The organism is Streptococcus sp. Marseille-Q6379, assembly GCF_965119505.1.
In genome coordinates this window covers 240,515-471,200 of sequence record NZ_CBCPLV010000001.1, presented here as the reverse complement: position 1 = coordinate 471,200, position 230,686 = coordinate 240,515, and the positions used below count along the sequence as shown (strand labels likewise).

The 230,686-nt window shown below is 39.9% G+C and carries 207 protein-coding genes, 8 tRNA genes, 3 rRNA genes, 3 pseudogenes, 1 riboswitch and 1 other annotated feature (2 of these 223 cut by a window edge); of the genes and pseudogenes, 32 read left to right on the top strand and 189 right to left on the bottom strand.

Annotated features, from left to right (window positions below; all coding sequences use genetic code 11):
* The 15 genes and pseudogenes from tmk to ACWPVZ_RS02290 form a co-directional block, all read right to left on the bottom strand.
* A protein-coding gene (gene tmk, locus ACWPVZ_RS02360; RefSeq protein WP_414341312.1) for a dTMP kinase crosses the window boundary here: on the bottom strand, positions 1 to 490 show its 5' portion. The gene continues 140 nt to the left of window position 1, outside the view; the window shows 490 of its 630 coding nt (coding positions 1-490); its start codon is at positions 488 to 490; its stop codon lies beyond the left edge, outside the window.
* A 123-nt stretch (positions 491 to 613) separates the two neighbouring features.
* Positions 614 to 686, bottom strand: a tRNA-Thr gene (locus ACWPVZ_RS02355).
* Between the two features lie 92 nt (positions 687 to 778).
* Complete coding sequence (gene tkt, locus ACWPVZ_RS02350; RefSeq protein WP_414341313.1) at positions 779 to 2,764, bottom strand: transketolase; 1,986 nt, start codon at positions 2,762 to 2,764, stop codon at positions 779 to 781.
* A gap of 262 nt (positions 2,765 to 3,026) precedes the next feature.
* Positions 3,027 to 3,785: a triose-phosphate isomerase gene (tpiA, locus tag ACWPVZ_RS02345; protein ID WP_002890214.1), complete on the bottom strand. Its 759-nt coding sequence runs from the start codon at positions 3,783 to 3,785 to the stop codon at positions 3,027 to 3,029.
* 254 nt (positions 3,786 to 4,039) lie between these two features.
* Positions 4,040 to 5,236: an elongation factor Tu gene (gene tuf / locus ACWPVZ_RS02340; RefSeq protein ID WP_002890213.1), complete on the bottom strand. Its 1,197-nt coding sequence runs from the start codon at positions 5,234 to 5,236 to the stop codon at positions 4,040 to 4,042.
* A 236-nt stretch (positions 5,237 to 5,472) separates the two neighbouring features.
* On the bottom strand, positions 5,473 to 6,753 hold the full coding sequence (gene ftsW / locus ACWPVZ_RS02335; RefSeq protein WP_454380693.1) for a cell division peptidoglycan polymerase FtsW: 1,281 nt from the start codon (positions 6,751 to 6,753) through the stop codon (positions 5,473 to 5,475).
* A gap of 258 nt (positions 6,754 to 7,011) precedes the next feature.
* Positions 7,012 to 7,428 carry a F0F1 ATP synthase subunit epsilon gene (locus ACWPVZ_RS02330; protein WP_002890211.1) on the bottom strand — a complete coding sequence of 139 codons (417 nt, stop codon included), beginning with the start codon at positions 7,426 to 7,428 and terminating at the stop codon, positions 7,012 to 7,014.
* A 12-nt stretch (positions 7,429 to 7,440) separates the two neighbouring features.
* Positions 7,441 to 8,847, bottom strand: a complete 1,407-nt coding sequence (atpD, locus tag ACWPVZ_RS02325; protein WP_002890209.1) for a F0F1 ATP synthase subunit beta — start codon at positions 8,845 to 8,847, stop codon at positions 7,441 to 7,443.
* A 76-nt stretch (positions 8,848 to 8,923) separates the two neighbouring features.
* On the bottom strand, positions 8,924 to 9,802 hold the full coding sequence (locus ACWPVZ_RS02320) for a F0F1 ATP synthase subunit gamma (protein WP_002890208.1): 879 nt from the start codon (positions 9,800 to 9,802) through the stop codon (positions 8,924 to 8,926).
* An 18-nt stretch (positions 9,803 to 9,820) separates the two neighbouring features.
* Complete coding sequence (gene atpA, locus ACWPVZ_RS02315; RefSeq protein WP_002890206.1) at positions 9,821 to 11,326, bottom strand: F0F1 ATP synthase subunit alpha; 1,506 nt, start codon at positions 11,324 to 11,326, stop codon at positions 9,821 to 9,823.
* A 15-nt stretch (positions 11,327 to 11,341) separates the two neighbouring features.
* Complete coding sequence (locus tag ACWPVZ_RS02310) at positions 11,342 to 11,878, bottom strand: F0F1 ATP synthase subunit delta (protein WP_195413692.1); 537 nt, start codon at positions 11,876 to 11,878, stop codon at positions 11,342 to 11,344.
* The gene (gene atpF / locus ACWPVZ_RS02305; protein ID WP_414341315.1) at positions 11,878 to 12,375 is read right to left on the bottom strand and encodes a F0F1 ATP synthase subunit B; all 498 of its coding nucleotides are present in this window, start codon (positions 12,373 to 12,375) and stop codon (positions 11,878 to 11,880) included. Before atpF ends, ACWPVZ_RS02310 begins: the two co-directional genes overlap by 1 nt.
* 20 nt (positions 12,376 to 12,395) lie before the next feature.
* Complete coding sequence (gene atpB / locus ACWPVZ_RS02300) at positions 12,396 to 13,103, bottom strand: F0F1 ATP synthase subunit A (protein ID WP_002890198.1); 708 nt, start codon at positions 13,101 to 13,103, stop codon at positions 12,396 to 12,398.
* 32 nt (positions 13,104 to 13,135) lie between these two features.
* Positions 13,136 to 13,333, bottom strand: a complete 198-nt coding sequence (locus ACWPVZ_RS02295; protein WP_002886037.1) for a F0F1 ATP synthase subunit C — start codon at positions 13,331 to 13,333, stop codon at positions 13,136 to 13,138.
* 366 nt (positions 13,334 to 13,699) lie between these two features.
* A pseudogene (locus ACWPVZ_RS02290) lies at positions 13,700 to 14,131 on the bottom strand (hypothetical protein); the annotation flags it as partial.
* Between the two features lie 79 nt (positions 14,132 to 14,210).
* Here ACWPVZ_RS02290 and ACWPVZ_RS02285 point away from each other — a divergent pair.
* Together ACWPVZ_RS02285 and ACWPVZ_RS02280 are read left to right on the top strand one after the other, a co-directional pair.
* Positions 14,211 to 14,339, top strand: a complete 129-nt coding sequence (locus ACWPVZ_RS02285) for a hypothetical protein (RefSeq protein ID WP_414341316.1) — start codon at positions 14,211 to 14,213, stop codon at positions 14,337 to 14,339.
* Between the two features lie 15 nt (positions 14,340 to 14,354).
* Positions 14,355 to 14,666 (top strand): annotated as a pseudogene (locus tag ACWPVZ_RS02280) (transposase); the annotation flags it as partial.
* Between the two features lie 148 nt (positions 14,667 to 14,814).
* Here ACWPVZ_RS02280 and ACWPVZ_RS02275 read toward each other — a convergent pair.
* The 13 genes from ACWPVZ_RS02275 to ACWPVZ_RS02215 all read right to left on the bottom strand — a co-directional run bounded on the left by ACWPVZ_RS02275 (position 14,815) and on the right by ACWPVZ_RS02215 (position 32,500).
* Complete coding sequence (locus ACWPVZ_RS02275; protein ID WP_414341317.1) at positions 14,815 to 17,475, bottom strand: SNF2-related protein; 2,661 nt, start codon at positions 17,473 to 17,475, stop codon at positions 14,815 to 14,817.
* A 17-nt stretch (positions 17,476 to 17,492) separates the two neighbouring features.
* On the bottom strand, positions 17,493 to 18,743 hold the full coding sequence (locus tag ACWPVZ_RS02270; protein WP_414341318.1) for a ParB N-terminal domain-containing protein: 1,251 nt from the start codon (positions 18,741 to 18,743) through the stop codon (positions 17,493 to 17,495).
* A 17-nt stretch (positions 18,744 to 18,760) separates the two neighbouring features.
* Positions 18,761 to 20,428 carry a DNA cytosine methyltransferase gene (locus tag ACWPVZ_RS02265; RefSeq protein ID WP_414341319.1) on the bottom strand — a complete coding sequence of 556 codons (1,668 nt, stop codon included), beginning with the start codon at positions 20,426 to 20,428 and terminating at the stop codon, positions 18,761 to 18,763.
* A gap of 260 nt (positions 20,429 to 20,688) precedes the next feature.
* A complete protein-coding gene (locus tag ACWPVZ_RS02260; protein ID WP_454380685.1) occupies positions 20,689 to 22,842 on the bottom strand; it encodes a hypothetical protein in 2,154 nt (717 codons plus the stop codon).
* Positions 22,843 to 22,852: 10 nt separating this feature from the next.
* Positions 22,853 to 23,812, bottom strand: coding sequence for an FRG domain-containing protein (locus ACWPVZ_RS02255; protein ID WP_414341322.1), 960 nt, complete (start codon positions 23,810 to 23,812; stop codon positions 22,853 to 22,855).
* 115 nt (positions 23,813 to 23,927) lie between these two features.
* Positions 23,928 to 26,579: a valine--tRNA ligase gene (locus tag ACWPVZ_RS02250; RefSeq protein WP_414341323.1), complete on the bottom strand. Its 2,652-nt coding sequence runs from the start codon at positions 26,577 to 26,579 to the stop codon at positions 23,928 to 23,930.
* Between the two features lie 56 nt (positions 26,580 to 26,635).
* Positions 26,636 to 27,229, bottom strand: a complete 594-nt coding sequence (locus ACWPVZ_RS02245; RefSeq protein WP_084914927.1) for an HNH endonuclease — start codon at positions 27,227 to 27,229, stop codon at positions 26,636 to 26,638.
* Between the two features lie 370 nt (positions 27,230 to 27,599).
* Positions 27,600 to 27,878: a hypothetical protein gene (locus tag ACWPVZ_RS02240; protein WP_157101766.1), complete on the bottom strand. Its 279-nt coding sequence runs from the start codon at positions 27,876 to 27,878 to the stop codon at positions 27,600 to 27,602.
* Positions 27,879 to 28,332: 454 nt separating this feature from the next.
* On the bottom strand, positions 28,333 to 28,536 hold the full coding sequence (locus ACWPVZ_RS02235) for a hypothetical protein (protein WP_002886082.1): 204 nt from the start codon (positions 28,534 to 28,536) through the stop codon (positions 28,333 to 28,335).
* Positions 28,537 to 28,668: 132 nt separating this feature from the next.
* On the bottom strand, positions 28,669 to 29,280 hold the full coding sequence (locus tag ACWPVZ_RS02230; protein WP_084914932.1) for a PepSY domain-containing protein: 612 nt from the start codon (positions 29,278 to 29,280) through the stop codon (positions 28,669 to 28,671).
* Positions 29,281 to 29,392: 112 nt separating this feature from the next.
* A complete protein-coding gene (gene rarD / locus ACWPVZ_RS02225; RefSeq protein ID WP_084914934.1) occupies positions 29,393 to 30,277 on the bottom strand; it encodes an EamA family transporter RarD in 885 nt (294 codons plus the stop codon).
* Positions 30,270 to 31,130 carry a homoserine kinase gene (gene thrB, locus ACWPVZ_RS02220; RefSeq protein ID WP_084914935.1) on the bottom strand — a complete coding sequence of 287 codons (861 nt, stop codon included), beginning with the start codon at positions 31,128 to 31,130 and terminating at the stop codon, positions 30,270 to 30,272. Before thrB ends, rarD begins: the two co-directional genes overlap by 8 nt.
* An 83-nt stretch (positions 31,131 to 31,213) precedes the next feature.
* A complete protein-coding gene (locus ACWPVZ_RS02215) occupies positions 31,214 to 32,500 on the bottom strand; it encodes a homoserine dehydrogenase (protein WP_175061663.1) in 1,287 nt (428 codons plus the stop codon).
* Between the two features lie 172 nt (positions 32,501 to 32,672).
* On the opposite strand from ACWPVZ_RS02215, the gene ACWPVZ_RS02210 reads away from it, so the two are divergent.
* Positions 32,673 to 33,551, top strand: a complete 879-nt coding sequence (locus tag ACWPVZ_RS02210; RefSeq protein WP_414380774.1) for a polysaccharide deacetylase family protein — start codon at positions 32,673 to 32,675, stop codon at positions 33,549 to 33,551.
* Positions 33,552 to 33,591: 40 nt separating this feature from the next.
* Here the strand turns inward: ACWPVZ_RS02210 and ACWPVZ_RS02205 are convergent, their stop codons facing one another.
* From ACWPVZ_RS02205 to ACWPVZ_RS02160, 10 genes are all read right to left on the bottom strand, one after another.
* A complete protein-coding gene (locus ACWPVZ_RS02205) occupies positions 33,592 to 34,722 on the bottom strand; it encodes an acetylornithine transaminase (RefSeq protein WP_414341326.1) in 1,131 nt (376 codons plus the stop codon).
* A 3-nt stretch (positions 34,723 to 34,725) separates the two neighbouring features.
* Entirely contained in the window at positions 34,726 to 35,463 is a 738-nt protein-coding gene (gene argB, locus ACWPVZ_RS02200; RefSeq protein ID WP_414341328.1) for an acetylglutamate kinase, read from the bottom strand.
* Between the two features lie 26 nt (positions 35,464 to 35,489).
* The gene (gene argJ / locus ACWPVZ_RS02195; protein WP_454380678.1) at positions 35,490 to 36,683 is read right to left on the bottom strand and encodes a bifunctional glutamate N-acetyltransferase/amino-acid acetyltransferase ArgJ; all 1,194 of its coding nucleotides are present in this window, start codon (positions 36,681 to 36,683) and stop codon (positions 35,490 to 35,492) included.
* 28 nt (positions 36,684 to 36,711) lie between these two features.
* On the bottom strand, positions 36,712 to 37,734 hold the full coding sequence (gene argC / locus ACWPVZ_RS02190; protein WP_414341332.1) for an N-acetyl-gamma-glutamyl-phosphate reductase: 1,023 nt from the start codon (positions 37,732 to 37,734) through the stop codon (positions 36,712 to 36,714).
* Positions 37,735 to 37,861: 127 nt separating this feature from the next.
* Positions 37,862 to 39,043 (bottom strand): pyridoxal phosphate-dependent aminotransferase, encoded by a 1,182-nt coding sequence (locus ACWPVZ_RS02185; protein ID WP_414341333.1) that lies wholly within the window; start codon positions 39,041 to 39,043, stop codon positions 37,862 to 37,864.
* A gap of 9 nt (positions 39,044 to 39,052) precedes the next feature.
* A complete protein-coding gene (locus tag ACWPVZ_RS02180; protein ID WP_414341335.1) occupies positions 39,053 to 39,835 on the bottom strand; it encodes a carbon-nitrogen family hydrolase in 783 nt (260 codons plus the stop codon).
* Between the two features lie 131 nt (positions 39,836 to 39,966).
* Positions 39,967 to 44,328, bottom strand: coding sequence for an LD-carboxypeptidase LdcB/DacB (ldcB, locus tag ACWPVZ_RS02175; RefSeq protein ID WP_454380675.1), 4,362 nt, complete (start codon positions 44,326 to 44,328; stop codon positions 39,967 to 39,969).
* Positions 44,329 to 44,612: 284 nt separating this feature from the next.
* Positions 44,613 to 45,170 carry a transcriptional regulator gene (locus tag ACWPVZ_RS02170; protein WP_183137091.1) on the bottom strand — a complete coding sequence of 186 codons (558 nt, stop codon included), beginning with the start codon at positions 45,168 to 45,170 and terminating at the stop codon, positions 44,613 to 44,615.
* A gap of 97 nt (positions 45,171 to 45,267) precedes the next feature.
* On the bottom strand, positions 45,268 to 46,587 hold the full coding sequence (locus ACWPVZ_RS02165) for a sensor histidine kinase (protein WP_414341339.1): 1,320 nt from the start codon (positions 46,585 to 46,587) through the stop codon (positions 45,268 to 45,270).
* Positions 46,584 to 47,318 carry a response regulator transcription factor gene (locus ACWPVZ_RS02160; RefSeq protein ID WP_414341340.1) on the bottom strand — a complete coding sequence of 245 codons (735 nt, stop codon included), beginning with the start codon at positions 47,316 to 47,318 and terminating at the stop codon, positions 46,584 to 46,586. The genes ACWPVZ_RS02165 and ACWPVZ_RS02160 overlap by 4 nt, the downstream gene beginning before the upstream one ends.
* Before the next feature lie 286 nt (positions 47,319 to 47,604).
* Here ACWPVZ_RS02160 and ACWPVZ_RS02155 point away from each other — a divergent pair.
* A protein-coding gene (locus tag ACWPVZ_RS02155; RefSeq protein ID WP_414341445.1) for an IS3 family transposase occupies positions 47,605 to 48,956 on the top strand; the annotation gives its coding sequence in 2 pieces (ribosomal slippage) (positions 47,605 to 48,055 and positions 48,055 to 48,956; 1,353 coding nt in all).
* A gap of 92 nt (positions 48,957 to 49,048) precedes the next feature.
* On the opposite strand, the gene ACWPVZ_RS02150 is transcribed toward ACWPVZ_RS02155, so the two are convergent.
* From ACWPVZ_RS02150 to ACWPVZ_RS02100, 11 genes are all read right to left on the bottom strand, one after another.
* Positions 49,049 to 49,714: a DUF6287 domain-containing protein gene (locus tag ACWPVZ_RS02150; RefSeq protein ID WP_414341295.1), complete on the bottom strand. Its 666-nt coding sequence runs from the start codon at positions 49,712 to 49,714 to the stop codon at positions 49,049 to 49,051.
* 133 nt (positions 49,715 to 49,847) lie between these two features.
* Positions 49,848 to 50,600, bottom strand: a complete 753-nt coding sequence (locus ACWPVZ_RS02145) for a response regulator transcription factor (RefSeq protein WP_414341294.1) — start codon at positions 50,598 to 50,600, stop codon at positions 49,848 to 49,850.
* 202 nt (positions 50,601 to 50,802) lie between these two features.
* On the bottom strand, positions 50,803 to 53,358 hold the full coding sequence (locus ACWPVZ_RS02140; RefSeq protein ID WP_414341292.1) for an SH3 domain-containing protein: 2,556 nt from the start codon (positions 53,356 to 53,358) through the stop codon (positions 50,803 to 50,805).
* Positions 53,359 to 53,534: 176 nt separating this feature from the next.
* Complete coding sequence (gene alaS, locus ACWPVZ_RS02135) at positions 53,535 to 56,153, bottom strand: alanine--tRNA ligase (RefSeq protein ID WP_013990152.1); 2,619 nt, start codon at positions 56,151 to 56,153, stop codon at positions 53,535 to 53,537.
* Between the two features lie 24 nt (positions 56,154 to 56,177).
* On the bottom strand, positions 56,178 to 56,663 hold the full coding sequence (locus ACWPVZ_RS02130; RefSeq protein ID WP_414341291.1) for an LURP-one-related/scramblase family protein: 486 nt from the start codon (positions 56,661 to 56,663) through the stop codon (positions 56,178 to 56,180).
* A gap of 338 nt (positions 56,664 to 57,001) precedes the next feature.
* Complete coding sequence (locus ACWPVZ_RS02125; RefSeq protein ID WP_002890136.1) at positions 57,002 to 58,144, bottom strand: peptidyl-prolyl cis-trans isomerase; 1,143 nt, start codon at positions 58,142 to 58,144, stop codon at positions 57,002 to 57,004.
* Between the two features lie 61 nt (positions 58,145 to 58,205).
* A complete protein-coding gene (locus tag ACWPVZ_RS02120; RefSeq protein ID WP_014633986.1) occupies positions 58,206 to 58,913 on the bottom strand; it encodes an O-methyltransferase in 708 nt (235 codons plus the stop codon).
* Between the two features lie 71 nt (positions 58,914 to 58,984).
* Positions 58,985 to 60,205, bottom strand: coding sequence for an L-lactate MFS transporter (locus ACWPVZ_RS02115; RefSeq protein ID WP_414341289.1), 1,221 nt, complete (start codon positions 60,203 to 60,205; stop codon positions 58,985 to 58,987).
* Between the two features lie 216 nt (positions 60,206 to 60,421).
* Entirely contained in the window at positions 60,422 to 62,227 is a 1,806-nt protein-coding gene (pepF, locus tag ACWPVZ_RS02110; protein ID WP_454380669.1) for an oligoendopeptidase F, read from the bottom strand.
* A gap of 10 nt (positions 62,228 to 62,237) precedes the next feature.
* Positions 62,238 to 63,197 (bottom strand): competence protein CoiA, encoded by a 960-nt coding sequence (locus ACWPVZ_RS02105; RefSeq protein WP_073685653.1) that lies wholly within the window; start codon positions 63,195 to 63,197, stop codon positions 62,238 to 62,240.
* A 1,303-nt stretch (positions 63,198 to 64,500) separates the two neighbouring features.
* Positions 64,501 to 66,435, bottom strand: coding sequence for a GbpC/Spa domain-containing protein (locus tag ACWPVZ_RS02100; RefSeq protein ID WP_414341288.1), 1,935 nt, complete (start codon positions 66,433 to 66,435; stop codon positions 64,501 to 64,503).
* Between the two features lie 410 nt (positions 66,436 to 66,845).
* Here ACWPVZ_RS02100 and ACWPVZ_RS02095 point away from each other — a divergent pair, with 410 nt between their 5' ends.
* From ACWPVZ_RS02095 to ACWPVZ_RS02085, 3 genes are all read left to right on the top strand, one after another.
* Positions 66,846 to 67,586 (top strand): CPBP family intramembrane glutamic endopeptidase, encoded by a 741-nt coding sequence (locus ACWPVZ_RS02095; protein ID WP_414341286.1) that lies wholly within the window; start codon positions 66,846 to 66,848, stop codon positions 67,584 to 67,586.
* A gap of 239 nt (positions 67,587 to 67,825) precedes the next feature.
* The gene (locus ACWPVZ_RS02090; RefSeq protein ID WP_002885507.1) at positions 67,826 to 68,722 is read left to right on the top strand and encodes a LysR family transcriptional regulator; all 897 of its coding nucleotides are present in this window, start codon (positions 67,826 to 67,828) and stop codon (positions 68,720 to 68,722) included.
* A gap of 10 nt (positions 68,723 to 68,732) precedes the next feature.
* Positions 68,733 to 69,578 carry an aldo/keto reductase gene (locus ACWPVZ_RS02085; protein ID WP_002890123.1) on the top strand — a complete coding sequence of 282 codons (846 nt, stop codon included), beginning with the start codon at positions 68,733 to 68,735 and terminating at the stop codon, positions 69,576 to 69,578.
* Positions 69,579 to 69,813: 235 nt separating this feature from the next.
* On the opposite strand, the gene metG is transcribed toward ACWPVZ_RS02085, so the two are convergent.
* The 20 genes from metG to gdhA form a co-directional block, all read right to left on the bottom strand.
* A complete protein-coding gene (gene metG / locus ACWPVZ_RS02080; RefSeq protein WP_002890121.1) occupies positions 69,814 to 71,817 on the bottom strand; it encodes a methionine--tRNA ligase in 2,004 nt (667 codons plus the stop codon).
* A gap of 154 nt (positions 71,818 to 71,971) precedes the next feature.
* On the bottom strand, positions 71,972 to 72,841 hold the full coding sequence (locus ACWPVZ_RS02075) for a hypothetical protein (protein WP_454380665.1): 870 nt from the start codon (positions 72,839 to 72,841) through the stop codon (positions 71,972 to 71,974).
* A gap of 148 nt (positions 72,842 to 72,989) precedes the next feature.
* Positions 72,990 to 74,036 (bottom strand): hypothetical protein, encoded by a 1,047-nt coding sequence (locus ACWPVZ_RS02070; protein ID WP_037601891.1) that lies wholly within the window; start codon positions 74,034 to 74,036, stop codon positions 72,990 to 72,992.
* A gap of 152 nt (positions 74,037 to 74,188) precedes the next feature.
* Entirely contained in the window at positions 74,189 to 74,887 is a 699-nt protein-coding gene (locus tag ACWPVZ_RS02065) for a hypothetical protein (protein WP_454380663.1), read from the bottom strand.
* Positions 74,888 to 75,013: 126 nt separating this feature from the next.
* Entirely contained in the window at positions 75,014 to 76,075 is a 1,062-nt protein-coding gene (locus ACWPVZ_RS02060) for a PhoH family protein (protein ID WP_454380661.1), read from the bottom strand.
* A gap of 79 nt (positions 76,076 to 76,154) precedes the next feature.
* The gene (locus ACWPVZ_RS02055) at positions 76,155 to 77,495 is read right to left on the bottom strand and encodes a LysM peptidoglycan-binding domain-containing protein (protein WP_454380659.1); all 1,341 of its coding nucleotides are present in this window, start codon (positions 77,493 to 77,495) and stop codon (positions 76,155 to 76,157) included.
* Between the two features lie 238 nt (positions 77,496 to 77,733).
* The gene (locus ACWPVZ_RS02050) at positions 77,734 to 77,949 is read right to left on the bottom strand and encodes a YozE family protein (RefSeq protein WP_002885591.1); all 216 of its coding nucleotides are present in this window, start codon (positions 77,947 to 77,949) and stop codon (positions 77,734 to 77,736) included.
* An 8-nt stretch (positions 77,950 to 77,957) separates the two neighbouring features.
* On the bottom strand, positions 77,958 to 78,815 hold the full coding sequence (gene cvfB / locus ACWPVZ_RS02045; RefSeq protein ID WP_070576550.1) for an RNA-binding virulence regulatory protein CvfB: 858 nt from the start codon (positions 78,813 to 78,815) through the stop codon (positions 77,958 to 77,960).
* A gap of 89 nt (positions 78,816 to 78,904) precedes the next feature.
* On the bottom strand, positions 78,905 to 79,462 hold the full coding sequence (frr, locus tag ACWPVZ_RS02040; protein WP_002885567.1) for a ribosome recycling factor: 558 nt from the start codon (positions 79,460 to 79,462) through the stop codon (positions 78,905 to 78,907).
* A 14-nt stretch (positions 79,463 to 79,476) separates the two neighbouring features.
* Positions 79,477 to 80,214 (bottom strand): UMP kinase, encoded by a 738-nt coding sequence (pyrH, locus tag ACWPVZ_RS02035; protein ID WP_002885551.1) that lies wholly within the window; start codon positions 80,212 to 80,214, stop codon positions 79,477 to 79,479.
* Between the two features lie 236 nt (positions 80,215 to 80,450).
* On the bottom strand, positions 80,451 to 81,674 hold the full coding sequence (locus tag ACWPVZ_RS02030; protein WP_414341279.1) for a sensor histidine kinase: 1,224 nt from the start codon (positions 81,672 to 81,674) through the stop codon (positions 80,451 to 80,453).
* A gap of 13 nt (positions 81,675 to 81,687) precedes the next feature.
* Complete coding sequence (locus ACWPVZ_RS02025; protein ID WP_414341277.1) at positions 81,688 to 82,365, bottom strand: response regulator transcription factor; 678 nt, start codon at positions 82,363 to 82,365, stop codon at positions 81,688 to 81,690.
* Position 82,366: 1 nt separating this feature from the next.
* Positions 82,367 to 82,990: a GTP pyrophosphokinase gene (locus ACWPVZ_RS02020; RefSeq protein ID WP_347095772.1), complete on the bottom strand. Its 624-nt coding sequence runs from the start codon at positions 82,988 to 82,990 to the stop codon at positions 82,367 to 82,369.
* Between the two features lie 149 nt (positions 82,991 to 83,139).
* A complete protein-coding gene (locus ACWPVZ_RS02015) occupies positions 83,140 to 83,763 on the bottom strand; it encodes a GNAT family N-acetyltransferase (protein ID WP_414341275.1) in 624 nt (207 codons plus the stop codon).
* A 107-nt stretch (positions 83,764 to 83,870) separates the two neighbouring features.
* The gene (locus ACWPVZ_RS02010) at positions 83,871 to 85,649 is read right to left on the bottom strand and encodes an ABC transporter ATP-binding protein (RefSeq protein ID WP_414341274.1); all 1,779 of its coding nucleotides are present in this window, start codon (positions 85,647 to 85,649) and stop codon (positions 83,871 to 83,873) included.
* Complete coding sequence (locus ACWPVZ_RS02005) at positions 85,639 to 87,453, bottom strand: ABC transporter ATP-binding protein (protein WP_021144627.1); 1,815 nt, start codon at positions 87,451 to 87,453, stop codon at positions 85,639 to 85,641. The genes ACWPVZ_RS02010 and ACWPVZ_RS02005 overlap by 11 nt, the downstream gene beginning before the upstream one ends.
* A gap of 3 nt (positions 87,454 to 87,456) precedes the next feature.
* Positions 87,457 to 87,900: a MarR family winged helix-turn-helix transcriptional regulator gene (locus tag ACWPVZ_RS02000; RefSeq protein WP_021147155.1), complete on the bottom strand. Its 444-nt coding sequence runs from the start codon at positions 87,898 to 87,900 to the stop codon at positions 87,457 to 87,459.
* Between the two features lie 185 nt (positions 87,901 to 88,085).
* Positions 88,086 to 88,496, bottom strand: a complete 411-nt coding sequence (locus ACWPVZ_RS01995; protein WP_021144629.1) for a peptide deformylase — start codon at positions 88,494 to 88,496, stop codon at positions 88,086 to 88,088.
* A 157-nt stretch (positions 88,497 to 88,653) separates the two neighbouring features.
* Positions 88,654 to 90,195, bottom strand: a complete 1,542-nt coding sequence (locus ACWPVZ_RS01990; RefSeq protein WP_227862294.1) for a YfhO family protein — start codon at positions 90,193 to 90,195, stop codon at positions 88,654 to 88,656.
* A gap of 280 nt (positions 90,196 to 90,475) precedes the next feature.
* Positions 90,476 to 91,828 carry an NADP-specific glutamate dehydrogenase gene (gdhA, locus tag ACWPVZ_RS01985; RefSeq protein WP_014633961.1) on the bottom strand — a complete coding sequence of 451 codons (1,353 nt, stop codon included), beginning with the start codon at positions 91,826 to 91,828 and terminating at the stop codon, positions 90,476 to 90,478.
* A 357-nt stretch (positions 91,829 to 92,185) separates the two neighbouring features.
* On the opposite strand from gdhA, the gene ACWPVZ_RS01980 reads away from it, so the two are divergent.
* From ACWPVZ_RS01980 to ACWPVZ_RS01970, 3 genes are all read left to right on the top strand, one after another.
* A complete protein-coding gene (locus ACWPVZ_RS01980; protein WP_156246387.1) occupies positions 92,186 to 93,292 on the top strand; it encodes an AAA family ATPase in 1,107 nt (368 codons plus the stop codon).
* 58 nt (positions 93,293 to 93,350) lie between these two features.
* Positions 93,351 to 94,112, top strand: a complete 762-nt coding sequence (locus ACWPVZ_RS01975; protein ID WP_045001914.1) for an NUDIX domain-containing protein — start codon at positions 93,351 to 93,353, stop codon at positions 94,110 to 94,112.
* A gap of 68 nt (positions 94,113 to 94,180) precedes the next feature.
* Positions 94,181 to 94,684, top strand: coding sequence for an HdeD family acid-resistance protein (locus ACWPVZ_RS01970; RefSeq protein ID WP_002886681.1), 504 nt, complete (start codon positions 94,181 to 94,183; stop codon positions 94,682 to 94,684).
* Positions 94,685 to 94,769: 85 nt separating this feature from the next.
* On the opposite strand, the gene ACWPVZ_RS01965 is transcribed toward ACWPVZ_RS01970, so the two are convergent.
* The 13 genes from ACWPVZ_RS01965 to ACWPVZ_RS01905 form a co-directional block, all read right to left on the bottom strand.
* A complete protein-coding gene (locus ACWPVZ_RS01965; RefSeq protein WP_454380650.1) occupies positions 94,770 to 96,650 on the bottom strand; it encodes an ABC-F family ATP-binding cassette domain-containing protein in 1,881 nt (626 codons plus the stop codon).
* Positions 96,651 to 96,733: 83 nt separating this feature from the next.
* The gene (locus ACWPVZ_RS01960; protein WP_454380648.1) at positions 96,734 to 97,936 is read right to left on the bottom strand and encodes a CCA tRNA nucleotidyltransferase; all 1,203 of its coding nucleotides are present in this window, start codon (positions 97,934 to 97,936) and stop codon (positions 96,734 to 96,736) included.
* Entirely contained in the window at positions 97,933 to 98,700 is a 768-nt protein-coding gene (gene dapB / locus ACWPVZ_RS01955) for a 4-hydroxy-tetrahydrodipicolinate reductase (RefSeq protein WP_049545670.1), read from the bottom strand. Before dapB ends, ACWPVZ_RS01960 begins: the two co-directional genes overlap by 4 nt.
* Before the next feature lie 60 nt (positions 98,701 to 98,760).
* Positions 98,761 to 99,603, bottom strand: a complete 843-nt coding sequence (locus ACWPVZ_RS01950; protein ID WP_414341268.1) for a DegV family protein — start codon at positions 99,601 to 99,603, stop codon at positions 98,761 to 98,763.
* Position 99,604: 1 nt separating this feature from the next.
* Positions 99,605 to 99,979, bottom strand: a complete 375-nt coding sequence (locus ACWPVZ_RS01945) for a DUF1149 family protein (protein WP_002885550.1) — start codon at positions 99,977 to 99,979, stop codon at positions 99,605 to 99,607.
* A 198-nt stretch (positions 99,980 to 100,177) separates the two neighbouring features.
* Positions 100,178 to 100,873, bottom strand: a complete 696-nt coding sequence (locus ACWPVZ_RS01940) for a GNAT family N-acetyltransferase (protein ID WP_414341266.1) — start codon at positions 100,871 to 100,873, stop codon at positions 100,178 to 100,180.
* A gap of 57 nt (positions 100,874 to 100,930) precedes the next feature.
* A complete protein-coding gene (gene rpmA / locus ACWPVZ_RS01935; RefSeq protein ID WP_002885483.1) occupies positions 100,931 to 101,221 on the bottom strand; it encodes a 50S ribosomal protein L27 in 291 nt (96 codons plus the stop codon).
* A 35-nt stretch (positions 101,222 to 101,256) separates the two neighbouring features.
* A complete protein-coding gene (rplU, locus tag ACWPVZ_RS01930; RefSeq protein ID WP_002885597.1) occupies positions 101,257 to 101,571 on the bottom strand; it encodes a 50S ribosomal protein L21 in 315 nt (104 codons plus the stop codon).
* Between the two features lie 40 nt (positions 101,572 to 101,611).
* Positions 101,612 to 101,686: a sequence feature (ribosomal protein L21 leader region), on the bottom strand.
* Positions 101,687 to 101,798: 112 nt separating this feature from the next.
* Positions 101,799 to 102,335 carry a GNAT family N-acetyltransferase gene (locus tag ACWPVZ_RS01925; protein WP_037597449.1) on the bottom strand — a complete coding sequence of 179 codons (537 nt, stop codon included), beginning with the start codon at positions 102,333 to 102,335 and terminating at the stop codon, positions 101,799 to 101,801.
* Between the two features lie 4 nt (positions 102,336 to 102,339).
* Positions 102,340 to 103,659 (bottom strand): accessory Sec system glycosylation chaperone GtfB, encoded by a 1,320-nt coding sequence (gene gtfB / locus ACWPVZ_RS01920; protein ID WP_414341264.1) that lies wholly within the window; start codon positions 103,657 to 103,659, stop codon positions 102,340 to 102,342.
* The gene (gene gtfA / locus ACWPVZ_RS01915; RefSeq protein WP_414341263.1) at positions 103,652 to 105,163 is read right to left on the bottom strand and encodes an accessory Sec system glycosyltransferase GtfA; all 1,512 of its coding nucleotides are present in this window, start codon (positions 105,161 to 105,163) and stop codon (positions 103,652 to 103,654) included. The genes gtfB and gtfA overlap by 8 nt, the downstream gene beginning before the upstream one ends.
* Positions 105,164 to 105,268: 105 nt before the next feature.
* A complete protein-coding gene (gene thiI / locus ACWPVZ_RS01910) occupies positions 105,269 to 106,492 on the bottom strand; it encodes a tRNA uracil 4-sulfurtransferase ThiI (protein ID WP_002886671.1) in 1,224 nt (407 codons plus the stop codon).
* Positions 106,493 to 106,546: 54 nt separating this feature from the next.
* On the bottom strand, positions 106,547 to 107,692 hold the full coding sequence (locus tag ACWPVZ_RS01905; protein ID WP_414341261.1) for a cysteine desulfurase family protein: 1,146 nt from the start codon (positions 107,690 to 107,692) through the stop codon (positions 106,547 to 106,549).
* Positions 107,693 to 107,800: 108 nt separating this feature from the next.
* On the opposite strand from ACWPVZ_RS01905, the gene ACWPVZ_RS01900 reads away from it, so the two are divergent.
* Both ACWPVZ_RS01900 and ACWPVZ_RS01895 read left to right on the top strand, forming a co-directional pair.
* Positions 107,801 to 108,262 (top strand): DUF6556 family protein, encoded by a 462-nt coding sequence (locus ACWPVZ_RS01900; protein WP_002890074.1) that lies wholly within the window; start codon positions 107,801 to 107,803, stop codon positions 108,260 to 108,262.
* 44 nt (positions 108,263 to 108,306) lie between these two features.
* On the top strand, positions 108,307 to 109,563 hold the full coding sequence (locus ACWPVZ_RS01895; RefSeq protein WP_414341259.1) for a bifunctional folylpolyglutamate synthase/dihydrofolate synthase: 1,257 nt from the start codon (positions 108,307 to 108,309) through the stop codon (positions 109,561 to 109,563).
* Positions 109,564 to 109,829: 266 nt separating this feature from the next.
* On the opposite strand, the gene gorA is transcribed toward ACWPVZ_RS01895, so the two are convergent.
* The 5 genes from gorA to ACWPVZ_RS01870 all read right to left on the bottom strand — a co-directional run bounded on the left by gorA (position 109,830) and on the right by ACWPVZ_RS01870 (position 116,778).
* The gene (gene gorA / locus ACWPVZ_RS01890; protein ID WP_073686144.1) at positions 109,830 to 111,182 is read right to left on the bottom strand and encodes a glutathione-disulfide reductase; all 1,353 of its coding nucleotides are present in this window, start codon (positions 111,180 to 111,182) and stop codon (positions 109,830 to 109,832) included.
* 149 nt (positions 111,183 to 111,331) lie between these two features.
* Entirely contained in the window at positions 111,332 to 113,308 is a 1,977-nt protein-coding gene (locus ACWPVZ_RS01885; RefSeq protein ID WP_073686145.1) for a PTS fructose transporter subunit IIABC, read from the bottom strand.
* Positions 113,305 to 114,216: a 1-phosphofructokinase gene (gene pfkB / locus ACWPVZ_RS01880; protein ID WP_414341257.1), complete on the bottom strand. Its 912-nt coding sequence runs from the start codon at positions 114,214 to 114,216 to the stop codon at positions 113,305 to 113,307. Before pfkB ends, ACWPVZ_RS01885 begins: the two co-directional genes overlap by 4 nt.
* Positions 114,213 to 114,959, bottom strand: a complete 747-nt coding sequence (locus ACWPVZ_RS01875; protein ID WP_414341256.1) for a DeoR/GlpR family DNA-binding transcription regulator — start codon at positions 114,957 to 114,959, stop codon at positions 114,213 to 114,215. The genes pfkB and ACWPVZ_RS01875 overlap by 4 nt, the downstream gene beginning before the upstream one ends.
* Before the next feature lie 211 nt (positions 114,960 to 115,170).
* Complete coding sequence (locus ACWPVZ_RS01870; protein ID WP_049553800.1) at positions 115,171 to 116,778, bottom strand: ribonuclease Y; 1,608 nt, start codon at positions 116,776 to 116,778, stop codon at positions 115,171 to 115,173.
* A 143-nt stretch (positions 116,779 to 116,921) separates the two neighbouring features.
* On the opposite strand from ACWPVZ_RS01870, the gene ACWPVZ_RS01865 reads away from it, so the two are divergent.
* Positions 116,922 to 117,404, top strand: a complete 483-nt coding sequence (locus tag ACWPVZ_RS01865; RefSeq protein WP_002885585.1) for an S-ribosylhomocysteine lyase — start codon at positions 116,922 to 116,924, stop codon at positions 117,402 to 117,404.
* Between the two features lie 30 nt (positions 117,405 to 117,434).
* On the opposite strand, the gene ACWPVZ_RS01860 is transcribed toward ACWPVZ_RS01865, so the two are convergent.
* The 14 genes from ACWPVZ_RS01860 to ACWPVZ_RS01795 form a co-directional block, all read right to left on the bottom strand.
* Positions 117,435 to 118,205 carry an acetyl-CoA carboxylase carboxyl transferase subunit alpha gene (locus ACWPVZ_RS01860; protein WP_002886662.1) on the bottom strand — a complete coding sequence of 257 codons (771 nt, stop codon included), beginning with the start codon at positions 118,203 to 118,205 and terminating at the stop codon, positions 117,435 to 117,437.
* A complete protein-coding gene (accD, locus tag ACWPVZ_RS01855; RefSeq protein WP_002886660.1) occupies positions 118,202 to 119,068 on the bottom strand; it encodes an acetyl-CoA carboxylase, carboxyltransferase subunit beta in 867 nt (288 codons plus the stop codon). Before accD ends, ACWPVZ_RS01860 begins: the two co-directional genes overlap by 4 nt.
* Before the next feature lie 5 nt (positions 119,069 to 119,073).
* Positions 119,074 to 120,444 carry an acetyl-CoA carboxylase biotin carboxylase subunit gene (locus tag ACWPVZ_RS01850; RefSeq protein ID WP_414341254.1) on the bottom strand — a complete coding sequence of 457 codons (1,371 nt, stop codon included), beginning with the start codon at positions 120,442 to 120,444 and terminating at the stop codon, positions 119,074 to 119,076.
* 118 nt (positions 120,445 to 120,562) lie between these two features.
* A complete protein-coding gene (gene fabZ, locus ACWPVZ_RS01845; RefSeq protein WP_002885470.1) occupies positions 120,563 to 120,988 on the bottom strand; it encodes a 3-hydroxyacyl-ACP dehydratase FabZ in 426 nt (141 codons plus the stop codon).
* Positions 120,985 to 121,479 (bottom strand): acetyl-CoA carboxylase biotin carboxyl carrier protein, encoded by a 495-nt coding sequence (gene accB / locus ACWPVZ_RS01840; RefSeq protein ID WP_002885548.1) that lies wholly within the window; start codon positions 121,477 to 121,479, stop codon positions 120,985 to 120,987. The genes fabZ and accB overlap by 4 nt, the downstream gene beginning before the upstream one ends.
* Positions 121,480 to 121,482: 3 nt before the next feature.
* Complete coding sequence (fabF, locus tag ACWPVZ_RS01835; protein WP_002885574.1) at positions 121,483 to 122,715, bottom strand: beta-ketoacyl-ACP synthase II; 1,233 nt, start codon at positions 122,713 to 122,715, stop codon at positions 121,483 to 121,485.
* 60 nt (positions 122,716 to 122,775) lie between these two features.
* Positions 122,776 to 123,510, bottom strand: coding sequence for a 3-oxoacyl-[acyl-carrier-protein] reductase (gene fabG / locus ACWPVZ_RS01830; RefSeq protein ID WP_002886656.1), 735 nt, complete (start codon positions 123,508 to 123,510; stop codon positions 122,776 to 122,778).
* A gap of 12 nt (positions 123,511 to 123,522) precedes the next feature.
* Positions 123,523 to 124,443, bottom strand: coding sequence for an ACP S-malonyltransferase (gene fabD / locus ACWPVZ_RS01825; protein ID WP_414341251.1), 921 nt, complete (start codon positions 124,441 to 124,443; stop codon positions 123,523 to 123,525).
* A 22-nt stretch (positions 124,444 to 124,465) separates the two neighbouring features.
* On the bottom strand, positions 124,466 to 125,431 hold the full coding sequence (fabK, locus tag ACWPVZ_RS01820; protein ID WP_002886654.1) for an enoyl-[acyl-carrier-protein] reductase FabK: 966 nt from the start codon (positions 125,429 to 125,431) through the stop codon (positions 124,466 to 124,468).
* A 105-nt stretch (positions 125,432 to 125,536) separates the two neighbouring features.
* The gene (locus ACWPVZ_RS01815; protein WP_002885495.1) at positions 125,537 to 125,761 is read right to left on the bottom strand and encodes an acyl carrier protein; all 225 of its coding nucleotides are present in this window, start codon (positions 125,759 to 125,761) and stop codon (positions 125,537 to 125,539) included.
* 63 nt (positions 125,762 to 125,824) lie between these two features.
* Positions 125,825 to 126,787: a beta-ketoacyl-ACP synthase III gene (locus tag ACWPVZ_RS01810; RefSeq protein WP_414341250.1), complete on the bottom strand. Its 963-nt coding sequence runs from the start codon at positions 126,785 to 126,787 to the stop codon at positions 125,825 to 125,827.
* Entirely contained in the window at positions 126,787 to 127,221 is a 435-nt protein-coding gene (fabT, locus tag ACWPVZ_RS01805) for a fatty acid biosynthesis transcriptional regulator FabT (protein WP_002885562.1), read from the bottom strand. The genes ACWPVZ_RS01810 and fabT overlap by 1 nt, the downstream gene beginning before the upstream one ends.
* Before the next feature lie 104 nt (positions 127,222 to 127,325).
* Positions 127,326 to 128,117: an enoyl-CoA hydratase gene (locus tag ACWPVZ_RS01800; RefSeq protein WP_414341249.1), complete on the bottom strand. Its 792-nt coding sequence runs from the start codon at positions 128,115 to 128,117 to the stop codon at positions 127,326 to 127,328.
* Positions 128,118 to 128,329: 212 nt separating this feature from the next.
* Positions 128,330 to 128,968 (bottom strand): HAD family hydrolase, encoded by a 639-nt coding sequence (locus tag ACWPVZ_RS01795; protein ID WP_175060476.1) that lies wholly within the window; start codon positions 128,966 to 128,968, stop codon positions 128,330 to 128,332.
* A gap of 129 nt (positions 128,969 to 129,097) precedes the next feature.
* On the opposite strand from ACWPVZ_RS01795, the gene ACWPVZ_RS01790 reads away from it, so the two are divergent.
* Entirely contained in the window at positions 129,098 to 130,456 is a 1,359-nt protein-coding gene (locus ACWPVZ_RS01790; RefSeq protein ID WP_454380631.1) for an aspartate kinase, read from the top strand.
* Between the two features lie 135 nt (positions 130,457 to 130,591).
* On the opposite strand, the gene asnA is transcribed toward ACWPVZ_RS01790, so the two are convergent.
* Both asnA and rlmD read right to left on the bottom strand, forming a co-directional pair.
* Entirely contained in the window at positions 130,592 to 131,584 is a 993-nt protein-coding gene (asnA, locus tag ACWPVZ_RS01785; protein WP_013990097.1) for an aspartate--ammonia ligase, read from the bottom strand.
* Between the two features lie 109 nt (positions 131,585 to 131,693).
* Positions 131,694 to 133,049 (bottom strand): 23S rRNA (uracil(1939)-C(5))-methyltransferase RlmD, encoded by a 1,356-nt coding sequence (rlmD, locus tag ACWPVZ_RS01780; protein ID WP_454380628.1) that lies wholly within the window; start codon positions 133,047 to 133,049, stop codon positions 131,694 to 131,696.
* Between the two features lie 34 nt (positions 133,050 to 133,083).
* Between rlmD and recX the strand changes: the two genes are divergently transcribed.
* Complete coding sequence (gene recX / locus ACWPVZ_RS01775) at positions 133,084 to 133,860, top strand: recombination regulator RecX (protein WP_037601420.1); 777 nt, start codon at positions 133,084 to 133,086, stop codon at positions 133,858 to 133,860.
* A gap of 71 nt (positions 133,861 to 133,931) precedes the next feature.
* Positions 133,932 to 134,465 (top strand): nucleoside tri-diphosphate phosphatase, encoded by a 534-nt coding sequence (gene ntdP / locus ACWPVZ_RS01770; RefSeq protein ID WP_002886644.1) that lies wholly within the window; start codon positions 133,932 to 133,934, stop codon positions 134,463 to 134,465.
* Between the two features lie 29 nt (positions 134,466 to 134,494).
* Here the strand turns inward: ntdP and ACWPVZ_RS01765 are convergent, their stop codons facing one another.
* The 15 genes from ACWPVZ_RS01765 to ACWPVZ_RS01695 all read right to left on the bottom strand — a co-directional run bounded on the left by ACWPVZ_RS01765 (position 134,495) and on the right by ACWPVZ_RS01695 (position 144,654).
* Complete coding sequence (locus ACWPVZ_RS01765; RefSeq protein ID WP_037601426.1) at positions 134,495 to 135,154, bottom strand: DUF1803 domain-containing protein; 660 nt, start codon at positions 135,152 to 135,154, stop codon at positions 134,495 to 134,497.
* A 54-nt stretch (positions 135,155 to 135,208) separates the two neighbouring features.
* Positions 135,209 to 136,141 (bottom strand): manganese-dependent inorganic pyrophosphatase, encoded by a 933-nt coding sequence (locus ACWPVZ_RS01760; protein ID WP_454380625.1) that lies wholly within the window; start codon positions 136,139 to 136,141, stop codon positions 135,209 to 135,211.
* Positions 136,142 to 136,231: 90 nt separating this feature from the next.
* Positions 136,232 to 136,303, bottom strand: a tRNA-Glu gene (locus tag ACWPVZ_RS01755).
* 7 nt (positions 136,304 to 136,310) lie between these two features.
* Positions 136,311 to 136,383 (bottom strand) — tRNA-Thr (locus tag ACWPVZ_RS01750).
* A 12-nt stretch (positions 136,384 to 136,395) separates the two neighbouring features.
* Positions 136,396 to 136,477 (bottom strand) — tRNA-Leu (locus ACWPVZ_RS01745).
* Between the two features lie 5 nt (positions 136,478 to 136,482).
* A tRNA-Lys gene (locus tag ACWPVZ_RS01740) sits at positions 136,483 to 136,555 on the bottom strand.
* Between the two features lie 19 nt (positions 136,556 to 136,574).
* Positions 136,575 to 136,647, bottom strand: a tRNA-Asp gene (locus ACWPVZ_RS01735).
* A gap of 2 nt (positions 136,648 to 136,649) precedes the next feature.
* Positions 136,650 to 136,722 (bottom strand) — tRNA-Val (locus tag ACWPVZ_RS01730).
* Positions 136,723 to 136,727: 5 nt separating this feature from the next.
* A 5S ribosomal RNA gene (rrf, locus tag ACWPVZ_RS01725) occupies positions 136,728 to 136,843 on the bottom strand.
* Between the two features lie 83 nt (positions 136,844 to 136,926).
* Positions 136,927 to 139,826 (bottom strand): 23S ribosomal RNA (locus ACWPVZ_RS01720).
* A gap of 146 nt (positions 139,827 to 139,972) precedes the next feature.
* Positions 139,973 to 140,045, bottom strand: a tRNA-Ala gene (locus ACWPVZ_RS01715).
* A gap of 54 nt (positions 140,046 to 140,099) precedes the next feature.
* Positions 140,100 to 141,647, bottom strand: a 16S ribosomal RNA gene (locus tag ACWPVZ_RS01710).
* The 16S, 23S and 5S rRNA genes sit together here with 7 tRNA genes alongside, the layout of an rRNA operon.
* 417 nt (positions 141,648 to 142,064) lie before the next feature.
* The gene (gene hpf, locus ACWPVZ_RS01705; RefSeq protein ID WP_002883786.1) at positions 142,065 to 142,613 is read right to left on the bottom strand and encodes a ribosome hibernation-promoting factor, HPF/YfiA family; all 549 of its coding nucleotides are present in this window, start codon (positions 142,611 to 142,613) and stop codon (positions 142,065 to 142,067) included.
* 78 nt (positions 142,614 to 142,691) lie between these two features.
* Positions 142,692 to 143,354: a ComF family protein gene (locus ACWPVZ_RS01700; protein WP_414341104.1), complete on the bottom strand. Its 663-nt coding sequence runs from the start codon at positions 143,352 to 143,354 to the stop codon at positions 142,692 to 142,694.
* Positions 143,335 to 144,654, bottom strand: a complete 1,320-nt coding sequence (locus tag ACWPVZ_RS01695) for a DEAD/DEAH box helicase (protein ID WP_414341103.1) — start codon at positions 144,652 to 144,654, stop codon at positions 143,335 to 143,337. The genes ACWPVZ_RS01700 and ACWPVZ_RS01695 overlap by 20 nt, the downstream gene beginning before the upstream one ends.
* A 54-nt stretch (positions 144,655 to 144,708) precedes the next feature.
* Here ACWPVZ_RS01695 and ACWPVZ_RS01690 point away from each other — a divergent pair, with 54 nt between their 5' ends.
* Together ACWPVZ_RS01690 and cysK are read left to right on the top strand one after the other, a co-directional pair.
* The gene (locus ACWPVZ_RS01690) at positions 144,709 to 145,335 is read left to right on the top strand and encodes a YigZ family protein (RefSeq protein WP_021143583.1); all 627 of its coding nucleotides are present in this window, start codon (positions 144,709 to 144,711) and stop codon (positions 145,333 to 145,335) included.
* A 101-nt stretch (positions 145,336 to 145,436) separates the two neighbouring features.
* Positions 145,437 to 146,363, top strand: a complete 927-nt coding sequence (cysK, locus tag ACWPVZ_RS01685; protein WP_002890018.1) for a cysteine synthase A — start codon at positions 145,437 to 145,439, stop codon at positions 146,361 to 146,363.
* Between the two features lie 146 nt (positions 146,364 to 146,509).
* Here the strand turns inward: cysK and ACWPVZ_RS01680 are convergent, their stop codons facing one another.
* From ACWPVZ_RS01680 to ACWPVZ_RS01625, 12 genes are all read right to left on the bottom strand, one after another.
* Positions 146,510 to 147,169: a CBS and ACT domain-containing protein gene (locus tag ACWPVZ_RS01680; protein ID WP_002890017.1), complete on the bottom strand. Its 660-nt coding sequence runs from the start codon at positions 147,167 to 147,169 to the stop codon at positions 146,510 to 146,512.
* Positions 147,170 to 147,303: 134 nt separating this feature from the next.
* Positions 147,304 to 148,014, bottom strand: a complete 711-nt coding sequence (locus ACWPVZ_RS01675; RefSeq protein ID WP_002883761.1) for an ABC transporter ATP-binding protein — start codon at positions 148,012 to 148,014, stop codon at positions 147,304 to 147,306.
* A complete protein-coding gene (locus ACWPVZ_RS01670; RefSeq protein WP_021143582.1) occupies positions 148,014 to 148,778 on the bottom strand; it encodes an ABC transporter ATP-binding protein in 765 nt (254 codons plus the stop codon). The genes ACWPVZ_RS01675 and ACWPVZ_RS01670 overlap by 1 nt, the downstream gene beginning before the upstream one ends.
* Before the next feature lie 2 nt (positions 148,779 to 148,780).
* Positions 148,781 to 149,731: a branched-chain amino acid ABC transporter permease gene (locus ACWPVZ_RS01665; RefSeq protein WP_037600371.1), complete on the bottom strand. Its 951-nt coding sequence runs from the start codon at positions 149,729 to 149,731 to the stop codon at positions 148,781 to 148,783.
* Positions 149,732 to 149,734: 3 nt separating this feature from the next.
* Positions 149,735 to 150,619, bottom strand: a complete 885-nt coding sequence (locus ACWPVZ_RS01660; RefSeq protein WP_002890014.1) for a branched-chain amino acid ABC transporter permease — start codon at positions 150,617 to 150,619, stop codon at positions 149,735 to 149,737.
* A 43-nt stretch (positions 150,620 to 150,662) separates the two neighbouring features.
* The gene (locus tag ACWPVZ_RS01655; RefSeq protein ID WP_014633924.1) at positions 150,663 to 151,838 is read right to left on the bottom strand and encodes an ABC transporter substrate-binding protein; all 1,176 of its coding nucleotides are present in this window, start codon (positions 151,836 to 151,838) and stop codon (positions 150,663 to 150,665) included.
* Between the two features lie 277 nt (positions 151,839 to 152,115).
* Positions 152,116 to 152,580: an IS200/IS605 family transposase gene (gene tnpA / locus ACWPVZ_RS01650; protein ID WP_414341212.1), complete on the bottom strand. Its 465-nt coding sequence runs from the start codon at positions 152,578 to 152,580 to the stop codon at positions 152,116 to 152,118.
* A gap of 180 nt (positions 152,581 to 152,760) precedes the next feature.
* Positions 152,761 to 153,042, bottom strand: coding sequence for a DUF2129 domain-containing protein (locus tag ACWPVZ_RS01645; RefSeq protein ID WP_014633923.1), 282 nt, complete (start codon positions 153,040 to 153,042; stop codon positions 152,761 to 152,763).
* Positions 153,035 to 153,484 carry a YlbF family regulator gene (locus tag ACWPVZ_RS01640; protein ID WP_014633922.1) on the bottom strand — a complete coding sequence of 150 codons (450 nt, stop codon included), beginning with the start codon at positions 153,482 to 153,484 and terminating at the stop codon, positions 153,035 to 153,037. The genes ACWPVZ_RS01645 and ACWPVZ_RS01640 overlap by 8 nt, the downstream gene beginning before the upstream one ends.
* 85 nt (positions 153,485 to 153,569) lie before the next feature.
* Complete coding sequence (locus ACWPVZ_RS01635; RefSeq protein WP_002883818.1) at positions 153,570 to 154,160, bottom strand: ATP-dependent Clp protease proteolytic subunit; 591 nt, start codon at positions 154,158 to 154,160, stop codon at positions 153,570 to 153,572.
* A gap of 174 nt (positions 154,161 to 154,334) precedes the next feature.
* A complete protein-coding gene (gene upp, locus ACWPVZ_RS01630; RefSeq protein ID WP_002883819.1) occupies positions 154,335 to 154,964 on the bottom strand; it encodes a uracil phosphoribosyltransferase in 630 nt (209 codons plus the stop codon).
* Positions 154,965 to 155,053: 89 nt separating this feature from the next.
* Complete coding sequence (locus ACWPVZ_RS01625) at positions 155,054 to 157,969, bottom strand: glycoside hydrolase family 68 protein (protein WP_060972146.1); 2,916 nt, start codon at positions 157,967 to 157,969, stop codon at positions 155,054 to 155,056.
* A 160-nt stretch (positions 157,970 to 158,129) separates the two neighbouring features.
* On the opposite strand from ACWPVZ_RS01625, the gene ACWPVZ_RS01620 reads away from it, so the two are divergent.
* Positions 158,130 to 159,851, top strand: coding sequence for a glycoside hydrolase family protein (locus ACWPVZ_RS01620; protein ID WP_414341099.1), 1,722 nt, complete (start codon positions 158,130 to 158,132; stop codon positions 159,849 to 159,851).
* Between the two features lie 35 nt (positions 159,852 to 159,886).
* Here the strand turns inward: ACWPVZ_RS01620 and ACWPVZ_RS01615 are convergent, their stop codons facing one another.
* The 4 genes from ACWPVZ_RS01615 to ACWPVZ_RS01600 all read right to left on the bottom strand — a co-directional run bounded on the left by ACWPVZ_RS01615 (position 159,887) and on the right by ACWPVZ_RS01600 (position 166,976).
* Positions 159,887 to 161,050: a MalY/PatB family protein gene (locus ACWPVZ_RS01615; protein WP_414341097.1), complete on the bottom strand. Its 1,164-nt coding sequence runs from the start codon at positions 161,048 to 161,050 to the stop codon at positions 159,887 to 159,889.
* 10 nt (positions 161,051 to 161,060) lie between these two features.
* The gene (locus ACWPVZ_RS01610) at positions 161,061 to 162,155 is read right to left on the bottom strand and encodes a cystathionine gamma-synthase (protein ID WP_110980900.1); all 1,095 of its coding nucleotides are present in this window, start codon (positions 162,153 to 162,155) and stop codon (positions 161,061 to 161,063) included.
* Positions 162,156 to 162,448: 293 nt separating this feature from the next.
* Positions 162,449 to 165,229, bottom strand: a complete 2,781-nt coding sequence (locus ACWPVZ_RS01605) for a cation-translocating P-type ATPase (protein ID WP_454380615.1) — start codon at positions 165,227 to 165,229, stop codon at positions 162,449 to 162,451.
* A 115-nt stretch (positions 165,230 to 165,344) separates the two neighbouring features.
* Positions 165,345 to 166,976 carry a putative polysaccharide biosynthesis protein gene (locus ACWPVZ_RS01600; RefSeq protein WP_060972151.1) on the bottom strand — a complete coding sequence of 544 codons (1,632 nt, stop codon included), beginning with the start codon at positions 166,974 to 166,976 and terminating at the stop codon, positions 165,345 to 165,347.
* A 94-nt stretch (positions 166,977 to 167,070) separates the two neighbouring features.
* Between ACWPVZ_RS01600 and ACWPVZ_RS01595 the strand changes: the two genes are divergently transcribed.
* Positions 167,071 to 168,516 carry a UDP-N-acetylmuramoyl-L-alanyl-D-glutamate--L-lysine ligase gene (locus ACWPVZ_RS01595; RefSeq protein ID WP_454380613.1) on the top strand — a complete coding sequence of 482 codons (1,446 nt, stop codon included), beginning with the start codon at positions 167,071 to 167,073 and terminating at the stop codon, positions 168,514 to 168,516.
* 76 nt (positions 168,517 to 168,592) lie between these two features.
* Here the strand turns inward: ACWPVZ_RS01595 and ACWPVZ_RS01590 are convergent, their stop codons facing one another.
* The 11 genes from ACWPVZ_RS01590 to ACWPVZ_RS01540 all read right to left on the bottom strand — a co-directional run bounded on the left by ACWPVZ_RS01590 (position 168,593) and on the right by ACWPVZ_RS01540 (position 178,942).
* Positions 168,593 to 169,156 carry an LOG family protein gene (locus ACWPVZ_RS01590; RefSeq protein ID WP_454380611.1) on the bottom strand — a complete coding sequence of 188 codons (564 nt, stop codon included), beginning with the start codon at positions 169,154 to 169,156 and terminating at the stop codon, positions 168,593 to 168,595.
* Positions 169,157 to 169,219: 63 nt separating this feature from the next.
* Entirely contained in the window at positions 169,220 to 169,573 is a 354-nt protein-coding gene (gene rbfA, locus ACWPVZ_RS01585) for a 30S ribosome-binding factor RbfA (protein ID WP_002883798.1), read from the bottom strand.
* Between the two features lie 95 nt (positions 169,574 to 169,668).
* Positions 169,669 to 172,503: a translation initiation factor IF-2 gene (infB, locus tag ACWPVZ_RS01580; protein ID WP_045771726.1), complete on the bottom strand. Its 2,835-nt coding sequence runs from the start codon at positions 172,501 to 172,503 to the stop codon at positions 169,669 to 169,671.
* Between the two features lie 18 nt (positions 172,504 to 172,521).
* The gene (locus tag ACWPVZ_RS01575) at positions 172,522 to 172,824 is read right to left on the bottom strand and encodes a YlxQ-related RNA-binding protein (RefSeq protein ID WP_002883776.1); all 303 of its coding nucleotides are present in this window, start codon (positions 172,822 to 172,824) and stop codon (positions 172,522 to 172,524) included.
* On the bottom strand, positions 172,817 to 173,113 hold the full coding sequence (gene rnpM, locus ACWPVZ_RS01570) for an RNase P modulator RnpM (protein ID WP_002883779.1): 297 nt from the start codon (positions 173,111 to 173,113) through the stop codon (positions 172,817 to 172,819). The genes ACWPVZ_RS01575 and rnpM overlap by 8 nt, the downstream gene beginning before the upstream one ends.
* A gap of 20 nt (positions 173,114 to 173,133) precedes the next feature.
* Entirely contained in the window at positions 173,134 to 174,333 is a 1,200-nt protein-coding gene (gene nusA, locus ACWPVZ_RS01565; RefSeq protein ID WP_454380607.1) for a transcription termination factor NusA, read from the bottom strand.
* 65 nt (positions 174,334 to 174,398) lie between these two features.
* Positions 174,399 to 174,872, bottom strand: a complete 474-nt coding sequence (rimP, locus tag ACWPVZ_RS01560) for a ribosome maturation factor RimP (RefSeq protein ID WP_002883745.1) — start codon at positions 174,870 to 174,872, stop codon at positions 174,399 to 174,401.
* Positions 174,873 to 175,024: 152 nt separating this feature from the next.
* Positions 175,025 to 176,278, bottom strand: coding sequence for a glycopolymer--peptidoglycan transferase LytR (gene lytR / locus ACWPVZ_RS01555; RefSeq protein ID WP_414341090.1), 1,254 nt, complete (start codon positions 176,276 to 176,278; stop codon positions 175,025 to 175,027).
* 8 nt (positions 176,279 to 176,286) lie between these two features.
* Positions 176,287 to 176,808, bottom strand: coding sequence for a GNAT family N-acetyltransferase (locus tag ACWPVZ_RS01550; protein ID WP_414341088.1), 522 nt, complete (start codon positions 176,806 to 176,808; stop codon positions 176,287 to 176,289).
* The gene (tsaE, locus tag ACWPVZ_RS01545; protein WP_014633907.1) at positions 176,801 to 177,244 is read right to left on the bottom strand and encodes a tRNA (adenosine(37)-N6)-threonylcarbamoyltransferase complex ATPase subunit type 1 TsaE; all 444 of its coding nucleotides are present in this window, start codon (positions 177,242 to 177,244) and stop codon (positions 176,801 to 176,803) included. The genes ACWPVZ_RS01550 and tsaE overlap by 8 nt, the downstream gene beginning before the upstream one ends.
* A gap of 276 nt (positions 177,245 to 177,520) precedes the next feature.
* Positions 177,521 to 178,942, bottom strand: coding sequence for an NCS2 family permease (locus ACWPVZ_RS01540; protein WP_002883789.1), 1,422 nt, complete (start codon positions 178,940 to 178,942; stop codon positions 177,521 to 177,523).
* Between the two features lie 208 nt (positions 178,943 to 179,150).
* On the opposite strand from ACWPVZ_RS01540, the gene ACWPVZ_RS01535 reads away from it, so the two are divergent.
* Entirely contained in the window at positions 179,151 to 179,963 is an 813-nt protein-coding gene (locus ACWPVZ_RS01535; RefSeq protein ID WP_014633589.1) for a Cof-type HAD-IIB family hydrolase, read from the top strand.
* 44 nt (positions 179,964 to 180,007) lie between these two features.
* Here ACWPVZ_RS01535 and ACWPVZ_RS01530 read toward each other — a convergent pair whose 3' ends face one another.
* On the bottom strand, positions 180,008 to 180,739 hold the full coding sequence (locus ACWPVZ_RS01530; RefSeq protein WP_454380602.1) for a cyclase family protein: 732 nt from the start codon (positions 180,737 to 180,739) through the stop codon (positions 180,008 to 180,010).
* 377 nt (positions 180,740 to 181,116) lie between these two features.
* On the opposite strand from ACWPVZ_RS01530, the gene ACWPVZ_RS01525 reads away from it, so the two are divergent.
* The 5 genes from ACWPVZ_RS01525 (at position 181,117) to serS (ending at position 185,861) form a co-directional block, all read left to right on the top strand.
* Complete coding sequence (locus ACWPVZ_RS01525; RefSeq protein ID WP_454380600.1) at positions 181,117 to 182,109, top strand: PTS sugar transporter subunit IIB; 993 nt, start codon at positions 181,117 to 181,119, stop codon at positions 182,107 to 182,109.
* 67 nt (positions 182,110 to 182,176) lie between these two features.
* Positions 182,177 to 182,992: a PTS mannose/fructose/sorbose transporter subunit IIC gene (locus ACWPVZ_RS01520; RefSeq protein ID WP_454380598.1), complete on the top strand. Its 816-nt coding sequence runs from the start codon at positions 182,177 to 182,179 to the stop codon at positions 182,990 to 182,992.
* 14 nt (positions 182,993 to 183,006) lie between these two features.
* Positions 183,007 to 183,918: a PTS system mannose/fructose/sorbose family transporter subunit IID gene (locus tag ACWPVZ_RS01515; protein ID WP_073689476.1), complete on the top strand. Its 912-nt coding sequence runs from the start codon at positions 183,007 to 183,009 to the stop codon at positions 183,916 to 183,918.
* An 81-nt stretch (positions 183,919 to 183,999) separates the two neighbouring features.
* Entirely contained in the window at positions 184,000 to 184,374 is a 375-nt protein-coding gene (locus tag ACWPVZ_RS01510; protein WP_060972160.1) for a DUF956 family protein, read from the top strand.
* 209 nt (positions 184,375 to 184,583) lie between these two features.
* Complete coding sequence (gene serS / locus ACWPVZ_RS01505) at positions 184,584 to 185,861, top strand: serine--tRNA ligase (RefSeq protein WP_037597435.1); 1,278 nt, start codon at positions 184,584 to 184,586, stop codon at positions 185,859 to 185,861.
* 34 nt (positions 185,862 to 185,895) lie between these two features.
* Here the strand turns inward: serS and ACWPVZ_RS01500 are convergent, their stop codons facing one another.
* The 8 genes and pseudogenes from ACWPVZ_RS01500 to ACWPVZ_RS01465 form a co-directional block, all read right to left on the bottom strand.
* A complete protein-coding gene (locus tag ACWPVZ_RS01500; protein WP_414341084.1) occupies positions 185,896 to 186,525 on the bottom strand; it encodes an HI_0552 family protein in 630 nt (209 codons plus the stop codon).
* Positions 186,526 to 186,589: 64 nt separating this feature from the next.
* Positions 186,590 to 187,900, bottom strand: a complete 1,311-nt coding sequence (gene der, locus ACWPVZ_RS01495) for a ribosome biogenesis GTPase Der (protein ID WP_037597430.1) — start codon at positions 187,898 to 187,900, stop codon at positions 186,590 to 186,592.
* A gap of 105 nt (positions 187,901 to 188,005) precedes the next feature.
* Positions 188,006 to 188,908: a primosomal protein DnaI gene (gene dnaI / locus ACWPVZ_RS01490; RefSeq protein ID WP_414341082.1), complete on the bottom strand. Its 903-nt coding sequence runs from the start codon at positions 188,906 to 188,908 to the stop codon at positions 188,006 to 188,008.
* Between the two features lie 3 nt (positions 188,909 to 188,911).
* Positions 188,912 to 190,087 (bottom strand): DnaD domain protein, encoded by a 1,176-nt coding sequence (locus ACWPVZ_RS01485; protein ID WP_414341080.1) that lies wholly within the window; start codon positions 190,085 to 190,087, stop codon positions 188,912 to 188,914.
* Positions 190,084 to 190,563 carry a transcriptional regulator NrdR gene (gene nrdR, locus ACWPVZ_RS01480; RefSeq protein ID WP_002883820.1) on the bottom strand — a complete coding sequence of 160 codons (480 nt, stop codon included), beginning with the start codon at positions 190,561 to 190,563 and terminating at the stop codon, positions 190,084 to 190,086. Before nrdR ends, ACWPVZ_RS01485 begins: the two co-directional genes overlap by 4 nt.
* A 121-nt stretch (positions 190,564 to 190,684) precedes the next feature.
* A pseudogene (locus ACWPVZ_RS01475) lies at positions 190,685 to 192,214 on the bottom strand (HAMP domain-containing sensor histidine kinase).
* Positions 192,211 to 192,900 carry a response regulator transcription factor gene (locus tag ACWPVZ_RS01470; protein WP_002883757.1) on the bottom strand — a complete coding sequence of 230 codons (690 nt, stop codon included), beginning with the start codon at positions 192,898 to 192,900 and terminating at the stop codon, positions 192,211 to 192,213. Before ACWPVZ_RS01470 ends, ACWPVZ_RS01475 begins: the two are co-directional and overlap by 4 nt.
* A gap of 155 nt (positions 192,901 to 193,055) precedes the next feature.
* Positions 193,056 to 193,592, bottom strand: a complete 537-nt coding sequence (locus tag ACWPVZ_RS01465) for a DUF177 domain-containing protein (RefSeq protein WP_270307497.1) — start codon at positions 193,590 to 193,592, stop codon at positions 193,056 to 193,058.
* Between the two features lie 298 nt (positions 193,593 to 193,890).
* Between ACWPVZ_RS01465 and rsmG the strand changes: the two genes are divergently transcribed.
* From rsmG to ACWPVZ_RS01450, 3 genes are all read left to right on the top strand, one after another.
* Positions 193,891 to 194,604, top strand: a complete 714-nt coding sequence (gene rsmG, locus ACWPVZ_RS01460) for a 16S rRNA (guanine(527)-N(7))-methyltransferase RsmG (RefSeq protein ID WP_048673867.1) — start codon at positions 193,891 to 193,893, stop codon at positions 194,602 to 194,604.
* 68 nt (positions 194,605 to 194,672) lie between these two features.
* Positions 194,673 to 196,037 carry a TrkH family potassium uptake protein gene (locus ACWPVZ_RS01455; protein WP_269780036.1) on the top strand — a complete coding sequence of 455 codons (1,365 nt, stop codon included), beginning with the start codon at positions 194,673 to 194,675 and terminating at the stop codon, positions 196,035 to 196,037.
* A 39-nt stretch (positions 196,038 to 196,076) separates the two neighbouring features.
* Positions 196,077 to 196,748: a potassium channel family protein gene (locus ACWPVZ_RS01450; protein WP_104020636.1), complete on the top strand. Its 672-nt coding sequence runs from the start codon at positions 196,077 to 196,079 to the stop codon at positions 196,746 to 196,748.
* An 89-nt stretch (positions 196,749 to 196,837) separates the two neighbouring features.
* On the opposite strand, the gene ACWPVZ_RS01445 is transcribed toward ACWPVZ_RS01450, so the two are convergent.
* The 21 genes from ACWPVZ_RS01445 to ACWPVZ_RS01345 form a co-directional block, all read right to left on the bottom strand.
* Positions 196,838 to 197,668, bottom strand: a complete 831-nt coding sequence (locus tag ACWPVZ_RS01445; RefSeq protein ID WP_037599013.1) for an energy-coupling factor transporter transmembrane component T family protein — start codon at positions 197,666 to 197,668, stop codon at positions 196,838 to 196,840.
* On the bottom strand, positions 197,661 to 199,337 hold the full coding sequence (locus ACWPVZ_RS01440; protein ID WP_037599011.1) for an ABC transporter ATP-binding protein: 1,677 nt from the start codon (positions 199,335 to 199,337) through the stop codon (positions 197,661 to 197,663). The genes ACWPVZ_RS01445 and ACWPVZ_RS01440 overlap by 8 nt, the downstream gene beginning before the upstream one ends.
* A gap of 65 nt (positions 199,338 to 199,402) precedes the next feature.
* Positions 199,403 to 199,948: an ECF-type riboflavin transporter substrate-binding protein gene (locus ACWPVZ_RS01435; protein WP_002889953.1), complete on the bottom strand. Its 546-nt coding sequence runs from the start codon at positions 199,946 to 199,948 to the stop codon at positions 199,403 to 199,405.
* Between the two features lie 9 nt (positions 199,949 to 199,957).
* On the bottom strand, positions 199,958 to 200,806 hold the full coding sequence (locus ACWPVZ_RS01430; RefSeq protein WP_110980915.1) for an SAM hydrolase/SAM-dependent halogenase family protein: 849 nt from the start codon (positions 200,804 to 200,806) through the stop codon (positions 199,958 to 199,960).
* Positions 200,807 to 200,956: 150 nt separating this feature from the next.
* Positions 200,957 to 202,165 carry a serine/threonine transporter SstT gene (gene sstT / locus ACWPVZ_RS01425; protein ID WP_454380591.1) on the bottom strand — a complete coding sequence of 403 codons (1,209 nt, stop codon included), beginning with the start codon at positions 202,163 to 202,165 and terminating at the stop codon, positions 200,957 to 200,959.
* Positions 202,166 to 202,287: 122 nt separating this feature from the next.
* Positions 202,288 to 202,980, bottom strand: a complete 693-nt coding sequence (locus ACWPVZ_RS01420) for a methionine ABC transporter permease (RefSeq protein ID WP_002883771.1) — start codon at positions 202,978 to 202,980, stop codon at positions 202,288 to 202,290.
* Positions 202,980 to 204,047 (bottom strand): methionine ABC transporter ATP-binding protein, encoded by a 1,068-nt coding sequence (locus ACWPVZ_RS01415; protein ID WP_073949306.1) that lies wholly within the window; start codon positions 204,045 to 204,047, stop codon positions 202,980 to 202,982. The genes ACWPVZ_RS01420 and ACWPVZ_RS01415 overlap by 1 nt, the downstream gene beginning before the upstream one ends.
* Positions 204,040 to 205,413 (bottom strand): M20/M25/M40 family metallo-hydrolase, encoded by a 1,374-nt coding sequence (locus ACWPVZ_RS01410; protein ID WP_037597417.1) that lies wholly within the window; start codon positions 205,411 to 205,413, stop codon positions 204,040 to 204,042. Before ACWPVZ_RS01410 ends, ACWPVZ_RS01415 begins: the two co-directional genes overlap by 8 nt.
* Positions 205,414 to 205,473: 60 nt before the next feature.
* Entirely contained in the window at positions 205,474 to 206,376 is a 903-nt protein-coding gene (locus ACWPVZ_RS01405; protein WP_013990049.1) for a MetQ/NlpA family ABC transporter substrate-binding protein, read from the bottom strand.
* Positions 206,377 to 206,535: 159 nt separating this feature from the next.
* Entirely contained in the window at positions 206,536 to 207,384 is an 849-nt protein-coding gene (locus ACWPVZ_RS01400) for an amino acid ABC transporter substrate-binding protein (protein WP_013990048.1), read from the bottom strand.
* A gap of 166 nt (positions 207,385 to 207,550) precedes the next feature.
* Positions 207,551 to 208,267: an energy-coupling factor ABC transporter ATP-binding protein gene (locus ACWPVZ_RS01395; protein ID WP_060972175.1), complete on the bottom strand. Its 717-nt coding sequence runs from the start codon at positions 208,265 to 208,267 to the stop codon at positions 207,551 to 207,553.
* A gap of 1 nt (position 208,268) precedes the next feature.
* Positions 208,269 to 209,048, bottom strand: coding sequence for an energy-coupling factor transporter transmembrane component T (locus tag ACWPVZ_RS01390; protein ID WP_013990046.1), 780 nt, complete (start codon positions 209,046 to 209,048; stop codon positions 208,269 to 208,271).
* Positions 209,045 to 210,022 (bottom strand): cobalt transporter CbiM, encoded by a 978-nt coding sequence (gene cbiM / locus ACWPVZ_RS01385; protein WP_175057395.1) that lies wholly within the window; start codon positions 210,020 to 210,022, stop codon positions 209,045 to 209,047. The genes ACWPVZ_RS01390 and cbiM overlap by 4 nt, the downstream gene beginning before the upstream one ends.
* 3 nt (positions 210,023 to 210,025) lie before the next feature.
* A complete protein-coding gene (locus tag ACWPVZ_RS01380) occupies positions 210,026 to 210,865 on the bottom strand; it encodes an urease accessory protein UreD (protein WP_414341075.1) in 840 nt (279 codons plus the stop codon).
* Between the two features lies 1 nt (position 210,866).
* Positions 210,867 to 211,481 (bottom strand): urease accessory protein UreG, encoded by a 615-nt coding sequence (gene ureG / locus ACWPVZ_RS01375; RefSeq protein WP_002889928.1) that lies wholly within the window; start codon positions 211,479 to 211,481, stop codon positions 210,867 to 210,869.
* 29 nt (positions 211,482 to 211,510) lie between these two features.
* The gene (locus ACWPVZ_RS01370; RefSeq protein ID WP_073949314.1) at positions 211,511 to 212,224 is read right to left on the bottom strand and encodes an urease accessory protein UreF; all 714 of its coding nucleotides are present in this window, start codon (positions 212,222 to 212,224) and stop codon (positions 211,511 to 211,513) included.
* Positions 212,214 to 212,666, bottom strand: a complete 453-nt coding sequence (ureE, locus tag ACWPVZ_RS01365) for an urease accessory protein UreE (RefSeq protein WP_002949549.1) — start codon at positions 212,664 to 212,666, stop codon at positions 212,214 to 212,216. The genes ACWPVZ_RS01370 and ureE overlap by 11 nt, the downstream gene beginning before the upstream one ends.
* A 140-nt stretch (positions 212,667 to 212,806) precedes the next feature.
* On the bottom strand, positions 212,807 to 214,525 hold the full coding sequence (gene ureC / locus ACWPVZ_RS01360; RefSeq protein ID WP_049545718.1) for an urease subunit alpha: 1,719 nt from the start codon (positions 214,523 to 214,525) through the stop codon (positions 212,807 to 212,809).
* A gap of 15 nt (positions 214,526 to 214,540) precedes the next feature.
* The gene (locus tag ACWPVZ_RS01355) at positions 214,541 to 214,852 is read right to left on the bottom strand and encodes an urease subunit beta (RefSeq protein WP_003092180.1); all 312 of its coding nucleotides are present in this window, start codon (positions 214,850 to 214,852) and stop codon (positions 214,541 to 214,543) included.
* 12 nt (positions 214,853 to 214,864) lie between these two features.
* Positions 214,865 to 215,167, bottom strand: coding sequence for an urease subunit gamma (locus tag ACWPVZ_RS01350; RefSeq protein ID WP_002886558.1), 303 nt, complete (start codon positions 215,165 to 215,167; stop codon positions 214,865 to 214,867).
* A 24-nt stretch (positions 215,168 to 215,191) separates the two neighbouring features.
* Positions 215,192 to 215,707, bottom strand: coding sequence for an AmiS/UreI family transporter (locus tag ACWPVZ_RS01345; RefSeq protein WP_155198350.1), 516 nt, complete (start codon positions 215,705 to 215,707; stop codon positions 215,192 to 215,194).
* Positions 215,708 to 216,111: 404 nt separating this feature from the next.
* On the opposite strand from ACWPVZ_RS01345, the gene ACWPVZ_RS01340 reads away from it, so the two are divergent.
* On the top strand, positions 216,112 to 217,506 hold the full coding sequence (locus ACWPVZ_RS01340) for a DUF4153 domain-containing protein (protein ID WP_241672525.1): 1,395 nt from the start codon (positions 216,112 to 216,114) through the stop codon (positions 217,504 to 217,506).
* 50 nt (positions 217,507 to 217,556) lie between these two features.
* Here ACWPVZ_RS01340 and ACWPVZ_RS01335 read toward each other — a convergent pair whose 3' ends face one another.
* The 6 genes from ACWPVZ_RS01335 to ACWPVZ_RS01310 form a co-directional block, all read right to left on the bottom strand.
* Entirely contained in the window at positions 217,557 to 217,889 is a 333-nt protein-coding gene (locus ACWPVZ_RS01335; RefSeq protein ID WP_060972183.1) for a DUF805 domain-containing protein, read from the bottom strand.
* A gap of 110 nt (positions 217,890 to 217,999) precedes the next feature.
* On the bottom strand, positions 218,000 to 220,096 hold the full coding sequence (locus tag ACWPVZ_RS01330; RefSeq protein WP_155198348.1) for a peptide cleavage/export ABC transporter: 2,097 nt from the start codon (positions 220,094 to 220,096) through the stop codon (positions 218,000 to 218,002).
* A 174-nt stretch (positions 220,097 to 220,270) separates the two neighbouring features.
* The gene (locus tag ACWPVZ_RS01325; protein WP_201042760.1) at positions 220,271 to 221,170 is read right to left on the bottom strand and encodes an XRE family transcriptional regulator; all 900 of its coding nucleotides are present in this window, start codon (positions 221,168 to 221,170) and stop codon (positions 220,271 to 220,273) included.
* Between the two features lie 177 nt (positions 221,171 to 221,347).
* Positions 221,348 to 221,998: a phosphatase PAP2 family protein gene (locus ACWPVZ_RS01320; protein WP_347095311.1), complete on the bottom strand. Its 651-nt coding sequence runs from the start codon at positions 221,996 to 221,998 to the stop codon at positions 221,348 to 221,350.
* A 2-nt stretch (positions 221,999 to 222,000) separates the two neighbouring features.
* Positions 222,001 to 222,558 carry an ECF transporter S component gene (locus ACWPVZ_RS01315; RefSeq protein ID WP_347095310.1) on the bottom strand — a complete coding sequence of 186 codons (558 nt, stop codon included), beginning with the start codon at positions 222,556 to 222,558 and terminating at the stop codon, positions 222,001 to 222,003.
* 81 nt (positions 222,559 to 222,639) lie between these two features.
* Positions 222,640 to 222,762, bottom strand: a riboswitch (FMN riboswitch).
* Positions 222,763 to 222,868: 106 nt separating this feature from the next.
* Positions 222,869 to 223,378 (bottom strand): tRNA (cytidine(34)-2'-O)-methyltransferase, encoded by a 510-nt coding sequence (locus ACWPVZ_RS01310; RefSeq protein WP_021143543.1) that lies wholly within the window; start codon positions 223,376 to 223,378, stop codon positions 222,869 to 222,871.
* 277 nt (positions 223,379 to 223,655) lie between these two features.
* Here ACWPVZ_RS01310 and trkA point away from each other — a divergent pair, with 277 nt between their 5' ends.
* Together trkA and ACWPVZ_RS01300 are read left to right on the top strand one after the other, a co-directional pair.
* Entirely contained in the window at positions 223,656 to 225,005 is a 1,350-nt protein-coding gene (trkA, locus tag ACWPVZ_RS01305; protein ID WP_201041271.1) for a Trk system potassium transporter TrkA, read from the top strand.
* A gap of 6 nt (positions 225,006 to 225,011) precedes the next feature.
* Positions 225,012 to 226,451, top strand: a complete 1,440-nt coding sequence (locus tag ACWPVZ_RS01300) for a TrkH family potassium uptake protein (protein WP_201041270.1) — start codon at positions 225,012 to 225,014, stop codon at positions 226,449 to 226,451.
* A 22-nt stretch (positions 226,452 to 226,473) separates the two neighbouring features.
* Here ACWPVZ_RS01300 and yidD read toward each other — a convergent pair whose 3' ends face one another.
* The 8 genes from yidD to ACWPVZ_RS01260 all read right to left on the bottom strand — a co-directional run.
* Positions 226,474 to 226,722 carry a membrane protein insertion efficiency factor YidD gene (gene yidD / locus ACWPVZ_RS01295; RefSeq protein WP_002886534.1) on the bottom strand — a complete coding sequence of 83 codons (249 nt, stop codon included), beginning with the start codon at positions 226,720 to 226,722 and terminating at the stop codon, positions 226,474 to 226,476.
* The gene (locus ACWPVZ_RS01290) at positions 226,722 to 227,447 is read right to left on the bottom strand and encodes a pseudouridine synthase (RefSeq protein ID WP_002883686.1); all 726 of its coding nucleotides are present in this window, start codon (positions 227,445 to 227,447) and stop codon (positions 226,722 to 226,724) included. Before ACWPVZ_RS01290 ends, yidD begins: the two co-directional genes overlap by 1 nt.
* Positions 227,448 to 227,538: 91 nt before the next feature.
* Positions 227,539 to 228,120, bottom strand: coding sequence for an SMC-Scp complex subunit ScpB (scpB, locus tag ACWPVZ_RS01285; protein ID WP_060972187.1), 582 nt, complete (start codon positions 228,118 to 228,120; stop codon positions 227,539 to 227,541).
* Positions 228,113 to 228,826, bottom strand: coding sequence for a segregation/condensation protein A (locus ACWPVZ_RS01280; protein ID WP_064525555.1), 714 nt, complete (start codon positions 228,824 to 228,826; stop codon positions 228,113 to 228,115). Before ACWPVZ_RS01280 ends, scpB begins: the two co-directional genes overlap by 8 nt.
* Positions 228,826 to 229,587: a site-specific tyrosine recombinase XerD gene (gene xerD, locus ACWPVZ_RS01275; protein WP_195968982.1), complete on the bottom strand. Its 762-nt coding sequence runs from the start codon at positions 229,585 to 229,587 to the stop codon at positions 228,826 to 228,828. Before xerD ends, ACWPVZ_RS01280 begins: the two co-directional genes overlap by 1 nt.
* Positions 229,541 to 230,023 carry a cyclic-di-AMP-binding protein CbpB gene (cbpB, locus tag ACWPVZ_RS01270; protein WP_247914971.1) on the bottom strand — a complete coding sequence of 161 codons (483 nt, stop codon included), beginning with the start codon at positions 230,021 to 230,023 and terminating at the stop codon, positions 229,541 to 229,543. The genes xerD and cbpB overlap by 47 nt, the downstream gene beginning before the upstream one ends.
* Complete coding sequence (locus tag ACWPVZ_RS01265; protein WP_064525548.1) at positions 230,020 to 230,541, bottom strand: metallophosphoesterase; 522 nt, start codon at positions 230,539 to 230,541, stop codon at positions 230,020 to 230,022. Before ACWPVZ_RS01265 ends, cbpB begins: the two co-directional genes overlap by 4 nt.
* Positions 230,523 to 230,686, bottom strand: partial view of a nucleoside-triphosphate diphosphatase gene (locus ACWPVZ_RS01260; protein WP_414341070.1) — the end only. The gene runs 811 nt beyond the window's last position; the window shows 164 of its 975 coding nt (coding positions 812-975); its start codon lies beyond the right edge, outside the window; the stop codon is at positions 230,523 to 230,525. Before ACWPVZ_RS01260 ends, ACWPVZ_RS01265 begins: the two co-directional genes overlap by 19 nt.

Genomic DNA, 230,686 nt, shown 5'->3' with positions numbered 1-230,686 from the left:
GCTTCTCTAAATCCAACCGATTGACTTCACGTTCACCGCTGGCTGCAATGCGGGCCAAACCAGTCTCAGAATCCACATCAAACAATAGGGTCACATCAGGTTTATGCCCATCAGTCGCATAGGCATTTAACCAGGCAATCTCATCCTGATTCAAGCCACGACCAGTACCTTGATAGGCAACTGATGAATCAATAAAACGATCCATGATGACCATATTGCCTTTTTCAAGCTCTGGTAAGACCTTCTCAACCAGATGTTGACGGCGAGCCGCAATATAGAGCAAGAGCTCTGTCTTAGCATCCATAGCCGTATTATCCACATCCAAAATAACCTCTCGGATTTGCTCTGCAATAGCCACTCCGCCTGGTTCACGTGTCGTCACGACTTTAGCTAGATAGGCTTCTCTAAGACGAGGCAAAAGCGCCTCCAAAACTGTAGTCTTTCCAGCACCGTCTGGCCCTTCAATTGAGATTAATAACCCTTTTGACATGATACTTCCTTCTGATTTTTTTCATCTTCTATTTTATCAAATTTTAGCTTAAATGAACAATCTAGGACAAAAGAAAACAGAGGTTTCTAAAAACCCCTTTTTCTATCTGAATACTTCTGACCATGCCGATTGCAGGTTTCGAACCTGTGACCTACGCGTTACGAGTGCGTTGCTCTACCAACTGAGCTAAATCGGCTGACACAGTCATTCTAGCACTATGTCCTAAAAAGTCAAGTTCTGTATGAAATTTAGAAAAAAGAACTTGGACGAACCAAGCTCTTTCTTTTCTTACAATGATTTGTAAAGTTGACTTGCATTTTCAACAGTGAAACCATATTCTTTAAAGATACGGTCACCAGGTGCTGAGGCACCCCAAGTATCAATAGTAAGTGTCTTACCTGCAAGACCAACGTATTTGCCCCAACCAAAGCTAGTTCCAGCTTCGATAGCCAAACGTTTTGTCACAGCTGCTGGAAGGACTTCTTCTTTATATGCAGCATCTTGTTCATCAAAGAGGTTTTGTGATGGCATTGAAACAACACGAACATGCACACCTTCAGCTTCAAGAGCAGCCTGCGTATCAAGTGCCAATTTCACTTCAGAACCAGTTGCAATGATGATACCATCAAGATCACCTTTTGCTTCTGAGATGATGTAAGCTCCTTTATTGACACCAGTTTCAGCATTTTCAGCAGTACCATCAAGGACTGGCAAGTTTTGACGTGTCAAGACTAGCATTGTTGGACGTTCAGTCTCAGTCAAGGCACGTTTCCATGCAGCATTAGTTTCATTACCATCTGCAGGACGGATAACGTTAAGGTTAGGCATTGAACGCACACTTGCCAATTGTTCGATTGGTTCGTGAGTAGGTCCATCTTCACCAACTGCTACTGAGTCGTGTGTCATAACATAAGTTACTGGCAAGTTTTGAAGAGCTGCCATACGTACTGCTGGAAGCAAGTAGTTTGAGAAGACGAAGAAGGTACCACCATAAACACGAGTACCACCATGAAGAGCAATACCATTCATCGCTGCAGCCATAGCAAACTCACGCACACCAAACCAAATATTACGTCCAGCATAGTTGTCTGCTTGGAAATCAGACTCAGCCTTAACCATTGTATTGTTAGAAGCTGAAAGGTCTGCAGAACCACCCCAGAATGAAGGAACTTGTTCAGAAATCTGTTGGATAGCTTGTTGGCTTGATACACGGCTAGCTACTGCTGAACCCAATTCATGAGCATTCAAGTTAACGTGTACAGGTTCATTTGCAAAGGCAACCTTGTATTCAGCAGCCAATTCTGGGTAAGCAGTTTCATATTCTGCAAATTTAGTTTGCCAAGCATTTTCAGCAGCTTCACCACGGAATTTAATACCAACTTCAAAACGACGAGCAACTTCATCTGGAACTGTAAATGCCGGTGCATCATAACCGTAAACACCTTTTGCGTGATCAATGCCATCTTGACCAATTGGAGCACCGTGGACAGCTGATGTTCCTTGCCCTTCAGCTCCATAACCAATGATTGTCTTAACTTCAATGATAGATGGTTTATCTGTCTCAGCCTTAGCTTCTTCGATGGCTTTAGCAATAGCTTCCAAATCATTACCATCTTTGACAAGAATGTGTTGCCAACCATAAGCTTCAAACTTAGCCTTAACATCTTCTGTGAAAGCCATTGAAGTTGGTCCATCAAGTGAGATATCATTTGAATCGTAAAGAAGCACCAACTTACCAAGTTTAAGGTGACCAGCAAGACTGGCAGCTTCTTGAGAAACACCTTCCATCAAACAACCATCGCCATGGAGGGCATAAGTATAATGGTCAACAATATCAAAACCAGGTTTGTTAAATTTAGCTGCCAAGTGTGCTTCAGCCATTGCCATACCTACAGCATTAGCAATCCCTTGACCAAGAGGACCTGATGTTGCTTCAACACCATCAGTATGGTTAACTTCAGGGTGACCTGGAGTCTTAGAGCCCCATTGACGGAAATTCTTCAAGTCATCCATTGTTACATCATAGCCAGAAAGGTGCAATAGACTATAAAGCAAGGCAGAACCATGACCAGCAGAAAGAACAAAACGGTCACGGTTTGTCCAGTTACGGCTAGTCTTTGGATTAACATTCATCACATGGTTCCAAAGCACATAAGCCATTGGCGCTGCACCCATAGGAAGACCTGGGTGCCCAGAATTCGCGGCTTGAATTGCCTCGATCGAAAGCGAACGAATAGTGCTGACCGCCATTTGGTCAATTGCATCAAAAGTCATGATTCTAACTCTCCTTTTTTGGAAAAAAATGCGGAGCATACAGACTATTAGCGTCTGAGCTCTAGTTATACTATTTTAATTATAGCATATTATCTATCTCTTTGGGCAATCCAATTCTATTTGTGAAACCCTAAACCTATAAAATACAGGACCTAAAGCGTTCGTTTTTACAAACCAATAGCATTTGTCTTATCCCAAGCAATTATTAAATCTATTTATCAAAAAACAAAAAAGCCAAGGGAAACCCCGACTTTATGTAAAATTATTTAACGAAGTCAAGCAATGCCAAGAAGCTTTCAGCTTCAAGTGATGCACCACCTACAAGAGCTCCGTCAACGTCTGGACAAGCCATGTATTCAGCAACGTTTTCAGGTTTAACTGATCCACCGTATTGAACACGTACTTTGTCAGCAACTTCTTGACCAAAGTCAGCAGCTACAACGTCACGAACAACTTTACACATTTTTTGTGCGTCGTCTTGTGAAGCTGATTTACCAGTACCGATAGCCCAGATTGGTTCGTATGCGATTACTGTTGAAGCTACTTGTTCTGCAGTCAATCCAGCAAGAGCAGCTGAAACTTGAGCACCTACGAATTCTGCTGCTTTACCAGCTTCGTAAGTTTCAAGTGATTCACCACAACAGATGATTGGAAGCATACCGTTAGCAAAGATTGCTTTTGCTTTTTTGTTGATGTCTTCATCAGTTTCGTGGAAGTAGTCACGACGTTCTGAGTGACCGATAACAACGTAGTCAGTACCGATTTCTTTCAAAACTTGTGGGCTAGTTTCACCAGTGAAGGCACCAGCATTTTCAAAGTAAGTGTTTTGTGCAGCAACTTTAAGGTTTGAACCTTTAGCAGCGGCAAGTACAGCTGTCAAGTCAACTGCAGGAGCTGCGATACCAGCTTCAACAAGATCTGATGAAGGAAGTTTTGATGCTACAGCTTCAACGAATGCTTTTGCTTCTTCTGGATTTTTGTTCATTTTCCAGTTACCAGCGATAAATGGTTTACGTGACATTTCACATACCTCTTCTTTTATTTATTTACTCGTTTATTTTATCACAAATCCCTTACTATTACTAGGATTTTAGGAAAATTCCGAAAACTCGACTTCCTTTATGACTTTTTAACACTATCAAAACTTAGCTTAAACACCTTAAACAGTTTAAAAGTATAGAATCACAAGTATTTTTAAACACCAAAAAGAGCCGAGTAAACTCGACTCTCTCAATTATTGTCTGACGAATAATTGTATTGGGAACTTAATATTAATTAAGCTTCGATTTCAGATACGATACCTGAACCAACAGTACGTCCACCTTCACGGATAGAGAATGTTGTACCTTGTTCAACGGCGATTGGGTGGATCAACTCAACGTCGATAGTCACGTTATCACCAGGCATAACCATTTCAGTACCTGCAGGAAGTTCGATTGAACCTGTTACGTCAGTTGTACGGAAGTAGAACTGTGGACGGTAGTTGTTGAAGAATGGAGTGTGACGTCCACCTTCTTCTTTAGAAAGGATGTAAACTTCACCTTTGAATTTAGTGTGTGGGTTGATTGAACCAGGTGCAGCCAATACTTGACCACGTTCGATTTCATCACGTTGGATACCACGAAGAAGGACACCGACGTTATCTCCGGCAATACCTTCGTCAAGTTGTTTACGGAACATTTCAACACCAGTAACAACTGCTTTTTGGATTTCTTCTTTAAGACCAACGATTTCAACTTCGTCATTGACACGAACAACACCACGGTCGATACGTCCTGAAGCAACAGTACCACGACCAGTGATTGAGAATACGTCTTCGACTGGAAGCAACAATGGTTTGTCAGTGTCACGTTCTGGTTCTGGAATGTATTCGTCAACAGTGTTCATCAAGTCCATGATGATGTCTTCGTATTTAGAATCACCTTCAAGAGCTTTAAGAGCTGAACCTTGGATAACTGGAATGTCATCACCTGGGAAATCGTATTCTGAAAGAAGGTCACGGATTTCCATTTCAACCAATTCAAGCAATTCTTCATCGTCAACCAAGTCAACTTTGTTCATGAAGACGATAAGGTGTTTAACACCAACCTGACGTGAAAGAAGGATGTGCTCACGAGTTTGTGGCATTGGTCCGTCAGTAGATGCTACTACAAGGATCGCACCGTCCATTTGAGCGGCACCAGTGATCATGTTTTTAACGTAGTCCGCGTGTCCTGGCGCGTCGATGTGAGCGTAGTGACGTTTTTCAGTTTCATACTCAACGTGTGCAGTGTTGATTGTGATACCGCGTTCACGTTCTTCTGGAGCAGCGTCGATTGAAGCGTAGTCTTTTGGTGTGTTAACTGCGCTAGGAAGACGACGAGCCAATACAGTTGTGATAGCAGCTGTCAAAGTAGTTTTACCGTGGTCAACGTGTCCGATTGTACCAATGTTAACGTGTGGTTTACTACGATCGTATTTTTCTTTTGCCATTTAGGAAAAGCCTCCAATAAAATATATTTTATAGATAGACAGTAGGCAATACAGTCTAACTTTACTCTACTATTCTATCAAAATGTCATAGAATTGCAAGTATTTTATATAGTTTTCAGTTTTTCTTTAGAGTAATTACAAATATTCCTTTCAATAATTCTATTTCTAATGCTCCTATTAGCTTTCACTATCTTCATACTACTGCCCAACACCATCTAACGAAAAAAGAAGCCGTATTAACGACTTCTTCTTAAAGGTACGATTTTTTCATCTTGATTTTCCAATTCTTGAGTCTGAGATAACTCATCCTCAATCGCTTGAACAATATTATCACGCTTTTCATTAGCAGCGATGTTCAAGACAAAGGCTATCCCAACTGAAGTCACTAAAAGAGAGTTACCTCCTTGCGAAAGGAAGGGGAAGGTAACCCCTGTTGATGGAATCAGCCCTGAGATTCCTCCGATGTTAACGAAGACCTGCATTAGCATTAAGGCACCTACACCCAATGCCATCATAGAGTTAAAAGGATTTCGTGCCTTGACTCCCACAATCATAACACGAAGAATGAGGAAAAAGAGGAGGGCCAGAATCAAGCCAGCTCCGATAAGACCTAACTCTTCAATGACAATTGAAAACACAAAGTCTGTTGTAGCTTCTGGGAGATAACCAGTTTTTTCAATCGAATTTCCAAGTCCAAGACCGAACCAGCCCCCATTACTCATAGCATAGTAAGAATGAGATAGCTGGAGACCAGATCCAGTCAAATCCTTGAACGGATTAAAATATGCTGCGAAACGCTTGGCAACATAACCGAAGATAGGTACCTTAGCCATGGTTTGAACCCCAACCAAGGCAATTAAACCAAGGAAGGCTGATGAAATCCCTACAATGCCGGCAAATAAGGCCGTGAACCAACGGTAGCCAACACCAGAAATTGAAAACATAACTACCGTAGTCAATACAATGATAGCCGCATTCCCCAAGTCAGGTTGGATAGCAACCAAACCGATCATACCAAGCAAATAAACACGCCAGTCATTAAGTTCCTTACCATTCCTAGGAATCCATCTATTCTTCGTCAATGCTTGGTAGTCATAACGTTCTATGGCAGACTGTTTTTTTGAAAAAGTGTGTGCCAAAAACCAAACAACAATGATTTTAAGGTACTCCGCTGGTTGGAAAGACAAGGGACCAAGCACAATCCAACCATTGGCACCATTGATTTCCCTGGTGAAAAATTTGGCAATGACCAAAAGTAAAATCTCAAAGGCAATAACAACACCCAAAATCTTATCTTTCCTGAGAAAGTTCAACTTCAGTCGGTAGATGAAAAAAATAGAGAACAAGGATACCAACCAAAAGGCTCCTTGATTTATAACAGATGCGAAGGGATTGGCTCCCAAAGCTACTAAACGAGCACTTGTTGTTGAATACACTACTATTAAACCAACTATGGATAAGATTAAATAAGGTATCAAGATGGTGTAATCTAAAAGATGCTTCTTTTCAATTTTCATATCTTTAAAAAACTCATACTTTCTATTACGTTACTCTACATTTTCTCTTAAAATATAAAGCTAACAGCATATATTATAACACTTTGATACCTTAAACTAAAGTAAAAGCTAAATTAACCGTTTTCAGGACTGGAAATCTGATTTTTATCTTACCTTCAGATAGGTTTTACAATGAGCTTTCTTTGATAACTTTGCTACTTCTCATGTTTTCTTTTACGACAAATAAAAAACGGGACCAAAGTCTCGTTTTTTGTTGTCTTATTTTGTACCGACACTGATACGATTAAGTGCTCGACGGAGAGCAACCTGAGCACGTTGAACTTCATCAATACGGTCAGATTTAGTTGCTTCTTCCAAGTCACGTTCGGCACGTTGCTTGGCACGTTCGGCACGAGAAACGTCAATGTCGCGTTCACGTTCTGCTGAATCGGCAACGATAGTAATAAAATCATCTTTAACTTCGATGATACCACCGTTTACGGCAATCCAATCGACGTGACTCTCGTCATCCACACGACGAACCTTGAGTTCATCCACTTCAAGTGGCGCAATCAAGTTAATATGGCCTGGCAAGATACCAATTTGACCATCTTTAGTAACCGCGTGGATAAAGCTGGCATGGTGGTCATATTTCAGACCATCCGGAGTTACCACTTGTACGGTCATTTGTGCCATATATTCACCTCATTAGTAGCCCATAGCTTTAGCTTTAGCTACTACATCCTCAATTGGACCTACGCTACGGAAGGCATCTTCTGGAAGATTGTCATATTTACCTTCAAGGATTTCTTTAAAGCTACGAACGGTTTCAGCAACTGGAACATAAGAACCTGGTTGACCTGTAAACTGTTCAGCAACGTTGAAGTTTTGTGACAAGAAGAATTGGATACGACGAGCACGTCCAACCAATGTTTTTTCTTCGTCTGACAATTCATCCATACCAAGGATAGCGATAATATCTTGCAATTCACGGTAACGTTGAAGCACACGTTGAACTTCAGTCGCAACAGCATAGTGTTCTTCACCAACAATTTCAGGTGAAAGGGCACGTGAGCTTGATGCCAATGGGTCAACGGCTGGGTAAATACCCATTTGTGTCAACTTACGTTCAAGGTTGGTTGTTGAATCCAAGTGAGCAAATGCTGTAGCTGGCGCTGGGTCAGTATAGTCATCGGCTGGAACGTAGATGGCTTGGATTGATGTAACAGAACCTTTTTTAGTTGATGTGATACGTTCTTGCAATTGACCCATTTCAGTAGCAAGTGTAGGTTGGTAACCAACGGCTGATGGCATACGACCAAGAAGGGCAGAAACCTCAGAACCCGCTTGAGTGAAACGGAAGATGTTATCGATGAAGAGAAGCACGTCTTGACCTTCGACATCACGGAAGTATTCCGCAATTGTCAAACCTGTAAGAGCAACACGCATACGTGCTCCAGGTGGTTCGTTCATTTGACCGAAGACCATGGCTGTTTTCTCAATAACGCCAGATTCTTTCATTTCCCAGTAAAGGTCATTACCTTCACGTGTACGTTCACCAACACCTGTAAACACGGAAATACCACCGTGCTCTTGGGCAATGTTGTGAATCAACTCTTGAATAAGAACGGTTTTACCAACACCGGCACCACCAAAGAGTCCGACTTTACCACCTTTAAGGTAAGGGGCAAGCAAGTCGATAACTTTAATCCCTGTTTCAAGGATTTCAGTAGATGTTGACAATTCATCGAAAGTTGGTGCTTTTTTGTGAATTGGTTCACGCTCTGCATCTTCTGCAAAAGGTGCTTCCAAGTCAATGGTATCACCAAGAACGTTAAAGACACGTCCAAGGGTATCTTTACCAACAGGAACGCTGATTGGACGACCAGTGTCCAGAACTTCTAGTCCACGAGTCAATCCATCAGTAGATTCCATGGCAATGGTACGAACCACACCTTCTCCAAGTTCAAGAGCTACTTCGAGCACGATACGTTTAGACTTTTGTTCGTCAGTATAAACGACCAATGCATTGTTAATCTCAGGGAGTTTATCACCAGCTGCAAACGCTACGTCTACAACAGGACCAACAACCTGAGCAATTTTACCTGAGCTCATTGTTTTCTCCTTATGATAGTTTTTTGGATGACAATCATCCCTTTTTCATGTGTGTCTAATTAAGACAAATCTCTAGCTATTCAAGTGCACTTGCACCACCAACAATTTCAGTAATTTCCTGAGTGATGGCAGCTTGACGCGCACGGTTATATTGGATTGTCAAATCGTTAATCACATTCTTAGCATTATCAGTGGCTGTCTGCATTGCAGTCATACCCGCTGCGTGCTCAGCTGTTTTGGCATCTACGATAGCACCGTAGATAAGACTCTCCGCATATTGTGGTAAGAGTTGATCCAAAATAGTGTCACGATCTGGTTCCAATTCAAACTTGGTCAACACATGACCTTCTGATTCATTGGGATCCAAATCAGCGATAGGAAGCATTTGTTCCACACGAACTTCGCTAGACAAACTGTTAACATGGTGGTTATAGCACACATAGAGTTCATCAAAAAGTTCATTTTGATACATTCCTACAGCTTTAGAAATGATTTTTCCGACTTGATCAAAACTAGGTTGATCTTCAAGGCCACGAAGTTCAAAAGCAACATTCATGTTACGAGCCTTGAAGAAATCTGAACCCGTTCCACCAATAGAAATGATAGCATATTCATCTTCAGAATCATGGTCACGTTTAATCATGTCCAACACAGCTTTAAGAATTGTTGAGTTGTAACCTCCAACAAGTCCTTTATCTGAAGTAATGACAATGTAACCTGTCTTACGAACTGGGCGTGCATCCAACATTGGATTTGACGAACCATTAATCAATTCTGAATGTAGAAGATCTGTTGTGATCTGTCTAATTTTTGAGGCATAGATTTGGAAATCTTTAGCAGCTTGCTCAGAACGTGTCAATTTTGAGGCAGAAACCATTTGCATGGCTCCTGTGATTTGACTCGTTTTCTTAGTTGAAGCAATTTTTGCTTGGATTTCTCTTAGAGAGCCTGCCATATGCTGTCCTCCCTATTTCTATTTGTATTCTGACTGATCTTTGAAAGCTTGGATAGCTTCATTAAGTACAGATTCCTCAGGAATATCCTTAGTTGTACGAATAGTTTCAAAGATATCCTCATGGTGACTATCAAAGTAGTCATAGAGTGCTTCTTCAAAATCCAAGATTTGATCAACCGGAACACTATCTAAGAAACCATGTGTCAAAGCGTAAAGGATAACAACTTGTTTCTCAACTGGAAGTGGTTTATGAAGCGGTTGTTTCAAAACTTCGATTGTACGACGACCACGGTTCAATTTCGCTTGAGTCGCAGCATCCAAATCTGAACCAAATTGCGTAAAGGCTTCAAGTTCACGATATGAAGCCAAGTCAAGACGAAGTGTACCTGCAACCTTCTTCATTGCTTTAATTTGCGCTGATCCACCTACACGTGATACGGAAGAACCCGCATCAATGGCTGGACGAATACCTGAGTTAAACAAGTTTTCTTGCAAGAAGATTTGTCCATCTGTGATTGAGATAACGTTTGTTGCGATATAAGCTGAGATATCTCCGGCTTGCGTTTGGATGATTGGCAAGGCAGTAATTGAACCACCACCAAGATCATCTGAAACTTTAGCTGAACGTTCCAAAAGACGTGAGTGGAGATAGAAGACATCCCCTGGGTAGGCTTCACGACCTGGTGGACGACGGAGAAGCAATGAAAGTTCACGGTAGGCCACGGCTTGTTTAGACAAATCATCATAAACAATCAAGACGTGTTTTCCGTTATACATGAACTCTTCAGCCATTGCAACACCAGCGTAAGGCGCGATGTAAAGCAATGGTGATGGTTGTGATGCTGAGGCAGTCACAACGATTGTGTAATCAAGAGCACCATGTTTACGGAGAGTTTCTACTTGTGTACGAACTGTTGATTCTTTTTGACCAATAGCCACATAGATACAGATCATATCTTGCCCTTTTTGGTTCAAGATAGCATCAATGGCTACTGAAGTTTTACCAGTTTGGCGGTCCCCGATGACCAATTCACGTTGACCACGTCCAATTGGAACCAAAGCATCAATCGCCTTAAGACCAGTTTGCAATGGCTCAGAAACTGATTTACGTTGCATAACACCTGGAGCAGGTGTTTCAACTGGACGGAAACCTGTTGTTTCGATGTCACCAAGACCATCAACTGGTTGCCCAAGTGGGTTTACTACACGACCGATAAGGGCTTCACCAACTGGAACTTCCATGATTTTTCCAGTACGTTTAACAATATCGCCTTCACGAATTGCTACGAAATCCCCCAAGATAATGATACCGACATCATTAGTTTCAAGGTTTTGGGCCATACCATAGGCACCATTTTCAAATTCGAGCAACTCACCACTCATGGCATTATCAAGACCACGAGCACGTGCGATACCGTCACCGATATAGGTAACGACACCAGTTTCAGTGACGTCAAAGTTTGGCTGGAAGTTTTCAATTTGCTTTTTAATTAAAGCGCTAATTTCTTGTGCGTTAATTGCCAAAAGTCACACCACTTTCTATTTCAAATTCGTTTTAAAGGTTTGCAATTGACTGCGAATTGACGTGTCAACAACCTTATTTTTTGCTTTGATGACGAATCCTCCGATGAGGTCCTCATCAATTTTTTCTACTAAACGACGTGTCTTAATCTCAAATTTTTGTGAAACAATCGCCAAAAGTCGGGCTTTTTGCTCCTCAGACAAGGGACTTGCTGATGTCACTGTAACATCGTAAGTATTGTCTTCTTGATCAAAGAGATCAAGGACCAATTTCAACACATCATAGAGAATGTTGGCACGGTCATTGAGTAAGATTACCTCAAGAAAATTGTTCATATATACTGAACAAGACTCTTGAAACAAGCTCAAACTTTCTTTTTTAGCTTCACTTGTCACATTTTCCTGCGACAAGAAGGTTTTTAGATTTGTTTCAGCAAAAACTGTTAGGATTTGCCTTACTTCTTCTTGGATTGTTGACACGGCGTCTTGTTCAAAAGCGACTTCTACCAGGCTTCTGGCATACTGCTCAACAAGAGCTTGTGTTTTCTTATCCATTAAGCATCTCCTAATTGATCAAGATAGCTATCAATCAAGTCAGATTGCGCTTTAGCATCAAGGTTTTGTTTCATAACTTTTTCCGCCAAGAGGACAGTTAAGTCTACAACTTCACCTTTAACGCCAGCAAGTGCTTCCACACGGCTTTGGGCGATGTCTTGATTTGCTTTTTCTTTCAAGCGTTTAGCTTCATCATGTGCTTCTGCAATGATTTTAGATTCTTGAGTTTTACCAGTTTCCTTGGCCCCATCAATAATTTGAGCTGCCTCAGTGCGAGCACCTGCCAACTCATCTTGACGTTTTTGTGCCAAGCTTTCTGCTTCTTGACGAGCATTTTCAGCACTATCAATATCTGTGGCAATTTTCTTTTCACGAGCAGCAAAGACTCCTGTAATTTGATCCCATGCGAATTTACGGATGAGGTAATACAAGAGAAAAACTGAGCCGAGTGTGATAATGATATTACCAAGTGTCGTACTATTAATCAGTAATGACATTTCATTTCTCCCTTTCTTAATTATTCTTCGTTGACTTTATCACCAATATAGTTTGAACTTAGGATAATAAAGACATAGGCTTGGATAAAGCCGATAAAGGCTGAAAAGGCAACCCAGACAAGGTTCAAAGCAAAGGATACAGGTGCTGCAAAAGCAGACCAGGTCACCAATTGAAGAATCAAGCCAGTAAGTACCTCACCAGAATAAATGTTACCAAACAAACGCAAGGCCAATGAAGCAAGGTTGGTTAATTGTTCCAAAATGTTCATTGGGAGCATAGCTGGGTATGGTGAAAGGTAGCCCTTTAGATAGCCTTTAAACCCTTTTTTACGGATCCCCTCAATATGACTAATGAGGGTAATAATCAAAGAAAGAGTGATAGTAACACCGAAGTTCGATGTTGGAGAAGTCCAAAAATTGTAATGCTCACTTTTTACAGACACAAGCAAACCTAAGTTGTTTGCTGTAAAAACAAAGGTGAAAATTACAAACAAGAGCAAACTATAATTCTTCGTGAATTTTCCAAGATTTTGAGAAATGGTACTGTTCACAAACTCATAGATGAACTCAAGCACATTTTGTTTTCCCTTTGGTTTAATGGTCATCTTACGACTTGACCAAAAAACCACTCCAAAAACGATAATTACTGTCAAGAGAGACATGGCAAGGACAGTCAAGTCAAAATCAATCCCAAATAATGAGACGGTTGGATTACTTGTAGTTTCCACTGCTCATCCCTCCTTCATCTTTTATTTGTCTATTAGACAATGTAGCTAAGGGCAAACAATACGAAGAAGGTACCTTCGATAAAGGCAACACCAGTAAACATCAATGTTTGAAGTTTGCTAAACATCTCAGGTTGGCGAGCTGCAGCTTTAGCGATATTGGCAACGAGGATACCCTCACCAAGAGATACACCCATAACGGCCAAACCGAGGGCTAAGATAGTTAGATTCATAGTAGAATTCTCCTTTTTATTTATTTTTACCCTGCTATTTTAGTCCTATTTTCCACGAAAGTCAATGAATTGACGGTTTTTCAGACGTTTTCACTGACTTTGCCTAACGTTTTCATTTTACTTACACAAGCGTTTACTTTTAATGAAAAACTTTCTGCTTATTTCATAAAAACAAGCCTAACCTTGTGAGATTAGACTTGTTTGGGAGATTTATGAAAAAAGAAAGATACACTGTCTGACTTAAAGCCAAGGACCGTGAGTGCCACTGAACCAAGTTCAGCAATACTTATTAGGATGGTTATAGTATAGCTTGAGTTACTTAAAGAAAGCTGAAGGGGGAGAATTATTTATAAAATATGAAAATAATTATTTATTCTTCGCCACCCATCCAATAGCATCTGATGGAGGATTATCAATATCAATCCAGATAAACTCTATACCAATTTCACCGTTTCTGAATTTGCTGAGACGAATGCCATTGATCTCTAATTCATGTTGGGCCGTTAGGATTTCTCGTTCAGCAAGTTGGAATACTCCTCTCAAAATCCAATTCCCAAGAATATCCTGTTTATCTATAGACTGGATTGCTTTCCCAGAATCTTGGTTAATATAGGCAGTAATCACATCACCTGATGATAAAAATCGTAACATAAAGGTCCGCTCTTCATGGAAATGTTTGGAGTCTGGAAGAGGGATATATACTTCACTGACTGGACGATACACCAGCTGCTCAATTTCTTTGACTAGTTTTTCATCCCCCGTTTCGTGTACAAAACGAATCAAGTCCTCACGAACGGACGGCACTGCACCCATAAAATGAGACACAAGAAAACACTCCTGTTGAAATCTGGTAAACTAGAAACAAGAGTGTTTTGTTATGGTCAAAAAAGCATATTCAGTCAAAACTAAGCTAGCCTGTATCGAAATGAAGAAGGCAAGCAAATCAAATAAAGTTATCATGGATTCCCTCGGTATCAAAAATGCTAGTCAGGTCAAGACCTGGTAGAGATGGTATCAGAAGCTACCTCAAGGAGCACTTTTACACAGCGACAAAGAATCTGTCTACACCTCAAAAGCCTACTATCAAGCTTGTACGGAAAAAGGCATCACCCGCTCCATGTCCCGAAAAGGAACACCAGCAGATAATGCCTGTATCGAATGGTTCCATTCTGTTCTCAAATCTGAAACCTTCTATCTCCATAAGTGGAGAAACTTAACTAAAGATAGTATAACAGATATTGTTAAAAATTACATCATATTTTCTAATGAAACTAGAATTCAGCAGAAATTAAATGACCAATCTCCTGTAGATTACAGAAAACTGATCGCATAAGAGTTTTTTCTCTTATCCCATTATTGGGGTGCAGTGCCAATAAATCAGGAGGTTTTTATTACTTGCTTATTACTCAAAATAGCTTAATGGCAAAAAATAAACTATCTGAATCAGAAAAAGTTGAAAATTTCGAGAGTAAAAAGTTTATTTAGTTCTGATGTGACAAAATACGTCTTCTTTCCTCATCAATAATACTAATTGCTTCATCAATCTCATTCTGAGAAAATTCTGGTGATAGAATATTATTATCAATAGCTTTGTACATTATGTTAGACTTAGTCTCTAGTTTCTTATAAATTTGTTGATCAATATAACCTGGATCACCGCTATCATCTGATTCGCATTTAGTTTGTAGATAATAATATCTTGTATATTGGTTATCTTCTAACCCTAATCTGTGAATTCTATCTCGAGATTGAAGCATAAAAGTTAGATTAAAATTGTACTCAAAATACAAAGCATCATGAACCTCTTTATGCAAAGATACCGATTCACCAAGAGTTTGAGGGTTAGAAATCATAACCATAGTATTACCAAATCGAAAATCATCAATCAGATTCTGTCTACCAGAAACATCCGTACCACCATACACTAAATTAGCTTTCACTCCAACTTGGTCTAACCTATTTTGTATTTTTTTCATGGTATCAACAAATATTGCCCAGACTATGACTTTTTTCCCCTCTGATATGAGCTCTTGAATTTTTTCAATACCTTTTTCAAATTTAGGAGAAATCATACTTGAAAAATCATACTCATTATATCCTTTAGCTTCTCTGATTCCCGAGTCCGAAGTAATTTGAAGTCTATTATTAAATATTTCTTCAGATATTTCAACGGTGTCATCTTTATCATTATCGTCTGCAAACCACATATCTTTATATTCAATCCTTCTGTTAAGTAATTCAGGATTTGTGGATGCTTGTATCAAACGAATCAACCTAGCTAAACTCGATGATTCATTATAGTATATGGACTGTGCTAATTGTTTCTGCTCTTCGCTAGGTTCTACATCCAAAAAAATATCTGGATCTGGTTTAGGTACTCCTAAGTCATCTTTGTTTAAGCGCCAGAAGAATGGAATTAAAGCTTTATTAATCTCTTCAATTTTCCTAACACTAGGATTCTTTAATTCATCTAAACTCCATCTAAAAAATGAATTGTACTCATTTGCATAAAGCAAATGAAGAAAGTTATAGATATCTTGATAAGAATTAGGTATAGGTGTGCCGGTTAAAACAAACTTAAATCTTGAATCCTTAACTAGCTCCAAAGCAGCTTGAGCACGAATTCCGAAAGGGTTTTTTATTCTATGAACTTCATCAAAGACAATCATTGTCTTAATTGACAGCAATTCCTGCAACTTGTCTTTGTATTTTGTCAACGATTCATAATTCACTAATACAAGATTTGATATTTTCCAGTTCAAAGATAAATCAAAATCAAAATTTTTGGAACTTTGACAATCAATTACTTCTAACCGTTTCTTATTTCCAAAAACTTGTTTAAATTCTTCTTTCCAACTGTTGAAAGCATTAATAGGACAAATAACCAATAAATTATCTACGTGCTCACTTTCAACTTTCTTGGAATTCAAAAATGCAAAAACAGCCAAAATCATAGCAGTTTTACCAGAACCTGGCACAGAGAAGTTCGCAGCTCTAGCCATCCTGTATTCGTAGAAGGCTGCCTCAAGTTGCAATTTTTTAAACGGACGTACAACCTCTGAACTAACAACAGAAACAAACTCTTCAAACTTTTCTTGCTCCCCATGAATTGTATATTGTTCAGGTGATTTTAAATAAATTCCTAACTTACTATATTGCTCAATAGAGTACTGTTTTAACTTTAGGTAGTCTTGTACTTCCTCTGATACTTCAACTATAATATTTTTTCTATCACATCTCTTCCTTGTTTCTTCAATAATGTAGTTTATATCCATATAAGAAAATTCTGACTTGATAGTTGAGTTATCATCTTCAAAATATTTATTGGACAAATCTGATCCAGGCTTTAGTTTTCTATCTGAGTTAGTAATTTGTATAGAAGAGTTATCTTGACGTACAATTATATTTCCACTTTTTAAATAAAAATAGATATTATTATCTGACTGATTTTCTTTAACTTTATTTATTGTGGAATATTGCTGGTATTTTTTTATTTCATCATAAACAATTTTTGTAGCATCGATTGTCAGAATATCTTTCTCTTCATTTTTCCATAATCGGTTAAATCTATTTTTGTTAGCTAATATTCGCGTTTGAACATTCTTACTTGAATCCCAAGAAACGTCTACGGAAATACTCTCATAATTATATTCTAAACCATTTCTAGTTTCATTAACAGATCCATTAAAAAAGACAGTTTCATCATCTGAATCAATAAGACCAAATTTATCATGAAAAATTCCTTGTCCTCTTGGAATAACTGCAAACTTTACCTCTGCATGGTTACTTGCAATCATGAATGCCAGATTACCTAACGATTCTTTTGTTTGATTATTTAGAATAGTTTTCCTTAACTGAGCAGGCAAATCTACTAAACTATTTTTAAGAGCATATCCTTCTTGAATTTTTTTAAAATCTTCTTCAGAGATATCAGTAGAAATGATAAATTGAGCAAATCCATTATTTCCAAATAATTTATCCAACCCCTTCGAATATAATCCCAGTCCCTCACTAGAAAAATAGGCTGAAACTCTTCTATAAATAGTAGCTTCAGATAATACCGGTTCATAGAATTCTTTAACTAAATTTCCACTTTGATATGTAGGTTGTATTAGGTTTTTAAGTTTTAGAGAAAATACCATTCCTTTTCCCCTCTTCTCTATTTGGATAATTTAAATGCTAAATCTCTAATTTCTTGAAGAATTTCTTTTGCCTCAAAAAATTCTTCTTCATGCAGTTCTTTTAAATCTTCAGAAGATAAATCTTCTAATGTATCTCTGATTTCCTGCAATTTTACCAAGGATTGTCTGCGATTTGCTGTTATTTGGCCTTTGTTTGATAATCTGTTAGTTGTTTGTAATAATTTACTTGAAACTTCTGCTATCTCAAGATTATTATTTAGATTATTTTTTAAATCACTTGCCTTATCTATTGGATTAGACTCAAAAAAGTCAATAATATTATCTACATGCTCATCAGTAGCACTTATGAAATGTTCTTTCATTTCAGGATTATCTAAAATATTATATTTGACATCTCGGATTTTTCTAGTGATATCTCTATCACCAACTTCAGACTTTGCAATCTGGACTGCTAAAATAGTTAGTACATTTTGAGTTATCGTCTCTTTATCTTTTTTTAATTTATTAATTGTTCTTTCAATATCTTCCAGAGGTCCATCTAACTTCAATTCTCTAGCAAGATAAAATTTATCAATAGGATTTTCGTTGGGAGCGACTATAGATAAGAACTTGATAATCAATTTAGCAAGTCGTAAGTCTTTGTTAATTCCCTTAGTGTTACCAGCACCACTTGCTTTTTTATATTCCTCAGGAGTCATTAGTTTTTGAACTTCAATTGTATTGTATACATCAAAAATACGATCAATTGGATCATAACTAACTCTTTCTTCACGACCAAGCTGCAAATCTAATTCTAACTCTTTTATTTTCTTTTCATCAATTTTTTTACTGATATCAAATGAAAGTATAACAGCTTCGAAGTATTGTTGGATTTTTGTTTCTTTTTGTATTCTACGGAGAGCTGTAAATCTACGATTTCCATCAATAACTCTTCCATCTGAAAGAATTACACCAGGTTCTTGTTGTCCTTTCTCAGAAATAGAAAATTGAGTGTTCTTTAGAGCTTGCTTCTTAGACTCATAAATAAAACTTTCAAATTTTTCATTATATTTTGAATCTCCAATTTCTGGTGTTAATTTACCATGATTTGATATGTACTGATGGTAAACTGTATTAATACGACCATTTTGATCATTATAGTATAAATATTTTAACGGGAATTTGTATACTGGATAGTCTTTTGTTTCTCCCCCAATAGTCAAACGTTTTTTTAAAGTTGTTTTTTCAATATCTCCATTTTTTATTAATTCATTCAAATCTTGATTCATATTCATTCTCCATCAGTCTATTTTCCATAAATTAGTACAGGTACTAAGTAAAGTGACATTATCTGACTTAAAGGTATTTTATCTTTAAGCTGAGAAAGATTCGTATGATAAACATCTATTTCTGAATCTCCCCCATAACTAATAAGATGCTTTTCGATTAGCTGTCTAATATAATTAATAACATAATATGGATGTGAAACATCATCCTCATGAAATCCATACCTTTTGTTTTCTTGATTTAATTGATCTATGGAGTATCGCTTAATAACTCTGTCATTATCTAATTCAATGATTAAGTTTGGTACTAAGTTCTTAAGAAGAGATTTAGCTTCCATTTGATTAAATCGTGAAACAATAATTTTTTTAAATCCTTTCCCTGTTCCCGCATGTGCAACAACACCCCAATTTCCACTTTCTCCATTAACTTTATTAGTTAGATCCACGGTCATGTTTCCTGATTTAATAGGAAATTGTCTAAACAATGCTTTCTCACTTCGCGTAGGAGGATTATCAAATTCCTTTAATTTTTTACTATCTAAATATTTAAATTGGTTAATATCTTTATCAATAATCTTAGCGGGTAATTTTGGAAATTTTATTAGTTCCAGAATTTTTATAGCTAGAGCAAAAGATAGTTGAACACAAACTGCATTTCCTACCTGTCTCCACTTTGTAGACTCATCACCAAAAAATTGGTAATCTAAAGGATAGCCCATAATGCAAGCAGCCTCTCTAACAGTCGGCAAACGGTACTCTCCATCTCCTACTCGATTGTTACTAGATTTATACAGTATAGCTTCTCTAGTGCTAGCTGATTGTGTTGCCATGATAGTACGACTTGGCTTGTTCATGTTTTCTGGAAACGACATCTTTCCCATATAAGGATGTCTCTGTTTTAAATCTCTAGCCTTTTGCCACTGCACTTGGTAGACACCTGTATCATAAAAATGATCTTTAAAGTTCTCAATTCTAACTTTTTCCATTGGATAATTAGGATCAACCACAAAATTACTCGATGACTGATTAAGAGGTTTAGGAAAATCTTTAAATAATTTATTTAGAGTTATTTTTTCCTGATTAAGTTTATCAGGAAATGGGAATTCTCCAGTATCTATAATTTCTCCACTAACAAAACGCCTTCTTGATTGAGCAGCACCATAATCATCTGCATGTAATATACCGCCATTATATTTAGATTTAATAGCAACAGATTTTGGATTTAAATTTTGTGATATTGCCCAATTAGATAACCCTAATTCTTCAAAGGTATATTCTTCTTGAACATAGTTCTGTGAATTAGGAACATTCTCCATTAACCATGCTTTTAACTTAGAATTCTTTTGAAACTTTTTTACTGCAATTACTTTATAAAAAGTTTTAATCAAATTAATACCTGAATCTTTATTAGCGTTTCCTCCTTGATTAGAAAGAGAAAACAATTGACATGGTGGACTACCAATAATAATATCTGTGTCAGGTAACTTATTTATTTCTTCTATATCCTCAAAATCAAGTACACTTTTTACATTATCATTTAGTCCGTGATTAAAATTATGTGTTATAATTGCAGGCTGCCAGACATCAATCCCCATTATTACATCATATCCTGCTCTTCGGAAACCTTCTGAAAAACCACCTGCTCCACAAAAAAAGTCTACTACAGTTAAACGGTTTAATTCTTGCATATTATCTATAAATCTTTCTATATTTCTAACTTATTTTAACTTTTACTTAGATAAAAAAGCATTATATTTCTAATAACATCAATCTATAACCAATTAATTTAGGTAAAAACTTAAAAATATTCTATAATATGTCTAAGCAATAAAACGCCTCAAAGCTAGATTTTCCAAGTAATACTCTCAGGTTGCATTTCATCTACAATTATGTACACTAGTCCATAACAAATTATTTTTAATAAAATTTTTCTTTTCTTGAGAATATTTTATTGCTTTATAATGTTATTAATATAATCCTTTGAAATCCAAAATGTTTGTTTTGGAAGTTGTTCTCCGTTTGTAAATAAAAATAAATCCTCTTTATTTATCGCTTTTGGCTGTACATAAATAATATCTCCATTGTTTACGCTAGGAAATTTACTAGTTTCACCTTCAATAAATGCATTGATTGTTTCTTTATATAATCGTTCCACCTTCTCGCTATTTTCTTCATCTAACATATTAAGACTAAAGTCACGCTTCATAGTTATATGTGTTATTGATTGTTTACCGTTACGATCTTCTTCAACATCAATTACATATATGTTATACTTTTTGTCTAATTCACTGTATAAGGTGGACTCAGAAAAAGTTTTAAAATCACTTTCTTTGATTTCCATGTCATTAATAAGTCTATCTTCTATACTTAAATTTTGATAGAGCTCTGAAAAAGTTTTAGAAGACAAGTAAAAACCTTCCATTACATTACCATTTACTTTTCTGATGACTCTTATATTATCCATTTGATTCTTATCATAGTTAAATTTTAATATTAAAGGTTGATATTGTAAATCAGAACTGTCATTTAAGAATTTCTTTAACTCATCATAATATGCATCATCTAAATTTTTATTAACATCATTACTCTCTTTCTGTTTTTCATATTCTTCAATTATTTCATTATATAGATTATCGTTTTTAAAACTGTTATAATTATATTCTTTTTTTGAAATAATCTCTTTAAATTTCTCAAAATAAACTTCGAAGATTTTTTCTTTTCCTTCCGCATCTGCTATACTTTCATAATGCTTAATCACAAAACTCTCAAAGTAATTTTTTGCATATCTATCTATTAAATCCTTTTCTTTGGTCTCTCTATTTTTCTTTTTCCACCAAGATTCTACTTCATTTAGGAATACAATTTTTTGAATCATTTCTTCAGATTTTGATTTTAGTTTTATTTCATCTCCATCCTCAAAGACAATTTCCGAATAAATTGAGTTAATTTGATCTTCTAATTCACCTTTATTAAAGTTTTTACTTTGGCCTGGTTTGTTGTCCACAATCAAAAATTGTTTTACAAATTGCAATGGGGTGAGTCCTCCATCTCGTTCAACTTCACCTGTTTTTAAAATATGTATCTCTGAAAACAATTTGTTTAGATTCGTAACTTTTTCAGAAATTGCAATGAAATCCTCATCTGTAATTGGATTTTGTGTGTTCAATCCTCTCGTAATAAAGTTAGAGTAATTGTCTTTCCCTTGAATCACTGTAAGTTTTACTTTTATTTTAGAAATTAATGATTTCAATTTTTTCAATTTTTCTTCATCCGATTGATACTGATATTTTAATTCGCTATAAACCAAGAAAAAATTTGTTATTGTCTGAGCACCATTAATTACACTACAAAAATTTCGATTCAACGTAATCTCATCATTTTGAAACTTAAAATTTCTAGGGTTTTCGTTATCTACAAATACAGTAATTCCATTATGGCTAAACCAGAACAATCTAGGATCATAATCATCTTGGCCTCCTTCACTGTCAGCAGTATCATCAATTATTGATAAGTATTTACTAAAGATTGAGCGAATAGTTGATTTATTTGAAATTATTCCATTCCTTACATTTCTTCTAAATAACTTCACTCCCGTGCAGTTATATAGCTTTTTAATTTCAGATAAAGAACAATTAACAACCATAGCTGATAAATTTTCACTTTGTTCAGGTGATTCTAAATAGTTTATTCCATCATCTTCTACTTGGATAGTAATATCATCTGAATCCTGAAAATATACAGAATTAAATAAAGCAAAGTTATTCTCAATTTTATTTTTTTTAGTAGCACTGTTTTCTTTTTGTTTTAGCTTCTGTATCGTTTCACGCTCTTCTTCCCAACTATTAAAAGAGACAAATACATCACGTTGACTTAATTTCGCATCAGTCATTTTTGTAAGTAATTTTTCATACTCAAAATCTTCACTTTTGAAACTCCCATGAAATTGATAAATAAGAACATCTTTATAACTATCATCATCACTCATATCTTTAAATAATACTAGTCTATTCTCATCAATTTTTTTAACTTGTGATTCATCAATTTCAGAAATAGCAGGTAAAATGCCTTCTTTTACCCAGTTGTCTATCTGTAAATCATTCATTCTCTTCCCTCTAATCTTTCAAACTAATTTTTAATCTATTAAACTCATTTTGTATTTTTTTATAAATCTCTTCTTTTATATCAGCATCTATAGTCAAAATTTTAACATATTCTTCTAGATTCCTTCTTTCCTTCCGTAACAATCTTAGTATCTTTTTTCTATCAACTTCTAATCTAGAATGTATCTCAAATGATATTCTTTCTAAAGCAGTATCAATTTCCTGTTTATAAAAATTATTGTTTTCTAAAAAACTATCATCCTTAGATATTGAGTATAACCGTTTCTTTATTAGATCTCTTTTTTTATCTTTTTCTGGATAAATGGTAGATTCATTAATATTGAAAAAAATATCTAACTCTTTAAGAATTTCATCTTTATCTTTAGCTTCAATTTTATAACTCTTATAGTAATTATTTGGAATTCTTTTTATTTTTTGACCTGGAAACAAAATAAAGCCACCGCTTTGAGATTTAATTCTACTATTACTTTGGATATGTGAAAGGACTTTGAAATTTTGATAATAAGGCTCAATTTCTCCATTAATTAATTTTTCATAATATTTATTAATATAATTCGAACTGGGGGAATAGGCTTTTGGGAATCTAAATATATAAATATACCCATCTTTATCTTTTGCAGATGAAGATGCAAAAAAAATTGATGGTAATATACTAAAAGTAATATCAAGTAACCTGCTTAGTGCTAAAAAATGCTGTCCTTCAATTGCTTTTGACAGAGGATTCAAATTTTTATCATCAACTATTTTATAATCAGTTATCAAATTGATTAGTTCTTTATCCGGTATACTACCTCCAATTTTCTTCTCCCTAAACAATGTAGGTGTCAGCTTTGTAGCTTTATAATCTTCTGCTTCACCCCTAAAACAAAAGGTAAATTCTTGATTATCGTCTTTATCTTCAAATTCTTCAATTTTTGAATAGATTTTTTCAATAATATTTTGTAAAATCATGACTCACTTCCAACTCTATTTCTAGTTTCATTATTTTCTCAAAATATAATTTTAAGAATGATAATATTTCCTCCATTATACCAAAAAAACACGGCATTCCGCCGTGTTTCTGTGCTTATTTCACGAGTTTCTTCATCTCATCGATACGTACGACTGTCGCATCGTATTTCGCTTGGTAATCTTCTTGTTTGTCGCGTTCTTTTTGAACGACTTCTGGTTTGGCATTGGCTACGAAGCGCTCGTTAGAGAGTTTCTTACCGACCATATCGAGTTCTTTTTGCCATTTGGCCAATTCTTTTTCAAGACGAGCCAATTCTTCTTCAACATTAAGAAGGTCAGCGAGTGGCAAGTAGATTTCTGCGCCTGTGATGATGCTTGACATAACCAAGTCAGGCACTTCGACATCTGCTGCAATTTCCAAGTGTTCTGGATTTGTGAAGCGTTTGATGTAGTTGACATTATCATTAAAGAAAGCATCGAGCTTGCTGTCGCTTGTCTTAATTAAGATAGTGATTGGCTTACTTGGCGCTACATTCACTTCTGCACGTGAGTTACGTACAGAACGAATCACATCTTTAAGTGCTTCAACGCCAGCTGCTGCTTCTTCGTTTTCAAACTCTGGACGAACCACTGGGTATTCAGCAGTCACGATAGTTCCTTCAGAGATTTGGCCGTAGATTTCTTCAGTTACGAATGGCATGATTGGGTGAAGGAGACGCAAGATTTGATCCAAGGTGTAAAGAAGAACCGAACGAGTGATGACTTTTTCGTCCTCATTGTCGCTGTAAAGCACTTCCTTAGTCAACTCAACATACCAGTCCGCAAACTCATCCCAGATGAAGTTGTAGAGGATGTGACCAGCCACACCAAACTCAAACTTATCAAAGTTTTCAGTGACTTTGCCGATGGTTTCATTGAGGTTATGGAGAATCCAGCGGTCTGTGACATTACCTGCTTGACCAGCAGCTACTTTAGCCACATTTTCACGTGCCGCATCCAAGGTCAAACCTTCATTGTTCATGAGGATGTAACGAGAGATATTCCAAATCTTGTTAATGAAGTTCCATGAAGCGTCCATTTTTTCATAAGAGAAACGCACATCTTGCCCTGGTGCAGAACCGTTTGAAAGGAACCAACGGAGGGCATCAGCACCGTATTTCTCGATAACATCCATTGGGTCAATCCCGTTACCGAGTGACTTAGACATCTTACGTCCTTGCTCATCACGGATAAGACCGTGGATCAAGACATTCTTAAATGGTTGGCGTCCTGTGAATTCCAATGATTGGAAAATCATACGAGACACCCAGAAGAAGATGATGTCGTAACCTGTAACCAAGGTTGAAGTTGGGAAGTAACGTTTGAAGTCTTCTGCTTCCACATCAGGCCAACCCATAGTTGAGAATGGCCAAAGGGCAGAACTGAACCAAGTATCCAAGACATCTTCGTCTTGTTTCCATCCGTCACCTTCTGGTGCTTCTTCACCAACGTACATTTCACCCTCAGCATTGTACCAAGCAGGGATTTGGTGACCCCACCAGAGCTGACGAGAAATAACCCAATCGTGGACATTTTCCATCCATTGAAGGAAGGTATCGTTGAAACGAGGTGGGTAGAAATCAACCTTGTCGTCTGTGTCTTGGTTTGCGATAGCATTTTTGGCCAATTGATCCATCTTAACAAACCATTGTGTAGACAAACGTGGCTCAACAGGCACACCTGTACGTTCTGAGTGACCAACTGAGTGAGTCATTTTTTCAATTTCGACAAGGGCACCGATTTCTTCCAATTTCTTAACAACAGCCTTACGTGCTTCAAAGCGGTCCATACCGTTGAATTCACCAGCCAATTCATTCATGGTACCATCATCGTTCATAACGTTGACTTGTGGTAAGTTATGACGTTGACCAACCAAGAAGTCATTAGGGTCGTGAGCAGGAGTGATTTTAACCACACCAGTACCGAATTCAGGGTCTGCGTGTTCGTCCCCAACGATTGGGATTGGCTTGTTCAAGATAGGCAAGATAACATTTTGACCAATCAAGTCTTTATAACGGTCATCGTTTGGGTTAACCGCTACGGCAGTATCCCCAAACATAGTTTCAGGACGTGTTGTTGCCACTTCAAGGGCACGTGAACCGTCTTCCAACATGTAGTTCATGTGGTAGAAGGCACCTTCCACATCCTTGTGAATAACCTCGATATCAGAAAGGGCTGTACGAGCTTTTGGATCCCAGTTGATGATAAATTCACCACGGTAGATCCAGCCTTTTCTGTAAAGCTCTACGAAAACCTTACGAACGGCTTTTGAAAGACCTTCATCAAGGGTGAAACGCTCACGAGAATAGTCTACAGAGAGCCCCATCTTACCCCATTGTTGCTTGATAGTTGAGGCATACTCGTCTTTCCATTCCCAAACTTTATCAAGGAATTTTTCACGGCCAAGGTCATAACGAGAAATGCCGTCTTCAGCCAAACGCGCTTCAACCTTAGCTTGAGTGGCAATACCTGCGTGGTCCATACCTGGAAGCCAAAGCGTATCGAAACCTTGCATACGTTTTTGACGGATGATGATATCTTGAAGAGTTGTATCCCAAGCGTGACCAAGGTGAAGTTTACCAGTTACGTTTGGTGGTGGAATAACGATAGAATAAGGCTTAGCCTTTTGATTGCCTGAAGGCTTGAAAACATCCTCATCAAGCCATTTTTGGTAACGACCAGCCTCAACCTCGGCTGGATTGTATTTAGGTGAAAGTTCTTTAGACATGTGTGTGTCCTTTCTCTATATAAAAATTATCTAAATGGAATGAATTGCTAAATAATTTACATTTTACGATTTATATACTCCATTAAACTCTCATGTAAAATATCTGACTTTTTAGTAGCATCTTTTAATTTTTGGTGTATCTCCTCTAAACTTTTGACATATTCTTCAAATTCATTAGCTAAATCTTTAGGAAACTCTTCAAAAGAAATTTTTTTTACACCATACTTATTTTCAAAGTAATCCATATAAGTTTTTACTTTCTTTTTTCGCTCCTCCAATACATCTTTTGGAATTTTTTTTAACCTTTTAGATGTTTTAAAAAAATCATCTACCCACTTATTTCCTTTGGAAGAATTACAAGATGAACAGGCTGGGATAAGATTCGAGATTTCATGGATATAACCAGAAGGTCTCTTATCTACAATTAAAGGTCGTATATGATCCCAGGAATTTGCCCTGTTCTCCCCACAATAGACGCATAAATAATTTTTGTCCTTATCCAACTCTACCAATTTTTTAGAAATGATATCCTCATAATCCGATTCAGTTGGCTTAACATAAGGAATAATACCATTAAAAAAAGCATTCGTAACAGAAGAAGAACGGCCACTCGGTTTAGTTCTACTCATAGCTTTCACTTCAATAGGCATTCACAACACCTCCATTTATAATATTAAGTATTAATTTAAAACATCACATCCAAATATTAACGTGGTTTAAAGCAATAGAAAATCCCTGCCATAACTATGACAGGGACGAATGTGTATCCGCGGTACCACCCAGTTTTGAGTGGTAACCACTCACAGCTTTCTTGATTCAATTTGACCATCAGCAACCAGCTTTGACATTTGTGCGGATTTCTCAGTACCACCGCTTCCTGTGACAAATGGGCTTCAAAGCACCTCTGAATGGTCTTATTTTATCACAATTTTAAGACCAAGACAAATGAAATTGTGATGGAAAACTTATTGATTTTTGAATTTGAAAGTATGTCCTCTGTCTTACTTTTCCTCACAATTTTCAATGGCTACTATTACCTTTCATGACAAGTTCTATCTTTGCTTGGCTCTCCAAATATCTCTTACGGTAAGTTATTGCCATCGTTTTATACTCTTCGGAGGACATTTTATAAAAATCTGATTCTTCTTTGTAAGATTCTACAAACTTTTTGTAATAATCGATATCTTTTATCAGATTCTTAATAATCTTATCCATCAACACATAAATCCCTAAAAATACACCACCAAGAATCATCCCAAGAAAATAGGGCGCCACAAGAAATGATTTAATTAACTCCATGAAGTTCACCATCACTTTCCTTCAAAATCCTTCTGAAAATGTTCTTTATGAACTTTTAATTCAAGCCCACAAACATCTTTGAGCTTTTTCCCAGCTGCAACTCGTCTTTGATGTGCTCTTATTAAAACATGTTCGGACTGTGTATGACTAATAAAATAACACAATATCAGGTAAGTAACTATAACCCCTAACATCATAGTAATTATCCTAACCACCAAGAAAATCATCTCTCTACTCCTCTCTTAAGGAACTTGCTGAAACCATTGTAACAAAACATCGGATAAAATCGAGACCTTTTTCACAAGAAATGGCTCATTTATCATAAGTAAAAGCATTTATTTTATTTTGAGTACATGAATGATGGTATTATAGATATTTCAAGACAGATAATCTACATTCTAGATAACTTTATTTTCCATTAGAAAAATCCCTGTCTTTCGACAAGGATTTCATCTTATTTTTCTTCCTTAGCTCTTTCTTCTTTTAGCCATTTTTCATAGCTTTCGAGTAGATTGATAGCCATTTGGGTTGCCAAGGCTAGTGAGAAGGCTTCTGTACCTTCAGTTGTTTCGTCTTGGACTTCCAATTTACTTTCTTCGTAAATGGCTTTGAGAGCCTTATTGCTAAGCGTGTCTTTAAATGCTTGGAATTCTTTCATGGTCAAAGCCTCCTTGATTCTACGGCAACATCTACAGCTACTGTTACCGTTTTCACTTTAAGTCTACACCATTTCAGAGAAATTGCAAGGATTTTCCTTAATAATAAGGAGAGCTTTCACTCTATCTGCGACCTACTGAGCAGGAGTCACAGCCCCTGTGAGATACTCAGTCGTATAGGCTACGATAGCTCCCGAATCAGCATTTACCGCATATTTATAACGTAGACCACTAGCAGCATAGTCAAAGCTGATATTGTAGACCTTCCCGTCTCCTTCAGTCTTCAATTCCGTTTTCAAGTTTGTCACAGAACCTTCAGCTAGGCCAGCATGGTTAAGAGCTGTTGTTTGCGCAGTCTCTTTTGATACAGCTGTCTCTTCCTTGCTTTCACTAGGTTGAGTCTCGTCTTTAGGTTCTTCACCTTTTTGAGCGTCATCCTTAGTTGTTGGATGGTCACTCTTATGTTTCAAAATAGATCCTGACTGACCATCAATTGTATACTCAAAATGGTTGTCTGACGTTGTGAAACTAATCTCATAACTTCCGTGAAGCCCAGAACGTGCTTTCGAAACTGTTGATTGAGAAATATCAGTAGTTTTGACACCTGCATTTTTGTAAGCAATGTCTGCCGCATCTTGTTCTGACAAGCGATAACCTGACCCGTTAAAAATAAACAAGGCTGCAGCGATGGCAACTGGGATAGCGAGCAGAATCAGATAGCCCACTAGCTTTTTCATTTTTCGCATAAAATTCTCCGCTATTTTAATCTAATACTACTATTATATCTTAAAGTTCTAAAATTGTCAGATAAACTTGTCTCATTTTTAGGACAACATCATAAAAAGTTCCCGATAGCTATCAGGAACTTCTACGAAATGTTATTATTTGGCCAGTTACAAAGACTAGTATGGCCATCCAGATAAAGAGGAAGCCTTTCAACTCTCCAAAGCTGACCGTCTCACCAAAAATGAGGATGGCTACGAGAAGTTGAATCGTAGGATTAAGATACTGGATGAAACCAATAAGGTTAAGCGGTGCCCTTTTGACTGCTTCTGAGAAGCAAAGCAATGGAACAGCCGTCACCACACCGGATATGGCTAGGAGAAACATTTCCATGCTCGAATAGGAAGAAAATGATTCTGGAGAAAAGAAAACGAGATAGATAGCTACAAAAGGTAGTAGCAAGCCACTTTCTACTAGCATGGCTACGTCACTGGAAAGCCTAACCCCTTTTTTAATTAGACCATAGAAACCAAAGCTCAGAGCTAACCCCAATGAAACCATGGGAAGTTTTCCTGTATTGACAACAAGAACTATGACTCCTATAAAAGCTAAGACTACTGCTGCCCACATGGTTCTGCTTAGAGATTCACGAAGAAAAATGAGAGCAAATAGTATGGAAACAATAGGCATAATGTAATAGCCCAGGCTAGCCTGCGTCGCTTGACCATGACCCACAGCATAGATATAAATCAACCAGTTAGCTGCTATGAGAAAACTAGCAAGTAGCATACGAAGCAAGGCTTTCTTATCCTGCCAAAGTTCCACAAGCTCCCCTTTGAAACGTGTATTTTGCTTAGCGACTAGGGCGTAAGTCAACATAGTCACTACTGTAAAAACAATCCGCCACGAGAAGGTGTTGTAAGCCGAAACACCTGCTAAAAGCTTCCAAAAAAGGGATAAAAATCCCCATTGAATATAGGTAGCTAGACCAAAGAGTAGCCCTTGATTTTTTCTAGTCAACCACAACACCTGCTTTATCCACAGACAGGATGAAGGTTTCACCATCTAAACCAAGACCATCGATAGCCGTTTTAAGAGCTTCAGCCTGATCATTTGGCGTCAAGGTCATAACTGTTGGGCCAGCGCCTGAAAGATAGGTCGCATAAGCACCGTATTGACCTGACAATTCCTTAATAGTAGCAAATTCTTTAACCAATTTTTGACGGTAGCGTTCGTGGAACATATCCCCTTGAATAGCATGTCCCGCCTTAACCAAATCGCCTGCAAAGAGGGCAGCAATGGCAACGTTTGCAATAGATGATGCAGCTACAGCTTCTTTGTAAGACAGGTCACTTGGAAGTACCCCACGTGAATCAGACGTCTTAAGTTCATAGCTCGGAATAAAGGCTACAAAGGCACACTCTGGAAAGTCTGTCACGATGCTATTAACATGTTCATCCACATAAGAGGCTACAACGAGATTCCCAAAAATAGCTGGGGCAACATTGTCCGGGTGACCTTCAATCTTGGTTGCAATATCAAGTTTATCATCGTCTGAGAGCTGCAAGTTTGCCAATTGATTGGCCAACTCGATTCCTGCGACAATAACAGAACTTGAAGAACCTAGCCCACGCGCTAAGGGAATATCTGATGTCATCACCAATTTATGGGGCTGCAAATCAGACTTAACTTGCAAGGCAGTTGAAATGAGGAGGTTATTTTCATCTGAAGGAATATCTCCCAAATCATGTTCGATATGCCATGCATCCGCTGGTTCAAGCACCTCGATTGTCAAATATTTAGAAACGGCAACACCCACAGAATCAAAACCTGGACCAATATTGGCAGATGTTGCTGGAACAGTAATTTTCATAATAATACACCAAAAGGAGGAAAGCCATCAGCGACTTTTCTCCTTGAATACCTTTCTTATATGCACCAGTATGGGCTTATCAATTAGTTAGACAAAACTTTCAATGTGTTGACAACAGTGAAGTCTTCTGCTGCTTCAAGTTTTTCAGTAACAGCTTTGAGTTGTGTCTTAGACATAGCATGTGTAATCACAACGATACGAGCTGTTGTGCCATTCGCTTTTTGTTGCAAGACTTGTTCAAATGAAATATCTTCTGAGTTGAAGATTTCAGACAAGTGAAGGATTTTACCTTTTTCATCTGGTGTATCAAGGGCAAAGTAGTAGTTGCTCTTAACATCTGCTGGATTAGCCAATGGCAAGTCACGACGGAACTCGTTAAATGGTTTACCAACATTGCCATCTGAAAGACGACGAGCAATACGGATAATATCTGCCAAAACAGATGTTGCTGTTGGTTTTTGACCAGCACCTGGACCGTAGTACATTGATTCGCCAATACCGATAGATTCAACAAAGACTGCATTCATGACATCGTTGACGCTAGCAAGTGGGTGATTTTTTGGCAAGAATGTTGGGGACACTTCTGCTGAGATACCTGATTCTACTTCACGCACATCACCAACCAATTTGATGACATAACCTAATTCTTGAGCGACAGCTACATCATCAGTAGAGATGTTTGTAATCCCCTTGTGAGTCACATCGTCGAAATCAATTGTGGCACCAAATCCAAATTGGCTAAGGATAACAGCTTTATAAGCAGCATCAATACCTTCAACGTCGTTAGTTGGATCACTTTCGGCATAACCAAGTTCTTGGGCAGTCTTAAGAGCGTCCTCATATGACCAACCTTCGTCAACCATCTTAGTCATCATAAAGTTAGATGTTCCGTTAAGCACACCAAGGATACGTGTCACCTTGTCAGACGTCAAAGAGTTAGCCAAAGTACGCAAAATTGGAATACCACCAGCAACAGCAGCTTCATAGTAGAAAGCCACTCCCTTATCTTGGGCAAGAGAAATCAACTCTTTTCCATGAGTAGCAATCAAGTCTTTGTTAGCAGAAACAACATTTTTACCTGCTTCAAGTGCTTTTGTGATGAAGGTACGAGCTGGCTCGATACGACCCATCAATTCAACCACGATTTGAATCTCTTCATCGTTAAGGATTTCGTCAACATTTGTGACAAAATTGTAGTCGTTTCCGGCAGTGATAAGACGATTTTTTTCCTCGTCATCTTTAACCAAAACTTTGGCAATTTCGAGTTGGTCACGTGAGGCTGCAAGAACCTTTTCACCATTTTCCTTCAAGAGGAAAGGAATACCGCTAGCTACTGTACCAAAGCCAAGCAATCCAATTTTAATAGACATTTACGATTTCTCCTTAAAAACATACATTTCTTTAATTGTACCACATTTCTATCGGAATTGACAGAATATTGTTGCCATTTAAGGAGGCAAGGATTCTTTTTACTGAAAATTCTGTGCATTTCCATCCCATTTTTGTTAGAATAATAGCTAGACCTATTTGAAAGGGGATACAATGACTTCTCAAAAGAAAAAAACAACTCAAGCTAACAGAAAGAAACTGAACCTTCTTCTGCTTTTACTAAATATTCTCCTTCTTGGCTTACTAGCAGTCTTTATGCTTAACCGACCAAATCAGTCGAAAAACAAGCAACAACAGTCTCAGACCAGTCAGTCTAAGACGACAGCTAAATGGAAAACCTATGACGAACCTGTCCAAATCCCTATCCTGATGTATCATGCGGTACACGTCATGGATCCATCTGAAGCCTCCAACGCCAACCTTATCGTTGACCCAGACCTCTTCGAGGCACAAATCAAGGCTTTGTCAAAGGCAGGTTACTATTTCCTAACGCCTGAAGAAGCCTACAAAGCCTTCACTGAAAACGCCCTACCTGCTAAGAAGGTTGTCTGGCTGACCTTTGACGATGGTAACGAAGATTTCTACACCATTGCCTATCCTATTCTCAAAAAATACAAGGCTAAGGCAACCAATAATATTATCACTGGCTTTGTCAAGAAAGGGAACGCTGGAAATCTAACCGTCAAGCAGATGAAAGAAATGATGGCACACGGTATGAGCTTCCAGTCTCATACGGTTAACCACCCCGATTTGTCAACCACTGATAAGGCGACACAAAAGGTTGAATTAACGGATTCTATTGACTTCCTTGAAAATAAACTCAATACCAAGGTCAATACCATTGCATACCCATCAGGTCGCTACAATCAAACGACACTTGACCTAGCTAAGAAAACTTACAAGTTAGGACTAACAACCAACGAAGGGCTAGCCAGTGCCAAGGATGGTCTTCTCTCACTTAATCGTGTCCGTATTCTGCCAACAACAACAGCTAAAGGACTTCTCAGCGAGATTGATACTGACAATGAGTAAAAGAAATCACTTGATTCAAGAATCAAGTGATTTTTATGTTCTAGTCAAATATTTCTGATAGGAGAGCCACACCCTTTTCAATTTCAGCAGCACTTAGGGTGATTGGTGGCAAAAGACGAATCACGTTTGTCCCTGCAGTTAAGACAATTAACCCCTTATCTCGAGCCGACTGGACCAATTCTCCTAAATTGTCAGTAGTCTCAATCCCAATCATATAGCCCAAGCCACGTACAGTGGTAACCGTCTCTTTATCAGATAAAGCTGCCTGCAATTTTGCTTGTAGCTGGTTTCCATTTTCAAGGGCAATATCTAGAAAACCTGGGACCAACATAACTTCAAGCGTAGCTTTGGCCGCCGCCATAGCCAGTTTATTTCCTCCAAAGGTAGAGCCGTGACTTCCGTAAGAGAAGGCTTCTCCAAGAGATGACTTAGCAAGCATGGCACCAACTGGCACCCCATTTGCCAAACCTTTTGCCAGAGTAAAGATATCTGGTTCAATATCGTAGTGCTCATAAGCATAAAGCTTACCAGTACGACCAAGTCCTGTCTGAACCTCATCTACAATAAGATAAATACCCGTCTCCTTACAAAAGTCAGACAAAGCCTTAACAAAGTCCTTATCAGCAGGTTGAACACCTGATTCCCCTTGAACCAACTCCAACATAATAGCCGCTGTTTCGTCACTAGCTAGTGCCTTGACACTATCTATGTCATTGAAAATAGCATAGCTAAAGTGGGGCACACCCTCACCAAAGCCTTGTTTGATTTTATCCTGACCAGTGGCAGACATGGATCCAAACGTTCGACCATGGAAGGAATTTTGGAAGGTAATGATTTCTTGTTTACCCGATGCCTTTCGGGCGATTTTTATGGCTGCTTCATTGGCCTCTGCACCACTATTACAAAAAAAGGCTAGATAGTCCTTGTCACCAATTAAAAGTCTAGCAACATCTTCTTGCAACTGATTGTGATAAAGATTAGGCTGGTGCAAAATCTTACCCGCCTGCTCTGTCAAAGCCTGATTGACATGGGGATGATAGCCCAGGTTAGTTACCCCAATACCAGATGAAAAATCCAAATAGGTCTTACCAGTGGTATCTGTCAAATAATTGCCTTGAGCCGAAGCGAAATCAATCGCTGCCCGTTTATAGTTTGAAAATAGTTTTGTCATCTCTTACTCCTTGATTATGGTACCATCTGTCAGGTTATCACCAATAATGACCTGCTCGACACCGGCTTGAACTGTCTGAACAGCACTTTGAATTTTAGGAATCATGCCCCCAGTAATCACACCTGAATCTATTTTTTTCTGAACGTCCACAAGATTCAGATGCTCCAAAACTTGTCCATTCTCTAAAACACCTTTGACATCTGTCATGAGGATAAGTTTTTTGGCACCTAGACTAATTGCCACAGCTCTAGCAAGGTAATCCGCATTGATATTGAGCAAATCTCCCTGCTCACTATAGCCCAAGCTAGGAATCAAGGGAATCTTGCCTTGAGAAAGGAGTGCTACTAAGGTCTGATTGGTGATGTTTTTGACTTCACCCACAAAGCCATAAGTCTCTTGATCCAAAAAATCAGCATGAACAAGGTCCGGAAGCTCATCTATGACCTGATAGGCTGGCAAACCTGCAGTTGTCAGCTCACCTGCTAAGTTTTTCCCAACTATGTCAACCAAAGCTTCTTTAATCAAGGCCATATCTGACTGACTCGTCACACGAAGACCATTTACCTTATGGATTGGGATGTCATGTTCCTCCATGAGTTGGTTGATAGCAAAACCACCCCCATGGATGATGATTATTTTTTGACCAGCCTGCTGCCATTCTGACAGTTTAGCCAGTATCTCAGGAGTTAGCTGTTTACTGGCTACTCCACCAATCTTAATTACAATATATTCAGCAGTCATCAGTTAACTCCTTTTCCTTAGATAGTCTAAGTGTGATAGAGGGCATTAATCTTAACGTAATCGTAAGAAAGATCACACCCCCATGCGGTTCCCTTTTCATGTCCAGCATGAAGATCTACCGTAATGGTCACTTCATCCTCATGCATGATGTCTTTCATTTCCTCATCATCAAAGATCACAGGACTAGAGGCAAGCATGACTGGCAGACCGCCAAGCATAATATCAACATTGTCCACAGGAACGTCCACACCGGCATAGCCAACAGCAGCTAGAATACGCCCCCAGTTAGGATCTTCACCAAAAATGGCTGTTTTGACCAGGCTTGAACCGACAACAGATTTTGCCATCATACGAGCATCAAGGGCATTAGGGGCATTAACCACATCAACTTGGATGAGCTTATTGGCACCTTCACCGTCCTTGGCAATTTTCTTAGCCAATTCTTGCATCACGAAATTAAGCATTTTTGAAAACTTATCAAATTCTGGTGTACCTGGCAGTATCTCTTCATTGAGCGTGCAACCATTTGACATGACAAGAACCATATCATTAGTTGATGTATCCCCATCAACTGTAATCTGATTAAAGGTCTTTTCCACATTTTGGCTCAAGGCTAATTGAAGGGTGTCACTAGAAATATTGGCATCACAAGTAATAAACCCAAGCATGGTTGCCATATTCGGGTGAATCATGCCTGAACCCTTAGCAACACCAGCCATAGTCACAACATCACGTCCAAAAGTCTCCGTCACAGCAATGGTCTTAGTCGCTGTATCTGTCGTCAAAATTGCCTTGGCGAAATCATCAGCATTACCATTAACCACTATCTTGGAAAGACCATTTTTCAGCGTATCCATTGGTAGCAACTCACCGATAATCCCTGTAGAAGCCACACCAATCATATCAGGTTCAACACCTAGCTTTTCAGCGGTCCACTCCTGCATGGTGTAAGCATCCTCCAATCCTTGAGTCCCTGTACAAGAATTGGCTACACCTGAGTTAACAACGATGGCCTTCATTTTCCCAGCCTTTTTAACTGAGGTCTTGGTCACAATAAGAGGAGCTGCAATAACCTTATTAGTCGTATAAACTCCTGCGACACTGGCTGGTTTTTCAGAGACAATCCAACCAAAATCCATTTTTCTCTTTTTAAATCCTGCATGTAGCCCATCTGCTGAGAATCCCAACGGGCTGGCAATTGTTCCTTCAATGACTTTCATATTTTTTCTCCTAACTCTATGCTTACATCTACAAGTATGACGGTGTCAGAAGCAAACCTTCCGTCTCATCCCACCCCTGCATGAGGTTGAGATTTTGAACCGCTTGACCAGCAGCACCCTTGATCAAATTATCAATGACCGAAATAACCGTCAGAACATTGGTTTTTTCATTATAGGCAAAGCCAATATCTGTAAAATTCGATCCAATAACGTTGTGTAGTTCTGGCAAACTGTCTTGCACACGTACAAAGGGTTTATCACTATAAGCCTTTGTAAATGCTGAAGCTACATCAGCTACAGTCACGTCCTTCTTCAACTTACAATAAACCGTAGCCATGATTCCACGATTAACGGGTAAAAGCGACGTTGAAAACTGAATCTCAGGCATTTCCGGATTAAAGACCTGCAAGGTTTGAACAATCTCAGGAATATGCTGATGATGATTGAGTTTATAAGTCACGTAATTATCGTGAACATTAACAAAATGACTAGACTCACTCAAAGCCTTACCTGCACCAGTTAAACCAGACTTAGCATCCACAATGACACTCTCCGTCTCAATCAAACTAACTGCCACCAAAGGAATCAAGGCTAACTCTGTCGCTGTCGCATAGCATCCAGGATTGGCAATAAATTTCTTATCCTTCACATCTGCATATTCTGATAATGCGTATGTAAATTTATTCAAGACACTCTGCTTAGCAGGTGATTTTTTATACCATTCTTGATAAACATCTGCTGGCAAGCGATGATCGCCAGACAAATCAATAATAGGAAAATCAGCCAGAACAAATTCCTCTGCTAGCGAACTAGCGACTCCTGAAGGTGTGGCAAAGAAAACCAAATCCGCTTTTTGCATAATCTTTTCCGCATCGTAAGCTTCAATTTCTAAGTCACAAACACCTGTCAGATAGGGATACACATCAGACAATCGTCGGCCCACTTCCTTGGTTGCGTGAATAGAAACAAGTTCCACTTTTTTATGATTATTCAAAATTTTAACTAACTCTAAACCACTATAACCAGTGATACCAACGATTGAAATTTTCATTTATGCACTCCTTTTGAATAAATATGTAATTAGTTTATTGTATTTTTATTCATTTGTCAAGAAAAAATTGAAATTAACATGAAAAAAACAAGCAGTCTTTTTCAACTACTTGTTTCATGATTCTTATCTAGTTATTAAATAATTGCAAGTCGGCAATACGATCGACTGCTTCGACCAGACGTTCTGGCTCTACCAAAAGCCCAATACGAACATAAGCATCTCCTGCAGGACCAAATCCTTTACCTGGTGCCACAGCAACATGGGCTTTCTCAAGCAAAAGATCCGCAAAACTCTCACTAGTGTAACCCTCTGGTACAGGCATCCAAGCATAAAAAGAACCTTTGGATGGAAAGGCCTTCCAGCCAATCTTAGCAGCTGCCTGGACAAAAGCATCTCGGCGGCTATCATAAGTCGCATTCAGTTGAGCAACAGCCTCCTCAGATTTAGGATCTAAGAGGGCTGTAATCCCAGCCTCCTGCAAGGCAGGAAAGATTCCCACAAAAAGATGGTCTTGAATCAGATTTAAGGCTTCAATCATTTGGTCATTCCCAGCAGCAAAGGCTAAACGCCAACCAGCCATATTGAAGGTTTTCGAGAAAGTATAGAACTCAATGCCCACATCTTTAGCACCAGGTGTTGATAAGAAGCTAGGATTCTCATAGCCTCGATAGCCCAAAGCTCCGTAAGCTAAATCACTCACCACACCAACTTCGTAAGTCTTAGCCCAGGCAACCAACTTTTCATAAAAGGCCTTAGTCGCCACAGCACCCGTAGGATTATTTGGATAATTGATATAGATAAACTTAGCACGGCGAGCTGTCTCTTCAGGGATGGCATCCAAATCTGGCAAGAAATCATTTTCAGCCGTCAAAGGAAAGGTCTTATAGGCTACACGTCCTAGACTCACTCCTGATAAATAATCAGGATATCCTGGGTCAGGTAGGAGCAGGAGGTCACCTGGATTCATCAAAGCTAGGGGCAATTCCACAAGCCCAATTTTAGCACCTCCCATGACACAAATCTCACGCTCCGAATCCAAATCAACCCCATAATGGTTCTTGTAAAAACTAGCAGCTGCTTCCTTAAATGGACGGTTGCCACGAAACTGAGAATACTTGTGGCTAGCTGGATTATGAGCTGAGCTACATAAGGCCTCAACAATATGATCATAAGTTGGCTGGTCTGGATTTCCCTGGCCAAGGTTGATAACATCTGCGCCTTCAGCCACCTTGGCATTCACCTTAGCAACCAACCCTGCAAAAAACTGTTCTGGCAATGCCTTCAATAAGTCAGATTCTTCAAATAACATAAACACTCCTTAATGATACAAGTCCGTGCGACGATCCTCAAAAACAGGAATCTGACCTCGAACCTTATCTACCTCTTCAAGATTAATATCAGCCGTAAAAACGCCCTCCTCATGCTCCTTGGTTTGTAAGACCATATTTCCAAGTGGATCTATAACCATAGAATGTCCTGAAAAGATATCGTTGGGTCCTGCTCCAACACGATTGACAGCAACTACAAAAGCTTGATTTTCAACTGCACGCGCCTTTAACAAAATCTCCCATTGCTGCACTCGAGGTTCCGGCCACTGCGCTACCACAAAAAGCACCTTGGCCCCTTGTGCCATCTGTGTTCGCACCCATTCAGGAAAACGGATATCATAACAAATGACACTGGCAGCTATCACACCATCAAGCTCAAAAACAGACTCATTCGACCCAGCAGACATGTACTGGTCCTCTGCCATAAGGCCAAAGAGATGGACCTTGCTATAGGTATTGATTAAGTCCCCAGACTTATTGTAGACATAGGTCGTGTTGTAGAATTTGCCATCTTTCTCAATAGCAACGGACCCTCCAATAATAGCTACAGCATGTTTCCTAGCAAAATGAGACAAGAGTTCTTGAGAGTCCAATCCATCCTTATCCGCAAGCCCATCAAGTTCATTTAAAGCATAGCCTGTATTCCACATTTCAGGAAGCACAATAACATCAGAATTGTCATCAAGCGCCCTTTCCAGCATCTCTATGACGTGTTTTTTATTTTCCACAGGTTGTCCGTGAACGACATCCATCTGTACCAACGCGATTTTCATAATAACCTCGATTCTATATTAACCATTATAGCACTCCAAAAGACGTCACAAAAATTGAAAAATTCAATCTCATGATAAAGAAAGGCTATCAAAAAAGGCTGGACATAATGTCCAACCTAATCATTATTACACTAAGCAATATCAACGTAACGACGGGCACCGCTTGCTGTCATGTATGAAAGCCATTGATGACCATCAGCTGTCAAAACCTTATCGTAGTTAACGCTCATACCCTTGTCATAGTAGGCCAACTCTGGGCTTGAAACCTTAGCTTCTGCCTTAATTGACGCACGACCTGTGAAGGTATAATGACCTGACTCTGGGAGACTTGGTTTATCGGCTGGCTTAGCAACCGGTTTTGTTTCTGGTTTAGCTTCTGCCTTGGCTGCTGCAATATCAACATAACGACGAGCACCACTTGTTGTCACGTATGAAAGCCATTGACGACCATCGGCTGTCAAAACCTTGTCGTAGTTAACGCTCATACCCTTGTCATAGTAGGCCAATTCTGGGCTTGAAACTTTAGCTTCTGCCTTAATTGACGCACGACCTGTGAAGGTATAACGACCTGACTCTGGGAGACTTGGTTTCGCAGCTGGTTTGCTTGCTTCTGGCTTAGCTGCTGCAATATCAACATAACGACGAGCACCACTTGTTGTCACGTATGAAAGCCATTGACGACCATCGGCTGTCAAAACCTTGTCGTAGTTAACGCTCATACCCTTATCATAATAGGCCAATTCTGGGCTTGAAACCTTAGCTTCTGCCTTAATTGACGCACGACCTGTGAAGGTATAAGTGCCTGATTCTGGGAGACTTGGTTTATCGGCTGGCTTAGCAACGGGTTTTGTTTCTGGTTTAGCTTCTGCCTTGGCTGCTGCAATATCAACATAACGACGAGCACCACTTGTTGTCACGTATGAAAGCCATTGACGACCATCGGCTGTCAAAACCTTGTCGTAGTTAACGCTCATACCTTTATCATAGTAGGCCAACTCTGGGCTTGAAACCTTAGCTTCTGCCTTGATTGACGCACGACCTGTGAAGGTATAAGTGCCTGTCGCTGGAAGGTCGATGACACCTGTAGTGGCTGGTTTGCTTTCAGCAGGTTTGCTGCTAGTAGCATAATCGCCACCTTCAATACCAAAGTACTCTTCCAAGCTCAATCCTGAATCGTGGATGTCTTTAGCTTCTTTACCTACATAGCGGATATGCCATGCTTCTGGCATGTAGCCAGTTGAAGCTTCTTTACCTGCTTGGAAACGCACGATAAAGCCATAGTTATGTGCATTGTCTTTAAGCCATTGACTAGCTCGTGCATCCTCAAGCAAGTTACCTGATTTATCAGTCAAGTCAAAGACCAAACCAGTTTGGTGTTCGCTGAACCCAGGACGAGCTGAGTAACGGTCCGCAGCTACTTGACCATCACGGCTTACGTAGTTGTCGTAAAGAGTCTTTTGATAATCGTAAGAACGGAAACCACTGTATGAACGTCCGACATTCAAACCTTGGTTAATCATATCATCACGAAGTCGAACAAAAGCTGCCTTAGCTGTAGGATTTTCACCTGGATTGTAGTCCTTAGAAAGACCATGCTTCTTATTGACAATGATAATATCATCGTATTTACCACGAACACTGTAGTAAGAACCGTTATTGGTCAATTTCCCTGTCACTTGAGTTTCAGTGATTTGAGGGACTGTAGCTTTAGTTTCTGTGATATAGGTTCTCTTACCATCCAACATGTAGTAAAGATGCACAGAATAGGTACCAGCATCACCCTTGTGGCTGGCTTTATCTACATGAACCTTGTAACTTCCATCTGACTGTTTATCAGCATGGTACCATGTAAGGTCGTCTTGGCCATTCTTATCTGACCAGATTGGAACACGGACTTCTTTAACTTCTTTGCCACCACCTGAAACATTGGTTACGACAACATCAAAGCCGTTAGACGTTTGGTTGGTAATCGTCAATTTTCCTGTTACTTGAGATTCAGGGACTGTAGCTGTAGTTTCGGTAATATAAGTTCGTTTACCATCCAACATGTAGTAAAGATGCACAGAATAGGTACCAGCATCGCCCTTGTGGCTGGCTTTATCTACATGAACCTTGTAGCTACCGTCTGATTGTTTGTCGGCATGATACCAAGTGAGGTCATCTTGGCCATTCTTATCTGACCAGATTGGAACACGGACTTCTTTAACTTCTTTGCCACCACCTGAAACATTGGTAACGACAACATCAAAGCCGTTAGACGTTTGGTTGGTAATCGTCAATTTTCCTGTTACTTGAGATTCAGGAACTGTGGCTGTAGTTTCGGTAATATAAGTTCGTTTACCATCCAACATATAGTAAAGATGGACAGCATAGGTACCAGCATCGCCCTTGTGGCTGGCTTTATCTACATGAACCTTGTAGCTACCGTCTGATTGTTTGTCAGCATGGTACCATGTAAGGTCATCTTGACCATTCTTATCTGACCAGATTGGGACACGTACTTCTTGGACTGTCTTGCCACCACCTGAAACATTAGTTACGACAACATCAAAGCCATTAGAGGTTTGGTTGGTGATCGTCAATTTTCCTGCTACTTGAGATTCAGGGACTGTGGCTGTAGTTTCGGTAATATAAGTTCTCTTGCCATCCAACATGTAGTAAAGATGCACAGAATAAGCACCCGCATCACCCTTATGGCTGGCTGTGTCTACATGAACCTTATAGCTACCGTCTGATTGTTTATCAGCATGGTACCATGTAAGGTCATCTTGACCATCTTTGTCTGACCAAACTGGAACACGTACTTCTTGGACCGTCTTGCCACCACCTGAAACATTAGTTACGACAACATCAAAGCCATTAGAGGTTTGGTTATTGATTGTCAATTTCCCTGTTACTTGAGATTCAGGGGCTGGGCTGACTGTAGCTTTAGTTTCTGTAATATAAGTTCGTTTACCATCCAACATATAGTAAAGATGGACAGAATAGGTACCAGCATCGCCCTTGTGACTGGCTTTATCTACATGAACCTTGTAGCTACCGTCTGATTGTTTATCAGCATGATACCAAGTGAGGTCGTCTTGACCATCTTTATTTGACCAAATTGGAACACGAACTTCTTGGACTGCCTTGCCACCACCTGAAACATTGGTAACGACAACATCAAAGCCATTAGAGGTTTGGTTGTTAATGGTAAGATTACCAGAAACACGGTTTTCTTGTGGTTTAGACTCAGTAGCTTTCAAGGTAGCAATATCCACATAACGACGTGTACCACTGTAGCTAATATAAGAAATCCATTGGTGGTTATCCGCAGTCAAGACCTTGTCATAGTTCACTTTGTAGCCTTTTTCCAAGGTATAAAGTGTTTCTGCAGAAGCCTTAGGTTCATTTTTAACATTCAAGCTACGTGTCACATTATAAGTACCACTTGCTGGAAGCTTTTCAGCACCAGTAACTTCTGGTTTTGCTTGATTAGTCTCTGTTGGTTTAACAGTTGGTGTTTCAGCTTTAGCAGGTGTCAAAGTCGCAACATCTGCATAATAGCGAACATAGTCATAACCAAGGTAAGAAATCCATTGGTGATTATCCGCAGTCAAAACTTTGTCATAGATAACATGGTCACCCTTACTGAAAACAAAAGTAGGTTTGAGGTCTGCTTTTGGTTCTTTCTTAATATCTGTGTCACGTGTAAAGTAGAAAGTTCCTGTCGCTGGGATGTTCAAAGCACCTGTTGTGGCTTGAGTGCCATTAGAAGGCTTACCATCCCCATTACCACTATTACCGTTACCACTACCAGCTGCCACTGGTTTCACTGGCGCATAACGACGCACGCCAGAGTATGATTTGTAGCTAATCCATTGGTAGCCGTCAGCTGTCACGACTTGATCGTAAAGAACGCTGTCTCCTGGATTTACATAAAATTCAGCCTTGGCAGACACCTTAGGTTGATTCTTAATCTCTGTACGTTCCTTGTAGACATAAGTTCCTTGACTTGGAAGGTCGCTGTCTGTAGTTGTAGCTGGTTGGCTCACCAAACTAGTATTGACAGCTGCTCTCGTTAAGGCAGATACATCAAGGTTAGTGGCTGTTTCAGATGAAGCATTTGTTTTCCTTGTCGCTTCTGAGCTAGCAGTTGTTGATTCAGAAATTTTATCTGCTGCTTGTGAGGTACTAGCACTCACTTCACTTCTAGCCTCGCTAGTAGCAGTTTCACTAGCGGTTTGGCTAGTTGTTGAGACTTGGCTAGCTTTCTCGCTTGATGCTCCCCCATCGGTCGCTACACCACTGAAAATATCAGCTGCTGTCACAGCATCACTATCTGAGGTAGCACGCAAAGTGGCATCTGAAGGTGTTGAAACCTCATGATGCTCATCAGCCAAAGCTTGACCTGCAAAGACCAAACTAGCTCCTAAAAGAACTGATGCTGCCCCAAATGAATATTTACGAATGGAAAAACGTTGTTGTTCGTGTAAAAATTTTTCTCGTTTCATATCAATTATTCTCTCTATCGAATTGATGTTACTGTTTGATTGTAACACTCGGTGACAAATATTACAAGTGTTTTACAGAATATTACTAAATATTTCTCACTTGTCCATTAGTATACCAAATTTATTTGACTTGTTCACACCTAAATCATAAACTGTCCAATTTTTGTCATAATCGGAAAATGACTAATTATACTTATATATTCGTTGTTTTTCCAAAAAAATGGAAAATAAAGTAAAAACACGACAGCTTTAAATGCCATCATGTTTCATTTTTGAACCTTTTATCAATGTCCTACATCTGAATATGAAATGTAGTATCGTTGACCATCCTTAACAAAACTATACCAGTTTCCATCAGGTAAAATTTCATATTTATCCCAATCAACATCCCCTGCAGGAAGTTTAGAAACAGCTCCACTGTCTTTATCTGGCGCAGCATAGACAGGTGTTTCCGCATCAAGTGTCAATGTTCCAGATGTAGCTGTCCAAGCACCTCGACCACCTTCAACTTGAGAAGCTGGTGTTGTTGCTTCAGCCACTTGTCCACCATCTGTAGCGCCTGCTTGAGCTTGTTCTTGAGAAGAAGCTTTAGGTGCTACTGCTGAGGCCTGATTTCCATTTTCTTCATTTGAAACTGCTGAAGATGATGATTGAGTTGGTTTTTTATCCTTCTTAACAGCCTTACTTGAGCTTGAAGATGACTTCTTAACCGTTTTGGCTGGGCTACTACTTGTGCTAACACGCGCCGACTCATGACTATTAAACTTAGTCACTAAGAAGACAGCGAGAATAACTACAATAAGAGCTGCCACGATACCAATGAGTTTACTTGTATTTTTCATGAGTGATATTCCTTTTCTGATAATTTACTAGGTTATTATAATATATAGACAGCTAAATTTTTCATTGAAGTCATAAACAGTGGTTTTTTCGTCATAATCAAACCACATCTTCTATTTTTAGTGTCTGTTTAAAACGATAGTCTTTAGATTGTGTTGACAAAGAACAATTAGGATACTTCCCTAAAATCTCTCGAACAGTAGACAGACCTATACCACGTCCTTCTCCTTTACTTGAGCGACCAAGTTTAAAGATACCGACTGTATTGATAGATTCTTGAGCAATGGTATTCTCCACTATCACCACCTTTGTCTCTCCACTGATAAGAGCAATGTTTACTTCTTTAGCACTGCTATCCAGACTAGCTTCAATAGCATTATCCAAAAAAATAGACAACACTGTTATGAAATCCAACAATTCCATCCTCGATACTTCAAAGATATCACTGACCTCAAGGTGAATGGTAATAGACTGTCCCTGTGCTTCCAAAATTTTACTAGCCAGGACACCTTTAACGGCTTCATCTTTAATATTAATCAAGTTGGCAATTTCGTACTGTTTCCCCTCAATCCGAGTCTTTGTTTTTTCAAGGATGTTATCGTAGATATCGGAAATAATAGCCATATCCTTGGAGTCAATGCCATATTTGATACTAGACAAAACATTTAGGTAATCGTGCCTGAAGCGACGAAGATCCGTATAGAGTTGCTCGATTTGTTGACTATAATGAGCCAAATCACTCATTTGCCTATCTTTTTGGAGTAGGACTTCTTCTTTTAGTCTCTCACTGAAGGTCGCATTGATATAAACAAGGGTCGCAAGAAAGAGTAAAGCATAGGTCACCACGAGATAAACATGCCAATCTCTTCCTCCAGGGCTCTGTTGCACAAAAAAGGTAATATATTGGAGAAGGAGGGCATAAGATAACATTGATATATCTATAAGTAATAAAAAGTACTTTGAAAATGACTTTCGAAAACCATAGTTCAATGCTTTGAAATCCACTTTTAAGGTCTTAATGATTAACCAAAACACAGGAAAGACTAGCAACTCAATGACAAGGTTTAAATGAAAATGGTTAAGTACAATCAGATAATGACGATTGATGACCAAGGCAATCCCATAAATAATAAGATTGTGAACAAGACTTTCTATGATGATTGGAAACAAGCCATAGAAAATATCTAATAACCTATTGCCATAACGATTTCTGTAGAGGGAATAAACAACCAAGAGGGCATGCCCTAAAACATAGGACAGGGCTGGAGAAAGCACAAATAAAAATCGGATAATCAAGGGGATGATAATATACCATCTTAGCTTTATCTTCTCGGAGGTAATGTATTGATAAATGAGAATAAAGAGGATAATCTCCGCTAAAAAGTCTAGATTATCCAACAAAAAATTGATTGCTGTCATAGGCTGATTCTCTCAAGCAATTTCTTTAGTTTCAACTTTGAAACATAGCAAACGCCACCATTTTCAAAATAGACTGTCCCCGTACTTTTATCTAATTTGATGATATTTTCTGGATTGATAAGGAAAGATTTGTGGCATTTAAACAGTCTAGGGTCACTCTTTTCGATTTGTGAGAGACTGCCATAAAACTCAATCTGCTCCTCTTTAGTATAAAGGATAACCTTATGAACAATATCTGACGTCTCAAAGTACAAGATATCATGAAAAGGAACCTGAATAACGGTCTTAGCATTCTCAATCCGAAAAGCGTCTTCTGGATTCTGACTCTGTATCTTTTTGCAGGTTAATAAGATAATACTTTCCACACGCTTTTGAAAGTCCTCACCCTCCAAAGACTTATCAATAAAGTCTAGAGCTGCCAGTTGGTATTGAAAAGTCAAGGGAAGATACTCTGAATGGGTCGTGAAGAAAACAATATTGGCATAGGGATCATTCTTGCGAATCTGCTTAGCCACTTCCAAACCTTTTTTAGTATCGTCTTTAATTTGAATGTCCAAGAAAAAGAGCTGATGAGACCCTCGCTCGGTAATAGACTCTAATAGCTGATTGGGTTTGTCAAAAACCTCAAAGTCGCCTACTTTAATGTTATTTTTCTTAAAAATCGTATGAATAACCTCTTCAATACGATTTTGTTGGATAAAATGATCCTCTAAAACATAGATGTTAAGCATAACTTAACTCCTCTAGCATAATCTTAAGAGATATTCCAAGATGGTGCAGTTCCTTTAATAAACGAATCTCTCTTATTTATTCAAAATGAGATTTTTTGTTCTCTTTACCTATTTTACAGTTTTATTACAAAAAAGCAATAGTTTGTAACATTTTTTTGCTTCAATCAACTAAAAAAACACCCCACAAAGTGAACTGCACCCCAAAAGTTAGACTGAAAAAATCAAACTTTTGAACTGCACCCCAAAAGTTAGACTGAAAAAATCAAACTTTTGAGGTGTTTTTATTATGAAATTAACTTATGAGAACAAGATTCAGATATATGAACTGAGAAAACAGGGGAGAAGCTTCAAAGAGCTTTCAAAAAGATTTGGTGTGGATGTTTCTGGACTAAAATATATGGTGAGGTTGATTGAACGTTACGGAATAGAAATCGTCAAAAAAGGGAAGAATCGTTACTATTCTCCCGAATTAAAGGAAGAAATAATTAATAAAGTTTTGCTTAGAGGTCGTTCACGAAAAAGTGTATCTTTAGATTATGCTCTACCCAATCCTTCTCTGTTGAAAAATTGGATAGCACAATACAAGAAAAATGGGTATACTATTGTTGAAAAAACAAGAGAGAGAGTACCTAAAATGGGACGTAAACGTAAGAAAACTTGGGAAGAAATGACAGAACTAGAACGACTCCAAGAGGAGAATGAACGCTTACGTACCGAGGTGGCTTACCTAAAAAAGTTAAAAGAACTAGAAGACAGGGACGAAGCCTTACAGCGAGAAAGGCAGAGACAATTAGAGGAATGATCACAGGAGGATTTCGACTAGATTTACTTCTTGAAACGGCTGGTTTAGCTCGCTCAACTTACTACTATCAGTTGAAACAACTAGATGGATTTGACAAAGATAAAGAGCTTAAAGCTGAAATTCAATCAATTTATTGTGAGCATAAAGGAAATTACGGCTATCGTCGAATGACTCTTGAATTGAGAAATCGTGGCTTCATGGTAAATCATAAGAAAGTGCAACGTCTGATGAAGGCTCTTGGTTTAAGTGGTCGAATTCGTCGTAAACGTAAGTATTCTTCATATCAAGGAGAGGTTGGTAAGAAAGCAGAGAATCTCATTCAACGCCAGTTTGAAGCATCAAAACCAATGGAAAAGTGCTACACAGATGTGACAGAGTTTGCCATTCCAGCAAGCAGCCAAAAACTCTATCTATCACCAGTTTTAGATGGTTTTAACAGCGAAATTATCGCCTACAATCTTTCTACTTCACCCAACTTAGCACAAGTAAAAATGATGTTGGAACAAGCCTTCACAGAGAAGTACTATGAGAAAACTATTCTACACAGTGATCAGGGATGGCAATATCAACATGATTTCTATCATCATTTTTTAGAGGAGAAAGGAATCCAACCCTCCATGTCACGTAAAGGCAATAGTCCAGACAACGGCATGATGGAATCCTTCTTTGGTATTCTGAAGTCTGAGATGTTTTATGGTTATGAGAAGACGTTTAAGTCAATTGAGCATTTGGAACAAGCTATTGTAGACTATATTAATTATTACAACAACAAACGCATTAAGATAAAACTAAAAGGACTTAGTCCTGTGCAATACAGAACTAAATCCTTTGCTTAAATTATTTGTCTAACTTTTTGGGGTCAGTACAAAGTTAGATTTTATCTGTCTAACTTTTGGGGTGCAGTTCATAAATAGCAGTCTTTTTCGTACTAGTTACGATAATAAGGGAAACCCTCAGCAGTTTGGTCTTGACCAATAACAAGGTAATCAGAACCGTTACTACCTCCAGAGATTGCTCTCAATGCAGCTGAGCTTGTATCTGAGAAAACTCCTGCATAAAAAATATTATCTGAAACTCTTTGAGGCTTCAATTGAGCAGTGTAACCTGTTGAATTTTTGATAATTGTACCATCAGCGTTAATTGTAACTGATTCACCATTCGCATTAGTCCAAGTTCCCACAAGAGAGCTAATATCACCATTGTCAAGGGCACCAAAGTCAAGCGATGATTGACTATTATTTGTGTTCTTTTCAGATTTAGCCTCATCTGTTCCAGCTGCAGATTCAGCCACTTGTCCGCCATCTGTAGTACCTGCTTGAGCTTGTTCTTGAGAAGAAGCCTTAGGTGCTACTGCTGAGGCCTGATTGTCATTTTCTTCATTTGAAACTGCTGAAGATGATGATTGAGCTGATTTTTTATCCTTCTTAACAGCTTTGCTTGAGCTTGAAGATGACTTCTTAACCGTTTTGGCTGGGCTACTACTTGTGCTAACACGCGCCGACTCATGACTATTAAACTTAGTCACTAAGAAGACAGCGAGGATAACTACGATAAGGGCTAATACTAAACCAATAAGTTTACTTGTATTTTTCATGAGTGATGTCCTTTACTGATAATTTACTCGGTTATTATAATACAAAAACAGCTAAATTTTTCATTGAAGTCATAAACGGTCGTTTTTTCGTCATAATCAGAAAATAACATTTAAAATAAAAATACTATATACATCAAACTGCTATGGTTTTTGGAACAAGCATCTTAGCAACAATCTCTTTTTGTTTAGCTTTTGAAACTAAGCATGACTCTCCGTTTTCAAAATAAATAATACCTAACTCTTTGTCCAATCTCACAATGTTTTCGGGATTTACAACAAATGATTTATGGCATCTATATAGTCTGCAATCTTGTTTCACAATTTCTGACAATTGACCATAGAACTCGATCTGCTCTTCCGTTGTATAAAGAATCACCTTATGAACTGTTGGAGATGTTTCAAAATAAAGAATCTTATGAAAAGGAACTTGTATAGTTGCATTCTTTGTATCTACCGTAAAAGCACACTCTATTTGGCTAAGACCATTTTTAGAAAGTGCTAATCCAATATCAGAAATAATCCTATCTTCATATTCATTATCAGGCAAATTCTTATCAATAAAATCAAGTGCAGCTAAGCGATACTGAAAGGTTGAAGGTAGGAGTTCGGGATGTGCTGTGATGAAAACAATACTAGCATAAGGATCTCGCTCACGAATCTGTTGAGCAACCAATATTCCCCCTTCGATATCGCTATCAGATCCAATATCTAGAAAAAAGAGTAAATGCGAGCCCCTTTCCGTAATACGCTCTAATAATTGATTGGGTTTATCGTATAAATTGACCTTCCCAATTCTTAAAATATATATTTGTTTAGACTTGTGGATGGCATCCTCAAGACGAGCTTGTTGAAAATAATCTTCTTCTAAAACAAAAATATCTAACATGCTCAATACCTCCGTTTTATAACATTTCCTTTCAATAACTTGATGAATTAGCTACTTATAGAACGAATCCTATACTTTCATCTTGATTCTACAACTTTCGCTAATTTACGGCAAATATTTTCAAAACATATTGAACAATATATTTATTCAACTCTTGAAACTAAAAAAACACCACCCTCAAAAGAGAGTGATGTTACAACTCTTAAGCAATGTCCACATAGCGTCTTACACCACTATAGGTTACATAAGACAACCAGGTATGGCCATCAGCTGTAAGGACCTTGTCATAGCGAACGGACATGCCTTTATCATAGTAGGCTAACTCTGGGCTTGCAACGCTTGGTTGAGCCTTGATAGAGCTAGGTTTGGTAAAGGTATAAGTACCGGTTGCTGCTAGGCTTGGACTTGCTGGTTGAGTAACTGCTGTTGCCTTAGCATCAATAGCAACGTATCGGCGGTTGCCTCCATGGCTGACATAAGAGAGCCATGTATGACCATCTGCAGTCACCAATCTGTCATAGTTAACGGACATACCAGCATCATAGTAGGCCAACTCTGGACTTGCGACGCTTGGTTCTGCTTTAATGCTAGAGCGTTCTTTGAAAGTGTAGGTTCCAGATGATGGTGTACTTGGTTGAACTGGTTGTTCTACAGGTTTAGTCACACTTGTTGGTGCGGTAGCCACATAGAAACGATGTCCTGAATAGCTAAGGTAAGAAAGCCATGTGTAGCCATCATTATTGACAACCTTGTCATAGTTAACTGACATACCTGAATCATAATAGCTAACATCTGGGTTGGCTACCAAAGGTTGAGTCTTAATGCCAGAACGAGCAGTAAAGGTGTATGAACCTGAAGCTGGAAGGTTATGGCGAGTTGCATTTTGAACTGGAACAGTTGTGCTAGTGCCTCCGATACCTACCATCTTACCGTCTTGAACATAGTAGAGATGGACAATGTATTCGCCTGCTTCAGTCTTATGGTCGCTAACATTTATACGAACCTTGTAGCTACCATCACTTTGTCTGTTAGCTTGGTGCCATACAAGATCGTCTTGACCGTTTTGAGCTGTCCAAACTGGAACACTTACGCCTTGGATAGCTTTATCACCACCAGAAACATTAGTGATATGAACATCAAAACCAAGGTTAGAGAGATTTTCAATATTGATAGTACCGCTTGGTTTGCTTTCTTGTTGAGCAAGTTTAGCCACGGCTACATAACGGCGGTTGCCATTGTAGCTGAGGTAAGAAAGCCATTGGTAACCATCACCACTGACAATCTTGTCATAGTTGACTGACATACCAGCATCGTAGTAGGCCAACTCTGGACTTGCCACACGAGGTTCTGCCTTGATGCTAGAACGTTCTTTGAAGGTGTAAGTTCCTGAGTCAGGAAGGCTATAGCTAGTAGTTGTATGAGTTTCTTCAACCTTGGCAGGAACTGTGTAAGTTGTGCCCCCCACACCAACCAATTTACCATTAGTTTCAACATAGTAAAGATGAACATTGTAGAGACCACGTTCATTCTTGTGGTCAGTTAGACTGACGTTAACCTTGTAGTTACCATTGTTAAGACGAGTCGCATTGTACCAGATGATATCATCTTGACCATTCTTTTCAGACCAGATTGGAACAGATACCCCAAGAATACCGTTTTGATCTGATACATTACTAATAACCACACTAAAGTCACCATTATCATGGCTTTCAATAGCAATATCGCCTCTTGGTTTAGCTACAGCCTCTGCTGCTGCACCTAGATCGACGTAACGACGAGTACCATTGTATGACACATAAGAAATCCAACGGTGGTTGTCAGCAAGCAAAGATCTATCGTAGTTGACTGACATACCTGGATCAAAATTGAACTCAGTCTTAGCGGTCAAGCTAGGTTGGTTCTTCACATCTGCAGGTTTAGTGAAGTAATAAGTACCACGTTCAGGGATGGTTTCATCTCTAGTCGCTTCAGTGTTGCTACTAGTATTTTCAGCCTTCAAAGCTGCGATATCAGCATAGTAGCGTTCATAGTCGTAACCAATGTAAGAAATCCATTGGTGATTGTCTCTCTTCAAGACCTTGTCGTAGATAACATGGTCGCCTGCACTAAAGACGAAGGTAGGTTTGATATCCATGACTGGAGCTGTACGAATTTCAGTTGTGCGACGGAAATAATAGGTGCCGTTTGATGGAATATCAAGAGAACCATCAGCAGTCACAGGACCATCCACACCAGGTTGAGGAGTATCCACAGCTTCTCGGTCAGTACCTCTAACTTCTGCTACTTCTGAAGTTGCTGAACGGTTAGTCTCACTTGCTGCTTCAGAGCTAGCTACTGATGACACTTCAGAACGTGGGCTAGCCACTTCTGATCTAGATACAGAAGCAACAGCAGATGCAGAATGGACAACCTCTGCCGGTACTTCCAAAGAAGCAGCCTCGCTAGCCACTACACTACTGGCTTCAGAAGAAGCAACCTCACTGCTAGCAAGCTTAGGTCTTGGCGCTTCAGATCTTGAAGCTGGTTGATTGAGGACATCGGTAACAGCTTCTGAAGTTGCCTGGTCGATTTGAAGTGGTTCAGAATTATTTACAAAAACTTCATAATCCTTGCTGGTACTTGTGCTGTTGGCTTGTTCCTGAGCCAAAGCATGTCCACCAAGCATCAAGCTCGCACCAATCAAGACTGATGCAGCTCCAAAAGAATATTTACGAATTGAGTAACGTTGACGTTCCTTAACAACATATGCCTTTCTCATTTTGATCACTCTCACTTTCTAGGCTGTTTGATAAACATTGGAACCGTTTTCATACTTCTATTATACCCCTTTGAAATATTTTTTACAATTATTTCAATATTATTACTAAAGTTTTTAAAGTAAAAAAGATAGGATTTTCATCCTACCTTTTCAAGTTACTTTTATTGTATCACATCTTAGAGCTGTTCTGCTACTGCTGAAAGAAGATCTTGGATACCATTGGCATCGCTACCACCGGCCATGGCCATATCTGGTTTACCACCACCACGACCTGATACGATTGGTGCGAGAACCTTGATGACATTACCTGCGTGAACATCTTTAGACTTGCTTGCTACAAGGACATTAACTTTTTCACCAATGTGAGCTGCAAGGACAAGGACGTCAGAGTAGTCTGCTTGTTTCCATTGGTCAGCAAAGGTACGAAGGGCACCTGCATCAGAAACTTCTACTTGGCTAGCAATGTAACGAACACCGTTAGCTTCTTTAACATCTTTGAAGACGTCACCAGCTGCAGCTGCAGCTGCCTTTTCTTTAAGCGCAGCATTTTCTTTTTGAAGGGCATGCAATTGCTCTTGAAGGCTGGCAACCTTGTTAGGCACTTCTTTCAATTGTGGTGCCTTAAGTGTTGCTGCGATTGCTTTGAGGGCATCTTCTTCTTCACGGTAAGCAAGGTAAGCTTCACGTGATGTCACTGCCAAGATACGACGTGTTCCTGAACCGATACCTTCTTCTTTAACAATCTTGAACATACCGATTTCAGCAGTGTTGGCAACGTGCGTACCACCACAAAGCTCAACAGAGTAATCACCGATTGAAACGACACGAACATTCTTACCATATTTTTCACCAAAGAGGGCCATAGCTCCCATTGATTTAGCAGTGTCAATGTCTGTTTCAATAGTTGTTACTGGAGTAGCTTTCCAGATTTCTTCGTTAACTTGTTCTTCGATAGCACGCAATTCTTCTGGAGTTACAGCCTCAAAGTGAGTGAAGTCGAAACGCAAGAATTCTTGTTCGTTAAGAGAACCGGCTTGAACAGCATGATCACCGACGATGTTATGAAGGGCAGCGTGCAAGAGGTGAGTCGCTGTATGGTTCTTCATGACACGGTGACGACGTGTGTGGTCAATTTCAAGTTTGTAGTTAGCCCCTACAACAAGTTCACCTTCAACTTCAACAGTGTGAAGGGCTTGTCCATTTGGTGCACGTTGAACATCAACAACACGCGCAACGACTGTACCAGCTGCATCTGAGATCGTACCGTGGTCTGCTACTTGTCCACCCATTTCAGCGTAGAATGGTGTTTGTTCAAAGACAAGGAGGGCTTGACCAGAGTTAACACTATCATGACGAGCATCATCAGCAACGATTACGCTCAAACGGCTTTCTGCAGTTTCTGCTTCATACAAGAACTCAGAAGGTTCCGTGATGTTAGCGAGGGTTTCATTTTGCATTCCCATAGAACCACCTTTAACCACGCTAGCACGCGCACGTTCTTGTTGTTCTTTCATGGCAGCTTTGAAACCTTCATGGTCAATCTTGAAGCCTTCATCTTCAGCCAACTCTTCTGTCAATTCCACTGGGAATCCGTAAGTATCGTAAAGTTTAAAGATGTCTTTACCTTCAAGCGTATCTTTACCAGATTTCTTAAGGTTAGCAAGAAGCTCGTCAAGCATGCTTGAACCTGCATCGATAGTACGTGCAAAGGTTTCTTCTTCACGTTTAACAATCTTCTCGATAAAATCTTTCTTCTCAAGAACTTCTGGGTAATAGCTTTCCATAATTTGACCAACAGTTGGAACAAGTTTGTACAAGAAAGCATCAGAAATGCCGAGACGACGACCATGCATTACTGCACGACGGAGAAGACGACGAAGGACATAACCACGACCTTCATTACCTGGAAGAGCACCATCACCGATGGCAAATGCCAATGAACGAATGTGGTCAGCAATAACCTTGAAGCTCATTGTGTCACCATCTGGATCGTAAGTTTTACCAGACATTTTTTCGATTTCACGAATGATAGGCATGAAGAGGTCTGTTTCAAAGTTTGTTTTAGCCCCTTGCATTACGGCTACAAGACGTTCAAGACCCGCGCCCGTATCAATGTTTTTATTAGGAAGTTCCTTGTATTCTGAACGTGGAACTGCTGGGTCTGCGTTGAATTGTGACAAAACGATGTTCCAAATTTCAATGTAACGATCGTTTTCAATATCTTCTTCAAGCAAACGGATACCAATATTATCAGGGTCAAAGTCTTCGCCACGGTCAAAGAAGATTTCAGTATCTGGTCCTGAAGGGCCAGCACCGATTTCCCAGAAGTTATCTTCAATTGGAATCAAATGACTTGGTTCAACACCGCAGGCAATCCAACGGTTGTATGAATCTTTATCATCTGGATAGTAAGTCATGTAAAGTTTGTCTTTTGGAAAATCAAACCACTCTGGGCTTGTCAAAAGCTCATAACCCCACTCAATAGCTTCATCACGGAAGTAGTCACCAACTGAGAAGTTACCAAGCATTTCAAACATTGTGTGGTGACGAGCTGTCTTACCAACGTTTTCGATATCGTTGGTACGGATAGCTTTTTGTGAGTTAGTGATACGTGGATTTTCAGGAATTACTGAGCCATCAAAGTATTTTTTCAAAGTGGCAACCCCTGAGTTAATCCAAAGAAGGGTTGGATCGTTAACTGGAACCAAGTTAGCTGATGGTTCAACAGCGTGACCTTTTGACTTCCAGAAATCAAGCCACATTTGACGAATTTGTGCTGAAGTAAGTTGTTTCATTGTTTCTCCTTAATCAATTGTTTCTTATTTTGAGCTATTCTCGAGCATTTCCACATAGTCAATAGCGACACATAGGGAAATGGCTAAATCGGCATAAGTATTTTCATAAACGGTAACAGTATAAGTCGATGTCAGATGAAAGAGCTCCTTTTGAATCCTAGCAACTACCTGATTTTGACTATTAAGCAGTTGAAAATCCAGGTCCCAAATATTCCCCTCTATTCGCAAGCCAAGATTATCGACATCATACTTATCACGAAGAAAGGTTAATTTTTTACGAATGTAAAAACTCGAACCATCCTGTAAATCCACCGTAAATTTGGGTAAGAGACTAATAGGCTCCTTGGTGATATGACTGATTTCACGACCATCCTCGCCAAAAATCGTAAAGGTCTTTGGAATCTTAAAAAAGGATCCTTCAACCTGATAGGCAACTCTACCTTGATCATCCTTGATATCAAATCGTTCACCGCCCAATCGAAACTTCTGTTTGACAAAATAGGCTTTCATACGCCACCTCCACTATTGCCACACACTTCATTCAAAAAATACTAAAAGAATAAAAGACAAGACCACTAAACGAAGGGCGACGTGAACCGCGGTACCACCTTCATTCAATGAACTTGTCATTCTTATTTGTCTTTAATTGTGAACTTTGAGTAGCAAGTAACCAAATTCGTCCATGGCTCGCAGCGACCGCCATTTTTCTGTATCAGAAGCAATGATTACCAATCTCAAAGGGATGGCTAAAAATGTCATGATGTTAGAACTTTTAGCCACTCTTCATTTTAACGTGTTTTAGGTCTTAGGTCAAGCTGATAATAGCATTATCAACTCTATCTTGTGATTTATTTGCTAGAGCTTGATGATGAACTTGATGAAGCCCCAGAACCAGTCACATACTGGTCAAGAATTGCGCTGAAGGCCTTGTCTACAACTTTAACATTGTATTTCTTAAGGACCTTAGCAATCACTGAGTTAGTGAAGTTAGTATCAGCTTTCTTACCATTGATGATAACTTTAGTCAAATCATCCTTATAGTTTTTCCAATCTGCATTTTTCTCAGCTTTTGAAACAGTTTTGACGATATAGTAAGTTGCAGCACCAGTTGAACTGTTTGAAACGGTCACTACGTCAGAAACGGCATTAGCATCTTGTTTGAAGGCTGCTGTCAAAACATCTGCTGGGAAGTCTTGAGAAGCTGAGTTAACTGTCTTAGAAGCCACTTCCAAGCTGTTATCTTTAGCAACTTGTGAGAAGTCTGCTCCTTCTGCTTTAGCTTCAGAGTCTACCTTATCTGCCACTGCTTTATCAGTAGTTGAAACTACTTGTACCTCTGTATTTGGTGTGTAGTTATCATAGGCGGCCTTGTAATTTGCTTCAGTCAAATCTTTTTGTGCGGCTTGGTTAACAGCATACTCAACCAATTTTTGTGTACGGATTTGAGTACGGTATGACTCTTCTGTTTGACCATAGGCTGCAAGTACTTGTGAGAATTGATCTCCGTATTGTTCTGAAGCTTGCTTATAAGCTTTGTCTACGTCTTCTTTGCTGACTTTGCTACCATATTCTTTTTCAAGAGCCTTTTGCAAAGTTGCACTCAAAACACTTTGTTGTGTTTGGCTGCTACCTTTAAGTGAATCAAAGACATCACCGACAGTAACAGTATCACCTTTCATAGATACCAAAGTTGTTTCTTCAGTCGTTTTGTTACCTAGAGAAACATACATAGCACCTGCACCAACGAGAGCTGAAACAGCTACAAGGGCAAGACCTCCGAGGAAGCGGCCACCTGAGCTTGGTTTACCAGCATCACGTGTCTTTTTCGTTTTAGCACGTTTAGCTTTTTCTTTCGCTTTTTCACTAGCGAGGGCGATGCTTTCCTCTTCTTCTTTTTGGCGATCAAGATGCTCTTGTTCTGCGTCTTTGTCTGCTACAACCTCTTCAACAGTTTCTTCTGTCGACTCAAGGTTTTCATTTTCTTTAGCCATTCTATCTACTCCTTAAATTGTCAATATCTTTGTTATTATACCACACTTACTTAAATAATGCTTAATCTGGCAAGATAATATTTTCAGAATTTTTCCGAAGCATAAGAAGTCCGTCACTCATAGGTACCAAACTAGCAGTCAAACCAGGGTTATCTAAGGTCGCATCAAAAAGACGATGCAAACCACGGTAAATCGTACGCTGACCACGACGAACCTCCATGATGTCTTTGGCAATATCCCCCCCTTGGAAGATATCATCAAAGACAATGACACCACCTACCTTGAGACGTTTTAGGATTTCAGGCAGAAAGACGATATATTTAGACTTGGCTGAGTCCATAAAAACAAAATCATAATCAGTGTCCAAATCTTGCAAAACTTCTGCTGCATCACCTTCAACTAAGGTAATTTGTTTGCGGCTGTCATACTTGGCTAGATTTTCCTTGGCAAAGCCAATCATTTCTTCATTACGATCAACCGTCGTAATCTGAGCATCAGGGGCGTACTCAGCCATAAGAAGAGCTGAAAAACCAATAGCCGTTCCTACCTCAAGGATTTTCTTAGGCTGCAAGGTCTGTAACAAAAATCGGAAATAAGCAACAACTTCGTGCTGAATAATTGGAATATTTTCCTTACGAGCAAAGGCCTCCAGCTCAGCCAAATGCCCTTTATTTTCCTGAAGATGCGTTCGCATGTAATCCACGATATCCTTGTTTACTACTGGGCGACGCATGTTGTGATTTGCGTTTTTACTATATGATTTAACCATGTGTTTTATTATATAAAAAATCCCTAGCGAGTGCTAGAGATTTTTCTTATCTATAACTCAAATCCTCATCATTAGACTACTTGACGAATAACCTTCTTTTTCAAGAGGTAAGCAATAACCAAAGCTACCACGTAAAGAGCAATGAAAACAAGCAAGGTCATCTGGTAAGATTTTGTCAATTCATAGGTTACCGACAGGAGCATTGGTCCCACCAAGGCTGCCATAGCCCAGGCAGTCAGAATATAACCATGAAGGGTAGCCAATTCCTTTGCCCCAAAGATATCGCTAAGGTAGGGAGGAATCAAGGAGAATCCTGCCCCGTAGCATGTCATCAGAACAGCCATCGCAACCACAAAGACAAGTGGAACTTGCAGGACAATTAGGAGGATAGCCATAACGATATTAACCACAAAGAGGAGGATAAAGGTCTTCGGACGCCCAATATAATCCGACAAGCCTGCCCACAGAAGGCGACCAAAACCATTAAAGATTCCCATAACACCGACAACAACTGCTGCTGATTCCGCTGACATCCCAACCATATCTTGAGCCATTGGAGAAATTGCAGAGACAAGGGCTAAGCCACATGAAATATTGATAAACAAGATAAGCCATAACCAGTAGAAAGTTGACGATTTCAGAGCTTCATTAGCCGTAATTCCCTTGCTTAAATCAGCAGCTTGACGGTTCGGACTCTTGTCAGCCAACAGTTGTGCTTCCTCTACACTTGGTCGTTTAATGAATTGTGAGACAAAAAGCATCACAATAAAATAAACAACTCCCAAGATATAAAAGGTCTGCTCAACACCACGTGCCTGAATCAGATATTGGGCAATAGGGCTGGTCAAGAGCGATGCAAAGCCAAAGCCCATAATGGCAAGACCAGTCGCAAGCCCACGCTTGTCAGGAAACCACTTAATGATGGTTGAAACAGGCGTAATATACCCCACACCCAGTCCTAGACCACCAAGAATACCGTAACCAAGATAAAGTATCCACAGCTCTCCCTGAGCAATGGCAACTCCTGTTAGAATGTTACCTCCGGCATAGAGAACAGCCGACATACTCCCAGTCACCCTAGGACCAAATTTTTCAACCAAACGTCCCATGAAGGCTGCAGAAAGACCAAGACAAAAGATGGCCAATGAAAAGGCAAAAGAAACTGAAGATTGATCCCAGCCAGTCTGGGCCATAATAGGATTACGATAGATACTCCAAGCATAGGTAGACCCCAACATAAGATGGAGTAAGACACCACACGTTGCTACAAGATAACGATTGGTTGTTTTCACAAAAACCTACTTTCTATTTCTGAACACTATTCACTTATCAATTATAAAACGTTAGGTTTTTAGTCTATCATGAATATAAACAAGGAGCTATAAATATGCTCATTAGTAATTTTCCGTAGTAATTAGGACTTGCATGCTGTAAATGTTCGTTTTTTAGATGTAAAAAGAACCACTCTTATCCAGAATGATTCTTTCATATAGTATAGTAACTTCTTTTTAAGAAAGGTGAACACCTTTTTCAACCAAGACTTCCAATTCAACGAGACGGTCTTCAAAAACTTTGAAGGCAGCATCCAAGTAGTCGGTATTGGTCATATCAACACCAGCTTTCTTGATAACTTCCAAAGGATAATCTGAGCTTCCCGCCTTAAGGTAAGTAAGGTAAGCTTCTTTATCCTCCTCAGTACCGTGAACAATTTTTTCAGCCAAGTAGCTTGCTGCTGCAAACCCTGTAGCGTATTGGTAGACATAGTAATTCATGTAGAAATGCGGAATACGTTCCCACTCAAACTGAATTTCGTAGTTATCTTCAGCTTTAAGGTTATAGTATTTCTCATTGAGGTCTGCGTAAAGTTTATTCATGAAGTCGGCTGTCAAGATTTGACCAGAGGCATCTGCTTCATGGATAGCATGCTCAAACTCAGCAAATTGGGTTTGACGGAAGACAGTTCCCTTGAAACCATCCAAATAGTGGTTAAGAATAGCAAAACGTGTTTTGTCATCTTTAACCTCTTTAAGAAGCGTTTCTGTCAAGATATTTTCATTAGTTGTAGACGCAATTTCCGCCAAGAAGATTGGGTAATCTCCATAAACATATGGTTGTGTCTGACGTGTGAACGTTGAATGCAAGCTGTGGCCAGTCTCGTGAACCAAGGTAAAGAGATTGTCCAGAGTGTCTTGCCAGTTCAAAAGCATGAAAGCATTTGTATCATAGGCACCGCCTGAGTAGGCACCTGAGCGTTTTCCTTTGTTAGGGTGAACGTCAATCCAACGTTCCGTAAAGGCTGCATGAACCCCTTTACTATACTCTTCACCAAAGATTGCCAAGACTTCTTCTGCTTTCTTGAGGGATTCTTCATAAGTAAGAGCAGTTTCAGTCTCAGAAAGTGGTGTGTAGACGTCATACATCTTAAGCTCGTCAAGCCCCAAGACCTTCTTACGCAAATCAAGGTAACGGTGCAAAAGTGGCAAATGCTTATTCACTGATTCCAAGAGTGAGTCATAAACACTCTCTGGAATAAAATTAGCCGCAAGTGCTGCATGACGTGCCGAATTATAGTGACGAACTTTGGCTTGGTAATTGTGAACCTTAACAACGCCTTGAAGTGTTTGTGCATAGGTATGTTGGAACTGCTCGTAAGTACCGTACATCGCTTCATAAGCACCCTTACGAATGTCACGGTCCTTAGATTCCATGAGGGTGATAAAGTTACCATGTGTCAACTCAACCACATCCCCTTGGCCATCTGATACCCATGGGAAGAGGATATCAGCATTATCCAAGACATTAAAGGTATCCGTTGGACCGTTGAAAATATCACCGGCTGCTGCCAAGAGTTCTTCCGCTTCTTGAGAAAGAACGTGATCCTTGTTGGCCAAAAGACGTTCGAAATAGTGGTCATAAAGTCCAAGACCTGGCTCTTGTTCTTTAAATTCAGCTAATTTCTTATCATCCAAGGCCATAAATTCAGGCTCAAAGTAAGCAAAGGCTTCACTCAACTGTGAATAAAGGTTTGAGGCCTTTGCTTGGTACTCTTGATACAGACCTACTGTTGTGTCTTGATCATTTTTCATTGACGCATAGACATAGATTTTCTCCAAGCGACGCATAAGGCTCATATAAAGTTCTGTTGCCTCAAGCAAGTTCTTAGCAGAATCCAAGAGATGACCTGCATAAGCACTAGCCTTCCTCAAATCCTGAACAGTGCTTTCATATTCGGTCTCCCAATCTGCATCTGTCGCAAAAATGGTCGTCAAATCCCATGTGTATTTTTCTTCTAAATGAGTACGATTGTCTGACATAATATTCTCCTTAATTGTGTCTATTCTTTTCTATTTTAGCATAAAAGGTGGGAGGGTAGAGAGTTTGTCGATAAGAAAAATGACTTTTTCGATAATATTGCTTAAAAAGCTTTTCAAAACCTTCAAGTGACTGTCTAATTTGTACAAAACCCTGCCTAGATTCAGGAAATCTTACTTGTGGGAAAAAATCTTGATCAGACAGACTTAACAAATTCATCCCCTTAAGATAAGCCGCCTCCTGCCTTCTCATCCATCTTGGATTTTTCCCCATTAATTCCCGTTGAATCACATGTGAGACTTTCTTTCGCTGAGTCACTTGATAGGTCTCAACCTTTTCTGCTTGATAGGGAAAACGTAAAACCGTCATGAGATTCTCTGTTAAAGACCAAGTCTTAGTTAAGTAATAAACTCTCCCAAAAATATCCTCATAGATGAGATACTTAAGTCTAATTTCCTCTTTCTTCCAATCAAGCTCCCATAGATGAAATCCTATCTTAGCCGTAAAATAGAGAAAGTCCCGCTGTAAGTCTGTTAAACGCCGTCCCAACCATAGGTCTTCCCCCAAAAGCCAACGCACTTCATAACCTGCTTGGTGATAGGTGCGTGTGCGTTCTCTTAAACGTTTCTGTGATAAACGAGAACACTGAACTTCCAGAGCCAGGGAATCGCCAACAAATAAATCTGCAATTTGCCCCATCTCGGACAAAACCTTTTCAATACGTACTTTTTCACCATGATTAACCAAAGATTTATATAAGGCTGCCTTAAGGGATAAATGTTGGGCCGATTCATTCTCCGAGAAGAACTGACAATCTTGTAAAGACTTATGAGCAAAATGCGGACACATTACCTGCCCCTGCCTCAATAGGACAACTCCCTGACAGCCCGGACAGCTGTAGGATTCCTTACGTTGCAAACTAGTTTCTAGAGCTGAAACGAGGTCTCCCTCCTGATTTTTTGCAATTAACACGACACCCTCCTTCATGCACTCTCTTACTTATTCGTAAAAGAATTCACAAAATAAAAAACATCTAGATTACTCTAGATGCGTCCCCCATTCAAACTGAAACTTGCTCCCTGCTGTATGGAAACTTAGGTTTATAGGTGTATTGCTTACCTTGGGATACAAGTGCCGCTCAGTCCATTTGATCTCTTTTCAATAATCTCGATACCTAAAGGAAAATCCCCCAACTTTCCTAGGAATCAGGATCTTGAAAACAGTTTCTATTCCACACGACTTTTAAAAATAGTCAATGTAGCATAGACAGATGCTCTCACAAACATCTAGTCAAATTCCGTCGCTAAAACATCATCCCAATATGCTTCTTACCTTTTTGTTCCTGAATCTCAACTTGAACTTAATCCCTCGAGTTCACGTTGTGATAAAACAATTTTTTGACTTTTTTGAAATGTAAAGTCTTTATTTACTAACATTGAACCACCATTTCCCTAGGTGCAGTTCAATACCAACAAACGCAAAACCGTGTTGGTCCAAAATGGTTTCTAGTCAAGAGTATCTTATGATTGATAGTCAGTCAATCTGAAAAGCTTTCCCTCTAGCTTCTTTACGCAGAACGTCTTACTGCTTACAAGATACTATTTCCTAGAAGAGTATTGGCTAAAAACGCCACTCTCATAACATACCACCTATCAGTCATTAGGTTTAATCCACCTTCTGATAGGTATATTAGCAGTTACTGCTTTATTTTCTTTCCCTCTTCGCTTTTGAAGATTAGTCTCTACCGATTCTGCTGTTTTTGAATCTGTCGTTTGCTCTACACGGATTAAAAATACCGCTAGCTCCCGCTACGATGATGCTGATGTTTTAAATCGATTAATCTGATTTGTTTGCTGTTTAAATCTTCTCTTTTTTAAATCATCACAATGAAACATTGGAATTTGATAACTTAGAATTCCGGATTCTAAGCTAGTCTTTTTTGGACTAGGGAGTCACCCTGCCAAAAAAACAAACTCTTCCTAACACAATCTATTATACTGTATTATAATTTTTTGTCAATTAATTTATTTCATATTTTTTGAAAATAATATTTAGACCCTTATTTTTTACATGGTTAGCTATAGAGAAAAGCCCATAATATAGGCCTTGTTTGCAGTTTTGAAAAATTAGAAAATGTATATCATTTTTTCTTTTTTGAGTCTAAATCAAGTAGTTTCACTAAATGTCAGAAAATTTCATCTTCCTTGTTTCTAGCTAACTTGATTCTTCCAAACCAAAAAAGCTAGGAAAATTTCCTAGCTTTTTTTGTATTATCTTAGTGTTTACGTTTGTAAGTTGAGATACCGAACAAGGCCAAAGCTGATGTCACCATAGCTGCACCTGCTGCAGAAGCTGCTGTTGATTTTTCACCAGTAGCTGGAAGAGCTGGAGCTTCTTCTTTTACAGGTACTGATGTTGGTGTTACAGGTTTACCTGGTGTAGGTTCTGTTGGAGTTGTTGGTACTTTAGGTTTTGGTTTCTCAGTTGTTTCTTCAACAGACACAAAGTTTTTGTGGTAAGTAACTGATGCTGAAACAGTATTTGGAAGAACTGGTTTATTTGGTTCTTCTGGCAATTCAGGAACAACTACTGTTGAGTTAGTTGCGAACCAGTAAGCAGTTGGAACGTTAAGGTTATTTCCGCTTACGATGAAGTCCATTGGTTCACCCTTGAAGATTGTTGCAGCTGCACCGTAGTAGGCATTCGTCGTACGAGGTGTTCCATCTGGGTTAATAGCATCCCAACCTTCATCTGTGACTTCACCAGTTGTTGGATCAACTGTTGGGTCACTGTTAAAGCGAGAACCGTTAGCAACAAATTCATTATCATTTGTTGCATAAGCATAACCATCTTCATGCAAAGTGATAGATGAACCAGGGATTTGAACGTATTCATTACCATTCAAACCAACTTTTTCAATGTGGTTTCCTAGCTCAGTGTTCCAGTGGTTAAGTGATGAGATACTCAAAACTGAACCATTTTTAGACAAATCAAGTGGTGTCACTGATGACTCAGTTTCAAAGAAGTTCAAGTTCATCTTAACATGAAGTTTTTTGTTAGTGTCGTCAGTTTGTGAACCAATGAAAAGTGTCTTCGTTGGATCGTGGTACAACTTAACAATGGCTGAACCATCTGTACTTGGTGTTTCTACCAAAGTGTAAGTTGCAACGATTTTCTTAACTGGAGTACCATTGAATGATGTTCCGTTTAGATTGTTGTATGTTACAGTCAACGTTTGACCTGTAGCCATCTTCAACCATACATCTTCAGTATATTCACCATCAGCATTGATAGTGTACTGTGTACCGTTAGCTGCACTGAAGTCACTTGGAATGTAACGAGATGTGTTGAATTGCTCAAGGATTTCATCTACTGAGTGACCTGATTGGATTGTTTTATCCAAGTAGTCAACTGAACCTGCTGAGTTTTCAACAGTCATAGTAGCATTAGATTCTGTTTTATAAATCAAGCCAGTGGCATTTTCAGCCAAGCCCTTTGTCAAAAGACGAGCTGTTGTTCCACCAGTATATTCCTTGTATGATTTTTCCCAAGCAGCATAAGCAAGAACGTCTTGGTAGTATTTGTCCAATTGTGTTTTGTAATCTGCAAGTTTTTGATTATATTCTGAAACCGCAGTTGTCAAAGCTGTTGTTTGAACTTTGTTGTCATTGTTAGCAGCTTCGACGCTAGTGTGTTTCACACCTGCTTCTTCTGTAGCTGTGAATCCTCCTGTTGCAACAACATTTGCTTTAGCAGATGTAAGAGCTGCATCAGCTTCTTCACGAGTCAATTTATTTTCAGAAACAACTGTATTTGAAGCTTCTTGAGCATCTTTAGCTGCTTGATCTTGAACAGCTTTAACATCAGCAGAATCTTTTGATGCTGCTGCAGTCGTTGTTGCAGCCTCAACAGCGTTATTGAAGTCAGGATTTGAAACTTCAGCAATAGCTTTAGTTGTTGTTTTTACAGTAGTATCTGTTTCAGTAGTAGTTTTTTCTTCTGTTCCAGGTACTGTAGTGACAACTGCTGCATCACCTGTTGTTTTAACAAGATTAGCACTTGATTCTGCAGTCGTATTTGATACGGTTGCATCAGTATCAGTAGTTGCTGTTACATCTTTAGCTTCATCCGCAGCTGCTACGCTTGTAGCCGCGAGTCCTGCAAGCAATACGCTTGAATACAATGTTGTTTTAAATGGATTGACTTTCATTTACACTTTCTCCTTCTTGGTTAACATTTTATTAACCTATTTTCTTCACCGTTTAATATACTACCGTGATTTTCAAAATTTGGCAATAGTTTTCTGAAAAAAATATTATATATTTGCTACATGTTTTTAAAATTTGACACACTTTTGTTATAATTCAATCATTTCTTTACAATTAATTGTAATTCGTAAGGGAATCACAGAGTTTTCACTTATTACTTTCTTACAGCCGTTCATTTTTTTCTCATAAAGGACTGTTTCTAAGATAGCATATGTTTTCTACTATATTCGGGTTATCATGAAGTGACCTCTTCATTACTAAAAACACATAAAAAACACCTTCAAGACCTTGACTTTAAGCGTTTTTCGTCATATACTTGAAAAAAATGTTAAGAAAGTTGGGGGACTTTTCAATGACTAAAAAAGAAATGAGATTGCTGATCCTTCTTGGGATTAGTTTTATTTTAGCGAACCTTGTACTGCGTTTGCTTCTTAGGCCTCTGCCTGAGAATATAGGTTATCTCATTAAAACGCTTGGCCTTATGTGTCTATACTATTTCCTCGTACAGAGACGCCTTGGATTAAAGATCAAATCGACTAAAAAGATAAGTTGGTCTGAAACCTTAGGGGTTTGTTGGTTTCTTCTTTTGGCAGATTTCTTCTATGTTTCTGCGGTTGCTTTTGGGATCAGTAAAGCACCTTACATGATAGGAACTGCCTTGGTTATTGCCTTAGGAGCCGGGTTTTTTGAGGAATATTTTTTTCGTGGACTTTTCCTTAAACTCGCCTTCCAAGATGGTATTAGATCTTCAAAACAGGTTTTAGGAGTCGTTTTCTTATCTGCCATAATTTTTGGACTAGCCCATCTTGGAAACCTCACTCACCAGCCCTTGAACGCTACCTTGTTCCAGGTTTATTATGCGACAGCTATAGGAATATTCTTTGCTGCTATTTACCTACGTACTGGTAGCCTCTGGTGGACTATTATTCTGCACTGTTTGGTTGATTTTGCCAGTGTCCTTCTCTCGCAATCAACACAGGCTGCACCAGCTACAAGTATCTGGCATTTCATTTTCTGGCTACCTTTAATTGCCCTAGGACTCTTCCTTATTCGTCCTAAAAAATTGAAAGCCATTAGATATCTTAATGACTAATATTTCAAACTGCATCCCACAAGTTAGATTTTTGGTGTCTAACCAGGGGATGCAGTTTTTCATTTATCAGCACCACATTCTTACAACTTATCTCAATTTCCATTATTACTCCAAAAACGATTTAATCATAGAAATTTCATATCAGGTCTTCATCTATTCCTATCAGAATTTTGCTGATTTTAGACTTCTCATTTTGTTATAATATGACCTACAATCATATTTTTTTAAAGGGGATGCTTATGAATTTTCAACAATGTCGCTATGTTCAGACTATCGCTGAAACAGGGTCTTTTAGTAAGGCTGCTAAAAAACTCTTTTTGACTCAACCTAATCTCTCAGCATCCATCCGTGATTTAGAGGAAGAACTTGGAGTCCAACTCTTTGAACGTTCCAATACAGGGGCTAAACTAACTGATGACGGTCATGATTTTCTCAAATATGCCAAACGTATTCTTGGAGAGCTAGATCTACTAGAAGGACGCTATCGCAAATCCTTTAAGAAATCATTCACTGTTGCCAGTCACCACTACGATTTCTTGTCACTTCCCATGGCTCACATTGCCCAACGTTTTCGTAGTGATTATCAAGAATTTCAACTGATTGAAACAACAACTAGGAAGATTCTCAAAAGCGTTGAAAGCTTCGAAAGTGACCTGGGGATTATTTATCTAGATGAAGATAACGACCATATCCTAGAACGCAGTTTCCAACACATGGATTTAACTTTTACCCCACTTGGAGAGTTTGAAACCAAGATTTTCTTAGGTCGCCAACATCCCCTAGCTCACAAAAAATCCCTCAATCTCAAAGATTTAGAGGGATACCCACAGGTCCGCTTTCGTCAAGAAAGCTCTGGAATTCATTTTGACGAAGATCCTCTCGAGGTTCTGCCTGACCAACAAGTGATTTACAGTAATGACCGAGGCAGTGTCATGAATTTGCTCTGTGCCTCAGATAGTTACGCTTCTGGCCTCGGTATTGTTAATAGTTTCATTAAGGACCAAATTGTTTTACTTCCACTGAAGAACAGTCCAAAGCACACCTTGGGGTTTGTGACAAATAATAAACAGAAACAATCCGCAATTATTCAAGCATTTATCGAGGAAATTCAGGATAGCTTACTACCCCACCACTAAGGAGAAGAAAATGGAATTTCAAACACTTAACAATGGCATCAAAATACCCGTGCTTGGTTTTGGTGTCTGGCAAATTTTCGATCAAAAGGAATGTCAAAAAGCCGTTGAAGATGCCCTTTCTGTAGGCTATCGATTAATTGATACTGCTAGTCTTTATCGAAATGAGGAAGCCGTGGGACGTGCTATTAAGGCATCTGGTATCCCTCGAGAGGATATTTTCTTGACTAGTAAAGTCTGGATTAGCCAGCTCGGCTACGAAGATACCAAATTAGCCCTAAAAGAAACACTTCGCAAACTAGATACTGACTATCTTGATTTATATTTGATTCATCAACCTTTTGGCGACTTACATGGTGCCTGGCGTGCCATGATTGAGCTTAAGCATGAAGAACTTATTAGAGCCATTGGTGTTTCTAACTTCTCAACAGGACGTTTGGCGGATTTTGCCTTGCAGACACCTGTCATTCCAGCGGTCAATCAAATCGAGTTGCATCCCTATAAACAACACAAACTTATCCAGAAAGCTGATAAGGAATTTGGTACCCTAACACAAGCCTGGGCTCCTTTTCACAGAGGAGAGGATGGTATTTTTCAGGACTCAACTCTGACTGCTATCGCTGAAAAACATGGCAAGACAGTCGCTCAGGTCATCCTCAGATGGCAAACCCAACAAGGCATTCTGACCATTCCTAAAAGTACTCATATCGAACGGATGAAGGAAAACTTTAATAGTTTTGACTTCCACCTAGACCAAGCAGATCTTGATGCTATTAGTAGACTGGACCGATACCCAGACGCCTATGGACCCGATGAAAGCGTGGAACGCATTAAGCATTTATTGAAATATAGTGTATAAGAAAAACGAGTTCGACTGAACTCGTTTTTCTTATACACTAGCTCCTCTTGTGGCTTTCCTTAAGTAGTGACGGAGCTTAGGTGACATTCTCCAGTAAATAATTTTCAGTTTTAAGGAATCAGAACTCCTAAGTGCTAGACTTAGATGTGTTTCAAGCGCTTTACTCACAACCGAAGATTAGTAAAAAAACAGTTTAGCAATTCTACGAATTGGAAAACTGTTTTTATATGATATTTTACCCAATCACACTTCCATTTGGAACAGATGGATCTACTGTCAAGACAGTGAGTTTGCCATCATGCTCTGCGGAAAGAATCATACCTTGGCTGACATATTTCTTCATCATCTTACGTGGTTTAAGGTTAGCCACGATTTGGAGTTTTTTGCCGACCAATTCTTGTTCATTTGGATAGAATTTAGCAATACCTGAGAGGATTTGGCGGTCTTCTCCGTCGCCAGCGTCAAGACGGAAGCGAAGCAATTTATCTGAACCTTCGACTTTTTCCACTTCTTTAACTTCAGCGACACGGATTTCAACCTTGTCAAAGTCGTCAAATTTGATTTGGTCTTTTTCAGACTTAAGTTCGACCTCTTCTGGGTTCCATTCTTTCTCTTGAGGTTTGCCTGCGTTCATTTGAGATTGGATGTAGGCAATTTCTTCGTCCATGTCAAGACGTGGGAAGATTGGAGTTCCTTTTGAAACGACTGTCACATTTTCTGGGAAGCCAGAAAGTTCAAGATTTTCAAGGTCAAATACTACTGGCAATCCAAGTTGTTCCATAATGGCATTTGAAGTTGTCATCATGAATGGTTGGATGAAGTGGGCTACCACACGAAGGCTAGCCGCCAAGTGAGCCATAACCGCTGCCAATTGTTCCTTGTCACCATCCTCTTTGGCAAGTACCCAAGGAGCTGTTTCATCAATATACTTATTGGTACGTGAAATGATGTTCCAAACGGCGTCCAAGGCACGTGGGAAATCTACAGCATTCATTTGTTTGTGGAACTCTTCGATATTTTCAGCCACAACCTTAGCCAAATCAGCATCAAAGTCTGTAACGTTCTCAACATAGGCAGGCACTTGACCACCGAAATACTTGTTAATCATGGCAACTGTACGGTTGAGGAGGTTCCCAAGGTCATTAGCCAACTCGTAGTTGATACGAGCCACATAGTCTTCTGGTGTGAAGGTACCATCTGAACCGACAGGAAGACTACGCATAAGGTAGTAACGGAGTGGATCAAGACCAAAACGCTCTACCAACATTTCTGGATAGATCACGTTTCCTTTAGACTTAGACATCTTACCGTCTTTCATGACGAACCAACCGTGGGCAACAAGACGTGTAGGCAATGGCAAATCAAGAGCCATAAGGATGATTGGCCAGTAGATTGAGTGGAAACGAAGAATATCCTTACCAATCATGTGGATAATTTCGTGGTTTTCATCATTTTGCCAGAACAAATCAAAGTTACCATGCTCATCCTGACCATAACCAAGGGCAGTAATATAGTTGATAAGGGCATCAATCCACACATAAACCACGTGTTTTGGATCTGACGGTACTTTTACTCCCCAAGTGAAGGTTGTACGTGACACAGCCAAATCTTCCAAGCCTGGCTCGATGAAGTTTTTAAGCATTTCATTCATACGACCATCAGGTTGGATAAATTCTGGGTGTTCTTTAAAGAAGGCAGTCAAACGGTCTGCGTAGTTGCTGAGTTTAAAGAAATATGATTCTTCAGAAACCAACTCTACTTCATGCCCTGATGGAGCTACCCCACCAATGACATTACCTTGCTCATCACGGTAAACTTCTTCCAACTGACTTTCAGTGAAGAATTCTTCGTCTGAAACTGAGTACCAACCTGAGTATTCACCAAGATAGATATCTCCTTGTTCCAAGAGACGCTCGAAAACTTGAGCAACAACTTTTTCATGGTAATCATCAGTCGTACGGATGAATTTATCGTATGAGATATCCAAAAGTTGCCAGAGATCCTTAACACCAACAGCCATACCATCCACATACTCTTGTGGTGTGATTCCTGCTTCTTCAGCCTTTTGTTGAATCTTTTGGCCGTGTTCATCAAGCCCAGTAAGATAGAAGACATCGTAGTTCATCATACGTTTGTAACGTGCCAAGACGTCACAAGCAATGGTTGTATAGGCAGAACCAATATGTAATTTACCAGATGGGTAGTAGATAGGTGTTGTGATGTAGAATGTTTTTGTCATTTTAATTTCCTTTCATGTGTTAACAAATGGGCTAACACTGATGATATAACATCTTATTATAGCACGTTTTGGACACTAAAAAAACCAGACTAGCTGGTTTTAAATAATATTAATTTGAGAGGAACATAAGATCCACTTTGAATGACATTCGCAACTAAAAGCTTAATATTAACTTTTTCAACTCCCTATCCTTCTTAGAGAATTTATCATAGTCAGATTGTAATTTCTCCTCTTTTGCTTTGGACAAGCGTTTGAAGGTCCGCACAGAATGAATTTCCCCATCTCCATCATAGCTAATAATTGTTAGTCTGTCTCCTATTAACTTATAACGATAAGTCCTTTTCAACTCTGATTTATACCTTTTTCTATATTCTTTTATGTCTCTCTCAATTCCCGACTCAGTTTTAAGAGGAGCACCCTTATAGTATTTTCTTAGAAGCTTACCAACCATATCTTCATATTCTGAAAGTGTCCAAGTATGCTTAAGACTCCTTGACCAAGCGTCACAGTCGAAATTATAACCAGTCATATAATCTATCTTATAAACATAGCCTTCGCCATTACTTAAAAAATAATCACATGTTTTTAAATGATTGCCTCTTACTTTAACAAAGTCTCGAACATATATATCGATGGATTCATTATACTCTAAAACATCAACCATCTCTTTCTCATCTTTGTCATAATAATAGTGAGATTCAATTAGATAGGTTCCCTCAGGAATTTTACCTCTTTGCAGGTGAATAAAGGCGTAGGCACCCAAGGAAAGTACCACTAGAAGAATGGTCCCAACTAGAGAAACTATTATGATTTTTGCCTTCTTAGACAATCCTGTTTTAGGAGTCCTAACTTGTAAAACTGGTTGTGTCACCTGTTCTCTGAGTTGAACTTGTGGCTTGACTTTCTCTACCCTAGGCCCTTGAGAAATAAATTCCCCATTAGCTTTTGCTTGTTGGATTTCTTCCTCTGTCGGCTTACGATTATTGATTGTTTCGAAATAATCTAACCACTCTTTTTCGTTCATAAAAGTCCCCTTTTTCATTGATATTTCCATTCTACCAGAAAAAAGACTCCAAAGCTATTTGACTATTTTCATAAAAAGAAAAGCGGTACCAAGATGGAGTTTTAGCTCTCCTTCTTGTACCACTTTGCTCATTTACATCATTGGCTGATTAAATTTTATCAATGCCTCTTTTGCTGCTTTTACTATCGTCAGAGCCTGATTTAGAACCACTACCATAGTCATCGCTGTAACCATAACCGTAGTCACCTCCATAACCATAATTAAAGTAATCCTTATACTCGTCGTACTGATCACTATAAGTCTTCAATTCTTTCTTATAATCTTTAATTGCATCCTTATAATCATCCCAACGCTCTTCAGCATCCCCCTTACTCATACGCTTAAAAGTAACACGGGATTGAAGCTCTCCATCCTTGTCATAAGTAGATAGCGTATACTCGTTACCTTTTTTGACGTAAGTTCGTTTTTCTTTGAGAGATTTCTTGTAAGATTTTACAGATTCTTTAACGGCTTCTTTTGTAGCGTCTTTAGTGTAAAAAGAATAATCCTTAGACATATCTTTCATGAAGTCTTTGACTGTAGATTCAAGCTCTTCAACTGTTAAAACTTCTGTCTGAGTTTTATTCCATGGATCGAACTGCTGAGGGATTTCATGTTCATACTCTAACAAGCTAACATAAGGTGATTTATTGTCCTCGAGATAAGAATAGTATCTAGATCTATTATTTTTTACTTCTACAAAGGAGTAGACATCATCAAATTCATCGAAAGCATTTACCATCTTATCTTTATCTTCATCACGATAAGAATAGGCCACTACCTCATATGTTCCATCCGCAATCTTACCTGATTGGTAGCGCCATAGTGAATAGCCTCCAACGATAAGTAAAATCGCTGCCAAGGAACCTAAGACTGATGCCAAAATAATCTTAGTTTTCTTAGACATACCTTTTTTAGGGGGTACTACTTGTTGGAAGGTTGCTGTTGCTTGGGCAAACTGAGGCTGTTGCGTCATAGCAATTACAGGTTCAGCTGGTTTAATCGGTCTTTGCTCCGTCACTTGTCCATTTGAGCTAAAAATATTAGGTCGTTCAAGGATAAACTCGCCTGCTGCTTGAGCTTGAGATAACTCTTCGGGAGTTGGTTTACGACCGTTGACTAATTCAAAGTACTCAATCCACTCTTGCTGGTTCATAATAATCTCCTTTTTTATTGGTCTACTGTTCTATTGTACCAAAATAAATGGTGAAATAGTATTTGACAATTATCATAAAGACTGTAAGTTTTTTTAATAAAACATTTGGCTATGATTCTCGATAGTAAAGAGGTACTTGGTCGGTAAGTAGTTCAACGCCAGATGAGATAATCCCCATCATGCCTTGAATAATTATAATACTTCAAGGAATACTCATAATCCCAATCATAACCACTTTTGACCTCTTTGGCTTCCTCTGAGCTCAATCGTTTAAAAGTTCTACGCGACTCAATATGTCCATCATCAGCATAAACAGTCAGAACGAGACCATTAGGTCGCTTTTCATAAGTTCTTTTTTGCTTCAACATTTTTTTATAATCGTCTACACACCTTTGGACAGATACTTCCTTTACGTTTGAGTACTCCTCTCCCTTTTTAGAAATCTTATCAATATGAGAAATCCCTAGAGCTTTATATTCAGAGACTGTTAAATCCTGTTTCAAAGTCCCAGTATGTGGGTCAAAAGTCTGTGGAAGCTTTTCATCATGCTCAAATGGTAAGACAAAAGGTTCCCCATCCCCCACAAAAACATAATAAAATTGAGATTTCATATTCTCAACAACTATAAAATCCTCATATAAGCTATCATTATTCTCTCCTCGCTCAGTCCAATTTATCAATTCATTGGAATATGCCGATTTAGCTTCATATTTTACCATCTGATAGGTACCATCTGGAATATAGTTCTGTTGATACTTCCAAAATCTTCCCTCTCCTATGGCAATCAAAACTGTCGTAACAAGTCCTAGAAAAGCAATAATCCCAATCTTCCATTTTTTTGCCTTAGTCATACCTCTCCCCTTCATATTAGCCTACTCTTTAATACTATTTTACCAAAAATAGAGAGGAAATCTGTGACTTGACTACCAAAGAAAAAGAGGTTGGGAACTCATACTCTCAAACCTCTTTTCATCTATTTACTTTTTAAGATCCTCAGCACCAATGACTGGGTATTCGGTCAATCCTGATACTACTTCTTTAGCCTGGTCTGATTCTTCTGATTTTTTCTCAAGATCAAACTTAGGTGCATCTTTTTCATAAGCATTAATGATATCGGCAACAACTGGGTGACGTACGACATCACTGGCAGAGAAATGAACAAAATCAATAGCCTTGATTCCCTTCAATTTCTCCATGGCATCGACAAGACCAGATTTAACACGACGTGGAAGGTCAATCTGGCTCATATCTCCATTGACAATCATCTTAGAATTAAACCCAAGACGAGTCAAGAACATCTTCATCTGCATGATGGTTGTATTTTGCGCTTCATCAAGGATAACAAAGGCATCTTCGAGGGTACGACCACGCATATAAGCAAGAGGGGCAATCTCAATAATTTCACGTTCCATTAGGCGAGTCGTTTGCTCTTTGCCAAGAATTTGATAGAGGGCATCATAAACTGGACGAAGGTAAGGATCTACCTTTTCCTTGAGATCGCCAGGCAAAAAGCCAAGACTTTCACCTGCCTCAACCGCCGGACGCGTTAGAACAATACGTTTAACTTGACCACGTTTAAGAGCTGTAACTGCAAGGGTAACCGCTAAAAAGGTCTTCCCTGTACCGGCTGGACCAATCCCAAAGACCACATCATGATTTTTAATGCTATCAACATAGACCTTTTGTCCTAAAGTCTTCACTCGGATAGGCTTACCACTATTGTCCTTGATAATCTCTTCTTCATATAAAGCAACAAACTTATCAATCGAACCATCTTGAGCCATGGTCAAGGCTGCGACAACATCTGAAGTGTTAACTAACATCCCTCGCTCCACTAAAACAAGGAGGGCTTGAATGGTCAAGCGGGCCAATTTGACACTTTCTTCGTCATCTCCAAGGATTTGCACACGCTCTGTTCGAGCATGAATGATAACATTTAGGTTTTCTTCGATAAGTTTTAGATGGCGCTCATTGGTCCCAAAAAGTGACAAGACATCATCTGGGTGATTTAGGGTAATTTCAACAGAATACTCTTGCAAATAGAGTTCCTCTTTCTTTCGTCTTTTTCTCCATTATATCAAAAAAATCACGCCAGGCGTGACTTTTTGTAATTCTTAATTATGCGTTGAATGATACGTGAACGTGGTCATAGTGGTTTTCAGTAACGCTACCACGGTCAGGCATTTGGTTCCAAGTGTTGGCTGGTCCGTAGATATTATCTACTGGTGCGTAGAATTGTTGTCTGTAGATGATGTATGAAATACCTGCATTTGAGATATTGTCTACAGCATATTGTGCGACTTGATTACCAACTTCTGAACCAACTGGTACCATAACGTCAACGGCAAGTCCTTGACCATGGTCTTGTGGGTCACCTTCACGGTAACCACCGATATCAGTAAGACCGAATTGTGCTGCTACATCTTGACGGAAAGCTTCAGCTTGTGGTTGAAGGTGTGGATCCGTTGGAAGTGTATTTGTTGATGCAGGTTGTGCTGCTGGTGCCTCTGAAGCCGCTGGTGCTTCTGATGCTACTTCTGATGTTGCTGCTGGTTCTACCGCTGGCTGTGCTGCTGGTGCCTCTGAAGCCGCTGGTGCTTCTGATGCTACTTCTGATGTTGCTGCTGGTTCTACCGCTGGCTGTTCTGCTGGCGCCTCTGAAGCCGCTGGTGCCTCTGAAGCAGCTTCTGATGTTGCTGCTGGCTCTGCAGCTGGTTGTTCTGCTGGTGCCTCTGAAGTTGCTGGTGCTTCTGAAGACGCTTCTGATGTTGCTGCTGGTGCTTCTTCTTTTACTTCAGGTTGTTCTGGTGTTGCAGCAGCTGGAGTAGTTTCTGCATCAGGTGTAGCTTCTGCTGACGCAGTTACATGATCAATAGCATCAGCAACTGGTTGTTCAGTTTCTGCGTATGCTGGTGCTTCTGATGCTGATGCGATAGCTTCTGTTACTTCTGAAACAGCTTGAGTTGATTCTTCTGTAGCAGGTGCTTGAGTAGCTGTTGTGCTTACTGTTTCAACTGGAGCCGTCAAGTCCGCCGCAACTACAGATTGACCGTTTACAGTCACTTCGTTAGTTGTCAAATTAGCTTCTGCAACTACAGGTGTGGTTGATGTTTCTGAAGCTGGAGTTTCAACTTTAACAGAGACTGCTTGATTATCAGAATTGTAAGTTGCTGTCAAGACTGTTCCAGGGTAAATCAAATCAATGTTTGTAATTTGATTGATGTTAGCCAAAACGTTCACATTGATACCCATTGCTTCAGCGATACTTCCCAAAGTATCACCGTATTGAACTGTATAAGTTTGTTGGTTATCACTTACAGCGATATCTGCTTTGATTTGATCTACTGAACGTGCTGCCCAGTTTGAAGTTTCATCGGCATGTACGTGACTTGCAGCAAAAAGTGAAAGTGCTGCGGTCGAGTATAGAAGAGCCTTTGTTGTTTTAGATTTTGATAACATGTATAATTCATTCCTTTTTAACAATTTTAACATCTACAATAATACCACACTTTCCATCAAAAAAGTTATGATTTACTGCTCTTTAAAGCAATTACTAACTAGTTGTAACAAGCCTAATTTATTGAAAAACATCTGATATATTTGTAAAAAAATGTAACAATTCATCCCATTTCAAATGGTAATTACTTTTTAAAGAAAATGCTAAAAGTCATTATGCTTATCGTAAACTTAGTCACTATTAATGGGCTAGATAATCTTCCCAAATCTGGTCAAACTGCCCTAGATTAAAGGAAAAGCTAGCTTGATCTTCCAAGTAACGACTGACTTCTTCAAAGTCATCAGTATGCTTCGGGAAGGTTGAATCTTCAAAAGCCAAATCAGCCAAGATTGCTACTGGTTCATTGGATTTGGGATTACGCTGGGCCATCAGCCAAGTATAAAAGGATTTTCTCATGCCTTCTCCTAACCGATTAATTCTGTTCCAAACTGATCTTGTTTGATTTTTTTTGCCTTCATTAGACCACCTAGAGCCTTCTTAAATTGACCCTTAGAAATACCGAAGGTTGCCTTGATATCTGCTGGTGATGACTTGTCATTAAGTGTCATAAAGCCACCATTGCTCTCTAAATAGGTCAAAATCATCTGAGCATCATTTTCAAGCATTTCAAAAGAACGTGGCTTAAGAGAAAGATTGAGGGTTCGGTCAACTTCTCTGAACCCAATCACACGCGCTTCAAGGACCTGACCTAAACGTGGCTCTGCATAACGTTCTGATGGATGGATGAAACCAAGCATGTTATTCTCTGGCAAATAAACAAAAGTTCCTGACAATTTGAGACGGTAGGCAATAGCTGGCCATTTTTGGTTTTGCATATTATCATAAGCAGGTCCAGCCATACGTTGAAAGACCTCAGGTTCGGCAGGAAGTCCCCAAATACGGTCTTTTTTGTCAACATCGAGTTTGATGAAGAGTTTATCCCCCTTCTTAGGCCAAAGCTCTTTGAGTTCTGGCAAAACATCGAGAGAGACAACAATCTCCTTATCTGGAATTCCTACGTCTACAAAGACACCCAAATCCTTACGGACTTCAGTGACCTCTCCCCAATCATAAGAATCACGAGTTGCCTTGATTTCCTTTTGTGTTAGACGTGATTTTTGCTTGCTATCTGTATAGGCGAAGCCTGTCACCATGTCACCAATAGCGTGTTCTCCTTCTTCTTTAGATAAAGCAAAAGTCACACCGTCCTTTTGTACAAAGTAAAATTTATCATTTTCATCAGTTACTAGGGCAGTAATGATCGTTCCAAGTAATGTATTCATCTTTTTCCTCTAAAAAGAGAGTCGGACAAGGAAGCTAACATAGTCCATGCTCTTTTGCTTCTGTCCCACTCTCCTTATTTTTCTATTGATTAAACAGTAAGGAGTTCTTTTTCCTTTTCTGCTGTCATGCTGTCAATCTTCTTAACAGCGTCATCAGTTGCTTTTTGGATATCTTTTTCCAAAGCTTTTAATTGATCTTCTGTGATTTCTTTGTCTTTTTCTTGCTTCTTAGCTTCATCCATAGCGTCACGGCGGATGTTACGGATAGCGATTTTAGCATTTTCGCCGACTTTTTTCACTTCTTTAGCCAACTCTTTACGTGTTTCTTCTGTAAGTGCTGGGATAACCAAGCGCACAACAGAACCATCATTAGCTGGGTTGATTCCAAGGTCAGATTCATTGATCGCACGTTCGATATCAGCAATTGAACCTTTATCAAATGGTGAAATCAAAAGGACACGTGCTTCAGGAACCGTGATTGAAGCCAATTGGTTAAGTGGTGTTGGAGCACCATAGTATTCTACAGTGATACGGTCAAGAAGTGAGGCATTGGCACGACCTGCACGGATAGAGCCAAATTCACGGGCCAATGACTCGTGTGAGTGGGCGAAACGTTCTTTTGCTTTTTCAATAATTGCGTTTGTCATAAATTCTCTCTTTCTTACTTGTGTGATTCTGCTTTGTTAGATACGGTTGTTCCAATTTGCTCACCAAAGATAACACGTTTGATGTTTCCTGGTTCGTTCATGTTGAAGACAACAAGGTCAATGTCATTATCCATTGAAAGGGTAGAAGCTGTGGCATCCATAATTTTCAAACCACGTTTGATAACTTCCACGTGTGTCAATTCATCAAATTTGACAGCATCAGCGTTTTTACGAGGGTCGTCATTGTAGACACCATCAACGCCGTTTTTAGCCATAAGAATAGCATCAGCTTCAATTTCAGCTGCACGAAGAGCCGCTGTTGTATCTGTTGAGAAGTATGGCGAACCAATACCTGCTGCAAAGATAACAATACGACCTTTTTCAAGGTGACGAAGGGCACGACCACGAATATAAGGCTCTGCCACAGATTTCATATCAATCGCTGTCTGAACACGTGTATCAACACCGAGTTGTTTCAAACTATCTGCCATAACAAGGGCATTCATAGTTGTTCCAAGCATACCAGTATAGTCTGCTTGAACACGATCCATTCCTGCTTCAGCTGCAGGTTCCCCACGCCAAAGGTTACCACCACCGATAACTAGAGCAATTTGAATACCTGAATCCGCTACCTCAGCAATTTCTTTAGCCATAGCTTGGACAGTTGGAAGATCAATCCCAACACCTCGTTCACCAGCTAGAGCTTCACCTGAAAGCTTAATGAGGACACGTTTGTATTTTGGTTCTGCCATGATTTCTCCCTATTAACTATTTTGTTTTATGATTTAATTCTTAGCTGAGATTCATCTTTCCTAAGTCGTCAATTACCATCCTTTTAAGGTGGTTAAGGGGCTTATTCGAGCAACTCCTTTTTATGATTAGGATAGGAAAATGTTTTCTTTTTTTGCAAAGAAAACACTAAATCTTCATCCTTACTATTTTATCATAAATTAGGGTTTTCACCTAGTCAAATATTTAAAAAATATCCTTACAAGATAACTGTAAAGGTGATGGTGTCATTTTTATAAGAGGCAAAGATACGCCCCTTAAATAATTTGACCATACTTTGAGCCATGGACAGGCCAATGCCAAAACCTTTGTGTTCTTTGTTATTATGGGATTCTTCAATACGATAAAAACGCTCAAAAAACTTGCTATAGTCAACAGTCTTACCTTCTTTATAGGTGTTTGACACTTCTAAACGAGCCCGTTTTCGCGTTCTTCCAATCTGACGAAGTCTTACCGTAACTGTCCCTTCTGGATCACAATACTTGTTAGCATTATCCACAAGGAGAGTCACAAGTTCAAAGAGGGACTTCTCCTCTGCCTTTACATGAATATTCGGTGTGATGTCCATGACAAAAGATTTACCGTCTCGAACGACAGGTCCCTTAAAGTCCTCTGCTGCATCCTCAGTAATATAGGAAAAATCGACATCTTGAAGAACAATATCCGGCTGCTCCTCCAGACGAGATAGGGCTACCAGAGAATTGATTAGAGTGGTCAAACGTGCCACCTGGTCATTCGTTGACTTGGTCCATTCGTTCTCTCCAGTCATGAGTTCCTGTAGCTCCGTATTGGCAGAAATAATGGCCAATGGTGTCTTTAATTCATGACTAGCATTGGTAATAAAACGTCGCTGCTTTTCGTAGTTTCGAATGAAGGGACGAATGACGATTCCTGATAAGGCACTGACAATGACGACAAAAAAGATAAACCCAAACATTGATAAGAGGATAGAAAGACTGAGCAAGGCTTGGGAAGAATTGTAATAAGAGGTCGTGTCCAGGAAGACCACAAGAATCTTATTTTTGCTGACTTTGCTAACCTGATAACTCAGATTGATATTTTTTTCTCTAATTGTTCCAAAAGTATTCGTCATACGGCTAGCTGCAAGTGCATAGCTAACAGCTTCTTCATCATCTATTAAAGAAGTATGGCTGGTATCCTGACTGACCACTTTATCACCAGATAAGGTCACACTGAAAAAACGAAAACTATCCGATGGAATTTCACGCCCTTGATTGGTCTCAATTTTTTTAGTTTTTCCGAAACTACCATTATTTTCTGTAAGCGTGTTGAGAACCTTACTAATTTCCTGTTCTGTCTGAAAGGACCTCACAGTATTGATGATTCCCACTGTAAAAACCAAGATAAAGAGAATAGCCAAGGAAGCAATCGTAATAAATTGAAGTCGTAAACGTCTAAACATGAACTACCCCTCTCTAATTGGCAAGAAGGCAAAAGTCACCACCCTTTTCACCAAGAATGCTGATATCAGCCTGGATGGCTTGCAATTTCTGACGTAAATAGGAAATATAGACCCAGACAATCGACTCGTCCACATCTTCCTCATCATCCCAGATGGTCTTAAAAAGGTGCTCAGTCGTTAATTTCTTGGCAGGATTGAACATGAAGTGAGCCATTAGCTTGGTCTCTCTGCTCGAAAGTCTAATGGCGTTGCCAGCTACCAACTCCTGTTCCTCCTGATCCAAACGTACAGAACCAAGTGTCAAAATTTTGGCAGTAAAGGTCTCACTAACACGACGCTCTAGCGAGCGCAAACGAGCCAAAAGTTCTTTAAGAGAAATCGGCTTGGTCAAGTAATCGTCTGCCCCAGCGTCAAGTCCTGTCACACGATCATCAACTTCAGCCATGGCCGTCAACATAATGACATGCGTCGTATTCCCAGAGGAGCGAATCTCTTTCAGGGCCTCAATACCTGTTTTAATGGGCATCATGATATCCATAATCATTACTTGATAGGCATTTTGTGCAGCTAGGTCAACTGCCTCTTGACCGTTAAAGGCCTGATCCACCTCATAGCCTTGATGCTCAAGAGCCGCCTTGTAAACTCGAGAAAGAGCTTCCTCATCCTCAGCTAGTAGAATTTTCAAAGCCATTCTAGTCCCCTCCTTCTTGAATTAAGTTACGGATGGTCTGCATGGTCAAATCACATGAAGCTAATTCATCCGCACAGCGCTTAAGCTCACGGGTAATCATTTCTGGATTCTTGATATCGTGCTTGTACTTCATCTGATGCTCCAAACTGGCCCACGAATCTTGAGCAATGGTTCGAAGCTGAACCTCAACAAAATAGGTTCCTCTCTCATTTCCTAAGACATCTGGAAACTCGGTTTCTACTTCCAAAATGAGATGATATGAACGATAACCATTAGGCTTAGCATTTAAAATGTAATCTTTCTCGTTATAGATAGAGACGCCAGGGATAGTCTTAATGACATCGATAGTCTTGTAAATATCATCGACAAAGCCACAAACAATTCGAAGCCCTATACTGTCACGGATTTCCTTGAGGGCAGACTGACTGGTTTCAGGCAAATTTTTCCGACGACACTTTTCACGCATAGAATCGCTCTCTTTGATTCGTGAAATAAAATGTTCATAGAGTTTGAAGCCTGTTTCTTTTTTGCTAGTAATATTAGCCGCAATAATCGGGTCTGTTATTTCTTGTAAAATCTTGGGGAGATACTGAGCATATTCCCCATAAATACTTGGAGTTAACATATAAACCTCCTCTAATACCATTCCTTAATTATAGCATAGATAGGCTTAAAAATAAGGAATAAGCCAGCTATGAGAGTCTCTTAAAGAATAAGAAAAAATCCAGCCGAAGCCAGATTCAATTTGCTTATCTAAGTTTTATTAACACAAGGCTATGCATCAAGTGGTTTGACAAAAGGCCAGTTGCCCAATTTATGCTTCTCATAGGTCAAGACCTTATAACCACATTGCTTGTAGCCATTTTTCTCATAGAAAGGCACATTGTAATCGCGATTGGTAATCAAGCCAAGACTACGACCTCCTGTACTACGTACAAAAGGTTCAACCCCTTCAAGCAAGAAACGACTTCCTATACCTTTTCTTTGATAATCTGGAGTTACTGCTAACATCATCAGGTACCAATCGTATTCTGCAGAATCCTCCAGATGTCTTTCAGACTCTTCAACAAAATTAAAGTACTTAAACAACTTAGTGATGCTTATGAAACGGAAAAGCTTGGTCGCTCCGTTCTGGAGATAGTTAAGCATAGAAATCGTCTGATGCTGTAAAATAGCTGCCGCAACAATGCGACCATCCTTTTCAGCCACCAAACACGAATCCATCTTTATAGCTAAACGCACCAACATTTCCTGCAAGGCTAAGACAAATTCCTCATACTGTTCAGGATTCTTTAAATTAGTGGCAATCATTGAAAGATAGGGATAATCTTCAAAGGCATCTGCACATACTTGTGCCACTTCCTGAACTTCGTCTAGTCTTGCTTTGCGATATTGCATCTTAATCTCCTAATCTGTCTGTTTTTTTCAGTATAACACAAAACGCATGACTGACAGTCATACGTTCTATGGTTTTTTGTAAAATCTTATAATTTTATAAGAAAAGTTTAGGCAACTTCTTCTGTAAATTGACTATTATAAAGATCAGCATAGAAACCATCTGCTGCCATGAGCTCATCATGATTTCCTTGTTCAATAATATTCCCATCTTTCATCACAAGGATTAGATCAGCATTTCGAATGGTTGATAAGCGGTGAGCAATGACAAAGGAAGTCCGACCTTCCATAAGTTTGTCCATGGCTTTTTGAATCAATTCTTCTGTTCTGGTGTCAACAGATGATGTCGCTTCATCCAAGATAAGAAGAGGGGCATCCTTCAGAAGGGCACGTGCAATGGTCAAGAGCTGTTTCTGACCAACTGATAATGTCACAGAGTCATCCAAATAAGTGTCATAACCTTTTGGAAGTGTGGTGATAAAGTGGTGAACACCGACAACCTTGGCTGCAGCAATAACTTGCTCGTCAGAGATATTTTCTTGGTTGTAAATTAAATTATCACGAATAGTACCTTCAAAGAGCCAAGTATCCTGAAGCACCATAGAGAATTGATCATGAACAGTTTCACGCTTCATGTCATTAGTATCCACACCGTCAATGGTGATACGACCTTGGTCGATGTTATAGAACTTCATAAGTAGGTTAACAATAGTCGTCTTACCAGCACCCGTTGGACCAACGATTGCAATCTTTTGACCTGGCTTAGCAAGAGCTGAAAAGTCATGAATAATAGTCTTTTCAGGAGTATAACCAAAGGAAACATGGTCAAAGACTACTTGACCTTTAGTATCTGTCAACTCAGCTGTCTTAGCTGACTCGTCGTCCATATCTTTTTCTTCCAAAAATTCAAAGATACGACCAATGGCTGCAGTAGCTGATTGGAGTTGTGTAATCCCTTGGGCAATTTGAGAAAGAGGTTGTGAGAAGATACGAACGTAGGTCATGAAGGCTACCACATCACCAATAGTCAAGCTACCATCAATAACTTTGATAGCACCCACAAGACAGACCATGACATAACCAAAGTTCCCTATGAAAATCATAAGTGGCATCATAATACCTGAGATAAACTGTGATTGCCACATCGATTTATAGAGTTTATCATTAAGCCCCTTGAAAGCCTGACTGCTTTCTTGAGCGGCATTGTAACTCGTTACGACTGCTTGACCTGTGTAGATTTCTTCAATATAACCATTAATATTAGCCAAATTTTCTTGTTGGCGCTTGAAAAGGGGTTGCGAGAAGCCCATGATGAAGGCTACCAGAACAAAACCTATCAAGACAGAACCAATCGCAGTGAAAGCCATAGTGACATTTGAGTAGAACATCATAATAATGGCTGCCACCAAGAGAACACTTGAAGTAATCAAGGTACCTAAGCCTTGGCTAAGCGATTGTCCCAAAAGGTCAACGTCATTGGTCACACGAGAGAGGGTGTCCCCTTGAGAGTGACTGTCGAAATAATTAAGAGGGACACTGTTGATTTTCTTTTGGATAGCTGTACGGAAACGTTGCGAAAAGCGTTGTGTAACTGTCGCAACCGTAAAGCTTTGTAAGTAACCCACAATGGCTGAAATCGCATATAAAACAGCCAAGGTCATAGCAATACTTGCTACCTTGTCCAAATCAATACCTGGAATCGTCCCCATTTTTGTAGGTGTGATACCTTCAGTAATAGTATTGGTAATTTCTTTAAGCTTATCTGGTCCAATAACTGTAATGACCGCTGAAATAATTGCTCCAAAAATCGCAAGGACAAACGGAATTTGGAAACCTTTAATATAGGGTTTTAAGCGTTTATAGGATGATGTTTTTGGCTTATTTTCCATTTTCTAACTCCTCCTTAGACAATTGTGAATAGGCAATTTCTTGGTAAACCTCATTATTTGCCAAGAGTTCCTTGTGAGTTCCTTGACCAACGACCTTACCTTGATCAAGTACCAAGATTTGGTCTGCATCCATAATAGTAGAGATACGTTGAGCTACAATCAACTTGGTCATATCTTGTGTTTTTTCAGCCAATTCTTGACGTAACTTACGATCGGTCTTATAGTCTAAGGCTGAAAAAGAATCATCGAAAATCAAGATTTCAGGCTTACGTGCCAAGGCACGCGCAATAGCCAAACGTTGTTTCTGTCCACCTGAGAAGTTAGACCCGGCTTGGGCAACTTCTGCTTTAAGTTGACCTTCTTTATTTTCAACAAAGTCTTTTCCTTGAGCCAATTCGAGAGCTTCCCAAATCTTAGCATCATCAAGGGGACTGTTATTGCTCGTTCCCATCGTCATATTTGACGTAATATCACCTGAGAAAAGCACTGCCTTCTGTGGAATATAACCGACTATATTGTGCAAGGTTTCATGGTCATAATGTCGCACATCGACACCGTCAACCTTGATCGTTCCTTGCGTGGCATCATAAAAACGTGGGATAAGGTTGACAAGCGTTGATTTACCAGATCCAGTCGAACCAATAAAGGCAACCGTGTCACCTTTTTTAGCTTTGAAGCTAACATGCTCCAAAACAGGCTCTGAAGTTTCAGAATAACGGAAGGAAACATCATCAAATTCGACAGTACCCACTTCTTTAGGTTTTTCAGAACTATTTTCAGGATAAGAGACTGAAGATTGGGTATCTAGAACTTCATTGATACGACCAGCTGCTACAACTGCACGTGGAAGAAGGAAGAAAACAACAATCATCATCATGAATCCCATCACAACCTGCATGGCATAAGATGAATAAACCACCATGTCTGAGAAGAGACGGACCTTATTTTCCATAGCACCAGCAATCTTAGTTGGATCTGTTGGAATCTTAACATCTTCAATCAAATGCGCACCAATCCAATAAATAGCCAGTGTCAAACCACTTGATACAGCAGTCATCACGGGTGTCAGTAAGGCAAAAGAACGACCGATAAAGAGATTGTTTTGGGTCAAATCAGTATTGGCCTTTTCAAATTTATCCTCTTGGTAACTTTCGGCGTTATAGGCACGCACCACACGAATTCCTGTAAGAGATTCACGCGTTACGCTATTCAGTTTATCAGTCAGAGTTTGAATCAAGCGTTGCTTAGGCATAACCATAATCAAGAGGAAAAGCATGAGAATGGCAATCACTGACACAGCGACAAGCAAGGCAAGGAGCCAATTTCCATTTTTATCGGCAATCTTTGTAATCGCCCAAATGGCCATGATAGGCCCCTGTGTAATAACCTGTAACCCCATGGTAAGTACCATCTGCAATTGGGTAATATCATTTGTCGTACGGGTCAAAAGACTAGGAATTGAGAATTTCTTGATCTCTGCATCCGAAAAATCTAGAACCTGATGGAAGATATCATCACGAAGACGGGTGGTAAAACTTGCCGCTGTTCTGGCAGCTAAGAAACCAACCACTACAGAGGCCATAAAGCCTGCAAATGACATTAAAAGCATTCGCATCCCTGGGGCATCCGTATTCCAGGCAAAAATATCCGACGCCTTAGTTCCCTTAGTTGATAAGAGTGTCGTAATATCAGACATATAGTCTGGAATTTTCAAGTTTAGATAGACGTTCAAGCAAACAAAAATCACCACTAAGACAATCATGATTAACTCTTTTGTCGTCAAACGTTTAAAAATTTTAAACATAAGTTACTCCTTATTTTTTTCTAAATTCTTACGAATTTGGTGAAAGACACGAAAGGCTATTTCAGCATCTTCTTTGGAAATACCTTCTAACAGCTGTTCATGGATGGCCTCTCGAAAATATTTGACATCTCGAGCTTTCTTTTTACCCAAGTCTGTCAGATGAACATACTTGTAGCGTTTATCCTTGTCCGATGTCACCAACTCAACAAAACCATTTTTTTCCATTCGTTTGACCAAATTACTAGCCACTGATTTAGAAATACATAGTCTTTTTTCAATGTCTTTGATAAAGATTTCTTTATCTTGATTGTCAGACAAATACTTGACAGCAAATCCTTGTGGGCCAGCTAAATGCTCAACCCCATGGACCTTTCCTAACTCTTGCACGCGAGATTCCATAGTATTGATGAATTCTCTAAATTCACTAAAAGTATCTTTTCCATGCATCGCAAGTCCCTCCTTGAATAATTCTCATGGAAACTATTTTAGTTCTTATGAGAACTAATGTCAAGAAAAAAGTTCTTATGAGAACTAAAAAGAGTGAGAAAGAAAATTGCTTTCCACTCTCACTCCCATAACTATGAGTATTAAGGCTTTGAACTCAAAAACCTAGCCCACTTGGGCTAGGCTATCTAAATAATAATCCCCTCCAAATGATCCAATTCATGTTGAATAATTTGGGCTGGCATGCCAGAAAAACTTAACTGTTTAGGCATCCATTGTTCATCTAAATAAGCAACCTCAATCGACTCATAACGTTTTGTTGGACGATTTCCCTCTAATGACAAACAAGACTCCTCTGTTTGAAAAGGTGAGGACTTGCTGACTAAAACAGGATTAAACATAACTAGATTAACAAAACCGATATTGACGATAATAACACGCTTTTTAACGCCAATCATATTGGCAGCCATCCCCACACAAGCATCCTTATGAAACTCCAGTGTATCACGTAAATCTTTAGCCAAATAGAGGTCTTCTTTAGTCGCTTCTGTCGATTTTTGTCCAAGGAAAAAGACATCCTTTACGATAGTTTTTATCATCTATTTACTCCCTTTTCTTATCTAAACTATGAAATCATATACCCTTCTTTTATCGAAACCAAAGGTTTTCAATTTCATATTAATCACCTTGACCTATTATATCAAAAGGCTTCCCTTCTAGTAAAACAGACAAAAAAAGAAACCCACAGGCTTCTTTTTAGTCATCTTTCTTCACTCTATACAAATAACCAATAAACGCCAAAAGACTAATAGTTGATACACCCATTGCCAATTTGGCAACTGGGGTATAGCCATAGGTCAAAACGACACCATGCTTACCTGGTGGTAGGACTAGATTAGTTGGATTCTTTTCCTTAGCTAAGTAAGTAGTTACTCGCTTTCCATCAATCCTCGCTTCTTGTCCTTTATAGTAGAAAACTGGTAGCGACAAGACTTTAGCTTCTTTTGACTCGTTATCTACTGTAAGTGCTAGCTCCTTTGGAGAACGGCTGATGGTTGACTTAATTTCCTGATTATCCAAGAAAAGATGTTTGTCAAAGACAAAGCCAAAGGGCACTTCTTTATTGGTGTAATCGCCATTTATATTTTTATAAGTTCCCTTAGCTAGCATCTCTCTCGTGACTTTTGTATTGCTTGGCAATATATTCTTGGCTTTAGTCATCTTATCTTGGACAGTAACAATCTGAAACATATTCAGGCAAAGACCAAACAAGACAAGTATCGTCGTTGCCTTCATAGACATATTTTCCAAGATATTAGCCAAGGCTAAACTGAAGAAAAGCAAGGCAAAACTCCATAATCTCCAAGGAAATTGAAGGTTGGATACTGGACTCTCCTGTAATAACTGCCAAGGAAAACTATTCAAAGTTAAAAAAGCCAAAACAAGAGAAATAAAAAGGTAAATTCTAGCTTCCTTATCCTTCACAAAACGCTTAGCAAAGATTAGGCTTAGCACTAGACCCAGGAGATAGAGAAGATTAACTGATGGAGTCCTTAAATCGCTTTTTAGAATCAACTCCCAGTTGTCTGCCAAACTTAAGGCAGTCTTGGATAGGAGCGGTTTAAAAGTCGTTCGTAGGGTGACATACTTGAATTGCTCTATCATAGGAACAAAGAAAGCTAGAGACATACTAAGAGTGACAAGAGTGGCCTTAAGAAATCCTAGAATACGTTCTTTTTTATTATCCCAAATCCCAAAACTAGCTACCACTGCTATGAAAATCATAAGAGAAGCCAAAACGACAGACAAGACATGGGAATAGACTAAACCAAGCATGCCAAGAGTCAAAACCCACCATTTCTTATAATCTCCAAATGTTATCAAACGAACGCCAACGAAAACTAGGGGTAAAAAAATCATAGCCAGCGTTTCGCCAACGGCTGCCCGGTAATAAGAATTGTGCAAGAAATAACCCGAAAAGAGATAAAAGGTAGCAAATACCATCACCTGTTTATCAGAATAGTTCAATAAACGTAATCCGTAAAAACTAAGCAAACAAGTTACAAAGCGAACAAGAAATTGAAAACTCATCCAGGCTACAAAGACTGACTGAGTCAGCTTATAGATTATAAAAATAGGATAATAGGTTAACCAGGGATAAAAGGTATTGATTAATTGTCCGGTCCCTCCGTTAGTTGTAAAATTGATAGGACTCTTCCAGACAGTATCCAAGGATAACAGTCGGTTAATGTGAAAAACAATATCATCACCATAAAGCTTGTCCCTAAAAAAGAACATAGGCAGTATTGACACTATGCTGATCAAGAAACTGATTAGAATGACTGTCTGATTAGTATACTTCTTTTCTTTTGCCCCACAGGGATCCTTTCCAAGACTCACGATTACTCCTCTCGTATTCTAATTCATCAAAATTTACTCTAGAAAGAGATTTCTTACTAGCTCATTATACCAAAAAAGGACAAATCTCCTCTTCCTCCTAAGTCTGTCTAAACAAAAAAAGAAACCCGCAGGCTTCTTTTCTTATTTTATTGAGAGGCTATTGGTAATAGTCTATTAATTAAACGATACCTTGTGCTGACATAGCATCTGCAACTTTAAGGAAACCAGCGATGTTGGCACCTACAACAAGGTTACCTTCATGACCAAATTCTTTAGCAGCTGTTGCAGCATTTTCGTAGATACCTTTCATGATATCGTAGAGTTTAGCATCAACTTCTTCGAATGTCCATTGTGTACGTTGGCTATTTTGTGCCATCTCAAGAGCTGATACAGCAACACCACCAGCGTTAGCAGCTTTGGCAGGACCAAATGATACACCAGCTTTAAGGAAGACATCAATAGCTCCCAAAGTTGATGGCATGTTAGCACCTTCTGAAACAGCCAATACACCATTTGCTACAAGTGTTTCTGCATCTGTTTCATCCAATTCATTTTGAGTTGCACATGGGAATGCCAAGTCAGCTTTAACTGACCAAACTGTCTTTTCACCACCAGCAGGTGTGAAGGTTGCATTTGGACGAGCTTCTGCATATTTAACGATACGTTCACGTTTAACTTCTTTAATTTCTTTCAACAAGTCAACGTCGATTCCGTCTGGATCATAAACAAAACCAGATGAGTCAGAACATGTTACCGCTTTAGCACCAAGGCTTTGCAATTTTTCGATAGCGTAGATGGCAACGTTACCAGCACCTGAAACAACTGCAGTTTTACCGTTAAAGTTTTCACCACGTGCATTAAGCATTTGTTCTGCAAAGTAAACAGCACCGTAACCAGTTGCTTCTGTACGAGCAAGTGATCCACCCCAGTTCAAACCTTTACCAGTAAGAACACCTGTGTACTCGTTACGAAGACGTTTGTATTGGCCGTAGAGGTAACCAATTTCACGTCCACCAACACCGATATCACCTGCAGGTACGTCTGTATCTGCACCAATGTGTTTGCTCAATTCAGTCATGAAGCTTTGGCAGAAACGCATGATTTCGTTATCTGATTTACCTTTAGGATCGAAGTTTGATCCACCTTTACCACCACCGATTGGTTGACCAGTCAATGAGTTTTTAAAGATTTGTTCGAAACCAAGGAATTTGATGATTGATTGGTTTACTGATGGGTGGAAACGAAGACCACCTTTGTAAGGACCAATAGCTGATGAGAATTGTACACGGAAACCACGGTTTACTTGTACTTGTCCTTTATCGTCAACCCATGGCACACGGAATGAAACGATACGTTCTGGTTCAACCAAACGTTCCAAAAGGTTTTCTTCAATATATTTAGGATATTTATCGAAGACAGGAACAAGTGAATCGAAAACTTCTTCAACTGCTTGAAGGAACTCAGCCTCATGGCCATTTTGAGCTTTCACTTTTTCAAAAACGCTAGCAACGTACTCTTTACCTGTTGTCATATCAATGTTTCCTTTCAAATAATTACCTTAGTAATTCAATTACATGAATAGTATAAATTTTCAGAATCTTCTTGTCAAGTATTTTCTGCTATTTTTTTGATTTTTATGTTAGGTTTTATGACATATCGAGTGATCTATCTTTTTTAAGCTACTCCTAAAAAGTTATCAATTCAACAATGTAAACGGATTCTATTTTTCTAGTTTTTCTCCAAAATTTTTTAAACTTTTTTTCAACTTTAAAGCTAAAATATTCTAAAAACAATTTAGTAAATTTACTATTTTTACATTTACAAAGATCCCCAACTATGTTATTATGAATTTAGTAATTTTACTAAATCTCGAAAAGGATCATTTTTTATGAAAAGAAAGCAATTATCAGGAAAGCACATCGGCATTGTTTTTGGAACTTTCGCTCCAATGCATGTTGGGCACGTTGACCTTATTACCAAGGCAAAACGTGCTAATGACAATGTGCTCGTCATCGTAAGTGGCAGCAACACACAAGAAGATCGGGGGACACGTGCAGGCCTATCACTCAACCGCCGTTTCCGTTATGTTCGAGAAGTTTTCTATGATGATGAATTAGTCGTTGTGGATAAATTGGATGAGGCTGGGATGCCAGCCTATCCCGAGGGATGGGTACCTTGGGTTAATCGTGTCAAAGAGCTTATCTCTAAAAATACGGATAATCCTGAAAAGATTACCTTCTATGTTGGAGAGCCAGAGTACGTGACCGAGCTCAATCGCTATTATCCTCAAGCTCAGGTAGAACTCATCGAACGCTCTATTATCAACATCTCTGCTACCGAGATTCGCGACAATCCTATGGAAAATTGGCGTTTTATCACCAAGCCTTTCCGTCGTCACTTTACTCATAAGGTTCTTGTCGTGGGCTCTGCTAGCGGTGGAAAAACTACTCTTGTTAAAGATTTGGCCCGAACTTACAACGCTCCCTGCTCTCTTGAATATGCTAGGGAATATCAAGAAAAGTATAATGTACGAGATGACGAGTTAGATACTAACGATTATATTCACCTCCTAACAGATCAATATGCCCAGACCTCTGATATCATTGATAAAGGGCAGCACTCAGGACTTATCTTTGCCGATACCAACTCAACAGTCACAAAAGTTTATATCGACTACTATTTGAAAGAAAATATTTCTAAAGAAGAATTTGATATGCTGGATCGGCTCTATCAAGTAACTCAAGCTCGTGAAAAATGGGATTTGATTTTTGTAATTCTGCCAAAATCAAACTATGTGGATGATGGCTTCCGTGACATGACTATGGCTGATAGCCAAACACGTGACTGGTTTACCAAGCATCTCTTAGACCTCCTATCACCATTCAAGGATAAAATCGTTATTTTAGGGGAAAATAGTAATAGTGACAGCTTCTTTGCGGACAACTACCACAATGCCAAAAAAGCAATCAAAGAACGTCTGCACATCGAGATTTAAAAGACCAATCCAACGTAATCATCACTTAAAACTTACAATACAAACATGGAGGAAACATATGACTAGAACCTTCGAAAACTCTGGTAGCGAAAAGGAATTTTTGGACATCTATCAGCGAGAGGAAATGGATAAGTACGTTAAGCCCTCAGTGACCGTTGACTCGGTCATCTTCCGCTATTATGAAGGAAGAGTCCAAACCTTACTTATCAAGCGAAAAAACCATCCCTTCATGGGGAAATACGCCTTCAGTGGTGGCTTCGTTCAGGAGCAAGAAGATCTCAATCTAGCTGTCTGTCGCGAAGTACAGGAGGAAACATCCATTACACTCAATCCTAATCATATTGAGCAACTTATTACTGTGGGAACACCTTATCGGGATCCTCGAATGTGGACTATTACAGTGGCTTACCTCTGCTTCATGACCTTCAATGACATTCAAGTGGAAAAGGCTGCCGACGATGCAGCGTCTACGCATTGGTTAGACATTGCCATGGTAGACGGTCAACTGCAACTTGTTGATGGTGATAAGACGCTGTCACATGATGACCTTGCCTTTGACCATTGGGAAATTCTCTTAACAGCTATGGAACGTATCAAGGGACGACTCGAATACTATCCAACTATCCTTTCCATTATGCCCGAGGAAAACACCTTGACCACCTACCGCCAACTTTTTGGTACCTTCAATGAAGACTACCTCAAGATGGATTCCACAAATTTCTTGCGTCGCTTTAAACACCTCTTCCAAAAAACAGGTCGTCAGGTAGCTACTAGAACCAGAAAGGCTGCCACCTACACATATCATATCAAGCCACTCTAAACTAAGGTCTTTGTTTGACAATTTGATACTTACATAGTAGTATTAAGAAAATTAATAAGAGGTATCCTATGAAAAGTTTTACATTGATTAGTGGAATTCTCATTACACTCTTGGGTGTCTTTTTCTTCGCTAATCCTACAAATCTTCTTGCCATCGTTGGTTGGCTATTTGCCCTAGTGATGCTGGTGTCTGGTGTTTCAAGTCTCATGGTTTATTTTAAACGAGATAACGAAAACCGCTCCTTCTTCCAACTGCTTCAGAGTATCATTTCCATCGTTTTTGGTATTATCCTGCTATCAACATCAGCATGGGTACTCTCGGGCGTAGCTGTAACCATTATCGCTTGGTGGCTTCTTGTCTCAGCATTTACGCAAGGCTTTCAAGCTTATCGCCAACGTCAATTCGGATTCTCAGGTCAACCTGCCCTATCAATCGCCTTGATTTGTCTAGTCTTTGGACTCCTGCTCTTTAGTGCTCCGTTTTTCTCAGCCTTTCTTATTGGGCGCTTGGTAGCTTCCTTAATTATCTTCGCGGGGGTCTCTGTTCTCTCCTTTTCGTTCCGCTTGTGGTAGGAAGAAAATAGTCACTACATAAACATAAAAAAGCCTTGCAATTCACATTTGCAGGGCTTTTGTCATACTTTGATTACTAAAGAGCTTATCCTTCTAGCTCACTCAAATACTCATAGCGTTCATACTTTTCAAGCAAGGTTTCGTTAGCAGCATCCAAGTCTCGTTGGAGGGTGGCTAACTGTCCATAATCGCTAGCATTTTCAAGCATGGCTGCTTCAATCTCTTCGATTTTGGCTTCAAGGTCAGCAATCTCATCCTCGATAGTCGCCCACTCTTGTTTTTCAAAGTAGCTCATGCGTTTTTTGTCTTCTTTGACTTTCTCAACTTTAACGCTAGCTTGCTCTTTTTCCTTCTCTAAGAGGACTGCTTGCTCTTGTAAGAAAGCTTTTTCATCGAGGTAGTCAGTGTAGTTACCAAAGAACTCACGCACACCACCCTCTTCAAAGGCTAGAATCTTGTTCGCCACCTTGTCCAAGAAATAGCGGTCGTGACTTACGGTAACGACAGGGCCGCCAAAACCATTAAGGAAGTTTTCCAAAACCGTCAAAGTCGCAATGTCCAAATCATTTGTCGGCTCATCCAAGAGCAGAACATTAGGCTTTTCAATCAGAATCTTAAGTAGATAAAGACGTTTCTTTTCCCCACCAGAGAGCTTAGCAATCTGTGTCCCATGGGTAGAACGAGGGAAAAGGAATTGCTCTAAGAGCTCTGTGATACTAGTTGTTCCAACCGTTGTCTTAACCTCATCTGCAACTTCTTGCAAGTAGTTAATGACACGCTTGCTCTCATCCATGTCCTTAATTTGCTGCGAGAAATAACCAATACGTACCGTCTCACCAATATCCAGAACACCAGCTGTAGGCACAAGGTCACCATTAATCAGATTGAGCAAGGTCGATTTCCCGACACCATTATCCCCAACAATACCGATACGATCACGGTTTTGCATGATAAGATTGAAATCACTGAGAATTTGCTTGCCATCTTCATAAGCAAAATCGACATGCTCGAAGTTCACTACCTTCTTACCAATACGGCTAGTCTCAAAGTTAATTTCAAGATCGTCATTATTGACCGTTTGGTGAACCTCACCCTTAAGCTCCTTAAAACGATTGATACGAGCTTGTTGCTTGGTCGCACGTGCCTGTGGTTGCGTTCGCATCCATGCCAACTCCTGCTTATAGAGTTGCTTTTTCTTGTGGAGAGCTGCTGCATCTCGTTCATCTTGTTCAGCTTTTAGACGCACATAGTCTTGATAATTTCCCTGGTATTCAATCAGATTAGCCTGGTCTAGCTCAAAGATACGTGTGGCCACATTGTCCAAGAAATAACGGTCGTGGGTAATAAAGAGTACCGTTTTTTTAGAAGACTTGAGAAAATTCGTCAACCAAGCAATAGTATCAATATCCAAATGGTTGGTTGGCTCATCCAAGAGCAGAAGATCTGCATCATTCAAGAGAACCTGAGCCAACTGCACACGACGACGAAGACCACCTGAGAGGTCCCCGACCTTTTGCGAGAGGTCTGACAATCCCAACTTAGACAAAACTGTCTTAACCTCGCTCTCAATGGACCAAGCATCCAGACTATCCATCTCAGCCATAATCTTCTCCAAGCGAGCTTGATTCTCTTCAGAATAATCTGCCATAAGGGTTTCATATTCACGAATCAAAGCCATCTCACGAAGGTCTGAGGACAAGACCGTATCAAGCACTGTCTTGCTATCATCAAATTCTGGCTCCTGAGTCAAATAAGCAATCTTATAGCCATTAGCCTTAGTGAAAGGTGACACATCACCATCAAAACCAATACGCTCAGAGACAACATCTAGCAAGGTTGTCTTACCTGTCCCATTGACACCAATAATCCCAATACGATCCAAATCATGGATAATAAATGAAATCTCTTTAAAAACCGTCTTGTCTCCAACGGACTTGGTTAATTTTTCAACAATAAAATCTGACATCTTACTTCCTTCTTACAAATAACACCGCTACGGATCCTACGCATGCTCTGTAGCGGTGTGTCATTTTTATAACGTCCATAGACTTATTTCATCGCTTGAACAAAGGCCATAATGGCTTCCTTGTCATTAGCTAGCTTCCCATCAACAATGGTATTTTCGATGGCTTTAAGTGCACGACCAAGATCCGGACCAGGTTTGAATCCTAGCTCCTTCATCAGTGTGCCACCATTCACAACGATTTCGTGCTTATCATGGATGAGCAACTGACCATCCAAATCGGCAATACGCTCATAATCGACATCCAAGCCCTGAGCCTGTCTCAAAGTTTCAGCCGCCTCTAAGAGCTCCTTACCATACTGATAAACATCTTGTTTAGTCACGGCTCTCTCCAAACGGAAATTGAAAATCTCAATCAAGGACTGAACTATCTTTTGGAAATTAACAGACGTCTTCCATTTTTTAAGGAAAGAGCGTGGATTATCATGCTTGAGAGCCAAAAGAGTTGCCGCCCAAGCCTGTTCAGAACTTGTAAATCTAAAGTCCTCCACATAGTCTGCCACAAAAGACTGCCATTCTTCAGCAGTTTCTTGAAAATCCGGAAGGTACTGATAAGCCTTAGTCGCTAGAAGTGCCTTGATTCCCTTTTTCCAATGTGGAGCCAAAAGCAACTTATCAAATTCGATGAAACTTCGCTCAATCGAAATCTTTTCCAAAAGAGGAGCATGGGTGGTCATAGCCTCAAAGGTCTTTTCTTCAATATCGAAATCTAAGCTCGCTGCAAAACGTAGGCCCCGCATGATGCGAAGAGCATCCTCGTTAAAGCGTTCCTCAGCCTTACCAACAGCCCTTAAGACACGGTTGTCCAAATCAGCAAGACCATTGAACTTATCAATAATCTCAGCATTTTCATTAAGAGCAAAAGCATTGACTGTAAAATCACGACGCTTAAGATCCTCTTCCAATGAACGCACAAAGGACACGCTAGACGGACGACGGTAATCCACATAGACGTCCTCTGTTCGGAAGGTCGTCACCTCATACTCACCGCCATTTTCCAAGACCAAAACGGTCCCATGCTCAATACCAATGTCTACCGTACGCTCAAAAATCTGTTTAGTCTCCTCAGGATAAGAAGACGAAGCAATATCAACATCGTGAATGGGACGGTTGAGAAGGGCATCGCGGACCGATCCACCAACAAAGTAAGCCTCAAACCCTGCAGCCTTAATTTTCTCTAATATTGGTAAAGCCTTCTGAAATTCAGAAGGCAAATAACTTAATCTCATAGTAAATGTTCCAAACCATAAACAAGCTGATTACGTTTAACAACTTCTTTAATCCCAAGATTAACACCACCCATAAAGGAAATGCGGTCGTAAGAGTCGTGACGCAAGGTCAATCCTTCTCCTTGGGCACCAAAGATAACCTCTTGGTGAGCCACAAGACCTGGCAAACGCACACTGTGAATACGGAAACCATCAAACTCCGCACCACGTGCCCCAGCAAGTGTTTCCACCTCATCCTCAGCTCCCTGACGTTTAGTCTCGCGAACCTCACGAATAAGTTCAGCCGTTTTCACTGCTGTACCTGAAGGCGCATCTTTTTTCTTATCATGGTGAAGCTCAATGATTTCAAGATCTGGGAAATATTTGCTAGCTTCTGCCGCAAACTTCATAAGTAAGATCGCACCAATAGCAAAGTTAGGCGCAATCAAACCACCAATAGACTTGTCTTTAGAAAGGTCTGTTAATTCCTGAATTTGTGCTTCAGTAAATCCTGTTGTACCCACAACTGGTGCAAAACCATTCTCCAAAGCAAAACGAGTATTTTCATAGGCAACAGCAGGCATAGTGAAATCCACCCAGACATCTGCATCAAAGCCAACCAAATCCGCTTTATCTGTGAAGACAGGAATACCGTCCACTTCTTTTTCTGTCGCAAATGGGTCAAGCAAGGCAGCCAAAGTCAATTCGTCATCTCCCTTGACCATCTCAACCGCAGTTGAACCCATTCTTCCTTTAAATCCAGCAACAATAACTTTAATAGACATGTCATTTTTCCTCTCTATTGATCTTAATCATAGACAAGCCCCATCCCACATGGATAGTACTTATTTGGTAAATTTAGGTGTTAGACCTAACACTAGTGCTCCTTCACCCAAGTGTGTCGCAATTACGGCACATAAGGATACCACTGTTGAAACACTAATTCCCTGTGCTTCTAGCTGTCTTTTAAATTCCTCAGCTTTTTCAGGAGCATTAGTGTGAAGGATACTAAGCTCCATTTCACGATTTTCCTCAGCTAGGGCAACCAAACGTTTCACAGCTTTCTTCTCTGTACGCACCTTTTCAAAAACAACGATTTTTCCTTCGTCATTAAAATTCAAAATAGGTTTGATAGACAAAAGATTTCCTAAAATCGCCGAACCATTCGACAAACGACCACCCTTAACCAGATGATTAAGATCATCCACAAGAATATAGGCCGTCGTTTGGTCAACTTGCTCCTCAAGCTTCTTCAAAATGTTCTCAAAAGACATTCCTTGGGCTGACCAATGCAAAACGTTTCTCACCATAACTCCCATAGGAGCTGCTGTGATTTTTGTATCAGGAAAAGCAATCTTCAACTTGGCATGGTCCTCAATCAAAAACTGACTATTGGCCCAAAAACCAGAGATTCCTGAAGAAAGGAAAAGCCCAATGACATGGGTATAACCTTCCGCCTCCAACTCCATAAGCAAGTTATCCAAGTCAGCTAGATTTGGTTGTGATGTCTTGAGCAGTTCCTCAGAGTTTGCCATTTGTTCATAAAACTGATTGACATCCAAGTTTTTTCCTTCAACAAAAGGCTGCCCCTCAATGATGACTGGAATATCTAAAACATAAACATCAGCATGGCCCTGAATCTCAGCAGGGAGATTAACCGATGAATCCGTAATAACTGCAAGAGACATCTTAGAACTCCAAGTTGATACCTGGGCGATCCAAGGCAATTTCAGTTACTTCATAAGTCAAACGTTGAAGCGTATCCAAGAGCGGTGCAGCCAAGGCTTCTGCTTCTTCTTGTGAGAAGTCTTTTGGTTCATTGACGATACGGTTTTGAATATGGTCCATTTGAGAAACAATCCCTGAGATAACAAACTCATCACGGACAATCATAAATTGCAAAACAGCTACAACAGACGTATTGTTAGCTTCTTCATCTTTATTGTGCAACTGGAAAGTTACTTCAACATTTGTTTTAGGCACACCATTCTCTTTTTCCCACTCATGGTTACGAACATCATAGTGGTAACGGTTAACAAATACTTTTTCGCGAATTAAATCCATTAGTCATATTCTCCTTGATACAATTACTCTTTATTATAGCATAAATATGCTTTATTATGGGAATATTATTGACAGAAAAATGAGTATTTAGACTGAGTTTGACAGCAATAATAATCACTAGAAAAGTAGGAGCTTTGATTTAGGTCTAAGAACACTAAAATAAGGCTCCTTCATCAGAAAAGAGCCTTACATTGACAGCTAACAATCCCTCAAAGAACGTTTCTGCTGTCCCTGTTCATCAAAATTCTCAGGAGACAACCAATTCTCAAATCGTTTCTTAAGTACTGGCCACTCACTGTCAATAATCGAGAACCAGTCCGTATCACGGCTACGTCCCTTATAGATAGCATGGTTACGAAAACGCCCCTCATAGGTGAACCCTAAACGCATGGCTGCATTGGCAGAAGGGTGGTTGAGACTATCACATTTCCACTCATAACGACGATAGTTAAGATCTTCAAAGACATATTTCATAAGCAGATATTGAGCTTCTGTGGCTGCTCGAGTCTTTTGTAAGGCAGGTGCCAAAATCACTCGCCCCATCTCAACACTGCGATTTTTGGGTGTAATAGCCATAAGTGAAAAGGTTCCCAGAACCTTACCTGAAGCCTTATCCCTGATGGCAAAGAAATAAGGATTCTGGGATTGCTCATAATCCTCCAAACACTGACGTACAGCTTCTTCAGATTCAAAAGGGTCTGCATACATATAGGTCCAATCCGAAAGAATCTGATTAGTAAAGTAAAAGTCTAAAATGTCCTCATAATGCTCTGCCACTGTCAAATGTTCAACGCTACAATAACGACCTTCTAATAGAGCAACATCTGGCATTTTACCCGGACTGGCATCTGCTAGACTTGGCCCTACTTCTTGTTGGTAGTGATTTAAAGGCATAGGATTCTCCTTTTTTCATAAAGAAAAGCCTACACAAAAGTGCAGACTTTAGCTTAATTATTTAGCAACTGGGTATACAGATACTTGTTTTTTGTCGCGACCTTTACGTTCGAAACGTACAACACCTTCAACTTTAGCGAAGAGTGTATCATCACCACCACGGCCTACGTTTACACCTGGGTAGATGTGTGTACCGCGTTGACGGTAAAGGATTGATCCACCTGATACAGTTTGTCCATCAGCTGCTTTAGCACCAAGACGTTTAGCTTGTGAATCACGACCATTGGAAGTAGAACCCCCACCTTTTTTGTGGGCGAAAAGTTGCAAGTTTTCAAGAGTTTTCAACATAAGATTGTGTCCTTTCTTAGTGATTAGTCGCTAACTTACGCGTTGATAGCGTTGATAACAACTTTTGTATAAGGTTGACGGTGACCTTGTTTACGGTGGCTACCTTTTTTAGGTTTGTATTTGAAAGTAACAACTTTCTTTTGTTTACCTTGTTTTTCGATAGTTCCGACAACAGTAGCTCCCTCAACAACTGGAGTACCTACTACAGTTTTATCACCACCGACAAGAACAACTTCGTTAAAAGTTACTTCTGATCCAGCTTCAGCGTTGATTTTTTCAACGTAGATCGCTTGACCTACTTCAACTTTAACTTGTTTTCCACCAGTTTTGATGATTGCGTATGTGCTCATGATGCACCTCCTATTAAAATTTTTAATGTGTCTGAGGTTTCCCTCTGTGAAGACTCGCCTAGTACTGCGGGGACGAACCCACTTGCAAACAGTAGTCGTGCGGTTGCACAGGACGTGCATTTAGTCAACGTTACAATTCTATCATTTTTTCCCTCTAATGACAAGAGAAAAAGTTATTTTGATTATTCTTATTCTGCTCATTGAAATTTATCAAAGTAACGATTACCCTAATCAACTCTTATTCCATATCTTCCTAAGAAAGTCTTAGCTAAAGCCCGCTCCAGATCAACTAAGGAAAGGCTCTTATCCGTTGTCAAAATTTGATAACGTTCACTTCCTTCAAAATAGAAGTGATTCAATGCCTGATAGCCATTTCGTTCATAAAATGCTAAACGTTTTAAACGTTGAGCCCGATTAGAGACTTGCTCCTCATCCATAGGTTCAATCGTAAGCACACACGGTCGTACCCCTGCTTTTTTCTTAACTTGTGCCAAAATCTGACTGCCATATCCCTGAGACTGTTTACTTTCTTTAACCGCGAGAAAGAGTAGGTAGACCAGGTTATCAGTACAGATTGCATAGGTAAAACCAATAAAAACTCCCTGATCAAAATAAGCCAAGAAAGATTGTCCATTTTTCAAACTGTTCCAAGACAATTGCCAAAGTGGGAGTCTCTCCTCCACAGGAAAAGCCGCTTCATAAAGCGAAGCGACCATCTTGAATGTTGGTGTCAGAGGATAAATATTACGAACCTCTAGTGTCATTTCCCTAACCAATAACCTTCTTATAATCTTCTGGTGTCGCCACATGAGCATGCTCACGTTGACGATCAAGCAAGTGACTAAGGAAGTCACGGTTGCCCAAGGCTTCTTTAAGGGTTTGTTTAAATTGCCCAGCATTCATAGCTGAGAAAATATTGCTTGGTGCAGTATAATCTGGACCATGGCTTGTGTTCGTGAAAGCCAGGATAAGCAGGTTATTTTCAAAGGCAGCACGTGTCGCTGACAGGATTTCATTTTGGTGGTTAATATCTAAATAGAAATCAGCCTCTTGATAGAGACGCTTAACCTGTTCTGTTGTAATATTCGGATAAAGGCTAACATTACTATATTTAGCTAAATCCATCAAACGACTTGACATTTCAGTGATTGCACCAATATGGTAGTGCATGGTAGGCACTTCACTAACAATGTTTTCCAAGTGTTCAATCTGATCTGAGTTGGTCAAGATCAGTGCTTGATTTTGGAAATTATTCTGACGAGCAAATGGATACATGAAGCCAAGGAAAGCCACGCGAGAAGCCTGCTCTGGACTAACCAACTTTAGAAGATTCGTATATGCTGTGTATTCTTGCACTACAATCTTAGTTTTACGGTGATTGCTATCAAGAAGGAGGCGCATATTCCCAGGGACTGAATCAGTGATAGGCTCTTGCCAGAAGAGGACATCTTGACCAGAATTCGGAAGATTCATAGCTGTCAAGAAAGGCGTTGACAAGGAGTTATAAAGGATACGTCGCAAATCATAGCCAGCTTCTTTAAGATAAAAGACTACAAACTCCGATTTGTTTTTGAAAATGTAGACCTTGTCTTTCCAATTCAAGATAACGTCTTTGGTCAAATGGTTAATGACGATAACTTCCTTGTTGTCTGGAGTGAAATAACTAGTAATGGTCGCTTCTTGCTTAACATTGTAAGTTGTTTGTGAGAAACGATACCCCTTATTATTGTAGCGATCAGTCACACGCAGGCGACCTGACTCATCATACCAATCCACAGCTTTAACTAGACGCTGATGAGCAGGATGCGCATAGTGAATATGACCACGTTTCTTATCAAAACGGAAGATTTCCGCGTTGCTATTTGTTCCTAAAATCTCCCAGTAGTCAGGCACAGGAACCTGATTAAAGTAAAGTGCAGAACCTTGAACCTTGTCAAAACCAGTGAAATAAAGGTAAGGTGAGGTCACATCACTAGGCAGAAAGCCATCATCTGAAAGACAAACTGTTGTATTCACATAGCCAGCAACAATCAGCGAGTAATGGAGATCCCAACTACCTTGACTATAGTTCTCAAATAAATTAATCATGATTAGTCATCTCCTTTACTAAGTTAAGCCACTTCTGCTCGATTTCCTCTGTCAAAAAGCCTTTGGCGATATCATAAGAGACTTGATGAACATGATCTAAATCTGAACGATTGAAGAAAGCTACAATTTTCTCTGCCAAGGCAGCCACAATAGCAAGCTCGTCATCTTTTTCAAATCGAGGGATTAAGTAACCATTTTCATTATCCTTGATAAAAGTTTGGTTCCCATAACGGACATCAAAACCAATCATACCAAGGCCCGATCCAACAGCTTCTAGAAGTGTCAAGCCAAAACCTTCACTCTTAGAACCTGATAGGTAAAGTTCGTAATCCTTGTAGACTTCTGTTAAATCTTGGTGACCCTTAAGATGGATGTAATCCTGAGCGTGATTTTCCTCGATAATGGCCTTAAGCTTAGCTTCTTCAGCACCTGTACCAAAGATATCAAAGTTCACTTGTGGCAGACTTTCTTTAGCCTTAACAACAGCCTTAGCCAACCAGTCTACGTGCTTTTCATTGGCCAAACGTGAAGCTGTGATGATTGAGAATGGTTTACGCTCTCCCTCAGGCTCTCTCAGTTTATCCAAACTTCCCACAGGAATCGTTACGATATTAGGTGTAAATGGTGTGTATTTGTTGAACTGATCTAGCATAATGCTACGTTGACGCTCTGTCGCTGTGATGAAGAAATCAACCTTATCTGCATTGCTGAATTGGTACTCATAGAAGTTATTCCATAAAATAGTCTTGTCTGTCACAGCATTTTCACTAAAGTGCTCTGCATGGACCACAACCCCAAGCTTAGCAGGTTTGGTATTGCGGAAAACAGCCTGCCCTGTGCCAGTTGCACGGTCCAAAATAACGATATCCTGGTCAGTTAGACCAAGTTGCGACATGAAGTAGGCGATAAATTCATGTTTAGATGACAAAATCTTATCTGGGAAACGGAAGACACTATCCTTACCATCAACAATTTCATCATAAGCAATACTGCCATCTTCATTGAAGAAACGACGTTGATAGAGGTGGGCCTTGTTATCTACAGGGGTGTAGTACTCCGTGAACATCTTAGTGTAAGAGTAAAAGTCTTTACGAATTAAGCAACCACGCGATACTTTTTCCACACGGTGAACGATATCTTCACCCTCTTTACGCAAATAAGCGGCGTAGAAAATATCTTCCTTGGCACAAAAGAGCTTAACCACCTTGCCATTAATCTCACGACGCGTGATGTCATAAGGGATTTCCTTTTCCAAATCCTTGACAGTATAGGTCGTTGGAGCAATTTTCAGGTCTGTAAAATAGCTGTATAGCCAGATGACGTCTTCATCTTCAAACCCCATGTTACGGGTCAAATCAGAAAGATTGTCCTGCAGGAACATATCCATAAAGACAAATTTGGCCTTAATACCTGTGTTTTTGAAAATTGTAGAACGATAGGCCTGGGCGTACTCAACACCACTTGATGCCCAACCGATTCCTAAATTGATGTTATAAACAGTCATGTATTTTCCTTTCTGGGTAAAAGCTCAACATCGACATTTCTTTTTGGACATACCTAACTCTAGTAGCACCTAAATACTACTATGTTAGTACTATATCCTCCTAGACTAGAGCAAGTCTTCAATAAGTGTATCCACTTCGTCTTGCGCTTCTTCAATAGGTGTGATTTCAGTCACCATGATTCCCGCAACCGCACGTTCAACCAAGGCTTCAACATCCATACGACGTTCATATTGTTCAACATTTTTGATTTTTGGATTAGTCTTTGGACGGTCAGGTGCAAAGATAGTACAGCAATCCTCAAAAGGTTGGATGGAAATGTCAAAGGTATCAATTTTTTGTGCCAAATCAATGATTTCCAACTTGTCCATAGTGACAACTGGACGAATCACTGGCGTACATGTAACAGCATTAATCGCCTGCATAGACTCCATAGTCTGACTAGCAACCTGACCAAGACTCTCACCATTGATAATCACAAGACCTCGACGTTCTTCTCGAATGCGGTCAGTAATACGCATCATAAAACGACGCGTCAAGGTCATCAAATAAGCCTCAGGCGCTTTTTCTTTGATTTCCTCTTGGATTTCAGTAAATGGTACTTCGATGAACTGGATATTACCACCAAACTTGGTCAACTTACGGGTCAAATCTTGAGCCTTTTTCAGTGCACCAGGACTGGTATAAGGAGGGCTTGCAAAGTGGACAGCTTCAATATCCACACCACGTTTAAGTGCAAGATAACCTGCCACTGGCGAATCAATCCCACCTGAAAGCATGAGCATTCCTTTACCGGCAGTCCCTACAGGTAGTCCACCTGCTCCTTTGATTTCCTCGTGAGAAATATAAGCCGCCTCGGCACGAATTTCTACCTTAAGGTTGACATCTGGGCCCTTCATCTGAGCCTTAATGTCAGGCAATACATCAAAAACTGCATTTCCTAAAGTAAGATTGAGCTCACGACTATCGAGAACAAAATCATGGTCACTACGTTTAGCAGTCACTTTAAAGGTAAGACCGTCACGATAGAGCCCAGTCATAATGTCTTGAACAGCCTTTTTCAAGACCTCGACATCTTTTTCAAACTTGTAAACAGGACTAAAGGCTTGAATACCAAAAATTTGCTTCAAAGACTCTGCTACTGGCTCATAGTCTGTACCGTTGAGGTAGATGTGACCACGGTCTCGGTCAAAAGTCACTTTAACATCTGGATAGATGGATAGAACATCCTTGATGTTATTTCTAAGTTTATTGATAAAGCGCATACGGTTTTTGCCCTTGGTAGACAATTCACCATAGCGAACCATAATTTCTGAATATGTTAGTGTCATTCCTTTTCCTTTTAAATTTGAATTTAGTTTTATTGTTTAATTGCTTAAATCTTACTATCTCACTTTTTGTGTCTTGGCGTAGACCTGCTTGAAAATTGTGAGAAACTGTTCTACCTGTCCCATATCATTGTCATCATCAAGACTGATACGTACAGCCGTTTGAGCTAATTTAGTCGGAACACCCATAGAAATGAGAGTCCCTGCTGGTTTTCCCGCCTTAGATGAACATGCAGATGTCGTTGAAATATAGATTTGATGCTCTTCAAAAGCATGGACAATAACTTCACCACGAACACCCTTGATTCCAAAGGTCAAAATATTGGGCGCAAAGTCTTCACCCTCACCTGAGAAAATAGTAATGTCCTCATACTTAGCCAATTCGTCAAAGATAATTTTTTTCATCTTGGCAATTTTCGGAAGAGAAAACACCTCTTTGTCAGTAACTAATCGCAAGGCCTTAGCCATACTCGCAATGCCAGCAACATTCTCAGTCGTTGAACGAAAGTCTTTTTCTTGACCACCACCTGTTAAGAGCGGCGTAATCTTTTTCCCTGCCTTTTTGTAGACAAAACCGACACCTCGAACAGCATGGAACTTGTGACCAGAAAAAGTTGCAAAGTCAACACGGTCTGTTAAATAAGCTGATACAGGAATCTTCCCAATGGCCTGAACAGCATCCACATGGAAAGATATCGTCGGCTCATCAGCCAATATATCCGAGATAGCTTGAATAGGTTGGATTGATCCGATTTCGTTATTAACGGCCATAACCGAAACCAAGATTGTATCAGGGCGTAATAATCCAGCAAGAGCTTCAACATCCACAAATCCTTGCTCATTAACTGGTGCATAGGACACTTCAAAACCATGCTCTGAAAGCCATTTAGCAGACTCTTTTACCGCAGGGTGCTCAATATCAGAAACAATGATGTGTTTGCCATAAGGTTCTTTTTCAAAAGCCACTCCTTTAATGACCCAGTTGTCGCCTTCAGTTCCTCCAGACGTAAAGAAAATCTCATCGGCTGATTTTCCAATGAGGTCCGCAACTTGCTTACGAGAAGCCTCCAAAATACGTGTCGCAGATGTTCCTAATTGGTGCAGGCTGGATGGGTTCCCAAAAATTTTAGTAGCCACTTCTTGATAGGTTCTAAGTGCCTCTGGATAAGGCACCGTAGTGGCTGAATTATCAAAATAAATCATGATTTTTCCTCGATTTTTATTTACTATTTATTATAGCATAATTTTTTTAGCAATTTTTGCGAGAAAATCATATAATAGAAAGTACGAAATATTTTTAAGGAGAGCATCATGTCTGAAAATTACTCACGCCGTAATCATTCATCAAAAGAAGAAAAAAAATCTGCCCCAAAGGTAACTGAACACGTTACAAAAGGCTTCACTGCCTTCCAAAAAGTCCTTACTGCCGTCGGGACAATTTTGTCAATCATCGTGGCTTCAATCACCATCATGAATTTCACAGCCTCTAAAAATAAGGACACTTCTGATTCATCAGCCAATCAATCAACTGTAGTCATCAAAGAAGGCAATAATAAGACTCAAGAATCAAGCGCCGCTTCATCTAGTTATGGCAATGCGACTGATTCAGAAACACAAACAAGTAGCCAAGCAGGAACTAACACCTATTCGTCATCTGCAGACACAACAACGGGTGGCAATACGACTACCTCTTCATCAGCAGCTACTGCAGACACAACATCTGGCAATGCGACTACTGGTGGCGCAACAACTGGTGACGCCGCTTCTAACTAAGACATGTAAAAGGCTAGGAAACCCTGCCTTTTTTCTATAATCCTATGAACTATACAGAAACTCTAAATTTTATCCATTCTTTCAAGGGCAATGGCCGTCGCCCTCAACTCGAACGTATGCGTTGGCTTTTGAAACAAGCCGGAAATCCTCAGATTCACTTTCCAACGGTACATATTGTCGGTACCAACGGTAAGGGATCAACAACAAGCTACCTACAAAATATCCTAACAAAGTCAGGCTATCAGGTCGGGACCTTTACCTCACCTTATATTACTCGTTTCAACGAACGTATTAGTATAAACGGTACAGAAATCCCTGATAAGGATTTGATTAGCCTTGTCGAGAAAGCTCAGGTTCTTCTTGATGATTTAGAAGAGCACACTGCTTTTGACCGACCAACGGAATTCGAGTTGGTCACCTTACTCATGTTCCTCTACTTCGACCTTAAACAGGTTGATATGGCTATCATTGAAGCAGGTATTGGTGGACGCCTTGATTCGACCAATGTCCTTTCGCCAGAGCTTGTCATCTGTACTTCAATTGGCTTTGATCACACTGAAACCTTGGGCAATAGCCTTTTGGACATCTCCAATCATAAAGCAGGCGTCATGCGAGAAAACACACCTATCTTACTTGGTCGTGTCTCTGCAGAAGTTGAACATTTTTTCAACCAAAAATCACATGACCTACGAGCTCCTTTAGCCGTCATTGATAGGGAAATTCAGCTGCTTCCGAAAGACAATCAAACGATCCAAGTTTCTTATGACCATTGGGAAAGTCCAGATCTTAAGCTACCAATGCTAGGACGACATCAAGAAAACAATGCTGGGTTAGCTGTCACTGCTGCCCATCTCTTGACTCCAACATTTCCTAAGATTACTAATAAGAGCATTCAAGATGGTATTTGTGACACACACTGGCCTGGTCGTAGTGAGTGGATAGGAAACAATATTTATCTAGACGGTGCCCATAACCCTCAAGGAATTGCTAGCTTAAAACAGGTACTAAAAGATAACTTTGCCAATCGTAAAATCCATATCCTCTTTGCAGGACTTAGACGAAAACCTTTAGCAAACTTACTAGGAGAACTGAAAGAGTATGACATAACGGTAACCAGCTTTGACTTTTTTGAAGCACTGCCCTTGGATGACTATCCCCAAGACTTCAAACGTGCGGCCGACTATAGAGACTGGCTAGCACAAGCTGAATCAGCAAATCCTGATGACCTATTTGTTGTTACAGGATCCCTTTACTTTATCTCAGAAGTAAGAAACTACTTATTAAACGAAAGAAAGGCCTAAAGGTCTTTTTTATTTAGACAATATACAGTTACACACAAAATATATAGGTTGTTATTTGAACACAAAGAAAAGTCTATCTATTTGGCTAGACAGACTTCACCTTTTTATCTCATCGTTACAAATTCTTCTGAGCCGGTTGGATGAATGGTTTCCATAGCCAAAAAGGCTATGGAAATTCGCAAGGGACTTCCTTGCGATCACTTTCAATTGAGGCCATTCAGACACAAAGAAAAGTCTATCTATTTGGCTAGACAGACTCCACCTTTTTATCTCATCGTTACAAATTCTTCTGAACCGGTTGGATGAATGGCAACCGTATTATCAAAATCAGCCTTAGTTGCTCCCATCTTAATAGCCACAGAGAAGCCTTGAATCATCTCATCGACACCGTAGCCAATGCCATGAAGACCGATGATTTTTTCATCCTCACCAAGTGTTACTAATTTCATAGTTGACGGCTGACGATTGTTTGCAAGAGCTGTATACATTGGAGTGAAACTAGATTTATAGACCTTGATATTCTCCGCACCATATTTAGCAATTGCTTTTTCCTCAGTCAAACCAACAGAACCAATGACTGGGTGGCTAAAGACCACAGTGGCTACATCAGTGTAATCAAGCTTAGCATCGGCTTTATTGTTGAAGAGTCGCTCTGACAATTGACGTCCCGCCTTGATTGCAACTGGCGTCAAATCTAGTTTACCAGTCACATCACCAAGGGCGTAGATACCAGGAACTGATGTATTTTCAAAGGCGTCTGAATAAATGTTACCTCGTTCAGTCAACTCAACGCCCGTCTTTTCAAGACCAAAGCCAGAGGTATTGGCTGCACGACCAATAGCCCAAATGAGGCAATCAACAGTAATCGTTTCTCCATTGTCAAAGCTAATGGTCAAAGAATCGTCAGCATTTTTCACTACTTCTGTAGCATTAGCATGCGTGTGAAGGGTCGGACCTGATTTAGCCATCTCATCGACTAAGACATCGATAATATCCTTGTCAAAGGTACGTAATGGGCGATCCTTACGAACAAAGAGATGCGTGTCACTACCAAGAGCATTGAGAACACCAGCAACCTCAACGGCGATGTAGCCAGCACCAATAACAGCTGTACGTTTTGGTACTTCATCTAACTCAAAGAAACCATCTGAAGTAATCCCATATTCACTACCTGGAATATTTGGATAAAGAGCATGACCACCTGTTGCAATAAGGATATGGGGTGCTGTATAAAGCTCCCCCGCTACTTCAACCGTATGAGGATCAACAAATCTTGCATACTCGTAGACACGTTCAACGCCATTGCTATCAAAACCACGCTCATAAGAGCCATGGATACGGTCGATATAAGCCTGACGATTGGCCTTAAGCCTTGCAAAATCAAACTTATTAACCGTCACATCAAAACCATACTCACCTGCATAACGGTGAAGGGTCTCAGCAACCTGAGCACCATACCACATGACCTTTTTAGGTACACAGCCCACATTGACGCAGGTACCGCCGACCTCTTTTCCTTCAAAGAGAATAACCTTAGCGCCGTGCATAGCAGCACGATTAGCACTGGCAATCCCGCCAGAGCCACCACCGATGACAATATAATCGTATTCTTTTACCATATTTTACCTCTTATGTTTCTTTATACAGCGTATTAGCTACTAGATAAGCCATTTCTGCCTATACTTTATCATAAAATAGGTACCCTGACAAAAATCTGCTACGACACAAAAAAACAACCCCGTACTCAACGAGATTGTTTAATCATATCTTATTTATCAAGTGGTTTGCGGAGAAATCCGAAAAGGATACCTGATACCACAGCACCAATCAAAATGAAGAGAAGGTAGAGAAGGGCATTTGATGTGAGGGCAATAACGAAGATACCTCCGTGTGGTGCCATCAATTTGATTCCTGCCATACCTACGAGAGCACCTGTAATAGCTGAACCGACGATAAAGCTTGGGATAGCGCGTGCTGGGTCAGCTGCACCGAATGGGATTGCACCTTCAGTGATGAATGAAAGTCCCATAACGATGTTTGTCAAACCAGAGTTGCGTTCTTCTTCGGTGAATTTATCTTTAAATAAGAGTGTCGCTACAAAAACTGCCAATGGAGGAACCATACCAGCTGCCATAACTGCTGCCATAACAACTGAACCACCTGAAGTTACTGTTGCTGCGAGAGTACCTGTACCAAAGACATAAGCTGCTTTGTTGACTGGTCCACCCATATCCACTGCCATCATACCACCAACAAGGAGACCAAGTAATACGGCTGAGCTTCCTGACAAGCTTGACAAGAAGTTATTAAGACCTGTATTGATTGCTGCCATTGGGATATTCACTGCCAACATCAAGAAACCTGTAGCAAATACACCTAGAAGTGGCAAGAGCAAGATAGAACGGATTCCTTCAAGAGCACGTGGGATACCTGCCAAGAGTTTACGAAGAACGAGGATAACACCACCTGCAAGGAAACCACCAACAAGAGCTCCAAGGAAACCTGAAGATACACCGGCAAGGGCAAGGGTTGCTTTACCACCTGAACCAAATGGAACACCACCAAAGGCTGCACCACTTGATGCGATAGCACCAGCTACAAAACCTGAAACCAAACCTGGTTTTTCAGCGATAGAGTAAGCAATGTAACCTGCAAGTACTGGAAGCATGAAACCAAAGGCCGCACCACCAATTGCTTTGAATTGAGCAGCAATTTCATGGTAAGAACCAAGTTGTGACAATTGATCTTTAGGAACACCCATGATTTGGTCAAGCAAGAAGGCAAGCGCAATCATGATACCACCACCGATAACGAATGGGAGCATTTGTGATACCCCACTCATCAAGTGTTTATAGAAGGCACCACCGAGGCTCAATTTCTCACTTGATTCTTGAGCAGCTCCAGCATTTTCGGCATGGAAGACTTCAGCCTTACCATCCAAGATATTTTGGATTAATTCTTGAGGTTGACGAATACCTGCAGCGACTGGTTTAGAAAGCAATTTTTTACCATCAAAACGTGCTGTTTCAACTGCCTTGTCTGCCGCTACGATAACACCTACAGCCTTACTGATTTCTTCAGCAGTCAATGGTGTTCCGACACCTGAAGCACCGTTAGTTTCAACACGAACATTGACTCCCATTTCTTCACCCGTTTTAATCAGTGATTCTTCAGCCATGTAAGTGTGAGCAATACCAGTTGTACAAGCTGTTACAGCTACGATAAGTGGTTTATCGCTTGAAGCTGCTTCTTTAACAGCTTGTGCTTTCTTAGCTTCCTCAGCTTGTGCTTCTTCTTCGCCAGTATTAAAAGCAGCAATCACTTCATCTGGAGAAGTCACCTTACGCAAACGATCTGCAAAACCATCTTGCATGAGGTATTTTGACAATTCAGCAAGAGCTGCCAAGTGAGTGTCGTTTGCTCCCTCTGGAGCTGCAATCATAAAGAAGAGGTCGGTAGGTTGACCATCAAGTGATTCGTAATCTACACCTTTATTAGATTTAGCAAAAAGTACTGTCGCTTCTTTTACTGCAGCATTTTTGCTGTGTGGCATAGCAATTCCATCACCCAAACCAGTTGATGTTTGTGCTTCACGAGCCATAATACCTGCTTTGAAAACATCAAAGTCAGTCACAACACCATTGTCAACCAGGCTGTTAATCATTTCATCGATAGCAGCTTCTTTTGTAGTTGCTTGAAGGTCAAGCAACATGACTTTTTTGTTCAGTAAGTCCTGAATTTTCATAGTTTTTCTACCTCTACTTTATTGTATGTTTCTTTAATAAATTCAATTGTCGCTAAGTCATCTGAGAAAGCTGTAGATGTTCCACACGCCACTCCCCACTTGAGCGCCTCAATTGGGTCCCCTGATTTAACAAACTCACCAGTGAAACCAGCAACCATTGAGTCACCCGCACCAACAGAGTTTTTAACTGTCCCCTTAATTGGTTTGGCAAAGTAAGCAGCCTCTGGTGTGACAAGCAGAGCTCCATCACCTGCCATTGAGATGATAACGTTCTGTGCACCCTTAGCAAGGATTTCACGCGCATATTTTTCAACATCAGCCAAACCATTAAGTTTGACATTGAAAATAGCTTCTAACTCATGGTTATTTGGTTTTACCAAGAGTGGTTGGTAGGCCAAGGAATCAAGCAAGGTTTGACCTTCAAAGTCACAGACAACCTGTGCACCAGTTTCACGCACTAGTGGAATCAATTTGTTATAGACCTTGTTTCCAAGATTGCTTGGTGCTGATCCAGCAAAAACAACCACATCATCAGCACTTACACTTGAAAGAACTGCTTCCAATTCAGCCAATTGATACTCATTAATGACAGGTCCTGCACCGTTAATTTCAGTTTCTTGATCAGCCTTGATTTTAACATTAATACGTGTGTCTTGATCCACAGCTACAAACTTAGTTTTAATAGCTTCTGCATCCAAACCATCTGTCACAAAACGTCCTGTAAAACCACCGATGAAGCCCGTTGCAGTATTATCAACACCTAAACGTTGCAAAATACGACTAACATTAATCCCCTTACCGCCAGCGAACTTATCATCACTCTCCATGCGGTTAACTTCACCAATCTCTACTTTGTCGATACGAACAATGAAGTCGATTGATGGATTCAGCGTTACAGTATAAATCATACTTCAATAACCCTCGTTTTCTCTTTTAATTCTTTTAGGAGCTCTTCTTCCGAAGCATTTGTAATTATGGTTACTTTCTCGACCTCGGCTACCTTAGCATAGGTAATCTGACCAAGTTTAGAGGCATCCGCTAGAACGTAGGCTTTTCGCGCATTAGCTATAACCGTCCGTTTAATAACTGCCTCCTCCATGTCTGGTGTGGTGAAATAATTAGCATCAACGCCATTAGCACCAATGAACGCACAATCAAAATTCAGTTGTCTGATTTGCTCTTGAGCAGTACTTCCAATAGAAGCATCCGTTGAATGTTTAACCTTTCCTCCAACAATCCTAGTGCTAACACCATGATCTACCAGCTTAACCGCATGGTGGATAGAATTAGTCACAACCGTTACCTGACGATTAGCCAAATGTGGAATCAAAAGTTCATTTGTTGTACTAGCCTCAAGAAAGACGACATCACCTTCCTTAATCAAATCGGCAGCATAACCAGCTAACTGAGCCTTTTCTTGAACGTTTCTAATAGCTTTTTGACTATTGGCAATTTCTTCCTTTAGACCATGAATGCTTTCAGCACCGCCATGAACACGTTTAAGTTGGCCATCTGCCGCTAACTCGTCCAAGTCGCGACGAATCGTCGACTCGGAAGTATCACTTAACAAAACAGTTAAGTTTTCCAAAGTGACAAAACCATCTTGTTTCAACTGAGACAAGATAATCTGCTTACGTTCAGACTTTAGCATAATCTCTCCTTCTGTAATCGTTTACAAAATCTATTATACTAAATTTTTAATAACTGTCAACTAGAAACAGTCAAAAAAAATCAAAATATTTCATTATGAAATACTTATCTACCAAAATGACGCAATTTGATAAGAAAGTTCTTACATTTTCAAAAAGAATATCCCTTTCAGTATGAAGGGCAAAATAAAAAAGCCTTTCGGCTCTCTTATCTTATTTGGCATAGTCAACCGCACGGAATTCACGAATGACTGTAACCTTAATATTTCCTGGGTAATCCAAATTCTTCTCAATTTGTTCACGTACCTTGTGAGACAAGATCGTAACTTCATCATCTGAGATTTTGTTTGGATGAACCATAATACGAATTTCACGACCAGCTTGAAGGGCGAAGCTTGTTTGAACACCGTCAAAGCTTGATGCAATTTCTTCCAAATCACGAAGGCGTTTGACATAATTCTCAACAGATTCATTACGAGCCCCTGGACGAGCCGAACTCAAAGCATCTGCTGCAGCTACAATAACTGCAATAACGCTCTCAGGTTCTACATCGCCATGGTGGCTGGCAATGGCATTGACCACAACTGGATGTTCTTTGTACTTACGTGCAAACTCTGCACCAATCTCTACGTGGCTACCTTCGACTTCTTTGTCAATGGCTTTCCCCATATCGTGAAGGAATCCAGCACGACGAGCAAGGGCAACATTTTCACCCAATTCACCAGCCATGATACCTGCTAATTTACCAACTTCAACTGAGTGACGAAGGACGTTTTGACCATACGACGTACGGAACTGCAAGCGTCCCATAATCTTAATCAAATCAGGATGAAGATTCATAGCGCCAATTTCGTAGGCTGCCTCTTCACCATACTCACGGATACGGTTGTCCATTTCTTGACGGCTCTTCTCAACCAACTCTTCAATACGAGCCGGATGGATACGACCGTCCTTAATCAAGGCCTCGAGAGTCATACGTGCAATTTCACGACGAACTGGATCAAAACCAGAAAGGACAACCACTTCTGGAGTGTCGTCAATAATAACGTCAATACCTGTTAGACTTTCAAGCGTACGGATATTACGCCCCTCACGTCCAATGATACGACCTTTCATATTGTCATCTGGAAGGTGAACAGTAGTTACTGTTTGTTCAGTAACATAATCTCCAGCCAAGCGTTGCATAGCTTGCGCCAACAAGTTTTTGGCCTTCTTATCAACAGTATCTTTAACCTGTGCTTCTGCATCTTTGATACGTGTTGCAATCTCATGAGTCAGATTATTCTCAGTCTCCGTTAAGATTACCTCACGCGCCTCTGCAATGGTCATCTGACCAACACGTTCAAGTTCAGCTTGCTTCTCAGCCTCCAACTGAGTCACATTCTCTTCACGCTCATTAAGATGTTTAGATTTGTCAGCAAGACTCTGCTCTTTCTTCTCGAGGGTAAGTTCTTTACTTGATAGATTTTCATCCTTACGGTCAAGGCTGGTTGCACGTTCTGTTAAACGATTTTCCATTTGTTTAAGCTCTTGACGTTCAGATTTGAATTCTTTTTCAATATCTTCTCGATATTTTCTAGCTTCCTCTTTTGCTTCTAACAAGAACTCTTTACGTTGAGCCTTACTTTCGCGTTCAGCAGTCACACGCAGATGATCTGCATCATGTTCTGCCTGACTGCGAAGATTCACAGCGTCTTGTTCTGCCTTTAGCAAGGTAGTTTCTGCTTGTTCCTTAGCTTTGCTAAGTTTAATAGAAATTGCTAAATATCCAACGACTAAACCAATGAGTGCAAAGACAACTAAAATTATCATGTTTATCATGTCTTTACCTCAACTTTTCTAAGGTTTCCCTAAAGAAAACCGTCTTCTAGTGTATCATATTTATAGCTTTTTCTCAAATAAATACTAGAAGTTTAAACTGATTTTGTGGTATCATAACTCTATTAGAATAGGGAGGTATTACCATGCCAAAAGACGTTACTGTTGAAAGTTTTGAACTTGATCACACTATTGTAAAAGCACCTTATGTCCGTCTTATTTCAGAGGAAGTTGGACCTAAAGGAGATATCATCACAAACTTTGATATCCGTTTGATCCAACCCAATGAAAACAGTATTGATACAGGTGGTCTTCATACTATCGAACACCTACTCGCTAAACTGATCCGTCAACGTATCGATGGACTTATTGATTGCTCACCATTTGGTTGCCGTACAGGTTTCCATATGATTATGTGGGGTAAACAAGATCCTACAGAAATTGCCAAAGTTATCAAATCTAGTCTTGAAGCTATCGCTAACGAGATTACATGGGAAGATGTTCCAGGGACAACCATTGAATCTTGTGGTAACTACAAGGATCACAGTCTTCATTCAGCTAAGGAATGGGCTAAACTTATCCTTGAACAAGGTATCTCAGACCAAGCCTTCGAACGCCATACCGTATAAAAAAAACATTGGGGTAAATCCCAATGTTTTTTAATATTTTCTAAAACGTTGATAACGCGCTTCAAGTAAGTCTTCTGTTGATAATTGGCTTAATTCTGCCAACTCATCTACAATTGCTGTCTTAATTGCTTCAATAATTTCACTTGTAAAGTAACCACGTTCTGGGATAACCTTATCAACGATTCCCATGTTAAGCAACTCACCTGATGTAATCTTCATCAACTCTGCCGCCTCTTCTGAACGTGAGCCATCTTTCCAGAGGATAGTTGCAAATCCTTCAGGACTCAAGATAGAATAGATGGTATTTTCAAGCATCCAAACCTTATCGGCTACTGCCAAGGCAAGAGCTCCTCCCGAACCACCTTCACCAATGATAATGGCAATAATTGGCACCTTAAGGTCGCTCATTTCCATAAGGTTACGCGCAATTGCCTCACCTTGTCCGCGTTCCTCTGCCCCAACACCAGGATAAGCACCTGCAGTATTGATAAAGGTAACGACTGGACGACCAAACTTTTCAGCCTGTTTCATGAGGCGAAGAGCCTTACGATAACCCTCTGGATGAGGTTGGCCAAAGTTACGGTTGAGGTTATCTTGTAGGTTTCTACCTTTTTGGATACCCACTACAGTAACTGCTTGGCCATTTAAACGACCAATACCACCAATAATGGCACCATCGTCACGGAAATTACGATCGCCATGAAGTTCGATAAAGTCATCGAAGATTCCTTGGGCAAAGTCCAAAGCAGTTAAACGGCCTTGGTCACGCGCTTCTTTTAAAATACGTGCTACGTCGCTCATTGAACACCTCCATGGAATGATAAGAGTGTGGCAATGGTATCAGCCAACTCTGTACGTTTAACAATGGCATCAACAAAACCATGTTCTTGAAGGAACTCAGCCTTTTGAAAATCATCTGGCAAAGTTTCGCGAACTGTGTTTTCAATGACACGACGACCTGCAAAACCAATCAAGGTTTGTGGCTCAGCTAAGATGATATCACCTTCCATGGCGAAACTTGCTGTAACCCCACCAGTTGTTGGATCTGTCAATACAGTCAAATACAACAAGCCAGCATTCGAATGACGTTTTACAGCAGCCGAAATCTTAGCCATTTGCATCAAACTCATGATTCCTTCTTGCATACGGGCCCCACCAGATGCTGTAAAAATAACAACTGGAAGTTTTTCCTCAATCGCATGTTCAAAGAGTTTAGTGATTTTCTCACCAACAACAGTTCCCATTGAAGCCATAATAAAGTTAGAATCCATAATGGCCAAGGCTGTTTTTTGCCCCTTGATAGTTGCAACACCAGTCACGACAGCTTCATCAAGACCAGTTTTTTCCTTAGTCGCTGCTAGTTTCTCCATATAACCTGGAAAATTCAATGGATTTTCAGTTTTAATGCCTGTAAACAGTTCTTGGAAAGATCCCTCATCAACTGTTAAATCGAGACGTTCTTTAGCGGAAATACGGAAGGTATAAGAACAATTTGGACAAATTTTAGCTTGTCCCAAGTCCTTTTGATAAATAGCTTGTTTACAACCAGGACATTTTGCAAAAAGTTCATCTGGAACTTCTGGCACTTGGTGATCAATCCCATTACGTACAGAACGGTTAGGATTGATACGGATATACTTTTCTTTTCGATCAAATAATCCCATAAACTCTATTCCTCACGATTCTGATAAGCTGGTAGGAAGGTCTCCATCAAGAAGGAAGTGTCATAATCCCCAGCGATAACGCTACGATCTGAAATCAAATCCAACTGGAAGTCAGCATTAGTCACAACACCATCGATTTCGAGCTCGTAAAGAGCACGTTGCATCTTCATGAGTGCCTCAAATCGATTTTCTCCATGAACAATGATTTTGGCAATCATTGAATCATAGTAAGGTGGAATAGTATAGCCAGGATAGACTGCACTGTCTACACGGAGACCAACACCTCCACTAGGTAGGTAGAGATTGCTAATTTTCCCTGGACTAGGTGCAAAGTTGAACTTAGGATTTTCTGCATTGATACGACACTCAATAGCATGTCCCTTGATTTCAATATCATCTTGGGTCACAGAGAGTTTTTCACCTGCGGCAATACGGATTTGTTCTTTAACAATATCCACACCACTTACAAATTCTGTAACTGGGTGCTCAACTTGAACACGGGTGTTCATTTCCATAAAGTAGAACTGACCTGTTTTCTCATCAAGAAGGAACTCGATAGTACCCGCATTTTCATAATTAACAGCCTTAGCGGCACGGACAGCCGCTGAACCAATTTCATGACGAAGTGTCTTACCAATAGCAACTGACGGTGATTCTTCCAAAACCTTTTGGTTATTACGTTGAAGAGAGCAATCACGCTCACCTAGGTGAACAATATTACCATAGCTATCTCCCAAAATTTGAACCTCGATATGACGAGCTGGGTAAATAACTTTTTCAATATACATCGCCCCATTACCAAAGGCTGCTTTAGCTTCTTGTGACGCAGATTCGAAGGCAGGAGCTAACTCATCTTCAGTGTTAACCTTACGAATCCCCTTACCGCCACCACCAGCAGAAGCCTTAAGCATTACTGGGTAACCAAGACGGTTGGCAACCTCTAAAGCCTCCTCAGCTGTAAAGACTTCACCATCTGAACCAGGAATTACAGGGACATTAGCCTTAATCATTTCAGCACGGGCATTGATTTTATCACCCATCTTGTCCATGACTTCGCCTGAAGGACCAATAAACTTGATGTTCATTTCTTCACAGAGAGTGGCAAATTTAGAGTTTTCACTCAAGAAACCAAACCCTGGATGAATAGCTTGAGCCTCAGTCACAATAGCAGCTGATAGGACACGATTCATATTCAAATAAGAATCCGTTGATTTTGCAGGCCCGATACAAATAGCTTCATCAGCGAGCATAGTATGTAGAGAATCCTTATCCGCTTCAGAATAAATAGCAACCGTTTGGATACCCAATTCACGCGCTGCACGGATAATACGCACTGCAATTTCACCACGATTGGCAATCAATAATTTTTTAAACATAAAATAAGATAACATCAGACATTTTTTGATAGTCTGTGTTGATTTCCTTTCTATGTGATAGACCAATATCTAAAGAAAAATCCTTTCCGACTGTCGCCAGAAGGATTTTCACAAAACATTAGCTTCCAATAGCAAAAGTCAAAGTACCTGATGCAGCAAGTTTACCATCGACTTCAGCCTTAGCTTCAACAACAGCAATTGTTCCGCGACGTTTAACAAACTTAGCTGTCATAACAAGTTGGTCACCAGGAACCACTTGTTTTTTAAATTTAACCTTATCCATACCTGCATAAAAGACTAATTTGCCCTTGTTTTCAGGTTTAGACAATTCAAGAACACCAGCTGTTTGCGCAAGAGCTTCCATGATAAGAACGCCAGGCATAACTGGGTATTGAGGAAAATGTCCATTAAAGAAAGGTTCATTGATCGTTACATTTTTAATAGCTGTGATTTCGTCTTCTGAAACTTCTAGCACACGGTCAACCAAAAGCATTGGATAACGGTGCGGTAAAGCTTCACGAATAGCATTAATATCAATTGTCATTTGATGCGTACCAATCCTTTTCCGTAGTCAACAACTTCTTCATTCGCTACCAATATTTCAGTAATAACACCATCTTTAGGTGCTGGCACTTCATTCATCACCTTCATTGCTTCAACAATAAGAAGCGTTTGACCTTTCTTAACAGTATCACCAACAGAAACAAAGGCTGGTTTTTCAGGTGATGGAGACAAGTAAGCCACACCAACAAGTGGACTTTCAACCACTTCACCTTCAGCAGCTTGAGCAGGAGCAGAAGCTTCTTCAACTGGTGTTGCTGGAGTTTCAACAGCGGCAGGTGCTGCTACTGGAGCAACTGGGGCTTGAGGAGCTGGCGCAACTACTTCAACTGTAGGAGCTACTGGGGCAGCTGTTACTGAACTTGTTTGATTTTTGCTCAAATTCAATTCTTCACCGTTATTTTTGTATGAAAATTCACGTAAAGTTGATGCATCAAATTGAGCCAATAAATCTTTGATTTCAGAAATATTCATGAATTAAGCCTCCCAACGTTTAAAGGCAAGAACAGCATTGTGTCCACCAAAACCGAAGGTATTTGAAATTGCATACTCAATATCAGCTTCTTGACCTTCACCATAAACAACATTAGCTTCGATGTAGTCAGACAATTCTTTTGTACCAGCAGTTTTCGGTACATAGCTATGACGAATCGCTTCGATTGTTGCAATAGCCTCAACTGCACCAGCAGCACCTAGCAAGTGACCTGTAAATGATTTAGTAGATGAAACTGGAACATCTTTACCAAGGACAGAAACAATGGCACCACTTTCACCCTTTTCATTAGCAGGTGTTGATGTCCCGTGAGCATTGACATAATCAACATCTTCAGGTTTGATACCAGCTTCATTGATAGCCAATTTAATTGCTTTAGCAGCACCTGAACCGTCTGGAGTTGGTGTTGTCATGTGGTAGGCATCACAGTTTGATCCGTAACCAACAATCTCAGCCAAGATGTTAGCACCACGTTTTTGGGCATGTTCCAAGCTTTCGATAACGAGAACCCCTGCACCTTCACCCATAACAAAACCATTACGGTCTTTATCAAATGGAATTGATGAACGTTCTGGATCCTCTGTTGTTGAAAGTGCTGTAAGAGCATTGAAACCACCAATACCAATCTTAGTGATTGAAGCTTCAGCACCACCAGCCAAGACAACATCATGCAAACCGAATTTAATTTCACGGAAGGCTTCACCGATTGCATCATTGGCAGAGGCACAAGCAGTCGTCACTGATTTACATACCCCTTGAGCACCAATTTTAAGAGCAATGTTACCAGCACCCATGTTTGAAAGTGCTTTAGGGATAAACATTGGTTTGATACGTTTCATCCCACGTTCGTGCATACGAATGATTTGATCTTCAAGTTCTTGAAGACCACCGATACCAGATGACACGATGACACCAACACGATCACGATCTTCTTCTTCCATGTTAAGTCCTGAATTTTCAAGAGCTTCCATAGCAGCATAAATCGCATAAAGTGAGTAAGTGTCCATACGGTTAGTATCTTTTTTCACAAAGTACTTATCGAACGGGAAATCTTGGATTTCACCAGCGTTAAAGACTGGAATTTCAGAAGCATCGAACTTCGTAATTGGTTTGATACCAATTTTACCGTCATGAAGACTGTTCCAAAATTCTTCTGGTGTATTACCGATTGGTGAGGTTACGCCGTAACCTGTAACAACAACACGATTTGTAGACATATATATTCTCCTTTTGTCGGATGGATATTCTAGTAAATGATTTTTTATATTGACATTCAATTATTGCATGGTCATACCACCATCAATAGCGATGGTTTGACCTGTGAGATATTCTTGACTAGCCAAGAATGCTGCAACTTCAGCCACTTCTTCTGCTTGACCAATACGTTTCATTGGCACTTGAGCAATCATAGCATCTTTCATTTTCTCTGGAATAGCGTCAGTCATATCTGATTCAATGAAACCAGGAGCAATAGCATTGACACGGACACCACGAGCCGCAACTTCACGCGCAACTGATTTTGTAAAACCAATCAAACCAGCTTTTGAAGCCGCATAGTTAGCTTGACCAATATTCCCCATGAGACCTACAACAGATGACATATTGATGATGGCACCTTGACGAGCCTTAGACATTGGTTTTAAGACAGCCTGTGTCATATTGAAAGCACCAGTCAAGTTGATTTTCAAGACACGTTCAAAATCTTCTTCACTCATCTTCAACATCAACTTATCGTTAGTGATCCCAGCATTATTAACTAGAACATCAACACTACCAAGCTTTTCAATAGCTTCAGCTACCATACGTTTAGCATCTTCACCGTTAGAAATATCACCTGAGATACCTACAACAGTTACACCATAATCTGCAAACTGTGCAAGCAAGTCCTCAGAGATTTCAGAACGTCCATTTAAAACAACATTGGCACCAAGACTAGCAAATTTGTGTGCCACAGCTAATCCAATTCCACGTGTTGAACCTGTTACAAAAACATTTTTATTCTTAAGTTCCATGTTTACCTCGTTTTAAGCATTAAGAAGGGCATCAAGACTAGCTTGATCTTCAACATTATGAGTTGTTAAGGTTTTATCAATTTTCTTCAAGAAGCCTGACAAGACTTTTCCTGGACCAATCTCAATTACTTCATCTACACCAAATTCTTGGATAGTGGCAATCGAATCATAAAAACGTACAGGTTCCATCACCTGACGAGCCAAAAGTGCTTTGACATCTTCTGACTTCATGATTTGAGCCTCAGTATTACCTACTAAAGGAAGCGTAAAGTCCTTGAATGACACTTTCTCAAGTTCTGCTGCCAATTTTTGACTAGCTGATTCAAGTAAAGCTGTATGGAACGGCCCTGAAACATTAAGAGGAATCAGACGTTTAGCACCAGCTTCTTTAAGCAATTCCACAGCATAATCAACAGCCTCAACTTCACCACCAATAACAATTTGTGCTGGAGTATTATAGTTAGCAGGCGTTACTACACCCTTTTCAGATGCTTTTTGACAGATTTCTTCAATCAAAATTGGATCTGTATTCATGACAGCAACCATTTTCCCACTTCCAGCAGGAGCAGCTGTTTCCATGAATTCTCCACGTTTAGCAACCAAGGCTACCGCATCCTCAAATGAGAGTGCTCCAGCCGCAACTAGGGCAGAATATTCACCCAAAGAGAGACCGGCAACAATATCAGGAGTGATACCATTTTCTGCCAAAAGGCGATAAATGGCTACTGACGTTGTCAAAATAGCTGGTTGAGTATAGCGTGTCTGATTAAGTTTTTCTTCGTTAGAATTAATCAATTCACGCAAATCATAACCTAGAATACGACTAGCCGTATCAAATGTCTCTTTGACAACGGGATAAGTCGCATACAAATCGCTCGCCATGCCCAATTTCTGAGCCCCTTGACCAGCAAATAAGAACGCACGTTTTGTCACTATCCTAATCCTTTCGACGTTTTTAGACGTTTACATCTGCCCAACGAGCAGCTTCTTCTTTAATCACCTTGGCAGCACCTGTGTATAGGTCTTCCAAAATTTCTGCACATGTTTCTTCTTTACGAACAAGACCTGCAATTTGTCCAGCCATAACTGAACCATATTCCACATCTCCATCAACAACCGCGTTACGAAGGGCACCTGCACCAAGCTCTTCAATTTCCTCTTGAGTCTTCTTACCAGCCAAGAAATCTTTTTCAGCTTGGTTATATTCAGTAGCCAATTTATTCTTAATCGCACGAACTGGGTGTCCAACAACTGAGGCTGAAATAACAGTATCAATATCTTTAGCCTTCAAAATCTTATCTTTGAAGTTTTGGTGTGCATTAGATTCTTTGGCAACAGCAAAACGCGTACCAACCTGAACAGCTTCTGCTCCAAGCATAAGAACAGCAGCCATACCACGTCCATCAGCAACACCACCAGCTCCAATAACTGGGATAGATACCGCATCAGCAACTTGGCGAACAAGTGCCATAGTTGTCAATTTACCGATGTGACCACCAGCTTCCATACCTTCTGCGACAACAGCATCTGCTCCAAGTTTTTCCATACGTTTAGCAAGTGCTACCGATGGAATAACTGGGATTACTGTAATTCCAGCTTCGTGGAAACGCTCCATATATTTACCTGGGTTTCCGGCTCCTGTTGTAACAACCTTAACGCCCTCTTCGATAACGAGGTCGACGATGTCATCTGCAAATGGTGACAAAAGCATGATATTAACACCGAATGGTTTGTCAGTGATTTGTTTTACTCTATCAATGTTAGCTTTTACCACTTCTTTAGGGGCATTACCACCACCAATAATTCCGAGTCCACCAGCATTTGAAACGGCTCCTGCCAAGTCGCCATCAGCAACCCAGGCCATACCACCTTGGAAGATTGGATATTTAATTCCTAACAGTTCTGTAATACGAGATTTCATTTTGCACCTTTTTTCGATTTTCTAATCAAATAAATAGTTTAATAATCAAAGTAATTGTATAAACAAAGGAGAATATCCCAAATAAGAATATTCTCTATGCCCTGCTTATTTAGTTTTTTCTTCTACGTAAGCAACAAGGTCACCAACAGTGTTAAGACCTTCTTCAGTTTCGATTTGGATATCGAACTCATCTTCGATTTCTGAGATAACTTGGAACACGTCAAGTGAGTCAGCGTCAAGTTCGTCAAAAGTAGTTTCTACTTTTACTTCTTCTGCATCTTTCCCAAGTTCTTCAACGATGATTTCTTGTACTTTTTCAAATACTGCCATTTTAATTTCTCCTTTAAGATAAATATATTTCTTATAATCTATGCTGGTGCATAATTTATATAACTAGATTTTAACAATAAGACTGCCCCATGTCAAACCCCCACCAAAACCTGATAAGAGAATTGTTTGACCTCTGTCTAATTTTAAGGTCCCATTCGCCACGTTTTCAGAAAGCAGAATTGGGATACTTGCCGCACTGGTATTACCATAAGACATCATGTTTGCCAAGAATTTGTCACGACTGACATCAATTTTCTTAGCCATAATATCCAAAATACGAATGTTAGCTTGATGAAGAAGGAAGTAATCAGGCTCACCTTTTTCTTCAACCAAGGCCTTAATACTCTTTGAAACCGTCTTAACGGCAAAATCAAAGATTGCTTTCCCATCCATTTGCATATAGGGATTAGGCTGATCAGACTCATCTGAATAAGGCGAGATAACTGCAGAGGCTCCTGACTCAAGACCACCCTTGCTACCATCGGTATTTAAAGATTCTCCCAAGAAATGTTCTTCATCAGTTTCTTCCAAGAGGACTCCGCCAGCACCATCTCCAAAGAGGACAGCTGTTGTACGGTCAGACCAGTCTAATGTTTTAGAAAGGACTTCAGCACCAATGACTAGACCTCTTTTGTAGACACCTGACTTAATCAATTTTTCTGCGGTTGCCAGGGCAAAGACAAACCCACTACATGCCGCAGTAATATCAAAAGCAAAGGCATTGACTGCTCCAATTGTTCCTTGAACACGCGCTGCCACTGACGGCATCGAGCTATCAGGAGAAATCGTTGCAACTAAAACAAAGTCTAGCTCCTCAGGAGCTAATCCTGATTTTTCTAATAGCTGATGAGCAACATTGGTAGCTAAATCACTCGTATTCTCATTCAATGAGATGCGACGTTCCTGAATACCGGTACGTGAGCGAATCCACTCATCGCTAGTATCCATGATTTTTGATAGGTCATCATTAGTCACGACCTGAGCAGGTGCATAATGGGCAACCTGACTAATTTTTGCAAATGCCATTATTTCAACTCCTCAAGAAATGCGTGGAGATTTTCCAATCCCTTGCTCATAACCTTCAATTCCTCGTCGTTAAAGCCTTCTGTAATCCTCATCACCATTGATTTATGAAAACGACGGTGAAGACGATATACCAAACGACCCTTTTTAGAAAGCGAAAGATGGACCACACGACGGTCAACTGATGAACGCGTACGGACAATATAACCTTTCTTTTCAAGTTTATTGAGAGATGTTGTTACAGTACCAAGAGTTAGCATGAGTTCTTTAGCTACTGCACTTGGTGTCGTATCTGGATGTGTACCGATCACATCAATGGTATGCATTTCCTTGAGGGAAACATCGTTAAACTTTGAATTCTTTAAACTTGCTTCTTCGATAATAACTACGTTATTAAAAATATCAACAAGATAGCCATCAATTTTGTCGTAATTCACACCAGACTCCTTTCAATAAAACTTTGACTTTCAAATTATATCAGACTCAAACTAATTTCGCAAGCCCGATTAAAAAACTTTAGTTTTTCTTTTAGAAAATGTGGCTATTTTCCTTGGAATTTAGGTCGACGACGCTCACTATAAGCACGTACCCCTTCTTTGAAGTCTTCTGTGAAAGCAAGAGATTTTTGCAAGTCAAGTTCCAACCTAGCGTAATTTTCCCATCCTGCAAATTCAGATTCCCAAACCATTTCTTTAATGGCTTTAAAGGAATTCACTGAAGAACGGTTCAATTTTTTAATCAATTGACTCACAGTTTTTTCAAGTTTTTCTGACTCAATAACTTTGTAGGCAATTCCCCAGTCCAAGGCTTTTTCAGCTGATACTGGTTCTCCTGTCATGGTAATTTGAGTCGCACGGTTAATACCGATTGAACGTGTCAAAAGGTAGAGACCTCCAGCGTCAGGTGCCAAACCAACACCTACAAAAGCTTGGATGAATTTAGCTTTATCAGATGCAATCGTAAAGTCTGCTGCAACAGCTAAGTTAGCTGCAGCACCTGCACATGGTCCATCAACTACCATGATGACTGGCTTAGGCAATTTTTTTAGAGCAAAAGAAATTTCATTTACCTGCTCAGCAATACGGACCAAAGACTGTACATCATCTACAGCAACCGCTTTTTGCATTTGATCAAGGTCACCACCAACAGAAAAGACTTTTCCATTAGCATTGATTACCAAGAATTTTACTGACGCATCTTGTTTAGCTTCCTCAATTGCAGCCATAATCTCATCACAAACTGGAATATTAAATCCATTTTGCACTTCTGGACGATTAAGCGTTAAAGTTGCTACTCCATCTTCAACACTATAAAGAATTGTTTCGTAAGCCATTTTTTGCATTCCTCCGATAACTAGTTCCTATATGAAAACCCGTATGTTCTTTATATTTTTATCACAATTTTATTTGATGAATAGATAATTTGATTATCAAATCATTCATCGTTAATTTCTAGTATACCATAGTCCATCTAAAGGTCAACAAAAACTTAGAGTTTTTTAATTTGATACATCAAAACACCGAGTTCTACAACTCGGTGTCTCTTCTATTTTAATAAATCTAAAACATCCATAAGGTTATCCAACAAGCCTTTGGCTGCACCTTGATCCATGCCAAAACGATTATCTTTAATGGCCCAAACCTCAACACCTGCTGCAACTCCAGCAGCAATCCCCTTTTCGCTATCTTCGATAATTAGCGCCTGATTTGCTTCCACGTTCAAATGCTGTAATGCTGTCAGATAAATCTCTGGATTGGGTTTACTCTCTTTAAATTCTTCTCCTGAGAGAACCACATCAAAGAAACCATTCAAATGATTTTCCTCCAAAGCTCTAAGGATATCTGCCTTTACTGAGCTAGAAGCTAAACCTATTTTCAACCCTCGAGAATTCACTTCATTCAAGACCTTGAAAACATCAGGAAAGATTAATTCTTTATAGGGTAAGGGGTTGTCTTGTTTATAGGCATTATACTCTTCTTGTAAAATTGGCACATCCCAGTTATCATAGTCATCTCTGAGAATATTTTCCCAAACTTGCTTGGTATTTCCACCTATAAAGAAAGACGGGGGTAAATGGTCTATTGAAATTCCCTTTTGAGCTAAGAAATTTGCACGTCGATCATAATAATATTTTTCAGTGTCAAAAAGGACACCATCCATATCAAAAATAATTGCCTCTACCACGGGATATCCTCCTTTTCTTTCCTTATTGTACCATAATCAGACTAAATCTTACTTGCTTTTAAAAACAATGTGACAAATTGTCAGAATTTTGCTATAATTGTAGAGTAATTTAAAATTTTTGGAGTAACTATGAAAGTCATCAAATTCGGTGGAAGCTCACTTGCTTCAGCCACACAATTAGAAAAAGTCTTAAACATTGTAAAATCTGACCCTGAACGTCGCTTTGTCGTAGTATCAGCCCCTGGTAAGCGTAACGATGAAGATACCAAAGTCACAGACGCCTTGATTAAATACTATAAACACTACACAAAAGGTGCTGATGTCAAAGCTGACCAAGAATGGATTATTAACCGCTACCAAGCTATGGTCGATGAGCTAGGCTTCAAATCAACAGAAATGGCGAAGATTGCTAAATCTATCAACGATCTTGCCACTCTTCCTATTGAAGACAATGATTTCCTTTATGATACTTTCCTAGCTGCAGGGGAAGATAATAACGCAAAATTAATCGCAGAATATTTCCGTAATAACGGTATTGAAGCACGTTACGTTCACCCTCGCCAAGCTGGTATTTTTGTCTCAAGCGAACCTGGAAATGCTCGTATCCTTCCAGGAGCTTATGATAAGTTGGAAGAGCTTCGCGAATCAGATGAGGTTCTTGTTATCCCTGGTTTCTTCGGTGTTACCCCTGATAATCAAATTTGTACTTTCTCACGTGGAGGCTCTGATATCACTGGTTCTATCGTTGCAGCTGGAGTTAAGGCAGATTTATATGAAAACTTCACAGATGTAGATGGTATTTTCGCAGCCCATCCTGGTGTCGTTCATGAACCACATTCAATTCCAGAGTTGACTTACAAGGAAATGCGTGAATTGGCGTATGCTGGCTTCTCAGTTCTTCATGACGAAGCCCTTCTCCCTGCCTACCGTGGTAAAATTCCACTCGTTATTAAAAATACAAATAACCCAGACCACCCAGGCACACGCATTATTCTTGAACACAAGGGTGCAACTGTTCCTGTCGTTGGTATCGCGAGTGATGATAAATTCGTCAGCATCAATATGAGCAAATACCTCATGAACCGTGAAGTTGGTTTTGGACGTAAGGTTCTCCAAATTTTGGAAGATTTAAACATCCGTTGGGAACACATGCCTTCTGGAATCGATGATCTCTCAATCATTATTCGAGAACGTGAACTTACCCCAATCAAAGAACAAGAAATTCTTTCATACTTGACTCGTGAACTCGGTGTTGATGAAGTTGAAATTGAACATGGCCTTTCAATCCTCATGATTGTTGGTGAAAATATGAAAGACCACATCGGTGTTACAGCGACAGCGGCTAAAGCGCTCTCTGAAAAACATATTAACCTAGAAATGATTTCTCAAGGTTCTAGTGAGGTTTCTGTTATGTTTGTAATTGAAACTGAGCAAGAAAAAGCAGCTGTCAGAGCTCTTTACGATGCTTTTTTCCGTAGTGACGGCTAATCTAAAAACCGATTTCCTTCAAGGGATAGGTTTTTTCTTTATGAGAAATACTAAGTCTAACAAATAGCAAATTCATTGATCAATTATGCATAGCTATTGCAAACCAAAAAACACTAACTTTCGTTAGTGCTTTTTTTACAAGATGTTTTCGTAAGTTTCACGAACGGCATCTGGCCAAACTGAAGTTTGAACCTCACCAATATGTTTCTTACGAAGCAAGAACATAGCCATACGTGATTGACCAATACCCCCACCAATTGTTAGTGGGAAAAGGCCATGTAACAAGGCTTGGTGCCAATCTAATTTCAAACGATCTTGGTCGCCAGTAATTTCAACCTGACGTTTAAGGGCATCTTCATCAACACGAATACCCATTGATGACAATTCAAAAGCATGTCCTAATTGTTCATTCCAAACCAAAATATCCCCATTCAAACCATGGTAACCATTCTCAGACTCAGTTGTCCAGTCATCATAGTCAGGTGCACGACCATCATGTGGTTTTCCATCAGGAAGAACACCACCGATACCAATCAAGAATACAGCACCATATTCCTTAGTAATAGCATCTTCACGCTCTTTTGGTGTCAAATCAGGGTACTTCTCAACAAGTTCTTCTGAATGGATGAAGGTAATTTTCTTAGGTAAAATAGCTTCAATATCGTAACGTGCTTCAACTGCTAGCTCAGTCAAACGAATAACCTTATAAATGGTTTCAACAGTTTCTTTCAAGTAAGCGATATTACGATGTCCGTCAGGAATAACTTTTTCCCAGTCCCATTGGTCAACGTAAACAGAGTGCGTTGCATCCAATGAATCTTCATCTGGACGAAGAGCCTTCATATTAACCACGAGCCCTTCACCTTCATTGAAGCCAAAACGAGCCAAAGTATGGCGTTTCCATTTTGCTAATGAGTGAACAACTTCGTATGTCGCGTCTGGAATCTGAAGCACATTAACAGTTACAGGATTCTCAATACCGCTCAAATTATCCTGCATACCATCCCCGACCTTACTCAAAATAGGCCCTTGCACTTCAACGACGTCAAGTTTATCAATCAAATACTGTGTAAAAGTATTCTTCACAAAAGAAATTTCCTCTTGTTGATGAATGAAGCTCTTTTTCATACGCTCCTCCTTTAAAAAATCGATAAGCCTATTATACTCCTATTTTTCAGAAAAATAAAGAAATTTTCCAACAATTTGGAAAATTTCTTGTTTTTTATGTTAGGTTTTATCACATTTTCTTAGTCAGCTTCACAACTGCTTCTGTTCGAGCTGTATGAGGAAACATGTCTACTGACTGAATATAATTAACATCATAAACTTTAGCCAAAGAAACTAGGTCTCTAGCCAAAGTAGATACATTACATGAAACATAAACCATTTTTTCAGGAGTGTAGGCCAGTATCGTTTTAAGTAGCTTATCATCTAAACCAGTTCTAGGTGGATCCACAATAAGAGCATCTGTTCGATAGCCTTCCTTGTACCAACGAGGAATAATATCCTCAGCCTTACCCACCTCATAGTGAGCATTCTCCAACCCAAGTGATTTAGCATTCTTTCTAGCATCCTCAATAGACTCTGGAACAATATCCATACCTCGAATACTCTTTACCTTATTTGCAAAAGCAAGTCCAATAGTACCAACCCCACAATAAGCATCAATAAGGTGTTCAGCCTTACCTACATCCAAAGCTTCAACGGCCTGACCATAGAGTACCTCTGTTTGTTGAGGATTCAACTGGTAAAATGCACGAGGAGAGAGAGCAAAGTTATAGTCCAGTACCTCTTCTTGAATAGTGTCTTGCCCCCAAAGAATTTCCGTCTCTTGACCATAAATCTCACTGGACTTCGAATAATTATAATTGACAGCAATTGTTACAATTTCTGGAAAACTTTCCGTCAATTCCTTAACTAATTTAGTGAAAGAAACTGATTTAGAGGTTACAAAAATCAACTGGACCTGATTTGAACCCAAAGCACGTCGTATCATAACAGTACGAATTCCAGCAATTTTACGCTCATTATAAATTGGCAACCTGTATTTATCTAACAAATTTGTCACCTTATTCATGATGACTTGAGTTAGCTCATCCTGAACTAGGCAATCATCAATATTAATGAGGCGATGACTCCCTTCCGCAAATAAACCAGCTTTGACTGAACCACCAAAAGAACGGGTTTGAAATTGTAGTTTAGCTCGGTAATGTTGTGGTTGCTCCATCCCTATTGTTGGACGAATGTCATATGACTCAAAATTAGCCGGTTTAAACTTCTTCAAGGCTTGTCCTAATAAGTCAGTTTTAAACTCTAATTGCTTATCATAACGAAGATGCATTAACTGGCAACCGCCACAGTCTTCATAAATACTACATGCAGGTTCAACACGAAACTTAGAAGGCTTATTAATCTTTAATAATTTTGCCTGAACAAAGTTTCTCTTAACAGAAACAACCTGACAGAATACTTCTTCACCCTTCAAAGCCCCTGGCACAAAAACTAGAGTTTTCTTATAAAAACCAATGCCTTCGCCATTGATTCCCATGCGTTTTATCTTAAGCGGGATACGCTGTTTCACTTGTAAATTCATACTACCATTCTAACATTTTGATATAATAATAACTATGAAAATCACAAAAATCGAGAAGAAAAAGAGACTTTATCTCCTTGAGATAGACAAAAAAGAGAGTCTCTACGTTACAGAAGATACCATCGTTAAATACATGTTGACAAAAGAAATGATACTGGACAAAGATCAACTAGAGAATATTAAATCCTTTGCCCAGTTCTCGCATGGTAAAAACTTAGCCCTCTATTTTATTTCATTTAAACAACGTACTGAGAAAGAGGTAAAAGATTACCTTTTTAAACATGAAATAAACCCTCATATAATTCCAAAAATTATTGATAATCTAAAAAGAGATCACTGGATTGATGATTACAAACTCCTAGAAAGTCTAGCTCAACAAAATCTGAATTCAGGCGATAAAGGAGCCTATGTGCTGAAGCAAAAATGGCTTCAAAAAGGTTGTAACAAACAGATCATTGACGATGTTTTAAGTCAATTTGATTTCTCAGAAATAGCCATTAGAGTAGCTTCAAAACTGTTACGAAAATATCAGGGAAAACTACCATCTAAAGCCCTAAAAGATAAATTAACTCAAAGCCTTATCAATAAAGGTTTTTCATTTCAAGAAAGTAAACTAGCAATCGATCATCTAGAACTTGAAGCAGATGAAGAAATTGAACAAGCTCTCCTTTATAAAGAAATAGATAAGCAATATCAAAAATTTAGTAAAAAATACGACGGTTATGAACTTAAACAGCGCTTGACACAATCTTTAGCCAGAAAAGGTTATGACTTTGATGCCATAGCATCCGCTCTAAGAGAATATTTATAGGAATTCCCCCCTCTTTTCACAAAATTATGATACAATAGTGGGGATAACCCTTATTGTAGAAAGAGGACGCCATGAAATTACCAAAAGAAGGCGACTTTATCACAATTCAAAGTTATAAGCATGATGGTAGTTTGCACCGTACTTGGCGCGATACTATGGTACTAAAGACAACTGAGAATGCTGTTATTGGCGTTAACGACCACACCCTCGTTACTGAAGCAGACGGAAGACGATGGGTAACACGTGAACCTGCTATTGTTTATTTCCACAAAAAATACTGGTTTAATATTATAGCCATGATTAGGGATAACGGCATTTCCTACTACTGCAATTTAGCTAGTCCATATATTTTGGACCAAGAAGCACTAAAATATATTGACTACGACCTAGATGTCAAAGTCTTCGCTGATGGTGAAAAAAAATTGCTAGATGTAGATGAGTATGAAACACATAAAAAAGAAATGCATTACTCTCCTGATATTGACTATATCTTAAAGGAACATGTTAAAATCTTGGTAGATTGGATTAACAATGGTAAGGGGCCATTTTCACAATCTTATGTTAACATCTGGTACAAACGTTATCTTGAACTAAGGAATCGTTAAAGTTGTCATAAAAAAGACTAGTAATAATACTAGTCTTTTTTTGCACTAAAAACGAATGCTTCGGAATCTAAGTCCATATTCAAAAGATAACGCCCTTCTTCTACTTGAACAAGATACCCTAATAATACTAAAGCATCGACAAAAATATTCCTCCTCTTTTGAAGTACATATTGCTTCCTTATGTATTTTAATAGAAAAGTCGTTACATGTTTCAAAAAGTATTCAGGATTAACATCCCCTAATATGTCATATAATCTATTCTGCTCTTCAGATAATGGTAGATTTTCTCTTAATTTATAGAAATAATTTGAAATCGTAAGTTCGTCTCTCGTGATACCCGTTTGTTCGATAATAACAACATCATTAGTAGAATTAGATATCTTAGTAACAAAACTACGATTTAATAGTTCTAAATAACAAGAAGAATTATCATTAATAAAAAAATGCTGGTCTAAGTCAATTTTAGAAGAATCCGACACAAGACTAATTAATAAACGGTAACGTTTCTCAAATCGTTCAATATAGCCTGCTTTTACAAACTCCTCAATTAATTTATCTATATTCTTTTGAAAAGGAAACTCCCTTTTTATTGCTCTCAGGGTCACAGGCTGATTAAGATATAGATAATTCACTATTTCCATAAAAAAAGCTTGCTTACATAGTTTGTTTGGGTTAAATTGTATTATCATAAGAAGTATTATACCATTAATCAGACAACTAAAAAAAGGCCTGACGGCCTAATTTTATGCATTAAAGCTTTCAGTCAACTGTGGTACTACTTGTTTCTTACGAGAAACAGCTCCTTCAAGGAAAGCATGATTATTTTCTAAAACAAAATCAAAAGCATTTTCAACTTTATCAGTATTTGAACCAAGTGCAAGAATTTCTGAATTTGAATTAAGGATATCAGTAATCATTAAGACAAAGTCAGAGTATCCATTGCTTTTAATTGAGTTATTAATAGCTTCTTCGATTTCCTCTTGACGAGAAAGAACATCTGCAATATCAACTGTATTAACTTGTGCAACACGAACTTGATTACCATTCAATTCAAAAGTTTTGGCATCAATATCAATAAGTTCTTCAGCAGATTTAGACGAAAGATTAGTACCAGCTTTAAGCATAGCAAGTCCATATTCTTCCAAATTAACTCCAGCAATTTCTGCAAGTTCAGCTGCTACTGCAGGGTCTGAAGCATGTGTAGTTGGAGATTTAAGAAGAAGAGTATCTGAAATCAAACCTGACAGGAGCAAACCAGCCACTTCCTTAGGAACTTCAACTTTGTTTTCTTTGAACATACGATAAACAATTGAAGATGCTGATCCAACAGGTTCCAATCGCATCATTAATGGATTAGCAGTTTCGAAGTTAGCTACACGGTGATGGTCTACTACCTCAATAACCTCAACATCCTTAATATCTGAAATAGATTGTTGAAACTCATTATGGTCTGTAAGAATTACTTGATTAACTCCCTCTGACAAAGCTGAGTCAACAACTCGTGGTGCCTCAACACCAAAATAATCAAGAACGAAAGCAGTTTCTTCGTTAGGAGTACCTAAAGCAACAGCTTCAGCATCAACACCAAGTTGACGTTTCAAATAAGCATATCCATAAGAAGACCCGATCGCATCAGAATCAGGGTTTTGATGACCAAAAACAAAAACTTTAGACATAAATTCACCTCAAAAATAGTATTATAAGCTATTATAACATATAAAAAAAAGAAACAAAATAAAAAGAGTAACCTAAGTCACTCAAAAATATAGTCCGTACGGGATTCGAACCCGTGTTACCGCCGTGAAAAGGCGGTGTCTTAACCCCTTGACCAACGGACCATCTTTATGCCGGCTACATGACTTGAACACGCGACCCTCTGATTACAAATCAGATGCTCTACCAACTGAGCTAAGCCGGCTAACTTTTCTAATGCGGGTGAAGGGACTTGAACCCCCACGCCGTTAAGCGCCAGATCCTAAATCTGGTGCGTCTGCCAATTCCGCCACACCCGCATATATGACCCGTACTGGGCTCGAACCAGTGACCCATTGATTAAAAGTCAATTGCTCTACCAACTGAGCTAACGAGTCTCAAATATTTCTACTTGAACGGTCCCGACGGGAATCGAACCCGCGATCTTCGCCGTGACAGGGCGACGTGATAACCGCTACACCACGGGACCTATGGGAGTTAACGGGATCGAACCGCTGACCCTCTGCTTGTAAGGCAGATGCTCTCCCAGCTGAGCTAAACTCCCTTTGTGCTAAGCGACTACCGTATCTAACAGGGGGCAACCCCCAACTACATCAGGCGTACTAGGGCTTAACTTCTGTGTTCGGCATGGGAACAGGTGTATCTCCTAGGCTATCGTCACTTAACTCTGAGTATTCTCAACTCAAAATTGAACATCTATACTGTATCAAGAAACCAAATCGTTGTCAATATGTCTCAGTTACTTTCTTTGGATAAGTCCTCGAGCTATTAGTATTAGTCCGCTACATGTGTCACCACACTTCCACTTCTAACCTATCAACCTGATCATCTCTCAGGGCTCTTACTGATATAAAATCATGGGAAATCTCATCTTGAGGTGGGCTTCACACTTAGATGCTTTCAGCGTTTATCCCTTCCCTACATAGCTACCCAGCGATGCTCTTGGCAGAACAACTGGTACACCAGCGGTAAGTCCACTCTGGTCCTCTCGTACTAGGAGCAGATCCTCTCAAATTTCCTACGCCCGCGACGGATAGGGACCGAACTGTCTCACGACGTTCTGAACCCAGCTCGCGTGCCGCTTTAATGGGCGAACAGCCCAACCCTTGGGACCGACTACAGCCCCAGGATGCGACGAGCCGACATCGAGGTGCCAAACCTCCCCGTCGATGTGAACTCTTGGGGGAGATAAGCCTGTTATCCCCAGGGTAGCTTTTATCCGTTGAGCGATGGCCCTTCCATGCGGAACCACCGGATCACTAAGCCCGACTTTCGTCCCTGCTCGAGTTGTAGCTCTCGCAGTCAAGCTCCCTTATACCTTTACACTCTGCGAATGATTTCCAACCATTCTGAGGGAACCTTTGGGCGCCTCCGTTACCTTTTAGGAGGCGACCGCCCCAGTCAAACTGCCCGTCAGACACTGTCTCCGATAGGGATAACCTATCTGGGTTAGAGTAGCCATAACACAAGGGTAGTATCCCAACAACGCCTCACTCGAAACTGGCGTCCCGAGGTCATAGGCTCCTACCTATCCTGTACATGTGGTACAGATACTCAATATCAAACTGCAGTAAAGCTCCATGGGGTCTTTCCGTCCTGTCGCGGGTAACCTGCATCTTCACAGGTACTAAAATTTCACCGAGTCTCTCGTTGAGACAGTGCCCAAATCATTACGCCTTTCGTGCGGGTCGGAACTTACCCGACAAGGAATTTCGCTACCTTAGGACCGTTATAGTTACGGCCGCCGTTTACTGGGGCTTCAATTCATACCTTCGCTTACGCTAAGCACTCCTCTTAACCTTCCAGCACCGGGCAGGCGTCACCCCCTATACATCATCTTACGATTTAGCAGAGAGCTGTGTTTTTGATAAACAGTTGCTTGGGCCTATTCACTGCGGCTGACCATAAGTCAGCGCCCCTTCTCCCGAAGTTACGGGGCCATTTTGCCGAGTTCCTTAACGAGAGTTCTCTCGCTCACCTGAGGCTACTCGCCTCGACTACCTGTGTCGGTTTGCGGTACGGGTAGAGTATAATTAACGCTAGAAGCTTTTCTCGGCAGTGTGACATCACTAACTTCGCTACTAAACTTCGCTCCCCATCACAGCTCAATGTTATAGATATAAGCATTTGACTCATATCACACCTCACTGCTTGGCCAGACACTTCCAATCGTCTGGTTTAGTTAGCCTACTGCGTCCCTCCATCACTATATACTCTAGTACAGGAATATCAACCTGTTGTCCATCGGATACACCTTTCGGTCTCTCCTTAGGTCCCGACTAACCCAGGGCGGACGAGCCTTCCCCTGGAAACCTTAGTCTTACGGTGGACAGGATTCTCACCTGTCTTTCGCTACTCATACCGGCATTCTCACTTCTATGCGCTCCAGCACTCCTCACGGTACACCTTCTTCGCACATAGAACGCTCTCCTACCATACCTATAAAGGTATCCACAGCTTCGGTAATATGTTTTAGCCCCGGTACATTTTCGGCGCAGGGTCACTCGACTAGTGAGCTATTACGCACTCTTTGAATGAATAGCTGCTTCTAAGCTAACATCCTAGTTGTCTGTGCAACCCCACATCCTTTTCCACTTAACATATATTTTGGGACCTTAGCTGGTGGTCTGGGCTGTTTCCCTTTCGACTACGGATCTTAGCACTCGCAGTCTGACTGCCGATTATATCTCGTTGGCATTCGGAGTTTATCTGAGATTGGTAATCCGGGATGGACCCCTCACCCAAACAGTGCTCTACCTCCAAGAGACTTAACATCGACGCTAGCCCTAAAGCTATTTCGGAGAGAACCAGCTATCTCCAAGTTCGTTTGGAATTTCTCCGCTACCCACAAGTCATCCAAGCACTTTTCAACGTGCCCTGGTTCGGTCCTCCAGTGAGTTTTACCTCACCTTCAACCTGCTCATGGGTAGGTCACATGGTTTCGGGTCTACGACATGATACTAATGCGCCCTATTAAGACTCGGTTTCCCTACGGCTCCGTCTCTTCAACTTAACCTCGCATCATATCGTAACTCGCCGGTTCATTCTACAAAAGGCACGCTCTCACCCATTAACGGGCTCGAACTTGTTGTAGGCACACGGTTTCAGGTTCTATTTCACTCCCCTCCCGGGGTGCTTTTCACCTTTCCCTCACGGTACTGGTTCACTATCGGTCACTAGAGAGTATTTAGGGTTGGGAGATGGTCCTCCCAGATTCCGACGAGATTTCTCGTGTCTCGCCGTACTCAGGATACTGCTAGGCATAAAGACTATTTCGAATACGAGGCTATTACTCTCTTTGGCCTACCTTCCCAGGTAGTTCTTCTATAATCTTTAAGTCCACGTTGCAGTCCTACAACCCCGAAGAGTAAACTCTTCGGTTTGCCCTCTTGCCGTTTCGCTCGCCGCTACTAAGGCAATCGCTTTTGCTTTCTCTTCCTGCAGCTACTTAGATGTTTCAGTTCACTGCGTCTTCCTCTACATTACCTTAACAGTAATGAGTGACAGGCATTACCTGCCGGGTTCCCCCATTCGGACATCTCTGGATCATTGCTCACTTACAGCTCCCCAAAGCATTTCGTCGTTAGTCACGTCCTTCATCGGCTTCTAGTGCCAAGGCATCCACCGTGCGCCCTTATTAACTTAACCTTATTTTGGTCTTGCGACCTAACTCATTAAATATTCACAGCGTTTCGGTTTATTTTCTTGTTACTATCTATATGTAATTAATTACATATGGAATTTGATATAGATATTCAATTTTCAATGGACAATACTTGAATCTTTCGATTCAATGGAGCCTAGCGGGATCGAACCGCTGACCTCCTGCGTGCAAAGCAGGCGCTCTCCCAGCTGAGCTAAGGCCCCACAAGACCTCTCAAAACTAAATAAGAAACTCAAGTGCATTCCGTTTTTCCTTAGAAAGGAGGTGATCCAGCCGCACCTTCCGATACGGCTACCTTGTTACGACTTCACCCCAATCATCTATCCCACCTTAGGCGGCTGGCTCCAAAAGGTTACCTCACCGACTTCGGGTGTTACAAACTCTCGTGGTGTGACGGGCGGTGTGTACAAGGCCCGGGAACGTATTCACCGCGGCGTGCTGATCCGCGATTACTAGCGATTCCGACTTCATGTAGGCGAGTTGCAGCCTACAATCCGAACTGAGATTGGCTTTAAGAGATTAGCTTGCCGTCACCGACTCGCAACTCGTTGTACCAACCATTGTAGCACGTGTGTAGCCCAGGTCATAAGGGGCATGATGATTTGACGTCATCCCCACCTTCCTCCGGTTTATTACCGGCAGTCTCGCTAGAGTGCCCAACTGAATGATGGCAACTAACAATAGGGGTTGCGCTCGTTGCGGGACTTAACCCAACATCTCACGACACGAGCTGACGACAACCATGCACCACCTGTCACCGATGTACCGAAGTAACTTTCTATCTCTAGAAATAGCATCGGGATGTCAAGACCTGGTAAGGTTCTTCGCGTTGCTTCGAATTAAACCACATGCTCCACCGCTTGTGCGGGCCCCCGTCAATTCCTTTGAGTTTCAACCTTGCGGTCGTACTCCCCAGGCGGAGTGCTTAATGCGTTAGCTGCGGCACTGAATCCCGGAAAGGATCCAACACCTAGCACTCATCGTTTACGGCGTGGACTACCAGGGTATCTAATCCTGTTCGCTCCCCACGCTTTCGAGCCTCAGCGTCAGTTACAGACCAGAGAGCCGCTTTCGCCACCGGTGTTCCTCCATATATCTACGCATTTCACCGCTACACATGGAATTCCACTCTCCCCTTCTGCACTCAAGTTTGACAGTTTCCAAAGCGAACTATGGTTGAGCCACAGCCTTTAACTTCAGACTTATCAAACCGCCTGCGCTCGCTTTACGCCCAATAAATCCGGACAACGCTCGGGACCTACGTATTACCGCGGCTGCTGGCACGTAGTTAGCCGTCCCTTTCTGGTAAGCTACCGTCACAGTGTGAACTTTCCACTCTCACACTCGTTCTTGACTTACAACAGAGCTTTACGATCCGAAAACCTTCTTCACTCACGCGGCGTTGCTCGGTCAGGGTTGCCCCCATTGCCGAAGATTCCCTACTGCTGCCTCCCGTAGGAGTCTGGGCCGTGTCTCAGTCCCAGTGTGGCCGATCACCCTCTCAGGTCGGCTATGTATCGTCGCCTAGGTGAGCCGTTACCTCACCTACTAGCTAATACAACGCAGGTCCATCTTGTAGTGGAGCAATTGCCCCTTTCAAATAAATGACATGTGTCACCCATTGTTATGCGGTATTAGCTATCGTTTCCAATAGTTATCCCCCGCTACAAGGCAGGTTACCTACGCGTTACTCACCCGTTCGCAACTCATCCAAGAAGAGCAAGCTCCTCTCTTCAGCGTTCTACTTGCATGTATTAGGCACGCCGCCAGCGTTCGTCCTGAGCCAGGATCAAACTCTCATTAAAATCTTTAATAATTGTTCGAGCGTTAACTCATTTCCGTCATCTGACGATTTATTCTTGTAAATTGACAGGTTATAATTTCTTCTATCATAACCCTGCACTTGGTTTCTTATTCAGTTCTCAAAGGTCTTTGTCTCTCTTGAGACAACTCCTATATTCTAGCAAATCTAGAATAGCTTGTCAACACTTTTTTTGAAGTTTTTTCACTTCTCGTGTTCGCCGCCCCTTCCGAAGCAGCTTATTTATAATATCATCTCTGACTTATCTTGTCAATAACTTTTTTAAAGTTTTGGAACCTTTTCAAGTTTGTGGCAAGTCTGTTAAGACAACTTTTATATCTTATCACCTAAATCAATACTTGTCAATAGGGTTTTAAAAAAAATAAAGGAAGCACGTTTCTCAACCTACTTCCCTTTTTTATTATTTAGCTTCAATCAGACCGTAGTTACCGTCTTCTCGTTTATAGAGAACATTAGTTGTATGATCTTCACTATCAGTATAGATAAAGAAGTCATGACCCAACAATTCCATTTGAAGGATGGCTTCTTCAACATCCATTGGTTTCAACTCAATGTTTTTAGTTCTTACAACTTCAACAGCTGGTGCTTCTTCAACTTGTTCGTTATTAAAATCAGCTGAGAATACTTCTCCTGTTGGAACTTTTTCACGATGCTTACGTGCAATTTTTGTTTTGTTTTTACGGATTTGTCTTTCAATCTTATCAACCACCAGGTCAATAGAACCATACATATCTTGCGAAACATCTTCTGCTCTTAGTGTTACAGAACCTGTTGGAATAGTAACCTCTACTTTAGCTGTCTTTTCGCGATAAACCTTAAGATTTACACGTGCATTCAATTCTTGGTCTTCGTTGAAGTATTTTTCAACTTTGCTAAGTTTACTTTCAACATAGTCACGAAGTGCTTCAGTTACTTCGATGTTTTCGCCACGGATACTATATTTAATCATAAAAGACCTCTTTCTCGCTTGTTAGCGTTTTCTTTATCTTTATTATATCCTTTTCATGAAAATTTGCAAGGATTTTTATTATCTAGCTAGTGAAAAGGTCAAAACTTCTTTAATACCTATACCTTCTAACAGTTGAACCATCTGATATAAAGTGGAACCCGTTGTATAGATATCATCCACTATAATAATCTTATCTGGTAGATTTATACCTTCCTTGAGACAGAAAGCATTATCTTGACTTAGACGCTCCTCGCGTGTTTTTGAGGATTGCTTCTCAATATCTCTTTTCTCAAAGATATCTCGATAGGGAATTCCCTCTATCAATCCCTCAACTTGGTTGAATCCTCTTTCTGCCAAGCGTTCTTCCGATAATGGGACTGGCACTATGGTATAACCTTTCTTCAAAAATGGTTTTAAGCTGTTTTTAATATCTTGTTGAAATATTTTTCTAAGACAATAGTCTCCCATAAATTTATAGCGACTAAAATACTCTTTCATATTTTCCTCATATCGATAAATAGCAAGGTGCTTAGGAATATAGCCTTTTTTCATCCAAAGTTTACAATCAATACAAGCATCTCCATATAACTCTTTGTTACAATTTTGACATCTTTCTTTTGAGAGGTTTTTAAACTGATGTTTACAAGATCGGCAAGAGTACTCTTTTCTTTGGTTAAACATAATGAGGTCTCTTAATTTTGGTAGTGATTCAATCCAATCATTACATAGCAGACACTTCATTGTTAAACCCTCCTTTTTTATTCATAACCTTTATCTCTTCTCGACACCGAAGCATTGATTTGGATAGTCCTTCATGAAAGAAATAAAGCTTTCCTGTCGGTCTATCTGGTGATCTTCCAACTCGACCTCCAATCTGAATAAGACTCGAACTAGTGTATAAGTGATGATTTGCCATACAAACAAAAACATCTACTTGTGGAAAGGTTACACCACGTTCGAGGATAGTTGTTGTAACTAAGATAGACAGTTCTTTTTCTCGGAACTTCTCTACGATAGTTGAACGCTCCTCGCTTTTTGAGGAAACAAAGGCCATTTTTTCATCTGGAAGATATTTTTGTAGAATACTTGTAAACTTTTCACCTATCGCTATATTTGGAAAGAAGATTAATAGAGGAAATTTTGATTTACGTTGCTTTTTAATCTGATAAAGAAGAGGTCTTGGAAGGTTACCTCTTGTCAGAGATTTTTGTAATCTGCCTTGCCAGAAGAATTTAGGAAGTACTAAAGGATTTCCATGGAAACGTCTAGCAAGGTGATGCTTTTCTAAAGTCCCAAGTCGAACTTGCTCTTCTAAAGATAATGTTGAAGTCGCTGTTAAGTAAATAAATCGACCGGTTTGGGTCTTCGCCTGTTCTACAGCATGATTTAACATGACATTTCCTACAAAAGGATATGCGTCTACTTCATCTACAATAACTAAGTCAAAACTCTGGTAAAACTTTAGTAGTTGATGTGTGGTAGCTATTACAAGCGGACTACCATCATATGGTTCACTCTCAGCATGAAGCAGGGAAATACTACAAGTAAAATCCCTCTTCATACGTAGAAATAATTCTCGACAAACATCAACCCGAGGACTTGCGATAGCTACATGACCTTTATTTTCCAGAACATAGGCAACGATGTTATAAATCATTTCTGTCTTACCAGCACCGGTCACAGCATGTACGAGACTATCTTTCTGTTTTTGATAAGTTCTCAAAAGTTTCTCTGAGACCTTAGCTTGATAGGGAGTCAGTTCTCCAAACCACTTCAAAACAGGAAATTCAATTTCTGATGTTTTGGAAGGAAAATAATAAAGTTCTTTTCCTTCTTGGTTTCTACCAAAGACAATACATGCTCTACAATAATACTGACCTCCCGGTAATTGCCAATCTTCCTCTATCCGACTGTAACATCTTTTACATCTAAGTTGTTTATCGACCTTTATCATACTTTCTAATGTTAAAGCCTCTGGGTGATAGTTCACTGGCAACTGCTCTTTCGTAAATAGTCGTCCATAATATTCTTTAGGTACCATATCTTTCTATTCGAAAATATGTTTGAATTCATCTTTTTATGATAAAATTTTTTTATGGATTACAAAACTATTGCCAACGATGGAATCGTTGAAGAAGAAATAAAAAAATCTCGTTTTATTTGTCACTTGAAACGTATCAGCCGTGAGGAAGAAGGAAGAGAATATATCGCTCAGATTAAGAAACAGCATCACAAGGCCAATCATTCTTGCTCTGCAATAATCGTTGGTGATGATGGCCAAATTAAGCGTTCCAGTGATGATGGTGAACCTTCTGGAACAGCTGGGGTTCCTATGCTTACTGTTCTAGAAAAACAAGGTCTTACTAATGTCGTAGCAGTTGTGACTCGTTATTTTGGAGGAATCAAGCTTGGGGCAGGTGGTCTTATCCGAGCTTACTCTGGTAGCGTTGCCCATGCTATTGAAGAGATTGGCCGAGTTGAAGTCAAGGAATTAACAGGACTAACCGTAGAGTTAACCTACTCTCAATACCAAGTCTTTTCCAACTTCCTTGAAAAAGAAGGACTCCAAGAATTTGATACAACTTTCTTATCAGATGTTTCTACTACTTTATTTGTCGAAGAGTCTGAGATTGAAAGACTCGGTCAGGAACTAACCGAATTCTATCAAGGGAAAGTTACTTATGAAAAATCTGGAAAGAAAATCGTTGAAATTCCTATCTGATAGTCAAACGTTATCACAGTGATAAAGAAGATGTATTTTACAAGTTGGCCCTACCGTCGTATACTTAGAACCATCAATCAAAGATTAAGAGGATTTTAAATATGACAATTTACAACTCAATTACCGAACTTGTTGGAAAAACACCTGTTATTAAACTTAACTCTATTGTTCCAGAAGGATCAGCAGATGTTTACGTTAAACTCGAAGCATTCAACCCTGGTTCTTCAGTAAAAGACCGTATTGCTCTTCGTATGATTGAAGATGCTGAAAAAGCTGGTACGATTAAACCTGGTGATACCATTGTTGAACCAACTTCAGGTAACACTGGTATCGGTCTTGCTTGGGTCGGTGCTGCTAAAGGCTATAAAGTTGTTATCGTAATGCCTGATACAATGAGTGTTGAACGTCGTAAAATCATCCAAGCTTATGGAGCTGAGCTTGTTTTGACTCCTGGTAGCGAAGGAATGAAGGGTGCAATTGCTAAGGCTAAAGAAGTTGCTGCTGAACGCAATGGTTGGGTACCTCTTCAATTTGCTAACCCATCAAACCCAGCTGTTCATGCGGCTACAACTGGCCAAGAAATTCTTGAAGATTTTGGTGCAGAAGGTTTGGATGCTTTTGTTGCTGGTATCGGTACTGGTGGTACTATTTCAGGTGTTTCAAAAACCCTTAAGGCTGCCAATCCAAATATCAAGGTTTATGGTATCGAAGCTGACGAATCTGCTGTCTTGAATGGTGATAAACCAGGACCACACAAAATCCAAGGTATCTCAACTGGTTTCATTCCTGACACATTGGATACAAAATCATATGACAGTGTTGTGCGTATTCCTTCTGATGAAGCTATCGCAACATCACGTACATTGGGTAGCCAAGAAGGTTTCCTAGCTGGTATCTCATCAGGTGCTGCTATTGCTGCTGCCCTAAAGGTTGCCGCTGAGCTTGGCGAAGGCAAAAAAGTCTTGACACTCTTGCCTGACAATGGTGAGCGCTACCTCTCTACAACACTTTACGATTCTCAAGAATAATAAAAAAGAAGCTGGAGCATAATGCTCTAGCCTCTTTTTATTGTATAAAGTTAAGCCTGTAGTTCATCAATTACTAGAAAAGTAAGGATTTTAATCTCATTTCCACTGAACTGTTCCTACAAACTTTCTGTTTTTTATCCTTGTTATTAGTCTAACTCTTTTGCTTCTGTTTCTGCAATTTCAGTAACTGTAAATCCTGCTTCTACAAAAACCTTCTTGAGTTGTTCAATCCCAATCTCTCCTTCAACTTGAAGTTCAACACGAAGTACAGTGTCATTTTTAGGGGCAACAATTGTACGTTCGATGTTGAGATTCTCACTAGCAATAAGGTTCGCAATTTTTTCCAAAACACGTGGAGTATCTGTAACTTCCAACCCAATACGAATTCCAGCTTGACCATAACCAGAAATTTCCAAGAAAGCACGAAAGACATCTTTATCTGTGATAATTCCTGAAATTTGGTCATTGTCCACAACTGGAAGGACTCCAACCTTATTTTGAAGCATGATATAGATTGCATCCTCAAGGCTAGCATATTTGGAAACAGTAAGGACATTCTTGATCATGATATCTCCTACTTTTGTCTTATTAAGGAGATAATTCATTTCATAAATTGACAAGCTTGTTGCTTTTGATGGTGAGGCCTCCGCCATTGTACCTTCTGTAACAAGCCCAACAAGTTTATCGTGTTCAATTACTGGCAAACGGCGCAAACCTTTATCACGCATAATATCTGCAGCTGCTGCAACTGTTGTTTCTGGTGAGACATAAACTACACGTTTCGTCATAAAATCTTTTACTGCCATGTTTCATTTTCCTCCGAATGATTTCTTACTTGTATTATACCACACTAATTGAAACCGATTGCAATATTTTACTGAAAAATTAGTATTTTACAATCAGCATAAGACGATAGAAAAACGCCCTCGGGCGCTTTTTCTTATCCTCCAAGATAGGCTTTACGAACTTCATCTGATGCAAGAAGTTCTTCACCAGTACCTGAAAGAACCACTTTACCAGTTTCAAGAACATAACCGCGATCAGCAATTGACAAAGCCTTATTGGCATTTTGTTCAATCAAAAGAACTGTAGTTCCTTGCGCCTTAATATCTTCGATAATATCAAAAATTTCTTGAATAAAGATTGGAGCAAGTCCCATTGAAGGTTCATCCAAAAGCAAAAGTTTTGGACGACTCATAAGGGCACGACCCATTGCAAGCATTTGTTGCTCACCACCAGAAAGTGTCGCTGCATCTTGATTCTTACGTTCTTCTAGACGTGGGAAACGTTGGAAGACTTTTTTCAAGAGAGCTGCGTTCTCTTCTTTATTTGTATGAAGGAAAGCTCCCATTTCAAGATTTTCCATTACGGTTAATCCTGCAAATACATGACGTCCCTCAGGTACTTGAGCCAAACCTTCGGCAACAATCTTACGTGCTGGTGTTTTGTGGATGTCGTTTCCAAGATAAGAAATGGTTCCCTCAGTTGGACGAACAAGACCTGAGATGGTACGAAGAATTGATGTCTTACCTGCACCGTTAGCTCCGATAAGAGTTACGACTTCACCTTCATTAACTTCAAAGCTGACGTTTTTTACAGCTTCGATCGATCCATATTTAATTGAGAGATTTTCAACTTTCAACATTGCCATTATGCTTCACCTCCCAAGTAAGCTTCAATAACGCGTTTGTTATTCTTAATTTCATCAGGTGTTCCTTCGGCAATCAAGCGTCCATATTCCAAAACATAAATACGCTCAGTAACATCCATGACCAAACTCATATCGTGCTCAATCAAGATGATGGTAATTCCGAAGTCTTTTTGAATTTGACGAATATGAGCAGTCAGTTCAGCTGTTTCTTGTGGGTTCATACCCGCAGCTGGTTCATCAAGGAAAAGAATTTTTGGTTCTGTTGCAAGTGCACGAACAATTTCCAAATGACGTTGTTGTCCGTAAGCCAAATTTTTCGCAAGTGTATCTGCCTCACCATCCAAGTTGAAGATAGCCAACAGTTTCATAGCTTTTGCTTTTAACTCTTCTTCACTTGAATAGTACTTAGGCAAACGCAAAAGAGATGCAAAGAAATTTGAAGGTTGCTTATTTGATAAACCAACAAGAACGTTTTCAAGTACAGTCATGTCTTTGAAAAGACGGATATTTTGGAAAGTACGTGACAAACCGAGTGAAGCGATTTTATAAGGTGCTTTACCGTTTAGGACTGTACCATCAAGTATAACAGTCCCTTCACTTGGCTCATAGACACCTGTCAAAAGGTTAAACAAGGTTGTTTTACCAGCACCATTTGGTCCGATAAGCCCAACCAACTCACCTTCATTGAGTTCCATTGAAACATCACCAACGGCAGTCAAACCACCGAAATTTTTAGTCAGATTTTTAACTTCAAGAAGTGCCATTTTTATTTGCCCTCCTTAGATTTATTGAAGAATTTTGAGAGATAGAGTTCTTTTGTTCCAAGAAGTCCACCTGGACGGAAGAGCATTACAAGAATCAAAGCCAAGGCGTAAATAATCATACGAAGGTTTGAAACATTTTGTAGGAACATGTTGATAATACCAAGAACAACAGCGGCAATGATAGTACCTGTGATAGATCCAAGACCACCAAGAACGGCAATGATAAGGTAATCAATTGATTTCATGATGGTGAAGTCTTTTGGCACGACTGTACCGATGTAGCTGACATAAAGTGAGCCAGCAATCGCTGAAATCATGGCACCGATAACAAAGATAAGAACCTTCATTTTTGTGACATTAACACCCATTGACTCAGCAGCAATTTCATCTTCACGAAGAGTGATTGCTTGACGTCCAGTTGCTGAACGTAAGAAATTAAGCACCAAAATTGTAATGATTACCACAAAGAAATAAATTACAGGCCAACTAGTATAGGGAAGGATACCTGTCAAACCAGCGGCACCATTGGTCAATTCACCACCATTAACGATAATGATACGGATGATTTCAGCCATACCAAGAGTTGCAATGGCAAGGTAGTCACCTTTCAAACGAAGGGTAGGTAGACCAAAGATAAGGGCAACAATAGCTGCGATGATGACACCGACAACCATTGAGAGGTAGAAACCGTCATATGTTGGCATCATACCAGTGATGATAGCTGATGAATAGGCACCAATTGCCATGAAACCAGCTTGCCCAAGTGTAAATTGCCCTGAGAAACCAAGAACCAAGTTAGTACCAAGTCCCATAAGGATTGAGATTCCAATCCCCATTAAGATTTGGATATAGTAAAGGTTCATGATACCTGAAAGTTCAAGAGCTTTCAAAACAAGGAAGAGCCCAATGATAAGACCAAACCAAATAAGGTTTACTTTTAGATTTTTCTTCATGTCTTACACCTTCTCTTTCACATTTTTACCGAGGATACCCGCTGGGCGAACCAAAAGGATAACAATCAAGACACCATAAACGATGGCATCACGGTAACTTGACAAACCAATTGCAGTTGATAATGTCTCCAAAATACCGATAACAAATCCACCAAGTGCTGCACCAGGGATAATACCGATACCACCAAGAACAGCGGCAACAAAGGCTTTAATACCTGGCGTCATACCCATAAGAGGTTCGATAGAGTTATAGTAAAGACCAATAAGGACACCCGCTGCCCCTGCTAGTGATGATCCAAGAGCAAAAGTGAAGCTAATAGTGTTATTAACATTAATACCCATCAATTCAGCGGCATCACTGTCTACAGATACGGCACGCATAGCTTTACCCATCTTAGTCTTTTTAACAATCAATTGAAGAGCAACCATAAGCACAAGCGCAACTACCAAGATAAGCAATTGCACATTTGTTACAGAGATTGATCCAAGATGATAAGTCTCAATTGCAATCTTTTGAGGGAATGAACGTGTATCTGCCCCTACAAATAGAACCATGATGTACTCAAGGAAGAATGAGACACCGATAGCTGTAATCAAGGCAGAAATACGTGTCGAATTACGGAGCGGGCGATAAGCCAAGAACTCAATAACAACCCCTAAAATCGCACAGACAAGCATAGCAAAGACAAGGGCAACCCAGAAATTCATTCCAAGGCTATTAATCGCATAGTAACCAACGAAGGCACCCATCATATAGATGTCTCCATGGGCAAAGTTAATCAATTTGATAATCCCATAAACCATGGTATATCCAAGGGCAAGTAGGGCATAGATACTACCCAAGATAATACCATTGACTAGTTGTTGGGGAAGTTGTTCAAAAAACATATATAACCAAACTTTCTAGTTCATTTTCAGTATAGATAATAGATTATTTTTCAATTTCAACGGCTTCCGCTGAAACTTCTTCACCATTATCTCTTTTAACCATAAGAGCTGCTTTAATAGGGTTATGATCCTTATCAATCGTCATTTTACCAGTAACCCCGACAAAGTTTTTCAAATGTGCTAAGTTATCAGCAATATCAACTGATGTTTTCGCATCTTTAGATGCTTCTGCAATCATATAAACTGAATCGTACGCTAGAGCAGCAAACATATTTGGTTCAGTTTTGTAAGCTTTTTTATATGCTTCGATGAATCCTGATGCTTTGTCAGAAAGAGAAACATTTGTTGAATATCCTGATACATAGTAGACGTTTGACGCATTCTTTTTACCTGCAAGCTCAGTGAATTTCGCATCACTGAATCCATCAGGTCCAAGGATTGGTTTATCAATTCCAAGGTCACGTGCTTGTTTAGTGATAATACCAGTCTCAGTATAGTAACCAGGCATTACAATCGCATCATAATCAAGGTCTTTAAATTTAGTCAAAGCTGACTGATAGTCCTTGTCACCTGAAGCAAAGGTAGCTTCAGTAACGATTTTACCTTTATATTCACGCTTGAATTCATCTGCAATCCCCTTAGCATAATCCGAAGCATTATCATAGTAGAGAACTACTTTCTTAGCATTCAAATTACTGTAAGAATAAGCTGCCAAAACTTTACCTTGGTAGCTATCTTTAAAGGTTGTACGGAAAACAAATTTCTTAGCTCCGTTAGCATCTACCGTAAGGTCATCCTGAGTACCAGAAGGTGTCAACAAAGGAACCCCTGTTTTTTGTGATACGAGGCTAGCCGCAGCGACAGCACCTGATGTCGCTGGACCAACGATAGCATTTACATTACTCTGAATAGCCAAGTTCGTTGAAGAGGTTGAAGCTTCAGCGTTTTCAGATTTATTATCTTTTGTGACAAGCTCAAGTTTTTTGCCATCGACGCCACCAGCTTTGTTAATTTCATCAACAGCCAACTTAATACCATTTTGCTCTGCCTTACCATAGGCTGCAACGGCACCTGTCAACTCCATATTAACACCAATTTTGATGGTATCGCCAATCTTAGTACCATTGGCATTAGCAGTCACATCTGGTGACTTGCCACAGGCAACCAAGAAAATGGAAGCAAAAAAGGCTAACACAATAAGTGTGATCTTTTTAGACATAAGATTTCTCCTTAATATTTTCTTAAAAAAGTCCACCTTATAGCTTACAGAATTATCAGACAATTGTCAACTACACATAACTAAGCTTTAGCCACAGTAATCGTTTCCATTACTTTAAGAATAACTTTTTGAAAAATCATAACCACCCGTCTAACGGGTGGTTTGAGCAAGGGCTATAAGCCCATAATACCAGCCAGCGCCTAAAGACGCTGGCTTTCACTTTGTTCAAGCCTTATTGCTTTTGACTCGTCACAAGCCTCTCAAAGAGGCATTCGCATTACTTACCATTATCCCTAAAGGGATTTTCATATTCTTTAACGCTTAATTTATCCAAAGCGATATCATGCTTCTCTTGTTCCTGAATATATTTCTTAATTGTGGATTCATTAAGTCCTACCGTACTTACATAATAACCTTCTGCCCAAAAATGTCTGTTACCAAATTTATATTTTAAATTAGCGTGTTTATCAAACATCATCAATGCACTTTTACCTTTTAAATATCCCATAAAACTAGCTACACTCATTCGTGGTGGAATACTTACTAGCATATGAACATGATCTGGCATTAAGTGGCCTTCTATGACTTCAACGCCTTTATATTGGCATAGTCTATGAAAAATCTCTCCCAGACTACTCCTATATTGATTATAGATTATTTTTCGTCTATACTTAGGTGTAAATACAATGTGGTACTTACACATCCATTTTGTATGTGATAAACTGTGAGCTTTTTGCGCCATAGTCTTAACTCCTTTCGTTTTACAATTGGCTTGAACACCTATATTGTAACTCGTTTGGAGTTTTTTTGTTATGACGGTATAACCTTCAATGCGCACCCGCATAGCGGGTGGTTTATTTGTTCCGCACCTTCGGAGCGAAACGGACTTAAAGTCACATAAATAAAAAAAACTTTTCTCCTATTAAAGAGAAAAGTTCTTAAACGGTTCAGGAACTGAGGTGTCGTAGCGTTCCAGACTACCTACAAAGTCCATATCAATATCAGAATAGTAGGAAGGCAGAACTTTTTTCACTGCTTTCATTCCATCGAGCTCTTTCAAAATATCCTCGACCTTGTCCTCATCTACATAAAGGTGCACATAACGCATCTTATAAGAATGGTAGACAACATCCCCAAACTTGGTAATTTTACGTAAGTCTCTATTGTAGTATAAATAAACAATAATGCCTTGACGCTTAATCATGACTCATTTTCTCCTTTATGTTAGTGTCTCCCTTTTTATGATGCGGTTTGTGAGGGGCAAGAGGTAGCCCAGAATCGATAAAAATCTGGTCTGAAACAGCTTGGGCAATCTCCTCACCAAGATTGGCTAAAATAGTCTGCAAATCGAACTCTGCCTGACGATAGCCAATAACCACCTCGTTCAAATCAATTTGGCGCTTCATTCGCAAAACCTGACGTTTCAACTCTCTCACATCTGGTCTAAAAGCTTCGTACTCCTTAGCAGTATCATAGCTATCCTTTAATTCCTGAAATGCAAAGAGTTGCTCTTGAAGTTCTCTGTCATTTTCGAATTTCTGGCGTTTCAAACGGTAATTTTCTACCTCAGGTAGCTTTAGAAAATACGAAACAAGACAATCTATAGCTTGATCAATAGCAAGCAACTCCTTATTGATTATTAACATGTTTTCTATTATAACACAAAAAGCCAGATGAAACGGTCCTTATACAACCGATTTGCATCTGACTTTTATTTAAGACAAGCTCAGTCTATTTTAATTGGTTATTAGCCATGATTTCATCGATAAAGCCATATTCAAGCGTTTCTTGGGCACTCATCCAATTGTCACGTTCAGCGTCTACATGAACTTTTTCAATTGGCTGTCCAGAATTATCCGCCAAGATTTGCTCCAAGTTATTACGCGTTTTGAGCAAATGTTCAGCTGCGATAGCCATGTCTGTTTGTTGCGTACCACCACCAGTACCACCCATTGGTTGGTGAATCATGTACTCTGCATTTGGCAACATGAAACGTTTACCTTTGGTACCGCTTGAAGCAATAATTGTTCCCATAGATGCTGCCATCCCCATAACGATAGTCTGAACATCAGACTTGATGAAGTTCATTGTATCAACAATGGCAAGACCTGCCGAAACTGATCCACCTGGTGTATTAACATAAAGATAGATATCTTTTGTGTTGTCTTGAGCATCCAAGAACAAGAGTTGGGCGATAATTGAGTTTGCCATATTATCTTCAACAGGACCTGTTAACATGATGATACGATCCTTGAGCAAACGTGAGTAAATATCATAAGAACGCTCACCGCGTGATGTTTGTTCAATTACTACAGGAATCATATGAATCCTCCTTTTAATATTGTCTTGATGCTATTATATGATTTTAGTCAAATTAGGTCAAATAAAAAACATCATTCTTAGCACTCTTTTCAAAAGAGTGCTAAATCACTCTAAAACAATTTCACTTGAAACTTATTAATCTAGTAAAAAAAGGGAAATTTTCCCTTTTTCAACCTATTTTGTACCAAATAGACGGTCACCTGCATCTCCAAGACCTGGAACAATATAACCGTTTTCATTAAGTTTCTCATCCAAAGATGCTGTGTAGATATCGATATCTGGGTGAGCATCTTGCAATTTTTTGACACCTTCTGGTGCTGCAACCAAGCAAACAAACTTGATATTAGCTGCACCACGTTTTTTAAGTGAGTCTACTGCCAAGATTGCTGAACCACCAGTCGCAAGCATTGGATCTACTACAAAGATCTGACGTTGATCAATGTCTTCTGGTAATTTAACTAAGTACTCAACTGGCTCAAGAGTTTCCTCGTCACGATACATACCAATATGACCAACTTTAGCTGCTGGTACAAGGCTAAGGAAACCATCGACCATACCAATACCCGCACGAAGAATTGGAACAATCGCCAATTTCTTACCAGAAAGTTGTTTTTGTACAGTTTTAGTAATTGGTGTTTGAATTTCAACCTCTTCGAGAGGAAGGTCACGAGACACTTCGTAACCCATGAGCATAGCAATTTCATTAACTAGCTCACGGAAGTCCTTAGTAGAAGTATCCTCACGACGGAGGATTGAAAGTTTATGTTGAATCAGTGGATGTGAAATAACTTGAAATTTACCCATAATAGTTTCTTCCTTTGCTTTATATTCACTCCATTATATCAAAAAGGCAAAAAAAACGCTTGCTTTACTGCAAACGTTTTTGAAAAGGATTATTTTTTAGGCAAATGAATCTTTCCTGTGACCAAACCATAGCCAAGAAGAGCTAGACTTGCAATTGCTGCAAAGATAGTCGCCAAGATTGAAAGAATGTTGCTCTTTGAACCTTCTGAATCACTTGGTGTCTTAGGAGTCGTAGCAAGTTTGGCAGCAACTTTAGTATTGTTGTCTTTACTTGACTCATCAGACTTAGTTACTTCATCAGCTTTAGCGACTCCGTGAGACTGAACTTCCTCTTCAGACTTAGCTGGTTTTGGAGCTTCTGTTTCAGTGACAGACTCTTCTTTAACAGGAGTCGTTGAAACAGTTGGTCCAGTTGCTACAATAGCCTCTGGTACTGGTGACGCAATCTCTGTAGCTTGAGCTACTGGACGACGGTCACCCACAGAACTCTCTGTTGAAGGTTTCGCAGGAACCTCTACATGATGATCATCTGATGAATTATTATCATTAGATGGGCGGTCTGTGAAATAAGGGAACGGATTACGAACTGGAGAATCTGGATTCGTCGGCGTTGCTGGTTTATCTTCTTTATTAGTTGATGGTTGATTATTGTCTGCTGGTTTAGAAGGTGTATCTGGTTTGTTAGACTTATCATCAACAGAATGATTACCTTCTGTTGGATTTACTGGTGTTTCTGATTTATCTGATTTCTTGTCTTCACCATCTTTAACAGTTACAGTTAAGACACCGCGAGCTTCAGAAACGCCCGGTGAACCATCAACTGTAGGATAAGTATGTGGTTTAAGACCATAATCTGACACTGCATAATAATCTACGTTATAGTCCTCATTTGGCAATTTAGCACTGTTTTGATCGGCCACGTGTACCAAGCTTTCACTAGATTTATCCCAAATCCAGTCCCCTTGGTTGGTCATCTTAGGAAGAACTTCTGTAGTATCATCTTCATTCATCTTAATGAGGAAGCTTGGAGCCCATGTCGATTTATTCTCAGCACCAGCAATACCACCACGGTTAGTCATGTAAGAAGTTACCAAAAGAGTATCTGATGATCCTTCAACAGGAACCGCATAGTAAGAATAGGTAGATGTACGCCAGTCAGCTGGAACAGAGGCTGTCAAGACCACACCTGAGCCGTTAAGTGGACGGTATTTCCCACGGAGGCTGTCTGATACGAATCCAAGCATGACAACGTCATCACCGACAGCTTCACGCGCTGCTACAGTACCTTCAGCATCCGTAGATTTGTTGATACGTGAAGCAGTGAAGAGGTAATACTTGCCACCCATCTTAACAACACTTGGACGTTCTACTTCATCAGTAACCATGTGGCTAGTGACAAGCGGTGTGTAAAGTTCAGCTACAGATGGATTTTTCTCATTATCATCAAGTTTCAAGATACCGATAGAACCATTTGCCCATGATGCAAGGTTGTAAAGGTGTTTATTATTAACAATATTGAGGAATGACTTAAGGTTAAAGGCGTCATCTCCTCCATAGTTTGACCATTTGTAAATTTGTTTTTCGCCTTGGTAGTTTTCGTCACCTGTATTTGATTCAAAAATAAGGTAACGGCTACCGTTATCTTCAATGATGTGTGGGTCACGAAGACAGTAGTTATCCGTACGGTCTGGATTACCATCATGGTTATGGTCATCATCAAAAGTACTCATAAATTTAGGATAGCTTTGATAGTGATAATTATCTCCACCAAAGAGAATGTGGTCATTTTCAACTGACTTGATAACAACTTCGTCGTTTTCAACAGCCAAGTTAAGTGTAGCACTAGCCAATTGTTGCCAGTTTAATTTACCACCACTAGTATCATTCTTAGTGTAATAAAGTTGGATACTACCATCAGAGTTAACAGTCGCTGAACCTGACCATTGTTGGTCATCTTCAAGGGCATTGTAACCAAAGATTGGACCCGCATTTTTCCAATGAGTAAAGTCATTATCCCCATATTTTCTATAGAGCAAGTAAATGTGGTTTGAATTTTTATTTGGTGCACCGGCCATTGAAATAACCAACTGGTAACCATTCCAGTTGCTAACTACACCTGACTTAGCATCTTGGACTGGCCAAGAATCCCAAACGTCGATTTCTTCTTTTTTCATCGTTTGGGCATCAACAGTGTTGAAAGCAGGCATATTGATGATTGTATCTGCTTTAAAGTAAGGAACTGCCAATTTGCTGTCTTGCTTCAAGAAGCTAGCAACGATATCTTTCAAGTTACGGTAAGTCAAGCTAGTACCTGTACCCTTGATTGCATCATCACTAAAGTCAACTTTATTAAGTGCTTTAATTTCTTCCTCAGTCAAGGCAACGATTTGATCTGAGGTCATATTATCTTCAACAATAGACTTGATACGACCATTAAGTTTGCTAAGGTTTGCATTAGCAGCGCTGTTTTCAGTAGGTTTAAGGGCTACTTCAGTGTGTGTATCAGCTGTTTCTGAGCTTGCTGTTGAAGTTGGTGCTTCTACTGCAGCCTCTGATGTATGAGCTGGAGCAGAAACCGCAGCAACTGTTGATGAAGGTGTTGTTGCATCTGATGAAGATGTCACTACTGTGCTAGACGCCTTTTCTTCGACTACTGATGGAGTTGTGTTGCTTGGTTGTGTCTCTGTAACTGGTGTAGTTGCAACCTCTGAATGTGCAACTGAAGATTCAACTGCTTCTGAAGTTGCCACACTTGTTGCTGTTTCACTGGCTACCGTTAGAGATGCTGTGCTTGTTTCTGGTGTTGCTGTCGCAGTAGCTACCGCTGGTGCTGTTTCTGTAACTTGATCAGCTTTTACCTGAGTGGCACCCAAAAATGCCAAGGTACCAACGAGCGCTGATGTTGCCCCTACTGTGGCAACCTTACGGATGCTATAACGCATCTTTTTGCACTCTGCTTGCTTTGGTGCTACTGTATTTGACTGTGAATTAACTGTACTATCCATATTAAACTCTCCTTTTAGGTTTTCACATGTTTTATTCTATCATTTTTTAATCTAAATTCCAATCTTTTTTTAATGACAAATTTATATTTTTTGTAAAAAACTATTTTTTTGTTAAAATAATAACTACAAAATAAGTAATTTTATCAGGAAATATCACTATATGGAATCAAAATATTCACCTCTAATTTTAGCTCTCGTTTTTTTAATTTTATTTTTTGTTTTTATAATAAAAAATGAGAACGTTAACAATTCTTCTCCACAGACAAATAAAACTTATCTGAGTCAAACCTTTCATCTAGCATCTAATAATGGATGGTCTAACGACCTACAGACTATCGTGTGGAATCAAGAAAAAAATTACTATGATATCTATTTTCTACATTCTGTAGATGGGGCTACTGATCCTTTTGGACCTAACGGTCAAGATTGGACACATACAACTACTAAAGATTTTATCACCTATAGTAAGCAAGAGACTGCTATACCAGCAAAGGGGGGTGACTCTAAAGAAGGTTGGCATTCTGCTTGGACAGGTAGTGTTGTCACAGATAGTCAAGCTATCTCTGGTATTCAAAACGAAGAACCTATCGCCTATTTTACTGGACTCATGGATGATGGAAGCCAAGCAATCTATGCTAGTGCGTCGAATGACAAGGGAGCTAGCTTTACTAATGCCTTAAAAGATGGTAAACCTTTATTGACAAAGGAACAATCCTATAACGGTAAAGACTTCCGCGATCCTTATGTCTTCCACTTCAAAGACAAATTACTCATGTATGTCGCTGAAGGTGATGTCTTAGGTGTTTATCAATCTCAAGATGGTATCAACTGGACCAAAGCAGATAGCAAGGGAGGCTCCAAAATCCTACCCGAAACATTTTTTAAGGGTCGAAACTGGCAGGACAACGCACCTATCGAGTGTCCCGTTCTCAAAACAATGACAACAACCGACAGTCAGGACAAGCAAGTTCTCTTTTTTGGAGCCAAGGATCAAGCTTCAGGTGAAACAACTGGAACCTACTATACTGTAGGGCATTTAGATGGTAACGGCTTATTTATTGCAGATACAGAAACAAAACGCTTAGATCAAGGTTCAGACTATTATGGCGCTAACTTCACTGGAAGCGATCGAATTGAAGAAAGCAACCATAACCTTATCAGTCTAGGCTGGGTTGGTAATTGGAACTACTTCACGTCAGGCATTCATAGTGACCAAGAGGCTAAGAGTGATTTTCTAAAAACAATTGGTTTTTACACTACACCTAGACAGCTACAACTGGATAAGGACGGTATTATTCAGTCCACTCCTCTTTATAAGAATGAACAATTAACCCTCCAAAATCAAAATGGCAACATCTCAAGTCAAAGACCTCTCACCAGTGACAATAGAAAACCTTGGATTGATAAAAGTCACAATCAAAATGCTAATGGCCTCCTTGACCTGGCTGGAAAAAATAGTGCAGGGTATTACCAACTGCATTTTTCAAATATTAAGAAAGAAGGAGGCTATATCTACATTGATATCTGGCAAGGCTCTGATTACGTTAAAATCGCCTACCAAATAACAGGTGGTACCTATCAGGTCTCTTCTTATGCTGCTGAACTGAACAACAGCATGGATGATAGCCAAACTGCCTCTTCTTACTATTACGATGGACTCTTGGGAAATGGTCAAGGTTATCAAGCTGACAGTCGCTATAAGGAAACTGATAATATTACTATAACGCTTATTACAGACAATCGTAGCTTAGAAATCTTCTTTCCAAATGGCCAAACCTACACTCTAGCTAGGTTTAATACTTCTGGCAAGCAAGATATCAAGGTCTTCTCCACTCAGAAAGACCTTCTACTAAACTTGAAAATCTACGATGTGCACTCATAAGAATAAGAAAAGTGATGCAGACAGCATCACTTTTCTTATTTTCCAAAGACAGAAACGAGACGTTTCACCCCTTCTGCAACAACAGTAGTCGGTGTAGCTACGTTAAAACGGAAATGTTTTTCTCCTTCGGAACCAAAGGTAATACCGTCATTTAGCACTACCTTGGCTTCTTCTTTAAGCAAGCGTCCAAGTTCATTGTGATCTTGATCATAGGCTGAAAAATCAAGCCATACCAAGTAGGTTCCCTCAGGTTTCATGACTTTGATATTAGTCTTTTCACTAAGTTCCTTGGTTAAAAGGTCAATATTAGTTTCAAAGACAGTCTTCAATTCCTCTAACCAAGGTTGCCCATAGGTCAAAGCTGCTTGCGTTGTAATCAAACCAATGGTTGGAATTTCATGTTGATTATTTGCTAATTGCTTTTGTTTAAAGGCTTTACGTAAGTCTTCATTTTCAATGATGGTAAAACTATTTTTGGTACCAGCAATATTAAAGGTTTTAGTGGCCGAACTAAGCACCAAGGTAAAGTCCTTGTAAGCATCTGAAATGGTATTCATAGAGATGTGCTTATTCCCATATAAGGCTAAATCTTGGTGGATTTCATCAGATACTAAAAGGACACCATGTTTTTGGCAGAGGTCTGCCACCTTGGTCAATTCTTCCTTAGTCCAGACACGCCCACCTGGGTTATGTGGGCTACAGAAAACATAAAGTTTAACCTCATTATCGACGATATCACGTTCCAATTGTTCAAAATCAATTTCGAAATGTCCATTAACCTTAACAAGACTATTCTCAATCAACTGACGATTATTCAAACGGACAGAACGAGCAAAAGGCGGATAAACTGGTGTGTTGATGAGAACAGCATCGCCTTCTTTCGTAAAGGTTTGAATAGCTGTTGAAATGGCTGGGACAACACCTTCAATGAGCACAATACTCTCTTTATCAACGACGTAACCATGTTGATTTTTTTCCCAATTAATAATGGACTGATAAAGCTCATCACTTGGATAAGGATAACCAAAAATATGTGTCTCAGCATAGTTGATGACTGCATCCCTAATCTCAGGAACAGGTAGGAAGTCCATATCAGCAACCCAAAGCTCAAGGAGTTCTGGATTACTTTCGGCTTCGTGCCATTTCATGGTGTTTTGATTCAAGCGATTTGGTTGTGTTGTAAAATCATAACGTGTCATAGATAACTCCTTAAAGACTAAGGGCATTTTCCAAGTCAGCAATCAAATCTTGTGCTGCTTCAATACCAATTGAAAGACGAAGCAAGTCGTCTGTCAAACCATAGGAAGCACGTACATCACCTGGAATATCTGCGTGGGTTTGTGTCGTTGGGTAGGTAATCAAGCTTTCGACACCACCTAGGCTCTCCGCAAAGGTAAAGACCTTTAGAGAATTGATAATGGTTGGAATCTTGTCTTGATCAGCCACTTTGAAGGAAATCATCCCACCCTTGCCTGGATAGAGAACTTCCTTAACAGCCGGTGACTTTTCTAAGAAAGCTACAACTTCTTGAGCATTAGCTGTCGATGCCTCCATACGAAGTTTTAAGGTCTTAAGACCACGCATGAGCATATAGCTATCAAATGGTGATAAGGTAGGACCCGTAGTATTGAGGTTATAATAAAGTTTATCGTAAAATTCTTGGTTGCTAGTCACAACAACACCAGCCAAAACGTCATTATGACCTGATAGGTATTTAGTAGCTGAATGTACAACGATATCAGCACCTTGAGTAATCGGTGTTTGATAGATTGGGCTATAGAAAGTATTATCAACAATAACCACTGCACCCTTATCATGAGCAATTTTTGCCACTTTTTCAATGTCAAACTCAATCATAAGTGGGTTTGTCGGTGTTTCGATGTAGACAATATCAGTATCATCAGTGATAGCCGCAATCATCTCATCTTCTGTATTAGTGTATTCAAAAAAGAAACGACCTTCTTTTTCCTTGTCGTTAAACCAACGGAAAGAACCTCCGTAAAGGTCACGCGCAGCTACAACCTTGCTACCTACTGGGAAAATTTCAAAGGCCAAAACAATGGCGCTCATCCCTGAACTTGTCGCAATAGCATAATCTGCTTTTTCAATAGCTGCAAGTGTTTTTTCCACTGTTGCGCGTGTTGGATTTTTAGTTCGTGTATAGTCAAAACCAGTAGAATGGCCAAATTCTGGATGTTGGTAGGTTGTTGAAAAATGAATCGGTGAAGCCAAGGCTCCTGTTGCTTCATCCGAATTGATTCCTGCGTGTGCCAAAATGGTTTCTAATTGATATTCTTGTGTCATAATGTGCCCTTTCTACATGGTAAAGTGGATATACTCCATATCTATGACCTCTATTTTATCACTATTTTCTGAAAATAATGGTAAGTTCATCATACGGATTCTTGATAGTTAGTTATAGTTTATTTCTATAACCTAAAAATACAGGTAGTTGCTGGCTATAATTTAAAATAAGCCCAATTTTTGAGAATGTCGAAAATAAGTTTTCAAACGTCAAAAAGTGCCTAAAACATTATAGTTTCAAGCACTAAGAAATGATTTAAAAGTCTTGCTTCAATCTGAGGTTAGCCACTGACTTACTTTTTATCAAATAAGCGATATCTAATTTCTTCCAAAACCATAATAACAAACGGACAAGCAAGTAAATAGAGCCAATCATCAAGTCCAATAGGCGCAGTGTTAAATAGCGTGTGGAAGAGAGGCACGTAAGACAGGATGATAAAGAGAACAATTTCTAAAACAATCCCTAAGCTAATAATCCGATTAGCAAATGGTTTAATTTGGAAAATAGATCCCCTACCCTTACGGCTATTCATAGCCATACCAATTTGGGTAAAGATAATAGCACCTAAGGTCATTGTGGTTGCCTCTCGGTAGAGAGGACCTGAGCTAGCCAAATGGTTTAAGTTACCTTGATTAACCCAATAATTAAGGAAGAAAGCCCCCATAGCTAAGGCTGCTTCAATCAGTCCATACCAGACAAAAGCTTTAATCAATAGTTGGCGATTGAGTAAGCGGTCTGATAAACGTCTTGGTGGCTTATCCATCACTCCTTCTTCAGGTGGTTCAACCCCCAATCCCAAAGCAGGTACCATATCTGTCCCCAAGTCAATAGCTAGGATTTGCATAACCGTTAAGGGAAGAGGTATGCGTCCCAAAGAGAACAAGAAGAAAGCAGAGGGTACAGCTTCAGGTGTATTGGAATTAAAAATATAAGTCAGGAATTTTTGAATATTTCTATAAACCGCACGACCTTCTTCAACAGCATGTACAATCGAAACAAAATGATCATCTGTTAAGATCATATCCGCAGATTCCTTGGCAACATCGGTTCCCGATACCCCCATAGCTACACCGATATCAGCTTTTTTAAGGGCAGGGGCATCATTGACACCATCACCAGTAACAGCGACAACCTCACCAAGCTCCTGAAGTGCATTGACCACACGGTATTTCTGTTCAGGTGCTACACGAGCAAAAACAATTTCCCCTTTAAGCGCTTCTTTGAGCTGGTCGTCATCCATGGCAGCTAGTTCAAGTCCCGAAACAACACGCGCATCATCACCTTGTACAATTCCGATTTTCTTGGCAATGCTAAGAGCTGTCAAACCATAGTCACCTGTCACCATGATAATACGAATACTAGCTCTATGGCATTTTTCAATAGCCTCTCGCACACCCTGACGTGGCGGATCACTCATGGCAACCAAGCCTAGAAAGACCATATTGTCCTCCAGGGTCTGCATGTCCCACCGGTCTTCTCCAATATGCTCGCTATCTAAAGGTCTATAGGCCACAGCTAAAACACGTAGACCATCACGGGCAAACTGATCGTTAGCCGCAAGGATAGCCTGACGCTCAGTAGCTGTCAATGATTTAATCATCCCTTGATTATCAAAGTAATCTGAGCAAAGCTCCATCACTTCTTTTGGAGCACCTTTGGTGATAGATATATGATAACTACCATCCAATCCTGACTCAAGCTTATGCACTGTTGTCATCCGTTTACGATCAGAATCAAAGGGAATTTCCTTGATGCGAGGGGCCCAAGTATGATTGTCATTTAAATTAATTCCTGCTTTTTCAGCGAGAACATTAAGACAAGCCTCCGTCGGATCACCTAAAATCGTATAATTGGGATTATCAGCACTAGGAACTACAACTTGAGCATTACTAGCCAAATGTGAGAATCGGACCAAACGATTAAGGAGCTCATTTTCTTCAAGAGAAACAGGTTGTCCTTCCTGCTCAATCTGCCCTTCCGGTGCGTAACCTAGCCCAGTTACCCCATAACTCTCTGACAAGGTCCACAGGTGGTTAACCGTCATAGCATTTTGCGTCAAAGTCCCTGTTTTATCCGAACAAATAACAGAAGTTGCTCCTAGCGTCTCTACCGAAGACAACTTCTTAACCAAAGCATGATCCTTAGCCATACGCTGAACTGCCATGGCTAGAGAGAGAGTAACTGTGGGAAGAAGTCCCTCTGGAATAAAGGCCACAATCATCCCCAATGCAAAAATAAAGGCTTGAGACAAAGGCTGATGGACAAATAGAGTCGCTGCCACCATAAAGAAGAGACCTACAGATACTGCGATGACCGAAATCTGTTTGGTTAAATGGTCTAGTTCCTTTTGCAGTGGACTTTTTTCCTGAGCTAGGTTTTGCGTCAAGTCTGCAATTTGTCCAAACTCAGTTTTCATACCGATAGCAGATACTATAAAATGTCCAGAACCAGAAGAGACTGTCGTCCCTGCAAATACCATATTGTCATATTCTAACTCAGTCTTGTCGGGAGTCAAATCTGCTTGATCTGACTTATAAATAGGATTAGACTCACCAGTGAGGGCCGATTGATTAACCTGCAAATCTGTCACAGTGACCAAGCGTCCATCAGCAGAAATACGGTCCCCTTCTTCAATGAAAACCAAGTCACCTGGCACCAAGTCTTGAGCTAGAATCTTGTCCTCCTTACCATCACGAAGAACTCGTGCATAGGATGGAAGAAGCTTGTTAAGAGCTGCCGTAGCCTGACTTGCCCTATATTCTTGAATAAAGCTAAAGAGACCATTAATAATGTTGACCAACCAAATTGCAATCCCTAACTCCAAGCTATGAGAGAGCATAGCGATAAAGCCACCAGCCCACAATAAGAGAGCCATGAGACTAGTAAAATGTCTGAAAAAGGTCAGCCAAATAGGCTCCGTCTTACTTTCCTTCAATTGGTTAGGGCCATACGTCGCCTGCCTCTCCTTAACCTCTTGTGAGCTCAAACCTTGATGGCTTGTCTGCAAGACTTGGTAAACTTGTTCAGGAGGATAGGTCCCTAATTTTATATTTTCTTGTCTAGAATCAGTCATAGTCCTTTCCTCGATTCTAAATCATTAAAACGATTTCATTTTTTCACCCCTATTATACTCCTTTTTCAGAAAATGTTGAAAAGAAAAAACCAAGCCACACGACTTGGTTTAAATCTTATTTGATATGTAATTTAGCACGTAGGCTAGCTGCTCGGGTGCCAAGCAATTGATCAGCCATACGAGTTACAAGAGCAAGAACGCCATAGACACCAATTCCAAGGCCTCCTCCAATGATCAAGTAAATCACACTGCCCACACGGCTTGTTGGTGAAAGTACAAACTGGAACACCCCATAGAAGACTGCAACTGGAATAGCCATGAGCACTGTAAGGATACAGATGAGTAAGGCTTTTCTAAACACTGTCTTACGACTAAAGTGCGTAACAGTGTGGAGGCGATTATACATCAGAGCAATTGGAACACCTAAGCCGATGGCTGTTGAAATAACTGGTCCAAGAGCTCCTAGGAAAATAATCAATGGTAACTGTAAGATTCCCTTAACTAAAACCCCAATCGCAAAATAATTGATAGCTTTACGGGTCTCAAAGATGGCCTGAAGCATAGGTGCTAAAACGCTATACAAGGCCAAGAAAATAACTTGAATTAGACTGGCTACAAAGAGCAAGTGGGCCTGGCTATCTGGTGCCCCATAAAAAACTGTGTAGAGTGGTTTAGCCAGAATCACTGATCCTGCAATGGCAGGTACAATAAAGAGCAAGAGTAACTGAAGATTATTGATAATCAGTTTAGCCGCTCCCCTAAGATCCTTCTTAACCATATTTTCTGTCAAGAGGGGAATCCCAACTCCAGCAATAGAAATAGCTACGGCAATCAAAATCATAGTAATCTTACTTGGGTTTGAAGACAAGTAAGCATAGAGAACCTGAAGCTGACTGTTACTATAGCTTGTAAACTTCTCCATAGTACGGATAAAGGTCCATTGGTCAATCAACTGGAAAAGTTGGACCGCTGACCCAGTGATAATGAAAGGAATGGCTTCCTTAAAGGTTTCAATAACAATTGCAGTTGGATTGATATCAGGATGAACGGCCTGCTTACCAAAAAGACTCTTGAGCTTACCTTCCTTCCAAAGGTAGAAGAAAAGCACCCCATAACTAGCCAGCATACCGATGAAAGCGGCAAAAGTCGATTGGACAACTGCTGTCACATAATCGCCTGTCCCAATTTTCATGATGAAGAAGGTCGCCAACAGCATCCAAATAACACGGATAATCTGCTCCGCAATCTGACTTAAGGCATAAGGCTTCATGTTGTTAAAGCCTTGGAAAAAGCCTCGTAAAACAGACATAGATGGGAAAATAACAACTGCCCAAGAAAGACTACGCATTACGCGAACCAGATCCTCGTCTCCCCCAGAAAGGTAAGACATCCACGGCGAAGCAAAGTACATGAAAACGCCAAAGATCAGTCCGAGACCAATCATGTAATACAAGATACGCTTGAGTAAGAAGAAACTCGTCTCCATCTTTCCAAGAGTGTTGTATTTAGACACCTGTTTGGCAATTGCGACTGGAATCCCTGCTGTCGAAATCAAAAGGAAAAGGGCATAAATATTATACCCCTGACCAAAGAGGGCATTGGCTTGGTCACCATGTTTGCCCATCCAAGCATACCAAGGAATAATGTAAAGTGCCCCTAATAGACGACTGATAATATTGGATGCTGTCATCCACGCCGTCCCTCTTAGCATCTGCTGCTGCTGTGTGTCAGTTTTAGTTTCAGTCATAACTTTCTTTCTAAAGAATAAAATATAATCTAGTTTATTATAAACTTTTGGCTGTGACTTGTAAAACAAGAACATTAAGGCTAAAATAGGAACTATGATTACTATTGAACAAGTTCTAGAGGTTCTCAAAAAGGACCGTAATTTTAGAGATATTATTGACCAAGACAACTACTACTATTCATGGACTGGAGTAACTTTTGATCATCTTTCTTACGACAGTCGTGATGTCACACCATCTTCCCTCTTTTTTGCCAAAGGGGCTGCCTTTAAGCTTGAATTTTTAGAGAATGCTGTCAAAGCTGGCTTGAGTTTCTATGTGGCTGAAAAAGATTATCAAGTGGGAATTCCTGTCATTATCGTAACAGATATCAAGCAGGCTATGAGCCTCGTTGCTCAGGTCTTCTACCAATACCCCCAAGATAAACTAAAATTGCTGGCTTTTACTGGGACAAAAGGGAAAACAACAGCAGCCTACTTTGCCTTCAATATTCTCAAGCAAAGTCATAAACCTGCTATGCTTTCAACCATGAACACGACACTAGACGGAAAAAACTTCTTCAAGTCTACCCTAACAACACCTGAGAGTTTGGACCTTTTCCGCATGATGGCTGAAGCTGTTGATAATGGCATGACCCATCTGATTATGGAAGTCTCAAGTCAAGCCTATCTGACTAAGCGTGTCTATGGACTGACTTTTGATGTAGGTGTCTTTCTTAACATCAGCCCAGACCATATTGGACCTATTGAACATCCAACCTTTGAAGACTACTTCTACCATAAGCGTCTTCTCTTGGAAAACAGTCGAGTTGTTATCGTCAATAGCGGTATGGATCACTTTGCTTTTGTCGCTGAGGAAGTTGCGGATAAAGAGCATGACTTCTATGGTAAAAACTCCGACAATGCTGTTAAACATGGCTCAGGTTTTAGCTTTAAGGCAAGTGGGGAATTAGCCGGTGACTATGATATCCAACTTATCGGTGACTTTAACCAGGACAATGCTATGGCTGCAGGTCTAGCCTGCCTACGTCTTGGAGCTAGCCTTCAAGACATCAAAGAAGGGATTGCTCAGACCTCTGTTCCAGGGCGTATGGAAGTTCTTACACAAACTAAAGGAGCCAAGGTTTTTGTGGACTATGCTCACAATGGAGATAGCCTAGATAAGCTCTTACAAGTCGTAACCAGCCATCAAGATGGCCATATTAGACTAATTCTAGGGGCTCCTGGAAATAAAGGTGAAAGTCGTCGTAAAGACTTCGGACATGTCCTCAATACCTACCCTGATGTTGATGTCATCCTAACAGCTGATGATCCTAACAAGGAAGATCCTCTTGCTATCTGTCAGGAAATTGCTAGCCACATCAGTCGCGAGGTTCGTATCATTGTCGATCGAGAGGAAGCAATCAAAACAGCAATGTCTGAGACTACAGACTCTAAAGACGCTGTGGTTATCGCTGGTAAAGGTGCTGATGCCTTCCAGATCGTAAATGGTAAACGTGATAACTATGCTGGCGATATTGAAGTCGCTAAGAAATATTTGTAAAGATTTAATTAAAAAGATTCAATGATGTGTCATTGAATCTTTTTAATTCATCTCATTTTTACAAATTAAAGCAATACTACCGATAACGTCTCAATTGAGGTGGTTCATAAGACTGGACGAAAGCTTCAATTTCTGAAAAATCATCTGTAAAGAGGAATTTTGCTGCTGTTTCAGCCTCCAAAAAATCATGAGTAACCATGGTATCTAACATCATTTTCATAGCATCATAATAGCCATTGAGATTGAAGAAAACACAGGGTTTGTCCAACTTACCGACTCGAGCAGCTGCAATAGCTTCAGAGATTTCTTCCAGTGTCCCTAGACCTCCTGGAAGTGAGATAAAGAGATCTCCTTGCTCTAGCATGGCAGTCTTTCTTTCTGCCATAGTTTCTACTATCGTCATTGAGGTCAATCCCTCATAAGCTATCTCCCTATCTTTGAGGAATTGTGGCATAATGCCATGAGCCTGTCCACCATTTTCCAAAACCGTATCACCAAGAACTCCCATAAGTCCCATCTTACTGCCACCATAGACTAGGGTATGCCCATTTTTAGCAATCCACTGACCCAAGGCAATTGTTGCTTTTTTAAAGCTAGGATTATCCCCCATATTAGCTCCCAAATAGACCGTTACTTTCATTGAAGTCCTCCTTTTATTCTATTATAACGCAAAATTCCTGTCAGTTATGGCAGGAATTTTTTCTTAGTCTTTACGCTCCAAATTACGAAGCATTTCATCAATTTTATTACCGTATTCGATAGACTCATCCTTAATGAAGGTCAAATCCGGAATCTTATACATGGTCAATTTTTTACCAAGTTCACGCTTGATTGTCCCAGTAGCCTTTTCAAGACCAGTTTGTGCTTTTTGGTTATCTGAGGCCAAGGTTGAATGAATAGTGTAAAAAATCTTAGCAGCTGACAAATCGCCTAGCATTTGCACATCTGTGATAGTGACATCTTGCACACGTGGGTCACGAACTTTCTTTTGAAGAATTTCATTGACCTCACGTTTGATTTCCATACCAACACGGTCTACACGAAATGAATTTCCCATAGTCTTATCCTTTCTCTCTTATTATGATGGAACAAAAGCCAGGCCAGATGACCTAGCTTTGTCTCCTAAGTAAGCTTTCTTAAAAGCTAACAAAATTAACGTTTAATTTCTTCCATAATGTAAGCTTCGATAACGTCATCAACTTTAATATCGTTATAGTTTTCAATCATCAAACCACCCTCTTGAGCGTTTCCGACTTCTTTAACGTCATCTTTAAAGTGTTTCAAGCTTGCCAATTTACCATCAAAAATAACGACACCATCACGAATCACACGGGCACTTGAGTCACGAGTGATTTTACCACTAGTAACCATGAACCCACCGATTGTTCCGACTTTAGAAACCTTGAAGGTTTCACGGATAATAGCTTCACCAATGACTTTTTCTTCAAATTCAGGATCAAGCATCCCTTTCATGGCATCTTCGATTTCTTCGATAACCTTGTAGATGATGCTGTGAAGACGAATTTCAACTTCATCAGTTTCCGCTTGTTGACGTGCTTGTGGTGTAGGACGAACGTTAAATCCGATAACAACAGCATCTGAAGCTTCCGCAAGAGTAATATCAGATTCGTTGATAGCACCTACCGCTGAGTGAACAACATTAACACGAACACCCTCAACATCAATCTTAAGAAGTGATGCTGCCAAGGCTTCAACAGAACCTTGTACGTCGGCCTTGATGATAACATTAACAGTCTTCAATTCACCAGCTTTAAGGGTATCAAAGAGGTTATCAAGACTAACACGATGTGTTTGTTGACGTTGTTTCATAAGGGCACGTTTAGCACGTTCTTCACCAGCTGCACGAGCTGCTTTTTCGTCTTCATAAACGGCAAAATGGTCACCCGCCATAGGCGCTTCGTTCAAACCAGTAATTGAAACTGGTGTTGATGGTGCTGCAGTCTTAATACGACGACCAAGGTCATTGGTCATAGCACGGACACGTCCGAAGGTATTACCAACAACGATTGGGTCTTGAACATGCAAGGTACCTTGTTGAACAAGGAGGGTTGCAACCGCACCTTTACCTTTATCCAAACGCGCTTCAATAACGGTACCGATGGCACGAACTGTTGGGTCAGCTTTAAGTTCTTCCACTTCAGCCACAAGAAGAACTGTTTCAAGTAACTCTTCAATGTTTTGACCAAACTTCGCTGAAATTTCAACGAATTCGCTATCGCCACCCCATGCAGTTGAGATAACGCCATGTTCAGCCAATTCACCAATTACACGCTCTGGGTTAGCACCTGGTTTATCAATCTTGTTAATCGCAACAATGATTGGAACACCAGCAGCCTTAGAGTGGTTGATGGCTTCAATAGTTTGTGGCATAACACCGTCATCCGCAGCGACAATCAAGATAGTAATATCTGTAACAGAAGCACCACGGGCACGCATAGATGTAAAGGCCGCGTGTCCTGGAGTATCAAGGAAGGTGATTTTCTTACCACCCTCTTCAATTTGGTAGGCACCAATATGCTGTGTGATACCACCAGCTTCTCCAGTCGCAACACGTGAGTTACGAAGGGTATCAAGAAGGGTTGTTTTACCATGGTCAACGTGTCCCATGATAGTAACAACTGGTGCACGTTCTACCATAGCATCTTTATTGAGGTAGTCTTCGTCAACAAAGAAACGTTCGATATCAGCATTATCGACTTCTTCTTTCTTAGTTGCCTCAATACCGTAGTCAACCATCAACAACTCAATAGTATCCCCATCAAGAGATTGGTTTTGAGTTGCCATAACGCCCATCATGAAGAGTTTCTTAACGATCTCAGCTGGCTCACGTTTAATACGTTTTGCGATTTCTGCAACCGTCATGCCTTCAGTATATTCAAATTCTTTTGGTAATTCATGGAATTTACGCTCTGTTACTGGTTTTGGAGCTGAATTACCACGGTTATTTTTACCTTTTTTATTTTTGTTTTTATTCCAGTTACTATTTCGTTGATTTCTCACTTGGTTTTGATTATTCCACTTATTATTTCTTGTTTGCTTAGGTCCATCTTCATTCTCGCGACGATTATCACGTGATTTATCTGGACGTGCCTTTTTACGACGTGTATCTTGTGCTTGCGCAGCTGGAGCTGGTTGAGCAACCGGTGCTGGTTTGGGAGCTGGCTTAGCTTCAGCAACTGCTTTTTGAGCAGCGACTTCAGCCTGTTGTTTTTCTTTTCTTGCCTTTTCTTGCTCTTTCGCACGGCGTTGCTCTGCAGCTTTTTCTTCACGGAAGCGTGTTTCACTTTGACGTGAATATTCTGCATTTTGCTCTGCTTTCAAGGCTGCTGCACGCGCTTTAAAGTCAATACGTGGTCCTGCCTGATTGTTACGGGCAGCATCGTTACGTTTATTTCGACCTTGATCATTGCGCTGTTTACCTTTGAAATTACGGTCACGATTACTATTGTTACCGCGGTTCCCATTATTACGGTTGCCTTGACCATTTCCATTTTGGTTGCGACGATCATTATTCTGACGTTTACCTTGATCGTTCCCTTGTTGATTTCGGTTACGATTACGGTTGTCACGGCCTCCGCCGTTTTGACGACGCTCTGCTTCTGCCTTGGCACGTGCTTCACGTTCTGCCTTAAAATTACGGCTTTGTGGTTTTTTCGGAGTCGCAGGGGCTTCTTTGACTTCAGCCTTTGATGTTTCTTTAGCTGGAGCTGATTTGGCAACAGGTACCTTATCAACCTTAGGCGCTACCTTTTCCTCTTTAGGAGTTGGTGTCGCTTTAGGAGCTGGCTTGCTTTCAGCCTTAGCTGTTCCCCCTTTTAAACTTGAAGTGATACGATTAGCATCAGCTTCTTCAACTGATGAGGAATGGCTCTTCACAGAAAGACCAAGTTCTTGAGCTTTCGCAACAACAACCTTACTTTCTACACCAACCTCTTTTGCGATTTCATATAATCGTTTCTTTGACACGTGATGTCCTCCTATTCTTTAGTCCATAAGAGTCCTCATTTTCTTTGAAAATCCAGCATCAACTACAGCAACCGTTTTTCTTGGTTTACCAATAGCCATGCTTAATTCCAGTGCGTTAAACACTGTGGAGACTTCTATATTATAGTAGTTACATTTATCAGTCGTCTTTTTAGTCACGTTACTACCAGCATCATTGGCAAGAAAAACTAGTCTCGCCTGTCCTGATTGAACTGCCTTGATGACAAGTTCTTCGCCAGAAATAAGCTTTCCAGCTCTTTGTGCTAGTCCCAACATATTTGACAATTTTTCTGTGTTATTCAAGACCTAACTCTCTTCTTTTGACCTTGTGATCCACATAAGCAATGAGTTCATCATAAAAACTTTCAGGAACATCCATGGAGAAACTATGGTTAAAAGCACGTTTCTTTTTAGCTTGGAGAGCTTCTTCATTATCTAATTTAATGTAAGCACCTCGGCCATTTTTCTTTCCTGTTGGATCAATGAAAATCTCACCATCTTTAGTTTTTACAATGCGGAGCAAATCACGTTTATCAATGATTTCTCCTGAGACAACTGATTTGCGTAAAGGTATTTTTCGTGTTTTAGCCATCAAACACCTCTATGTTCTTCTTATTCTGCTTCTGTTGTTTCAGTTACTTCTTCTGTTGTGACTTCAACAGGTGTAGCATCTTCTGCAACAATCTCGTCAACAACTTCCTCAGTAGCAGCCTCAGCTTTTTCAGCTTCGAGTGCTTCATATTCAGAAGCTGACTTGATGTCAATACGGTAACCAGTCAAATGAGCTGCCAAACGAACGTTTTGCCCACGACGACCAATTGCAAGAGATAATTTGTTATCTGGCACAACTACTGTTGCACGTTTGCTATCAATTTCGTCGAAGAGAACATAGTCCACTTCAGCCGGTGCAATAGCATTGTAGATGAATTCAGCTGGATCTTCAACCCATTGAATAACATCAATATTTTCCTCAACAGGAACTTCAATTCCTGTCTTAGCATCCAAACGTGTTGGGTGGAAACGGCTGACAACTTTCTTAATATTGCTTCCACCACGACCAACGATAGTACCAATAGCATCAACGTTAGGATTATGACTGCGAACAGCAACCTTAGTACGATCACCTGCTTCACGAGACACACTCATGATTTCTACAGTTCCATCAAATACTTCTGGAATTTCTTGTTCCATGATACGTTTGATGAATTCTGGATGGCTACGGCTGACAAAGACGTTAACACCTTTAGGGTTGTTTTCAACTTTATAAACATAAACATCAATGACATCATGTGACTTAAAGCTTTCACCAGGAATTTGATCTTGGCGTGACAATTGAGCTTCGAGCGTTCCAAGATTGACATAAATGAAACGTTGGTCGAAGCGTTCAACTGTTCCTTGCATGATTTCACCTTCATGTTGCTTATAGTCATTATAAGTGATTTCACGCATCTGCTTGCGCATTTTTTCCATAATGGTTTGTTTGGCAGATTGCGCTGCAACACGACCAAATTCATCTACTGACTCTTCAAAACGAATCTTGTCACCGAGCTCGTAAGCAGAGCTGATAGCAAGTGCATCTTTCAAGCTAATTTCCAAACGACTATCAAAGACTTCGTCTACAACTTCACGAACGGTATAAACTTGAAAATCACCTGTTTTTTCATTGAATTCAACTACAGCTGATTCTGACTGACCATAACGACGCTTGTAGGCTGACTTAAGTGATTCAACCACAGCATCGATGATGTCTTCCTTGTTAATGTGTTTTTCTTCTTCCAAGACACGGAAGGCTTCTAGCATTTCTTTGCTCATATTCTTTGTTGTTTTAGCCTCTATTGGCCAAAACTGGCATCCTTTCTTTATTTACACTAAGAGTTTTAGAGTTTGACTGCCAAACGAGCTTTAGCAACTGTTTGATAGGGAATCTCAACAGTTTTATGGCGAGTCTTATCAAGGTAATCGATTGTTAGGGTTTCCCCATCAAAGGCCACCAAGTCACCTTGGAAAATCTTGATCTTATCAATAGCCTTGTAAAGACTAACATTGATATACTGACCAACAGCATTTGTCAAAGCTTCTTTGGTTTTTAAGGGACGCTCTAACCCTGGACTAGAAACTTCCAGCATGTATTGATCCGGGAAAGGATCAGGCTGAATAGTATCCAAGAGGGGACTGATAATTTCAGTCAAGTCTGCAGTATCTTCTACAGTAATACCACCTGGCTTATCAATCAAAACTGACAAGACATAGTCACCGCCAAGCTTTTCGTACTCGATATCGACCAGTTCGTATGGCTCAGGAATAGCTGGAGCTACGACTGCCGTCACGAGATCAATAATTTTTTGCGACATTATGACCTCCTTACACACACAAGAGACGAAGTTTCTACTCCGCCTCTCTTTCGTTATTTTTCTATATTATAGCATAGCTAAAAAGCCATTGCAAGGAATAACCATATCGCTGTCATTTCAAAGCAAAAAAGTTGGGAATCACCCAACCTCATTTATTGTGCCGCTGGAACAGTGCTATAGGTAGTCACACCCGATCCATTATTATTGTATGTAGGGGTTGTCGTACCTTGTTCCTGAACATAATTACCTGTGTTTTCACTATAATTATTACTATAGTTAGTACCTCCATTATAGGTACTTACCGATCCACCACCTGCTGCCTCAGATGGCCCAGCCTCATAATTTGAAGATGCTTCACTTGAAGCCGCACTTCCTTTAGAATTAACGAAATCATCTGAACCATAGTTAGAGCTACCAGATCCATAGAGAACCAAACTAGTCTTAAGATTGGATTCAGAGACTTTTTTCTTACCAACTTCCTTCTTAATACGGTTTTGCACCTTAAGAATATCCTCAGTAGAGGCCACTTGATAGCTTCCTCCGTTGATCATGGCATCCGAACCAGCCAATTGGTATGACTTAATATTTTTAAGTGCATCGCTATAGCCCATCAAGCTACGCAGAGTATTGGTATCACCAAGATCAATGCTAGTTTGAACATTTGAACTTACAGCTGACAAGATTTTCTTGTAAGAACCAATCGAGTCCATCTTCAAGAGCTTAGCTACAACTTTTTGAATAACCTCACGTTGACGTTTTTGACGACCATAGTCACCATCAGGGTCATCGTAACGCATACGTGAATACACTAAGGCTTGCTCACCGTTGATTCTATGGGTTCCAGGCTCAACTTTTGCCTGAAATTCTGGTTCATTTTCTGCAATTGAAATAGGGAAATCAAAATGATTCGTTACTTCAATTCCACCCACGGCATCTACCAGATCAATCATACCCTGCATATTAATCAGGGCATAATAGTCAATATCAATATCTAAAACCTTTTGAATAGTTGAAATAGCCAAGTCAGCACCACCCTCAGCATAGGCTGAATTTAGTTTTGCTTCCCCCGACCCCTCAATATCTGTCAAAAGGTCACGTTCCAAACTGGTCATGGTTGTTTTCTTAGTCTTAGGGTTCACTGTTACCAAGATCATGGTATCAGAGTTCCCTTCCCAGGTATCCTTACGTTCTTTGGATCCTGTATCTACCCCCATCAACAGAATAGTTATAGGCTTAGTCTGTTGAATGGCCTTACTATTTCCAGAAGTTGCTTTAGAAGCCCTAAACGTTTTTGACAATTCGCCTGTGGCGTAATTATAAGTTGTCGTTAGGTAAATACCAGCAGCTACTACTGTCGTTGCAAAAATCGCCAACAACATCAATAAAATTTTTCGTCCAAGTTTCATGTTTTTTCCTAATCTATGAGTTTAGCCATAAGGTAAACATCTAGAAATTCTCCATTTTTAGTTCTTGCACCACGTTTCTTAGTGCCTTCAATGTCAAATCCAAATTTTTGATAGAGGTGAACCGCCCGTTTATTACGTGCTTGAACCGTCAACTCTAAGCGGCGGATAATCGGTGTATGATCTGCCCAGTCAATCATTGTTTCCATCAAAAACTGACCAACACCATTTCCCCAGTAGGGTTTAGCAACCGCAATAAATACGTCACCAATATGACTAGTCTTAGTGTCTTGATCAGAGGTAACATTACAAACACCAATGACCTCATGACCCAATTTCGCCACCAAACAAATCTCATTAAGCCTATGCTGATGACCTTCAATATAAGTGGCTAACTGTTCAGCACTCAGTATAGAACTTCTATCATCTTGTGCTAGAAAATCCGATTCCAAGGCTACATTCTCTAGTAAACGAGCTAGAGAGGCAGCATCCTCTCTTTGAGCTTCCTCAATGACTAATTCTTGCTCAGCCATTTACCATTTCCTCCTGAATCTCCTTACTTCTAGGACCGAAAGATTCAAAAAGCAACTGACGTCCATCTCCATGATGAGATATCGAAATTAGGAGATAATCCCCTAACAGACTCTCGTCTAGGAGCTCACCCCACTCGATGATTGTCACACCTTCACCATACAGAAAATCATCTAAATCAATAGAATCTGGATCATCACCAATGCGGTAGACATCTAAATGATAGAGTGGCAGTCGCCCCTCATACTCCCTTACAATAGTATAGGTTGGACTCTTTATCATCTGTGAAATATCCAAACCTTTGGCAATCCCCTTGGTTAAGGTTGTTTTGCCAGCTCCCAGATCACCTGAGAGAACAATTATATCTCCAGAATCGAGCAGTCGACCTAGCTTTTGGCCGATACTAATCAATTCTTCTTCATTTTGACTGTAAATCATGTTTTCATTATATCAAAAAATAAAAATATGGACTAGAATCCACTGTAAAAATACAGTAGAAACTTATAAATATTGAATCATCTAAGCAAGAAATTAAGATGAGTATTTTAATTTTGTGTTTATTTTGACCACATTAATCACTCGTAGATTAGAAATGTTTTTGTAAAACTTACTATAGTTTCAAAAGTTAACCAATAGTAACTCTCTCACATTCCTCCAGATAAAAATCGCAAAAGAAAAAGCCTGACAAATGTACAGACTTTTTACTTTCAAGCTTTAGAACACAGCCATACTGATGAAGTTAAGGATAAACAAGATATCCAAAATCCACATAATAAAGTGGACATCCTTAGCTTGACCTTTGACGATTTTGACCAAAGTATAAGTAAGGAAACCAGCTGCGATACCATAAGTAATACTATATGAGAATCCCATGAAAATAGAAGTGAAGAAGGCAGGAATAGCTTCAGACAAGTCTTCCCAATCGACACTCTTAAGGTTAGAGAGCATCATAACACCTACAATAATAAGAATAGGCGCTGTTGCCGCATTTGGAACGATTGACACCACTGGACTAAAGAAACTAGAAATGGCAAAGAGTACAGCAACCACAAGAGCTGTCAAACCAGTACGTCCACCAGCACCAATACCTGCTGCAGATTCAACGTAAGTTGTAACGTTTGAAGTCCCTGCAATGGCACCAATACTTGTACCAACAAGGTCAGAGTAAAGAGCACGGTCAAGAGCTTTTGATTCGTTGTTATCACCTGTTGAAGCAATGATACCAACCTTCTCACCAGTACCGATTAAGGTACCGATAGTATCGAAGATATCAGTCAATGAGAAGGCAAGGATAGCCATAAAGACACCAGGCAAACGAGAAACGTCTGCAAAGAGCGATCCCAATCCCTTAGATCCAAGCGCTGCACCAAAGACCTGACCAAGATCTTTAATAGATGACGTCAAGCTAGCTGCGTGCCAGTCAATGCTTCCAAGATCAACGACACCAGCAAAAATAGCAATGATAGTCGTTACAAGGATTGAAAGAAGAACACCACCACGAATACCTTTAACAATAAAGAAAATCGCAATCGCAAGACCAATCAAGCCTACAATTACAGTTGGGTTATTGAAAGCAACCAAACCTGGTGTAGCTGACGATGAAGCTGTAATTGAAGCCTTGGCCATATCAGCACCTTTACCTGCAACAGTGTAGGTATGTGGATTAATTGAGAATTTCAAGAAACCAGCATTTTTAATCCCAACATAGGCAAGGAAAACACCGATACCTGCTGAAATAGCAGATTTGAGAGCTGTTGGAATAGACTCAATAATCATCTTACGTACTTTAGTTACCGTGATGATCAATGAAATAACACCACATAGAAAGACCATTGCTAAGGCCTCTTGCCAAGTGTACCCCAAAGAAAAGACCACTGTGTAGGTGAAGAAGGCATTAAGCCCCATACCAGGCGCTTGAGCGTATGGTAGGTTAGCATAAAAGGCCATCATCAATGTCCCTGCAACCGCACCAATAATTGTTGCTAAGAAAACACCTTGTGCAGGCATTCCTGTTTGGGCCAACATCGCTGGGTTAACAAAGAGGATGTAAGACATGGCAAAGAAAGTTGTCAATCCAGCAGTCACTTCTGTACGGACGTCAGTACCATGTTCTTTCAATTTGAAAAACTTTTCCATGAAAGTTTAGACTCCTTAATAAAAAATATTGTCAAAATCCGAATAATTTCGGAACATTCTCACGTAGAATGCAACATTACTATTCTACATGAAATTATTTGACGGTGCAAGGTTTATTTCCTGAGACTTTTCTTATGAAAAACCGAACGTTCTTAGAAAGCTCTTTCTTAATCACCAACAAAGGACAGATTTTTGATATAATAGGAACATGACAAAAAAATTGATTGCACTAGATCTTGATGGAACGTTATTACGCCCAGATGGAACTATTTCAGAATTTACACAAAAAACGATTAAAGACGTACAAAACAAAGGACACCAAGTCGTTATTGCTACAGGTCGTCCTTATCGTATGGCTATTGACCATTACAAAACACTAGGGTTAGAAACACCACTCATCACCTTCAACGGCTCTTTGACCAATCTTCCAGACCAAGACTGGGCTTATGAGCATTCGGTTAAATTAGATAAGAAATATCTGATTAGCCTCTTACAACGCCATGATGAATTAGAGATGGATTTTCTGGCTAGTGAATATCGAAAACACTTCTATATCACTATGAATCACCCAGAGCGTATTCAACCACAACTCTTTGGTGTTGATAAAATTATTGAGGCTATGCGTTTAGAACCAACTAAAATCACGCGCAACCCTAACGCTCTCCTTATGCAAACTCGCCATGAAGATAAGTACCAACTAGCCGATGACATCAAGAAAGACTTCAAGGAAGAAATTGAAGTTGATTCTTGGGGTGGCCCACTTAATATTTTGGAATTTTCGCCTAAAGGTATTAACAAGGCCTACGCCCTGAACTACTTACTTAAGGCCATGCGTAAATCAACGGATGATTTGATTGCTTTTGGTGACGAACACAATGACACAGAGATGTTGGAACTTGCTAAAACTGGTTATGCCATGAAGAATGCTAGCTCTGTCCTTCTTCCCCACGCTAACGAACAAATTGAGTGGACTAATGAAGAGGATGGCGTTGCTCGCAAACTTCAAGAACTCTTTTTATAAACAAGAAAAGACACTGAAAATTTCTTCGGTGTCTTTTGTTCTGATTAAGGTAAAATAGCCACTGCACGCACTGGGGAACCTGTCGCCTTGTCCCAGTGAGGAAATGCAATTGAAATCAAAGCACCAACGGCTGGAACTTGATTCAATTGGTTCAAGACTTCTACCTGATAAATGTTTTGTTCCAAGAGGTAGTATTCGTTAACCAAGCCATGTTCTGCTGCTGGAATACCAGCATCTGTATCAAAAGTCTCATGACCGACAGCCTTAACATGGCGTTCATGAATCAAGAATTCTAGAGCTTCGCGGCTCCAACCTGGACTTTGCTGAACCCCATTTTCATCAAGGTTGCGCATAGCATCTTGATCTGGCCAACGCTTCGACCAATCACTACGAAAAGCGACAAAGGCCCCTTCAACAATTCGTCCATGTTCTGCTTCAAAGTCTAAGATATCTTGTTTGCTCAAGACAAAGTTTGGACTCGCAGCAACTTCTTTAGACTTGTCGATAACATAGAGTGGTAAAAGAAGATCTTTGAGGGCAATCTCATCCAACCAACGACCACCTTCTACAAAGTGAATCGGTGCATCAATATGCGTTCCGTATTGACCAACCACTGTAAATTTTTGAACATGGAAACCATCTTTTAATGTGAAAAGATCTTCTTGTTTCAAAGTAGGAAGGGCTGGGAAATGTGGACTTTCCGCATTAATTTTGTGGGTCAAGTCAACCCATTTCTTAGATTGCAATTCATTATAAATACTTAGTAAATCTGACATAAGGAGGCCCTCTTTTCTTATAGATTTAACCTTAAATAGTTAATTGAAGAAATTATAGCAGCCAACACCAGCTATTACAAGCTTTTATCTCATTTTTTCTTAATCCTATTTCCTCTAGTTAGATATAGCTTAAAACTATATTTAACACTTATTGTCTGAAAAAAAAGTATATTTGCAATAATTTGATGTTTTTTCAATTATATGACACTTTTGTTACGAAAACCATTGACAAATTCATGGTAACGTCCTATAATTAGAGTGTTCTAATTTTCGAGGGACTAAAAAAATATTGTTGTCATTTCATACTGATCGATGCTAATACCAATAATCATTTTTCTATTCCTAAGAAACAATATATAAAAGGAGGAAGAACACTAATGGGTATCGGTATTATTATTGCTAGCCATGGTAAATTCGCTGAAGGTATTCACCAATCAGGTTCTATGATTTTTGGTGAACAAGAGAAAGTTCAAGTGGTTACTTTCATGCCAAATGAAGGTCCTGACGACTTGTACGCTCACTTCAACGACGCCATTGCACAATTCGATGCTGATGATGAAATTCTTGTTTTGGCTGACCTTTGGTCTGGTTCACCATTTAACCAAGCTAGCCGAATTGCTGGAGAAAATCCAGATCGCAAGATTGCTATCATCACAGGACTTAACTTGCCAATGCTAATCCAAGCATACACTGAACGTATGATGGATGCTAACGCTACTGCAGAGCAAGTTGCTGCTAATATCATCAAGGAAGCTAAGGGTGGTATCAAGGCACTTCCAGAGGAGCTTAATCCAGCTGAGGAAACAACAGCAGCTCCTGTAGAAGCTGCTGCACCTCAAGGAGCTATCCCAGAAGGGACAGTTATCGGAGATGGTAAACTCAAGATTAACTTGGCACGTTTGGACACACGTCTCTTGCATGGTCAGGTAGCAACTAACTGGACACCTGCTTCTAAAGCAGACCGTATCATTGTTGCTTCAGACGACGTTGCTAAAGATGAGCTTCGTAAAGAATTGATCAAACAAGCAGAACCAAACGGTGTTAAAGCAAACGTTGTTCCAATTCAAAAATTGATTGATGCTTCTAAGGACCCACGTTTGGGTAACACACACGCGCTTATCTTGTTCGAAACTGTTCAAGACGCACTTCGTGCTATCGAAGGTGGCGTGCCAATCAAAGAACTTAACGTTGGTTCTATGGCTCACTCAACTGGTAAAACAATGGTTAACAACGTTTTGTCTATGGACAAAGACGATGTTGCTTGCTTCGAAAAATTACGTGACCTTGGTGTTGAATTTGACGTCCGTAAGGTTCCAAACGATTCTAAGAAAGACTTGTTTGACCTTATCAAAAAAGCTAACGTTCAATAATCTTCATCCGGATAAATTAGTTGATAAACTCAACTAATCACAACTCAATAGAAAAGGAATTATTACCATGTCAGATATGTCAATTATTTCTGCAATTTTGGTCGTAGTTGTTGCCTTCCTTGCTGGTCTTGAAGGTATCCTTGACCAATTCCAATTCCACCAACCACTTGTTGCATGTACCCTTATCGGTGCTGCTACAGGTAACCTCACTGCAGGTATCATGCTTGGTGGTTCTCTTCAAATGATTGCCCTTGCTTGGGCTAATATCGGTGCCGCTGTCGCTCCTGACGCTGCCCTCGCCTCTGTTGCTGCTGCCATCATTTTGGTTAAAGGTGGTAACTTCACAACTGAAGGTATCGGTGTTGCGACTGCAACAGCTATCCCACTTGCGGTTACCGGTCTCTTCCTAACTATGCTTGTTCGTACAGCATCAGTTGCCCTTGTTCATGCTGCAGATAAAGCAGCAGAAAGCGGAAACATCGCTGGTGTTGAACGCGCACACTACCTTGCCCTTCTTCTTCAAGGGTTGCGTATTGCTGTGCCTGCAGCTCTTCTTCTTGCTATCCCAGCACAATCTGTTCAACACGCCCTTGGTTTGATGCCTGACTGGCTCAACCACGGTATGGTTGTCGGTGGTGGTATGGTCGTAGCCGTTGGTTACGCCATGGTTATCAACATGATGGCAACTCGTGAAGTTTGGCCATTCTTCGCCATCGGTTTTGCTTTTGCAGCAATTAGCCAATTGACACTTATCGCTCTTGGTGCTATCGGTGTCGCTATCGCCTTCATCTACCTCAACCTTTCTAAACAAGGTGGCGGAAATGGTGGCGGAACTTCATCTGGTTCAGGCGACCCAATCGGCGATATCTTGGAAGACTACTAGGAAGGGGTGCTCTCATGGCTGAAAAAATTCAATTATCTCAAGCAGATCGTAAAAAGGTTTGGTGGCGCTCACAATTCTTGCAAGGTTCATGGAACTATGAACGTATGCAAAACTTGGGTTGGGCTTACTCACTCATTCCTGCTATCAAAAAACTCTACACTAACAAAGAAGACCAAGCTGCAGCTCTTAAACGCCACTTGGAATTCTTCAATACCCACCCTTATGTAGCTGCTCCTATCATGGGGGTTACCTTGGCTCTTGAAGAAGAAAAAGCTAACGGTACTGACATCGAAGATGCTGCTATCCAAGGGGTTAAAATCGGTATGATGGGACCTCTTGCCGGTATCGGTGACCCTGTTTTCTGGTTCACAGTTCGTCCTATCCTTGGTGCCCTTGGTGCATCATTGGCACAAGCTGGTAACATCGCTGGTCCACTTATCTTCTTCATCGGTTGGAACCTTATCCGTATGGCCTTCTTGTGGTACACTCAAGAACTTGGTTACAAAGCAGGTTCAGAAATCACTAAAGACATGTCTGGTGGTATCTTAAAAGATATTACTAAAGGGGCATCAATCCTTGGTATGTTCATCTTGGCTGTACTTGTTGAACGTTGGGTATCTATCGTCTTCACTGTAAACCTTCCAGGTAAAGTTTTGTCTAAAGGTGCCTATATCGAATGGCCTAAAGGCAATGTTAGCGGTGACCAACTTAAGACTATCCTCGGCCAAGTTAATGACAAACTTAGCTTCGATAAGATTCAAGTTGATACCCTTCAAAAACAATTGGATTCATTGATTCCAGGTTTGATGGGACTTCTCCTTACTTTTGCATGTATGTGGTTGCTTAAGAAGAAAGTTTCACCAATCACAATCATCATCGGTCTCTTTGTAGTTGGTATCATTGCAAGCTTCTTCAAAATTATGTAATAAAAAGGGTAAGAGTTTAGCCAAGCTGAACTCTTTTCTTATGCTATAATAAAAGTACTACAATCGAAAAGCGAGATAGATATGGCACAATCATTAAACAAAACAGTTGAACTGCATACAACAGGCGTTTCCTACATGGCTATCGGAGGTAAAGTCGGTAAGTTTCTAATAGGAGATGTGGCTCTTGAATTCTACCCAGATGTCAATGTCGAGCAATACATTCAAATCCCATGGACAAGCATCACTCAAATCGGTGCGAATGTCTCCGGAAAGAGAATTAGTCGCCACTTTGAGGTTTTGACAGACAAGAGCAAATTCCTCTTTGCTTCTAAAGATTCTGGAAAGATTCTAAAGATTGCTAGGGAACATCTTGGTAATGAAAAAGTCGTCAAGTTGCCAACTCTCATTCAAACTATCGGCACTCGACTCAAAGGTTTATTTGCCAAAAAATCATAATTTTTGTATAATATAACAGACGGATAAGTACTAGCTAGATCCTTTCAGAAAGCCTGCGGTTGCTGCGAGCAGGTAGGGTTAACCTACGAAATTCTACCGTTTCTAATAATTAAAAACATAAACAAGTGCACTCCTGTGAAGTTGGATGGAACCGTGGCTCATGTCACTCCAACACTTTCACTGGAGTGTTTTACTTTTTGGAGGAACTTATGTTAGATGTAAAACGTATTCGTAACGACTTCGATGCCCTTGCCGAAAAATTGGCTACACGTGGGGTTGCTGCTGAAACTTTAAATGAACTTAAAGAGCTTGATGTTAAACGCCGTGAGCTTCTTATCAAATCTGAAGAACTCAAAGCTCAACGTAATATCGCTTCAGATGGTATCGCTCAAGCTAAACGTAACAAAGAAGATGCTTCAGAACAAATTGCAGCCATGCAAAAAGTTTCTGCAGAAATTAAGGAAATTGATGCCGAACTTGCTGCTATCGATGAAAAGCTTAATGCCATCGTTGTGACACTTCCAAATACACCAAACGACTCTGTTCCAGTAGGTGCTGACGAGGACGAAAACGTAGAAGTTCGTCGTTGGGGAACACCTCGTGACTTTGATTTTGAAGTTAAAGCTCACTGGGATCTTGGGGAAGACCTTGGTATCCTAGACTGGGAACGTGGTGCAAAAGTTACAGGTTCTCGTTTCCTTTTCTACAAAGGACTTGGAGCAAAATTGGAACGTGCGATTTACAACTTTATGTTGGATGAGCACGCTAAAGAAGGCTACACTGAAATGATCACACCTTACATGGTTAACCACGACTCAATGTTCGGTACTGGTCAATATCCAAAATTCAAGGAAGATACTTTCGAGCTTGACGGTACTGACTATGTCCTTATCCCAACCGCTGAAGTTCCTTTGACAAACTACTACCGCGGTGAAATCCTTGATGGTAAAGAATTGCCAATCTACTTCACAGCCATGAGCCCTTCATTCCGTTCAGAAGCTGGTTCAGCTGGTCGTGACACACGTGGTTTGATTCGTCTTCACCAATTCCACAAGGTTGAAATGGTCAAATTCTCAAAACCAGAAAGCTCATACGATGAATTGGAAAAAATGGTAGTTAACGCTGAAAATATCCTTCAAAAACTTAACTTGCCATACCGTGTCATCACTTTATGTACTGGCGATATGGGATTCTCAGCTGCTAAAACCTACGACTTGGAAGTTTGGATTCCAGCACAAAACACTTACCGAGAAATTTCTTCATGTTCAAACACAGAAGATTTCCAAGCCCGCCGTGCACAAATCCGCTATCGTGACGAAGCTGATGGTAAAGTAAAACTTCTTCACACTCTCAACGGTTCAGGACTTGCTGTTGGACGTACAGTAGCCGCTATCCTTGAAAACTACCAAAACGAAGATGGTTCAGTAACTATCCCTGAAGTTCTTCGTCCTTATATGGGCGGTGCTGAAGTGATTGCACCGAAATAAGAAGAAAAATCTCCAGAAAATAACTGGAGATTTTTTAGTTTTGATTAGCTTTCTCGTAATAGGGTCTTAATGTTTCAAATCCATCAGCAAGCTCTTCTACTAACTCTTTCATAGTTTTACTAGTAGTCACTACCACATCATACTTAACCAATACCTTGCGGATACGACCATCTCTAACTGATTCTTTAAGCATCTGACGATTCTCTTCAGTTCCTTCCACACGATAGCTGACACCATCTTCCTGGGCAAAATAGTATAGAGAGGGGGCAATCGGTAAGTCTAGGACCTTATGTTGCTTAGCTAGAGTAGTATCTGATTTTTTCCGCTCGACAAAGCTAACTTCTACTGAAATCCCCCATTTTTCAGGCTGACCATAAAGGCGAATCGCCATCGCAACATCGTCTAAACTGTCCTCAGGGTCCCTATAATAGCACCAAAAATGTGGGCGACATATTTGTGCCTGATTGGCCCAATTACTGACACGATCCATCTTAAAGGGTGCCAAACGCTCCTCTAAAACTTTTGCTAAAGTCTGCATTTCCTTACGAGCTGCTTGACCAAGTGCCTTGAGCACTTCCATCTCTTCTTGATGCGGACCCGCTTTTTCAGGTTTGATATACTTAACTCCTTGTTTAGATAAATAAGCTTTAATATTTTCTAACATCATTTTCTCCTTACAATGACAAAAGACCAACCTATAAAGATTCTATTCTGGTTGGTCTCTTTTTTTATTTACGTTTACGAGCAATCAAGTGGATTGGTGTTCCTTCAAAACCAAAGGCCTGACGAATTTGATTTTCCAAGAAACGCATGTATGAGAAGTGCATAAGCTCTTCTTCATTGACAAAGATAACAAATGTTGGTGGTTTAACCGAAACTTGTGTGCCGTAGAAAATCTTAAGGCGTTTTCCTTTGTCAGTTGGTGTTGGGTTGATGGCAATGGCATCCATGATAACATCATTCAAGACAGCCGATGAAATACGACGGTTTTGACTCTCACTGATGCGTTTAATCATCTCTGGCAACTTGTTAAGACGTTGCTTAGTTTCAGCCGATACAAAGATAATTGGTGCATAGCTCAAAAATTGGAACTGCTCACGGATATCCGCTTCCCAGTTGGCAACAGTATGGTTGTCCTTCTTAATCGTATCCCATTTGTTAACTACGATGATAATCCCTTTACCAGCTTCATGGGCAAAACCAGCAATACGCTTGTCATACTCACGGATACCTTCTTCGGCATTTATAACCATAAGGACAACATCAGAACGGTCAATAGCACGCATAGAACGCATGACAGAGTATTTCTCTGTATTTTCATAAACCTTACCAGATTTACGCATACCAGCGGTGTCAATCATGGTATACTCTTGACCTTCACTGTCCACAAAGTTTGTATCAATGGCATCGCGAGTCGTACCAGCAATTGGGCTAGCAATTACACGGTCCTCCCCCAAAATGGCGTTAATCAAACTTGATTTTCCGACGTTTGGACGTCCAATCAAACTGAAACGGATGATATCTGGATTTTCTTCTTCAACTTCTGTTGGGAGGTTTTCAACGATAGCGTCGAGAACATCCCCTGTACCGATACCATGAACAGATGAAACTGGATAGGGATCACCAAGACCAAGAGAATAGAAATCATAGATATCTGCACGCATCTCAGGGTTATCCACTTTATTTACCGCCAAGATAACTGGCTTGTTGGTCTTATAAAGAATACGGGCAACGTACTCGTCCGCATCTGTCACGCCTTCCTTACCTGAAACGACAAAGACAATAACATCAGCTTCAGTCATGGCGATGTCGGCTTGGTGCTTAATTTGTTCCATAAATGGTGCATCAACATCATCGATACCACCAGTATCAATCAAGCTAAACTGGCGATTAAGCCATTCAGCAGAGGTATAAATACGGTCACGTGTTACCCCTTCAACGTCTTCGACGATAGAGATACGTTCACCCGCAATTCGGTTAAATAGGGTCGATTTCCCAACATTTGGGCGACCCACGATAGCAACTGTAGGTAATGTCATATGTTTAAGTCCCTGATTAAAATAGGGATTCCTTTCTTCATTTAGCAGTCTCACTTCCACCAAGGGAAGCAAACTCTCTTATTCTTTATCATAATTAGATTCAACTTAGCGGCGATTAACACCCTTCAAGTGAACCTCTTTGGCAAGAAAACGAATACGCTCCATCACACGTTTGGCCTGCCAAGTCTCGTCTCCTTGACGTCCATTGGATAGCTTAGCTTCTAAATCCGCAAAACTATAGTTAGATGTAAAGAAAGTAGGCAGCTCTTCAATCATACGATGTTGGAGGATGACTTGCAAAACATCATCCCTAATCCAAGAAGAGAATTGCTCTGCACCAATATCATCTAGAACCAAAACTTCTGCTTGTTTGACAGCGTCTATTTGTTCCTTGACAGAACCGTCCTTAATTCCATTTTTAACATCAATGGTAAAAGATGGGTAATGAATAATGGTCGTCGCAACCTTCTTGGTTTCGGAAAGTTCATGAGCCATAGCAGCCAACATGAAGGATTTTCCAACCCCCATGTCTCCGTAGATGTAGAGGCCTTTCTGGTCTGGACTAGGGTAATTCGCCACAAAATCCACGAGACTCTCAAAGGTATCCACACGCGCCACATCATCTAGAGCAATATCCGCAAAGGTAATCTTACGATAAGACTGAGGCAGACTCACCAAATTAATCCGTTTAGCGATAGCCTGTTGTTCTTGTTGCTCTTTGAGCTGACGCGTCTCCTTATAGGTCACATCAGCGTAGCCTTCATTCATGGTCAGAATCGGCTCATACCCTTTGGCAATATAGGAGGCATCACCTTCTTTGACCTTACGGCATTCCACCAGGAATTGATTAAACTTAGGAAGACTACGTTTGATTTCATCCTGGCTTAGGCTATGCTCTTGAATAAAGCTAGCCACTCTTGGATCCGTCAAAATTTGCTTCGTTAAATCTGTTGCATTGCCAGACCCATGATGCCCTGTTCGGTTTAGGGTTTGTCCAACTCTTTCCATAGGCTACTCCTTTCCTTTTTCTAGTTTTGCCAAAGCCCGACGTCTAATTTCATCCAATTTAGCCTGATCAGCCTGACTGGTTTGATTATCATAATCTGGATTACTCCAGCTCGGCACATTTGTTTTCTTCTTAGAATCAGCTTTTGCTTGTTGTGATTTCTTGTTGTAACCACTACGCAAAGCTAAAAGCCCTTGTTCGGCAGTGAGGATATTCTTAAAGTCAAAGTCGTTAGCAAGTTTAGAGATATACTCTCGATTCACATTCGTCGAACGTGTCCGTCCCAAACTGTAGGCAACCATGAGGTTAATGACCTCATCCAGAAAGCCTCTTTGTGCCAAATCTGTGAGAATCTTCTTCTCAGAATTAGTCAAAGCACCACCAGGACCCTTGGCACTTTGTAGATAATCAATAGGCTTTTCGGACCTAACCGCCTTAAGAATTTTTTCTTCAGTCTCCGTCAAAGCAGAGTCACCACCTAATGTTTGAGCTTGAGCCTGCTCTAATTGCACCTGCATACGCTTGACAATAATCTGGTGGTTGACGGCTGTCTTTTTAGCTAAGAGATAGGTATCATACCAATTCATGCCATGAGTCTCAGACAATTTATATATTTCTGGCACATCTGTCTTTTCATCTGTAAATACAAGCCCATCAGCCTGCATACGATTCCTAAAACTAGTTAAATCAAATGAATTTTTAGGCTTGATTTCAGACACAGACTTTTGAGCCAAACGCTCATCGGTAAAGACATCCGAAAAACGTTTAGATAAATCTTGCAATCCTTGGAGACCTGCCGGTTTCAAAGCGTCTACTGCTGGTTCACTAATCTTTTGCTCTAGAAGTGAACTATAAACGGCATGTTTTAGAAACTGCTCAATTGTTAAGGGAGACTTAAGCTCTATCACATAAAACCCTTGAGGTGACTGGTAAAAGGCCAAGAGATCTACTGCTGTCAGAACCGCCAGTGCTTCTTGAAGGGGCTGCATTCCAAAGTTAAGGTGATTCAGAATAGCCGCAAACTTATGGCGGCGATTACCATTGTCATAAAAAGCCACGAAATACTGGTAGAGAGCGTATCCCTCACTCCCAATAATGGGATAATAGCAACGCATTAAACTTGCCTGATCGGGAACGATTACCTGATTACCAACATAGACAAATTCTTCAATAGGTCTCATTTTTTAGACTCTTTTTTCGCACGTACAGTCTTGGTGATTTCTTGAAGCAACTCTTCAATCTCATCAACATCTTTGAAAGAACGGTAGACACTAGCAAAACGTACATAAGTAATTTCATCAAGGTCAGCGAGTTCTTTCATCACTAAATTCCCAATGACATCACTATCAACCTCTCCATCATGGTTACGGCGAATATTTTGCTCAATACGGGTGATGGCATTTTCGATATCCTCACTAGAAACCGGACGCTTCTGAGCACTCATCAAGATACCATTGAAAATCTTATCGCGAGAGAATTGTTCACGAGTACCGTCTTTTTTGACAACCAAAAGTGGAACTTCTTCCACTCGCTCAAAAGTTGTAAAACGAGCATGACAAGAATCACACTCACGACGACGACGAATGGTATTCCCATCCTCTGCCTGACGGCTATCGATAACACTAGATTTATTATGTTGACATTTTGGACAACGCATGCACTTCACCACCAATCTTTGAAATTCGGTACTCTATTTTACCATAAAAACACATAAAAAGCACGCCCTAAACGAGGCGTGCTCACGACCAAGAATCACTCTAAGACTCTTATAAATTGATTTAAAGCTCAAGTTGAGGTGTCGTCGTTTCTCCATCCGCAAATGGAATGTAAAGGTCGAAACGTGTTCCAACACCAAGTTCAGAACTAACATTAATACGGCAGCGATAAGCTTCCACAATTTAGTAAAGGATTGACAAACCAATACCAACACCAGATTGCGTTGTCGTACGATTACGTGCCTTATCTGAACGATAGAAACGTTCAAAGATATGCTCAATATCTTCTTTAGAAATCCCTTCACCATTATCTTGTACTTGTACCAACATTTCATCTTCCAGAGCCTTAATTGTAACCTGGATTTCCTTGTTAACAGGAGAATACTTGACCGCATTATCAATCAAAATAGTAATCGCCTGTTCAAAGTGTTGGCTGTAAATCTGTGCTGGACGCTCTGAGCTCTCAAAATCATTGAGATAGAATTGGTAATCTTCATGCAAGACACGGAAGTTACCAATAACCGTACGGATTGAAGAATTCAAATCACACGTATCATTTCTATGATTTTCAAATGATCCTTTGACACGGATAGAATCCAACATATCATTAATCATAATCGTCATACGGTTGGCCTCGTGACTTGCAGCCTCAAGACTCTCCTCAAGAATCTCAGGGTCATTTTTACCCCAACGTTGCAAGAGGTCCATATGGCCCTTGATAACCGCAATCGGCGTACGTAATTCATGACTGACGTCACTCAAGAAACGCATCTGCATCTGATTATTTTCTTGGATTTTATCCATCATACGGTTAAAGTTAACCGCCAAATCACCAATTTCATCGTGACTTTCAATCTTAGAACGAAGTTCCAAATCACTTGGCGAATCGGTGATAACTCCCATCGTTTCGTGCAACTGTCTCATCGGACGAAGAATAGATGTCAAGACAACCACAGTTGCTGCGATAACTAGGACCGTCATCCCCACTTCTAGGAAAATCAATAAGAAAATCAAACGCTCTTTCAGAGCATAGTAGAATTCCAAATCATGGAAAATCTGGGCATAACCAACGATGGTCTTTTTATCCTTACCGTAAATTGGAACTTGTAGTAAGAAACCACGCTTTCCTTTATAGGACACTGACTTCAGTTTGTTTACTTCAGACATGCCTGGAGGAGAGTCTGTGTTTTCCTCAGAAGTAAAGATAAACGTTCCCTTTTTGTCATAAACAAAAACAGATTGGTTAGAAAATAATTTATTAGAAATTGCAACTTGACCATCCAAAGAGTGCTTTTCAGAAAGCACACCATTAATGATTGATGCATAGATATTTTTAGGCGAATAAAGGGCCGCTAAAAGCGGTTCTGGACTCAACTCTTCATCAGAATCCCAGTCCTTTTCGATATAAGTAACAACTTTCGAAATTGTGTTATTTACATTTTGACGTTCACGTTGCAAAAGAAGCGTATTGGCCGAGAAAACAACAACCAGAGTGAACATCGACAATACAAGAAAGAAGACCACAGCAGTTGTCATGGTCAACTTTTTTCTAATGGTTACTTTACCAAATAATTTATCTTGTAATTTACTCATTTTTCACGGATAACGTAACCCATTCCTCGCACTGTTTGAATGTATGATTCCTTACCTGGAACATCGATTTTTCCACGCAAGTAACGAATATAAACGTCTACAACGTTTGTTTCGATTGCATCATCATATTTCCAAACTTGAAGCAAGAGTTCCTCACGGGTCATCACTTGGTTCATATTGCTCAAAAGTGTGTTCAACAAATCAAACTCACGTTTTGTCAATGGAATTGCTTCATCACCACGAACAACTGTACGGTTTTGAACATCCAATTTCAAATCACGATAAGTTGACGCTTTAGCTGGTGCATTCTTAGCAGCTTCGATATCTTGGCGACGGAAGGTTGCACGAATACGTGCCAATAGTTCTTCAATCGCAAAAGGTTTTACAATATAGTCATCAGCACCACGGTCCAAACCAGCAACAATGTCCATGATTGAATCGCGGGCTGTCATCATCATAATATAAGTATCTTTTTCTTGTTGGAGACGACGTGTTACTTCAAAACCGTCCATCTCAGGCAACATAAGGTCCAAGAGAATAAGATCGAAATCTTTCTCGAGTGCCATTTCAAGTCCTTCACGTCCGTTGTCTGCTGTCACAACGTCGTATCCTTCGTGTTGAAGTTCAAGAGAGACAAAACGAGCAAGGTTTTTCTCATCTTCAACAATCAAAATGCGTTTGCTCATAATAAGTATTTACCACTTTCTTAAAATTTTTTGACTTCTATTTCCCTTAAAAAGTCTGTAGATTTACCCTATAAATAAATCCGAAAATTAACTTCTAATGATATAATAATACAGATTTTTAAAATTGTCAAACATTTTTAGTTTATTTTTTTGAATTAATTTTCGTCAAATAGACCGTTCAATTGGGCAAAGGGATTACTTGCCTCTTTTTTCTCCTGTTGAAGTGCGGCAAAGTCCTCTTCTGACAAGACTTCCCAGTCATTACCTGAGAGCGAAATTTGTCCTGATTCTTCCTCAGGTGTTAATACTCTCAAAGGAATATTAAGAAGAATATTATCTAGAATACTCTCATCAAGATTAATGGTATCCCCATCCAAGATAAGAACTAGATTTTCTTCGACTAATTCCTTTTGAAGAGCAGCATCTGCCTCTTGTATAAAGGTTTCTGAAACCGGATAGTTAAAGCTAAGTGTCACAGGTTCAAGTGAACGGCTAGATGGCAAGGTAATATCATAGCTAAGTTGATAGTCCAAAAGGTACAAGCCATTATCATAGGCTACCTGACCACTTGCTTGAATCTTTTCAAGATTTAAAACTTGATCATAGCGTTCTTTAATAGACTCCAACAAAGAAGGTGCTTCGGTAAAGGCGAGCCCCTCTGGAGACTTTCTAACTTCTGAAAGATAAATCATTCTTAATCCTCAAATTAAATTTCCCCATAGGGATCTATTTTCAATCCACAAGACCATAATCCCCTACATTCACTTTTCATTAGAGAGCGTGATTATGATTTTAGACTTAATTAGTATTATATCAAATTTTTAAGAAAAAATAACACCTTTAATATTACATATTTCTTAAACTTAGAACTTTTTTCAAAGCTAATGAGGAACTTACTCGGACCCAGTTTCCATCTGTCCTATAGAGTTAGATGAAAGCTCTTAATTATGGTAAAATAAGAGCATTGAAACTAGATAAAAGGAATATATAATGACACCTGAAGATTTTTACAAGGCTTTGAAAGAACTGGGGTTCGATCTCAGCCAAAAACAAAAAGACCAATTCCAACGCTACTTTGAGCTTTTGGTAGAATGGAACGAAAAGATCAACCTTACTGCAATCACAGAAAGAGACGAGGTCTACCTCAAACATTTCTATGATTCTTTGGCTCCTGTTCTTCAAGGGCATATTAAAAATCAAAGTATTCGACTTCTGGATATCGGAGCTGGAGCTGGATTTCCAAGTCTCCCTATGAAAATCCTTTGCCCTGAGCTTGATGTGACTATCATCGACTCACTTAATAAACGCATCAATTTCCTCAATCTCTTGGCTGATGAACTTGAGCTCAGCGGTGTTCACTTCTATCATGGACGTGCAGAGGATTTTGGACAAGACAAGGCCTTCCGTGCTCAGTTTGATATTGTTACTGCCCGTGCCGTCGCACGCATGCAGGTTCTCTCAGAATTGACTATTCCTTTCTTGAAGGTTGGTGGACAACTTATTGCACTTAAAGCTGCAGCAGCTGATGAAGAGTTAGCCGATGCTAAAAATGCCTTGAACTCGCTTTTTGCCAAGCCTATTCTCAACGAGAACTACAGACTGCCAAATGGGGATGGACGTAATGTCACTATTGTCGATAAGAAAAAAGAAACCCCTAATAAGTACCCACGTCGTGCTGGAATTCCTAACAAGAAGCCGCTATAACGTTTATCCAAGGAGGTGTCTTACTCCTTGGATTATTATTTACTCTTATGATAACTCGGAGGTTTTCATTGATCAATCGTCTTTCTGTCACGCAAAAGCTGGTGCTCAGCTTTGTCTTTGTCATTATAGTGGGAAGTATTTTACTTAGCCTTCCCATAAGCCACTATGCTAATAGTCCAGAAACAAGCTACCTGGATCATCTCTTCAATACTGTGTCAATGGTCTGTGTAACTGGACTTTCTGTTGTCCCGGTCAGTAAGGCTTACAATGGTCTCGGTCAAATTTTCTCTATGCTTCTCATGCAGACGGGAGGACTTGGGCTCGTCTCTCTTATAGCCTTTAGCACCTATACCCTGAAAAATAAATTAGGACTGAGTGATCAAGATCTCCTTCAATCCGCACTTAGCAGGGATAACCAAAAAGATTTGAAAGCTTATCTTTTTAAGGTCTATAAAATTACTTTTTCTATTGAAGCTTTAGCAGCACTTGTGATTATGACTGATTTCATTCCTCGTTTTGGACTTGGTCACGGCATTTTTAATAGTCTCTTTCTAGCTGTCTCTGCCTTTTGTAATGCTGGATTTGACAACTTAGGTTCTAACAGTTTACAGGATTATGCAACCAATCCAACCATTAACCTTGCTGTAGCTTTTCTCATTATGTCTGGAAGTTTGGGATTTGCAGTTTGGATTGATTTGATTCAACTATTGCGACGTTATATTAAAGATCGTCCAAGGAATTGGAAATTAGCTTGTAGACCTTTCAGCAATCAAAGCCGTCTTGTTCTTATAAGTACAGGCTGTCTCCTCTTGGGAGGAACACTACTTGCTTGGTTACTGGAAATGGATAACTCTAAGACAATCGGTACTCTCAATGTCTGGCAACAACTTCTGGTGAGTTTCTTTCAGACTGTAACCATGCGTACCGCTGGCTTTGCAACTATTTCCTATACCAATGTCGATTTCTCCACAAATCTTCTTTTTATGATTCAAATGATTATTGGGGGTGGTCCTGGAGGAACTGCGGGTGGTATCAAGGTGACAACTGCCACTATCATGTTCCTGCTTTTTAAGTCAGAGCTATCTGGTAACTCGAGCGTTGTTTTTCGAAATCGTATTATATCTAATAAGACTGTTTTGCAAGCATTCACAGTTATCCTCTTTTTCCTAACAATGCTCTTTGTCGGCTATGTTATTTTGCTGGAGACTAATCCTACACTATCGCCCCTAGGCCTACTTTTTGAGAGTGTGTCAGCCATTGCTACCGTTGGTGTTTCAATGGATTTGACCCCTAATCTAAATACTCTAGGACGACTCGTTATCATGTCTCTGATGTTCATTGGCCGTGTTGGACCTATCACTGTTCTCTTGAGCTTGATGACCAAAAAAGAAAAGCATGTCTCTTATGCCCCAACTGATATTTCAGTTGGCTAAACAATTTTATTCATTGACAATATTCTGAAAGGATTTTATATGAAAACACAAATTATTGGGGTCCTCGGTTTGGGAATCTTTGGACAAACCATTGCAACCGAACTCTCCTCTTTTGGACAAGACGTTATCGCCTTAGATAATAACTCTACAACAATTGATTCCCTTGCTGATCAGGTGACTAAGGCCGCTGTTGGTGACATTACTGACATTGACTTTCTACGTTCTGCTGGTATTGATACTTGCGATACGGTCATTATTGCAACTGGAGAACACTTAGAATCTTCTGCACTGGCGCTCCTGCAATGTAAAAAACTTGGCATTACAAATATTATTGCTAAAGCTATGAATAACAATTATGAGGAAGTCCTTTACGGAATGGGGGCCAACTGGGTCATCACTCCTGAGCGTAGCACAGCAAAAGACTTGGCTTCAAACATCCTCCGTTATAACATTTCAAATGTTTTTCATTTAGAGGACGACGTGGCTTTAATTGAACTTAAAATTCCAAAAGAATGGGCTGGAAAGTCTTTGCATACATTAAATCTAAGACAAAATTATAACGTCAACGTTATTGGTTTTAGAGATGAGCAAAATGGCAAGTTAAACACTCACTTTGACCCAAGTAAGAAACTACCTGACGAAGGAATCATCCTAGTTGTCGCCGACAATCGGACACTAGAAAAATTTGATTATTTAGGCTATTTGAAATAACAAAAAAACGTTCCAATCTCGTTCATCTGGACAAGACGGGAACGTTTTTTTATTATGCTTAATGGCAGATTCTCTCTATGCTAAGAGCATTATCTCCATGGATTATAAAAACGACCATGATTGAAGAAAATTAATCCAATACTAATCCCCAATATAAGGATAGCTGATAGGATGACAAGGTAATCTTGTTTCATCAAAGATTTATGCACATACCATGTACGTTTTTTGTAGCGACCAAATCGTCGTAACTCCATGGCTGTCGATATGGTATCAATTCGTTCGAGAGATGAAAAAATTAGTGGAAGAACAATTTGGAGATTCCCGCGAATGCGTTTGACCAATCCCACCTTTTGCGACAAATCCAAACCACGAGCCTCCTGAGCCTTACGAATCGTAAAGAATTCTTCTTGAACATCTGGAATATAACGCAAGGTTAAACTCACGGAATAGGCAAATTTATAAGGAACCCCAATTTGATTCAGGCTAGCCGCAAACTGACTCGGATGAGTGGTCATAAGAAAAAGAATAGCAAGAGGGACCGTTGAAAAATACTTGAGCAATAGATTTGCAAGGTAAAAAAGCTCCTGACTGGTTAGATAGAAACGCCCCCAGCCTTCAATAATAACTGTCTTAGCCCCGTAAATTTCTTCACCATAACCAGGTGCGAAAAGGTAGACCATAAGTAAATTAAAGAGAGCAATCGATCCAATAATCTTAACAACGAAAGAAATATCTCGCCAACGAATCTTGGCCAAATAAAAGAGATAAATAGAAAGTAAGCCTACTGCTAGAATAAAACGTGGGTCATAGGTTGCCATACAAGCAACTGAAACCAAGATAAAGAAAAGCATCTTACTTGCCCCAGACAAATCATAGAGGAAACCTTGACCTGACTGATAACCAATTAAACGATTAGACATTAGGGCCTCCTTTTTCGATATAATACTGGGTTACTTCTACTGGATCACTTGACAATTTCTGACCCAAAGTATAAAGAGATGTCTGCTTGAGATTAGCCGACTCAAGTAACTCCTTCTGATTAAGAATTGTAACAGGATTGTCGTCTGCAATGATTTTCCCCTCAACCACAACGAGACAACGATCACTATATTCCAACATGAGCTGCATATCATGGGTAATCATCACAATGGTATGGCCTTGCTTCTGAAGACTGTCCAAGAAATTCATGATATCCGTGTAAGTCTTGTAATCTTGACCAGCGGTTGGCTCATCCAAAATAATGATTTCAGGTTTCAAAACCAAGATAGATGCAATGGTCACGCGCTTTTTCTGACCAAAGGAAAGCGCAGAAATAGGCCATTTACGAAAACTATAGAGACCACAAGTCTTCAGGACCTCATGAACACGCTCTTCAACCTCAGTTTCTTCAATCCCTCGCAAGCGTAAACCAAGAGCCACTTCATCAAAAATCATAGTTTGGCTAATCATCTGATTAGGGTTTTGCAAAACAAAGCCTATACGCTCTGAACGCTCGGCGATGCTATCCTGACTGATATCCTGACCCTTGTAAGTTAATTTCCCTTGACTAGGGACAAAACCGCATAGAGCTTTGGCAAGCGTCGACTTTCCAGCTCCATTTTTACCGACAATCGCTAGTCGTTCACCTTTTTTCAAGCTAAAAGACATATCCTCTATAATCGCTGGATTATCCCCATAGGAAACGCTAAGCCCCTCAACCTTCAAAATAGAATCACTTGAACTGTCTCTTTTATCTTTCAAAACTCTATCTGGCAGAACAAGGTCAGATAAGTCTAAAGCATCCAATTGACTAAGATTTTGTGCACTCCTTGTGTCAAATCCCAACTGACGTAAAACCGTCACATATAGAGGTTCGCGAATCCCATTTCCCAGTAAGAGAGTACTTGATAAAAGCTCATCTGGGCTACCGTTAAAGAGGAGGGTGCCATCATTGACCAGTAAAATCCGGTCAACAGGACGATAAAGAACATCTTCTAGACGATGCTCAATAATAATTGTTGTAGCTCCCACCTCTTTGTGGATTTTATCAATGAGGTCAATGGTTTCCTGTCCTGATTTAGGATCTAAATTTGCTAGAGGCTCATCAAATAGAAGAATAGGACTCTCATCAATCAAGACACCAGCCAAACTAACTCGTTGTTTTTGGCCACCTGATAAGTCTTGAGGGCGGTGATTCAAAAGAGAAGTCAAGTCTAGACGTTCAGCCCAGAGAGCTACCTTATCCTTCATCTCACTTTGATTAGCACAATCATTTTCCAAGGCAAAAGCCAAATCCTCGGCTACTGTTAAGCCAATAAACTGACCATCTGGATCCTGCAATACCGTAGATACTAACTGTGACTTATCATAGATAGATTGCTTGAAAATATCCTGACCATCTATCCTTACCTGGCCTTTTGCCTGACCTTTATGAATATTAGGTATGATACCATTGAGACACTGAGCCAGGGTCGACTTTCCGCTACCAGAAGGGCCTAAAATGAGCACTTTCTCGCCTTTGACAATATCAAAGCTGATATCTTTAAGCGTCGCTTCTGCTTGCGCATCATATTGAAATGTAAACTGATTAAAACTAATGTATTTATCCATGTTTCTACTAAAAAAGAGAGGAGGTATCAAAGCAAACTGACAGTCCCACTCTCCTATGATTCATGCTAGTCTTTGGTAAGACTACCAGATTGTGTACGTGAGCCAGCATAGATTGCAAGAAGGAGGGTTCCTCCGATTGCAATTGTAATAAAGTTAGCTACGCCAGCTACAAAACTTTGTGCATAAAGATATGACCAGGCTTGTGCGAATTGGAGTCTATCACCAATAGGGGTAACGATACCATAGGCAATAAGGAGGGCCAATGCTTGTGCTAGGTTAAACCAAATCATACTCATCAAAGAAAACTTGCCAGTTGTCACATCATATTTTTTGTTGAATAGACCAATTACAAGACCTGTAATGGCACTTGCAAACACCCAAGCCCATGAGATATTTCCGTATTGAATACCATCTTTAAGCGCATGCCCAATAAAGCCCATAAAGAAACCTGTAATAGGCCCAAAAATCACTGAGAATAGGGCTTGAACAGCATACTGAAGTTGGATGCTGGTATTCCCAAAAATAGGAATATTAACAAACATACCAATGATAATAAAGAGTGCTGCACCAATACCTGTCGCAACTACTGTACGAATTGAATTATTTTTCATAATCTTACTTTAATCTCCTAAACGTTTAATTTCAATGTGCCAGTTAGACCCTACACCAACATTATAAGCCTTAGCAAAAGACCCTTGGTTAATGGCTAAGCCAACACGATAGAGGGAATTGATATAAATAATTGGCTGACCGATACGAACATCCGCAAAAGATTTCCCATAGGTAACTTGATTTTGGTAGACCAACATATCATTGTTAAAGATGGTCACCTCGAATCGATCACCAAAGTTTGGTTCCAAGGCATAAAAGTCATCGCGTGTGATAGAGGTCCAAAGAGAGCCGAAACGGACGTCCAAAATATCAATTGCACCACGAACCAAATTATCCTCTATGATGGTTTCAACCACTGGAAGCTCTAGAATTTTGTCCACAGGTAACTCAGGACCTACTTCATCAAAACTGATATGACCAGAAGCTAATTTGGCACCTGTATAGGCATAAACATCACGACCATGGAAGGTATAAGACAGCTCCGTATTACTACGACGATTCTCAACTTCTGAAATTTCACGGACAGCAACGATACCGACATCCTTCTTGATATAAGAAAGTGTTCCGTTATCTGGTGTGACGATATATTGCCCCGTCTTTGTTAAGGCAACCACACTTTTACGTGATGAGCCTACACCCGGATCAACTACCGAAACAAAGGTTGTTCCCTTTGGCCAGTACTCGACAGTCTGAAACAGACGATAGGAAGCTTCAAAAGTGTTGTAGGGTGTAATATCATGTGTAAGGTGATGAACTCCCAAACTTGGTTCTTCTTGAAGAGCAACACCAATCATGGCCGAAACAGCACCGTCAACCAAACCAAAGTCTGATTGAAGCACCAATAAATTATTAGTCATAAATGTTTCACCTTTTCTCTTTGAACGGTTTATTTTACCATATTTTATGGGCTTTTTAAAGATGATAGATTCTTGAGCTAGCTATAGTCTTTGACTATGTTTTCTCCAAAATCAAAAAGCCAGCCAAATCGGCCGACCTTATACAATTATCTATACTTTCTTCCAACGGCTCTTTTCTGCTACTGCTGTAAAAAGCACGTCTGTTGAAGAGTTAAGGGCTGTTTCACAAGAGTCTTGGATGACACCTACGATAAAGCCAACACCAACAACTTGCATGGCCAAATCATTTGAGATACCAAAGAGGCTACATGCTACTGGCACTAATAGAAGGGATCCTCCAGCAATACCTGAGGCACCACAGGCAGAAATAGCTGAAACCACACTAAGAATGAGTGCTGTCGCAAAATCGACCTGAATTCCCAAAGTCGTTACTGCAGCAAGAGTTAAGACATTGATTGTCACGGCTGCCCCAGCCATATTAATAGTTGATCCCAAAGGAATAGAAACTGAATAGGTATCAGGATTTAAACCAAGATCTTTACAAAGCTGAAGATTAACAGGAATATTAGCTGCTGACGAGCGAGTAAAGAAGGCTGTAATCCCAGAATCTTTCAAACAACGGAAAACCAGTGGGAAAGGATTTTTTCCCATCATCACAAAAGCAATGATAGGATTAACAACCAAGGTAACAAAGGCCATTGTTCCCACTAAAACAAGGATTAGGACACCATAATCCGCCAAAACACCCACACCATTCTCAGAAATAGTATTAAAGACAAGACCAAGGATACCAAATGGCGCCAAGTTAATAATCCAACGAACGATTTGTGAAGTCACTTCTGCCAAGGTATGTAGCAAATCTTTCGTGTGAGTGCTAGCTGTTCGCATGGCGAAACCAAAGACAACCGCCCATACTAAAACACCAATGTAGTTGGCTTGAGCCAAGGCATTGACAGGGTTATCCACCATCTTAAGCAACAAATCTTTAAAGACTTCTCCCACACCTTGAGGTGCCGTCGCTTTAGTCGCTGCCGCTGCTCCCAACTTCAGAGAAATTGGAAAAATATAGTGAGAAATAACAGCCGTCAATGCTGCCGCAAAGGTCCCAAAGAGATAAAGAACAATAACTGTCTTCATGTTGCTTTGTTGCCCTTCTCGCGTTTGAGAAAGGGCATTGGCAACCAAGGCAAAGACCAAGAGTGGAGCAATTGCCTTCAAGCCACCAACAAACATATCCCCTAAGAGACCAATAACCGTAAACTTAGGAACAAGCAAACCAAGTACAGCACCAATTACCACACCAATGGCAATACGCTTGATTAGACTGGTCCTATTCCAAGTTGAAATAAATCGTTTCATAACTCATTAACTCCTTTTTATGGTTAGCTCAACCATAAAGTATTCGATAGCCTCCATACTATGATAAATATCTGAAATCGTCAAGACATGAGAAAAGCCTGTGGCAAACAGGCTCTCAAATCCTATTTATGACTCAATTTACGGGTCAAGAAATCACCCAAGAATTGGATAAGGAAAATCAAAATCAAAATCAAGAAAGTTGCCAAAATGGTAACTGATGTACTTGAACGGTTATATCCATAGTAGATGGCGATGTAACCAAGACCACCTGCACCGATAGCACCGGCCATTGCAGTTTCACCGACTAGGGAAATCAGAGTTACGGTTGATACACGAACCAATTCTGGAAGCCCTTCACCAAGGTAAACCTTAATCGTATCCCAAAGTGTCGCACCACTAGCTTGTGCTGCTTCAATAACGCCACGGTCAAGATCTGCAAGCACTACCTGTACTTGACGTGCAAAGAATGGGAAAGTCGCAGCTGACAATGGAACCAAGGCTGCTGTCATACCAAGGTTAGTCCCTACGATAAAGTAAGTGAAGCCTTTCAAAATCGCCAAGAGGATGATGAAAGGAATGGCACGGAAGATTGAAGTGATTTTATCCAAGATTTGGAAAACAAATTTATTTTCAATGACTCCACGAGGACCTGTCAATACCAAGAAGAGCCCCATAACAAGACCAAGAAGCCCCCCAATGATGAAGGAAATAACCGTCATATAGAGAGTCGCATAGATGGCGTCTGGCCAAGAGTTAACCCCCTGCATACCAATACGATAAATATCTGGAAAGTTTTGTTGAATCCAATCTGCCATTATTGGGCTCCTTTCTTAAGTACTTGCAAGCTGACACCTGCATTTTCAATCGCTTTTTGGGCAGCAAGAACCTTATCTGCCTCACCATCCAATACAACGACCAATTCACCAACAGGTGTATCACCTAGAATCTCAAGGTTACCGTAAAGGATGTTACTTGAAACTCCGTAATCTTTGAAAATTTCAGTCAAGAGTGGCTCATCTGTTGAAGAACCAGCATATTTAAGTTGAACAAGAAGGGCTGAGCCTGGTAAGTTTTTCACTACGGGTTGTGCATTAATCTTAGCCAAGGCATCTTCAATCCCTGCAGCAGTTTCAATAAATTCTTGTGTCAAATCTTCTTGTGGATTTGAGAAGATATCAAGAACACTGCCCTCTTCCAAAAGTTGACCATTTTGCATAACAGCCACACGATTACAAATGTCTTTAACAATTTGCATTTCGTGGGTGATCATAACCACTGTCAAACCAAGCTTTTTATTCAAATCCTGCAAAAGTGAAAGGATCTGCTTAGTTGTTTTTGGGTCAAGAGCTGAGGTAGACTCATCTGAAATCAAGATTTCAGGATCATTAGCCAAGGCACGGGCAATCGCTACACGTTGTTTTTGACCACCTGACAACTGTGCAGGATAGTTTTCGGCACGATCAGCCAAATCAACCAATTCCAAAAGACCACGAATTTTTTTGTCTTTCTCTTCATTGCTTAGTTTAGAATGACGAAGAGCAAAAGCTACATTTTCATAAGCCGTCTTTTGAGCCATAAGGTTAAAGTGTTGGAAAATCATCCCAATCGTTTGACGTTTCTGGCGCAATTCTTTTGTCGTCAATTGGACCTGACCGTCCTGAAAAGTCACATCTTTACCAATAGTGATTTTACCAGCTGTAGGTACTTGTAAAAGATTGATCGCACGCACAAGGGTAGATTTACCAGCCCCTGAATAACCAACAATTCCGTAAATATCACCTTTCTCAATCTGGATAGACACATCCTTAACCGCTTGAATAGTGCGGCGTTTCTGCGTAAAGGTGATATCAATATTTTTCAAATCAATAATGACATTACTCATAACTTGCAATTAACTCCTTAATTAGTTCAATGTGGGTGTAGTAATCTGCTAGACTAACATTTTCATCCCCACCATGGTCACGACTGTTAGCATTCCCTATACCAAAGGCTGCCATAGGAACACCCAAAGCCTGATAAATCATATGCATAGGCCCCGTACCTGCTGCTGTTGGAAGGACCGCGACACCTTCTTCATAAAAGCCTTTTGCTAACTCAATAACATTGACAATAGCTGGATCAGACATATCACTTCGATAACTTTCTTCACCAAGAGTGAAGGTTACCTTGATACGGTCAAATCCTTCTTTTTTGAGGTGAGCCTTAATACACTCCAAAACGTACTCAGGTGTCAAGCCAGGGACCAAACGCATCTCCATCTTAGCTCTGGCTTGAGCTGGTAAGATGGTCTTAACCCCTTGCCCCTGATAACCTGTTGAAATTCCCTCAATAGAAAGAGCAGGCTCAAAATAGTAAGTTTTTAAGAACGCTCGGCGGTCACTTTCTAAAATGGGTAGTTTTAAGCCGTAAATCCTACGAAGACTGTCTGCATTTTCAATGGCATAAGTTTCGATAAGATTCATCTCTCGTTCGTTTGGTTGGACAATCTTTTCATAGATGCCGTCGATAAGGATACGTCCCTGATCATCTCTCATGCTTGAGATAGCATTGAGCAAGTACCATGACGCCGATTCAATCACTGCACCAAATTTAGAGTGGATATCAACATCAGCACTCTCGACAGACAAGTCAAAGGTAATAATCCCCTTGTTCCCACCTGTGATTTCCAATTGACCTTTACTATTTCGGTTCCCTTGCTCCCAAACCAATAGGTCTGCTGGAAGAAGATCATCTCGGTATTTTTCTAAATATTTTTCAAGGTCTGTTGATGCAGATTCTTCAGCACCTTCCATCATAAACGTAATATTTACAGGAAGATCTCCGACCTCACGAATATACTTACGAAGGGCTGTCAGACGAGCTGTAATATGCCCCTTATCATCATCGACACCACGACCATACATATATCCCTTTCGAACAGTCAGACGGAAAGGTTCATCGGTCCATGGCTGATCATTGTCCGCAGGAACAGTATCATAGTGTTGATAGAAAATAATTGTTTTCGCATCTGGATTTGGACTCTTGAATTTCGCCAAGACAAAAGGTGCCGTATGGGTCTCGTCAATTGTCACCTCTGCGCCAACACCAGAGAAAATCTCACCAAGGTAAGCAGCTACATCATAGAGACCAATATTTTGAGCAAAAATAGATTTTTTAGAAATCAAAGTCCGCAAAACTTCAAAATAGTGCTGAGCAATTTCATCGTTACGAAATTTTCGTAACTGCTCTTCTTCACTTGAAAATGCCATCAAATCGTCTCCTTCATACACGACAAAACGGCGTGCTCTCACACGCCCTCTGTCCTTAGCTTATTTCTTTGAATTAGCTTTCAATTGATCTTGTGTTGGGGCACCTTTCCATGCTGGAAGGTCAACCTTGTTAGATGCATCATAGATGATTTGCGCTACTTCATCATTTTGGTAGGCTTTAATCAAAGTCTTGATAGCATCAGCTTTATTTGATTTTTCCCAATCTTTATTAGCTGCAATGATATTGACCCAATCTTTCAAATCTTGGCTTGGATCTTCTTGGAAGAGGGTTGTGTCATAGTCAACATTTTGTTGTTGTGCGTATGAGTTGTTAACAACTGCTGCATCTACAGATGAAAGAGTTTGGGCAGCTTGTTCAGCTGCGATTTCTTTGATATCCAGTTTCTTTGGATTTTCAGAAATGTTCTTGATAGTTGCCAATTCACCATCTTTAACATCCAACTTAATCAAACCAGCTGTTTGAAGGAGTGTCAACGCACGGCTTTCGTTTGTACCATCGTTAGGTACTGAGATAGTAGCTCCATCTGGAAGCTCTTTAACATCTTTATACTTAGCTTTTCCGTTTTCAGTACCTGAGAAAAGGTGGATTGGGCTAAGAAGTGTGTCAGCTGCCGCAACAACATCACCCTTATTTTCTTTGTTCCAGTTGTTCAAGAAATAAATGTGTTGAAAAGCATTAACATCGATTTCGCCGTTTTTAAGGGCTTCATTTGGTTGGTTGTAGTCTGTGAACTCTTTCAACTCGATAGTAACACCCTTGTCTTTAGCCAATTCTTTGACTTTATCCCACAATGGCTCAGTAGTGTCATCCAAAGTCATGACACCAACTGTCAAAGTTTTATCATCCTTAGCTGATTTGTTACCGCCAGCACCACAAGCAGCCAAAGCTACTGTTGAAGCGACTGCCAATCCTGTAATTCCAAGAATTTTTTTAAGTTTCATAACGAACTCCCTTTAATTGTTTTAAGTGTAAAATTATTATCCCATAGGATAAGAATTGTAGCAAATTGTTTATAATTGTATATATCTATAGTTTTTAACTATAACATGTCCTAGATTTTAATTATATGAAAAAGCTGAGAATTATTCCCAGCTCCTTTCTTATTTTTTGCTTGGAACTTTCAAAGCGTCTTTAGTTGGAATATAATCTTTGTTTCCAAGGAATTTTTCAGCCAACTTAGCCAAAGTACCATCTTTTTGGAGTTCTTCCAAACGTTTGTTTACAAATTTTTGAAGATCTTTTTGGTTATCTGCGAACAAGAAGTAGATATATGGTTGTTGATCAGATTTAAGTTCAATCGTCTTCAAGTTGCTCAACTTATTATTTTTGATAATTGAATTAACAGTTGGTGCATCAAAAATCTTGAAGTCGTACTTACCTTCATTCAAACTTGTCAACATTTGTGTAATATTTTCATTTGTGTAGTTAAGTTCAACTGGCTTGTCTGAATGTTTATCATTAAACTCTGTCAATTGAGTAGCTGTCGATGTTCCTTGAACAACCTGCGTTGAGTGTCCAGCAATATCATCATATTTCTTAATATTACTATCTTTTGGAACAGTCAAAACAGCTGGTGTGGTACCAATTGGATATGAGAAGAGATATTTTTGGTCACGTTCTTCTGAATAAGAGATATTGTTCCCAGCCATTTGGTATTTAGCTGAGTCAAGACCTGTGAAGACTGAAGACCATTCTGTTTTTTGAAATTTCACTTCATATTTGTCAGAGTCTTTGAAGACTGCTTTAGCCACTTCCACATCGTAACCAGTCAATTCACCGTTTTCTTCATATGAGAATGGTGCTGTTGTCCCAACAGTGGCAAAGTTAATTGTTTCTTTAGCACCTGAAGATTTAGAGGCTTCTTTTGATGATTTAGATGAACATGCAGCAAGCAAAGCTACTGAAGCAATGGCTACACCCGTGATTCCAAGAATTTTTTTAAGTTTCATAATATTCTCCTTTGAGATTGATTGTTTTTATTGTAACAGAATTCACTAAGCTTAACTAATACTTAAACATAATCAAGGTGATAAGAAAATACTATCACCTAAAAATATCAATTGTTTGACAAGAAAAAAGCAGAAAACCAATAACGATTTTCTACCTTATTCCTAATTAATAATGCGACAAACGCTCAATTACTTGCTGGTTATTGAGCACTTCCTGGGCAGGAAAGAAATCAGCCTTACCATCTTCGAAAAGAAGAACATCAGCCTTTTCATGATGAAGATGCTTAAAGTGATGAGCAGACATGATAATGGTTTTCCCAGCTGAATGAAGCTCATGTAGAAGTTCCCTAAAAAATTCTTCATATTCTTTAGAAAGATTATTGAAGGGTTCATCAAGAATATACACATCTGGATTCGTTACCATGATACTGGCAAAAGCCACTTTCTTCTTTTCTCCACCAGACAGTTGATAGGGAACGCGATCTCTTAAATCTTCAATTTTAAGCAGGGATAGCGTGTCTTGAACGCGCTGTGAGACTTTTTCTTCGGTTAGACCTAGCTGGCGAGGACCAAAAGCAATCTCATCATAGACAGTACTATTAAATAACTGACTATCCACATCCTGGAAGAGGATTCCGAGGCGACTATAAAAATCTCGTTTTTGACGTTTGTCCTTCAGCCATTCTTTGAGGTCCTTCCCTAAGAAAAGAATGCGACCAGATTCTTCCTGCTTGAAGCCAGTTAATAAACTGATAAGACTTGATTTCCCAGTCCCATTTTCCCCCATCAACATCACATATTGTCCTTGTCTAATCTCCAAATCAAGACCAGTAAAGACCTTTTTTTGTTCATAGGCACAGGCCACTTGTTTCAATTGAAACATCTCATCCTCCTAACAGAATCTGTCCTAAAATCACTGCTACTAGACCTATCAAGGCCAGCCAGTCCTTCCATGTGAATGACTGTGATGACTTGACATACTCACCGACAAAGCAACGTGCTTCCATGGCTTGAGTTAGTTCCTCACCATAGCGTATAGCTTTAAGGTATAAAATTCCCCAGATATTACTTCCAATCCGGAAACGATGGTTGCCGCCAAAGCTTCGTGCTTCAATCCCTTTGAGCAAATCCATTAATTGTTTTCCAAAGACATCGATATATTTTATGGTGATATCTAACTGGAGCAGAACAAGATCAGGAAAATGCAACCCTTTTAATGCCACTAGCATCTCACTTATTGTACTTGTCTCTGAATAATAAGCAATGGCTACGGCAATCAAAGGAAGTCTAAAAAGAAAGAGCGATTGACCTCCGCTAAGTAAGAGATGCGGTAGATAAAGAACTAAAGGGAAGATCAACAACACTACAGTTTTTTTCAAAGTTCTTACTAAAACAGAATGCGGTAAAAAAGCCACGCCAGCTCCTAAAAACAAGGCTACAATCCACAAAACTGTGAGATTTCGGCTAATTCCCACTGAAACAAGTAAGAAAAAGAGAAGTAAAACCTTAGCTGTTGGATGAAAGACTGATGCTACTTTTAAAGGATGCGTTTCAAACTTTTGAAGAAGAGCTTCCAGATGGTGACGATTCCGGATAAGAAAGTTATTTCTACCGACTTTAGTGACTACTGGGCGCTCTTCCGACATCCAATCTGGAAGAATCATTTTTCAACCTTTCTACCGAAAATCAAGCGATAGAGGATGAAGAAAATCAAAACAGCAGAGGCAGCGCTCAGGATATAACCCAAAACTTCTGGGATGCCTGCGATACTATAATCTGGGAAGAGGGCATTGAATGAAAAACCATTCAACATTCCTTTTGGCGCTTGGGCTTCCACATGGTAATGAGACAATTTTTCTACCAACTCTTTGACATCCCATTCTGCAAAAGCTGTTCCCGTCGCCAATAAACCAAGTGGCGTTAGGATAATTAAGGCTAAGATAAAGAGCAATAAAGGACGTAGTTTCTTAGTCGTTATTTCCTGAGTATTATCAATATTCAAACGTTCAATGAATTCTTGAACACCGGCTGTGAAAAATCCTTCTACCAGACCGATAAGCAGGTGAGTCAAGCCCATTACTGGAAGCGTCACTCTCAAAGGGTATGGATTGTAAAGCGGATTACCACTGCTATCTTTAAAGAGAATCGGTTGAATTCCTAGTAAAACCGCAACAGTCAGGGCCGCAACTACAATTCCAATATAACCTCCAAAAAAGCTAGCAATTATCCTGTTCTTTGTCCACTTATTCAAGAGTTTATAAACAGCATAACCCACAAATGGCATGACAACAGCCATACAAAAGGCATTCGCACCAAAGGCCAAAATCCCACCATCACCAAATAGCAAAGCCTGCATAGCTAGAGCCACACTAACTGCTAAACAGGAGGCCCAAGGTCCTAACAATATAGCAATTAGCACTGCCCCAACAGCATGGGCACTCGTTCCACCTGGGGCTGGAAGATTAAACATCATGATAAGGAAGGACAAGGAAGTCCCGATTCCCAACATAGGAATCGTTTTTTTATCAGTGTCAACCTTTACCTTCACTTCCTTGACAGCCTTATACCAAATAGGCAACATAACTGCCCCCATTGCCACACAAGTCATAGGGCTTAGGTAATTTTCAGGAATATGCATTTTTTATCTCCTCATATCATTTTTTCTCAAATTCAAAGGGGTTAATCCATGTATTTCTTGTCTAAAATAGTCTGCACAAGAATAAATGACGCGACGATTATCCTCAGCAGTTTTTCCTAAGATACGTAACACCAAACCTGAGATATCTAAGGATGAAATGGCAAAATCAGACTCAAGATTTAGCCCTTCTAAGTACTTCCGCAAAGCCTTAACAAAAGCCTCGTCAATATTTGGTGACACCATTACCAAGCTATTGTAATTACGCCATCCTTCAAAATAACCAAGTTTAAACATATCTTGTTTCTGAGGCTCTAAGAGAGTCTGATCGCTATAAACAAGTTCATTATCTTGGTAAATTTGTGTCAAATTACGAAAATAATGGTATTGAAACGGTAAATCCTCATGAGACCAACCTGCCGTTACACCATCTGAATAAATCAAGTGGGCAGACTTATCCATATCAATACGACTTGTTTGGAAATAGCGTGATTTTAAATATGGAATAACTTCATCAGCCATGTACTCCAAATAACTATTTTCTTCAAGTGTGATAGACGTATTCTGTTGTGTCAACTGTTCTTTCTCACACTTGTAAACATAGGTAGGTGTTTGAGTTGTCACCAAGGCATGAGCATCTTTATTAACATCAATGGTCACTTGATACTGCTCACCCTCGACAAAGCCCCCACCCATATTAATTAGGAAATAGTAAGGAACGCCATTGGCATCTGAATTATCCGCTGACACTCGAGAGTTACCTTCTTGATATTTCTTGTGGGAAATTGTACGACCATTTCTGTTTGAAAATCCAAGATGGACAAAGCCATCATATGCTTGTGTCATCTTACAAGTCCTCTAGTAGGAAATTCTTACGAATCCATTCTTCTACTTCCTTAACATTGTCATCATTATTCAAATTTGTGAAAATGAAAGAATCTTCGTTACGGAAATGAAGGGTATCTTCACGCATACGGTCTAGGTTGGCTCCAACATAAGGTGCAAGATCAGTCTTATTAATCAAGAACAAATCACTCTTAATCATCCCTTGACCAGCCTTACGTGGGATTTTTTCACCCTGAGCAACGTCAATAATATAAATGGTAAAATCAACCAAATCAGGGCTGAAGGTCGCAGCCAAGTTGTCTCCACCACTTTCAAGGAAAATAACATCCAAATCATGGTTAAAGCGTTCTTGAAGAGTTTCAATCGCTTCAAAGTTCATAGAGGCATCCTCACGAATCGCAGTATGAGGACATCCTCCAGTTTCTACACCAATGATACGGTCTTCGTCTAAGCTTGAATTTTTAGCCAAGAAAAGGGCATCTTCTTTTGTATAGATATCGTTAGTAATAACTGCTAAATTTAAGTCGGACATACGTCGTGTAAGACGCTCAAGCAAAAGGGTTTTACCTGAACCAACAGGTCCACCAACTCCAATAATTACAGTACGTTTTGTCATTGTTTTTTCCTCTCAACCTTGTTGATATTTTAGGACATGAATAGGCGGAATACCTGTGTTTCATGTTTCATCTGAGCTAATTCAAGACCAGGCGTATTGGCCCCAAGGTAGGACGCATCCAATTCTTGAATTTCTTGTGTCATTTTTTCTAATTGTGAAAAGCTACGTAAAACAATCTCCTGTCCAGCAAACTGTCCAAGGGGAATGGCACGCACAGCATTTTGAACCATCGTCGAAATCACACTATAGCCATAAAGTGCTATGGCTTCACTACATCCCAAGCCCTTGTTAAACACATAGAGCGCAAAGACAATAGCTGGATTGCCGAAGACCACACCCTTACGTATTTTAGACTGATAGTCATCCAATACCGGAATAGCATGAAGCCTTTGAATGAGTCGAAGCATTTGCTTAGCAATCATTTTAGTCCCCTGTCTTGTTTCACGCGCTTGCGTCGAAACTGTCAAGACCTTATCATAATGCCAGACCTGCTCTATGTTATCTGTAACCATAGCATCATAAACCAGTTTGATTACAAGACCTTCACCATATTTAAACTGACTAGCTAAATAGGCTTCTTGCCACTCTTCATAACCTTTATCATCTGTTACAGTATCTTCACGCAGATAATTTTCCATCCCAAATGAGTGGTTAAATGATCCAATTGGAAAGGTTGAATCGACAATTTGCACAATTTCAAGATAATCTTGCAAAGACACATTAGCAAAGGGATTAATGTTCATGGGCAGTTAAATTCACATGGCGTAGGGGCTTATCAAGGACCACTTCTTCAATCGTGTAAGCAATCTCTTTTTGAGTCAAGACTTGCTCTACAACTGGGTCAACCTCTAAATAAATCTTGGCATCTTTCACCTCAATCGGTTTATGAGTATTTCCAAGAATATGAGCTGTGATTCCCATTTCATCCATATCTTTAGGTGAGATGACAATCAAATCCTGTGACTCAACACCAATAGCTAGGACATGGTGATCATCGATAAAAAAGGCAGATCCATTTTGCAATTTTTGTCCCTTATCAAGACGAATACCAAATTCATTCCCATGATCACTCTTCACACGAATAATTTTTTTGTTAAGATCGTCACTCGAAAGAATGACTGTTTCAATATGGTATTTGTCCACATCGATATCCTTAACAAGAGCATCTACTTTTGTAAAAATCATACATTTTCCTTTTCTATTACATTTTAAAAATCTAGCATCAGACTCATATAGCAACCTAATAAAGTGCTAAAAACGTTATGGCTGTAAAATACAAAAGAGGTTGGAGGAAAAATTCCAGCCTCATGTATATAGCGTTTTCCTTAGAACAAGAAATAACGTTGAGACAATGATGTCGTATGGATTGGCTCACAAGTAACCAACTCATCATCAATAAAGACATCAAAGGTCTGTGGATCGATACGGATTGTTTTTGGAGCGTAGTCATTAAGCTTCATATCACGCTTAGTCAAGTTACGCGTATTCTTAACAGGAAGAACAATCTTATTCAAACCAATTTCTTCTTTGATACCGTGATCATAAGCATATTGAGAGACGAATGTAAGATTTGTTTGGTGAACCGCTTGACCGTAAGCACCATATAATTTACGCATGATACGTGGTTGAGGTGTTGGAAGACTTGAACCAGCGTCACCCATAACACCATAAGTTAACATACCACCCTTAAGCACCAACTTAGGTTTTGCACCAAATTGTGCTGGTTCCCAGATAACCAAATCTGCAAATTTACCAACTTCTACAGAACCGATATAGTCCGCAATACCATTGGTGATGGCAGGGTTAATTGTATATTTAGCCACGTAACGTTTAATACGGTTATTATCGTTAAACTCTGAATCCCCTTCAAGTGGACCACGCTGAGCCTTCATCTTATCAGCTAGTTGCCAACAACGCATTGCTACTTCACCGACACGTCCCATTGCCATGGCATCTGAAGTCATGATACTAAGGGCTCCCATATCGTGAAGAACATCTTCTGCAGCCACAGTTTGTTTACGAACACGTGATTCGGCAAAGGATACGTCTTCTGGGATTTTTGGATCCAAGTGGTGACAAACCATAACCATATCTAACAACTCACCAATAGCATTTGTAGTATATGGGTTAGTTGGGTTAGTTGATGATGGCAAAATATTTTCCTTACCTGCAAAGACCATAATATCTGGAGCGTGCCCACCACCAGAACCTTCGGTATGGAAGGTATGAACAGTACGACCTTGGAAAGATTCCAAAGTATTTTCCATAAATCCACCCTCATTCAAAGAGTCGGTGTGGACCGCAAAAGAAACATCGTATTTATCCGCAACTTTAAGGGAATTATCAATTCCTGCGTAAGTCGCACCCCAGTCCTCGTGTGTCTTAATTCCTGCTGCACCAGCTTTAATTTGCTCTTCAACCACTTCAGTCTCAGAACCAACACCTTTGGCAAGGAAACCAAAGTTAGCAGGCATATCGTCAACAGCTTGCAACATACGAGTAATATGGAATTTACCTGGTGTACATGTTGTTGCATTACTACCGTCAGCAGGACCAGTACCACCACCAAAGAGGGTCGTAATTCCATTATCCAAACCAAATTCAGGAAGGTCAGCAGAAATATAATGTACGTGGAGGTCAATACCACCAGCAGTCACAATCAAACCTTCTGCAGCAATGGCTTCTGTACTAGCACCCACAACAAAGTCCACATTGTCCATTGTATCTGGGTTACCACCGCGACCAATAGCAACAATCTTACCATCACGAATACCGATATCTGCTTTAATTATACCTGTATAGTCAATGATGGTTGCACCTGTAATAATGGTATCAACCACTGATGGATTATCACGTGTTTCCGTAGCACTGACACCCATACCATCACGTAAAACTTTACCGCCACCAAACTTGGATTCCTGTCCATAAACAGTAAAGTCTTTTTCAATGGCTGCAAAAAGATTGGTATCTCCAAGACGTACGCTATCACCTACAGTTGGTCCATAGTGTTGAGCATACTCTTCACGATCCATTTTAAAACTCATCGATTTGTCCTCTTTCTAGTCTAAGAAACCATTGACTTTGTTATTGAAACCAAAAATACGACGTTTCCCTCCAAAGTCAATAAGTTGTACTGTTTTCGTTTCACCTGGCTCAAAACGAATGGCTGTACCTGCTGGAATATCTAGACGTTTGCCTCGCGCCTTTTCACGATCAAATTGAAGACCAGCTTCGTTTGCTTCATAAAAATGGTAGTGAGAACCCACTTGAGCAGCACGGTCACCCACATTTTTTACTTCAATACTAATGGCTTCGTAACCACCATTATAATCAATTGGCTCACTCGCCACATGGTATTCACCTGGAATCATTACATTTTCTCCTTACTGAATAGGATCATGAACAGTAACCAATTTTGTACTGTCTGTAAAAGTAGCTTCAACTTGAATCATTGGAATCATTTCTGCAATTCCCTCCATAACATCTTCACGTGTTAAGAGATTACGAGCTTCATCCATCAATTGAGCAACCGTCTTACCTTCTCTTGCACCTTCAAGTACATAGTCTGTAATCAAAGCGACTGCTTCCGGGTGATTCAATTTGATTCCTTTATCTTTACGTCGTTGAGCAATCATAGCCGCAAGACTAATCATCATTTTTTCCTGCTCACGCATTGTCAATTGCATCGTTTTTCCTCCTTAAATCAATGCTTACCACTTGCCCCAAAGCATCAAAAGCCCTGGAATCCAAGCTGTTATAATTCCTTCGAAAATAGCTAGGTAAGGAACAAATTTCCCTAGATCCTTCTTAAGGTTAATTTCAATAAAGGCAGTTAGCCATAGAATACCCCACAAGAACCAAATAATACCATACCAAGCATTACCACCATATCCAGATGTTAAGCAAAGAATCCCTGCTGGTATCGTATTAATTGCCACAAACAAGCTAAACCAGCCGTACAAACGTTGATCAAAATCAAAGATTGTATTGATAGCTGAATAAAGATATGTAAAAGCAAACAAAAGACCTGTGGCACTACCATAAAACCATTCAGCGCCTTTTCCTGTGCAGGCCCCATAAGCAATGACAATAATGTTGAGAATCAATCCCAAACCACCTGTAAAGATATTCATAACAACATTTGATTTGTCGGGAATACCTTCCAAGCGATGAAATCCATTACTCATCAAAACCATGCCAACATAGAGTAGGATAACACCTAACATAAGAACCTCCTAAGTTTTTTTATGTTAATATCATACTACTTTGACAACACATGTCAACGAATTTTCAGAAATTTCGCAACATTTAGATGGTAGTCAATCTAACATATAGTGTCAAAAAATGACATCACCTTTAGTGATCCTCGATTGAAGTCCTTTGCTCAATCCCAGATAAACAAACAGTTAATCTCTAAAAAACTATCTTTAGCATTTGACAGTTTCTGACAATATAGCCCGTACAATCTATCATTCAATGTGAGCACAATATTTTTTACTCACCTATTTTTCCAACTCATTCTCCAGACCTAAGTCCATAGACCTATTTTTAGTAATTTTACAGTTGGGTGACAAAATCGAACATTTTTTATGATAAAGTCTTTTTTGGACTAACATCCAAAAGGAGAATTATGATGGAAACAAATAACTATACTACTAATTTACAGCTAGTCTCCCAGGAATATTCCGACGAAAAGACTAGTCTTCAAACCAGAACCAAGAAACTCTTGGAATATTTTTCACCAAAAGACATTTGGAAAATTAAGGGACTGATTGTCGCCTGTCTCGTGGCCTGCTTCCTATATGTCACTTACTTGACCCATTTTTCCTTTGCCTTTCCAGCAACCCTTGTCTTGATAAGCACGATTGAACTGGGGTGCCGTCTATTAGGTGGAAAAGCAAAGGGAATGCGACTTGAATCGGTAATATTTATGGTCACTAGTCTACTACAAGGTTTACAAATTAGTCTTTGGGGTCTGCACGACAACTGGGGGAGCACTCAGATTTTTTGCCTTCATGCGAGTATCCTCCTTTACTTAATGGCACGTACTGGACAAAGTAGTCAATACCGTTTGGGAATTATGGTTTGGCTAGACCTCATATACACTAGCTGCATCTTCCCACTGAAATATTTCTTTATCGGAGCCTGGACACTACTCTATAAAACAGCACCTAAACAAGAGCTCTCTGAAGAAGAAAAACACGCAGTTCAGAACCACAAATGGATGATTCTCATTAGTATCATTATTGCCTTGGTACTGACTGTATTCGCTGCTAGTCAGCTTAGTCAGGTCTTGCCTGCTTTCGGACAACTTTGGCAACAGTTCTTCCAGACACTTGCTACTCTACTTGATTTCACTATCACCTTCAAGGATAACGGATTATTGTTCTCTCGTTTAATAACCAGTATCCCTCTGGCTCTAGGACTTTTTGCTCAACTCATTGCAACCTATTTGGCAAAAGAAAAGCCACTTAGTCAAAAACGATTTGAAGGCCGTCTTAAAACAACCCGTCAGTTTCCAAAAGTAGCAGCTTATATCGTACTCGGAAGCCTCTGCCTTACTTATGCCCTATTCATATTAACTGCCACTAGTCAAATGGGAGAACTCCTTTCTCTCAACCAAGTCAACATTCCAGCCCATCAAGCCTCACATATTGCTGTTCAGGGCTTCTGGCAATTAGTTCGAGTCTCTACCCTTAACTTGGGAATCCTAGCTGGAATTTATATTTTTTCTAAAGAAAACTTCTTCACCCACAAGGGGCTTCGTTTGTTGAGTACCCTACTCTTTACTTTTGCTAGCCTCTTTGCCCTTATCGCCGGCTGGAAACTCTTTGGCGTTTATATAGCACTCTATGGTGTAACGCCACGTCGCTTACTATCAGGTTGGTTTGTCACAGTACTCTTTATTTGGTGTGTCCTAACACTTATTAGACTTTATAAGCCTATCCAGGCAACCCGTCTCGCTGTATTTTATGCAACTATCAGCTTCACCTTGGTTAGCCTCTTAGGTAGCTTTATTTTATAAGAAAAAAGAGTGGAACTAGATTAAGTAGTTTCACTCTTTTTATATTGGAGTTATTTTGAATCTCTTGTGGGAAAGGCATACATCACCCAAAGAGCTACTGTTAATGGAGTTGCTTTTAATACAATCCAAGCAACATTGAAATTGGCATCACGCAGACGACGAATCTGAATAGAAATTGTAGGAAGCGCCGTTGCTGCTATAAATAGAATGAAAGCTGTCAATGTAAAGCCAGCAGCTCTTGTTTCCCCAAGTAAGTCCATCAGTAGGAAAATCAAACTACCGATAATTCCATTAATCAAGACAACCCACCAATAGTCTGGTCGTTTTGTACGACCATAAAAATCGAGATAGCCTAACCAAAAATTTTTATATGCCTCTAACATGTTTACACCTCTTAATAGTCTGCTACCAGTATACTATATTAATAAGATAGGTGCAAGATGTGAAAATTTTGACTTCTTAAGTTTTCTACATATATAATAGGAAGATTATTTTAAATAAACTGGAATGGATTGAAATTAGGACTGTCTGACTCAATCTGGCCACTCACCATGGTCACTACACGACTGACATGTTGACGTACACTATTGCGGTGAGCAATAAAAATCATTGTTCGTTTAATCTTAGCAAGGTTAGCCATGACCCTGCTTTCAGTATCACTATCGAGACCACTGGTAGCTTCATCAAAAATCAAGATTGGTTGTTTGGACAATAGAGCCCTTGCTATAGCTAATCTTTGTTTTTGACCGCCAGACAGACCTCCATCTTCAGATACTTGGGTCTGAAAGCCTAGTGGCTTTTTTTGAATATCCTCTAAGATATCAGCTTGTTGGCAAACTTTAAGAAGTTTTTTCTCGTCAACTTCTCCTTCAAATCCTAATAGCAGATTTTCTAAAATGGTTCCCGTAAACACATAGGTCTGCTGGGGAACGTAAGTCACCATTTGACGCAACTCCGCATGGCTAATAGCATCTTTATCTAGGGTTACATGACCACTAGATTTCGTATAATAACCTGACAACATTTTAGCTAAGGTCGTTTTTCCAGATCCACTTTTACCCATGAGGGCGATTTTCTCACCCTTATGAATCGTTAAATCAATCTTACTAAGAGTCTCTTGCTGATAACTAAAACGGTGACTGACTCCTTTAAAAGCAAGTTGTTTAAAAGATAACTCTTTAAGTTTTCCTTTTTCTTCCTTGTCCACAACATAAACTTCTTGAAGACGATTATTGGCGACTTTGGCTTGCTGGATTTTAGATTGGAGATTGATGATATTAATTAAAGGAGTTGTAAAATAATTCAACAACATATTATAGGTAATCAACTGACCTGCAGATAGTTGCCCTTCCATAACCAATTGTGCCCCATACCAGAGGATAAAGACATTAGAAACTAACTGAACCCCTGTCTTTAACCCATCCTGCGTTAATTGCCACTTGGCCTTAGACAAAGACTTCTTCAAATAGTCATGGAATTTCACCTCAATTTCCCGATAGCGTCTTTCCTCACCCCTCAAGGATTTTAAGGTTTCAATACCTCGCAAATCATCAATAACAGCGGTATTGACCTGACTATTTGCCTCCATCAATTGATAATTTTCCTTTTCAAAAAGCTTATAGAATACCAGAATGATTAAAACATAAAGAGGAACTACCGTGAGAGTCATCAAAAAAAGTGACTGATTTTGTACAATAAGAGCCACAGCTAGAGTCATCACAATGGTCACATCTAGAAAAATCGATAAAATCGTTGAAGCTAGAGCATCAATAATAGTGTTAGCATCTCCAAAACGTGACGTGATTTCACCAGTACGACGTGAACTAAAGAAACTAATAGGCAAGGAAAGGACATGCTTGATATAAGGAAGAATGACAGCGATGGACAGGTAATTACCCAATCGATGTAGAAGATAATCTTTGAAAAAAGTAAAAACTTGTTGAGCAAGATAAGAGATACATAAGCCTAGCGAAATCATGGTCAGAAGATTATAGGCCCCCTGAGGAATCAAGCGGTCGATAATAGCTTGCAAATAATAAGAACCAATAATATTAACAAGGGTCACTAGAAAACTTAATAAGACAATAACTGCAATCAAACCCTTACGACGAAACAAAATTGGTAAAAATGAAAGAAGTCCAGGTACATCTTCTTTGTATTTAGTATAGGCTTCTCCTGGAACAAAAAAGAGAGCAACTCCCGTCCACTCTTTGGCAAATTCCTCTAAGGGCATTTTAATGACCTTCTTGCTAGGATCTGGATCACCAATAACAAGCTGCCCCTTGATTTGACCAAACACCGTATAATAATGTTGCAGCCCACCTTCTTTAACCACATGTACAATAAAAGGATAAGATAGGTTTTCTTGTTTAAACAAGTCTAAATCCGCACGAATAGCCTGAGTTTCAAGACCCAACTGCTTGGCCGCTTCCACCAAACCAAGCGCAGAAGTACCTTCACGAGAAGTCTGAGCCAACTCTCGCAAATAAGCTAAACTATAAGATGAACCATAGTGTTTAAGAATCATGGCCAAGGCAGCGACACCACAATCACGCTGATCAACCTGTGAAATATATGGATATTTTGACATGGTGACCCCTTATTAAAGACAACCTGCAAAATAAGGCAAGATAGTGATAAGTAGTGAGAATAGTGTAAATAATTTTAGTTTTTTCAAAATAAAACTCCTTTTAACTGTTAGTTATGTTTCTATAGTAAACATTTAACCATTAAAAAAGTAGTGACATTTATGTCACCACCATTTCTATAAACCATCTGCCGCTTTACCTGCCTTTATACTTTCTTCTAGCACCGAGTCTTCTAAAACGGAAGCAAACATTATGGCCTTATCGTAATTTTCTGCAGCCTCTTTCTTGTTTCCTTTATGAAGAAGTTCATATTTGGCTTTGAGAACAAAAACACTAGGTTTATAACTATAAAATTGTGATTTTTCTATAACAGCTAAGGCTTTATCCACAACTGTTAAGAAGTCTGAGAAGGAATTGTGAAAAATCTTCAAAGCAGCGATAGCCATCAAATCATTAAACAAAACAATATTATAGACATCATCTGTCCAAATTTCCTGATTTAATACTCTCTTTACGATTCTTTCAAAAAGTTTTTTATCATACTGTTTTCTTCCATAAAGATGGAAGAAATAGTAGTCAATAACTAATAAATCGTTAGTTGAGAATTTCCTCTTCCTTTTGACTTGTTCAAATAAGTCTTCATATATCTCCTCAACTTTAGGACTCTCTTCCCAACTAGTAAAACTCAAAATATTTTCCAAAATATCTAGAGTTAACAATTCTTCTTCTGGGAGAAGTTCAAAGAATTTCTCATAAACCTCCTCAATTAAGGCAAGTTTAGCCTTTATTCTTTCTGGATTTCTATACGTTGGAAACTTAATCAGACGATTCTTCATCTCGTAGTATTCGTCAGGGATAGTAATATTATCATGATCCAATAAATCGGTCATATTTTTTCCTAGACGTTTTGCAATATAAGATAATTTATCCAAAGACGGGAGCGACTCCCCTTTTTCAATGCGAATTAACTGACGAACAGTCAATTCCGCACCATCTAAACATAGCACTTCACGTGACATCTGCTGACATTCACGCTCAGTTTTGATTCTTAGTCCAATGCTGTCTTTTATGTTCAAGAGACTCTCCTTTATTTCAAAATTTTAAAAACATTATATCATAATTGTAATATAATTAATATATAGTTAATGCATTTTTAACAGAATAATAGTGAAAATAAGCTATTTTTATACATTTTATATAGGAAGGACCTTCCTTTGTATCAAAAAACATGCAGTTCAAAACTACATGTTTTTTTATTTCTGTTTACTTTGGAATCGCCATTCAAAGCGAATGCGGTCATAAGTTGGATAAATCGCATTAAGCAACCCAAAGGCTAAGGTAAAGCCAGCTAAAACATCTGTTGGATAATGCACACCCACATAAATACGCGAAAGTCCAACAAGGAAAATAAGAAGTCCAGTAATAGCATAAACTACTATTTTAGATTCTTTTTTCTCCAAACGCTGAGCAAGGACAATGGCAATTGCTCCAAGAATCATAAAAGTTCCCAAAGAATGACCACTAGGGAAAGAATAACCACTAGCATGCACTAAATGCGTAATTGATGGGCGCTGACGCTGATAAATATACTTCAAACTTACAATCAAGATACTAGCGAGAAGCCCACTGGCTCCCACAAAGATAGCTTCTGATTTATACTGACGTAGATAAAGCCAGATGACTGCTACGATTGCAATAATAGCCTGTACAGGCGTATTCCCAAGCATGGTAATAGTTTTAAAAAAGCGTGTCAATCCTGCTGGTAAGCCTCCTCGAACCCAAGTTTGAATGTTGCTATCAAATCCTGTCAAGGCTTCAGGATAGAACTTAGCCATATAACCGAGAGCAACAAATAACAATAAGGCAAAAGAAGCATAAGTATAATGTGTGTGTTTGTGTTTCATATTTATAATTTTACTAGAATAGACTTAAGTGGAGCATAAATCAAAGCAAAGGCTACTGCAAAAATCAAACCTTCAAGTAAATTGAAAGGTACTACCATAGCGAAAAGGTATTTATAGAGACCTATAAATTGCGCAATATCAAAGTTGGCAAATTTAGCATAGAGTGGTAATGCATAAATATAGTTAAGAATAACCATAACAACTGTAAGCAAGACAGTTCCTAAAACAGAACCAAGAATATAATTCTTGCTTGTTTGATTTTTCTTCCAAAAATAGCTTAGGCCCCAAACAAAGACGCCTAGAGCAACAAAATTCATAGGAAGTCCAATCATTGATCCTGGTCCACCATTGTTTAGCAAGAGCTTCAACAATGAACGAAGCAAGAGAACACCAATGGCACTCTTAAAATCAAAGATAACCAAGGCAATAAGAACAGGAAGGATTGAAAAATCAACCTTCAAAAAATCTGCTGCTGGAATCAATGGAAATGAAAAATAAAGCAACAAGAATGAAACTGCGGATAAAATGGCAATGTAAGCCAATTTACGTGTGTTTGTCATAAAAAAATTCCTCCAAATTTTAACAATTTGAAAGAAGTTCCCAATGGATTTGCCCATGCCAAAAAAAGCCTACGCAAAAAGACTGGTCTTCTTCCATCCAGACTGTACTGTCGGTTGAGGAATCACACCTCATCAGCTTGCGCTCGCGGACTTATCCAAAGAATCACCGCCGGTCGGGAGTTTCACCCTGCCCTGAAGACCTTTTAAGGATAACATAAAAAAACCTTGGTGACAAGGTTTTCAAATTATGGATTTCTAATCTGTTGATAGTCAATGACTATAATTATTCTTTCAAAACAAAATGAAGTATCTATTTTAATTTATCATGCTGATAACGGTGACTCAGCTCTAGCCCCTCAAATTGTTGCTGGCGAAGCGCTTCGTAAACAATCATACAAACAGTATTGGACACATTTAGACTACGCACATGTTCATCATTCATCGGAATACGAATAGCTTTTTCAGGATGCTCACGCATAAAATCTTCAGGTAGGCCTGTATCCTCACGACCAAACATAAAATAGTGGTCCTCACCATCGGCATAGGCCTCTTCTGAATAAGTCTTATCCGCAAATTTCGTGACTAAATGCAAACGACCCTCTTGATTTTTAGACATGAAATCTGCCAAATTGTCATAATAAGTGATGTCAAGCTTATCCCAGTAGTCTAAACCTGCACGTTTCATTTTCTTGTCATCAATTGGAAAGCCCATAGGACGGATGATATGAAGAGGGCTATTAGTCGCTGCACAGGTACGTGCAATATTTCCGGTGTTTTGTGGAATACGAGGTTCAAACAAGACAATATGATTACGTGACATCTCAATTCTCCTAGACATAAAAAATACCATGTCGCCCGGAGTCAAGCTCAGCAGACGACATGGTTGTGGACGTTCATTAGCTTAAATCATGACAGGTTAGATTTAAAATAACGAATCTTTGAATATATTTTAGCACTTCTGGTCTAAAAGTCAAGACAATTTAAAGAAAAATTTTACCTTTATTCACTTAAATAGGAATGGTTGATAAAGCTAGCTGAAAAGGATGATTTTTCCGCTAAAATAGAGTATCATAGTAATGATTATTTGGAGGTAACTCATGCGTATTATTGTCGTAGGTGCCGGTAAGGTCGGTACCGCACTCTGTCGTTCTCTTGTTGAAGAGAAGCACGATGTTATTTTAATTGAAGAAAAGGAAGAGGTCCTCAAACGCCTCAGCAAACGCTATGATGTTATGGGCTTTGCTGGAAATGGGGCTAATTTTAAAATTTTGGAACAAGCCGAGGTTAGCAACTGTGACGTCTTTATCGCAATGACCGATAAAGATGAAGTGAACATGATTTCAGCGGTTCTGGCTAAACAAATGGGTGCCAAAGAAACTATTGTTCGCGTACGTAACCCAGAATACTCTAATGCTTATTTCAAAGACAAAAACTTTCTTGGATTCTCATTAGTAGTTAACCCTGAACTTTTAACAGCTCGCTATATTGCCAATACAGTTGAATTTCCAAACGCCCTATCAGTTGAAACTTTTGCTAATGGACGCGTTATTCTTATGGCATTTAAAGTTACTGAAAATAGCCAATTATCTGGTATGACAATGGAACAATTCCGTAGGAAATTCGGCAATATTCTAGTTTGTACGATTCACCGTCAGGGTGAACTCATCATTCCAGATGGAAATGCTACCATGCAAATTGGGGATAAGATTTATGTCACTGGTAAACGTGTTGATATGGCACTTTTCCACAGTTACATTAAGCCAAAAAGCATCAAAAAACTTTTGTTGATTGGTGCTGGGCGCATCTCCTACTACTTGCTCAATATCTTGAAAAACAATCGTATTAAGGTCAAATTGATTGAGCAAAAAATGGACCGTGCGCAAACCTTTAGTCAGGTCTTCCCTGAAGTTTCTGTGATCTTAGGTGACGGTACTGCTAAAGACCTTCTTCTCGAGGAAAGTGCAGCCAGTTATGATGCCGTAGCTACCCTAACCGGAGTAGATGAGGAAAATATCATTACCTCTATGTTCCTCGAAAGCCTTGGTATTCACAAGAATATTACTAAGGTTAACCGTACTAGTCTCTTAGAGATTATCGATCCACGTGAGACAACAACAATTGTCACTCCTAAGAGTATCGCTGTTGACACTGTAATGCACTTTGTACGCGGGCGTTTTAATGCCAAAGACTCTAGTCTTGATGCCCTTCACCATGTGGCTAATGGTCGTATCGAAACCTTGCAATTCCAAATTAAGGAAAATAACAAAATCGCCGGAAAGAAACTTTCTGAGCTTGAACTTGCTAACGGTGTCCTTATCGCTGCTATTATCCGCAATGGAAAATCTATTTTCCCAACAGGAGAAGACAGGCTCGCTATCGGGGATAAAATCGTGGTTGTTACACTCTTACAAAATGTAACTCACATTTACGACTTGTTGAAGAGGTAAGCTGCCATGAATCGTTCTATTGTCCGTTTTCTTATTGCCAAGCTCCTGCTGATTGAGGCTGCTCTCTTGGTTGTGCCACTTATCGTCGCTCTTATTTATCAAGAAAATGCTAAAGTATTTGCCAGCATCTTGGGTACGATGGGGATTCTCCTCTTTCTCGGGGTGCTTGGTACTCTCTTTAAACCGAAGAACTACCATATTTACACCAAAGAAGGAATGCTTATTGTAGCCCTCTGTTGGGTACTCTGGTCTTTCTTTGGAGGATTGCCCTTCGTCTTTGCTGGTCAGATTCCAAGTGTCATTGATGCCTTTTTCGAGATGAGCTCTGGTTTCACAACCACGGGGGCTACTATTCTCACAGATACTGGAGTACTTACCCACTCCCTACTTTTCTGGCGAAGCTTCGCCCACTTGATTGGAGGGATGGGGGTATTGGTTTTTGCCCTAGCCATCATGAACAACAGTAAAAATGGTCACCATGAGGTTATGCGTGCAGAGGTGCCTGGTCCAGTATTTGGTAAAGTCGTTGCCAAGCTCAAAAATACAGCTCAGATTCTTTACATCATCTATCTGACTATGTTTGTTATTTTTGCTGTTATTCTCTGGCTTTGCGGTATGCCAATCTTTGATAGTATCATCACTGCTATGGGGGGCGCAGGTACTGGGGGATTTGCTGTCTATAATGACTCTATTGCCCACTACCACAGCGATCTGATTACCTATGTGGTTACTGTTGGTACCCTACTCTTTGGGGTTAACTTCAACCTTTATTTCTATATTCTCCTTCGTAAAATCAAGTTTTTCTTCCAAGATGAAGAACTACGTACCTACTTTGCGATTGTGGCTATTTCAACTGGTTTGATTATCCTCAATATTTTTGGGATTTACCACAATTTGGCTGACTCTTTCAAATACTCATTTTTCGAAGTGTCAACTATCATCACAACAACCGGTTTTGGTCTAACGGATATTACCAAATGGCCACTCTTTTCTCAGTATATCCTACTCCTCCTGATGTTTATCGGGGGATCAGCAGGTTCTACTGCCGGTGGTTTCAAGGTTATCCGTGCTATGATTATTGCTAAGATTGCACGAAATCAGACCCTGGCTAGTCTCTATCCTAATCGTATCCTGTCACTTCATATCAATGGAAGTGTTCTCGATAAAGAAACTCAGCACAGTGTTCTTAAATATTTAGCTGTATATGTACTCATTATACTAAGTTTAGTCACTGTTTTATCACTGGATAATCAAGACCTCTTGATTGTGACAAGCGCTGCTGCTTCAACCTTTAACAATATTGGACCTTTACTTGGAACGAGTGATAGCTTTGCTATTTTCAGTCCTTTGTCTAAGCTTATCATGGGATTTGCTATGATTGCAGGACGTTTGGAAATTTATCCTTTACTACTCCTCTTCCTGCCAAAAACTTGGTCAAAAACTTAAGCATAGAAAAACTCCTTTGGATTCATTTATCCAAAGGAGTTTTATTACGTTTTAGACTAAAATAATCTGGCACCGGATCATCGCCAGTCTCTGATAAAGGGTGACATCTTAAGATACGGGCAACTCCCATAAGAACTCCCTTTAAACCGTGCATTTCTATTGCTTGGATCATATAAACCGAACAAGTTGGACGAAAACGGCAAGAGGGTGGAAATAGGGGAGAAATCCATCTCTGATAAGCCCTTACTAAAGCAATCAGAAATCTTTTCATTATTTAACCTTATTGACAGCAGCGTTATGAAGCTGACTGATTTCTTTCTTATTCAGACGGCGTGATTCACCTGGGCGAAGCCCTGTTAAATCAAGGGTACCAAAACGCGTACGTGACAACTTATCAACAAGCAAGCCCACTGATTCAAACATTTTCTTAACCTGGTGGTTACGCCCTTCATGAATTGTCAATTCAACAACTGAACGGTTCTTTTCATGGTCTACTTTGATAATATTGTAACGTGCTGGTTTTGTTTTCTTACCATCAATGACCACACCACGAGTCAAAGGACGAAGGTTCTCCTTGGTCGCAATACCTTTGACACGCGCCAAATAAACCTTGTCAATCTCATTACGTGGGTGAATCATCTTATCGGTAAAGTCACCATCATTAGTCAAAATAAGAAGCCCCGTCGTATCCCAGTCAAGACGACCAACAGGATAGATACGTTCCTTAACGTGGGGCATGAGGTCAATCACCGTCTTACGATTTTTCTCATCAGATACCGAAGAAATAACCCCTCGTGGTTTATTAAGAAGATAATAGACCTTCTCTTCATTATAAATTGGGCTACCATTTACCTCTACAATATCACCATTTTTGACAATTGTTGCCAATTCCGTAACGGTCTTACCATTTAGGGTCACACGACCCTCTTTAATCAGTTCCTCAGCCTTACGACGGCTGGCCACACCAGCGTGGGCAATATATTTATTAATTCGCATTCTTTTTCTACAGCTTAAGCTGTATCCTTTCTACCTAGCATCTCTGCTATGTTTCTTTATTTTTAATGATTAGTTTCAACAAGGTTTACTCTTAATTGTCCAAGTCCTCAAGCTCCTCTGAAGTATCTTCCCTAAAGAGACTCGTTTCTTGCTCTTCAAGTTCTAGTTGATCAATCGCCACAAGCTCGTCTAAACTGTTAATGCCCATATAGTCTAGGAAATAATCAGTAGTCGCATATAGGTTAGGACGACCGACAGCATCCTTTTTACCAGCCTCTTGAATAAGATCAAAGGCCTGAAGTTTAGCAATAGCACCACTAGAATTAACACCTCTAATGTCATCGACTTCAGCGCGAGTAATGGGCTGTTTATACGCAACTATAGAGAGGACCTCAAGACTCGCTCGTGATAAACTCTGGTTAATAGGCGTTTTAGAATAGTCACGAAGGAGACTTGCAAAATCTGGTTTAGTCACTAACTTATAGGTATTTGATGATTCCAATAAACACAGAGCTGAATCCTCATCTGCCTCGTACTTAGCTTGCAATTTCTCCAAAGACTGAGTCAAACCCGTCACTGGCATTTCCAAAAGCTGTGCCATAGTACGTAGACTAAGACCATCTTCACCAGCCACAAAAAGTAAAGCTTCTAATCGTGCTAAGTGACTACTCATTCGTCCATTCCTTTCTTAGTGTGATTGTGCCAAAAATTGTTTCCTGTTGTACTGATATGCGATGTACCTTAATCAATTCAAGAGTTGCCAAAAAGAGGGTGATTACTTGATTCATATCTTTAGCATCTGTGAAAAGTTCATCCAGATATAGCTCATTTTTTGAGCCAAATGCTTCCTCAATAATCAGCATCATGTCTTCAATTTTATAATCGTCACGCGCAATGGTCGTGTGATTTCGCCGAATTTCTTCTTGCTTTTCAGTCATGATTTTTGAAAAAGCCAAGAAAATGTCTTGAATGGTCTTATCCTGATTCAGCGTCACATCTTCATAAACTAATTCAACTTTTGGTTTTGAAAAATACTGAGCTCGCACTTCATGCTGCTTAGCCAACTCTTGACTAGCTGCTTTGAAGCGTGCATATTCTTCCAACTGACTCAAGAGCTCTAGTTCTGGATCATCTGCTTCTGGCTCAGCTTCCACCACTGTCGGCAGAAGCTTACGACTCTTAATCAGCATGAGCTGACTAGCCATAAGCATATATTCCCCAGCAACTTCAAGCTTCATGGCTTGCAAGGTTGCCAAATAAGCCAAGTATTGCTCAATAACCTCAACAATGGGGACATCGTAAATATCTACCTCATACTTAGAAACCAGATGGAGCAACAAATCCAGTGGCCCCTCAAAATCTTTTAACTTAATATCCATTAGATTTTATAGTATTTCTCCAAGGTCACTGGACTTTTTAGTCCCAGTAAACGAGCAAGTTCAAAGGCGCCCGTTCCCTTTTCAATTTGTATAAGAATAAATTGCTGACGCAAGACTTGAGCAGTCACATTCGATAAGCCACAGTCACTAACATAAGTCTGGATTTGCTTATACAGCCATTGTCGAGTATAGACCTTACCCAAAAGCAATCCCTGACTGTTCACATCTTTAATAGCCAACAAATACTGTTTCAAATCTGCTTCAAGTCTAAGAACACGCTTAGTCGTTCCCTTGGCCACAGTTACAACACCAAAATCCAAGTCGATATCGGACCAGTCCAACTCCAAAATCTCTGACGGCAAGAGCCCCAACTCTAGAATCAGCAGACAGGCCAGTTTCCCAGCCCCTTCACGTCCCTCGTAAAGCGACGAAAGATCCAGTATCTGCAACTTATCCTCCTGAGAAGGTAGCGTTACCATCTCTGATAGTTTGAAAAATTTTGCTAATTCACCCTTTTGATAGAGATATAGCAAAAATTGATTGACCGCAGAGCGCTTACGTTTTTGTACGGATGGCTTCCATTCCTTGAGTTGGTTTTCATAGAGCTTTAAAGTGGTTTGATCAATTTGTCCTGAAATCAAAGTTGTAAACTGCTTAAGATCATAAGCATAAGCTTGCTTTGAGCTCTCTGAAATGACCTTAGTAGCCAGAAAATCAGTGATCTGAGTTGTCAGTTGTTTTTGGAATGATGATATAGTCATGTGTAAAGTCATGTAAGAGGCTATTAACCGCCTTTAGAATCGATTTTCGTGTGATAATTCCTTTGAAAATACCTTGGCTATCAACCACAGGAAGGAAAGGATTATCAACTAGCTTATGCATTACCTCGTTTAGATTAGCATTATCTTCCACTGTTTCCACGACATCTGATGTCATCGGCCCGACATCACGGTTAACCATCTCCCACTCTTGCAAGTTATGTTCATCTTGATAACGCTTAATATCTGTCAAAGATATGGTCCCAAGATAATGCTTATCCTTAGTCAAAACGGGAACGCGCGAATAACCGTTACTCGTCAAAAGCAAAACCACATGATTAGCGTTATGACTATCAATAAAAATAGCAACCTGATCTGATGGAATTAAATAATTATCTAAACGAGCCAACAAAAAATCTTCAAATTCTTTAGCAATCATCGTTCAAATTCCTGTGTAAGTTCTGAATAAAGTTCATGGTCACGTGTGTAATATTCCACACGAATTTTTGCATCGTTTATAATCACCTTTGCATAAAGTTTCTCATGGATAGGTCCACGTGGCTGTAAAACAGAACCTGGATTGATAAACACTGTCTTACCATTTCGCCAAGCTGTTGCCGCATGCAAGTGGCCATAAAGACAAATATCAGCATCCTCTTGTTGCGCCCAAAGATCTAACTTGTCCCAGGTAAAATTAATGCCATAGAGATGACCATGTGTTTGTGCAATAATCACATCTCCAAGTTTAACGACCAAACGTTCTGGATAACCTGAATCATAATCACAGTTTCCTCGAACTACATAGATACCTTTCCAAACAGGATCACTTGATTCTAACTCCGAATCTCCGTTGTGGAAAATGGCATCCACCTTTCCTTGATAACGATTTTTTATATCTGCTACAATATCACGATCCCCATGGGAGTCGCTCATTACGATTATTGTTTGTTCTGCCATGCTGGGAAGACCTCCATAAGTTTCTTAACAGCTTGTCCACGGTGAGATTGTTCATTTTTCTCTTCTGCAGAAAGCTCTGCTGCTGTTTTACCCGTATTACCAACTAAAAAGAGAGGATCATAACCAAAACCATTGTCACCTTTAG

Excerpts from the sequence above, each read along its gene's own strand:
- ACWPVZ_RS01530 (WP_454380602.1), bottom strand. The coding sequence starts at position 180,739 with ATGTCAGATTTACTAAGTATTTATAATGAATTGCAATCTAAGAAATGG.
- ACWPVZ_RS01350 (WP_002886558.1), bottom strand. The coding sequence starts at position 215,167 with ATGCAATTGACAATGCGTGAGCAGGAAAAAATGATGATTAGTCTTGCG.
- ACWPVZ_RS01945 (WP_002885550.1), bottom strand. The coding sequence starts at position 99,979 with ATGGATTTAATTCGCGAAAAAGTATTTGTTAACCGTTACCACTATGAT.
- cbiM (WP_175057395.1), bottom strand. The coding sequence starts at position 210,022 with ATGCATATTCCTGAAAATTACCTAAGCCCTATGACTTGTGTGGCAATG.
- ACWPVZ_RS02150 (WP_414341295.1), bottom strand. The coding sequence starts at position 49,714 with ATGAAAAATACAAGTAAACTTATTGGTTTAGTATTAGCCCTTATCGTA.
- ACWPVZ_RS02020 (WP_347095772.1), bottom strand. The coding sequence starts at position 82,990 with ATGTTAACTCCAAGTATTTATGGGGAATATGCTCAGTATCTCCCCAAG.
- lytR (WP_414341090.1), bottom strand. The coding sequence starts at position 176,278 with ATGAAACTTGGACGAAAAATTTTATTGATGTTGTTGGCGATTTTTGCA.
- ACWPVZ_RS01645 (WP_014633923.1), bottom strand. The coding sequence starts at position 153,042 with ATGATTAAGCGTCAAGGCATTATTGTTTATTTATACTACAATAGAGAC.
- ACWPVZ_RS02100 (WP_414341288.1), bottom strand. The coding sequence starts at position 66,435 with ATGAAAGTCAATCCATTTAAAACAACATTGTATTCAAGCGTATTGCTT.
- ACWPVZ_RS01420 (WP_002883771.1), bottom strand. The coding sequence starts at position 202,980 with ATGGCAGATTGGATTCAACAAAACTTTCCAGATATTTATCGTATTGGT.
- ACWPVZ_RS01700 (WP_414341104.1), bottom strand. The coding sequence starts at position 143,354 with ATGAAGTGTCTGCTATGTAATGATTGGATTGAATCACTACCAAAATTA.
- thrB (WP_084914935.1), bottom strand. The coding sequence starts at position 31,130 with ATGAAAATTACTGTTCCAGCAACATCTGCCAATATTGGTCCAGGTTTT.
- cysK (WP_002890018.1), top strand. The coding sequence starts at position 145,437 with ATGACAATTTACAACTCAATTACCGAACTTGTTGGAAAAACACCTGTT.
- ACWPVZ_RS02235 (WP_002886082.1), bottom strand. The coding sequence starts at position 28,536 with ATGAAAGAATTCCAAGCATTTAAAGACACGCTTAGCAATAAGGCTCTC.
- ACWPVZ_RS01320 (WP_347095311.1), bottom strand. The coding sequence starts at position 221,998 with ATGAAACACAAACACACACATTATACTTATGCTTCTTTTGCCTTATTG.
- ACWPVZ_RS01550 (WP_414341088.1), bottom strand. The coding sequence starts at position 176,808 with ATGGCTGAGCAAGAATTAGTCATTGAGGAAGCTCAAAGAGAGGATGCT.
- ACWPVZ_RS02070 (WP_037601891.1), bottom strand. The coding sequence starts at position 74,036 with ATGAACCAGCAAGAGTGGATTGAGTACTTTGAATTAGTCAACGGTCGT.
- rlmD (WP_454380628.1), bottom strand. The coding sequence starts at position 133,049 with ATGAATTTACAAGTGAAACAGCGTATCCCGCTTAAGATAAAACGCATG.
- ACWPVZ_RS01440 (WP_037599011.1), bottom strand. The coding sequence starts at position 199,337 with ATGGATAAATACATTAGTTTTAATCAGTTTACATTTCAATATGATGCG.
- ACWPVZ_RS01640 (WP_014633922.1), bottom strand. The coding sequence starts at position 153,484 with ATGTTAATAATCAATAAGGAGTTGCTTGCTATTGATCAAGCTATAGAT.
- ACWPVZ_RS01960 (WP_454380648.1), bottom strand. The coding sequence starts at position 97,936 with ATGAGATTAAGTTATTTGCCTTCTGAATTTCAGAAGGCTTTACCAATA.
- sstT (WP_454380591.1), bottom strand. The coding sequence starts at position 202,165 with ATGAAACGATTTATTTCAACTTGGAATAGGACCAGTCTAATCAAGCGT.
- ACWPVZ_RS02165 (WP_414341339.1), bottom strand. The coding sequence starts at position 46,587 with ATGACAGCAATCAATTTTTTGTTGGATAATCTAGACTTTTTAGCGGAG.
- ACWPVZ_RS01515 (WP_073689476.1), top strand. The coding sequence starts at position 183,007 with ATGGCTGAAAAAATTCAATTATCTCAAGCAGATCGTAAAAAGGTTTGG.
- ACWPVZ_RS01680 (WP_002890017.1), bottom strand. The coding sequence starts at position 147,169 with ATGGCAGTAAAAGATTTTATGACGAAACGTGTAGTTTATGTCTCACCA.
- ACWPVZ_RS02125 (WP_002890136.1), bottom strand. The coding sequence starts at position 58,144 with ATGGCTAAAGAAAATGAAAACCTTGAGTCGACAGAAGAAACTGTTGAA.
- ACWPVZ_RS01625 (WP_060972146.1), bottom strand. The coding sequence starts at position 157,969 with ATGGATAGTACAGTTAATTCACAGTCAAATACAGTAGCACCAAAGCAA.
- ACWPVZ_RS02170 (WP_183137091.1), bottom strand. The coding sequence starts at position 45,170 with ATGAAAAATACAAGTAAACTCATTGGTATCGTGGCAGCTCTTATTGTA.
- ACWPVZ_RS02285 (WP_414341316.1), top strand. The coding sequence starts at position 14,211 with ATGGTCAAAAAAGCATATTCAGTCAAAACTAAGCTAGCCTGTATCGAA.
- ureC (WP_049545718.1), bottom strand. The coding sequence starts at position 214,525 with ATGAGTTTTAAAATGGATCGTGAAGAGTATGCTCAACACTATGGACCA.
- rsmG (WP_048673867.1), top strand. The coding sequence starts at position 193,891 with ATGACACCTGAAGATTTTTACAAGGCTTTGAAAGAACTGGGGTTCGAT.
- nusA (WP_454380607.1), bottom strand. The coding sequence starts at position 174,333 with ATGAGCAAAGAAATGCTAGAAGCCTTCCGTGTCTTGGAAGAAGAAAAA.
- ACWPVZ_RS01655 (WP_014633924.1), bottom strand. The coding sequence starts at position 151,838 with ATGTCTAAAAAGATCACACTTATTGTGTTAGCCTTTTTTGCTTCCATT.
- ACWPVZ_RS02000 (WP_021147155.1), bottom strand. The coding sequence starts at position 87,900 with ATGCATGGAAAAGATACTTTTAGTGAATTTAGAGAATTCATCAATACT.
- tpiA (WP_002890214.1), bottom strand. The coding sequence starts at position 3,785 with ATGTCACGTAAACCATTTATCGCTGGTAACTGGAAAATGAACAAAAAT.
- ACWPVZ_RS01415 (WP_073949306.1), bottom strand. The coding sequence starts at position 204,047 with ATGAGTAATGTCATTATTGATTTGAAAAATATTGATATCACCTTTACG.
- ACWPVZ_RS01925 (WP_037597449.1), bottom strand. The coding sequence starts at position 102,335 with ATGACACTAGAGGTTCGTAATATTTATCCTCTGACACCAACATTCAAG.
- ACWPVZ_RS01850 (WP_414341254.1), bottom strand. The coding sequence starts at position 120,444 with ATGTTTAAAAAATTATTGATTGCCAATCGTGGTGAAATTGCAGTGCGT.
- cvfB (WP_070576550.1), bottom strand. The coding sequence starts at position 78,815 with ATGAATACATTACTTGGAACGATCATTACTGCCCTAGTAACTGATGAA.
- ACWPVZ_RS02015 (WP_414341275.1), bottom strand. The coding sequence starts at position 83,763 with ATGCAATATCGCAAAGCAAGACTAGACGAAGTTCAGGAAGTGGCACAA.
- ACWPVZ_RS01405 (WP_013990049.1), bottom strand. The coding sequence starts at position 206,376 with ATGAAACTTAAAAAAATTCTTGGAATTACAGGATTGGCAGTCGCTTCA.
- ldcB (WP_454380675.1), bottom strand. The coding sequence starts at position 44,328 with ATGAAACGAGAAAAATTTTTACACGAACAACAACGTTTTTCCATTCGT.
- ACWPVZ_RS01900 (WP_002890074.1), top strand. The coding sequence starts at position 107,801 with ATGTCTGAAAATTACTCACGCCGTAATCATTCATCAAAAGAAGAAAAA.
- ACWPVZ_RS01370 (WP_073949314.1), bottom strand. The coding sequence starts at position 212,224 with ATGAACATTAATCCCTTTGCTAATGTGTCTTTGCAAGATTATCTTGAA.
- ACWPVZ_RS02250 (WP_414341323.1), bottom strand. The coding sequence starts at position 26,579 with ATGTCTAAAGAACTTTCACCTAAATACAATCCAGCCGAGGTTGAGGCT.
- ftsW (WP_454380693.1), bottom strand. The coding sequence starts at position 6,753 with ATGAAAATTGAAAAGAAGCATCTTTTAGATTACACCATCTTGATACCT.
- yidD (WP_002886534.1), bottom strand. The coding sequence starts at position 226,722 with ATGAAAAGATTTCTGATTGCTTTAGTAAGGGCTTATCAGAGATGGATT.
- nrdR (WP_002883820.1), bottom strand. The coding sequence starts at position 190,563 with ATGCGTTGTCCAAAATGTCAACATAATAAATCTAGTGTTATCGATAGC.
- ACWPVZ_RS01335 (WP_060972183.1), bottom strand. The coding sequence starts at position 217,889 with ATGTTAGAGGCATATAAAAATTTTTGGTTAGGCTATCTCGATTTTTAT.
- ACWPVZ_RS01395 (WP_060972175.1), bottom strand. The coding sequence starts at position 208,267 with ATGTTTCAATTGAAACAAGTGGCCTGTGCCTATGAACAAAAAAAGGTC.
- ACWPVZ_RS02140 (WP_414341292.1), bottom strand. The coding sequence starts at position 53,358 with ATGAGAAAGGCATATGTTGTTAAGGAACGTCAACGTTACTCAATTCGT.
- ACWPVZ_RS01520 (WP_454380598.1), top strand. The coding sequence starts at position 182,177 with ATGTCAGATATGTCAATTATTTCTGCAATTTTGGTCGTAGTTGTTGCC.
- ACWPVZ_RS01790 (WP_454380631.1), top strand. The coding sequence starts at position 129,098 with ATGAAAGTCATCAAATTCGGTGGAAGCTCACTTGCTTCAGCCACACAA.
- alaS (WP_013990152.1), bottom strand. The coding sequence starts at position 56,153 with ATGAAACAACTTACTTCAGCACAAATTCGTCAAATGTGGCTTGATTTC.
- ACWPVZ_RS02055 (WP_454380659.1), bottom strand. The coding sequence starts at position 77,495 with ATGTTATCAAAATCTAAAACAACAAAGGCTCTTCTATACTCGACCGCA.
- ACWPVZ_RS02050 (WP_002885591.1), bottom strand. The coding sequence starts at position 77,949 with ATGAGAAAATCCTTTTATACTTGGCTGATGGCCCAGCGTAATCCCAAA.
- ACWPVZ_RS01895 (WP_414341259.1), top strand. The coding sequence starts at position 108,307 with ATGAACTATACAGAAACTCTAAATTTTATCCATTCTTTCAAGGGCAAT.
- rnpM (WP_002883779.1), bottom strand. The coding sequence starts at position 173,113 with ATGGCTAAAACACGAAAAATACCTTTACGCAAATCAGTTGTCTCAGGA.
- der (WP_037597430.1), bottom strand. The coding sequence starts at position 187,900 with ATGACATTACCTACAGTTGCTATCGTGGGTCGCCCAAATGTTGGGAAA.
- serS (WP_037597435.1), top strand. The coding sequence starts at position 184,584 with ATGTTAGATGTAAAACGTATTCGTAACGACTTCGATGCCCTTGCCGAA.
- cbpB (WP_247914971.1), bottom strand. The coding sequence starts at position 230,023 with ATGATTGCTAAAGAATTTGAAGATTTTTTGTTGGCTCGTTTAGATAAT.
- tuf (WP_002890213.1), bottom strand. The coding sequence starts at position 5,236 with ATGGCAAAAGAAAAATACGATCGTAGTAAACCACACGTTAACATTGGT.
- rbfA (WP_002883798.1), bottom strand. The coding sequence starts at position 169,573 with ATGGGAAATTCATTTCGTGTAGACCGTGTTGGTATGGAAATCAAACGT.
- hpf (WP_002883786.1), bottom strand. The coding sequence starts at position 142,613 with ATGATTAAATATAGTATCCGTGGCGAAAACATCGAAGTAACTGAAGCA.
- ACWPVZ_RS02260 (WP_454380685.1), bottom strand. The coding sequence starts at position 22,842 with ATGAATGATTTACAGATAGACAACTGGGTAAAAGAAGGCATTTTACCT.
- ACWPVZ_RS01280 (WP_064525555.1), bottom strand. The coding sequence starts at position 228,826 with ATGGATATTAAGTTAAAAGATTTTGAGGGGCCACTGGATTTGTTGCTC.
- ACWPVZ_RS02005 (WP_021144627.1), bottom strand. The coding sequence starts at position 87,453 with ATGTTTAAAATTTTTAAACGTTTGACGACAAAAGAGTTAATCATGATT.
- ACWPVZ_RS01810 (WP_414341250.1), bottom strand. The coding sequence starts at position 126,787 with ATGGCATTTGCAAAAATTAGTCAGGTTGCCCATTATGCACCTGCTCAG.
- tsaE (WP_014633907.1), bottom strand. The coding sequence starts at position 177,244 with ATGATTTACAGTCAAAATGAAGAAGAATTGATTAGTATCGGCCAAAAG.
- ACWPVZ_RS01990 (WP_227862294.1), bottom strand. The coding sequence starts at position 90,195 with ATGTTCTTTTTTAGGGACAAGCTTTATGGTGATGATATTGTTTTTCAC.
- rplU (WP_002885597.1), bottom strand. The coding sequence starts at position 101,571 with ATGAGCACATACGCAATCATCAAAACTGGTGGAAAACAAGTTAAAGTT.
- rimP (WP_002883745.1), bottom strand. The coding sequence starts at position 174,872 with ATGTCGCAAAAAATTATTGATCTCGTGACGGCAGTCGTAGCTCCAGCT.
- ACWPVZ_RS01800 (WP_414341249.1), bottom strand. The coding sequence starts at position 128,117 with ATGGCTTACGAAACAATTCTTTATAGTGTTGAAGATGGAGTAGCAACT.
- ACWPVZ_RS01665 (WP_037600371.1), bottom strand. The coding sequence starts at position 149,731 with ATGAAGAAAAATCTAAAAGTAAACCTTATTTGGTTTGGTCTTATCATT.
- upp (WP_002883819.1), bottom strand. The coding sequence starts at position 154,964 with ATGGGTAAATTTCAAGTTATTTCACATCCACTGATTCAACATAAACTT.
- ureE (WP_002949549.1), bottom strand. The coding sequence starts at position 212,666 with ATGATTTTTACAAAAGTAGATGCTCTTGTTAAGGATATCGATGTGGAC.
- ACWPVZ_RS02085 (WP_002890123.1), top strand. The coding sequence starts at position 68,733 with ATGGAATTTCAAACACTTAACAATGGCATCAAAATACCCGTGCTTGGT.
- ACWPVZ_RS01470 (WP_002883757.1), bottom strand. The coding sequence starts at position 192,900 with ATGAGCAAACGCATTTTGATTGTTGAAGATGAGAAAAACCTTGCTCGT.
- scpB (WP_060972187.1), bottom strand. The coding sequence starts at position 228,120 with ATGAGTAGTCACTTAGCACGATTAGAAGCTTTACTTTTTGTGGCTGGT.
- dapB (WP_049545670.1), bottom strand. The coding sequence starts at position 98,700 with ATGTCTATTAAAGTTATTGTTGCTGGATTTAAAGGAAGAATGGGTTCA.
- ACWPVZ_RS01765 (WP_037601426.1), bottom strand. The coding sequence starts at position 135,154 with ATGATAATACAATTTAACCCAAACAAACTATGTAAGCAAGCTTTTTTT.
- ACWPVZ_RS02095 (WP_414341286.1), top strand. The coding sequence starts at position 66,846 with ATGACTAAAAAAGAAATGAGATTGCTGATCCTTCTTGGGATTAGTTTT.
- argB (WP_414341328.1), bottom strand. The coding sequence starts at position 35,463 with ATGACTGCTGAATATATTGTAATTAAGATTGGTGGAGTAGCCAGTAAA.
- dnaI (WP_414341082.1), bottom strand. The coding sequence starts at position 188,908 with ATGGAAAGAGTTGGACAAACCCTAAACCGAACAGGGCATCATGGGTCT.
- ACWPVZ_RS01445 (WP_037599013.1), bottom strand. The coding sequence starts at position 197,668 with ATGTCTAATCGTTTAATTGGTTATCAGTCAGGTCAAGGTTTCCTCTAT.
- gorA (WP_073686144.1), bottom strand. The coding sequence starts at position 111,182 with ATGGTAAAAGAATACGATTATATTGTCATCGGTGGTGGCTCTGGCGGG.
- tkt (WP_414341313.1), bottom strand. The coding sequence starts at position 2,764 with ATGACTTTTGATGCAATTGACCAAATGGCGGTCAGCACTATTCGTTCG.
- gtfB (WP_414341264.1), bottom strand. The coding sequence starts at position 103,659 with ATGATTAATTTATTTGAGAACTATAGTCAAGGTAGTTGGGATCTCCAT.
- ACWPVZ_RS01300 (WP_201041270.1), top strand. The coding sequence starts at position 225,012 with ATGAATCGTTCTATTGTCCGTTTTCTTATTGCCAAGCTCCTGCTGATT.
- ACWPVZ_RS01970 (WP_002886681.1), top strand. The coding sequence starts at position 94,181 with ATGAAAAGTTTTACATTGATTAGTGGAATTCTCATTACACTCTTGGGT.
- ACWPVZ_RS01355 (WP_003092180.1), bottom strand. The coding sequence starts at position 214,852 with ATGATTCCAGGTGAATACCATGTGGCGAGTGAGCCAATTGATTATAAT.
- ACWPVZ_RS01540 (WP_002883789.1), bottom strand. The coding sequence starts at position 178,942 with ATGGAAAAGTTTTTCAAATTGAAAGAACATGGTACTGACGTCCGTACA.
- frr (WP_002885567.1), bottom strand. The coding sequence starts at position 79,462 with ATGACAAACGCAATTATTGAAAAAGCAAAAGAACGTTTCGCCCACTCA.
- gdhA (WP_014633961.1), bottom strand. The coding sequence starts at position 91,828 with ATGACAACAGGTAAAGAGTACGTTGCTAGCGTTTTTGAAAAAGTGAAA.
- ACWPVZ_RS02030 (WP_414341279.1), bottom strand. The coding sequence starts at position 81,674 with ATGTTTAGACGTTTACGACTTCAATTTATTACGATTGCTTCCTTGGCT.
- ACWPVZ_RS01885 (WP_073686145.1), bottom strand. The coding sequence starts at position 113,308 with ATGAAAATTCAGGACTTACTGAACAAAAAAGTCATGTTGCTTGACCTT.
- ACWPVZ_RS02130 (WP_414341291.1), bottom strand. The coding sequence starts at position 56,663 with ATGAAAGCCTATTTTGTCAAACAGAAGTTTCGATTGGGCGGTGAACGA.
- ACWPVZ_RS02090 (WP_002885507.1), top strand. The coding sequence starts at position 67,826 with ATGAATTTTCAACAATGTCGCTATGTTCAGACTATCGCTGAAACAGGG.
- ACWPVZ_RS01595 (WP_454380613.1), top strand. The coding sequence starts at position 167,071 with ATGATTACTATTGAACAAGTTCTAGAGGTTCTCAAAAAGGACCGTAAT.
- ACWPVZ_RS02075 (WP_454380665.1), bottom strand. The coding sequence starts at position 72,841 with ATGAACGAAAAAGAGTGGTTAGATTATTTCGAAACAATCAATAATCGT.
- ACWPVZ_RS01465 (WP_270307497.1), bottom strand. The coding sequence starts at position 193,592 with ATGATTTATCTTTCAGAAGTTAGAAAGTCTCCAGAGGGGCTCGCCTTT.
- argJ (WP_454380678.1), bottom strand. The coding sequence starts at position 36,683 with ATGAAAGTCATTGAAGGAACAATTGCCAGCCCGTTGGGATTCTCAGCA.
- ACWPVZ_RS02255 (WP_414341322.1), bottom strand. The coding sequence starts at position 23,812 with ATGATTTTACAAAATATTATTGAAAAAATCTATTCAAAAATTGAAGAA.
- ACWPVZ_RS01400 (WP_013990048.1), bottom strand. The coding sequence starts at position 207,384 with ATGAAACTTAAAAAAATTCTTGGAATCACGGGTGTAGCCATTGCTTCA.
- ACWPVZ_RS01905 (WP_414341261.1), bottom strand. The coding sequence starts at position 107,692 with ATGATTTATTTTGATAATTCAGCCACTACGGTGCCTTATCCAGAGGCA.
- tnpA (WP_414341212.1), bottom strand. The coding sequence starts at position 152,580 with ATGGCGCAAAAAGCTCACAGTTTATCACATACAAAATGGATGTGTAAG.
- ACWPVZ_RS01485 (WP_414341080.1), bottom strand. The coding sequence starts at position 190,087 with ATGAGACCTATTGAAGAATTTGTCTATGTTGGTAATCAGGTAATCGTT.
- recX (WP_037601420.1), top strand. The coding sequence starts at position 133,084 with ATGAAAATCACAAAAATCGAGAAGAAAAAGAGACTTTATCTCCTTGAG.
- ACWPVZ_RS01675 (WP_002883761.1), bottom strand. The coding sequence starts at position 148,014 with ATGGCAATGTTGAAAGTTGAAAATCTCTCAATTAAATATGGATCGATC.
- ACWPVZ_RS01330 (WP_155198348.1), bottom strand. The coding sequence starts at position 220,096 with ATGTCAAAATATCCATATATTTCACAGGTTGATCAGCGTGATTGTGGT.
- ACWPVZ_RS01390 (WP_013990046.1), bottom strand. The coding sequence starts at position 209,048 with ATGATTCTTCCAGATTGGATGTCGGAAGAGCGCCCAGTAGTCACTAAA.
- ACWPVZ_RS02145 (WP_414341294.1), bottom strand. The coding sequence starts at position 50,600 with ATGTTAGATATTTTTGTTTTAGAAGAAGATTATTTTCAACAAGCTCGT.
- ACWPVZ_RS01865 (WP_002885585.1), top strand. The coding sequence starts at position 116,922 with ATGCCAAAAGACGTTACTGTTGAAAGTTTTGAACTTGATCACACTATT.
- ACWPVZ_RS02215 (WP_175061663.1), bottom strand. The coding sequence starts at position 32,500 with ATGTCTATTAAAATTGGATTGCTTGGCTTTGGTACAGTAGCTAGCGGT.
- ACWPVZ_RS01995 (WP_021144629.1), bottom strand. The coding sequence starts at position 88,496 with ATGATAAAAACTATCGTAAAGGATGTCTTTTTCCTTGGACAAAAATCG.
- ACWPVZ_RS02185 (WP_414341333.1), bottom strand. The coding sequence starts at position 39,043 with ATGTTATTTGAAGAATCTGACTTATTGAAGGCATTGCCAGAACAGTTT.
- ACWPVZ_RS02275 (WP_414341317.1), bottom strand. The coding sequence starts at position 17,475 with ATGGTATTTTCTCTAAAACTTAAAAACCTAATACAACCTACATATCAA.
- ACWPVZ_RS01620 (WP_414341099.1), top strand. The coding sequence starts at position 158,130 with ATGGAATCAAAATATTCACCTCTAATTTTAGCTCTCGTTTTTTTAATT.
- fabZ (WP_002885470.1), bottom strand. The coding sequence starts at position 120,988 with ATGACAATTGATATTAATGCTATTCGTGAAGCTTTACCGCACCGTTAT.
- ACWPVZ_RS01660 (WP_002890014.1), bottom strand. The coding sequence starts at position 150,619 with ATGTTTTTTGAACAACTTCCCCAACAACTAGTCAATGGTATTATCTTG.
- ACWPVZ_RS01635 (WP_002883818.1), bottom strand. The coding sequence starts at position 154,160 with ATGATTCCTGTAGTAATTGAACAAACATCACGCGGTGAGCGTTCTTAT.
- ACWPVZ_RS01975 (WP_045001914.1), top strand. The coding sequence starts at position 93,351 with ATGACTAGAACCTTCGAAAACTCTGGTAGCGAAAAGGAATTTTTGGAC.
- ACWPVZ_RS01430 (WP_110980915.1), bottom strand. The coding sequence starts at position 200,806 with ATGACTAATAATTTATTGGTGCTTCAATCAGACTTTGGTTTGGTTGAC.
- accB (WP_002885548.1), bottom strand. The coding sequence starts at position 121,479 with ATGAATATTTCTGAAATCAAAGATTTATTGGCTCAATTTGATGCATCA.
- fabK (WP_002886654.1), bottom strand. The coding sequence starts at position 125,431 with ATGAAATCTCGTATTACAGAACTGTTAGGAATTAAATATCCAATCTTC.
- ACWPVZ_RS01435 (WP_002889953.1), bottom strand. The coding sequence starts at position 199,948 with ATGAAAAATAATTCAATTCGTACAGTAGTTGCGACAGGTATTGGTGCA.
- ACWPVZ_RS01380 (WP_414341075.1), bottom strand. The coding sequence starts at position 210,865 with ATGACACAAGCATATGATGGCTTTGTCCATCTTGGATTTTCAAACAGA.
- ACWPVZ_RS02010 (WP_414341274.1), bottom strand. The coding sequence starts at position 85,649 with ATGGAAAATAAGCCAAAAACATCATCCTATAAACGCTTAAAACCCTAT.
- ACWPVZ_RS01615 (WP_414341097.1), bottom strand. The coding sequence starts at position 161,050 with ATGACACGTTATGATTTTACAACACAACCAAATCGCTTGAATCAAAAC.
- ACWPVZ_RS02245 (WP_084914927.1), bottom strand. The coding sequence starts at position 27,229 with ATGCCTATTGAAGTGAAAGCTATGAGTAGAACTAAACCGAGTGGCCGT.
- ACWPVZ_RS02160 (WP_414341340.1), bottom strand. The coding sequence starts at position 47,318 with ATGCTTAACATCTATGTTTTAGAGGATCATTTTATCCAACAAAATCGT.
- ACWPVZ_RS02295 (WP_002886037.1), bottom strand. The coding sequence starts at position 13,333 with ATGAATCTAACTATCTTAGCCCTCGGTTTGGCCGTTATGGGTGTATCT.
- ACWPVZ_RS01345 (WP_155198350.1), bottom strand. The coding sequence starts at position 215,707 with ATGTTAGGTGTTATCCTACTCTATGTTGGCATGGTTTTGATGAGTAAT.
- pyrH (WP_002885551.1), bottom strand. The coding sequence starts at position 80,214 with ATGGCAGAACCAAAATACAAACGTGTCCTCATTAAGCTTTCAGGTGAA.
- ACWPVZ_RS02180 (WP_414341335.1), bottom strand. The coding sequence starts at position 39,835 with ATGAAAATCGCGTTGGTACAGATGGATGTCGTTCACGGACAACCTGTG.
- ACWPVZ_RS02270 (WP_414341318.1), bottom strand. The coding sequence starts at position 18,743 with ATGAATCAAGATTTGAATGAATTAATAAAAAATGGAGATATTGAAAAA.
- ACWPVZ_RS01605 (WP_454380615.1), bottom strand. The coding sequence starts at position 165,229 with ATGACTGATTCTAGACAAGAAAATATAAAATTAGGGACCTATCCTCCT.
- ACWPVZ_RS02205 (WP_414341326.1), bottom strand. The coding sequence starts at position 34,722 with ATGACAAAACTATTTTCAAACTATAAACGGGCAGCGATTGATTTCGCT.
- ACWPVZ_RS01600 (WP_060972151.1), bottom strand. The coding sequence starts at position 166,976 with ATGACTGAAACTAAAACTGACACACAGCAGCAGCAGATGCTAAGAGGG.
- ACWPVZ_RS02265 (WP_414341319.1), bottom strand. The coding sequence starts at position 20,428 with ATGCAAGAATTAAACCGTTTAACTGTAGTAGACTTTTTTTGTGGAGCA.
- ACWPVZ_RS02120 (WP_014633986.1), bottom strand. The coding sequence starts at position 58,913 with ATGGTTAAATCATATAGTAAAAACGCAAATCACAACATGCGTCGCCCA.
- ntdP (WP_002886644.1), top strand. The coding sequence starts at position 133,932 with ATGAAATTACCAAAAGAAGGCGACTTTATCACAATTCAAAGTTATAAG.
- ACWPVZ_RS01875 (WP_414341256.1), bottom strand. The coding sequence starts at position 114,959 with ATGCTAAAGTCTGAACGTAAGCAGATTATCTTGTCTCAGTTGAAACAA.
- asnA (WP_013990097.1), bottom strand. The coding sequence starts at position 131,584 with ATGAAAAAGAGCTTCATTCATCAACAAGAGGAAATTTCTTTTGTGAAG.
- ACWPVZ_RS01310 (WP_021143543.1), bottom strand. The coding sequence starts at position 223,378 with ATGTCACGTAATCATATTGTCTTGTTTGAACCTCGTATTCCACAAAAC.
- ACWPVZ_RS01940 (WP_414341266.1), bottom strand. The coding sequence starts at position 100,873 with ATGCCTTTAAATCACTACCAACAAGAAGTAGGGCCAAGTCTAGCAGAT.
- ACWPVZ_RS01610 (WP_110980900.1), bottom strand. The coding sequence starts at position 162,155 with ATGACACAAGAATATCAATTAGAAACCATTTTGGCACACGCAGGAATC.
- ACWPVZ_RS01315 (WP_347095310.1), bottom strand. The coding sequence starts at position 222,558 with ATGACAAACACACGTAAATTGGCTTACATTGCCATTTTATCCGCAGTT.
- xerD (WP_195968982.1), bottom strand. The coding sequence starts at position 229,587 with ATGACTATATCATCATTCCAAAAACAACTGACAACTCAGATCACTGAT.
- argC (WP_414341332.1), bottom strand. The coding sequence starts at position 37,734 with ATGAAAATTTCAATCGTTGGTATCACTGGTTATAGTGGTTTAGAGTTA.
- ACWPVZ_RS01860 (WP_002886662.1), bottom strand. The coding sequence starts at position 118,205 with ATGAGCGACGTAGCACGTATTTTAAAAGAAGCGCGTGACCAAGGCCGT.
- ACWPVZ_RS02240 (WP_157101766.1), bottom strand. The coding sequence starts at position 27,878 with ATGGAGTTAATTAAATCATTTCTTGTGGCGCCCTATTTTCTTGGGATG.
- ACWPVZ_RS01950 (WP_414341268.1), bottom strand. The coding sequence starts at position 99,603 with ATGTCTCTTGCAGTTATTACGGATTCATCGGTTAATCTCCCTGCTGAG.
- ACWPVZ_RS01510 (WP_060972160.1), top strand. The coding sequence starts at position 184,000 with ATGGCACAATCATTAAACAAAACAGTTGAACTGCATACAACAGGCGTT.
- ACWPVZ_RS01760 (WP_454380625.1), bottom strand. The coding sequence starts at position 136,141 with ATGTCTAAAGTTTTTGTTTTTGGTCATCAAAACCCTGATTCTGATGCG.
- fabG (WP_002886656.1), bottom strand. The coding sequence starts at position 123,510 with ATGGAACTTAAGAATAAAAATGTTTTTGTAACAGGTTCAACACGTGGA.
- ureG (WP_002889928.1), bottom strand. The coding sequence starts at position 211,481 with ATGACAAAACGTACTGTAATTATTGGAGTTGGTGGACCTGTTGGTTCA.
- ACWPVZ_RS01410 (WP_037597417.1), bottom strand. The coding sequence starts at position 205,413 with ATGGCATTTTCAAGTGAAGAAGAGCAGTTACGAAAATTTCGTAACGAT.
- metG (WP_002890121.1), bottom strand. The coding sequence starts at position 71,817 with ATGACAAAAACATTCTACATCACAACACCTATCTACTACCCATCTGGT.
- ACWPVZ_RS02310 (WP_195413692.1), bottom strand. The coding sequence starts at position 11,878 with ATGGATAAGAAAACACAAGCTCTTGTTGAGCAGTATGCCAGAAGCCTG.
- atpF (WP_414341315.1), bottom strand. The coding sequence starts at position 12,375 with ATGTCATTACTGATTAATAGTACGACACTTGGTAATATCATTATCACA.
- ACWPVZ_RS01290 (WP_002883686.1), bottom strand. The coding sequence starts at position 227,447 with ATGCGAATTAATAAATATATTGCCCACGCTGGTGTGGCCAGCCGTCGT.
- ACWPVZ_RS01870 (WP_049553800.1), bottom strand. The coding sequence starts at position 116,778 with ATGATAAACATGATAATTTTAGTTGTCTTTGCACTCATTGGTTTAGTC.
- atpD (WP_002890209.1), bottom strand. The coding sequence starts at position 8,847 with ATGAGCTCAGGTAAAATTGCTCAGGTTGTTGGTCCTGTTGTAGACGTA.
- ACWPVZ_RS01535 (WP_014633589.1), top strand. The coding sequence starts at position 179,151 with ATGACAAAAAAATTGATTGCACTAGATCTTGATGGAACGTTATTACGC.
- ACWPVZ_RS01815 (WP_002885495.1), bottom strand. The coding sequence starts at position 125,761 with ATGGCAGTATTTGAAAAAGTACAAGAAATCATCGTTGAAGAACTTGGG.
- rpmA (WP_002885483.1), bottom strand. The coding sequence starts at position 101,221 with ATGTTGAAAACTCTTGAAAACTTGCAACTTTTCGCCCACAAAAAAGGT.
- ACWPVZ_RS01450 (WP_104020636.1), top strand. The coding sequence starts at position 196,077 with ATGAAAACACAAATTATTGGGGTCCTCGGTTTGGGAATCTTTGGACAA.
- ACWPVZ_RS01590 (WP_454380611.1), bottom strand. The coding sequence starts at position 169,156 with ATGAAAGTAACGGTCTATTTGGGAGCTAATATGGGGGATAATCCTAGC.
- ACWPVZ_RS02025 (WP_414341277.1), bottom strand. The coding sequence starts at position 82,365 with ATGGCTTTGAAAATTCTACTAGCTGAGGATGAGGAAGCTCTTTCTCGA.
- gtfA (WP_414341263.1), bottom strand. The coding sequence starts at position 105,163 with ATGACTGTTTATAACATCAATTTAGGAATCGGTTGGGCATCAAGTGGT.
- pfkB (WP_414341257.1), bottom strand. The coding sequence starts at position 114,216 with ATGATTTATACTGTAACGCTGAATCCATCAATCGACTTCATTGTTCGT.
- ACWPVZ_RS02330 (WP_002890211.1), bottom strand. The coding sequence starts at position 7,428 with ATGGCACAAATGACCGTACAAGTGGTAACTCCGGATGGTCTGAAATAT.
- ACWPVZ_RS01670 (WP_021143582.1), bottom strand. The coding sequence starts at position 148,778 with ATGGCACTTCTTGAAGTTAAAAATCTGACTAAAAATTTCGGTGGTTTG.
- ACWPVZ_RS02210 (WP_414380774.1), top strand. The coding sequence starts at position 32,673 with ATGACTTCTCAAAAGAAAAAAACAACTCAAGCTAACAGAAAGAAACTG.
- ACWPVZ_RS01525 (WP_454380600.1), top strand. The coding sequence starts at position 181,117 with ATGGGTATCGGTATTATTATTGCTAGCCATGGTAAATTCGCTGAAGGT.
- thiI (WP_002886671.1), bottom strand. The coding sequence starts at position 106,492 with ATGACACTAACATATTCAGAAATTATGGTTCGCTATGGTGAATTGTCT.
- ACWPVZ_RS02230 (WP_084914932.1), bottom strand. The coding sequence starts at position 29,280 with ATGCGAAAAATGAAAAAGCTAGTGGGCTATCTGATTCTGCTCGCTATC.
- ACWPVZ_RS02065 (WP_454380663.1), bottom strand. The coding sequence starts at position 74,887 with ATGACTAAGGCAAAAAAATGGAAGATTGGGATTATTGCTTTTCTAGGA.
- ACWPVZ_RS01340 (WP_241672525.1), top strand. The coding sequence starts at position 216,112 with ATGATGGAAACAAATAACTATACTACTAATTTACAGCTAGTCTCCCAG.
- fabF (WP_002885574.1), bottom strand. The coding sequence starts at position 122,715 with ATGTCTACAAATCGTGTTGTTGTTACAGGTTACGGCGTAACCTCACCA.
- accD (WP_002886660.1), bottom strand. The coding sequence starts at position 119,068 with ATGGGATTATTTGATCGAAAAGAAAAGTATATCCGTATCAATCCTAAC.
- ACWPVZ_RS01690 (WP_021143583.1), top strand. The coding sequence starts at position 144,709 with ATGGATTACAAAACTATTGCCAACGATGGAATCGTTGAAGAAGAAATA.
- ACWPVZ_RS01500 (WP_414341084.1), bottom strand. The coding sequence starts at position 186,525 with ATGTTAGAAAATATTAAAGCTTATTTATCTAAACAAGGAGTTAAGTAT.
- pepF (WP_454380669.1), bottom strand. The coding sequence starts at position 62,227 with ATGTCAGACAATCGTACTCATTTAGAAGAAAAATACACATGGGATTTG.
- ACWPVZ_RS01695 (WP_414341103.1), bottom strand. The coding sequence starts at position 144,654 with ATGGTACCTAAAGAATATTATGGACGACTATTTACGAAAGAGCAGTTG.
- ACWPVZ_RS01980 (WP_156246387.1), top strand. The coding sequence starts at position 92,186 with ATGAAAAGAAAGCAATTATCAGGAAAGCACATCGGCATTGTTTTTGGA.
- ACWPVZ_RS01965 (WP_454380650.1), bottom strand. The coding sequence starts at position 96,650 with ATGTCAGATTTTATTGTTGAAAAATTAACCAAGTCCGTTGGAGACAAG.
- ACWPVZ_RS02320 (WP_002890208.1), bottom strand. The coding sequence starts at position 9,802 with ATGGCAGGCTCTCTAAGAGAAATCCAAGCAAAAATTGCTTCAACTAAG.
- trkA (WP_201041271.1), top strand. The coding sequence starts at position 223,656 with ATGCGTATTATTGTCGTAGGTGCCGGTAAGGTCGGTACCGCACTCTGT.
- ACWPVZ_RS01265 (WP_064525548.1), bottom strand. The coding sequence starts at position 230,541 with ATGGCAGAACAAACAATAATCGTAATGAGCGACTCCCATGGGGATCGT.